Raw genomic sequence first — 226,156 nt, forward strand, 5'->3', positions numbered from 1 at the left:
CGTCAACGTCGCCAAGGAGGCCGTGATCCAGGGACAGGTGCTCCGCGGCGGTGCCTCGGGGGGAGAGCCCGTCGCCAACGCGTACGTCCGGCTGCTCGACCGCACCGGTGAGTTCACCGCCGAGGTCCCGACCTCGGCGAGCGGCCACTTCCGCTTCTTCGCCGGCGACGGCGAGTGGACCCTGCGGACGCTGGCGCCCAAGGCCGAGCCCGTCGACACCCGCGTCGTCGCGGCGACCGGGTCGGTCGCCGAGGTGCAGGTGCTGGTCGGCGCCTGAGACACCTCAGCGCGCGACTGGTCCAGACCAGTGGGATCGCCCCGGAGCAGCTATCCGGGGCGATCTCCTCATTTCCGCCTCCTTCACCCTCAAGGGCTGATGCGCCGGACGCTTCGCTCGTACGGTGAGGGGCCGATCCGTTCGGGTCGGCCCCGGAGCGTGGAGGGGGTGGGTGGCGGTGGTTGCTCGGACCCGCATGCCCGACACCGACGCGTTGTGGCTCCTGACGGCCGAGCACGCCCCGCACGGCGTCGTCCTGGTCTCGCCCGACGACGACATCCTCTACGTCAACGAGTCGTTCCGCTCGATGCTCGGCTACGGCGACGAGGCCCTCGCCCAGATGCGTGGGGCTGACATCACCCACCCCGACGACGTCGACCTCGACCAGTCGCTCGTCCACGACCTGCTCGCGGGGAGGTCGGTGTCGGCGCGGGCCGCCAAGCGCTTCGTGCGCGCCGACAACAGCGTCGCGGTCGCGGAGGTCACCGTCGCGCTGATGCGTGACGCGCTCGGCGTGCCGCTCTACCTCGTCTCGCAGGTCGTCGACCTCACCGAGCGGCACTCCTTCGAGTCCCGGCTCCAGCGCGCGGAGAGCCAGGTCGACGTCGAGCGTCGTCGCGCGGAGGCGGTCTTCGACGCCGTGGCGGTCGGCCTCCTGCTGCTCGACGGCGACGGGCGCTACCTGCTGCGCAACCGGCGCCACCGCGAGCTGCTGACGATGGCGTTCGCGCACGGCGCCGGCGACACGGAGGTCCACGTCTTCGACGCCGGGCAGACCCGCCGGCTCACGCTCGAGGAGCTGCCCGAGACCCGTGCCGCCGCGGGCGAGGAGTTCCAGGACCTCCTCGTCTGGGTCGGCGACAGGCCCGATGACCGCCGGGCGCTGTCGGTCTCGGCGCGCGCGGTCCGCGACCGCGACGGCGTGTTCGCGGGTGCCGCGATGGCGTGCCACGACGTCACCGACCTCATGCGGGCGTTGCGGGTCAAGGACGACTTCCTCGCCTCGATCTCCCACGAGCTCCGCACGCCCCTCACCTCGGTGATGGCCTACGTCGAGCTCCTGCAGTCCAGCGACGGCCTCGACGAGACGCTGCACAAGCAGCTCGGCGTGATCCACCGCAACTCGCGCCGGCTGTCGCACCTCGTCTCCGACCTGCTCTTCACCGCCACCGCCGCCTCCGGCACGCAGGTGATGGACTTCCGCCGCGTCGACCTCGCCACCGTGCTGCAGGAGGCCGTCCAGGCCGCCCGGCCCGACGCCGAGGCGGGGGAGGTGCTCCTGCTGCTCGACGTGCCGGAGTCGCTGGTGATGAGCGCGGACGGCTTCCGGCTGCGCCAGGTCGCCGACAACCTGATCGCCAACGCGATCGCCTACACCATGCCCGACGGCACGGTCCGGGTCTCGCTGGCCCGTCACGGCGACGGGATCGAGATCGTGGTGGCCGACGACGGCGAGGGCATCCCCGAGGCCGAGCTCGCCGACGTGTTCGCCACGTTCGTGCGCGGACGCAACGCCCGTGAGCGGCTCGTGCCCGGCACCGGGCTGGGGCTCAACATCGTGCGCACCATCGTCGAGGCCCACGGTGGCCAGGTGGGCGTGGAGAGCGTCGAAGGGGTGGGCACGACGGTGCGCCTGCTCCTCCCCGCGGTGTCCTGACGCGACGCCGACGGACCCGGCCGCACGCGCAGGGGAAATCGCGAGGACCCCCCGCGGGAGGCGGGGGGTCCGGGCGGCTGCCGGGTGGGGTCCGGCGCGTGTCGCGGGGGGTGGGGCCCGCGGGTGATGTCCCGGTGAGCAATCCGATGGATTTGCCGGGGGACTTGCCCAAGTTTGCCAAAGAAGAGAACACTTGGCACTGGTTTTGACACTATTTCTTCAGGCAGCGGCTCGGGACGTCTGCCAGACCCCACCCCACACCGCACACCTAGCCCTGGAGAACCCCATGAACCGCACGTTCACCCGCATCGTCGTCGCCACCATCGCCCTCGTCAGCCTGGCTGGCTTCGCCGGCCCGGCCGAGGCCGGGCAGAGCAGGGACACCGCGCGCACCGGCTGGTGCTGCTGAACGTCCCAGCCTCGGCGGCTGAGGCTCGCGCGGGACGTCAGGTGCGGGCGGGCGTGGCGGACACCGCGCGCGCCCGCAGGCCGGTCGACGCTGCGGCGCGTCGATAGGCGTCCGCAGCGGCCTCGGTCTGCCCGACGCTGTGAAGGAGGTCGGCCAGGTCGAACCACAGCTGAGCAGCCACCCTGTCCGCGCCGATCGCCGACAAGGTGAGCACCGCGCGCTGGAAGCACGAGCCTGCCTCGTCGGCGTTCCCCTCGGACACGTGCGTGCTCCCCAGCAACGCCCACGCCTCGGCTTCGGCCAGGGGCAGGTGCCCACTGCCGACAGCGTGCACCTCGGCGAGCAGCTCGCGGCTGGCTGGCACGTCTCCGGACAGGAATGCGGCTCGGGCGAGCCCGAGCAGCACGTGCGCGCGGTCGGAGGACGTCGACGCGCTCCACTCCAGCTCTGCCGCAGCCCGCGCGAGGTTTTCCTGCGCGTCGTCGAGGGCGGGCGGGTCGAGCTCGAGCTGCAGTCGACCGACCTCGGCGCGCAGGAGGGCGAGGTTGCGTGAGTCCTGGCCCTCGCCGAGCAGGGCGAGGGCGCGCTCGGCGAGCGGGACGGCGGCGGCGACGTCGCCGCGCCGTGCCTGCATCGCGCTGGCGTTCCAGTAGGCCGAGGCACGGGCCTTGGGCGTGCCGAGCGACTCGGCGCGCGCGATGGCCTTGCGGCACAGGCGTACGGCGTGGGCGGTGTCGCCGCGCTCGAAGTGAGCGGCGGCCACGGTGACCGCGAGCTGCACGGCCTCGTCGCAGGCCTCGAGCCCGGCCTCCTCCACGTCGGCCATGACCCGCTCGCCGCACTCGATGGCGCGTCCGAGGTCGCCGGACTCGCGATAGATGCGGCTCAGCGCGATGCCGGCCTTGATCCGGGTCAGGCCATTGACCTGCTTGTCATCGATGAGTGCTTCGAGCTCGAGGATCGCGTCGTCCTCGCGCTGGCTTGCCTCGAGTGCCCTCGCGTGGAGGAGGCGGGCCCGCTCCTGCATGCCGCCCATCCGCGCGCCGCCGAGGTGCTCGAGGGCGGTCTGGAGGTGCTTCTCGGCGTCGTCGGCCTGGCCGGACTCCAGCGAGAGCTCGGCATAGTCGAGGGAGAGTCGGATCTCGTCGGCGACGTGCGCCTCGAGCTCGCCGAGCAGCGACTCCACCGAGACGTCGAGGCGCGCGGCCAGGGCCTCCAGGGACTGAGGGGTCGGGCGACGGTGGCCGGCTTCGATGCGGGAGAGGTAGGCGACCGACATGATGTCGCGGGCGACCGCGCCCTGGGTGAGTCCGTGGGCCTGGCGAGCGGCGCGCAGGCGACGTCCGAGTGCCTCCCGGTCGGTCTGCTCGAGCACCTCGGCGTGACGGGGGTCCATCCCGACATTGTGCGTCACGTTTGCCAGCCAGTTGTCGATTTGTGGCAAGCCCGGTCGTGGTTCTCGCTATTTCAACCAGAAGGGTCCGGACGGAACCCCAGGGAGTAGCCCAGACGGGTGGTCCGGGCGCGGATCAGCGCGTCCGGGTTGACTCCGCCCGCTTGCCCCACGACTCGATCATCACAGGCATGGCGCCGACTCTCACTCGCTTGGGAGCGTCGAGCCGACGCACGGTCCCGTCGGGGAAGGAGAGCCGTCTCGTCCGATCGGGCACGGCGACGCGTCGCTCTCGGCCCGAAACGCTCCACATGACCCGCCGCTCTGCGCGCTTGATCGTGAAGAGGCAGCTGTAGAAGTCGCCGTTCCTGGTGATGGTGCACCCACGGGCCCGGGTGCCGATGAGCCATGGCTGTATCTCGCCGAAGGCCTTGCCGGGAGGCGCGATCTGATTGTCGGGGCTGAGCATCGCGGTATTCATGTTCGGTACAGGCGGGGCCCAGTAGTGCCAGTAGACCCGCTGCGTCCCGATCGAGGCGTTGAGGACGTAGGTCTTGACGACGTTCGCCACCTGCTCTTCGATGCTGATCGGCACGGTCGGCTTCCGCCCGAGGACGTCGTAGTTGATCTCGACGACCCAGATCGGCCCGTCGAATCCTCCCGCGGACGTGATGCGGCGCAGCACCTTCACGAGCCGGATGCCTTGCTCCGGCCCGTGGCGGGGCAGCGGGAAGCCACTCAGCGTGGCGACGTCGACCCACTTGGCGATGGGCTTTCCGCCGACCTTCTGGGTCCAGAACCTCTCGAACCACGCGCGGCTCCCGGGGAGTCGGATAGGTCCCTGGGGGGCGACGACCAGAGCGCCGGGGGCATATTGGCGCACCTCCTGCGACGCGATCTTCGCCATCTTCGCCATGTGTCGCACGGTGCCGACATAGTTGTTCGACACGTTCATCTCGGCCCAGAGCTGGTAGTCCGCGCGGTCGCCGTAGCGCCGGGCCAGCGCGCTGACAAACGCCCGGTACGCGCTGAGCTTGGGGGGGCGGACCTCCACCACGTCTCCGACGTCTCCCATCGCATAGAAGTCCGGAGTGCTGTAGAGGGTGAGCAGCGGCCTTGAGCCGTGCTGCCGGGCCATCGCAAGCCTGTCATCGAGCTCCGCCCAGTCGTACTGCCCTGGGGATCGTTCGACCCCGGACCAGCGGACGATCAGACGCATCGTCGGGGTCGAAACGAGCGGCGCAGGGGGAATGGTCAATTGGACCATGTCCATGCCGAAGAGCTCGGGCCTGACCTTCTCGGCGCGGGCGCCCGAGGCTGACAGGCCGACACCAAGAGCCGCGACGAGCAGGCCGACAAGGGCGCGGGCGATGGTGACGGTGGCGTGGGTGATCATCGAGGGAAAAGTAACAGTGACGCGGTTACCGTCGCCGTTGCTGCACGCGAAGGCCACCCTTGAGGGTGAGGTGCCACTCAGGGAGGGCCGGCATTTGCTCAGAAGTGTCTCACGATGTCACGATTCCGTGTCAGGTGATCCTTGCCGCGCGTAGATTGCGCGTGACAGAGGTGTCAAGAGACATCGCCCGGTTCGCCGGCGTGTCCGCCGTCGAGTGGTCATGTGCGACTCATCGGCGTGCGGCTGGAGCGTCCAGGACGTGACAGCTGACAGGGCGTCGGCGTGGGGCCGAGGTCAGAAACAGTATTACGGGGTGAGTGGTGGCTGTGATCAAGCTTCAGAGTGTCGTACGCACCAAGCGCACTGCCGTGCTGATGTCGTTCGACGCGTGTGTCCTGATCCTGGCCTACGCCGTGTCGCTCGTCCTGCGCTACGGACCCACGCTGGAGACGTCGGTCTGGAGAAGCGGGCTGGCGGTCGCTGCCGGCGCGGTGGCACTGCAGTGGTTGGTCGGATTGCTGGGCCGGGTCTATCTCGGCCGGGTGGGTGTCGCTACCAACGAGGAGACGGTCCTCCTTGGTCTCGCAACCGCAGTCGGGGGGCTCGGGGTTTTCAGCGCCAACGCCCTCGCCGATCCCTACTGGGTCGCACGGAGCGTGCCCGCGTCGGGCACCTTCCTCGGACTTTTCCTCATGCTCATCGTGCGTGCCTTGTGGCGTCAGCTCACCCAGCGCTTCCAACCGCTCGATGACGCCTCGGGCCAGCGCGCCTTGATCGTCGGCGCCGGGGCCAGCGGCGCTCGCTTGGTGCACTCCATGCGCAGCCGACCCGAGGCCGGCCTGGTGCCCGTCGGCTTCCTGGACGACGACCCCTGGATGCGCAAGCGTCGCCACTTCGGGGTGTCCGTCCTCGGGACGACAGACGACCTGAAGCGAGTGGTGAGTCTCACCGGCGCGGTGACGGTCGTCGTGGCCATCCCGGGCGCCACCAAGGAGATGCTCAAGCCGCTGGTCGACCGCGCAGCCGAGCTTGGCATCTCGATCAAGGTCCTGCCGTCCTTCGCCGAGTCGTTCGCCTCGCACGCCGACGTCCGGGACGTACGGGACGTCAACATGGCCGACATCCTCGGCCGTGCCGCGGTGGAGACCGACCTCTCGGCCATCGCCGGCTATGTCACGGGCAAGCGTGTCCTCGTCACGGGCGCCGGCGGGTCGATCGGGTCAGAGCTGTGCCGCCAGCTCCACCGCTACGGCCCCTCCGAGCTCATCATGCTCGACCGCGACGAGTCCGCACTGCACGCCGTGCAGCTGTCCATCCACGGTCGAGCTCTGCTCGACAGCCCGGACGTGGTGCTGAACGACATCCGCGACGAGCCCGCCCTTCGCTCGATCTTCGAGGACCGCCGCCCCGAGGTCGTCTTCCACGCAGCGGCGCTCAAGCACCTGCCGATGCTGGAGCAGTACCCGCACGAGGCGATGAAGACCAACGTCCTAGGCACCGCCAACGTGCTGCGAGCTGCCGCCGACGTCGGCGTGACCACCTTCGTCAACATCTCGACGGACAAGGCCGCTGACCCCAAGAGCGTCCTGGGCTACTCCAAGCGGGTGGCGGAGCGCCTCACCGCCGCGATGGCGAAGGAAGCCGACGGGGCCTACATCAGCGTTCGCTTTGGCAACGTGCTGGGGTCCCGGGGGTCGGTGCTCCACACGTTCACGTCCCAGATCGCCTCCGGCGGTCCTGTGACCGTCGTCCACCCGGACGTGACGCGCTACTTCATGACCGTCGAGGAGGCCGTCCAGCTGGTCATCCAGGCCGGTGCGATCGGCGAGGACGGCGAGGTGATGATCCTCGACATGGGTCAGCCCGTGAAGATCCTCGACGTCGCACGCCAGCTCATCGCGATGTCCGGCAAGAACATCGAGGTCGTCTACACCGGTCTGCGTGAGGGAGAGAAGCTCCACGAGAAGCTCTTCAGCGGGGCCGAGAGCCACGAGCGGTCCAAGCACCCGCTGGTCGCGCATGCGGCGGTGAGCCCGCTCTCGGTTAACGTCGTGCGATCCTTCGACCTGGACGTGACCCACCTGGGCATGCTCCAGGCCTTCGATGACTGGGTCCACCTACCTGACCCCGCAGCATCCCTGATCGACTGATCCAGTCGTCCCCTGTTCCCTGTTCCCTGTTCCCTGTTCGAAAGAGAGTCCTGGCTTGTCGACCTATGTCGATCCCCCGTCCACCGTGCTCGTGACCGGCGGCACTGGATCATTTGGTTCGAGCATGGTGCGTCGTCTCCTCAATGGAGACGTCGAGGAGGTCCGCATCCTGAGCCGCGACGAGCTCAAACAGGACGACATGCGCCGCGCCTTCGGCGACGAGCGCCTGCGCTTCTACATAGGCGACGTGCGCGATTACGACAGCGTCGAGCGAGCCACGCGCGGCGTGGATCACGTATTCCACGCCGCGGCACTCAAGCAGGTTCCGAGTTGCGAGTTCTTCCCGCTCGAGGCCGTCCGGACCAACGTCCTCGGCAGCGCCAACGTCATCGAAGCCAGCAACAAGAACGATGTACGCTCGGTCGTCTGCCTCGGCACTGACAAGGCTGCCTACCCGGTCAATGCCATGGGCATGTCCAAGGCGATGATGGAGAAGGTCGCTCAGGCCTTCGCTCGCAACAACCCCACGGCCCAGACCGTGGTCTCGACGGTGCGCTACGGCAACGTGATGATGTCCCGCGGCTCGGTCATCCCGCTCTTCGTCGAGCAGATCCGGCAGGGACGCCCCCTCACGGTGACGGACCCTCGCATGACGCGATTCCTGATGTCGCTCGACGAGGCCGTCCTCCTGGTGGAGCACGCCTTCCAGCACGCGCGGCCGGGCGATCTCTTCATCCGCAAGGCACCCGCCAGCACCATCGAACACCTTGCCCGGGCCGTGGGTTCTGCAATGGGCGTTGAGCCCGAGCTCAAGGTGATCGGCACGCGGCACGGCGAGAAGCTGTACGAGACACTGGCGACCCGGGAGGAGCTCGCTCGCGCAGAGGACCAGGGCGACTACTTCCGCGTCAGCGTCGATGCGCGGGACCTCAATTACGGTGAGTACTTCGACGAGGGTGACAGACAAGAATCGACGATGGACGACTATCACTCGCACAACACCGAACGGCTGGACGTAGGCGGAGTGGTCAGTGTCCTAGAGCGCCTTCCAGCGTTCCGCCACCTTGTTGACGCGGAGCACATGTGACGCTGTTCCTTTCCGCTGCGTTCTGCGCCTTCATCTTGACGGGCGCGGTGATCCCTCAACTGCGACGTACCCTGATGGACGTTCCCAACCACCGGTCGTCCCACTGTTCTCCGGTGCCTCGCGGAGGCGGTGTGGCAGTTGTCGCCACCCTGGCTGGGGTCTGTCTCTTTGCACTGGAGCCCGACAGGAGCCTCACGTCGCTGGTCATCTGCTGTCTGGCTCTTGCGAGCGTCGGCCTCCTCGACGACGTGCGCTCCTTGTCAAGCGAGCACCGACTCGTCGCCCAAGTTGCCGTGGCGGCCGCCCTTGCAGTCTCGCTCACCTCTGCAGGCACCAGCTCGTGGTGGTGGCTGGGTGTGCTAATCGTGGCGCTCGTCGGTTATGTCAACGCCTTCAACTTCATGGATGGCGTCAATGGCATCTCGAGCCTGATGGCTGTTGCCGTAGGAGCGTGGTGGGCCTGGGTCGGCTCTGCCTCTGAGGATCCGATGCTGAGGGGGGCGGGGCTCGTCCTCGCGGGCGTGGCAGTCGGTTTCCTCCCGTGGAACGCGCCCCGGGCGAGAGTTTTTTTGGGCGACGTTGGCAGCTACGGCGTAGGGATCTTCATCGGTGGACTCAGCGTTTATTCCTTCTCGCAAGGTCTTCCAGTCCTGTGGGGAATCGTTCCCTTGATCGTCTACGGCGCAGACACAGGCTGGGTCCTGGTTAAGCGGGCTCGCGGGGGACATCGCCTCACTGAGCCGCACCGGGACCACGTCTACCAGCAACTCGTCGATGCGGGGTGGCCTCACATCGCCTCTGCGCTCTTGTGCGCGGGGGCCGGTGCCGCCGCGACGGCCGTCGCCGCCTTAGCGGGTGCATCTGCGACGGGGTGGGTCGTCCTCGCGTGCGCGGCGGTCGTTTTGGCCTACTTGAATGTCCCGCGGTTAGTGAGGTTGAGATGAAGATCGCGATGATTTCGCAGTGGTTCGATCCTGAGACCGGATCGGCCGCGATTCCTGGATCTGTGGCAAGAGCTCTCGCCGCACGGGGCCACGAAGTCACTGTCATCACCGGCTTTCCGAACTATCCAGTCGGCAAGATATATGACGGTTATCGCGTGAAGGTGCTCCAGCGGGAAGTCATTGGCAACGTCAAAGTCGTCCGTGTCCCTATGTTTCCCGCACACGGGTCATCGAGTCTCAAACGAGCCGCATTCTTCCTGAGCTTCATGCTCTCTGCTTCCTTGTGGGGAAGCTGGTTCGCTCGACGCAGTGACGCCGTCTTGGTGTACTCGACCTCCGCGACCGTAGGAGTCGCTGGCGTCGTGATGAAACGAGTCTTCCGAAAGCCGACGGTCATGTACGTCGAGGATCTGTGGCCCGACTCCGTGCTGGCTAGCGGGTTGGTGGACGGCGTCGTTGGCCGCGTGGCCTGGTTCACGCTCGACCGCATGGCTAGGTGGGGCTATCGGGCGGCAGATCGCATTGCCGTGATCTCACCTGGGATGCAAGAGGTGCTCCACGGTCGAGGCGTCCCTCGCGAGCGTATGAGCCTGGTCTACAACTGGGCCGATGAGTCGTTGTTCCACCCAGTTCAGCCCACGGTGGCCTCGGACGGCCTCACGATGATGTATGCGGGAAACCTCGGAGACGTGCAGGGCATTGATACTGCGCTTCGAGCCTTGTCGCTCGTAGATCCGAGTAGGTCCGTGCGCCTAAGACTCGTGGGGTCCGGAGTGGCCGAAGACCGATTGAAGGAGCTCGCCGTAGAGCTGAGAGTGGACGAACGCGTGACCTTCGAAGGCACTCGACCTATCTCTGACATGGCTGCGCTGATGTCGGAGGCGGATGTCCAGCTCGTGTGCCTTCGAGATCTTCCTGTCTTCCGTGCCACGATGCCGAGCAAGACGCAGGCAATTCTGGCGTGCGGTCGGCCCGTTCTCGCCTCAGCCGCGGGCGACGCCGCCGATCTCGTTGCACGTTCAGGTGCGGGGATCGCGGTCGCTCCAGACGACGCTCAGGCGATGGCAGAGGCGATCGACCGCCTCGCGACGATGTCAGGTGATGAGCTTGAGCGCTTCGGTGCTTCCGGGCGAAAGTTCTACGAAGAGGAGCTGAGTGTGTCGGTCGGCGCGCGTCGGCTGGAGAGCGCGTTGATCGGCGCCGCGAAGCCGTGGTACGGCGCTTCATGAGGGTCGCGATCACGGGTGCGTACGGTTTTCTCGGATGGCATACTGCGTGCCGACTCCGTGCGCTTCACGGTGTCGAGCCAGTCCGCCTGGGACGGAGGGACCTGGCCGACCCCGCGCGGCTGGCCGAGGTGCTGGCCGGCGTCGACGCGGTGATGCACTTCGCCGGGGTCAACCGCGCCGACAACGACGCCGAGGTCGAGTCGGGCAACGCCGAGGTCGCCGAGTCCCTGGCCCTCGCGCTGCGCGCGGCTGGTCGCCCGATCGACGTCGTCTACGCCAACTCGGTCCAGGCCGAGCTCGACAACGCATACGGCAGGGGCAAGGCGCACGCAGCCCGTGCCCTGGCCGGAGCCTGCGCGCACACCGGTGGCCACTTCGCAGACCTGCTGCTCCCCAACCTGTTCGGCGAGCACGGGCGGCCGGGCTACAACTCGTTCGTGGCGACCTTTGCCCACGAGGTCGCCGCCGGGCGCACGCCGAGCGTGACGGGTGACCGGGAGATCGAGCTGCTGCACGCCCAGGACGCGGCCGCGAAGCTGATCGCGGCGGCGGGCCAGGACCTGCGTACGACGGTCGACGGCGAGGCCATCGGGATCGGCTCGGTCCTGGCGGCGTTCGAGGAGTTCCGCGAGCTCTACGGCGCTCGGGGCGAGATCCCCGACGTGTCGACCCCGATGCGTCTCAACCTCTTCAACACCTACCGCGCTGCAGCGTTCGCGGACGCGACAGAGATCGCCCCGCACGTGCACTCGGACAACCGCGGCGACCTGTTCGAGACCGTACGCTCGCACGGCGGCACCGGCATGTCCTATGCCTCCACGACCAAGCCCGGTCAGAAGCGCGGCGAGCACTATCACCTGCACAAGATCGAGCGCTTCGTCGTGGTCAAGGGGGAGGCTGAGATCCAGCTCCGCCGCTTGCTGCACGACGAAGTGGTGACGGTGCGGGTCAGTGGTGAGCGCCCGGTCTTCGTCGACATGCCGACGCTGTGGGTGCACAACATCCGCAACGTGGGTGACGACGACCTGCTGACGGTGTTCTGGGCCGACCAGCTGCTCGACCCCGCCCATCCCGACCAGTTCCCCGAGACCATCGCCCAGGAGGCGCACGCATGAAGGTCATGACCGTGGTCGGCACCCGCCCGGAGATCATCCGGCTCGCGCGGGTGATCGACCGCCTCGACGCGACCGAGGGCATCGAGCACGTCCTCGTCCACACGGGCCAGAACTACGACCACTCGCTGAACCAGGTCTTCTTCGACGACCTCGGCCTGCGCGCACCCGACCACTACATGGGCGTCGACACCAGCAGCCTGGGTGCGGTGCTGGGTGGCGTGCTCGTCGGGACCGAGAAGGTCCTGATCGAGGAGCGACCCGACGCGCTGCTGGTGCTCGGCGACACCAACTCCTGCATCGCGACTGTGATGGCCAAGCGGTTGCGCATCCCTACCTATCACATGGAGGCCGGCAACCGCTGCTTCGACGAGAACGTGCCGGAGGAGACCAACCGACGGCTGGTCGACCACGTCGCTGACTTCAACCTCGCCTACACCGAGCACGCCAGGCGCAACCTGCTCGCTGAGGGACTGCACCCGCGTCGCATCGTCGTGACGGGTTCGCCCATGCGCGAGGTGCTCAAGCACTTCAGCGACGAGATCGCGGCCTCCGAGGTGCTGAGCACGCTCGGGCTCGAGTCGCGTGGATACTTCCTGGTGAGCGCACACCGCGAAGAGAACGTCGACTCGCCGGAGCGGCTCACGATGCTGATCGAGTGCCTGGAGCGGGTCGCCGCCACCTGGGACCGCCCGGTGGTGGTCAGCACGCACCCGCGGACGCGCAAGCGGCTGGAAGCACTCAGCCGGGACGTCGACGGTGACATCCGCTGGCTCGAGCCCTTCGGCTTCCATGACTACAACAAGCTCCAGCTCGAGGCGGCATGCGTCCTGTCGGACTCCGGGACCATCTCGGAGGAGGCCTCGATCCTCGGCTTCCCCGCGATCACCCTGCGCGACTCGATCGAGCGGCCCGAGGCCCTCGACTCCGGCTCGATCATCATGACCGGTCTGGACGCGGACGACGTGGAGCGTGCTGTCCGGATCACCATGGAGGACGGCGCGGTCACGTCGTCGGTGCCGGCGGGCTACGAGATCGGTGACACGAGCAACCGGGTGGTCCGTTTCATCGCCTCGACGGCATCGCGACTTCATTCCTGGGAAGGCATCCGGAATGGTTGAGCTCGCCGACACGGCCCCGGCTCACCGCACGCGATCTCGGGAAGGGGTGGCGCAGTCGGTGGCTGCTGGCCTGCTGGGCACGTATGTCGTCGTCGGTTCGCTCGTGCCGTACCTCTACGGTCCGTGGCTCGCCTGTGCCATCATGGGGGCACTTGTCCTCCTCGTCGCCTCGCAGCGTGAGCTTTCGATGAGCGGGATGGCGTGGCTCGCCGGACTGCTCTCCGTGGGTCTGCTGGGATTCTTGGTGGGCACCCTCAACGACAATCCCGGTGTGGTCCCAACCGCAACCGTCTATGTGGTCGAACCGGTTGTGATTGGGGCTGCGTTCATCCTCCTGCTTCAGACGAGCGGCGGGCTGTCCCGGGTCCTGCTGATCCTCGATCTGTCGATTGTCGCCATCGTTCTGGTCGCCATCGCGCTATACGTCACGTGGTACGTCGGTGCCCAGATGCCGGCATGGCTCGTAGATCCCGCGTACTCTGCCGTGGACGTCGCGGACGGCACGCCGCGGACCAACTTCCAGGGCTTCAACGCATTCGTGTTCCTCGGGGCCTACGGAGTCGCGCGCCTTTCCGTGAGGGTCGGGGGCTGGGAGCCGAGATGGTGGCGTTTCGCGGTGGCACTGCTCGCGGTCGTGGGCATCGTCCTGTCCGGCAGGCGCATCCTGTTCCTCGCGATTCCCGCGGCTCTCTTGATCGTCTGGTCGCTGACCAGGATCAAGCGTTCCGACGGCGCCTCTCCTGTGCGCCAGGTCAGGTGGGTCGTCGGCGGTGGACTGGTGCTCGTCGTGGTCGCAGGTCTGGCGATCTGGTTCACGCCCCTGAGGCAGCTCGTTGCTGGACTCTTCACGGTCCAGAGCGCAGAAGGTCCGGTGGACCCACGTCTGGACCAGCATGCCGAGCTCCTCAAGGCATGGTGGGAGAGCCCGATCTGGGGCCGGGGTGCCGGCTACGTGATACCCGGATACGAGCGCAGCGAAGCGTTCCCGTGGATCTTCGAGCTCTCTTACCACGTGCTGCTCATGAACTTCGGAGTGATCGGCATCGTCATTCTCGCCGCGTGGACATGGTGGGTGGGCAGTCGCCTCGCGGTTCAAGTGAGCGAGAGCCTTGCGTCTGCCGCGGTCCTGGCGGGCTTCTTGTCGACGATCCTGGCCACGACAAGCAACCCGTATTTGTCAAAGCTCGAGGGCCTGTGGATGGTGATGATCCCATTTGGTGTCGCCTGCCTCGGGTCCCGGAAGGTGGGACTTCGGAAGTGAACCCCGACATCATCTGGCTGCTGATCGCCTACAACAACATGGCGGACGTCGACTCGTTTGTAGACCAGCTCGACCAACTGCGCAGCCCGAAGACCCGCTACTTCTTCGCGATCTGCGACAACTCCCCAACTCATGTGAGTAGTCGTCACGAAGGCCGGCACGACGTCTTCACGGTCGAGAGGGCAGACAACCCCGGTTATCTCGATGGTGCCCGTGCGGCTCTCGATGCCGTCCCAGCGGAAGTGAAGGATCGTACCGGCTGGGTGGCGCTCTCGAACACCGACCTGACGTTCATCAGTGGGGATCCGAGCGACATCCTGTGCCGATTCCCCGCCGGTGCCCCTCTGGTCGTGGCGCCCAGCATCTCCGAGGACGATGGTGCCATCCAGAAGAACCCGCACGTGCTGGTGCCCCGTTCTCTTGCCCGTCATCGGATCAACCACGCAGTGACGTGCACGCCTGCGCTGGCGATGGGATACCTCCTGCTCAGCCGGGGCAGGCACCAGCTCCGACTGAGCCGTCCGGCCCAGACGGGAGAGGTCGCGCCACCGGGACTGCACATGTATTCCCCTTATGGCGCCGTGATCTTCTTCAACCGCGCCTTCGTGCAGCACCCGGGAATCCCGGCTGGGGTGCCTTTGCTCGCCGAGGAGTACGCGATCGCCGAGGCAGCGCGACACGTTGGGGCACCGGTGCTGTACGAGCCCGAGATCAGCGTCGCGCACGACGCACACACGACGACTGGGCCCAAGGTCAGTAGGGCCCGAGCTGCGATGCTTACCAAGGCGTTCGCCTACATTGCCAGAGACGCAAACAGAGCAGCGCGATGAGACTCGACGCCACGATCGTCTTCGAGCCAACTCAACCCATGATCGAGAACGCGTGCCGCCAGCTCACGTCCTTGGGCGAGTTCCGGGTCGTGCTGGACAACAGCACGACCGCGGCGGCGCAGGAGCGGGTGGATCGGACGTGTGCCGCGTTCGCTGTCGACGTCGTGCGTCCACAGCTCAACGTCGGCACTGGACGGGGACTCAACCTCCTCCTCCGCGAGGCGTGGTCGCGTGACCTCGGCTGGTTGCACTACCTGGACCAAGACTCAGTGCTCACCGGCGACTACCTGACGCAGGTCGCCGAGCTCCCTCCAAACGCGGAGGACCATGCCCTGATCGGTGCTGTCCACCGTGATCCCACCCTGGCTGCACCGATTGAGCTGTCCGGTTTGGTGTCGGCACGGTTCGTCATCTCTAGCGGAACGCTCTTCAACGTGTCCCAGGTGATCCGTGCCGACGGCGCTGACGAGCGACTATTTCTCGACCTGGTCGATCACGAGCTCTGCCTCAGGGTGAGGTCGATGGGCATGCGCGTGGCGGTGGACACCCGACGCGTCCTGAGCCATCCGATCGGCGAAGGAGCCGTCGAAGTGGGATCGCGATTGACCCTCTGGCGTCATCCAGCGTGGCGACGTGAGCTGATGTGGAAGAACTCCTGGTTGTTGGTGCGCGAATACGCCACCCGCAAGCCAATCGACTGCCTGCGTCACCTGATCATGCGATTCGTCGAGACATTCGCCTCGGCACTCGTCTTCCGAGATGGCGGCTACCTTCTATCTGCGGCCAGAGGCACACGGTCGGCCATGACCAACCGGCGCCGGCGCACCGGCTACGGTGAGCAGGACAAGTCGCCGCAGTGGTTGACGTGAAGATCCCGGTTCGAGGTGCGTGGCTCACCGGATCAGGGATGGCCGCGTCGGCGCTCGGCACACTAGGTGCCACTGCCGTCATGGTCGCCGTGTCGAGCGCGGGCGTCTACTCCGACGTCGCCATTGTCACCCTCGTCGTGCTCCTCACCTCCATGGTGGCCCAGCTCGGAGCGGACCGCGTCGCTGTCGCCGAGGTGCACGGAGCAGGTGCAGGGGCACACTCGGGGCGGCAGCGAGGTGCCGAGCTCCTGGGTCTGGTGTCCCTCAACGGAGTCGTCGCAGCGGCCCTCCTCATCTCCCCGATCGGCCTGCCGCTGCTCGAGACCCCGCTGACCTCGCCGCTGTCCCTCGTCGAGAAGCTTGCCGTCGCTGCATGGGTATGTTCCGACACCATCCGGCTGGTAGCCGCAGAGCTGCATCGGGCCAACTACAGGTTCGGGTGGGCGCTGGTCTCAGGCATGGGCGTCCGTGCGCCTCTGTTCCTAGGTGCGATCTCGGTCCTGGGGGTTGTCAAGCACGATGTCGACCGGACGTCCCTGTTGGTGGCCGCCGCGATCGCGTCGGCCGTCGTGCTGCTGGTGTCCATGTCGCGCGCGTCGCTCGACTTCCCCTGGTGGGTCGCCCGGCCGCTGCGTGCACTCAAACGGTTGTGGCGTGGTCATCTCTCGATGGTTTTGACCACATGTGCTGCTGCGCTCATCGGAGGCGCCGACGTCTGGATCATCGGGGCAACCGCGGAAGGAGCGGTGGCCGCGCCCTACGCTCTAGCGGTGACGGTGGTATCTGGGCTCACCATTGCCACTACGGCTATCACCGGGGGTGTGCTTCCCTACCTCGCGCAGGCCGTCTCCAAGGGCGAGCTGTCCGAGATCACACCTCGGCTGGTCCCCTTCGTCCGAATCGCCTGCCTGCTCGTTGTCGTTGGGTACGTCGTCATCGTGTCGCTCAGTCGACCCGCAGCGATCCTGCTGGGCGGGGAGGCCTACACCGACATCACAATCTTCGTGGCGGTCCTTGGTGCGGGACAGATCGTCAATGTCGCTGCCGGGATCGCGGGCGCTGTCCTCATTGCGACAAGGCGCTACACCGCGCTGATGAGGGCCACCACCTCCGTCTCCCTGTTGGTCGTGGTCGGAGAGGCGGTGAGCGGGTTCGTGTTCGACAGTCCGTTGATGGTGTGTGCGGTGTCGGCAACGGGCACCGGACTCCTGTCGGTGGTGTGCGCCGCCACGGTGCGGCGTGTGAGCGGAATCCGCACCGACGCATTTGCACGTGTCACGAGGCTGCCCTCAGTCGACGACGAGCAACCGCTGTACACCTGAGTGAGATGCCAGTCGCGAGATCGCCAGCACACGGTGTGACACCTTTCGCCCGGCTGCGCTCGGCCTGAGAGGGACACGGGCGGCGGTGCTGCCTCGGCGATCCTGTGTTGATCGACCATCCAGTAGTTGAACAAGTTAGGGGACCAATGTTCTTGTCTCGTTTCCGGTCGCCCCGCGCCGTGTCGGCGTTTGCGGCGGCCTTCCTTGTGCTGAGCGTGTTCGGGGGGCCCTCGCCTGCTCACGCACAGCGCATCGAACCCGACTTCTGGGGCATGCACGACAACGACTGGACCACGGCGCCGACCGTCCCGGTGGGGGCGGCCAACTTCACGACCGCTCTCACGTACTGGCCGAACGTCGAGACCCGCAAGGGCCGCTACGACTGGACGCGGCTCGACCAGCAGGTCGCTGGTGCTGAGACCCTGGGGGCGCAGCCGATGGTCCTGCTGGGTCAGACCCCGCGCTTCCACTCCGCGCGGCCCCGTTCGGCGGACTTCACCGACTTCATGCCCAAGATCAAGGCCTGGAAGCGATGGGTCACCGAGGTCGCCAAGAGGTACGGCACCAAGATCGATTACCAGATCTGGCCCGAGCCCAACATCATCCAGAACTGGCAGGGGAGTCCCCGCCAGATGGCGACGCTCACGGTTGTCGCGTCCAAGGCGATCCAGAAGCACGCCGGGAAGAAGGCGCGGGTCGTGTCGCCCGCCGTGGCTCTCCGGCTGGCCAGCCAGCGCAGGTGGACCGTCGACTACTTCAAGCAGAGCATCGGGGGCGTGCGGGTCCACCGCTACGTCGATGCGATCGCAGTCGACCCCTTCCCGGAGCAGGCGGGCACCCCCGAGGACTCCCACGCGATCGTGCGTGGGATCCGACGTGAGCTCGCTCGGATCGGCGTGCGCAAGCCGATCTGGAGCAACGAGATCAATTACGGCGTCCCCGGCGGGGGCGCTGTCACGACCACCGAGTATTCCGTGGCCAAGCAGCGCTCCTACGTGATCAGGACCTACGTCCTGAGCGCGGCCGCCCGCGTTCAACGTACCTATTGGCTGGGGTGGTTCAGCAACGACACACTTGCGATCAACATGGCCGACAGCACCGGCCGCGCACTCGGTCCGGGCAAGTCCTACGCTGTGGTCCACTCGTGGCTCAACAAGACCAACTTCAAGCGCTGCGCCACCAAGAAGGGCATGTGGGTGTGCACTGCCAAGAAGGGCGACGAGGTCCGCACCATCTATTGGAAGCGTTCGGGCAGCGCCACCACCACGACGCCTCGGTCGACGATCCGCGTCGAGAACCAGAAGGGCGTTGTCGTCAGCGACGGCGGTCGCACCACCGTCCGCGTGACGACTCGGCCCGTCATGGTCGCGTCGCGTCGCTAGTCGACTCCTGCGACGCGACGAGGCCCCGACCGCGAACGGTCGGGGCCTCGTGTGCGTGGGTTTCGAGACAGGCGCTGCGCGCCTTCCTCAACCAGCGGTGGGTCGGCTGTGCGCCTTCCTCAACCAACGGGGGTCGGCTGCGCGCCTCCCTCAACCAGCGATGTTCTCGATCAGCTGCCGCTGTTGATCATCCCGGCGCCGACGGTGACGCCGGTCGCCTCGTCGATCAGGATGAACGAGCCCGTGGTGCGGTTCTTCGAGTAGGGGTCGCAGAGCAGCGGCACGGTGGTGCGCAGCTGGACGCGGCCGATCTCGTTGAGGCCGAGCTCCTTGGTGTCTTGGTCGCGGTGCAGCGTGTTGACGTCCAAGCGGTACTGGATGTCCTTGACCATCGCGCGGCCCGTGCGGGTGGTGTGCTTGATGGCCAGCTTCTGGCGCGGCTTGAGCGGCTCGTTGGTCATCCAGCAGACCATCGCGTCGATGTCCTGGCTGGGCTTCGGCGCGTTCTTGGGCCGGGCGATCATGTCGCCGCGGGAGACGTCGACGTCGTCCTCGAGGTGGACCGTGACCGACATGGGCGGGAACGCCTCGGAGATCTCCTGGTCGAACAGCTCGACCTTGGCGATCTTCGACGGCATGCCGCTGGGCAGCACGACGACGTCGTCGCCCTTCTTCAGCACACCGCCGGCCACCTGGCCGGCGTAGCCACGGAAGTCGTGGTAGGCGTCGGACTTGGGGCGGATGACGTACTGCACGGGGAAGCGGGTGTCCACGAGGTCGCGGTCGGAGGCGACGTGGACGTGCTCGAGGTGGTGCATGAGCGTCGGTCCGGAGTACCACGGTGTGTTCTCGGAGCGGTTGACGACGTTGTCACCCTGGAGAGCCGAGATCGGGATGACCTCGAGGTCGGGGATGTTGAGCTTCGTCGCGAACTGCGTGAACTCCTTGTGGATCTTCTCGTAGACCTCCTCCGACCAGTCGACGAGGTCCATCTTGTTGATCGCGAGCACGAGGTGCGGCACCCGCAGCAGCGACAGCAGCACCGCGTGGCGGCGCGACTGCTCGGTGAGGCCCTGGCGGGCGTCGACCAGCACGAGGCCCAGGTCGGCGGTCGAGGCGCCGGTGACCATGTTGCGGGTGTACTGGATGTGGCCGGGGGTGTCGGCGATGATGAACTTGCGCGTGGGCGTAGCGAAGTAGCGATAGGCCACGTCGATGGTGATGCCCTGCTCGCGCTCGGAGCGCAGGCCGTCGGTCAGCAGGGCCAGGTCGGTGTAGTCGTAGCCCTTGGACTGGCTGGTCGACTCCACCGCCTCGAGCTGGTCCTCGAAGATCGACTTGGAGTCGAGGAGCAGGCGCCCGATCAGGGTGGACTTGCCGTCGTCGACCGAGCCCGCGGTCGCGAAGCGGAGCAGGTCCATCTCGCCCTGGGCGGCGGTGTGCGGGTCGTTGCTGGCCATCAGAAGTAGCCTTCCTTCTTGCGGTCTTCCATGGCGGCCTCGGAGAACCGGTCGTCGCCACGGGTGGCGCCGCGCTCGGTCACACGGGCGATGGCGATCTCGTCGATGATGGCGGCGGTGTCGGTGGCCTCGGACTCGACGCAACCGGTCTGGGTGCGGTCACCCACGGTGCGGAAGCGCACCATCTTCTTCTCGACCGTCTCGCCGCCCTTGGGCTGGATCTCGGGGCCGAGCGAAAGCAGCATGCCGTCTCGCTCGATGACCTCGCGCTCGTGGGCGAAGTAGATCGAGGGGATCTCGATCTGCTCGCGGTGGATGTAGTGCCAGATGTCGAGCTCGGTCCAGTTGGACAGCGGGAAGATCCGCATGTGCTCGCCGGCGTGGATGCGCCCGTTGTAGAGGCTCCAGAGCTCCGGGCGCTGCATCTTGGGGTCCCACTGGCCGAAGTCGTCGCGGTGGGAGTAGACGCGCTCCTTGGCGCGGGCCTTCTCCTCGTCGCGGCGCCCGCCACCGAAGGCGGCGGTGAAGCCGTGCTCCTCGATGGCGCCCAGCAGGGTGCCGATCTGCATGCGGTTGCGGCTGGTCTTGCCGTCGTCGACGACGTGCCCGGCTGCGATCGCCTCGTCGATGGTGGCGACGATCATCCGCGCGCCGAGGCGCTCGACCCACGAGTCACGCGTGGAGAGCACCTCGTCGAAGTCCAGGCCGGTGTCGACCTGGAGCAGCGGGAAGGGGAGCTTGGCCGGGAAGAACGCCTTCTCCGCCAGGCGGAGCATGACGATGGAGTCCTTGCCACCGGAGAACATCAGGACCGGCTTCTCGAACTCGGCGGCGACCTCACGGAAGATGTGGATCGACTCTGCCTCGAGCTGGTCCAGCTGACTCAGCTGGTAGTCGACGTGGGTGTTGGTCATGGCGCAGCAGGGGCCTCTCTAGGGACAGCAGCCATCATCGTAGCGACGGGCGTCCGCTCGGAGAATTCGCGTCGCACGGTGTCGTCGGCCAGACTCGACGGAATGAGCCGAACCTCCCGACTCGTGGTCCGTCCGACCCGGTCCTCGCGCGCGATCACCGTGCTGCTCGCCGTGGGCCTCGTCACGGCCGGCTGCTCGTCCGCCGACAGCCAGTCTGCGCCGCCGTCGTACGAGCAGAGCGACGCCGTGCAGGCGCGCATGCTGCCCCAGCTCGCCGCCACCGGTGAGGACACCGAGGGCGCCGACGACGCCGCCTGGGTCGTCGAGGCGGCCGTCCACGACGTCGAGGAAGGCACCGCCGTCACCCTGGTCGCTGAGACCGGGGACGGCGAGTGGGAGACCGTCTCGGAGGCCGAGACCGACGCCGAGGGCCACGTCGCGCTGACCTCCACCGCCGACGGCGACCTGCACGTGGTCGTCGGCGACGGGGACGACGCGATCGGCGCCGAGGTCTCCACCGACGACGCGCCCGAGGCGAGCTTCACCGACGACTTCGACGAGGACTCCGTCGACGGCGAGGGGGCCCAGTGGTACACCCGCGACCAGGGCCACATCGGCGTACGCACGTGCTCGCGAGCCGACGCCGACGCGGCCGAGGTCACCGGCGGCGTGCTGCGGCTCAGCGTGCTCGACGACCCCGACCGCGACCTCTGCCAGCCCAACGGCAACCGCAAGAGGTTCCCGATGCGGCTCAACGGCCACGTCGGCACCGAGGGCACCTACGACTTCACCTATGGCTACGCGGCCGCTCGCATCCGCACGCAGTCCGCGCGCGGGCAGCACTCGGCCTTCTGGATGCAGGCCACCGGCGGACAGGCCACGGGCGGCCCGAAGCAGGGCGGCGCGGAGATCGACGTCATGGAGTACTTCGGCGACGACCACCCCGAGGGCGGGCTCACCAGCTTCACCTACTACCTCGACCAGGCCGGCCGCAAGCAGACCAAGGGCGGCTGGCTGCCCAACGTCGACGAGCTCGGCGACGACTGGTCGGAGCAGTTCCACGTCTTCTCCGTCGAGTGGACGCCCCAGGAGTACGTCTTCCGCATCGACGGCCAGGTCACCCAGCGTCTGAAGGGCGAGACCTCCGGCAAGCCGGAGTTCCTCATCCTCAGCCTGCTGTCGTCCGACTACGAGCTGCCACGCTTCGACGGCAAGCTGCCCGAGCACATGGACGTCGACTGGGCGCGGGTCTGGGAGACCGGACCGCAGGGCTAAGGGCTGTCCAGCACCAAGGTGGTCGGGCCGTCGTTGACGCTCTCCACCCGCATGTCCGCGCCGAAGCGGCCCCGCTCGACGTGGGCGCCCAAGCGCTCGAGCTCGGCGCACACCGCGTCGTACACCGGTTCGCTGACCGGCCCCGGAGCCGCTGCCTGCCAGGTGGGGCGGCGGCCCTTGCGCGCATCGCCGCACAACGTGAACTGGCTGACCACCAGCACCGGTGCGCCGACGTCGCTCGCGCTCTGCTCCCCGCGCAGCAGGCGCAAGTCCCAGATCTTGCGCGCCATCCAGGCGACGTCCGTCGGACCGTCGGAGTGGGTGACGCCGAGGTAGACCAGGAGCCCTGGCCCGACCTGCTCGCCTCCGACGGCCCCGACGACCTCGCCGTCGACCCGGACGCTGGCGGAGAGGACCCGCTGGATGACCGCACGCATGCGAGAACTGTGGTTTCGTGACGGTTGCTGCGCAACCTCCTCAACCGGCGATGGCACGATGACGCCCATGTCTGACGCTCTGCTGATCACGGTCGCCCCCACTGGGGCCGAGACCGCCAAGGCCGACTGCCCCCAGCTCCCCACCACCCCGGAGGAGATCGCCCGCACCGCAGCCGAGTGCGAGGCCGCGGGCGCGGCGATGATCCACCTCCACGTCCGCGACGGCGAGCACGCGCCCACGCTCGACCAGGCGCTGCTGCGCGAGTGGGTCGAGGCGGTGCGCTCGAGCTCGTCGCTCGTCGTGCAGCTCTCGACCGGTGGCTCGGTGCACGACCCGCTCGACGAGCGGCTGAAGGTGCTCGACGCCGAGCCCGACTCGTGCAGCCTGACCATGGGCACGACCAACTTCGGCGACGACGTCTTCCTCAACCCGTGGCCGTTCGTGAAGGACCTCTACCAGCTGGCACTCGAGCGCGGCGTCGCCCCGGAGTTCGAGCTTTTCGACCTCGGCCAGGTGCACGCCCTCGGCCGGCTCATCCGCGAGTACGGCACCCCCGCCGGCGGCAAGGTGCACGTCGACTTCGTGATGGGGGTGCCCGGCGGGATGCCCGGCACCGCCCCCGCCCTCGTCGCCGGCGTCAACGCGCTGCCGCCCGAGGTCACATCGTGGTCCGCCACGGGCATCGGCCGCTCGACCCTCGCGGTCGCGATGGCCTCGCTCTCCATGGGTGGGCACCTGCGCGTCGGCATGGAGGACGTGCTCACCATCAGCCGCGGCGTGCCCGTCGAGTCCAACGCCCAGCTCGTCGCGCGCGCGGTCGACCTCGGGCGGATCGCGCAGCGCGAGCCGATGACGCCGGCGCAGTGCCGGGAGCTGCTCGGCCTGGGCTGAGGGGTCTCCGCCGGCTCAGCCCGGTTCAACCTTGCAGGGGCAGCGGCACGCGGTGGATGGCCAGGTGGTCGTGGTTGGTGATCCACAGCGATCCCTGCACCGCCGCCACGCTGCCGCTGCCGGGAGGCAGCTCGACCACGTGGGTCACCTCCCGGGACAGAGGGTCGATGCGCAGCACGGCGGAGTCCGTCCGCAGCCACACCCCGCCTGCGCCGACGGTCAGGTCGCCGCCACCGATCCGCAGCCCGGTGACGGCGATGGTGTCCGCCTCGCCCGAGCGCGCGTCGGCGCGGGTGACCGAGCCGTCGCCCTGGTTCATCACCCACGCGGCTCCGAAGCCGAGGTCGAAGAACCGCGGCGACGGGCCGGTGGGCGCGCTCGTCCACTCGCCGCCGGCCACCGGACGACGCTCCACCGTGGCGTGATCGGTGACCACCCAGAGCCAGCCGTAGCCCGCCCGGACCGCGACCGTCCCCTCGGGCGCCTCGACCTCGTCGACGACCGCGTCCCCCCGCACGACCACGATGCGGGGCTCGCTGGGCTCGACCAGGACGTACGCCGTCCCGTCCGCGGTGGCCCCCACCGTGGACTCGGCCACCGGGCTCGCGCCCAGCGGCACCCGAGCCAGCACCTCGCCAGTGACGGCGTCCAGGCGGAGCAGCACCGACGGCGTCAGGCTCGGCACCAGCACCTCCGCGCGGGTCGACTCGAGTGCCTGGACGACCGCGCCGGGCACGCGGGTGCGAGCCGTGATCCTGGCAGACGTCCCGTCGTAGCGCACGGCACCGGGCCGCACGCCCGAGACCCACACGCCCGTCCCCGCCGCCACCGCGAAGTCGGCGAAGGGCCGGGCGCTGATCGTCCGTCCGTCGACGTCGTCGAGGGTGAGCGGGTCAGGAAGGTCCCCGGCGGGCAGGTAGTCGGGTGACTGGTCGGTCTCGGCCGGTGCCGATGACGGGCTGCTCGTCGGGGCGGGCGACGGGCGTTCGGGCTCCGCGTCGTCCTGTGCGCAACCGGCCGGGAGCACCAGACCGGCCATGAGGAGCGCGGCCACGGCCGCGCTGCGGACTCCGGGGACCATGCCTTCGAGGATCCGCGCGCCAAGGCCCGGGCGCCACCGACTTCGGCGGCGATCTAGACCGCCGGGCCGCTCGTACGTCGGCGGGCCGCTCGGCGTGGGCCGGCGCCTGAAAGCAAGATTGCTTTCACGCCACCACCCGCTTGAGCACGGCCGACGCCGCGGCATGGTCGAAGTCCTCGTCGAGGAGCATCCGCAGGACCAGGCCGTCGATCAGCGCGTGCACCGCGTCGATCCTCCCGGAATCGGGGCCGTCACCCAGCTGGGCAGCCAGGACGGCTCGCTGTCGTTGCCAGACGTCGCGCACCGCCTTGCCCACGGACGGGGAGTGCAAGGCGACCTGCAGGCAGGCGGTCCAGACCTGCGCATCGGACCTTTCTGCATCGTCGGCAGCCAGCCAGCTGTCCCAGGTGGGTCGCAGGTGGGGCGGGTGGCTCCGGCCCCGGGCATCGGCGACCAGCACCATGAGCTCGTCCATGGGCCAGCGGCGCAGCCGCCGGGAGAGAGTCGCGGCGGAGATCCCGCACCGCTCGGCCACGACGGCCTGGCTGGGCAGGCCCAGGCCGTGCTCCCGGATGGCCCAGTAGAGGCCGGCGGCCAGGCTGGCGGAGGTCGTGAAGCGGTAGCTCAGCGAGAGCGACATCAGGGACACCTGACCAGCCCAATAGGTTCGTCCCCGAACGCCAACCGCCCCTCCACAGGACCCTAGGAGCCGTCGACCTTCTTCATCCCCACCAGCCCGGGCCGGTAGGACGGGTCGTCGAGCTGGGCGATGGTGGGGGAGCCGAACATCGGCAGCCCCTGCCGCTTGCGCAGGAAGCCCCACACGATCGGCAGCACGAGCAGGACGGCGAGGCCCACCCCGGCGATGAGCATCGGGTGCGTCTCGTCCTTGCCGAGGAGCGCCCAGCCTGACTTGTCGAGCAGCGCCACGCCGCTCATCGTGAGGACGACGACGATGCCGCGGCGGATGAACGACTGCGGCACGCGGGGGGCGAGCATCGAGCCGAGGATCGTGCCGGGCACCGAGCCGATGACCAGCGGGACGAGGATCGTCCAGTCGATGCCGTGGAGGGCGATGTTGGAGATGGCCGCAGCCATCACCAGCGGCACGGCCTGCACGAGGTCGGTGCCCACCAAGCGCACGGCCGACAGGCCGGGGTAGAGCATGAGCAGCGCGATCATGATGACCGAGCCGGAGCCGACGCTCGTGACGCCGACGAGCAGGCCGCCGAGCATGCCGACGAGCAGGGTGGGCACCACGCGCACGGCCGGGTTGTCGTCGGAGACGTGGTCGCCCGAGCGCACCCGCAGCAGGTTGACGTAGAGCCGCAGGGCGTAGGTCGCGGCGGCGAGCAGCAGCGCGAAGCCGATGCAGATCACCAGCACGTGGTTGAGCTCGTCGATGTCGTCGGTGAACCACGACACGAGGTGTGGCCCGAGCAGCGCCATCGGGATCGAGCCGATCATCAGCCACTTGGCCAGCTGCATGTTGGGCGAGCCCTCGCGCTTGTGCACGATCGCGCCGCCGGTCTTGTAGATCGCGGCGGCAGTGAGGTCGGCGGTGACGACGGTCGCCGCCTCGCCCACGCCGAGGAAGAGCAGCGCCGGCGTCATCAACGCGCCGCCGCCCATGCCGGTGAGCCCCACGACGATGCCGACGAAGAAGCCGGCGGCGAGGATCGCGAAGAACGTGGCGGTGATCCAGTCCATCAGCTCGTCCCCTCCGACGTGGCGCGGCCGGTCAGGCGGGGCACGATGACGCTCAGCATGGCCCTGATTGTGCCGGTCGCGTGCTGGGCGGCTGCCTTCCCGCGCCGGTAGGGGTCGGCCACGTCGTGGGCGGGTGCCGACGGCGTACGCCGCTGCCCGGCCGCCGCGACGAGCTCGCGCCCGCTGAGGTCGGGGATGTCGGCGATCGTCGCCTCGAACTGGCCGAGCGTGAACACCTTGCGGTGCAGCTGCGGGAAGTCGTCGAGGATGTGCTGGCGGTGCGCCGCCTCGGCGGTCAGCACCAGGTCGGCCTGCTGGAGCACGGCCGCGCTGAGGGGGCGGCTGCGGAAGTCGTCGGCCGTGCCCGCGGGGAGCAGGTCGGACATCTCGGCGTTCATCCGGTGGCCGTCGCGGGCGTGGGTGCCGATGCTGGCGAAGACCACGTCGGCGTCACCGGCGAGGTCGCGGGCGATGAGCTCCATCGCCGGCGAGCGGCAGATGTTGGCGGTGCACACGAAGAGCACCTCGAGCGGCTCAGGCATGCGAGCCCACGAGGTGGAGGTAGCCGGCTTCGTCGAGCGCGACGAGCACGTCGTGGAGGGCGTCCTCGATGGAGCGGCCGGTCGTGTCGACGCGCACCGCGGGGTCGTCGGGCTCCTCGTAGGGCGAGGAGATGCCGGTGAACTCGGGGATCTCGCCGGCGCGGGCCTTGGCGTAGAGGCCCTTGCGGTCGCGCCGCTCGCACTCCTCCAGCGGGGTGGCGACGTGGACGAGGAAGAACGCGCCGCCCGCGGCCTCGACCATCTCGCGCACCTGCTCGCGGGTCTCGGCGAAGGGCGCGATCGGGGAGCAGACCGCCACGCCGCCGTGGCGGGCGATCTCGGCGGCCACCCAGCCGATGCGGCGGATGTTGGTCTCGCGGTCGGCCTTGGAGAAGGTCAGGCCGGCCGACAGGTGACGGCGTACGACGTCGCCGTCGAGGCTGGTGACCGAGCGGCCGCCCTGCTCGAGCAGGAGGTCCATGAGCGCGCGGGCCAGCGTGGACTTGCCACTGCCCGAGAGGCCGGTGAAGAACAGCACCAGCCCCTGGTCCTCGGGCTCGGGGCTGTCCTCCTCGACGATCGCGGCGATGGCCTCGGGGTACCCCCCGATGGTCGAGGAAGGCGCGCCGACGCCTGTCGCGAGGCCCGGGCCGCCCAGGGCGTGGACCCGGTCGGGACCGGCGTAGTTGCCGAGCACCTGCGCGCCCAGTGCGTGGTCGACGTCGGCGTCGCCGTGCGAGGGCAGTGGCACCGCGACGACGGTCGCGTCGTCGAGGAGGTCGGCCGCGGCGAGGGTGGCGCGGACCAGCGCGACGGGGGACAGCTCGGGCGTGCCGGTGCCGATGAGCGCGACCAGCACCACCCGGCCGAGACCGCGCAGCTCGTCGATCTCGGCCTTGGTGAGGGCGTCGGTCACGGGCACGAACGTCGCGCCGGCGTGCTGCTCGCGCACCTGCGCGGGCGTGAGGTGCAGCCGGCGGAAGGGGCCGTACTGGGCGTGGGTCAGCGGCTCCAGCGACCCGTCGGCGGCAACGCGCGCCAGAGGCAGGCCCTCGGGGTCGACCAGCTCGGCCTCGGCCGCGCCGTCGGGGAGGGTGAGCGTCACCGCGCTCCCGGGCTCGTCGAAGCGCGCGATCGGCGCGTAGGCGCCGGAGACGAGGAGCTCCAGGTCGTCGAGCTCGGTCGGCGTGGGGCAGTGCTGGATCACCCGCGCATCCTCTCAGACCTGTGATCGCCTAGCCTGCCCGCATGTCTGCCGCTGGCCTCCCCGTCCCTGGTATGCCCGTCGTGGCAGAGATCGTCCGCTCCGGGTTCGTGGAGGGGCACCACTACGGCTCGCTCGTCGCCCTGGCTGCGGCCGGCTCGGTGGACTGGTCGGTCGGTGACGTCACCTCCCCGGTGCTGCCGCGCTCGAGCAACAAGCCGATCCAGGCGCTGGCGATGGTCGAGCTCGGCCTCGACCTGCCCGACGACCTGCTCGCGCTGGCCTGCGCCTCGCACTCGGGCGAGTCCTTCCACGTGGACGGCGTACGCCGCACGCTCGCCTCGGCCGGCCTCGACGAGTCGGCGCTGCATACCCCGGTGGACTACCCGCTCGACGACGGCGCCCGCGACCAGCTGATCCGCGCGGGCGGAGCGCGCTCGCGCATCCTGATGAACTGCTCGGGCAAGCACGCGGCGATGCTGGCCACCTGCGTGCTCCGGGGCTGGGACACCGCGACCTACCTCCATCCAGACCACCCGCTGCAGGTCGCGATCCTCGAGACCTTCGCCCGGGTGACCGGCGAGCCCGTCGACACCGTCGCCGTGGACGGCTGCGGCGCCCCGCTGCTCTCGACCTCGCTGACCGGCCTCGCCCGCGCCTTCGCGGCGCTCGCCACCGCCACCGAGGGGCCCGAGCACCGGATCGCCGAGGCGATCCGCCGGCACCCGCAGAACGTCAGCGGCACCACCCGCGACGAGCTCGCCCTGCACCGGGCGATCCCCGGCCTGATCGGCAAGGCGGGGGCCGAGTCGGTGTACGCCGTCGCGCTGCCCGACGGCCGCGCGTGGGCGCTCAAGACCGACGACGGCGCGCACCGGGTCCGGCCGGTGCTGATGGCCGAGGCGCTGCGGCGCTCCGGCGTGCTGGACGAGCCCGGCGTGGACGCCGACGCCGTCCGCTCGACCGGGCGGCTAGAACTGCTCGGCGGAGGAGTTCCTGTGGGGGAGATCCGCGCCGTCTTCTGACCCGCGCGCGGGCAGCAGGGCCAGCAGCACCACGCCCAAGGCGGCGCCGACGAGGGTGCCGAGCGTGTTGGCGACCACGTCGGTGTTGGTCGCCGAGCGGCCGTCGAGCCACACGGCCTGCACCACCTCGACGAAGAAGGACGCAACGAACCCTGTCGCCGTCCAGTCGCGCCATGAAAGACGAGGCCACACAGGGATGCCGAGCAGGCTCACTGGCACGAATGCAGCGACATTCAGACCGAACTCGACGCGTGAGGCTGCGGTCAGGGACTCCGGCACACCGGCGCGCGCGAGGATGTGGGACGTGGTCTCGACGAGCAGCGTCGGACCAGCTGCCGAGGGGGACAGCAGGGTCACCGCCAGGACGACGATCCAAGCGGCCAGGGCGAGGCCACATGTGGCACGCACGATGACAGATGGGGTGTTTGCGGGCACCCGTGAAGTCTAGAGGCCTCGGCGCAAACTGCCTTGTTAGCGCGGATCTTCGAGTAGGTACTGATCTTTGTGAGCGTACTCACGCCGCGAGGGTTTGATTTTGCTAACAACAGTTAGCACAATGGAGGTATGGCGAAGGACAAGAGCACCAAGACGAGCAAGGCTGTCGCCGGCTCGCTGGGCTCGCTGGGCGACTACCTCAAGGAACAGCGCCTGGCCGCCCAGCTGTCGCTGCGTCAGCTCGCTGACCAGGTCGGCGTGAGCAACCCCTACCTCAGCCAGATCGAGCGCGGCCTGCGCAAGCCGTCGGCCGAGGTGCTGCAGCAGCTGGCGCGCGCCCTGCGGGTCTCCGCCGAGCAGCTCTACGTGCGCGCCGGGATCGTCCACCCCGACTCGGGCCAGGCCGGATCCGTGGAGCTGGCGATCCTCGCCGACACCGGGCTGACCGAGCGGCAGAAGCACTCGCTGCTCGACGTCTATGCCTCGTTCCTCGCGCTCAACGAGCGCGACGCCGCCGCTTCCTGACCCCCCAGCCCTGACAGACCACACCACCACCCCAAGGAGAACGACATGGCCACCGCCAAGTTCGACATCAAGACCGAGGCCCTCAAGCCCGTCCTCGCCGGCGTCGGCGTCACCGACCTCGCCGTCGAGGCCGTCCGCGAGGCCGTCGCCGACGTGCAGAAGCGCATCGCCGCGGTCCAGAAGGACGTCACCACCCGGGTGGCGGACGTGCAGAAGTTCGACGCCAAGGCCACTGCCCAGGCCCGCCGCGCCGCCATCGAGGCCCGCGTCACCGAGCTGCAGGCCGAGGCCAAGGCCTACCCCGCCAAGGTGACCTCGCAGGTCTCCACCCTGGTCGACGAGAACGTCGCCGCCGCCAACGCCACCTACACCGAGCTGGTCAAGCGCGGCGAGTCGCTCGTGACCCGCATCCGCCGCCAGGAGGCGACCACCGCCACGGTGAAGTCGGCCAAGACCACCGTGTCGAAGGCGAAGACCACCGCCACCCAGGCCAAGGAGGCCGCCGAGGCCGAGGTCGTCGCCGCCGACAAGACCGCCGCCACCAAGGTCGCCCCCAAGCCGAAGCCGACGGCCAAGAAGGCCACCCAGAAGGCCGCCGGCAAGAAGGCCGCGGCCACCAGGGCCCGCAACACCGCCGCGAAGAAGACGGCCACCGCCCAGGGCAGCGCCAAGGCCACCGCGACCGCCGCGAAGACCACGGCGACCAACGCGGTCAAGGCCGTCGCCGACGCCGCCGAGAAGGTCGGCGACTGAAGAGCACCAGCCGATGACGACCAGCTGACGCTGTTCTGAGCACCGCCCCCGCCCACCGGATCCCCGGAGGGCGGGGGCTTCGTGCGTCGCAGGGTGTGCGTGCGCCCCTTACGCTGTGCAGGTGAACATCTACGCGTTCCAGAGCAACTTCATGCTGGTGGTGCTCGTGGTGCTGCTCGCGGTCAAGGGCTTCGCCTTCGTCAACGCACTGACCTGGTCGGTCGAGGCCTACGACGCGGCCGGCAAGCTCACCAAGCAGGCGTGGTGCGCGATCACGGGCCTTGGCTTCGTCGCCCAGCTGATCCTGATCAGCTCCTCGCCGCTCGGGATCATCCACCTGGCGTTCACCATTGCCGCGCTCGTCTACCTCGCCGACGTACGTCCTGCGCTGGCCGAGGTCACCTCGCACCGCTGAGCGCTGCCGCCCCGGCGTCGGTCCGCGCGTCTACGTGGCGAGGTAGCGGTCGAGCGCGGCCAGCGCGTCCTCGGGCTCGAAGCCGGTGGCCCGGATCTTGTCCAGTGACATCGCGGAGTTGAGCGGGCGTGGGGCGAACGGGTTGCCCTGCGCCAGCACCCCCTCGGCGTACGCCGCAGTGGTGGTGCCGGAGACGTCGTCGGCGCTGCGACCGGACCGCTCGAAGACGGCCTGCGCGATCTCCCGCCACGACATCGCCGGTCCGGCGTTGGACAGGTTGTAGGTGCCGAAGTCGGCCCCGCTGTCGAGCAGGTGGACGGTGGCGCGCACGAGCTCCTCGGTGAAGGTGAGCCGGCCGACCTGGTCGTCGACCACGCCGGGCGAGACGCCCTTCTCGGCCAGCGACCGCATGGTGCGCACGAAGTTCTTGCCCTCGCCGATCACCCAGGAGGTGCGGAGCAGGTAGTGACGCGGGGCGAGGCCGACGGCGATGTCGCCGGCTGCCTTGGACTGGGCGTAGACGCCGAGCGGGGAGAGCGGCTCGTCCTCGGTGTGCCCGGGCTCGAGGGGGGCGGTGCCGTCGAAGACGTACTCCGAGGAGTAGTGCACGAGGGTGAAGCGGTGCTCGCGGGCGAGCCTCGCGAGCGTGGCCGGGCCGGTGGCGTTGGCGGCCCACGCCGTCACCCGCCCCTCGGTCGTCTCGGCGGCGTCGACGGCCGTGTATGCCGCAGCGTTGAGCACGACGGCGTACTCGTGCCACGGCCAGGCGGCGACGGCCTCGCTGTCGGTCAGGTCGAGCGCGGTGACGCCCTCGCCCCCGAAGAGGTCGACCCGGTCGGCGTCGGGGTACGCGGCGAAGAGGGCCCGGCCGAGCTGGCCGAGCGCGCCCACGATGAGCGTCTTCTTCGGCGCCATCGCGGTGCCCGGGTCGAGCGCCGGGGCGTTCTGGTCCTTATCGCTGATGATCGCCTCGCTCAGCGGGATCGGCCAGTCGATCGCGGCGGTCGGGTCGCCCAGCGCGAGCGCGGGGTAGGTCACGCCGGGGCGCCAGTGGTCGTTGACGAGGTAGGTGTAGGCGGTCGCGTCCTCGAGCACCTGGTAGCTGTTGCCGACGCCGCGCGGGACGAAGACCGCCACCGAGGTGTCCATCTCGAGGGTGAAGGTCGTGCCGAAGGTCGTGCCCTCGCGCATGTCGACCCACGCACCGAAGATCCGGCCGGTCGCGAGCGAGATGAACTTGTCCCACGGCTCGGTGTGGATGCCGCGCGTGACTCCGCGGTCGGAGTTGAACGACACGTTGTTCTGGACCGGGCCGAAGTCGGGCAGCCCGACGGCCAGCATCTTCTCGCGCTGCCAGTTCTCCTTGAAGAACCCGCGGTCGTCGTCGCGGCGGTCCAGGCGTACGACGACGAGACCGGGGATCGGGGTCGTCTCGAGGCTCGGCAGCTGGTGGGGGGAGGGGCTCACTGGCCCTTCTCCGCGTACTTCGCCTCGACCGCGTCCTTGTGGGGGCGCCACCAGTCCTCGTGGGCCTGGTACCACTCGATGGTGTTGGCCAGGCCGGACTCGAAGTCCTGGAACTGCGGCTGCCAGCCGAGCTCCTGGCGCAGCTTGCCCGACTCGATGGCGTAGCGCATGTCGTGCCCGGCGCGGTCGTTGACGTGGTCGAAGTCGTCGGCGTCCTTGCCCATCAGGGTGAGGATGAGGCGGACGACCTCGAGGTTGTTCTTCTCGCCGTCGGCCCCGATGAGGTAGGTCTCGCCGATGCGGCCCTTCTCGAGGATCGTGAGCACGGCCGAGGAGTGGTCGTCGGCGTGGATCCAGTCGCGGACGTTCTCGCCGGAGCCGTAGAGCTTGGGGCGGGTGCCGTCGATGACGTTGGTGATCTGGCGCGGGATGAACTTCTCGATGTGCTGCCAGGGCCCGTAGTTGTTGGAGCAGTTCGACACCGTCGCGCGGACGCCGAAGCTGCGCACCCACGCGCGGACCAGGTGGTCGGAGCCGGCCTTGGACGCGGAGTAGGGCGACGACGGGTTGTAGGGCGTGTCCTCGGTGAAGCGCTTGGGGTCGTCGAGCTCGAGGTCGCCGTAGACCTCGTCGGTCGAGACGTGGTGCAGGCGCTTGTCGTGCTTCCGCACGGCCTCGAGGATCGTGTAGGTGCCGAGGATGTTGGTGCGGATGAACGGGCTCGGGTCGTTGAGCGAGTTGTCGTTGTGCGACTCCGCGGCGTAGTGGACGACCGCGTCGTGGGCCGCGACCAGCGGGTCGACCACGTCCTCGTCGGCGATGTCGCCGACCACGAGCTGCACCCGGTCCTCGGGGAGCCCGGCGAGGGACTCCTTGCTGGCCGCGTAGGTCAGCTTGTCGAGGACGGTGATGCGCAGGTCGGTGTGGTCGACGAGGTGGTGCACGAAGTTCGACCCGATGAACCCCGCGCCCCCGGTCACGAGAAGGCGTTCCATGGCCGGGAGTCTAGGGTGCAGCGGCTCCGACCGCCGAGCCGGTGATGCTGAAGCTGGGCTGGGTGACCAGGCCCGGGTCGTCGTACGACGCCTGCCCGCGGCCGGTGCGCGTCCAGCCCTCCGGCAGGTCGGAGACGTCGTAGCCCGCGGGCCACTGCACGCTGACCTTCAGCGCCTGCGGGACCACCATGCCCTGGGGGGTGGCGTCGAGGCGATAGGTGAGCGTGCCGTCGTCGCCGGGCACCGCGGCGGCAGGGACGACGTACTCCAGGACCGCCTCGCGCGTCTCTCCCGGTGGCAGGACCAGGCGCAGCAGCTTGTAGGGGCGGCCGTAGTAGTCGAACGTGTCGGTGCCGAGCGCCTTTCCGGCAGCGCTCGCACTGCGGATCTCGACCCCGTGAGGCAGGAAGACGCCGAGGGTCATGCCGTTCCACCGGGTGAAATAGGTGCCGCCCTGCGGATCGGCGAACGGCTGCAGGTAGGGAGGGGAGTCGTTGTGCACCGAGATCGTCATGCGCACCCGTGCCGATCCGTCCTCGCGGAGCTGCACGTCGCTCGTGACGACTCGCTTCTGCCAGTAGTCGGACTTGCTGACGTTGGTGTTCTGGTTGAAGACCGCTACGTAGTCGTGGTTGGTGTCGGAAAGCTCTCCAGCCAGCCCGATGTCGGCCAGTGGAGCCTGCACCTGCGGGTCACGCATCCAGATGGCGAAGTGGCGGGCGCGGGCCGAGTCGCGCAAGGACATGACCTTCGCGAGGCTGTCACCAGGGCCGAGCACACGGTCGGTGAAGATCGGGATCATGGCGCGGTTGAGCTGCTTGCGCTCCTCGTTGGACGAGAACGAGTCGTAGTCACCGATGAGCTTCTCGACGAAGGCTGCCGAATCCAGCGTGCCGTAGTAGGGCACCTCCACGGGACCGGTGATGTCCAGCAGGTTGCCGAGGGCGACGACGTCAACGGCGATCAAGCCGTCCATCTCCTGGTCGCGCTTGCGCGACCACCCGCGGAGCAGCTCCTCCCCGGACACCGACCACTCGGGTGCGAAGGTGGAGGTGGACAGTCTCAGCTTGCCCGTGTGGAACGGATTGCCCTCCACCTTCGGCCACCGGCCCACGCGGTAGAGGTACGGATCGGTGGCGTCCTGGGCCTCGCCCACGGTGACCTTCCCGTCCGTCATCGTCAGCACTGACATGGTGAGCGGGGCCCCGCCGGAGAAGCGCTGCTCCGAGGGGTTGAGCAGCGCAAGCAGGTACTTCTTCTCCTCCCCGGCAGCGAGGAGACTGGGGAGGGCGTCGGCCAATGGCTCGAATCGCTCGGCGTCCGACGCGAGGGGGCTGACCACCGCGGCTGCTTCGTCGCGCGCGTCGGCCACCCGGGTGCCGATGCCGAGGGCGGAGTCGTGGACCTCGCCGAGCTCGGTGCGAGCGGTGTCGAGGCTTGACGTCGCGTCGGAGACTGCCTCCACCACCGTGGTCAGGGTGGGGATGTCCACCGACCCGTCCCTGAAGAGCTTGGCCTTCTTGCCGTCGACGAGCGGCCACGTCTTCACTCCGACCTCAGCGACGGAGGTGAGCTCGTCCAGGGCGTTTCCCATGTGGCGTACGTCGGCCACCGGGCGGCCGATGACGGGGATCATGCTCCAGACGTCACCACCGATGCCCTGCATCGCGTCCTGCACCTCGTCCGTGTGCAGACGTGCGTTCGTGACGTGCTTCCTCGCGCGCTTGAAGTCCTGGCTGGTCAGCGCCGCCTTGGCTGCCTCGAGATCGGCTTTCGCGCTCTCCGCGGCGGCGGGCGCCTTGCGGAAGGGCAGCGCCAGCAGACCCAGCACGACGACGAGGAGGATCAGCCCCCCGACGAGGAGCAGCGGACGCTGCCAGGGCCGGGTGGACGACGAGCGACGCGACTTCCCCATGCCGGCGATGGTCTCAAGACGACCCCGGTGCGCCCAAAACCCCGACCCGTCCGGCGAGGGACCTCAGGACGCGCGCGAGCCGGTGATGCTGAAGCTGGGCTGCGTGACCAGGCCCGGGTCGTCGTACGACGCCTGCCCGCGGCCGGTGCGCGTCCAGCCCTCCGGCAGGTCGGAGACGTCGTAGCCCGCGGGCCATTGCACGCTGACCTTCAGCGCCTGCGGGATCACCATGCCTTGCGGGGTGGCGTCGAGGCGGTAGGTGAGCGTGCCGTCGTCGGGCACCGCAGCGGCAGGGACGACGTACTCCAGGACCGCCTCGCGGACGGTGTTGGGCGGCAGGGTGAGCCCGAGCAGCTTGTAGGGGCGGCCGTAGTAGTCGAAGGTCTTCGTGCCGACGTCGTGCCCGGCGACGCTCGCGCGGGTCACCTGGACGCCGTCGGGCAGGAAGACGCCGAGGCGCATGCCGTTCCAGCGGGTGCGGGCGGCGCCGCCGCGCGGGTCGCCGTAGAGCTGGTTGGCGTAGGGCGGGGAGTCGTTGTTCACCGTGATGGTCAGCTGCACCTGCGCGGAGCCGTCCTCGCGCAGGCGGACCCGACTGGCCACGCTGCGGCGCTGCCAGTAGTCGGACTTGCTGGCGTTGGTGTTCTGGTTGAACACCGCGACGTAGTCGTGGGGGGTGTCGGACAGCTCGCCGGCGAGGCCGACCTCGGTCACCGCGGCCTGCACGTCGCGGTCGCGCATCCAGATCCCCAAGTGGCGTCCGGCGGCCGAGGCGCGCAACGACTCGATCTTGTCGATGCCCTGGCCGGGTCCGAGCAGCCGGTCGGCGAAGAGCGGGACGAGCGCGAGGTTGAGCGCGTGGCGTGCCTCGTTGTCGGGGAAGGCGTCGTAGTCGCCGACCATCTTCTGGGTGAAGTTGCCGGCGTCGATGCGACCGTAGACCGGCACGTCGACCGGCCCGGTGATGGTGAGCAGGTCGGCCAGCGCGACGACGTCGACGGCGATCAGGCCATCGGTCTCCTGCCCGGCGATGCGCGACCAGCCGCGCAGCACCTCCTCGCCGGAGACCGACCAGTCGGGGGCGTAGGTCGAGGTCGACAGCCGCAGCTTGCCGTTGTGGAAGGGGTTGTCCGTGACCCGCTCCCAGCGGCCGACGCGGTAGAGCTCCTTGTCGGTGGTGTCGCGCGCCTCGCCGATCGTGAGCCGGCCGTCGGCGACGGTCAGCGGCGCGAGGGTGAGCGGCGCGCCGCCGGAGAAGCGCTGCTCGCTCGGGTTGAGGAGGGCGAGGAGGTAGGTGCGCTCGCCGTCGGCCCCGAAGAGGGCGGGCAGCACGTCGGTGAGCGGCTTCGTCCGGCGCGCGGTCGCAGCCAGCGGGGCGACCACGTCGGTCGCCTCGTCGCGGGCCTCGGCCAGCCGGGTGCCCACGCCGATGCCGGAGTCGTCGACCTCGCTCAGCTCGACCTGGGCGGCGTCGAGGTGCACGCTCGCCTCGTCGACGGCGCTCACCAGCTTCTTCAAGGTCGGCACGTCGACGGAGCGGTCGCCGAACAGCGTCGCCTCGTCGCCGTTGACGGCCGGCCACGCGCCGACGGCCAGCTCGGCCGCGGTGGTCAGGTGGTCGAGGGCGTTGCCGAGGTGGCGTACGTCCGAGACCGGGCCGCCGACGACCGGCACCAGGCTCCAGACGTCGCCGCCGATGCCCTGCATGGCGCCCTGGACCTGGTCGGCGTGGCGACGCGCGCTCTCCACGCTGGCCTCCGCGGCCTCCACGTCGCCGTTCGAGAGCGACGTGCGCGCTGCCTCGAGGTCGGCCCTCGCGCCCTCGGCGTGCCCGGGGGCCTTGAGGAAGGGGATCGCCAGCAGGACGAGGACGACGAGCAGCAGGAACAGCAGGCCGATGATCGTCGAGGGATGCAGCAGCCGTCGCGCAGGGCGGGCGTAGGACGGCATCTCCACATGGTGCCCCACGGGACCGGGCGACGTGCCCACAATAGGGTGGGCCCATGCGCGGAATCATCCTGGCCGGTGGCACCGGCTCCCGACTCCACCCGATCACCCAGGGCATCAGCAAGCAGCTGGTCCCGGTCTACGACAAGCCGATGATCTACTACCCGCTGTCGACGCTGATGCTGGCCGGCATCCGAGACGTCCTGATCATCACCACGCCGCACGAGGCCGACGGCTTCCACCGCCTCCTGGGCGACGGCTCGCAGTTCGGGATCAACCTGACCTTCGCCGTGCAGCCCAGCCCCGACGGCCTCGCGCAGGCCTTCGTGATCGGCGCCGACCACATCGGCAGCGAGCGCTCGGCGCTCGTGCTGGGCGACAACATCTTCTACGGCTCCGGCCTCGGCTCGCAGCTGCTGCGCTTCTCCGAGCTCGACGGTGCCGCCGTCTTCGGCTACCACGTGGCCGACCCGCGCGCCTACGGCGTCGTGGAGTTCGACGACCAGGGCCGCGCGCTGTCGCTGGAGGAGAAGCCCGAGCACCCGAAGAGCGAGTTCGCGGTGCCGGGGCTCTACTTCTACGACAACGACGTCGTCCAGTACGCCGCCGAGCTCGAGCCGTCGGCGCGCGGCGAGCTCGAGATCACCGACCTCAACCGGCGCTACCTCGAGGAGGGTCGCCTCCACGTCGAGGTGCTCCCGCGCGGCACCGCCTGGCTCGACACCGGCACCTTCGACTCCCTCAACGACGCCTCCAACTTCGTGCGCACGATCGAGGGCCGCCAGGGCTTCAAGGTCGGCGCGCCCGAGGAGGTCGCCTGGCGCATGGGCTGGCTCTCCGACGACGAGCTCACCGAGCGCGCCGAGCCGCTGCGCAAGAGCGGCTATGGCGAGTACCTGCTCGGGCTGCTGCACCACGGCTGAGGCTCACGCCAGGTCGGCGGCCACCATCCGCGCGACGATCTCCTCGAACTCCACCGTCGGCGCCCAGCCGAGCTCCTCGCGGGCGCGACTGGCGTCGCCGACCAGCTCGGTCGGGTCGGCGGGGCGGAAGTAGGCCGCGTCCTGGCGCACGAGGTGCTCCCAGTCTTCGATGCCGGCTGCGGCGAAGGCGGCCGCGACGAAGTCGCGCACGGAGTGGGCGCGACCGGTGGCGACGACGTAGTCGGACGGGTCGTCGGCCCGGGCGGCGCGCACCATCGCGTCGACGTAGTCCGGCGCCCAGCCCCAGTCGCGACGCGCCTCGAGGTTGCCCAGCACCAGCTCCTCGGCGTCGCCGCGCGCGATGGCGGCGACCCCGGAGGTGATCTTGCGGGTCACGAAGCGCTCGTGGCGGCGCGGCGACTCGTGGTTGTAGAGGATCGCGCTCGACACGTGCAGGTCGCGATGGCGGAAGACGCGGGCAGAGAGGTGCGCGAAGGCCTTCGCGGCGCCGTACGGGTTGACCGGGCGGACCGGGGTGTCCTCGGTCTGCGGCGACGCGTCGGCCTCGCCGAAGATCTCCGCGCTCGAGGCCTGCACCAGTCGCACGCCGCCCACGAGCCGCGCCGACTCCATCAGCGCGACCGCCGCCTGACCGTTGACGTGGGCGGTGAGGTCGGGCTCGTCCCACGACTGCGCGACCGAGCTGATGGCGGCGAGGTTGTAGACCTCCTGCGGTGCCAGGTCGAGCACGAGCCGCCGGGTCGCCTCGAGGTCACCGAGGTCGCCGGTGTGCAGCACGACCTCGGCGGGGCAGTGGGCCGGCGGACCGTCGGCCTCGAGCACGAGCGCGTGGACCTCCATGCCCTCCGCGACGAGGCGCTCGGCGAGGTAGGTGCCGTCCTGGCCGCCGATGCCGGTGATGAACGCAGCTGCGGTCACCAGCCCGCCTTGACCGCCGCGATGTCGCTGTCGACCATCATCGCCACCAGCTCGGGGAAGGACACCGTCGGCGCCCAGCCCAGCTTGTCCCTGGCCTTGGAGGCGTCGCCGATGAGCAGCTCGACCTCGGCGGGGCGCATGAACCGCGGGTCCTGCGTGACGTGCGTGGTCCAGTCGTCGATGCCGACGTGGGCGAAGGCGAGGTCGAGGAAGTCTCGGATCGAGTGGGTCTCGCCGGTCGCGATGACGTAGTCGTCGGCCTCGTCCTGCTGGAGCATCCGCCACATCGCCTCGACGTAGTCGCCGGCGTATCCCCAGTCGCGCTGGGCGTCGAGGTTGCCCAGGGCCATCGAGTCCTGCTGGCCGAGGTGGATCCGGGCCACGGCCTGGCTGATCTTGCGGGTCACGAACTCCGGCCCGCGGCGCGGCGACTCGTGGTTGAACAGGATCCCCGACGAGGCGTGCATGCCGTAGGACTCGCGGTAGTTGATCGTCATGTAGTGGCCGTAGACCTTGCTCACGCCGTAGGGCGAGCGGGGCCAGAGCAGGGTGCTCTCGCGCTGGGGCACCTCCTGCACCTTGCCGAACATCTCCGAGCTCGAGGCCTGGTAGAACCGGATGCTCCCGGGCTCGTCGCCCGCGTGGAGGCGTACGGCCTCGAGCACGTTGAGCACGCCCATGCCGGTCACGTCGCTGGTGACGAACGCGTTCTCCCACGAGTAGGCCACGAACGAGATGGCGCCGAGGTTGTAGACCTCGTCGGGCTGCGACACGCTCATCGCCCGTATCAGGCTGGAGAGGTCGGTGAGGTCGCCGTTGTGCAGCCGCACGTCGGGGACGACCTTCTCGACGAGCTCGCGCCGGGGGTTGTTCTGACCGCGGATCAGGCCGTGGACGTCGTAGCCCTTCGCGAGGAGGAGCTCGGCGAGGTAGAGGCCGTCCTGGCCGGTGATTCCGGTGATGAGAGCGCTGGGCATGACCCCCACTCTGTCAGGGACGGGTGTCGTTAGGGTGACGTCCATGAAGATCCTCGTCAGCGGTGGCGCCGGCTACATCGGCTCGCACACCGTCATCCAGCTCGTCGCGGCCGGCCACGACGTGGTCATCGTCGACAACTTCAGCAACTCGAACCCGACGGTGCTGGGGCGGATGGAGGCGCTGACGGGGACCAGCATCACGCTGCACTCCTTCGACCTGTGCGACCACGACAAGACCGCGCACCTCTTCGCTGCCGAGGACTTCGACGCCGTCATCCACTTCGCCGGCTACAAGGCGGTGGGGGAGAGCGTCGAGAAGCCGCTCGACTACTACGAGAACAACCTCGGCTCGACCTTCTCGCTGGTGCGTGCGATGCAGCGCCACGACGTGCACAAGCTCGTCTTCTCCTCCAGTGCCACCGTCTACGGCACCGACCAGGCCGGTGCCACTGAGGACCAGGCGACCTTCGCCACCAACCCCTACGGCTGGACCAAGGTCATGCAGGAGCAGATCCTGCGCGACGTCGCCGCCGCCGACCCGCAGATGCGCGTCGCGCTCCTGCGCTACTTCAACCCGGTCGGGGCGCACGCGTCGGGCACGATCGGCGAGGACCCGTCGGGCATCCCCAACAACCTGATGCCCTTCATCGCCCAGGTCGCGGTCGGCAAGCGCGAGAAGCTCATGGTCTTCGGCGACGACTACGACACCCCCGACGGCACCGGCGTGCGCGACTACATCCACGTCGAGGACCTCGCGGCCGGCCACGTCGCCGCGCTCGAGGCGCTCGAGCGCACCACCGAGCCAGTCAACACCTGGAACCTCGGCTCCGGCCACGGCACCAGCGTGCTCGAGCTCCTGCACGCCTTCGAGCGGGCCGTGGGCCGCGAGCTCCCCTACGAGGTGGTGGCGCGACGCCCCGGCGACGTCGCGACGTCGTACGCCGACCCGTCGAAGGCCAACGCCGAGCTCGGGTGGAGCACCCGGAAGAGCATCGACGAGATGGCGGTCGACGCGTGGCGCTGGCAGGAGCAGAACCCGCGCGGGTTCGCCGGCTGATGCGCCGTCGCCTCGCGGCGGTCGTGCTGCTGGTCGTGCCTGGGTCGGTGGGGGTCGGCGTCCACGCCTCGGCTCGAGCGGACCATGGTCCGCTCGACGCCCGGCATGCCGTGCGTCAGGGGTCCACGGCGGTCGACAAGTCCACCGGACCGCTGGCCGGCCGCGTCATCGTGGTCGACCCCGGCCACCAGCTCGGCAACCACAACTTCCCCGCCGAGATCAACCGGCTGGTCCCGGCGGGTGGCTTCACCAAGCCGTGCAACACCACGGGCACCGCGACCGACGGCGGCTACCCCGAGGCGACCTTCGCCTGGCAGGTCTCGCGGCTGGTCGCGGCCCGCCTGCGCGCGCTCGGCGCGACCGTGCGGATGACCCGCCACGCCAACCGCCAGGACCGGTGGGGTCCGTGCGTCGACGCGCGTGGCCGGGCCGGCAACGCGATCCGCGCCGACCTGAAGATCTCCGTGCACGCCGACGGGTCGTACGCCGCCGGCGCGCGGGGCTTCCACGTCATCGCCCCGGCCGACCGGGCGCCGTGGACCGACGACATCCACGACTCCTCGATGCGGCTCGCGGCCTCGGTGCGTGCGGGGTTGGAGGCGCAAGGCTTCCCGGTCGCCAACTACGTCGCCGGCGGTGACGGGCTCGACGTCCGCTCGGACCTCGGCACCCTCAACCTCAGCGACGTACCGACCGTGATGGTCGAGCTGGGCAACATGCGCAGCGCCACCGAGGCGCGCGTGATGACGTCGGCCGACGGACGTGCCCGCTACGCCCGCGGGCTGGTCGCGGGGGCGCGGGCCTTCACCGACCGGGTCCCGGTCAGCTGACGGCGAGCTCGGTCATCGCCCGCAGGACGGTGCGCAGGTGGGGCACCTCGTGGGTGCGGACGAGGTGGGTGCCGCCGAGCGCGGCGAAGACGGCGTAGAAGCCCTCGGCCTTGCGGAACTCGTCGCCGAAGAGGTCATAGCTGTGCGGCACCGCGTTGCACACCGGCACGCCCAGCGGGCGGAGCCGGAAGACCTGCGCCAGCACCCGCGTCTGGTGGCGCGCGCGGGTGGGCGGGTCGACGAGGTTGCCGTAGTAGAAGCCCATGCCCGGGTCGACGACGACCTTGTCGACGCCGAGCGAGCGGGCGTGTGCGATGCGGGGGGCGAAGTGGTCGAGCAGCACCGGGACGGGGTCGGCGTCGGGCGGCACGTCGGCGATCTCGCGGACGTTGGCCGTCTCGCCGAAGCACAGCACGACAGCGGCGTCGTACTCGGCGGCGAGGGCGAGCATCTCGTCCTCGTGCTCGCGGCCGGTCATGTTGAGGATGCGCGCGCCGGCGTCGAGGCACTCGCGCACGACCTCCGGCTCGTAGGTCTCGACCGAGACCACGGCCTCCTCGGCGAGGCCCTTGACGGCCGGGACCAGGGTGGCGACCTGGTCGTCGGCGGAGACCCGCGCGGCGCGGGCGTTGCTCGACTCGGCGCCGAGGTCGATGACCGAGGCGCCCTGGGCGACCTGGATGCGACCCATTCGCACCGCGTCCGCAGGGCTCGTCGCCACGCTCTCGCGGTAGGTCGAGTCGCGGGAGAGGTTGACGCATCCCATCAGGGTCACCGGGCCGTCGCCGACGACGACCGGACCGCGGGGACCGTCGATCACGACCGGCTCGACGGGGTGGTCCCAGGCGTCGGCGTGGGCGTCGTGGAGGGCCGCCAGGTCCGCAAGGGTGATCACGCCCCAAAGGGTAGGGGGGAGGATGAAAGCGTGAGTGAATCCCTCGAGCTGCAGAAGCTGTCCGACCTGTCCGACGACGAGCTGGCCGCGGCCTACACGCCCGAGCGCGAGCCGTGGCTGCGGGTGAACTTCGTCAGCACCGTCGACGGCGCCGCGCAGGGCTCCGACGGGGTGAGCAAGAGCATCAACAACGACGCCGACAAGCGGGTCTTCGACGCGCTGCGAGCCCGCGCGGACTGCCTCGTGGTCGGCGCCGGCACGCTGCGCACCGAGGGCTACGACGTGCCGCGGATCCCGCTGGTGGTGGTGAGCCGCTCGGCCGACCTGCCGCCCACGCTGCGCGACGCCCCGCCCGGACGCATCCTGATGGCGACGGTCGAGTCGGCCGACGGGCTGGCGCGGGTGCGCGAGGAGCTCGGCGAAGAACACGTCCTCGTCCTCGGCGAGGACGAGATCGACCTGGCGCTGCTCAAGGCCACGCTGGCGGAGCGGGGCTGGGTCGAGCAGCTGTGCGAGGGCGGTCCGTCACTGTTCGCCGACCTGCTCGCCGCGGGTGTCGTCGACGAGCTCTGCTGGACCGTGGTGCCGGCCCTCGCCGGCGGCGACGCCGTACGCATCGCCACCGGCGCCGAGGTGGACGTGGCGCTGCGCCCCGTCCTGCTGCTGGAGCAGGACGGGACGCTGCTGGGGCGCTGGCTGGTTCAAGGCGCCGGGTAGTCCACCACGTAGCTCGGCTGTCCGGGCCGGGTGCTGTCGACCCGCGCGCCGATGTCGTTGACGACGTGCTCGATGCTGCCCGCGTCGAGGTTGACCGTCAGGACGTGGTGCAGGCGTACGCCGGCCCGGTCGGGCACCTCGAAGCCGCTCTGGGTGGTGATCGAGGGGTCGTTGCGGTTGAAGACGTAGACGCCGCCGCCGTAGAGCTGGTGGCGCTGCACGTCGTCGGCGACCTTGTAGCCGGTCCAGCCCAGGGTGCCGTCGGGGCGGGTCCAGTCGGCCTGCGAGGGCGGGTCGTAGGGCAGCTCGTTCTGGTAGAGCACGACCTCGCCGTCCTCGCCGTTCCAGATGGTGTTGTGCTGCTGGTAGTGCTCGACGAAGAGACCGGTGGCCTGCACGCGGTCGCCGTTGACGACCAGGCCGACGCGGCCGGTGTTGGTGTTCCACCGGTCGGTGTCGCCGCTGGCGCCGACGGTGAAGCCCTCGACGCCGTGGTCGGCACGCCAGACCCACGCGTGGTCGACCAGCACGTCGTCGGCGTCGATGCGCAGCGACACGTCGGCCTTGCCGACGTGGGGTCCGCCGACGCGGAAGTAGACGTCGTTGAGCGTCGTGGTCGGGACGTCGGCCGACGGGCGACGACCGCCCGAGCTGCCCGGGCGACCCTGGACGTGCATCAGCGTCCTGGACAGCGTGGTGCCGGCGTCGATGGTGACGCCCGCGACGACGACGTCGGTCGCCCCGTCGCGCACGACCACCGGGGTGGCGCCGCCGACTGCCGTCAGCGTGGCCTGGCCGAGGCCGAGCACGACCGTGTGGTCACGCCCGATGACCAGGCTGCGGTCGATGTCGTAGACGCCGGGCGTGAGCAGCAGGTTCTTGCCGCGGGCCAGGGCCTGGGCCAGCACCTGGGCCGACTGGCTGGGGCGCGCGACGTGGAACGACGACAGCGGCAGGTCGGTGCCCGCGGTTGGGCCGTCGGCCCAAGAGGTGCCGCGCGAGTCGGTGCGCGCCCTCGGCACCCGCACCTGCCAGCGACCGTCGTCGCCGACGTGGAGGAACGGCTTCTCGCGGCTGAGCGGCGTACGGTCGAGGGTGGTGTAGGGCTCGGCCGGGAAGCCGGCCTCGGACGGGGCGCCGATCGTGCCGGCGAAGACCTGGTTCCACACGCCGTTGCTCCAGCCGCCGACCTCGCTGTTGCGGGTCAGCCACTGCTGCTGCGAGCCGTTGATGACGAAGGACGCGCGGGAGTCGGCGAGGTAGCCGCCGCTGGCGTACTGCGGGCCGGCCGTGCAGTAGTCCATCAGCGACAGGTTGCCGCCCCGGATGTCGACGCGGCGCAGCGAGGAGGCCTGCGAGGTGGCCCAGAAGTTCGCCGAGGCGCGGCAGCCGTCCTGGCCGGTGCCGTTGACGTCGATCGTCAGGTTGGACAGGGAGCGCCAGAAGTTGTTGAGCGCCACGCAGTAGGGCTGGGTGGGGCCGTCGGTGAGGCAGCGGTTGTAGACCTCGACCTTGCCGTTGATGACCGTGTCGGACGGGCGCGCACCGAGGCCGGCGACCTCGGTGTAGTAGCCGACCTTGATCTGCAGCGGCTCGGCGGCGGTGCCGTAGGTGCCGGGCAGGAACAGCAGGCTCCACCGCTGTCCCGACATCTCGGCGTCGACCTGCTGCTGCCAGATCTCGTCGGCGCGCTGGCGGATCTCCGCGGTCGGCATCGAGGGGTCGAAGACGATGACGCGGCTGCCGAGGCCGGGGTCTTCAGCCGGCGTGGCTGCGGCCTTCATCGCGGTCTGGGGCGCGGGGGCCGCGCCGGCGCTGGACAGGACGTGGGCCGGCGCGAGGCCGACCACGGTGAGGGCGAGTGCCGCGATGGCGGCGCGCAGCGTCGTACGACGCAGGCGAGGACGGGGCATGGGGGACCTTCCGGGGGTGTGAGAGCGCTTCCACGCATCAGTGTGCCCCATCGGGTGTGATCCCCGCCACACCCCGTCTCCCGCTGCGGACGCCTAGTTGCCGAGGGCCTCGAGCAGCGCGCGGTTGAAGGCCGGGATGTCGTCGGGGTTGCGGCTGGTGATGAGGTTGCCGTCGACCACGACCTCCTCGTCGGCCCACTCGCCGCCGCCGTTGCGGATGTCGGTCTGCAGGCTCGGCCAGCTCGCCAGACGGCGCCCGCGCACGCGGTCGGCCTCCACGAGCGTCCACGACGCGTGGCAGATCGCGGCGACCGGCTTGCCCGAGTCGATGAAGTCGCGGATGAAGGCGACCGCGGTGTCGTCCATGCGCAGGGCGTCGGGGTTGGCGACGCCGCCGGGCAGCACGAGCGCGTCGTAGTCGGCGACGGCCACGTCCGACACCCGCCGGTCCACGCGCTGGGTGCTCGACTTGTCGAGGTGGTTGAACAGCTGCACCTCGCCCTCGTCGAGCGACAGGAGCTCGGCGGTGTGGCCGGCGTCGAGCGCTGCCTGCCAGGGCTTGGTCAGCTCGACCTCCTCGACACCCTCGGAGGCGGTCAGGAACGCGATTCGCTTCGACATGCCTCCACGCTCGCTCGGGCTCGGGTGGGGGACAACCGCCTTCGGGGTGGGGTGAGTTGTGGTGGGTCTGGTCGGCGGTGGCCTGGTGGTCGCGTTCCCCGGATATCCGGGGATCGCCACCGAGGCCCAGCCGAGAGCTCAGCCGATGACGCCCGCGTTGTCCTTCGCGAGCGAGCGGGAGATGACCATCCGCTGGATCTGGTTGGTCCCCTCGAAGATCTGCATGACCTTCGCCTCGCGCATGTAGCGCTCGACGGGGAAGTCGCGGGTGTAGCCGTAGCCGCCGAGGACCTGGACGGCGTCGGTGGTGACCTTCATGGCGTTGTCGGTGGCGACGAGCTTGGCGACCGAGGCCTCGCGGGAGAAGGGCAGGCCGGCGTCCTTGAGCCGCGCGGCGTGGAGCATCGTGGCACGGGCGGCGACGATCGCGGCCTCCATGTCGGCCAGGACGAACGCCAGGCCCTGGTGGTCGATGATCTTCGAGCCGAAGGTCTCGCGCTCGCGGGCGTACGCCACCGCGGAGTCGAGGGCGCCCTGGGCGAGGCCGACCGCGACGGCGGCGATGCCGAGGCGGCCCGAGTCGAGGCCCTTCAGCGCGATGCGGAGGCCCTCGCCCTCCGCGCCGAGCCGGCGCGAGGCGTCGATGCGTACGTCGTCGAAGCGCATCGTCGCCGTCGCCGAGCCGGTGAGGCCCATCTTGCGCTCCGGCGGGTCGGCGGACAGGCCCTCGGAGTCGGCGGGGACCAGGAAGCAGGAGATGCCGTTGCGATCGTCGGAGGTGCGGGCCATCACCTTGTAGAAGTCGGCGTGACCGCCGTGGGTCGTCCAGGCCTTGGCGCCGTTGATGACGTAGGAGTCGCCGTCGCGCCGAGCCGTCGTACGCATCGCGGCGGGGTCGGAGCCCGCGTGCGCCTCGGAGAGGCAGTAGGCCCCGAGCAGGTCGCCGCCGAGCATGTCGGGCAGCCACCGCTCCTTCTGCTCCTCGGTGCCGAACTCGGCGAGGCCGAAGCACGACAGCGCGTGCACGGAGACGCCGACGCCGACCGAGGACCATACGGCGCCGATCTCCTCGAGGACCTGGAGGTAGACCTCGTAGGGCTGGTCGCCGCCGCCGAGCTCCTCGGGGTAGGGCAGGCCGAGCAGGCCCGCCTGGCCCAGCATCCGGAAGACGTCGCGCGGGAAGGTCTCGGTCGCCTCCGCCTCGGCCGAGCGCGGCGCGAGCTCCTTGGTCGCGATCTCGCGGGTCAGGGCGAGCAGGTCGCGGGCCTCGTCGGTGGGGAGCTGGCGGCGTGCGGTCATGTCCGGGAGGCTACCGCCGGGGTCGGCGCACCTGAACTCGGAGGCGGGGCGCGAGGGTTCCCTGTCGAAACTGGAGCCTCACCCCCGAAGTTTCGGGGTGGAACCTCGGGTTTCCCCGGATATCCGGGGAACGCGACGGGAACGCGACGGGGGCGGCGACGGGGGCGGCGACGGAGAGCCGGGGCGGCTCACGCCGGCGCGACCACCACGCCCTCCTCGGCGAGCGTGGCGAGGGCGTCCGCGACGAGCGCGGGGGCGTCGGGGTGCTCGCCCGCGAGCGCCTGTGCCCGGGCGACGAGGTCGTCGAGGCCCTGCGGCGTCTCGAGGGCCAGCCAGAGCAGCACGCCGAGGCCGGCGAGCACCTGCACCCGGTCGCCGACCATCAGCACCAGCTCGTCGTCGTACTCCACCGCGTCGTGCCAGGCCGCACGGCTCCAGGTGCCGGGCGGCGCCGGGGCGAGCGGGGAGGAGGGGTGGTGCACGCGCGGCGCGGGCGCCTGCGGCGAGGCGTCGAGGAGCAGCACCAGGTCGTCGAGCCAGTCGGCGAGCTCGTGGTAGTGCAGGCCCCACGCGCCGCCGCAGGCGTCGATCGTCTCGGCGAGGCGGAGGATCGGGTGCTCGAGCAGCGCGAGGGAGGAGCTCTGCGGCACCATCGCCGCGATCGCGTGGGCGGGGGTGATCGGCACCAGGCCGGAGTCGTCGTCGCCGCGGTGCAGCAGCACGATGCGGTGCAGGCGCGCGGAGGCCGGCGGCGGGAGCAGGCCCAGGTCGTCGGGCGAGACCGACTGCTTGCGGTGGGGGGCGTCGCGGTCGGTGATGACCGACAGTGGCTTGGGGTGGGCGTGCACGGTGAGCGTGTCGTCGAACGACGTGGTCTCGTCGGAGAGGTAGCCCAGGCGCGTGGCGAGCAGGCCGATCGCGGTGGTCTTGCCCGACCCGGAGGCGCCGATGACCGCGATGGCGCGTCCCGCTGCGTCAGCGACCGCGCCGGCGTGGAGGTTGATCCGCCGGCCGGCGGTCGCCTCGAGCGCGACCATCGTGACGCGGGACGTGAGCGCGTAGTCGTGGGCCAGCTCGTCGTCGCCCAGGCCGGTCAGGTCGACGACCGCGGCCGCCGGCTCGTCGGTGAGGGCACGGCTCCACTGGTGGCGCAGCCGCGCGACGGCACTGCCGGCGGCGGGGATGCCGACCGGGACCCCGAGGACCGACACCACGAGCGCGGGCGGCCCTGCAGGTGTGGTCACGGCGCCCACTCTAGGGTGGCCCGGTGGGTTGGATGCGCGATCGCCGGGTGCTGGTGGCCGTGGCTGTGGCCTACGTCGTCGCCGTCGTCGTGCTTGTGGTGGGCCCGTGGGGCCGGCAGCTCAACGACGCCACCGTCGCCTGCTACGACTGGTTCCGCTACCACTGGCCGCTCGCCCCGCTGTGGGCGCTGCCGGAGCACTACGGCGTGCTGCTCAACGTGGCGCTCTTCGTGCCGGCCGGTGCGCTGCTCGTGGCGCTGACGCCCTGCCGCTGGTGGGGCGCGGTCGTCCTGGCCGCCGCGGCCTCCGGGGCGATCGAGCTGGCGCAGGCACGGTGGCTCGATCGCATCGGGGAGTGGAGCGACGTCGGGGCCAACACGCTCGGCGCGGCGATCGGCGCCCTCGCGGTCACTCTTCTATCACGACGCCGATCACGACGAGCTGGTCCACCAGCGTCGCCACGTCGTCGCTGATGCTGTCGGGCTCGGCGCCGGTCATGGCGGCGGCCGTGGCGATGACCTCCTCCAGCGTGCCGCCCTCGTCGAGGGCGAGCCACACGACGCACCCCGACCCCTCGAGCAGGATCGGCGGACCCTTCGGGACCCGGGTGAGGTACGCCGTCGGCTCCTCTCCGCCGTCGAGGTCCTCCTCGCTGACCCACGCGACGTCGTCGGCGATGCGGTAGCGCATCACGAGCGCCGCACCCGACTGGTCAGCTCGCCGGCCGCCCGGCGCAGCCGGAGCCGCTGGCGCGCGCGGATGTCGCTGCGGGTGGGCGCGTGGCCGAGCTCCATGCGCAGGTGGTCGCGGTTGACCCGCATCGCCGCCGTCAGCAGCTCGGCCTTGGCCCGCAGGGTCGTCGCCGCAGCGAGCCGGGCGCGCCACTCGTCGAAGCGGCTGCCGCCACGGGTGACGTGGCGCCAGAGCAGGTAGGTGGGGTCGCCGCGGTGCAGCTCGAGCTCGCCGATGCCGGCCGCCAGCGCGACCTCGGCGTGCAGCTCGGTTGCGAGCGCCCGCACGGCGTCCTGCTCCTCGGGCGTGGCAGCGGTCCACGCGTGGTCGAGGTCGGTGGTGCCCCCGGAGCGCGCGGAGTGCAGGGTGAGGATGAGCCGCTGGGCCGTGCGGTTGGGCACGGGGCAGTCGCGGTGCGCGATCTGCCGCACGACGCGGTCGCGTGCGAGCACGTCGTAGGCGCGCTCGGCGTCGATGGTGACCCCGGGCCAGCTCATGTGCACGTCGACCCAGCCCCAGTCGTCGTGCCACCAGTTGGCGGCGTGGGCGAAGACCGAGCCGGTGGCGAAGCTGGTGCGCTGCTCGAAGCCCACCGACTCGACCGCGGTGACGAGACTCCTCAGGTGGCTGGGCCGGACCAGCACGTCGACGTCGCTGGAGTGACGGCCCTCGGGGCGCAGGCCCGGCAGCACCGCCGGTCCCTTGAGGTGGAGCAGGTCGATGCCGCGGTCGTCGGCGAGCTTCTGCACCACGGCGTGGGCGAGGTGGACGCGGGCGGCGACGGGCGCCGCGCGGACGTCCGTCTCCTCGCTCATGCCGCCCATCGTGCCAGTCGCGTCCCGGCGAGTGTCGCCGATTCAGCAGGGCGGTGACGGCGTACGCCCTACACTCGCGAGCATGACGTTCGGGGACTTCGTCCGGCTGAGCCGCGCCTATGTCTGGGTGCTGATCGGCTGCACGGTCCTCGGTGCCGCCCTGATGGTCGCCAAGACCACCCAGGACCCGGTGCTCTACTCCGCCACGGCAAACGGCCTCGTGAAGGTGGGCGAAGCGGGGAGCGCGGCCGAGGAGCAGGGCAACGCCTCGCTTGCCGAGGACAAGGCCAACCTCTACGCCTTCCTCGTCCCCACGACGCCGGTCGCGGAGCAGGTCGTGAAGGAGCTGGGCCTCGACATGCCGCCGAGCGCGATCGCCAGCCGCTTCTCGGCGACTGTCAACTCCGACGTCAACGCCATCACGATCTCCGCCGTCGGCACGACTCCCGAGGAGGCCCGCGACCTGGCCAACGCGGTCGTCGACGCGGTCGTGGTCGTCGCCCAGCAGTACGAGACCGGCGAGGAGAACCCGAGGGGGCCGTCCCTCACGCGCATCATCCCGGTCACGCCGGCCGAGCTGCCCGGGGCGCCGTTCACGCCGGACTACCGCGCGGCCGCGATCAAGGGCGCGCTAGGGGGCCTCGCGCTGGCCTACGCCTTCCTGATCGCGCGGCGGCTGATCGACCGCCGGGTGCGCTCGGCCAAGCACGTCGAGGACGCCACCGGAGCCGCAGTGCTGGGCGTGATCCCCAAGGAGGACGCGCTGGGTCGCGTGAACCGCGGCGTACGCGGCGACCTGGGGCGCGCGGCCGAGGCATTCCGCGTGCTGCGCACCAACCTGCGCTTCGTCGACGTCGACAACGAGCCACGCCGCATCGTGGTGACCTCCGCGCTGGCGGGCGAGGGCAAGTCGACCGTGTCGTCCAACGTCGCCCGTCTCGTCGCGCAGGCCGGGACGCCCGTGCTGCTCATCGACGCCGACCTGCGGCGTCCGATGATCGCGACCACCTTCGAGATCGACGGCGCGGTCGGGCTCACCCAGGCCCTCGCCGGCGACGTCGACGTGCGCGACGTCATCGTGGAGTCGGGCGTGGCCAACCTCAGCCTGCTGCCGGCCGGACGCATCCCGCCCAACCCGAGCGAGCTGCTCGGCTCTCTGCGGATGAAGCAGTTCATCGACGACCTCTCCGCCGACCACCTCGTCATCCTCGACGCACCGCCGCTGCTGCCGGTCACCGACGCAGGCCTGCTCTCGGCGTTCTGTGACGGCGCCCTGCTGGTGCAGGCGGCCGGCAAGACCCAGATCGAGCAGAGCCAGCAGTGCCGCCGGATCCTCGACCAGGTGGGCAGCCGCCTGCTCGGCGTGGTACTCAACAAGGCGCCCGTCAAGGGTGCGGCGTCGATCGCCTACGGCGGTGGCTACGGAACCTATGGGGGCTACGGCGGCTACGAGGCCGACGACACCTCACGCGAGGCCGACGCGACCGCGGGCGGGGGCAGGCGGCGCAAGCACCCCAAGAAGGCAGCCAAGAACGCGGCCAAGAAGGACGCCGAGGCCGAGGCGCAGACGGAAGCCGACGCCGGGGTCTAGTAGGCGCCGCGGCTGGCCAGCACGGCGGTGACCGTGCGGGCCAGGATGAGCAGGTCCTGCACCATCGACCAATTGTCGACGTAGTAGAGGTCGAGGCGCACCGTGTCCTCCCACGACAGGTCCGAGCGGCCGGACACCTGCCAGAGGCCGGTCATGCCGGGCAGCACGTTGAGCCGACGCAGCATGTCGTCCTCGTACTTCTCGACCTCCGAGGGCAGCGGCGGGCGCGGCCCAACCAGGCTCATCTCGCCGCGCATGACGTTCCACAGCTGGGGCAGCTCGTCGAGGGAGAAGCGGCGGATGAAGCGACCGGGTCTGGTCACGCGAGGGTCGGTGGTGCTCTTGAAGAGCACGTGGTCGGCGCGCGGGTCGAGGTCGGCGAGGCGCTGCTCGGCGTCGACTGCCATCGAGCGCAGCTTGAGGCAGGTGAACTCCGCGCCCTCGCGACCCACGCGGGTCTGGCGAAAGAGGGCCGGGCCGCCGTCGTGGAGCCTGATCCAGAGCATGACCACGGCCAGCACCGGCCAGACGACGGTCAGGATGAGGAGCGCGCCGACGACGTCGAACGCGCGCTTGGCGTCGTTCGTCGCGAGCTGGGAGCGCGAGCGGCCCAGGTGCATCAGCGGCAGCCCGGCGACCGGCCGGATCCGCACCCGCTCGCTTGAGACGTCGGTGACGTTGGGCGCCACGATGATCTGCACGTTGGCGTGGTCCTCCAGGTCCCAGGCCAGGCGCCGCAGCTGGGTGGAGGAGCTCACCGCGCCGGCGGTGAAGAACACGATGTCGGGCGAGACCTCGTCGACCACCGCGCGCACGTCCTCGCTGTGCCCGAGGACGGGGATGCCGCTTGCGGTGCGCTCGAGGCCGGCGTAGTCGCTGGGGATCAGGCAGCCCATCACCCGGTAGCCGAGCCACGACTCGCGTGCCAGGACGGTGTGGATCTCGCCGATGTAGCCCGGGGTGCCGACGAGCAGGACCGTCTCGTTGAAGTGCCCGGCGCTGCGCAGGCGCTGGATGATCCGCCGCGAGATCAGTCGGCCGATCAGCAGCAGGATCACACCGATCGGGAAGAGCAGGATGAAGAAGCCGCGGGAGAGGGGGTACTGCATGAGGAACGCCATCGTGGCCACGAGCGCGGCGGTGAAGAACGAGGCGTTGACGACCAGCTTGAACTCCTCGGTGCCGGCGCCGAAGACGTGTCGCTCGTAGGTGCCGAAGATCGAGAGCATCACGATCCAGGTGGCGACGAAGAACCCGCTCGCCAGGACGGTGTTCTCCAGGACGTCGCCGGCGGTGTCGAAGATCGGCAGGGTCAGGCGGAAGCGAATGGCGAGCGCCGTGGCGGCGGTAATCATCACCAGATCGATGACGCCGATCAGCCAAGGGAGCAGGCGGATGCCTTCAGGCCGCACGTCAGAGCCCCCTGTCTTCGTCCAGCGCGATGCGACGGATCCGGTCGATGAACCGGGCTTCCCCGAACAGCTCGGCTCGCGCCCTCAGTCTGTCAGGGTCCCACCGCTGCCGGTCGTGATCGGCGAGGGCGGCGGCGATGAGCTCGGGCTCGGGCGCGTCGAAGAACAGGCCGGTCTCGCCCTCCACGACCGTCTCGAGGAAGCCACCGCCGCGCAGGGCGACCGCCGGCACGCCGAACGCGGCGGCCTCGAGCGGGGTCAGCCCGAAGTCCTCGTGGCTCGCGGCCACCAGCACGCCCGCGTCGGCGTACACCGCGCGCAGCTGCGCGTCGGAGAGCCCGCCGAGCAGCTCGACGTTGTCGGGCAGGGTGGCGCGCAGCCGGCCCTCCTCGGGGCCACGACCGACCACGACGAGGCGGCGGCCGGTGCCGCGCACGGCCTCGATGACGGCGTCGACGTTCTTGTAGGGGAGCAGGCGCGAGACGACCAGGGCGTAGCCCGGCTCCCAGCCGGCCAGCTCCGGCACCGGCTCGCGCGCCGCGGTGGCGTCCATGCCGTGCGGGGGCGGCAGCAGCTCGGCGTCGCGGCCGTACGTCGTCTCGATCCGGCGCTGCACGACGCGGCTGTTGGCGAGGTAGACGTCGGCCTGCGAGGCGCGGGTGCGGTCCCAGCGGCGCAGGAGCGGTCGCAGGGCGAGCAGCGGCGGCCCGATGGGGGAGCGCCACGCGGCGCCGCCGAGGTATTCGTCGGTCTGGTAGAGCCAGCGCGCGGGGTTGTGGCAGTAGACGACCGTGCGCCCGGGGGCATCGAAGCCGTGGGCCCACCCGCTGCTGGAGGCGACGACGACGTCGGCGTCGACGCGCATCCGCGACGAGGCGGGTGCCAGGAGCGGCAGGGCCAGGCGGTGGTCGCGGCGGAAGGCGACGACGCGGTTGAGCGGCGAGGTGCGCACGTCGGCCTCGGCGAACTCCGGGTAGGTGCCCTCGGGGTCGTAGAGCGTGGTGTGGACCGGTGCCTCGGGGAAGGCCCGCATCAGGCTGAGCACCACTCGCTCGGCGCCCCCGCGCTGGGTGAGGTAGTCGTGGGCGATCGCCACCTTCGGTCGCACGGCTACACCCCCAGCTCCGCGAGCAGTCTCTCCACCCGGCGGCGTCCGGCCCGCGGGGAGTACTCATCCTGCCAACGCAGGCGTGCGCGCTGCGTCACGACGCGCACTTCCTCCGGGGTGGCTTCGAGGGCGCGAGTCACGACGGCCGCGAGGTCGTTGGCGTCGCCGGCACGGGCGACCCACGGGTGCTGCGGACCGGCGACCTCCGGCAGTGCGCCCGCGTCGGACACCACGAAGGGCACGCCGGCGGCCATCGCCTCGGCGACGACGAGCCCGAACGGCTCGGCCCAGACGCTGGGAAAGACCACGACTGCGACCCGGGAGAAGAGGTCCGCCGGTGCCACGTGCCCCAGCCGGCGCGTTCGGGTGCCCAGCGCGCTCAGGGCCTGCTCGACCTTGCGCACGTCATCGTCGGACACGTACCGGGTGTCACCGGCGAGGAGGAGGGCCGCAGTCGGCAGTCGGCCCATGGCGCGGGCGAGGACGTCGACGCCTTTGTCGGTGGACAGTCGACCGAGGTAGCCGACATCGCGGGACCAGCCGGCGACAGGGTCCAGCTGGGTGAGCTCCGCGGTCCAGTTGGCATGCGCCCGGCTGTCCGCGACGCGGCTCGCCATGTCGGACGACGGGACGAGCGTGGCCAGGGCACCTCGCCTGGCGAGGGCAGCGGCCGCGGACTGCGCATGGCCGCGGGGGTCCTGGTGAAGGTGGACGATGCGGTGTCGGTGCCCGGTCGTCGCCAGCGCCGGCACCAGACCGTGGCACCACAGCAAGCCCTCGCGCGCGGCGCGGTCCCACGCGCGGAGCCGCGGGAGGTAGTCGCGTCTCCCATCGGCCCGGATGGGTACGACGTCCGCGCCCATGGACGCGGCAGCATCGAGCACATCGGTCGGGCGGTCCGGCGACACGACCGTGACCCGACGGCCGAGGTCGAGGAGCACCTCGGCATGGCGCAACAACATCTGCTCGCCGCCGCCGAGGTCCGGATTGTTCGCGGCGAGGAAGATCCTCTCAGCCATCGGACGGGCTCCTAGGTGGAGAACGAAGTGCGTGGCCGAGCGCCAGTCCGACTGCGACGGCCATCGGGGTGTCGAGCAGGACCTCCCCGAGCGTGATGGCCATGACTCCGATGCCGATGATCGCTCCCTGTGCGCCGGCCGCAACGAGGTCGCCGTGACGCGACTGCCTGGAGAGCCGCAGGAAGGTGAGGACCAGCAGCGCCAGCACGAGCAGCAGAGCCAACCAGCCGCCTTCCTGACGGATGGCAAGGTAGGAGTTGTGGAAGAAGAACTCGAGGTCGCGGATCTCCACCTTCGCCGTGCCAGGTCCGTGGCCGTACCACGGGGCGGCGTCGAGCTGGACCTGCTCCTGGGCGATGATCCGCTTGCGGAGGTTGTCGCTGCCCGAGCGGTCAGAGAAGGGACCGAAGGTGGTGAGCGCGCGTGGGATGTTGTCGACCACCCAGACGAGAGCGACCGCCATCGCCGCGCCGCCGAAGGGTCCGAGCCGGCGGCCCACCAGCACCCAGACGCCCACGAACGCACCCGCCAGCAGACCGGTGCGGGACAGGCAAAGCGCCAGGCCGGCAACGATGGGCACGGCCACGGCGGCGCGCACCTTCCAGCGCTCGTCGCAGAAGAAGACCGCCAGGGTGCCGAGCACGGCGATGAAGTACGCGCCTGCGTTGGGGTCGGCGAGGAAGCCGGTGAGCCGCCCCTCATAGGCGCCGCCGCCGATGCCGACGACAGCCAGCGCGATGACGGCGATCAGACCCGCCGCCAGGCCAGCCCCGACGGAGCGCGGGGACAGACGCACCGTGCCGCCGGCCCAGATCAGACCCGCGAGGATCGCGACGTGGCCGACCCGGCGGGTCCAGTCGACGTCGTTGGCCAAGCCCGAGTAGACGAGCAGCGCCAGGAGCGCGCCGAGCAGGACCATGACGGCGCTCGGCAGTCTGGCCCCGCCGCGCGCCGGGCGGAACAGGCAGAGGCCGACGAGACCCGCCATGGCGAACTCGTTGATCGGGTAGCCGGCCACCTCCAGGCTGCGCAGTGGCAGCAGCGCCATCAGCGTGAAGTCGGACATCCGGATCTCGCGGTCGGCCTGGTCCGCCCGCTCGACCGTGCGGTCGGGGAGCTCCCACGGCGAGTCGACGCGGCTCATCGCCCGGCCCCCGCTGCGTCGTACGTCGCGACGACCTGCCCGCACATCTGCGCCACGTCGGGCCAGTCCGCGAGCCCCGGCCGGGCGTCGAGGTCGAGCCCCTGGCGGGCCAGCGCCGTCGCCACGGCAGCCGGGTCGTCGGCGGGCACGAGCGAGGTGGCGGGGAGGATCTCCGGGTTGGCGCCGACGTCGCTGGCGACCACGCCCATGCCCCGCGCGGCGGCGTCGAGCAGGGCGTAGGAGCAGTTCTCCCAGACCGACAACATCGCCAGCACGTCGTGCTCGGCCATCGCGGCGTCGGGGTCGACGAAGCCGGGCATGGTGACCGCGTCGCGCAGCCCGAGCCGCTCGACCTGCGCGCGCAGCGCCTCCTCCTCCGGGCCGGTGCCGGCCAGGGTGAGGCGGGCGGCGGGGTGGGTGGTGAGCAGCTCGGCGAAGCCGTCGACGAGGGCGGGCAGCCGCTTCTCGGGCGAGAGCCGCGCCAGCGACAGCACGCGCAGCCCGGTCGTTGGCCGCGACGCGAGGCTCGCCACCGGGTCGACGCCGTTGGGCACGACCGTGACCGGCACCCGCGGGTGCCACTTCTCCCGCATCACCTCGGCGGTGGCCCGGCTGACCGCGATCGCGGCGTCGAAGCGCCGCAGCCGCGCGGTGTGCGCGAGGGCCATCACGCGCGCCTTGGTGGTCGAGCGGTGGTAGACGACGTCGTCCCGGGCGATGCCGTGCTCGGTGGTCACGAGCCGCGGGCCCTGGCCCACGGCGAGCGCGGCGACGATGTCGGCGTAGGACAGGTGGGTGTGCACGACCGCGGGACGCTCACGGCGTACGACCTCGCGCAGCGTCGCGACCGAGGTGCGCAGGCCGTGGTCGGGACCGAACGGCGCCTCGGTGACGTCGGCGCCGAGCTCGCGCAGCCGCTGCGGCAGCGCACCGGGCGGGGCGAGGAAGGACAGCTCCCAGCCGGGCAGTCCGGCGCGCGCCACGTCGAGCACGTGGCGGGCCACCCCGGCCAGCTCGCTGACCGGGACCACCCAGAGTGCCACCCGGGACGAGGGGGGCTGGCTCAGAACCATTGCTCCAGCCGCTCGAGGGCGATCCAGAAGCCCTCGCCGTCGTTGACGTGGCCCTGCCAGATCTCCGGGATGAAGCTGACCCCCGGTGCCATCGCGTCGAGCTGCTGGGCCAGCACCGCCCAGTCGATCTCGCCGTCGCCGACCTGGACGCCCTCGCCGTCGACCCCGGTCGCGTCGACGAGGTGGAGGTGCTCGGTGTGCGGCGCGAGCAGTTCGGTGGCCTCGGCGAACGACATGCCGAGGTAGTTGGCCGACAGCTTGGAGTGGGAGACGTCGAAGCACAGACGGCGGTCGTGGCGCTGGGCGAACTCGGCGGTGTCGCGCGGGTCGACGAAGAGGTTGCAGTAGAGCTGGCCGCCCATGTACCACGGGTAGGGCGGCAGCGTCTGCGCGCAGAGGCGTACGCCGCTGTCGTCGACGCGGGCCAGCCCCGCGGCCACGCGGGCATACATCTCCTCGCGCTCGGCTGGGGCGACGAAGGCGTCGGTGGTGAAGCCGCCGAGGCTCGCCACGATCACCGGTCCCTCGGCGTCGGCCTTGGCGTCGGCGCCCTTGCCGAAGTGCTGCTGCATCTCGCGCGTGGTGTCGACGACGCGCTGGAGCTCGCGGATCGAGCGCTCCCAGTGGGCGTCGTCGGTGGAGGCGAGGTTGAGCAGGAAGTCGCCGGCGAAGAGGTCGGGCGAGTGGGTGGTGAAGCCCATCGGCAGGCCACCGTCGTACTTCGCGAACACGTCGGCGACGGGCAGGTCGAGGTCCTTGTAGGAGAAGTGGAACTCGAGGAAGTCGGGGGTGGTGTCCTTCGTCATCGCGTCGATGTCGTGGTAGCGCGTGGCCAGGCCCCACGGGCGGCGGAAGGAGTAGTCGCGCCCGCGGGGGGCGGCGTCGCCGAGATCGGTGGCGTAGAAGAAGTCGCCGGCCTCCAGCGCACGCGAGGTGGTGCGGCCGACGAGCTTGTCGAAGGCGTTGGGCTGCAGCCCGCGACCGGGGCTCTTGATGTCGATGTCGGCGTCGGTCAGGGTCTCGCCGACCTCGATGCGGCGGGCGGCGACCAGCGACTTGGCGAGGTTGACCCGGTTCATCATCTCGCCGGTGGAGACCGCGCGTGGCGCGGAGGTGCCGAGCGCCTCCTCGACCTCGCGCACCCGCTGCACCATCTCCTTGAACTCGCCCGGCAGCAGGCTGACCTTGTGGTCGTTGCCCTCGAGGTCGCGGTCGACGGTGAAGTGCTTCTCGATGATGCGTGCGCCGAGCGCGACGGCGGCGAGGGCGACGTGGAAGCCGCGCTCGTGGCCGGAGTAGCCGACCGGCGCCTGGGTGAGCTCGGCGAGGCGGGTCAGGTAGGCGAGGTTGATGTCCTTGAACGGCGCGGGGTAGGTCGACTGGCAGTGCAGGAACGCGTGCGCCACCCCGGTGCTGCGCACCAGGTCGACGGTCTCGCGGATCTCGCCCTCGGTGGACATGCCGGTCGAGATGACCATCGGGGTGCCGCTGGCGGCCATGTGGCGCAGCAGCGCGTGGTTGGTCATGTCGGCCGAGGCGACCTTGAGCGAGGTGATGCCGTAGTCGACGAGGCGGTCGACGCTGACCGGGTCCCACGCGGTGCACATGACGTCGACGCCGACGTCGCGGCAGTGGTCGAAGACCTCGAAGAGCCCATCGGCGCCGAGGTCGTACTTCGCGAGCAGGTCGAGGGTGTACTGCGGGCCGAGGTCCTCCCCGCCCGAGCCCGACGAGCCCTGGCGGTAGAGCGACTCCATGTCGCGCAGCTGGAACTTCACCACGTCGGCGCCGGCCTCGACCGACAGCTCGACGAGCTTCTTGGCGAGCGAGACGTCGCCCTGGTGGTTGATGCCGATCTCGGAGATGAGCAGTGCGGGCGCGTCGGGGGCGACGACGTGGCGGCCGATGCGCAGCTCGTCGGCCCGGTTGATCGCGATCGCGACGAGGTGACCGCGGTCGTCGACCAGGGCGACGTGGTCGATGCCGGAGCCGAAGGCGTGGCTGATCTCCGCGGGACTGCTGCCGATGGGCAGGCTGCGCGGCGAGGTGTTGGCGGCCTCGAGGGCCGGCACGTTCGTGGTGAGGCTGGCAGCGCTGCTCACCCAGCGCCGGAAGTCGCCGTCGGAGAGCACGCCGTCGAGGTGGCCGTGGGAGTCGACGAGGAAGATGACGCGCGCCTTGTTGGCGGTGATCTTCTCCAGGGCGCGCAGCACCGGGTCGCCGGAGTAGACGACGTAGGGCGTGAGGTCACGCTCGATGATCAACGCAGAGCCTTCTGTGGATGTAGGTGAGGGTCAACCGTAACGAGACACCCGACATCTCGTGGTCAGAGTGAGCCACGCGCTGTCAACAACCGGGCAGCGAAAGGGAATTGTCGCGGGTTGCCCTCCACTGCGTCGACCACTTTCGGTTGGGCTTCGACCTCACGGCGATCCCGCTTCCTGGCAGCCTCGCCAGCCCGCTGGGGGTGAACGTACTATCGCTACGGCACATCGCTTCATCGTGACACCCGTGAAAGTCCTGTTGCCAGCCCTCGCTCACGCGATGTGTCGTTCATCTGAGCGGTCAGCTCAGCGCGGCGGAACACGGGGGGAGGGCTGTGCGTAATGTTGCCTCATGCCTCATCGTTTGCTTGTCAGCGCCCGGCATGGAGTCGGCAACGTCAGGCGCTGGGTACGAGTGTCCAAGGCTGTCCGTGAGAGAGACCGGTCTCCTCAGCTCAAAGCCGAGGTGGATGCAGTCCGGTCAGGCCTCACCCTCCCGCAGCTGGAAGGCTCCCGGAAGGGTGGCCTGTGGGCGGTAGCGATGGTCAAGAACGAGGTCGACATCATCGAAAGCACGCTGCGCCACCTCGCAGACCAAGGTATTGATGAACTGCTGGTGGCGGACAACGGATCGACCGACGGGACGCTTGAACTACTGCGCGAATTGTCGCGGCAGCTCCCGCTGCACGTGGCTCTCGACAGCGAGCCGCGATACTTCCAAGGGCCGAAGATGACCGCATTGGCGCAGGCGGCTCGGCGCGCAGGTGCGTCATGGGTGGTCCCTTTTGACGCCGATGAGTTCTGGTTCGCCGCATCGACGACTGTGGGCGAGTACCTGCGACGTTGCGACGCCGGCGTGGTGCAGGCACGAATGTTCAACGTGTACCCGCAGGCCGATTGCACGAAGTGGCGGTTGGATCCCCAGCCGATGGATCCTCCGAAGGTCGCATTTCGCGCTCACCGACTGGCCCGTCTGTCGATAGGAAACCATTGGGTGTTGCACCCGGGTAGGCCGGCGCCTGGGTTGTTCATCGCGCACTATCCGTGGCGATCTGCCGATCAGCTCAAGCGCAAGACACATCAGGGAGCGGTTGCACTCACCGAGGAGCAGCGCGCCCAGGGATTCGGGTTCCACTGGACGGCGGGAGCAGCCGAGTCGGATCAATGGCGCCACGACGCGTGGGACGCCATTCAGCACGGCCGCGTGTTCCCAGGACTGCACTGGACCCCGTCGGGAACGCCGCTGTGGGATGTTGATCCGCGTCAGCACCGAGTATGGCCAGGCCCGGTCGAAGGAAGCAACTAGGGGATTGACCGTACTGACTCCGCCTCGTTGTGGAAGGCAGGAAGGACGATCACACGCGGGGGACGTGAGCAGAGCACTCATCCCCGCGCAAGTGTCTGATCCGAGCCACCGCGAGCGCCACATCGAACTCGGTGTCGATGTCGATGCCCTCGTCCTCGGTCATCACGAAGAGGCCGATCCGCCCGCCGAGCCGGTTGTTGTGCTGCTCGTAGACCTCGGTGCGGGTCAGGTAGAGCGAACCGGTCTCGCGATATCGCCGGGTCTCGTCGGTGAGGTCCTGGCGGCGGGGCCGGGCAGCGACGTCGTACGCCGCGGTTGGCGGGGCGCCCGCCTGCCAGATGAAGGGCGGCTGCTCGACGACGCCGACCATCGAGTCCACGCCGGCGTCGGTGAACTCGGCCAGCGCCCGCGCGAGCGTGTCGTCGTGGCGCACGGGCGAGGTGGCCTGGAGCAGCATGACCACGCCAGGGCGGCCGCGCTCTGCAGTCACCTGCTCGATCGCGTGGCGCACCACCGGCTCGGTGGGCGTGGTGTCCTGCGCGAGCTCGTCGGGGCGCAGCCACGGCACCCGGGCGCCGGCGGCGCGGGCGACCTCGGCGATCTCCTCGTCGTCGGTCGAGACCAGCACGTCGAGGCCCGGCGTCGCGAGTGCCTGCTCGATCGTCCAGACGATCAGCGGCTTGCCGCCGACGTCGAGGAGGTTCTTGCGGGGCACGCCCTTCGAGCCGCCGCGGGCGGGGATCACGCAAAGGATGGAAGCTGACTGTCCGCCCCGTGCCTGCATGGGGCCAGATTCGCAGAAGCGTCCACGACGCGACAGAGCAGGCACGGATTCTGCGTCTCGGCGGCGCAACGCACGAGTCACACCTAGCATCGTCGCGTGACGAGTTCCAGCACCGCGACGAGCGTCGACCGACGGCGCTACATCGAGCTCGACGGCCTGCGTGGCATCGCCGTCCTCGCAGTGGTCCTGTGTCACTACGGCAATGAGCTGGACCGGTACTTCCCCGGCCTGCCTCCGGCTGCCGTGTCCGGTGAACCGGTGGGCTGGCTGTTGCGATACGGCTACTTCGGCGTCCAGCTCTTCTTCCTCCTCAGCGGATTCGTCATCTTGCTTACTGCGCGGAAGGTCGCCACTCCTCGCGACTTCGTCGTGGCGCGCGTATCGCGGCTCTATCCGACCTACTGGGCGTGCCTGACCGTCACCGCCCTCGTGGGATGGCTGTCGGCACAGGCCGTGCTGCAACGGTTGCCGCTCGAGGTCGCGCTCAACTACTCCATGGTGCAGCGACTCATCCGGGTCGAGGACGTCGACGCGGCCTACTGGTCGCTCTCCGTCGAGCTGATCTTCTACGGGATCATCTGGTCCGTCTTCATGGCGCGAGGAGCGCTGCGTGACAAGGACGTGGAGCGGCTTGTCCTCGTGTGGTTGACCGTCGCCCTCGTGGTGGCGAGCTGGTACCGGGTCACCGACGGGTCGTCGATCACGCTCGTCGTCCTGCTGCTCACGGCGAGCCAGTACGCTGGATTTTTCTCGGCGGGCATGCTCCTACTCCTCAGCCGTGAGCGCGGTCGACTGCATCCTCTGGTGGCGGTCTGCGTCCTGGCGCAGGCGGTCGTGTCGTGGCTCGTCGTGGATGCGGTCGAGGCCACGGTCGTCGTGCCGCTGATGGCCTTCTTCGCCTACGTGATCATGCAGAGCCGGGTGGGCTGGCTGCGGGTGCCGGGCCTTGTCTTCATTGGCGCCATCAGCTATCCGCTCTACCTCCTGCACCAGAACCTGGGCTACCTCCTGATCGAGGCGGCCGCCCCCAGCCTCGGCCGTTGGCCGGCGATGCTCCTGGGGTTCGCCGCGCTCGCAGGCGTGGCCTGGGTGGCGCACCGCACGGTCGAGGGTCCGTGGTCGCACGCGCTTCGCAAGCGCCTCAGCCGGCAACCGGACGTGCGGAGGGCGCGACCGTAGGACCGGTCCGACCGGGCTGCCCGTGATGGTCGGGGTGCGCGTCAGGTCAGGTCGCGTGTGCCGCGACGATCTCGGCGACGCGACGCGCCGGCTTGAGAGCGCCGCGGGCGGGTGCCGCGGTGGGCGGACCGCCCAGGCGTCGCATGCCGTAGCGCTCCCAGAATGCGGCGAGCCACGCCGGCGGCCGGGGGAAGTCGACCCACGCGTTGCGGCCCTGCGCCGCCGCCTCAAGCACGCCGGTCGAGAAGACGCTGACGACGGGCGCGTCGAGCTCGACGAGCGGGACACCGGCCGTGTCGATGGTGATCCCGGCCCGGGTGTACGCCGCGAGCACGGCTCGTGACACCGCGTCGCGCTCCGACGGGTGCGGTCGGTAGACAGCGCCGTGCTCGCGGCATGTCGACATCGCCGCGTGGGCGAGTCGCGACCGCCAGAGCTCGGCTGCGTGTCCCTGTCCGAGGTAGGTCAGTGGGCCCGTGTCGCCACCCTGCGCTGTCGTGTGCGCTCCGGCCTGCCACAGCAGCTCGCTGCCCACGACCTCGAACGACACGTCGTGACGACCTGCCCGCCAGTAGAGACCGTCCTGCTCCGACCACGCCAGCAGGATCGCTCCCGGTGCCAGCGGCGGCGCCAGCGGCGTGATCAACCCGTGCTGGACCGCGAGGTAGGGGATCCCGCGCTCCTGTGCGCCGCGCCAGAGGTCGTGCCCGAGCTCGAGGTAGTGGCCGTCGGCCAGCACGACCTGCACCGACGCGGGCAGCGCTGCGGGAGTCGGCGTACGCACCCACCCGGGCAGCAGGTGGTCGATCGCATGCTCGGCCTGGACGATGCACGGGGTCTCGCCCATGAACGCCAGTGGGGCGACGAGTGCCGCGCGCCCGCTCGCCGTCGTCGCAGCGACGCCCACGGCGACACGCGGCGGCTCCGGGCTGTTGGTCCACGCGAGGACACTCGCCCGGTTCCCTGGCCCCAGCCGGCGCTTTAACGAGCGCACCGGGGTGCGACGCGCCCGCCACTGCTGCCAGTCATCCAGGTCGACCGGCACGCGCAGGCCTGTCATCGGATGTGCTGCCTCGCGGGGACGCCCGACACGACGGCACCGGCCGGCACGTCCTTGGTGACGACGGCGTGTGCGCCGATCACGGCCCCGGCTCCGATCGTGACCCCACCGAGGATGACCGCGCGCAGACCGACGAAGCAGTCCTCGCCGATCACCACCGGCCCCGTCCCGCGGATGAGCGAGTGGTCGTGCGGAGCGTGCTCGGCGGAGCCGACGTAGACGGACTCGGCGAAGGACGTCCTCGCGCCGATCGAGATCGGGGCCATCGCGTGCAAGTGGACGCCTGGGGCGAAGGAGACGTGATCGGCGATGTCGATCGGACCGCCTCCCGGCTCGCATGCCAGCCACGCGTCACGACCGATGACGCACTCGCGACCGATCCGGATGCGCTCGGGCCCGAGCACGGTGCGCGGCCGGTCGAGGACCGACCCAGCCCCGAATGAGCCGAAGACAGCCGGGTACGCCGTCCTGGAGAGCAGCGACGAGAGGCGCCAGCTCGCGGCCGATCGTCCGCGGAACAGGGCGATGGCGAGGAGGTCTGCGCGGGTTCGGGGCACGATCCGATGATCGCAGAACGTGCGGGACGGTTGCTCGCCCGTTGACAGGCTCGTCCCTACACTCGACGCCATGCCAACCCGGGTGCTCCTCGTCAGCCCCGCCTTCCACGGGATCTGGTCGTCGGTGGCATCCACACTGGAGCAGGACGGCCACGAGGTCGTCCCACACCTGTACGACGAGAACGCAGGTGTGGCCGCCAAGGCGCGCCACCACCTGACCGTCGAGCTGCCCGCCCGGCTGGGCCGCCCCACGGAGCCGCGGCTGGCCAAACGCCTGGGCGGCGCCGCGCGGGAAGCCGTCACGCGGGTCCGGCCCGACGTCGTCCTCACGATCAAGGGCGACGTGCTGGGGGAGGCCTACTGGGAGTCCCTCTCGGGCATCCCGCACGCCACCTGGCTCTACGACCAGCTCGACGCGATGAGGTTTGGGCCCGAGCTCTGGCCGTCGATGGGCGGGATCGGCAGCTTCTCCCACACCGACACCGACCGGCTCCGGGCCGCGGGGATCACCGCCGAGTACGTCGCCCTCGCCTACGACCCCGCGTTCGAGCCGGGCTCGCGACGGACGGGTGGCGTCGTGTTCGCGGGCGCCCGCTATCCCCAGCGCGAGGAGCTGCTCCTGCGGGTCCAGGCTGCGGGCATCCCCGTCGTGGCCTACGGCCGGTCATGGTCGAAGCACCCCTATGACCGGCTGCGCACCTGGGACCTCCACCGTCCGGCCATGTCCACTGCCCGCGAGCTGAGCCGGGGTGAGGCGCACGAGGTGATGCGAGCGGCCGACGCCACGATCAACATCCACGGCGCGCAGGACGGCTTCACCCTGCGGACGTTCGAGGCGAGCGGCATCGGCGCCGTGCACCTGATCGACCGACCCGACGTGACCGAGTTCTACGACCCGGGCTCGGAGGTGCTCGTCTACGACGGTGTCGACGAGCTGGTCGAGCTGTGCCGCCGCGCGTCCCGCGACCCCGCATGGGCCGACGCGATCAGGACTGCCGGGCGCAGGCGCACGCTGGCCGAGCACACGTTCGCGCACCGGGCTTCGGCCCTGCTCGACCTGGTCGAGTGAGCCCGGGCGGTCATCGACCGGAGCGTCGCCGACCGCCGCGCGACGAGGCTTGGATGCCCAGGGCGATCGCCTTGTGGCCCAGGGCGTGCGGCAGTCGTCCGACGTAGCGGTCGCAGAGCCGCCCGGCCGCCCGTACGGTGCGCGGCGTCGCGCCCCGCGCAGCGGCGGCCACCAGGGAGTTCCACAGAGAGAGCGAGTGCTCCTGCCGCGCGAGGACGGATCCGTGCTTCTCGATGAACTTGGCGTACGCGGCTCCCGACGCGAAGGCCCGCTCGAACCGTTCGGTGGCGCTCGTGACGGGTCCGTGGTGCAGCGTCTCGAACCCGGGTGCGATGAGGATGTCTCGTCCGAGCTGGTGGAGCCGGTAGCCCCACTCCACGTCCTCCCACCCGTACTCGCGGAACGACTCGTCGTAGCCACCCACGGCGTGGAAGTCGTCCCGGGTCGTGGAGACGTTGCCGGACCACCACTCCCACGTGCGGTCCGGTGGGGTCTCGAAGGCTGCCGTACGGATCGCGACGTCGGCCTCGATGCCGTAGGCCGTCGCGTAGTCGGTCTCGGGGAAGATGTCCCGGCACATGGCGATGACGCCTCGGGGCGCCTCCTCGTGCAGCCGCACGTGGTGCGCCACGAAGTCGGGCTCGAGCTCGAGGTCGTCGTCCGCCCGAATGAGCACGTCACCGGCGGCGTCGAAGAAGCCGGCGTTGAGGGCCGCGGCGCGGCCCCTGTTCTCCGGGAACACGATCGAGCGCACGGGCACGTCGGCCGCGGCCTCCCGGACTACCGCCTCCGAGTCGTCGATGTCACCGTCCAGCACGACGATCATCTCGACGTCCTGCTCCGTCTGCTTCGCCAGTGAGCTGAACAACAACGGGAGGCGGGTACGACCGCCCCGCGACGGAACCACGATCGAGGCCTTCGGCATGGGGGCCACCCTAGGCAGTGCGGCGGGTCAGGGCGGTGACCCTGTCCTCCAGCCGCGCCAGCTCGTCGTCCAGCCGGGGCGCGGACAGTTCGATGCTGTCGGTCAGGACCTTGAAGCGCAGCCGCCAGTCCAGGGTCTGCAGGGCCTGCAGCTGGATCGCCGCCGCGTGCTCTGGCCGCCAGGCTGCGGCCGCCGCCGCGACGACCTCGAGACCCGCGTCAAGGTCGGTGCTGGGGAGCCGCACCAGGCCGTTCTCCCACAGCATGCGGCGGCCGGCCTCGCAGCGCGGGGGGACACCTGCGACCGCGGCGCCCGATGCGAGCGCGTCGGTCCACCGACCGGTCACGTAGTCGCGGGTCGGGTGGGTGTATACGTCTGGGCTCACGAGGTTGGTGAACGCCAGCACGAGTTTGGCCTGCCGCATCGCGGCGGTCAGCGCCGCCTGGTTGAGGCGTGCGTCCGTCTCGAGCGGCGGGCCTGCGCTGAAGGTGAGCCCCAGCTCCGCCGCGGCACGCGCGGTCCGGTCGTTGTCGTCCCACGACTCCGGTTGTCGTCCGACCCGGAGCAGGTCCACCGAGCGGTCCTCCGGGAGCGGAGGCTGGTCGAGCACGTTGCTGCCGAACGGCAGCCACTCCGTGGCCGTGCCCGTGCGGCTCGCCCACGTCTCGACGAGCTCGACGTCGGTGACGAAGAGCTGGTCGTAGTGGCCGCGCCCCTGGGCCATGCGCGGGATGCGGTCGTCGAGGAAGGAGTCGATCACCCAGCCGACCACCCGGTCGTAACCGCGCAGCAGGTAGGTGGCGTCGAGCAACGAACCCAGGTGGGCTGGCTGCGGCGCGATGACGACACAGGTCCCTGAGCCACGGCGGCGCGGTGCCTGGCCCGCAGCCCGACGCACGCGGTCTCGCCGGGGACGGGTCGACGTGGTCACCAGCTCGGCGTCCAGGCACTGGGCGAGCAGGTCAGCCAGCAGCGCGACCGTCGCCCATCCCCGTCCGCCCGGGTCGGTGTAGATGACACGGGTGGGGCGCGGCATGGCCGTATCCTCGCAGCAACCGCTGTCGCTGAGGAGAACCTGTCTGTGGTGAATGTGAGTGTGGTGGTCCCCTGCTTCAACGGCGCTGCGACGTTGGCCCGCCAGCTCGGGGGCCTGGCAGGCCAGCGCGATGCTCCGGAGTTCGAGGTCGTCCTTGTGGACAACCGCTCCACCGACGGCAGCCGGTCGATCGCCGAGTCGTGGGCCGACCGTCTCCCCGGCCTTCGCGTCGTCGATGCGTTCGACAGGCCCGGGGCGGCGTACGCGCGCAACGTGGGCGCACGTGCGGCGGAAGGTGCCGTCCTCCTCTTCTGCGACGCGGACGACATCGTGAGCGACACCTGGGTGGCGGACATGGTCCGGTCGTTGGAGGACGTGGACCTCGCCAGCGGTTGGCTCTCCTTCGAACGCCTGAACCCTGCACACCTGCGGACGGGGGCGACGGAGACCGAGCTGCCCCGTCCGTTCGACTACCTGCCGACGATCGCTGGCAGCAACTTCGGGATCGAGCGGGCCACCTATCTTCGGTTGGGGGGGATGGATGAGTCCTTCCCCCTCGACGAGGACGTCGACTTCGCCTGGCGTTGCGGGGAGGCGGGCCTACGGGTCGCAGCCGTGCCCGCGGTCGTGAACTACCAGCAGCGAACGACTATGCGCGCAGTCTTCCACCAGTTCCGCAACTACGCCTCCTCCTCGATCCTGCTGTGGGTGCGATACGCCGATCGCCCGCTGCGCCCCATCGGCATGCGCGGATCGCTCGTGCAGCTGGTGAAGGAGGTGCGGCAGGTGACCCGTCTGCTCCACGGGCCACGGTCCCGCTGGGAGCTCGCTCGCGACCTCGGGTCAGCCCTCGGTGCAGTGGAGGGAAACCTGAAGTACCGCATTCATGGTGACGTGCCAGAGGCACGGCTGATGGACATCGACGAGGGCGAACCTCGGTGAGCCGACCGGCGAACCGGGTTAGCGTTGCGCCCGTGACAGGGGAGCCGCGCGAGGTGAGCGCCGACGAGATCTGCATCGTGTCGGGCGGGGACGAGGTCCGCTACCGGTCCTACGTCAACCACCGCATCTATGCGGCCGAGGCCGGGTGCGACTTCAGGCTCGAGATCGGGCTCGGTCGGCCCGCCTCCACCCCGTACCACTACAAGTTCAACCTGATCGACCACGTGCTGCCGCGGTACCGCTGGATCGTCTACGTGGACGACGACGTCTACTTCACCGACTGGCGGGCCGATCGTCTTGTGGACCTCGTCAACGAGTCGGAGCGCCGGGGTCTGTGGGGGGTCATCGCCGAGGGGCCCACCGAGCCGTCCGGGGTGTGGAGCGCGATCAACACAGGCGTGATGGTGCTCCGCAACGACGAACGGACGCGCACCGTGCTCGACACCGCGCGCTCGGCGGACATCGACGACCTGAGGTCCGCCTGGGACTCCACGGCCGACGGCCTGTTCACCTCGGGCGACCAGGACGCGATCTGGGCGACGGTGAAAGGCCAACCGAGCATCAGGGAGCATCTCGAGGTGGTGAGCCACGAGCGGCTGAACTCGCGACCGCACCTCTACGACGGCGGACTCGACAGCGCCCTGGCGGTGCACTTCTGCGGTCCGGGCGACAAGCGCGCCAACGTGGCCCGCTTCGCGGAGCGGTTCGGGCTTGGCCACGAGCTGGTCCCGACCGCCCTGCTCGACAAGTACGACGTGCGGCGCCGTGAGCGCGTCAGCGCCGTTGAGCTCCAGAGGCGCGCCGTGGCCGAGCGCAGCCACGCGCTGGCTCGCCGCATCGGTCGCAAGATGCGGTGGATCAGAGAGAACCGGAGTTGGAGCTGAACGTCCCGGACGGGAGGTCACCGTACGGGGCCAGAGGCGAGTAAGCGTCCAGGTTCCGAGAGTCGCTTCGCACGGGACGGTTGGGGCCAGCCGACATTTTGTCGGCCACGAGCACGCGGCCGACAACCCCGGCAGGTGGCGACACGATCGAGTGCTTGCGTCTTTTCTGGTCCCGTTCCATGGTGACGCCCACATCGGATCCGTTCTGCCTCCTGCCTCGGCAGGGTTGGCAGGTGCGCCCCGGCCCTAGCAGCGCAATCGCGGTGTACCACACTCATTCCAATAGCCCGCGCAGTACCGACGAGGTCTGGCCGAGCTCGCGCCGGAGTGAGGTGCGGCGTTCAGTCGTCCGGGACACCCCATTGGTTGCCCGAATCGCGCACGACGCTCCATCTCGGGTCGAGCTGCTCGGCAGCGAGGTGGTCACCGAAGCGCGCGTGGAACCACGGTGCCACCACGTCGGCGTGACGGTCCGCGTGCAGCACCCCGCTGAGGTAGCCGCCCCAGTATCCGAAGGTGGAGTTGGTGAGGATCAACCGAGGAGCGGCTGCCAGTGTGGCGAGGTCGCGCACGGGCGACCTCGGACCATCGGCATAGGTCACGCGTGCGGCGTGAGCGCCCAGCACTCCGTCGAGGTGCGCGCGGCACCACTCGATGTCGTCGGACACGACGTGCACGTGGTGGACGGGCGAGCGGAGTGCACTGACGTCGAGCGCCCGCTGGACGTAGTCGGCGATGTGGAAGGCGTAGCGCTGCCGGAATCGAGGATCGGTGTAGTAGTCCCCGCGACGCACGTTGACGACCACGTCGGCCTCCGGGCTCGCGCCATCGATGGCCGCGGCCAGCGCAGGCGAGTCGAGGAGGACGTCCCGGACGAAGTCGACCAGGTGCTCCCGGGTGAAATCGCGGCCCCAGCCCTGCCAATATCCCAGAACGCGTTGATCGCGGAAGCCCACATCGGTCCCGGCCACCACGAGCCGGTCTGCGCGCGGGAAGGTGGCGAGCCAGGGCTCCATGACGTCGGTGCGCAGCGCCCGGACGGGCTGGCCCGCTGCCTGCTGCGCGTGGGCATGCATCCAGTGGTAGAGGAAGTTGCCCAGGTTCACGTCCTCGGGCGTCCACAGCACGACGGGCCCGTTGCGACGCACGCGCTCGATCAAGCGCGCCAGCACGTCGCGTACCGGCCCACCTCCGCTAGGCATCGTCGGAGCCCTCCCAGGCCTCGAGGCTGCCGAGCTCGACGAGGCGGGCGAACTCGGGGCTGACCTGCCGGACCTCCTCGAAGGTCCCTTGGGCGGCGATGCGTCCGTCCTCGACGTAGACCAGCTGGTCGCAGCCCACGACGGTGCTCAACCGGTGGGCGACGACCACCAACGTCGTCTGGCCATGCAGAGCGTTGAGGGTCTGCGTGACTCGATGCTCCGTGAGGTTGTCGAGCGCGCTCGTCGCCTCGTCAAAGACCAGGAGGGTCGGCTCTTCGTACAGGGCCCTGGCTATGCCGACCCGCTGTCGCTGGCCACCGGAGAGCCGGCTGCCACGCTCGCCGAGCATCGTGTCAAGACCCTGTGGAAGTGCTTCGACGACGTCGGTCAGCTGGGCGCGCGACACTGCGGAGAGCAAGCGCTTCTGGTCCCGCTCCTCGGGGGGCACGCCGAACGCGATGTTCGCCGCGAGCGTGTCGGAGACCCACCACACGTCCTGCGGCACCATTCCGATCCCGGACTGCCAAGCGGCGAGGTCATCGCGGACATTCACGCCCGCAACGGTGATCCGGCCCGACTGCGGGCTGTGCAGGCCCATGAGCACGTCCACGAACGTGCTCTTCCCAGACCCGCTCGGTCCCACCACGGCCAACGTCGTTCCCCACGGGATGTCGATCGAGAAATCCTCAAGGGCCGGCGATGTGCTCGCGGGGTAGGTGAACGTGACATCTTCGACCCGGATGTCCCCCGGTGGGAAGTGGTGCCCCGGGGCTGGTGCCAGCGGGGTCGTGAACTCGTGGAGGTCGGCCACTACCAGCTCCGTCGACGGCATCCCGTAGCGGACGGCGTTAGTTGCTGTCGTGATGCGGACGAGGCTCGGCAGCATGCGGGTGGCGCAGGCGACGAACAGGGCAAGCGTCACCAACGCGTTGCCGGACGGGTCCAGGGCGAAGATCAGCACGGTCGTCGCAGCCAGGCCCGTGACGAACAGCAGCTCCATGATGTGCTTGGGCAGGTCGGACAGGAACGACTGCTGCAGACCGGTGCGGGCCGATGCCCGTCGCGCCTCCTTGAGCTCGTCGACGAAGACCTGGGCGCGGTGGCGCAGCATGATCTCCTTGGCGCCGCCGACGGGGTGGACCACGGCGTGGAACGTACGTAGACCCTGCTCAAGACTCAGTCGGCCGAGCTGCCGCGACCGCTGGCTGAGTGCTCGCTGGAGGACGAAGGAGCCGAGGCCGAACCACACCAGGGCAGCGAGCGCAGCCACGGGTGACGCCACCACCATCACAGCGGCCAGTCCGATCAGGGTGGCGCTCTCGGCGAGCACGTTGAGGCTGGAAGTCACCACTGATCCGTAGGTCGCGCTCACGGCTTCGTTGAGCGTACGCATGAACTCTCCTGTGCCGCGGCGGAGGAACATCGCGTACGGCGCCCCGAGGTAGCCGGTGAGCAGACGTGCCGAGGTGTTCGTCTCCTGCTCCGCCAGGAAGCCGCGCTGCCACCACTGGAAACTGATGGAGACCGCGCTCTTGAGCACGAACGCGCCGGTCATCACGGCACTGATGACAATGGCCAGCTGGGTGTCGCTGACGGCATTGCCGAGCACGGGCGAGATCAGGCCAAGCGCACCGCTGTCGCGAGGCTGGTCCGTCAGGAGCTGCATGAGAGGCACGAGCGCACTCACGCCGACCATGTCGAGGAGCGCAGTGGAGACTGCTCCCACCACGCAGAGCAACAGCCGCCAGCGGGTGGGCGAGTCGAAGAGGATCCCGAAGCCTGGGGGGAACCTGAGCCAACGTGCTGCCCGCCGCAGGCCGGCGTTGGCGCTGAACGATGACGCCGCAGACGATGGCGTGCGACTCAGCGGTCTCTCCGTCCTCGACAACTTCGCGAGCGGCCATGCTAGGCCACTCAGACGCTCGTTCGCCAACAGATTGGCCACCTCGCCAAAGCACGACCAGGCCATGGTCGGATCGGTAGAATCCTCCCGACTCGACAACGAGATGAGAGCCTGTGACCGTCGGACGCCCAAGCCTCGAGGCCCCGCTGAGCGCGACGGTCGACAGCTCGGCTCATACCCGAGCGCTCCCACCCGTCGACTCGAAGGACTGTCCGCGTTGAGGTCACATCACGAGCTGACGAGAAGACTGTGGAACAACGGCCGGTGGGACCTGATCAGTGCCTTTACCGCCTCTCGCCTGGTGCCGACCCAGCTCCGCCGCGCGGTCCTCCGCCGGGCTTGCGACCACATAGGTGCCGCACGGATCTGCGCAGGATTCCGACTGAACAACCGGCACCTGTCAGTGGGCGACAACGTGTTCATCAACGATGACGTGACCATCGACTGCAACGTCGATGTGGTCATCGAGGACGGAGTTGCGATCGGCCCCGGCTGCACGATCGTCACGTCCAGTCACCTGGTCGGGCCGCCGACTATGCGGCGGCGCGCGATCGACTACGGCGTCGTTCGGATCGGCGCCGGAAGCTGGCTGGCCACGAACGTCACCGTCCTCCCCGGTACCACGATCGGAGAGGGGTGCGTCGTCGGTGCAGGCTCGGTCGTCCGTGGCGAGCTCGCGCCCCACGGGTTCTACGCCGGAGTGCCGGTGCGACGGGTGAAGGAGCTGCCGACGTGAACCTCTCCCGCCGGATCGTAGTGACGGTCGACCGGCAGGGATCCAGGCTGGCCGAGTTCCTTGGACAGCCCGGCGGTGCACAGTTCGAGGTCTTCGATGGCGTGGACATGCGCGGATCCGGCTGGGAAGCCGCGGCTGCGCTGGTCGACCAGCTCGAGATACACCGTCTCTACGCGCGGCCCCTCTCACCCGGCGAGGTGGGGTGCGCCCTCAGCCATCAGAAGGTGCTGGCGGTCATCGCAGCGGACGAGTCCATGGGAGACCACGACGTCGCGCTCGTGGTCGAGGACGACGCGACGCTGCATCCCCGTCTTGAGTCGCTCCTGCCGTGGCTCGTGGAGCAACCGTTCGACGTGATGCCGCTCCACCATGGCGGGCTGGGTTTGGACGAGGATGCCGGCAGGCAGCTGATGGAACGGGTTTTTCCAATGTCGCCCCTGGCAACGCAGGCGAATGGATCGGAGTTCAGGGTCGGATTCACGACGCCGGAGTCGTGGATGCTGGCAGTTGGCTACCTGGTGCGAAAGCGGGCCGCAAGACACCTCTGCCGGCAGGATGGCCTTCTCCTCACGCGTCTGCCGGATGACTATCGCGTCATCGGCGACCACGGACTCCGGGTGTGTCAGGTGCGCCCGAGCCTCATCTGGGAATCGGCTGTCCAGCCGAGCTCCATCACGCCCACGGGGCGTGTGATCGGAGCCGGAGACGCGACCGAGTGCGACGTCGTACGGCGCCTGGAGAGACAGGCGGCCAACCGTTCGTTGTACCTGAGAAAGGTCACGTGGCTCGTCGCTCGTGACCTCTCATCCCGGCTGCCCTGGTCAGTTCGACACAGCGCGCCTGTGGAGTCGGTGCGTGGTGCGTGGAACGCGGCTCTCCCGCATCTCCCGCGACGCGTGAGGCGACTGCTCCGGCCGGGCGTGCAGTGAACCACCTCGACCTCACCGTCGTCATCCCGCACTACGGCGACCCCGGTCCCACTCAGGCGTTGATCGCGAGCCTGGCTCCGCAGGGTGCGCCCATCGTCGTCGTCGATGACGCCTCGCCAGAGCCCCTCGAGCAGCACGACGGCATCACGCTGATCAGACGTGAGGGCAACGGAGGCTTCGGCGCTGCCGTCAACACCGGTGTCGCCGCGGTGCAGACCGAGCTGGTCGCCATCCTCAACAGCGACCTGGTCGTGCCGGCCGACTTCCTCGAGTCCTACGTCGCAGCCGCGCGCCCTTACCTGCCCGCCGTGGTTTCCCCCCAGGTCATCACGTACGACCACGCCGGCGCCTCGACGTTCCGGTTCCCGACGTGGCGCCACGTCCTGGCCCAGCGGACCGCCGTCATCGGGCACAGGCGACACCACCGCTGGGCGTCGGACCTGATCGGGGAGGACAAGCCGCGCGACCCCAGCGGTGTCTACCGACCGGACTGGGTGGCAGGGACGTCGATCCTGCTGCGGACCGAGGACCTCAGGGCCGTGGGTGGGTTCGACGAGCGTTTCCACATGTACCTCGAGGAGGTCGACCTGCAGAAGCGGCTGGCCGAGCGGGGGGTCCCGGCGGTGTACGTCGGAACCGTCGTGGCCGAGCACATCGGCTTTGCCTCGTCGGATCCGTCGCGCCGTGAGCGTTGGCACCTTGAGTCCTACTTGTCATACGCGAGCAAGTGGGGATGGAGGCGGCGGTTGTGGTGTGCGCTGGAGCTGTCCTCGGCAATAACCCTGGGAACAGAATCCCTCCGCGGAATGCTCGGACGCCAGACGACGCCCCTCAAGGACTGGAAGCAGCGGCGTGCGCTGACGCGGTCCGTCTGGCGGGCAGCTGGAGGCAAGCGCACGTAGGACCATGGTGCTGGTCGCCGGTGACGGCTCGACTGGTCCGCGCACCTCGGCGCTGCAGCGGGAGCGGTCGGGTACGTTGCTGACGTGGTGGGGGTGCGATCGGTCGAGACACGGTTGCGCCGTGCCGTGCTCGAGCGAATTCGTCGGGGTGGGCGTGAGGTTGCGTGGACGCCGGACTTCATGCGACTCGGCAACCTCCTCTACATGTGGCTCTGGGCATACCAGGGGCAGCTCGCGGGTGCGGAACGCCGGTGTCTTGCCAACAAGAGCACTCTTCCGTGGCTGCCTGTCTTCCCGGAAGCCCATCAACGTCTCGTGCTTCTCCGCGACGAAGTCCGCTTCACGGACCGGCGCGTCCAGCCCTGGCGCAACGAGGTCGAGCTGGACGCACGCTACGACCCGCCTCACTTGGAGGCTTTCTGCCGCGAGTTCCTACTTCCCGGGGTAGGCAACGCGGCGGCGCCGGCGGACCGGTTGGTCGTGAATGTCAGGCGTGGTGACTACTACGCTCCCGAGCACGTGGACGAGTTCGGGTTCGACGTCGTGAGTTTCGTCCGCGCCGCCGTGGACGAGGCGATCAGCGGCGGTGGCGCCCCCGCATCGATCCGCATCGTCTCCGACGACACGGGGTGGTGTGACGACCACCTCGGGTTCCTCAAAGGAATCGCGCCTGTCAGCTTCGGCGCGACCAACGACCCTTTGAGTGATCTGCGCGAGCTCGCCCAGGCTCGCAGGCTCATCTTGTCGAACTCGACCTTCGCCTACTGGGGCGGCTACATCGGGGACGTCATTGCCGGCGAACGGCAGGTGCTCGCGCCGGCATTCTGGGGGCGCAGCGAGCCCGGCAGCACGCGTCACCTCCGCCCAGAGTGGACAGCGGTCGACGCGGGAGCTTGAGCGCGTTCCCTCCGGTCGATCCTTCTGTGGAGCCGGCCGGTGGTCGCTAGAGTTCACCACCACATGAGGAGAGGAACCCATGCGCCGACTCGTGATCGCGCCGCACATGGACGATGAGTCCTTGGGCTGCGGAGGCCTGCTTGCCAAGCACCCCGAAGACGCGGCGGTCGTCGTCGTGACCCAGAGCGGTGACGAGCGCCGAACCGAGCACACCCGGGCGATGGAGGTCCTCGGGGTCACCAATTTCAGGTGCCTGGAGTTCGAGGACGGCGCCACGCAGCAGCACATGAACGACTTGGTGGCTCGACTCGACGTCGTCCTCAGCGAGCTGCAACCCGATGAGGTCTACCTCCCGTTCCCGTCCCTGCACCAGGACCACATCGGGGTCTACGAGGCAGGCATGCGCTCGGCCAGGCTGTCGATGTCACCGGGGCACTGGGTGCCCAACAGCGTGCTCGTCTACGACATCGCGGTCTACGACGTGAACCTGTATCCCTCCGACCTCCGCTGGAACGTCTTCGAGGCGCTCACCGAGGAGCAGGCCGACCTGAAGGCGGCCGCGTGCGCGGCGTACGTCTCGGAGAACCCGGGCGGGGCGCACCCCATGAACAGCATCAAGGAGATCGCCGCCACGGTCGGCCACATGCGTAAGGTCGACTTCGCCGAGCAGTACGCCCTCGTGCGCCAGGTGCGCCGGTGAAGGTCACGATCCACCAGCCGGACCTCCTGCCCTACTCCGGCTTCTGGTTCAAGATGGCGACCAGTGACGCTTTCATCCTGTCGGTCCATGATCAGTTCCAGAAGCACGGCTACCAGCGCCGGGTCACGATGCGTGGCACTTGGTGTTCTCATCAGCTGGTGGGCAAGCCCTCGATGGTGCCGATCAACACAGTCGAGGTGGTTGAGGGCTGGCAACAGCGTCTCGTCGACGTGATCAGGGGACGCTACGTCGGATCGCGCCACTTCAGGACGAGAGGCGAGGAGCTGAGCGAGCGGATCCTCGGCAGCGAGGGCCGGCTGCTGCACGAGGTGAACATCGCGATGATCGAGATCGTCAAGGACATGTTGGGCATCACGACCCCGCTGGTCGTGACGGAGCCGCCTGTGGAGGCCGGCACGGACCGGCTCATCGAACAGGTCCGGATGGTCGGCGGCACGTCGTACCTGGCCGGACCCGGTGGGCGCGCGTACATGGGTGACGACGCAGAAGCCAGGTTCGCCCGGGCCGGGCTCGAGCTCCAGTGGTCTCGGCACCAGGTCAGGACGGGGGACTCGATCGTGAACCTGTTGATGGACGAGGCGGAGCCGATGGACTACGTGCTCAGGCAGGTGCCTGAGTAGCAGCGCCGGACCCACCTGCGGTCGGGTCCGACTCCTCGCTCAGCGCAGCTAGCACCTCCTCGACGAACTCCGCGATCACGTCCTCGCCGACGACGGGTCCGCCGGCGAGGAAGCCGTCGGCGCCCAGCAGGACGGCGGCGGGGGTGCCCCCGGAGAAGAGGCGTCTGACGTTGAGCTCGGGCTCGGAGACCGACAGCTCGGGGGCGTGCTCGGAAGCGGTCATCGCGGAGGAGACGTCGGGGTAGACCGCGAGCACGCTCACAGCGGGAGCCAGCTGTGCGGCCCACTCGTCGAGCCGCGCGGCGGTGCGGACGCAGGGGGCGCAGCCGGGGCTCAGGACGACGAGCAGGCGCGCCTGCGTCATCGCGAGCTCGGCCAGTGTCGCGGTGCGGCCGTCGGCGGTCGTAAGGACCCCGTAGGGGATCCGCTGGCGCTCGTAGTCGAGCAGCTCGTCGTCGGGCACGCGCGCGGAAGAGGTCGGCGGGGCGCCGGAAACCAGCACGGCGACGACGACTGCTGCCGCTGCCGCGAGCAGGGCCCACCATCCCGCGGCATCGAGCTCGGCCACTGTGTCCGGTGTGGACGCACCTTCCACCGCCGACCACACGAGGGCCCCGGCCAAGAGGGTGAGGAGCACGTTGCGGACGAGGGTTGTGCGGTCGACGTCGTGGCGGCCGATGCTGCCGAAGCAGGAGCACGTCACCGGCTCGTCGAAGCCGAGCGCGCGGGCGATCACCGCCGTGTAGGCCAGCATCAGCACCAGTACGCCGACAGCGACCGGCACCAGCCACGGGTGCGGCGCGGCCAGCAGGAGGACGCCGAGCGCGACCTCGAGCCAGGGGAGGGCTGCGGCCGCGGCGTCCCTCGGCACCACGTCCGGCACCCGCAGCGCGTCGAAGGCGTCACGCGTAGCGACCTTGTCGCGCAGCTTGGCGACGCCGCTGGTCAGCAGGACCGCCGCCAGGGTCAGCGCAATGACGAGCGCTGCGAGCGGGGCGTGGTCCATGGGCGCGATCGTAGGCCCGGCTCAGCGCCGGGGGTGGGCCCAGCGGTAGAGGGCGACGGGACCGGGCAGGAACACGGTCAGCGCGATGATGCCGAACACCCGGTCCCCGCCGTCGGAGCCGAACAGCAGCAGTCCGAAGGCCATCAGGATGAAGGGAGCCGTCACGAGGCCGACGCACCAGAACATCAATCGGGGCAGCAGCCCGCGCTGGGGAGCGGCGTTCCACATGGTCCGGGACTCCATGTCGTCGAGCCCGGCGAGGACGTCCTCGAGGTCGCCGCGGGTGCGGGCAGCGAGGGCGCTCGAGGTGCGTTCCTCGAGCTCGGGAGAGGTCAGCCGTCCCTCGCTGAAGGCGCGGTTGAGCAGGACACAGACGTCGTCGCGCTCGGCATCGGAGGCGAGCAGCGCGTCGCGCTTGGCCTCGACACGTTCGCGAGCGGCGTACCACCGCCGCAGTGCCTCCTCGCCGGGACGCGGCCCGGGCGCGGCTCCCCCTGCTCCTGACGCGGTCATGCGCCAAGGCTAGGTGGTGCCTGCGGGGCGCGACGGTGTTTCCGGCGTCCGGCCACGTTTGTCGAAGGTGTGGCGCAGGTCTCACGGAGACCGCACCGTCCTGTTGCCGTCCCGTGGCGATTGAATCCTTAACGTCAACGTCGACGGAGCGGCCACCTGGGGAGGTCCGCCCGCTGGATCGATGGGAACTCACCGATGACTCTCGGAGCCGACGCAGCGCCGCTGCGTGCCTCGCGCCGCTCGGTCGTGCGCGGCGCAGCGTGGAGCGTGCCGGTCGTGGCCGTGGCCGCGACCGCTCCGGCGTACGCCGCCTCGCCCTGCGACCCACGTCCCTATACCCTCGACTGGGGCAATCCGACAGTGACGACCTACACGCCGCCCCCCCAAACGGGCAGCGGCGCGATTACCACGACGGCGTACGCGTTGGCAGCCGCCGGCAGTGGCGCGTCGAACGTGGCGGTGATCCTCACGAGCTCCATCACCGGCTCGGTGACGCGGGCGGCGGACAACATGGCGGTGTCGACCGAGACCAACGTGGGCGGCCTCAACCTCGGCCCCGGCCTCAACCTGTCGCACGCGGCTCCGGTGACGAGCGGTATCGCGAACCGCCAGACCCTCACGATCTCGTTCGACCGCGCGGTGACGGGCCTGAGCTTCTGGCTCACCGACATCGACAGCACGCTCAACGGGAGCGGCACCAAGAGGGACCCGTACGCCGGTTGGTGGGACCGCGTGGCGCTGAGCGGGACCTACACCCAGTCGCGTGACGCGCTCGTGCTGGGCTCGGGCACGACGGCCGACCCTTGGTACTTCGACGACCCCAACACCAACGTCGGCAACGAGTCGGGCGGGGCGCGGGTGAAGGTGACCTACCCCGGCACGATCGCCGCGGGCGACACGATCACGCTGCAGTACTGGACCACCCAGAGCGACGGCAACCAGCGCATCTTCCTCTCCGACCTCAGTTGGACCGCGCGCGGCTGCTGACCCGGCGGGGAACAACCCCGCCCGCGAGGCGGTTGTGACCCCTCGATGACCTCCACCGCGACGACCACCCAGACGACCGAGCAGCCCGACGACCACCGCAGGGTGTCGATGCTGCTCGGCCTGCTCTTCGGCCTCGCCGGGATGGGCTCCTCCAGCGCGGCCGTGACGCTCGCGCTGATGGGCGACGAGCTCGGCGTCGGCCCGGGTCTCGCGGCCTGGACGATCAGCCTCTACGTCCTCATGCTCGCGGTCACCACCGCGCTCTACGGCCGGATCTCCGACCTCGTCGGCATCCGCCGCCCGCTGCTCGCGGGCCTGGTGCTGATGTCGGTCGGTGCGCTGGTCGCGGCACTCGCGCCGACCTTCCCGGTGCTGCTCGGCGCGCGCATGCTGCAGGGCGCCGGCGCGGCCGCCGTGCCGACCCTCGGCGTCGCCGTGCTCTCCGCCCGCTACAGCGGCGAGGTGCGCGGGCTCGCCTTCGGCCGCCTCGCCGGGGTCGCGGCCGCGGTGAGCTGCCTCGGCCCGCTCATCGGCGGCGTGGTGGAGGCGGCGTACGGCTGGCGGGTCGTGATGGCCCTCCCGATCCTGGGCGCGCTCGTCGTGCCGCTGCTGTGGCGCGCCCTGACCACCGAGGGCAGCGGTGCCCGGCTCGACGTCGTCGGCGCGATCGTGGTGGCCCTGACCGCCGCCGGCATGGTGCTGCTCGTGCAGTCGCCCTCGGCCGGGCTGCTGGTCGCGGCGATCGGTGCCGGGCTGCTCGTGCTGGGCGTGCCCGCGGTGCGCGCGACCGTACGCCGTCGCCCTGACGGCTTCCTGCCCGTCGAGGTGATTCGCAACGCGACCGTCGTGCGCAGCGCCGTCGCGGCGTCGTCGGTGCCCGCGGCGTGGTTCGCCATGCTGATCGCGCTCCCGGCCGTGCTGCTGTCCGCCGGCTGGGAGGCCTGGCAGGTGGGCCTGGCGATGCTGCCGAGCGCGATCGTCGCGCTGGTCGTGCCGCAGGTCACCGGCCCCACCCTCAACCGCATCGGACCGGGCCGCGCGCTCGCCGTGGCTGCGGTCGTCGCGTCGGTCGCCCTCCTGGTCGCCACCGCCGGCGCGCACTGGACCAGTGCGCCGGTGCTGGTCGTCGCGATCATCCTGGTGACCTTCGCCTTCGGGCTGGGCCAGCCGGCGCTGAGCGCCGTGGTGGGTGACGCGGTGCACTCCGAGGTGCGCGGGGTGGCCCTCGGCGTCTCCACGCTGCTGTTCCTGATCGGCGGCAGCGTCGGCTCGGCCGTCGTCGCCGGGATCAGCGGACCGCTCGGGATGGCCGGCGCCCTGTTCGTGCTCGCGGTGCTGCCCCTGCTCGGGCTCGTCGTGCTCCGCCCGACGCTGCGTGCGGAGCCCGCCGCGGCGTAGGCCTCAGCGAGCGGAGGCCCGGGCCCGCTCCGCCAGCGCGATCGCGGCGCGCTGCACGACCGGCTGCTCCTCGGGGTCGCGTGCGGCCTCGTGCGGCACGGCGCCGCCCAGCAGGCCGGCGGGGGTGGTGAGCCAGATCCAGGCACGCCACGGGTCGACGGCGGCGAGCAGGGGCTCGAGCACGGTCAGCAGCTCCTCGCGCACCTCGCCCGACCCGTCGAGCTGGAAGGTGGGGACCAGGATCGCGCCCTCGTGCTGGACGAGCAGGAGGGTGCGGCGCTCGGCCGCCTTGTGCACCGCGAAGCGGGCCGCGTTGAGCGAGACCCCGCGCAGCCCGGCGACGCCTGCGTAGTCGGTCCAGCCGCCGTCGAGCAGCTCGGCGCGCACGCGGGCGTCGCGACGCAGGCGTACGAGCGCGATCGGCACGCCGTGCGCGGGGTCCTCCCCGGTCGAGCGCAGCACGGCGTCGAGCTCGACGAGGCGCTCGGCGGTCAGCGGCTCACCGGTGGCCGGCTCGCGCCAGTGCGCGGCGCCGTCGGCGCCGCGCACGTAGGACGGGAGTCCTGCGGCCTCGAGCTGGTCGGCCAGCCCGAGGCCCTCGAGCCACGCCGCGAGCTCGTCGGCGAGGCCGTCGTGGTCGCGGGTCGTCACGGTGTCGGCTACTTGCCGGCCTTGCGCGCGCGGCTGGCGGTCTTGGCGCGGGCGTTGGCGTCGAGCACCACCTTGCGGATGCGCACCTGCTCGGGCGTGACCTCGACGCACTCGTCCTCGCGGCAGAACTCCAGGCACTGCTCGAGCGAGAGCTTCTTCGGCGGGATCAGCTTCTCGAAGTTGTCGGAGGTGGCGGACCGGATGTTGGTCTGCTGCTTCTCCTTGGTGATGTTGACGTCCATGTCGTCGGCGCGCGAGTTCTCGCCGACGATCATGCCCTCGTAGACCTCGGTGGTCGGCTCGACGAACAGCACGCCGCGCTCCTGCAGCGACGTCATGGCGTACGCCGTCGCCGCACCGGCGCGGTCGGCCACCAGCGAGCCGTTGTTGCGCGAGCGGATCTCGCCGGCCCACGGGTGGTAGCCCTCGGAGATGTGGTGCGCGATGCCGGTGCCGCGGGTCTCGGTGAGGAACTCGGTGCGGAAGCCGATCAGGCCGCGCGAGGGGACGACGAAGTCCATCCGCACCCAGCCGGTGCCGTGGTTGGTCATGCCCTCCATGCGGCCCTTGCGGGTAGCCAGGAGCTCGGTGATCGTGCCGAGGTACTCCTCCGGCGCGTCGATCGTGAGGCGCTCGAACGGCTCGTGGACCTTGCCGTCGACCTCACGGGTGACCACCTGCGGCTTGCCGACCGTGAGTTCGAAGCCCTCGCGGCGCATCTGCTCCACGAGGATCGCCAGCGCCAGCTCACCGCGGCCCTGCACCTCCCAGGCGTCGGGACGCTCGGTCGGCAGCACGCGCAGCGACACGTTGCCGACGAGCTCGGCGTCGAGGCGGTCCTTGACCAGGCGGGCGGTGACCTTGGCGCCCTTGACCTTGCCGACCAGCGGCGAGGTGTTGGTGCCGATGGTCATCGAGATGGCCGGCTCGTCGACGTGGATGAGCGGCAGCGCGATGGGGTTCTCGGCGTCGGCCAGCGTCTCGCCGATGGTGATGTCGGGGATGCCGGCGATGGCGACGATGTCACCGGGGCCGGCGGACTCGCCGGGGACGCGCTCGAGGCCCTCGGTGACCAGCAGCTCGGTGATGCGGACGTTCTTGACCGCGCCGTCGCGCTTGATCCACGCAACCGTCTGGCCCTTCTTCAGGTGGCCCTGGTGGATGCGCAGCAGCGCCAGGCGACCCAGGAAGGGCGAGGAGTCGAGGTTGGTGACGTGGGCCTGGAGCGGCGCGCCCTCGTCGTACTGCGGGGCGGGGATGGTCTCGAGGATCGTCTTGAAGAGCGGCTCGAGGTCGGTGCCCTCGGGCATGGAGCCGTTCTCGGGCTGCACGAGCGAGGCGATGCCGGCCTTGCCCGAGGCGTAGACGACGGGGAAGTCCAGGGCGTCCTGGCTGTGCGACTCGTCGAGCAGGTCCATGAAGAGCTCGTAGGACTCGTCGACGACCTCGCTGATGCGGGCGTCGCTGCGGTCGGTCTTGTTGACGACCAGGATCACCGGCATGTCGGCGTTGAGCGCCTTGCGCAGCACGAAGCGGGTCTGGGGGAGCGGGCCCTCGGAGGCGTCGACGAGCAGGACGATGCCGTCGACCATCGACAGGCCGCGCTCGACCTCGCCGCCGAAGTCGGCGTGACCGGGGGTGTCGATGATGTTGATGACCATCGGCTCACCGCCACCGGCGGGGCCGGCGTAGTGGACCGCGGTGTTCTTCGCGAGGATGGTGATGCCCTTCTCGCGCTCGAGGTCGCCGGAGTCCATGACGCGGTCGGCGACGCTCTCGGCCTGGTGCGCGGTGAAGGCGCCGGCCTGGCGGAGCATCGCGTCGACCAGCGTGGTCTTGCCGTGGTCGACGTGGGCGACGATCGCGACGTTGCGCAGGTCGGAGCGGGACTGGGTGGACATGCAGGAGCCTTCCGGGCGGAAACGAGGCAGAGACGAGCGAGTGGCCGATGGGCCGGGCGCGGCCGGCACGGCCGCAGCGCGGTCGAGTCTAGTGGGCCGCGGGCGGTATCGACATTTCGCGGATCGGGCCCCCGGGAGCCCTACCGGGTGTCGGAGCCGCGGGGTAGACCTGTCGTCATGACTTCTCGGGACTCCACGCCGCCCCTGCTCCACCCGCCTGCCAGGTGCACCTTCATCCCGCCCTGGCTCGCCGAGCGCGTCGACGGGCCCGACGCCGCCGCCCGCGACGAGGCGGTCCGACGGCTGCGCAGCGCGGAGGGACGCTCGGCCCGGGCCTCGGTCGCGGTGCGGTCGGGCGCGGCCTGGACGGTCCACGACGCGGGTTCCGGCACGACGCTCCCCGGGACGCCGGTGCGCAGCGCCGGCGAGCCCGCGACCGGCGACCTGGCGGTCGACGAGGCCGCGGCCGGCATCTCGGCGACCCTGGAGATGTTCGCCGTCGACCTGGGCCGCATCTCCCACGACGACGCCGGCGCTCCGGTCAGCCTGACCGTGCACTACGGCCAGGCCTATAACAACGCCTTCTGGGACGGCACCCAGCTGGTCTTCGGCGACGGAGACGGCCGTGTCTTCGAGCGCTTCACCAAGCCCGTCGACGTGCTGGCCCACGAGTTCTCCCACGCCGTCGTGGAGCACACCGTCGACCTCACCTACCGCGGGCAGTCCGGCGCGCTCAACGAGTCGGTCGCCGACGTGTTCGCCGCCTGCCTCAAGCAGCGGGTGCTCGGCCAGGACGCCGCCGAGGGCGACTGGCTGATCGGCGAGGGCATCTTCACCCCCGGCGTGCAGGCCCGCGCCCTGCGCGACATGGCCGCCCCCGGCACGGCCTACGACGACCCCGAGCTCGGCGCCGACCCGCAGGTCGGCCACATGGACGACTACGTCGTGACCGCCTCCGACAACGGCGGGGTCCACCTCAACTCCGGCATCCCCAACAAGGCCTTCCAGCTCGCCGCGGTCGCGGTGGGTGGCCGCTCGATCGAGGGCGCCGGCCGCATCTGGTACGCCGCGCTGCTGAGCGGCGACGTGCCCCCGGGCGCCGACTTCGCCACCTTCGCGGCCGCCACGGTCGCGGCCGCGGGCGAGCACGCCGACGTCGTACGACAAGCGTGGGCGCAGGTCGGCGTCGACCCCGCGGTCACCGGGCGGCCGGCGGCCCCGGCCCCGTCGGGCGCGCGACGGGTGCGGGTGGAGCGCAGCGGCGGCTTCATCGGCCGCACGGTGTCGGCCGAGGTCGACCTCGACGGGCCAGACGGCGCCGACCTGCGCGGCCTGGTGGCCAACGCGGTGGCCCCGGGCGCGCCCGGTGGGTCGGTGCCGAAGCCCGACATGTTCCTCTACACCTTCATCGTGGAGGGGGCCGAGCCCGTGCAGGTGCCCGAGCACCTCCTCAGCGGCAGCCAGCGCGAGCTGGCCCGTCGCGTGCTGGAGACCGGGGCCGCCGAGATGTGAGCGCGCGACCTCCCTCCGGGTGTCCGCCGGATGTGGTCGCGGCCAGTAGGTTCACCGCATGCCCCGACTGCGGCGTACGTCCCCTGACCAGCCGGGCTGGACCCGCCGACGCGCCGGCAAGGGCTTCACGTTCCTCGACCAGGACGGCAACCGGCTCGACGCCGAGCAGGCGCAGCGCTGCAAGGACCTGGTGATCCCGCCGGCCTGGAAGGACGTGTGGATCACGCCCCACGCCAACGGTCACCTCCAGGCCGTGGGCACCGACGACGCCGGGCGGCGGCAGTACCTCTACCACCCGCAGTGGCGCACCAGCCGCGACGCGGCGAAGTTCGAGCGGATCCTGGTCTTCGGCAAGGCGCTGTCGAGGGCGCGGGAGCGGGTGCTCACCGACATCGGCGTCGAGGGCATGTCGCTCGAGCGCGCCTGCGCCGTCGCCGTGCGGCTGCTCGACCTGGGCTACTTCCGCATCGGCAACGACGTCTACACCGACACCAACGGCTCCTTCGGCCTCACCACGCTGCGCAAGGACCACGTCAGCCGGCACGGCAAGGGCCTGCGGTTCTGCTTCGTCGGCAAGTCGGGGGTCGACCACTGCATCGACATCGACGACACCTCGGCGATCGAGGCGCTCGACGTGATGCGCCGGCGCCGTGGCGGCGGCGACCAGCTGCTGGCGTGGAAGGACGGACGCACCTGGCGCACGTTGAGCTCGAGCGACGTCAACGACTACATCCGCACCTGCACCGGCATCGAGGCCACCGCCAAGGACTTCCGCACCTGGCACGCCACCGTCATCGCTGCCGCGGCGCTGGCCGAGAGCGACGAGCCGGGGCAGACCAAGGCCTCGCGCAAGCGCGCTGTCGCGGCCGCCATGAAGGAGGTCTCGGAGTTCCTCGGCAACACCCCGACCCTCGCCCGCTCGGCCTACGTCGACCCGCGCGTCGTCGAGGCCTACGAGCACGGCCGGACGATCAAGGTGCGTGCCCGCTACGACACCGCCGACGCCCGGCAGGCCGCCCTCGAGCGCGCGGTGCTCAAGCTGCTCGCCGGCTGACCGCCGCTGGTCGAGGAGGTCGCGCAGCGACCCTCACGAGACCCCTCGACCAGCAGCGGTGCTCAGAGCTGGTCGACCACGTAGTCGATCGCGGTGGTGAGCTTCTCCACGTCGGAGGGGTCGATCGCGGGGTACATCGCGACCCGCAGCTGGTTGCGACCGAGCTTGCGGTAGGGCTCGGTGTCCACGACGCCGTTGGCCCGCAGCGTCGCCGCGATGGCGGAGGCGTCGATGGAGTCGTCGAAGTCGATGGTGCCGATGACGAGCGAGCGGTCGGCCGGCTCGGCGACGTACGGCGTGGTGTAGGCCGTGCGCTCGGCCCAGCCGTAGAGCGCGTCGGACGACGCCGTGGTGCGCTCGACCATCCCCTTGAGGCCGCCCTGGGCGTTCATCCAGTCGAGCTGCTCGGCCATCAGGAAGAGCGTCGCGACCGACGGGGTGTTGTAGGTCTGGTTCTTCGAGGAGTTGTCGATCGCGGTCGGCAGGTCGAAGAACGGCGGGATGTAGCGGTCGCCCGCCGCGATCTCCTCGGCACGGGCCAGCGCGCGCGGCGACATCAGTGCGATCCACAGGCCGCCGTCGGAGGCGAAGCACTTCTGAGGCGCGAAGTAGTAGGTGTCGACCTCGGTGAGGTCGACGGGCAGGCCGCCGGCGCCGGAGGTGGCGTCGACGAGCACCAGCGCGTCGTCGGCCACGCCTGCCGGGCGGCGTACGGGCGCCATGACGGCGGTCGAGGTCTCGTTGTGCGCCCACGCGTAGGCGTCGACGCCCTCCTCGGCGACGGCCTCGGGGCGCGAGCCGGGCTCGCTGGCGATCACGCTCGGGTCGGCCAGCCACGGTGCCTTCTTGGCCGAGGTGGCGAACTTGGAGGAGAACTCGCCGAACGACAGGTGCTGGCTCTTCTCGCGGATCAGGCCGAAGCAGGCGATGTCCCAGAAGGCGGTGGCGCCGCCGTTGCCCAGCACCACCTCGTAGCCCTCGGGCAGGTCGAAGAGCGCGGCCAGGCCCTCGCGCACGCGGCCGACGGTCTTCTTCACCGGCGCCTGGCGGTGCGAGGTGCCCATGAGGGTGTCGCCGGTCGCGGCCAGGGCGTCGAGGTGGCTGGTCTGGATCTTGGACGGACCCGCACCGAAGCGGCCGTCGGCCGGCAGGAGCTCGGCGGGGATCTTGATGGCGTCGGTCATGGGTGTACCTCACGTTGATCACGGAACGGCGGTGCTGACGACGCTGTCAGAGCCCCTAGTGTGTCACCCGCTCGAGCACGTCTCACGATGGGGGATCGATCATGAACACCAGCGACGCGCCTCCCGGCCTGGCGCACCAGTCGACCGTGCGGACCGTCGCGCGGGTGCTCGCCGTGGTGCTGCTGCTCTCCGGCGTGGTGCTGCTCGTGCGGGGGATCTCGGGCTTCGTCGACCAGGCGCAGTCGATGGAGGTCAGCGCCGACTTCGGCCCGGTCCTCACCATTGCGGCGGGTGGCTTCTGCGTGGTCCTCGGCCTCGCCGCGGCCAACGTCGGCTGGATGCGCGCCCAGGCGTCGTACGTCGCGGGCGAGACGGTGCCGGTCGTGAAGCAGTCGCTCGAGCACCTGACGGCCGGCCCCACCTGCCGCCAGTGCGGCACCCGCAACGACACGTCCGCGAGGTTCTGCGACAGCTGCGGGCAGTCGCTTGCCTGACACCTCCGACCTGCGCATCTCGCGGGTCCCGATCACCCACCCCGACGCGCAGGCCCTCGTCGAGGCGGTGCAGGAGGAGTACGTCGCGCGCTACGGCAGCCGTGACGACTCCCCGATCGACCCGCGCGACTTCGAGGACCCGCTCGGCCAGTTCTTCGTCGGCCACCTCGACGGGGACCCCGTCGCCACCGGCGCCTGGCGGCGCTCGTCGGTGCGGGCGCTGGGGGCCGACGTCACGGCCGAGGTGAAGCGGATGTACGTCGTCCCGCGCGCGCAGCGACGCGGGGTCGCGCGCCGGATGCTCGCCCACCTCGAGGCGACCGCGGCGGCCGCGGGCATCGAGGCGCTGGTGCTGGAGACGGGCATCAAGCAGCCCGAGGCCATCGAGCTCTACCTGTCGTCGGGCTACGAGCCGGTCCCCGGGTTCGGCCACTACCGCGACTCCGGGCTGAGCCGCTGCTTCGCCCGACTGCTCGTCGCGCGAACTACCGATCTGTAGTTCGCGCGAACCCCTGACGACCTCCGCGACCCCCACCTACGGTCGCTGGTGCACGTGTGGTCACAGGGGAAGGTGGGGCGTCTCATGGAGGTGCGTCGACGCGTCGCGACACGGCTGTGGGCCGTGGTCGCAGCCGGTGTCGTCGCGCTGCTCGTGCTCGCCGGCGGCAGCGCCTCTGCGGTGGACCACGGCCCGTCCCGGCGCGGCATCGTCACCTCGTCCGCGCCCTACCTGATGCCCGTCGAGCCCTACGCCACCTACCAGCCCCAGACGAGGTGCCGCCAGACGCCCCAGGCCGGCGTGCTGCTGCTCGCCGACTGGCTCGTCGGCCGCGGTGGCGGCTACGGGCCGATCAGCCGCTCGTGCGCGGGCTCGAGCACCAGCGAGCACAAGGAGTCGCGCGCCTTCGACTGGCTCCTCGACGCCACCGACCCCGCCGACCGGGCGCTGGGTGACGCACTGCTCGAGGAGATCCTCGCCCCTGACGACACCGGCCAGCCGAGCGCGCTGGCTCGCCGCATGGGTGTGATGTACGTGATCTGGAACGACCGGATGTACGCCGCCTACGACGGCTTCGTCGCCCGGCCCTACCTCAGCTCGGGCTGCCGCACCCGGCGGACGTGCTCGCCCACCCTGCGCCACCGCGACCACATGCACATCTCGCTGACCCGGCAGGGCGCGAAGGGCGCGACGTCCTGGTACTACGCGCAGCAGACCGACTGAGCCGGAGGGCTGGGACGCCGGTCGTAGGCTCGTGGCATGCGACGCGGGCTGATGCTCAACGACGGTGACTGCGGCTTCTGCATGCGCACCGCCGCCCTCGTGCCCCGCCTCGGGGTCGACATCGACGCCTCCACGATCCAGGAGGTCGACCTCGCCGCGCTCGGCGTCGACGCCGACCGCGCCCAGGTCGAGATGCCCTACGTCCACCCCGACGGCCGCGTCGACTACGGCCACCGGGCCTTCGCCGCGATCCTCGCGACCGGTCCGCTGCCCTGGCGCGCGGTGTCGCGCGTCATGACCTCGCGCGCCGTCGACCCCCTGGCCCGCAGGGCCTACCACTGGGTCGCGGCCAACCGCGAGAAGCTGCCCGGCGGGACGCCGTCCTGCGCGCTGCCACCTGCCGCTGGTTGAGGCGGTCCTCAGCCCCAGGCCTCGTCCCAGCCCTCGACCTCGCTGGCCGGGCGGGTGCTCGGGCCGGCGTAGACCGCGGACGGGCGGATCAGGCGACCGGTGGTCTTCTGCTCCAGGATGTGCGCCGACCAGCCGCCGGTGCGCGCGCAGGTGAACATCGAGGTGAACATGTGGGCAGGCACCTCGGCGAAGTCGAGCACGATCGCAGCCCAGAACTCGACGTTCGTCTCCAGCACGCGGTCGGGACGACGCTCGCGCAGCTCGGCGAGCGCGGCCTGCTCCAGCGCCTCGGCGACCTCGTAGCGCGGGGCGTTCAACTCCTTGGCGGTGCGGCGCAGCACCCGGGCCCGGGGGTCCTCGGCGCGGTAGACGCGGTGCCCGAAGCCCATCAGCCGCTCGCCCTTGTCGAGCAGCTCCTTGACGTACGACGACGCGTCGCCGTCGCGCTTCTCGACCTCCTCGATCATGCCGAGCACGCGCGAGGGGGCGCCGCCGTGCAGCGGGCCCGACATCGCGCCGATCGCGCCCGAGAACGCGGCGGCCACGTCGGCACCGGTCGAGGTGATGACGCGGGCGGTGAAGGTGGAGGCGTTCATGCCGTGCTCGGCGGCCGAGGACCAGTAGGCGTCGATGGCGTGGGCGTGCTGCGGGTCTGCCTCGCCGTGCCAGCGGATGAGGAAGCGCTCGGCGAGCGTCTTCCCCTGGTCGACCTCGGCCTGCGGCACGATCGGCTTGCCGAGGCCGCGCGCCGACTGGGCGGCGTACGACAGCACCATCACCGCGACGCGCGACAGGTCGAGGCGCGCCTGCTCGTCGGAGATGTCGTAGGTCTGGCCCATGCCGAGCATCGGCGCGAGCATCGCGACGCTCGCCTGCACGTCGGCGCGCACGTCACCGGTGTGGATGGCGATGTTGTAGGGCTCGGCCGGCGGCAGGCCGGGGGTGTAGGAGCCGTCGACCAGCAGTCCCCAGACGTTCTCGAAGGGCACCCGGCCGACGAGGTCCTCGATGTCCACGCCGCGGTAGCGCAGGGCCGAGCCCTCCTTGTCGGGCTCGGCGATCTGCGTCTCGAACGCGACGACACCTTCGAGGCCGTGCTGGATCTCGGTCATGGGGACTCCTTCGTGCGCGGGGTGTCCCGGGGAGACGTCACGAGACGGCTCATTGTGCACCCGAGAGGCCCCCGGCGGACCACGGGTCTTCTCCTCGGGCCCCGAGCATGCCTATTCTGTGCGCGGGAAGGGAGACGGTGACACGGGTCTCGCGCTGCGCGCGGGCCCCGGGCGCCGACGATCTCTACGAGGAGCTCCACCGTGATCCGTCCCCTGCGCCCGACCGCGGCGACCGCCGCCCTAGCGCTGTCCACCCTCACCGTCCTCGGTGCCTCGACCCTGCTGGTCGGCAACGCCGACGCCGCGGATCCGACCTCCGGGACGGTGAGCGACTCCTCGCGCAGCGTCAGCTGGTCGGGCGGCCCCTTCGTCACCCCCAACGTCACGGGCACCGCGGGCGACGTCGACTGCACCCTGCCGAGCAGCTGTGACGACTACGCGCTGACCGTGGACGCGCCGGCCGGCTACGGCGCCGACCACCGGCTCGAGGTGGACGTCCAGTGGGCCAACACCGCCGCGGACTTCGACGTCTACCTGCTCGACAGCGCCGGCAACGTCGTGTCGAGCGCGGCCTCCAGTGCCGACCCCGAGCAGCTGATCGTCCCGCCGAACAGCGGCACCTACACCGTGCGAGTGGTGCCGTTCGCGCCCGTCGGTGAGGCCTACACCGCGACGGCGACCCTGGCTGCCACCCCTGCCAACCCGCCGGTGGGCACCGACACCAAGGCAGGGTTCACCAACTACGCAGCCCCGAGCAGCTTCGCGGACGCCAATGACGCCGGCGAGCCCTCGATCGGCGTCAACGAGAAGACCAACGCCGCGATGTACCAGGCGGGCCTGTCCACCTTCCGCGCCACCTTCGACGACTCGACCCCGGCCAAGGCGACCTGGGCCGACGTGTCCGCCGACGCCGCCAACGGCTGCCCCGTCGGCAGCCTGACCAGCCTCGACCCCATCCTCTACACCGACCGGGAGACGGGCCGCACCTTCGAGTCGCAGCTCATCACCAAGCCGGGAGCACTGACGTGCTACACCGACGACGACGGTGAGACGTGGAACGTCTCGCAGGGCGCGGGTGCGAACAGCGGGGTGGACCACCAGACGCTGGGCGGCGGGCACTACTCGGCCGGCGGTGTCGGTGCGCTCCCGACCTCCTCCTACAAGAACATCGTCTACTACTGCAGCCAGGACATCGCGACGGCCTACTGCTCGTCCTCGCGTGACGGTGGTGTCACCTTCGGCCCGGCCGTGCCGACCTACTCGCTGCTCGACTGTGGCGGACTGCACGGCCACATCAAGGTGGCGCCCGACGGGACGGCGTACCTCCCCAACAAGGGCTGCGGCGCGTCACAGGCCGTGGTCGTCTCCCAGGACAACGGCACCTCGTGGGAGGTCCGCAACGTGCCGAGCTCGACCCCGGGCGACTCAGACCCCTCCGTCGGCGTCGGGGCGAACGGCACCGTCTACTTCGGCTACGTCGGGGCCGACGGCAAGCCCGGCGTCGCGACGAGCACCGACGGGGGCAAGACCTGGCAGCACGGCCAGACGGTCGGCTCCGACCTCGGGATCCAGAACGCCGTCTTCCCGACGATGGTGGCGGGCGACGACGACCGCGCGGCGTTCGCCTACCTCGGCACGCCCACCGGCGGCAACTACCAGGACACCGCGAACTTCACCGGCGTCTGGCACCTCTACGTGACGACGACCTACGACGGTGGGAAGACGTGGCAGACCTCCGACGCGACGCCGACCGACCCGGTGCAGCGCGGCAGCATCTGCACCGGCGGGACGACCTGCGGCGACGACCGCAACCTGCTCGACTTCATGGACGTCACCATCGACGACCACGGCCGGGTGCTGGTCGGCTACGCCGACGGCTGCATCGGAGAGTGCGTGACGGGCGGTGCCAACAACCACGACGCCTACGCCACCATCGCCCGGCAGAGCAGCGGCAAGACGCTGTACTCCTCGTTCGACCCCGTCTCGACCAACGCGACCCTCACGTCCCTCACCGGGCAGAAGACGTCGAAGGGGTTCACGGCGACGGCGGTCGTGACCAACACCGGCACGACGACGCTCGACGGCGTGCAGGTGCAGGTGCTCGACGGACGCAAGCAGGTCCTGCTGTCGTCCGGAGCGTCCGTGGCGCCCGGCAGGACACTCAGCGTGACGGCGACCTGGAGCGCGGGCAGGGGTTCGCACGTGGTGACCGCCGTGGCCGACCCGGCGAACGCCATCGCCGAGGACGACGAGGGTGACAACAAGCAGACGGCCACCCTCACCCGATGAGTGGCCGCCACGTCGCGGAGGCCGTCCTCGGGCTCGTCGTCGCGCTCGCGCTGAGCGGGTGCGGAGCCTCCGAGGGCGGCGGCGCCGCCACGGAGGACGCGGACCCCGAGGGTGCGCAGGCGGTCGCCGACACGAGCGTCTGCGTGGCCGACGCCTCCCCGGCGCCGTCTCCCTACGCCGGCGACTTCCCGCCGGACTGGCCGTTCCCGGACGGCGCCGTGGTGCACGGCGCGGAGGACCGTGGTGACAGCGGCACGGTGGTGACAGCCGTCGTGGCGAGCGACTTCCCCGAGGTCCTCGACTTCATGAACGAGGACGTGGTGGGGGCAGGCTTCGCGATCGAGAGCGGCGAGACCGAGGACGACGACGCGGAGGCGGAGTGGTCCGGCAACGGCTACCGCGGTCGCTGGTCGATCCGGGAGTCGGCCACCTGTGACGGTGAGACGGTCATCCAGGTGCTGGCGGCGCCCGGCGAGGAATAGGCAGGGCGACCGAGGAGCCCGGCCCTGCTGGGGCGGGCCGGGCTACCCTCGGGCGCATGGACCTCTCCGGACTGCGCGAGGAGTACGGCCGCGACGGGCTCGACCTGCCGGACCTGGCCGCCGACCCGATCGCGATGTTCGAGCGCTGGCTCCAGCAGGCGATCGCCTCCGGCGTGCACGAGCCCAACGCCATGGTGGTCGCCACCGCCGACGCCGACGCGAGGCCGTCGAGCCGCATGGTGCTGCTCAAGGGAGTCGACCCCGGGGGCTTCGTCTTCTTCACCAACCACGCCTCGCGCAAGGGCGAGGAGCTGGCGACCAACGCCCAGTGCGCCCTGCTGTTCCCGTGGCACCCGCTCGAGCGACAGGTCCGCGTCGAGGGAGTCGCGACGCCGCTCGGCGCCGACGAGGTCGAGGCCTACTTCCACTCCCGCCCCCGCGGCGCGCAGCTCGGGGCCTGGGCCTCGGCCCAGTCGCGCCCGGTCGCCTCGCGCGCCGAGCTGGCAGCGGCGTACGCCTCGGTGCAGGAGCGCTTCGGCGCCGAGGACGCCGACGGCGTGGTGCCCGTGCCGCCGGACTGGGGTGGCTACCGCGTGCGGCCGGAGGTCGTGGAGTTCTGGCAGGGCCGGCCCGGGCGGATGCACGACCGGATGGTCTACCGCCGCGAAGGCGACGGGTGGCGGGTGGAGCGGCTCGCTCCGTAGGGGCATACCCACGTCGGACGCCGATTTCGAGACGACTCGCTGAGTCCTTCGCTCCGCTCAGGTCTCACCCGAGTCTCCTCAATCTCCCTTTCTTGTCCTGAGCCCGCGCGAGCGCGGACTCAGGGAAAGCGACTTGTGAGTGAGTGCTCACTCACTTACGATCGACGGCGTGACCCCACGCGCCCGCCCGATGACCCCCGACGACCGCCGCCGGGCCCTCGTCGAGGCGACCATCCCGCTGCTCCACGAGCACGGCCGCACGGTCACCACCAAGCAGATCGCGGATGCCGCAGGCGTCGCCGAGGGCACGATCTTCCGGGTCTTCGAGTCCAAGGACGAGCTGGTCACGACCGCCGTCGAGGAGGCGCTCGACCTGGCCCCCTTCGTCGCCCAGCTCGGCGCGATCGACCCGGACCAGCCGCTGGCCACGATGCTGCTCGAGGTGGTCGAGCTGTTCCAGCAGCGCTTCGAGCGCATCTTCACCCTGATGACCCGCATGGGCATGGTCGGGCCGCCCAAGGCCCGCAAGCACATGGAGGCCGAGCGCCAGCGTGTGGGCCTGGTCCTCGAGGCGATGGCCGAGCCCCACCGCGACGAGCTGCGGGTCGCCCCGGGCCAGCTCATGCACATGGTGCGGCTGCTCACCTTCTCCGGCACCCACCCCCACATCTCCGACGGTCGCCCGCTCTCTGCGGCGGAGATCGTCGACACGCTGCTCCACGGCGTGCTCACGAAGGAGTCCTGATGCTGCTGCGACTGGTGCGCACCTACCTCCGCCCGTACGCCGCCCCGCTCGCCGCGGTCGTGGCCCTGCAGTTCGTCGGCACGATGGCCGCGCTCTTCCTGCCGAGCCTCAACGCCGACATCATCGACCGCGGCGTGGTCACCGGCGACACGGGCTACATCGTGAGCCACGGCGGGCTGATGCTCGCGGTCTCGCTGGTGCAGATCGTCTGCTCGGTCGGCGCGGTCTGGTTCTCCGCGCGCAACGCGATGGGCTTCGGCCGCGACCTGCGCGCCGCGATCTTCCACCGGGTCGGCTCCTTCTCGGCGCGCGAGGTGCAGCACTTCGGCGCACCCTCGCTGATCACCCGCGAGACCAACGACGTGCAGCAGGTGCAGATGCTCGTGCTGATGGCAGGCACGCTCATGGTGTCGGCGCCGATCATGATGGTCGGCGGCATCATCATGGCCGCCCGCGAGGACGTCGGCCTGTCGTGGCTCGTGCTCGCGGTCGTGCCCGTGCTCGGGATCTCGATCGGCCTGATCGTGCGCCAGATGGTGCCGAGCTTCCGGCTGATGCAGGAGCGCATCGACGAGGTCAACCGGCTGCTGCGCGAGCAGATCACCGGCGTACGCGTGGTGCGGGCGTTCGTCCGCGAGGAGCACGAGAGGCAGCGCTTCGGCGGGGCCAACCAGCAGCTGACCGACGTCGCCGTCCGCGCCGGTCGCTGGCAGGCCGCGATGTTCCCGACGGTGATGGTGGTGGCCAACCTCGCCACCGTCGGGGTGCTGTGGTTCGGCGGGCACCGCGTGGAGGCCGGGCACATGGAGGTCGGCGCCCTCACCGCCTACATCTCCTACCTGATGCAGATCGTGATGTCGGTGATGATGGCGATGTTCATGCTGATGATGGTGCCGCGCGCCTCCGTGTGCGCCGACCGCATCTCCGAGGTGCTCGACACCGAGTCGTCGGTCGTCCCGCCCGCCGACCCGGTCACCGAGCTCCCCGCGACGCTGACGCTCGAGCTCGACGGCGTCACCTTCGCCTATCCCGGAGCCGACGAGCCGGTGCTCCGCGAGGTCGCGCTGAGCGCCGGGCCGGGGGAGACGATCGCCATCGTCGGCTCGACCGGCGCCGGCAAGTCGACGCTGGTCAACCTGGTGCCGCGGCTCTTCGACGCGACCGGCGGGTCCGTGCGCGTCGGCGGCGTCGACGTACGCCGCATCGACCCCGAGACGCTCTGGTGGCGCCTGGGCCTGGTGCCGCAGAAGGCCTTCCTGTTCCGCGGCACCGTCGCCGACAACCTGCGCTACGGCAAGCCCGACGCGACCGAGGACGAGATGTGGTCGGCGCTCGAGATCGCCCAGGCCCGTGACTTCGTCGAGGCCATGCCCGAGGGGCTCGACGCCGAGATCGCGCAGGGCGGGTCGAGCCTGAGCGGGGGGCAACGGCAGCGGATGGCGATCGCGCGTGCGGTGATCCGCCGCCCCGACATCTACCTCTTCGACGACTCCTTCTCCGCACTCGACCTGACCACCGATGCGCGCCTGCGCGCGGCGCTGGCCCCGGTCACCCGCGACGCGACGGTGGTGATCGTGGCCCAGCGGGTGGCCACGATCCGCCACGCCGACCGGATCGTGGTGATGGAGGACGGCGCCGTCGTCGGCACCGGCACCCACGACGAGCTGCTCGACGACTGCGAGACCTACCGCCAGATCGTGGCGTCCCAGCTGACCGCGGAAGAGGTGGCCTGACATGACGCAGATGAAGGAGACCGAGCGCGTCCAGTCCGGGCCGGGCCCAGGCCGCGGCCCGATGGGCGGGGGGATGATCGGCCAGAAGGCCGACACCTTCTGGCCCTCGCTCAAGCGCCTGCTCGCGCGGCTGCGTCCCGAGCGCCACAAGGCGTACGCCGTCCTCGCGCTGACCGTGGTCAGCGTCGTGGCGACCGCCGTCGGTCCGCGGATCCTGGGCCGGGCCACCGACCTGGTGTTCGCCGGCCTGATCGGTCGCGACGTCCTGGGCGGCGGCGCCACCCAGGAGCAGGCGGTCGACGCGCTCCGGGCGCGGGGCGAGGGCAACCGCGCCGACATGCTCGCCTCGATGGACCTCACCGACGGCGTCGACTTCGCCGCCGTCGCCGACGTGCTCCTGCTCGTGCTCGCGGTCTACGTCGCCGCGTCGCTGCTCGCCTGGCTCGCGGGCTACCTGCTCAACGACGTCGTCCAGCACACCGTGCTGCGGATGCGCTCGGAGGTGGAGGACAAGGTCCACCGCCTGCCGCTGGGCTACTTCGACAAGCAGCCGCGCGGCGAGCTGCTCAGCCGGGTCACCAACGACATCGACAACATCAGCCAGACCCTCCAGCAGACGATGAGCCAGATGCTCACCTCGCTGCTGACCGTCTTCGCGGTGCTGGCGATGATGTTCTGGATCTCGCCCCTGCTGGCGATGGTCGCGCTCGTGTCGGTGCCGATCTCGATGCTTGTCACCGGCGCGGTGATGAAGCGCTCACAGGGCATGTTCATCCAGCAGTGGCGCCGCACCGGCACCCTCAACGCCCACATCGAGGAGACCTTCTCCGGGCACGCGGTCGTCAAGGTGTTCGGCCGGCAGGCCGAGGCCGAGCGGGTGTTCGCCGAGCAGAACGACGAGCTCTACGAGGCGTCGTACGGCGCCCAGTTCGTCAGCGGCCTGATCATGCCGATCATGATGTTCGTCGGGAACCTCAACTACGTCGTCATCGCCGTGCTCGGCGGCCTCCGGGTCGCCAGCGGCACGATGTCGCTCGGCGACGTGCAGGCCTTCATCCAGTACTCCCGGCAGTTCACCCAGCCCCTCACGCAGGTCGCCTCGATGCTCAACCTGCTCCAGTCGGGCGTCGCCTCGGCCGAGCGGGTCTTCGAGCTGCTCGACGCGCCCGAGGAGCCCGCCGAGGAGACCGGTCGCCCGGCCGACGCCGCGGACGCCCACGGCGAGGTGCGCTTCGAGGACGTGTCGTTCTCCTACGACCCCGAGCAGCCGCTCATCCAGGGCCTCTCGCTCGTCGCGCAGCCCGGCAGCACCGTCGCCATCGTCGGCCCCACCGGTGCCGGCAAGACGACCATGGTCAACCTGGTGATGCGTTTCTACGACCCGCAGGCCGGGCGGATCCTCGTCGACGGCGTCGACATCGCCTCGATCCCGCGCGGCGTGCTGCGCGGGCGGATCGGGATGGTGCTGCAGGACACCTGGCTCTTCGCCGGCACCATCCGCGACAACATCGCCTACGGCCGTCCCGACGCCAGCGAGGAGCAGGTCCTCGAGGCCGCCCGTGCGACCTTCGTCGACCGCTTCGTCCACTCGCTGCCCGACGGCTACGACACCATCATCGACGAGGACGGCTCCAACCTCTCGGCCGGCGAGCGCCAGCTCGTCACCATCGCGCGCGCCTTCCTCAGCGACCCGGCGCTGCTGATCCTCGACGAGGCGACCTCGTCGGTCGACACCCGCACCGAGCTCCTGCTCCAGCACGCGATGGCGGCGCTGCGCTCGGACCGTACGTCGTTCGTGATCGCGCACCGGCTCTCGACGATCCGCGACGCCGACCTGATCCTGGTGATGGAGGCCGGCTCGATCGTCGAGCAGGGCTCGCATGAGGAGCTGCTCGAGGCGGACGGTGCCTACGCCCGCCTCTACCGCTCGCAGTTCGAGGCGCCGGCCGAGGTCTGAACGGCGTGCGGGCCCAAATGCGTTGAGCGCGCTGGGGCGTCGACGTACGGTGGTGGCACACAGAAGGGAGGTGATCCGGAGAATGAGTTCTTTTCGGATGAGTGAGGTGGCTGCCCGCTAAGGCAGCCCGGTCCGCCGACAGCTGCCGGCGAATCCACTGCAGCCACCCGACCCGCAGGCTCCCGGTGTCATCCGCCGGGGCCCCTCTTCAGGGGCAGCAGGCCTGCGGGTCGCTGCATGTCCGGGTCGTCCGTCGCGTTCCCCGGATATCCGGGGAAACTCGAGCCTCCACCCCGAAGTTTCGGGGGTGAGGCTCCAGTTTCGATATGGAACCTCGCGTCTTGGGTGCCGCGGTGTGGTCCACGTCTCGTACGTCCCGGGTTGGGCGGAGCCGTCCGACGGCATATGGTTGTGGAGCACAACAATTGCGCACCGCAACCACGACCCGAAGGAACGCAGTGACCCAGGCTCCCACCGTCCCGGCCGAGCAGAGCGGACAGATGACCCACCGCGAGGTGCTCGAGGCCCTCAGCGGCCTCCTCCTCGCGATGTTCGTCGCCATGCTGTCGAGCACCATCGTCAGCAACGCCCTGCCCACCATCGTCGACGACCTCGAGGGCAGCCAGACCGGCTACACCTGGGTCGTGGTCGCGACCATGCTCGCGATGACGGCGACCACGCCGATCTGGGGCAAGTTCGCCGACCTCTTCGACAAGAAGCTGCTCGTGCAGTCGGCCCTGGTGATCTTCTCCGTGGGCTCCCTGATCGCCGGCTTCGCGCCGTCGATGGAGGTGCTGATCGGTGCCCGCGTCGTGCAGGGCCTCGGCGTCGGCGGCCTGACGGCCCTGGTGCAGGTCGTCATCGCCACGATGGTCTCCCCGCGCGAGCGCGGTCGCTACAGCGGCTACATCGGCGCGGTCTTCGCCCTCGCCACCGTCAGCGGCCCCCTCGTCGGTGGCGTCCTCGTGGACACCGTCGGCTGGCGCTGGTGCTTCTTCGCCGGGCTGCCCGTCGCGGCGCTCGCCTTCGTCGTGCTCCAGAAGACGCTGCGCCTCCCGGTGGTCAAGCGCGACGTCTCCATCGACTACCTCGGCGCCTTCCTGCTCGTCGGCGGCGTCTCGATCCTGCTGATCTGGGTCTCGCTCGGCGGCCAGAACTTCGAGTGGATCTCCTGGACCAGCGCCGCGCTCGTCGTCGGCTCCATCGCCGTCATCGCTGCGGCCATCCACGTCGAGGCCAACGTCGCCACCGACCCGGTGATCCCGCTGCGCCTCTTCAAGGACCGCACGCTGACCCTCGCCACCGTCGCGTCGGTCCTGATCGGCGTCGCGATGTTCGGCTCGACGGTCTACCTCAGCCTCTACTTCCAGCGCGCCAAGGACATGAGCCCCACCGAGGCCGGCCTGATGTCGATCTGCATGGTCGGCGGACTGCTCGTCTCCAGCATCATCAGCGGTCGCATCATCACCGCCACCGGCCTCTGGAAGCGCTGGCTGGTCGGCGGCATGGTCGCCGTCATCGCGGGCATCGCGCTGCTCTCCACGATCGACGCGTCCACCCCGCTGTGGCGCACCGGCCTCTTCATGGCCGTCCTGGGCCTCGGCCTCGGTGCCACCATGCAGAACCTGGTGCTCGCGGTGCAGAACACCATCGCCCTGTCCGACATGGGCGCCGGCTCGTCGGTCGTCGCCTTCTTCCGCTCGCTCGGTGGCTCGGTCGGCATCGCCGCCCTCGGCGCCGTGCTGGCCCACCAGGTCGCCGACGCGGTGAAGTCGGGCCTCACCGCGCTGCTGCGGACCCACCCGGAGTACGCCGAGGCGGTCGGGCACCAGACCGGCGGCATCCCCGACGTCTCGCAGATGCCCGCGCCGATCCGCGCGATCTTCGAGAGCGCCTTCGGTGACGCCACCGGCCACATCTTCCTGGTCGCGCTGCCCTTCGCGATCGGCGCGCTCGTCGCGGTGCTCTTCATCAAGGAGGTGCCGCTGCGCACCTCGGTGAAGCGCGACGACGAGCTGGCGGGCGACGCCACCGCGGGCGTGTGAGCACGACGGTGAGCACCCGCAACGACGACCTGCGCCGGATCGAGACCGAGGTCGGCAGCCTGATCCGCCGGGTCAAGCGGGTGATGGCCGAGCGCGCCCTCGAGGTGCACCCCGAGCTGCACCCGATGACCTACTTCATCCTGTCCCACCTGGCCGTGCACGGCCCGCTGCGGGGCGCGGACCTCTCCGGTGCGTTCGGGATGGACAAGGGCGGCGTCAGCCGGCAGGTCCAGGCGCTGGTCGACCTCGGGCTGGTCGAGCGCAAGCCCGACCCCGAGGACCGTCGCGCGATCCTGCTCGACGCGACCGACGAGGGCCGCCGGCGCCTCGACGAGGTGAGCGCCAGCCGGCGCGACCGGTTCGACCAACGGCTCGCCGACTGGAGCGACGCGGAGCTGTCGCACTTCGCGGGCCAGCTGGCGGCGTACAACCGGGCGCTGTCCGACGACTGAGGGCTTGCTGGGTCGGCGTAGTTAGGGACGAACTGGTCGGGATCCGGCCTGATCGCCTACCAGAACTTCCCTAACTACCCCGAGAATCTGCCTGGGAAGGGGTGCGCGTCAGCGCAGCCAGACCGCCGTGTCGCTGGGGAGCTTGCCGTCGACCGGGCCGCTGGCCAACAGCACCTCGCCCTCGGGCAGCGCGACGGGGGCGTCGCCGCAGTTGAGCACCGCGGTCAGCGGGCCGCGGCGGAAGGCCAGCACGTCGGCGCCGAGGTCGAGCAGCTCGACGTCCTCGCCAGCGCTCCACGCGAAGTCGCGGCGAAGTCGCAGCGCGTCGCGGTAGAACGACAGCGTCGACGACGGGTCGGCGGACTGGGCCTCGACGGTGAGCGTCGCCCACTCGGCGGGCTGCGGGATCCACGGCTGGGTCGTGCCCGGGCCGAAGCCGTACGGCGCCTGCGCGCCGGACCACGGGATCGGCACCCGGCAGCCGTCGCGACCGGCCTCGCCGGTGCGGAGGTAGGCCGGGTCCTGACGGTCCTCGGGCGCGACGTCGACCTGCTCGAGACCGAGCTCCTCGCCCTGGTAGATGTAGCTGGAGCCGGGGAGCGCGAGCATCGTCAGCGTGGCCGCGCGGGCGCGGGCCAGGCCCTGCTCACCGCCGCCGTAGCGGGTGACGTGGCGTACGACGTCGTGGTTGCTGAGCACCCACGTCGGCGAGGCGCCGACCGGCTCGACGGCCGCGAGGGTGTCGGTGATGACGCGGGCGAACGCCTCGGCGGACCAGTCGGCGAGCAGCCAGGCGAAGTTGAACGCCTGGTCGAGCTCGTCGGGACGCACGAAGGCGGCCATCGACTCGGCCGTCTGGGTCCAGGCCTCGGCCACGGCCATCTTGTCGGGTCCGGCCTCGTCGAGGACACGGTGCCAGGCGCGGTAGACGTCGTGGACCTCGGGCTGGTCCCACATCGGCTCGTCCTTGAGGTCGAGCGAGACCATCGAGTGGTCGGTGTTGACCTGGCCCGACGAGGCGCGCTTGCCCTCCTCGACGACCTGGTCGCGCAGGCTGGCCTCCTTGAACAGCCCGTGCGCCACGTCGACGCGGAAGCCGTCGACGCCGCGGTCGAGCCAGAAGCGCAGCACGTCCTCGAACATCGCGGGCACCTCGGGGTTGCGCCAGTCGAGGTCGGGCTGGGTGGAGTCGAAGAGGTGGAGGTACCACTGGCCGTCCTCGACCTGGGTCCAGGCCGGGCCACCGAAGACGGACTCCCAGTTGTTGGGCGGGTTGCCGTCCTCGCTGTCGCGGAAGAGGTAGCGCGCGCGCTCGGGGCTGCCGGGGCCGGCGGCGAGCGCGGCCTTGAACCACTCGTGCTCGTCGGAGGTGTGGTTGGGCACGAGGTCGACCACGACCCGCAGGCCGAGCTCGTGGGCGCGGGCGACGAGGTCGTCGGCGTCGGAGAGCTGGCCGAACAACGGGTCGACGTCGCGGTAGTCGGCGACGTCGTAGCCGTGGTCGTGCTGCGGCGAGGTGTAGAACGGCGTGATCCAGAGCGCGTCGACACCGAGCCCGGCCAGGTGCGGCAGGCGCGAGGTGATGCCCGGCAGGTCTCCGACGCCGTCGCCGTCACTGTCGGCGAAGCTGCGGACGTAGACCTGGTAGACGACGGCGTGACGCCACCAGTCGTCGCGACCGGCGGGGATTGGATCGTTCAAAGCAGCCATGCGCACCATCTTCTCAAGGGAGGGGGAGTCGCGGTCAAGCCGGCGTCTGACCGCCGAACAGCTCCGGGTCCACCGCGATCCACGTGTGCTCGGCCGTGGCGACCACCCGGCCGTCGGAGTCGTAGAGGGTCGCCGCGGTGAAGGTCTTGCGTCCGTCCTGGCCGCGGCCCTCGCCGACCACGACGTGCGGCTCGCCGATCACGGGCAGGTCGTCGACCCGAGCGGTCATCCGCCCGAGCACCATCAGCCGCTCGGTGAGGTCGCCGGCCCAGCCCCCGATGCAGTCCAGTGCCGCCCAGGTCGAGGCCAGCGACGCGCGCGCCAGCTCGTCGGCGTACGTGTGCCAGTCCTCGTGCAGGCTCGGGTGCGGCGTCCACGTCGCCGCGACGCGCTCGCCGTGGGGCCCGCCGTCGACGCGGCCGGGGAAGATCCGCAGGCCGTCGCCCGGCTCGCGCGCCGTGCCGCACGCGAAGCAGGTGGGGAAGGGATGGAACCGCAGGCCGGGATAGCTCGACTCGGCGGCCGCGGCGAGCTCGGGGGCCACCGGCTCCACCTCGGCGAGCTCGCGCTCGACGCGGTGCGCGGTGGCGACCGGAGCACCGTCGATCGACGCGGTCGTGGTGCCGTCGGCGGCGGTGAGCGGCAGCGGGGTGTCGAGCGGCGGCGGCCGGCGCAGCGAGACCTCGATGGCGGGCCAGCTGTCGCAGCGGTCGGCGGGGGAGTCGGCGTCGTCCATCCCGGCGAGCGCGCCGGCGGTCCAGCCGCCGTTGCCGGAGTCCGGAGGACCGCAGAAGCGCCGCGGCACGATGAGTTCGCTCACCGGCCTCACTGTGCCATGGGTCGCGCGGTCGGCGGCAGTTGCAGGATGGGACAGAATGAGCCTCGTGAGTGACCTCATCGACACCACCGAGATGTACCTCCGCACGATCTACGAGCTCGTGGAGGAGGGCATCGTCCCGCTGCGCGCGCATCGCCGAGCGCCTGCACCAGTCGGGGCCGACGGTGTCGCAGACGGTGGCGCGCATGGAGCGCGACGGCCTGCTGACGGTGCAGGGCGACCGGCACCTCGAGCTGACCGAGGAGGGCCGGCTCCTCGCGACCCGCGTGATGCGCAAGCACCGCCTCGCGGAGCGGCTGCTCACCGACGTCATCGGCCTCGACTGGGAGCTCGTGCACGCCGAGGCGTGCCGCTGGGAGCACGTGATGTCGGAGACCGTCGAGCGCCGGCTGCTCGAGCTGCTCGACCACCCCACCGAGTCGCCCTACGGCAACCCGATCCCCGGCCTCGACGAGCTCGGCGACGTGTCCGGTGAGCACTTCATGGACAACGTCGAGCCGCTGTCCGACGCTGCCGTCGCCGACGACCAGCGCGTCCACGTCAAGCGCATCTCCGAGGAGATGCAGAAGGACGAGGAGCTGATGGGGCTGCTGCGCCGCGTCGGCGCGCTCCCGGGCAAGACCGTGACCATCGCGCGCACCGAGGAGGGCATCCTCATCGGGTCGGGCGGGGAGAGCGCCGAGCTGGTGGTCGAGGCCGCGGCGCACATCTTCGTGCGGCGCTGAGGCGGCTCGTCAGCGATCCCCGGCCGGCCGGGGATCCCTGACGTTGTCGGCCGTTGCAACCCCTGACAACGTCAGGGATTGACGGGCAAGCCCGCCCAGGAACTCGCTGCACCCCACCTCGAGCTTGTACGTCGCCAACGCATCGCCCCGGGTCAGCCCGCGGTTCACGATGACGATCGGCGTGCCTCCCGCAGCCGCCCGCTTGACGAACCGCAACCCGCTCATCACCGTCAGCGACGAGCCCGCCACGAGCAGCGCGCCGTCGGTGCCGAGCGCCTCCACGGCGGCGTAGCACCGGGCGACGCGCTCGGCCGGGACGTTCTCCCCGAAGAACACGACATGCGGCTTCAGCGGGCCGCCGCACGGGCACCGCGGCACGACGAAGTCCGCGGTCTCGTCGACGTCGACGTCTCCGTCGGGACGCATCAGCGCCTCCCCGTGCCGCTCGAGCCAACCCGGGTTGAGCTCGTCGAGCCGGTCCTGCAGGTCGGCGCGCGAGGACGTCGCACGACAGGACAGGCAGACCACGTCGGCCACGCGCCCGTGCAGCGCGACGACCTGTCGGGAGCCGGCCGCCTCGTGCAGGCCGTCGACGTTCTGGGTGATCAGCAGCTCGGGGTCGAGCGCGGCGAGCGCGCGGTGGCCGTCGTTGGGCACCGCGCGGCCCATCCGCTGCCACCCCACGTGGCTGCGGGCCCAGTAGCGGCGCTGCGCCTCGGGGGTCGCGACGAACTCCTGGTAGGTCATCGGCGCCCGCGCCGGGGCGCCCGGCCCGCGGTAGTCGGGGATGCCGGAGTCGGTCGAGAGCCCGGCCCCGGTCAGCACGACCAGAGGCCGGGTCGCGAGGAGGTCGAGAGCCTCGAGCGACGCGACCGTCACGCGTAGCGCGCCTGCGCGCGGGCCCGGGCCTTGGCCGCCTCGACCTCACGGTCCTTGGGCGGCGCGGTCGTCACCAGGTCGTCGAGCAGGTGCTCGGTGATGTGCGCGATCTCCTTCACCGCGGCGTAGAACGCCTCCTCGTTGGCCTGCGAGGGCTTCGTCGTGCCCGCGACCTTGCGGACGTACTGCAGCGCGGCGGCCGTGACCTCGTCACGCGTGGCGGGCGGCTCGAAGTTGTTCAGCGGGCGGATGTTGCGGCACATCCTCCGAGCCTACGTCCGGCGGAAGCGTCAGAGGGAGAAGAAGGAGACGTCCTCGCCCGTCACGAGCGCCACCTTGCCCGAGGCCAGCGGCACGAGGCGTACGTCGGCGACGTCGCTGCCGTGCTCGACCTCGACCATCCGGTTGGTCATCGAGCCGTCGTCGAGGGAGAGCACGGAGACCCAGCCGGTGGTGCCGGTCCAGCCCTGCGAGACCACCGTGAGGGCGACGCGCTGCTCGGGCAGCCAGGTGAACTGTCGCGGGTCGAGCCCGGCGCCGGCCTGGGTCTGCCGCGGGTAGTGGACGACGTCGAGCTGGCGGGGCGCGGTGAGGTCGGTGACGTCGAAGAGGGCCGCCTGCGCGCCACGCATGATGCCGCGCGCCGAGGCGTCCTGGCCGACGCCGATGAGACGGTGCTCGCCGAGGGGGTGGAGGTATTCGGAGAAGCCCGGGATCTTGAGCTGGCCCATCAGCCGCGGCGCGGACGGGTCGGACAGGTCGACGGCGTAGAGCGGGTCGGTCTGGCGGAAGGTCACCACGATCGCGAGGTCGTCGAACCACCGCACCGACTTGATCTGCTCGTCCACGCCGAGGTCGTCGACGCGGCCCTCCTCGACCAGGTCGGCGCCGTCCTCGCGCAGCGTGACCACGGAGTTGAAGTTGCCGGTCTCGGTGCTGGGGCCGACCGCGACCCGCAGCGAGCCGCCGACGGCGTCCATCGACCAGCGGTCGGCGATGGTGCCCTCCACCTCGCCGGAGGCGACGTACGTCGTCCCGGCGCCGTCGAGCGCGAAGGCGAAGATCGGCGTGGTGCCGGTGTCGAGCGTGGGGACGGGCCCGACGCGGCAGTCGAGGCAGTCGCCCCAGCCGCCCCAGCGCGGCCCGCCGGCGGCGAGGTAGAAGCGGTCTGCGGAGAAGTAGGAGGTGTCGGAGTCCGTCGCGACGGCCGTCGAGGTGCGCGTGGTCGGTGCGGCCGGGTCGAAGGCCAGCACGGTGGTGGTGCCGAGCCCGATGCGGTCGTCGTCGGGGATCGCGACGTCGGCGCAGTCGACGACGGGCTCGCCGTCGACGGTCGGCAGCCAGTCGGCGAGGGTCGTGTCGCGCACCAGCGACCGGTTGCGCAGCCGGGCGCGCACCTGGCCGAACGTGCCCTCCGGGGTGGAGAAGTCGAGCTCCGGCAGCCCGCTCTGGACGACCACGCGCACCACGTCGTCGTGCACCCGCACCGCCGAGGCGCGGCCGCTGACCGTCGTGGTGTCGACGACCGTCGGCGAGGTCGGGTCGGAGAGGTCGACCGTCGTGATCGTCGAGGCGAGGCCGTCGTCGGAGGTGCCGACCACCACGGCGCGGCCGTCGACGAGGACCATCTCCCCGCCGGGGTCGCCCGGCCAGCCGTTGCCGCGGGCGTCGTCGAGGCGGGTCGACGACAGCAGCGACGGCTCGGCGCCCGAGACGTCGTAGGCGAGCAGCTCGCCGTCGCGCAGCCGCAGCAGCAGCGGCCCGGCGACCTTGACGACGTCGGACTCGTCGACGCCGAGCTCCTGGACGTTGGTGCCCGACTCGTTGCTGACCGAGCGCGAGGTGGACACGCCCGTCCACGCCCGCTCCGAGCCCGACGTGGCGGAGTCGGCGGCGCCGGCCTGGGCGTCGTACATGATCATCCCGCCGTCCCAGCCGTAGGGCCCGACCAGGTCGAGCCCGCGCTCGACGTAGGAGTCGAGCAGCTCCTCGCAGCTCCCGGCGGTGACGAGGTCGGCGTTGGCGAGCGCGATCGGCGGCGTGCCGGGCCGCGGCCCGCCCTGCGAGTCACCCAGCGCGTAGCCCGCGGCGGCGGCGGCGCCGAGCGCGGTGATGGCGGTGATGGCGGTGGTGGCCCGGCGCACGTTCATGGCGGTGGGACGCCCGCGCGGAGAGGCTGGTTCCCCGTGGCACGATGGCGCGATGAGCGACGACCGCCCCTTCGACATCGTGCTGTTCGGCGCGACCGGCTTCACCGGTGGCCTCACCGCCGACTACCTCGCCGCCCACGCTCCCGCGGGCCTGCGCTGGGCGATCGCCGGCCGCAACTCCGACAAGCTGGAGGCCGTACGCCGTCGACTGGGCGATCACGTGCAGGTGCTCGTCGCCGACTCGACCGACCCCGCGGCGCTGGCCGACGTCGTACGCCAGGCGCGGGTCGTCGCCACGACGATCGGTCCCTACCTCCAGCACGGCGACGCCCTCGTCGGCGCGTGCGCGGAGGCCGGCACCGACTACCTCGACCTCACCGGCGAGCCCGAGTTCGTCGACCGCACCTGGCTCGCGCACCACCAGACCGCCGTGCGCACCGGCGCCAGGCTCGTGCACGCCTGCGGCTTCGACTCGATCCCGCACGACATCGGCGCCTACTACACCGTCAAGCAGCTGCCCTCCGACCAGCCGATCACCCTGCGCGGCGTCGTCCGGTCGGCCGGCACGTTCTCCGGCGGCACCTTCCACTCCGCGCTCGACCAGTTCGCGCGGGCCAAGCAGATGAAGAAGGCCCACGCCGACCGCCGGCGCGCCGAGGGGCGGCCCGAGGGACGCTCCTCGCGCTCGGTCGGCGGTGCACCCCACCGCGACCCGGTGCTCGGCTACTGGCTGCTCCCGCTGCCGACCATCGACCCGGTGGTCGTCGCCCGCAGCGGCGCCGCGCTCGAGGCGTACGGTCCCGACTTCCGCTACTCCCACTGGGCGGGCACCAAGACCCTGCGCTACGCCGCCGGCGGGGCGCTCGGCGTGGGCGCCCTGACCGTCGCCGCCCAGCTCAGGCCGGTGCGCGACCTGCTGAAGTCGAAGGTCCCGCAGGGCTCCGGTCCGAGCGAGACCAAGCGCGCGCGGTCGTGGTTCACCGTCGACTTCGTCGGCGAGGCGGGCGGCCGGACGGTCCACACGCGCGTCTCCGGCGGCGACCCCGGCTACACCGAGACCGCGAAGATGCTCGCCGAGGCGGCACTGTGCCTGGCGCTCGACGACAACCCCGACACCGCCGGGCAGGTCACCACGGCCCAGGCGATGGGCGACGCGCTGCTCGCGCGGCTGCAGGCGGCCGGGATCCGGTTCGAGATGATCTGAGCGGCGACGTCGGGGGTCGGCTCACACCATCTCGGGCACGTGGAGGTGCGCGAAGACCATCTCCATCTCGTCCACCCGCTCGACCGTGGCGCCCATCTCGCTGGCAACCCTGTCCCGGATGCCGCGGGCGTCGTCCCTGGTGGCCTCCATGGACCGTTCGTCGTCGAACACGACAGTGCCCACCACCCGTCCGGCCTCGCGGTCGATCATGAAGCTGGCGCTGCAGAAGCCCTCCATCTCCTCCAGACGTGGCAGGACCGCCATCCGGTAGATGTCGATCGCCCGGTCCGCCGTCCCGGGGTCGCCACTGAGCCACGTGAGCCGTGCGCAGGCGCCCTCCGGCGCGGCGTGGTCACGGTGCACCACTGCCACCTCCCACTGGTGCACCTCGCTGCCGCTGGTGCCCAGGCTCTGCTCCGCACGGTCTCGCAGGGACACCACCCTGTCCGCGGTGGCGAGGGCCGCTTCCATCGACTGCCACGCCGTGGTCGCGATGCAGCGACCGGACTCGCGGTTCGCGAGCAAGGACATCCCGACGCATCCGTCCATCGCGGACACGGCAGGGAAGACCTCGTCGCGTACGACGGCGATGCCGTCTTCGATCTTGCTCGGGTCTCCTTGGACCTCGGTGGTGCGCACGAACATGACGCGTCCCTCTCTGCTCCCGGGCAGCGTCCCGGCGGCGCCGCCACCTCCGTCAACGCTGCGCCGGTGCAGGACGAGGGTCAAGGCACAAGCAGGGGATATGCCTTCGGCGACACGATCGCCGGAGGGGTACGCACGTGGTGGTGCCCCAGGCAAGAGTCGAACTTGCGACCTTTCGCTTAGGAGGCGGCTGCTCTATCCACTGAGCTACTGGGGCGGCGCTGCACATCTTGTCAGCCCGCACCCGGCGACACGAACTCAGTGCGGGCTCAGTGGGACGGAAGCGACCCGCTGAGCCGTCCGTGCCGCTCGGCGCTCGAGGCGTTGAGCCCGACGATCGCCACGGCCTTGCCCTTGCGGGCGTACTTCGTGGTGATGGCGTCGAGGGAGGCCACGGTCGAGGCGTCCCAGACGTGGGAGTCGGAGAGGTCGATGACCACGTGCTCGGGGTCGTCGGCGTAGTCGAACTGGGTGTAGAGGTCGTTGGAGGAGGCGAAGAAGAGCTCGCCGGTGACGCGGTAGACCGCGGAGGTCCTGCCGTCGTGGTCGGTGACCAGCTCGCGGTGGGTCTCGGTGAGGTGCGCGACCCGGCGGGCGAAGAGCGTCATCGCGACCAGCACGCCGACCACGACGCCGATGGCCAGGTTGTGGCTGACCACGGTGACGACGACGGTCGCGACCATGACGGTCGTCTCCGACCTCGGCATCCGGCGCAGCGTCGCGGGCCGGACCGAGTGCCAGTCGAAGGTGCCGACCGAGACCATGACCATCACGGCGACGAGCGCGGCCATCGGGATGAGGGCGACGACGTCGCCGAAGCCGACGACGAGGACGAGGAGGAAGAAGCCGGCGAGGAAGGTGGAGATCCGGGTGCGGGCACCGGAGGCCTTCACGTTGATCATCGTCTGGCCGATCATCGCGCAACCGCCCATGCCGCCGAAGAAGCCCGTGACGATGTTCGCCCCGCCCTGGCCCCACGCCTCGCGGGTCTTGTCGGAGTGGGTGTCGGTGATGTCGTCGACCAGCTTGGCGGTCAGCAGCGACTCCAGCAGCCCGACGAGAGCCATCGCGACGGCGTAGGGGGCGATGATCTTCAGCGTCTCGAGGGTCCACGGGACGTCGGGGAAGAACAACGTGGGCAGGCTGTCGGGCAGCTCGCCCTGGTCGCCGACGGTGGGCACGTCGAGAGCCGCCGTCAGGGTGAAGGCGGTGAGCGCGACGATGGCGACCAGCGGCGCCGGGACGACCTTCGTGATCCGCGGCAGCCCCACGATGACCGCGATGCCGACGGCGATCATCGGGTATACCGCCCACGGCACGTCGACCATGTGAGGCACCTGGGCCAGGAAGATCAGGATCGCCAGTGCGTTGACGAAGCCGACCATCACCTGGCGCGGGATGAAGCGCATCAGCCGGGCCACGCCGGCGAGGCCGAGGGCCACCTGGATGACGCCGCCGAGCAGCACGGTGGCGACCAGGTAGTCGTAGCCGTGGTCGCGCACCACCGGGGCGATGACCAGTGCGATCGCGCCCGTGGCGGCCGAGATCATCGCCGGCCGGCCACCGAGGAAGGCGATCGAGACCGCCATCGTGAACGAGGCGAAGAGCCCGATGCGCGGGTCGACACCGGCGATGATCGAGAACGAGATCGCCTCGGGGATCAGCGCCAGCGCGACGACCAGCCCGGCCAGCACCTCGGTGCGCAGCAGCCGCGGCGAGCGCAGCGTCGTACGGACCGAGGCGTCGGTGGTGGGCACGGTCGTGGAGGATGCGGGGGAGACGGGCACGAGGCGCAAAACTACCCTCACGTGAGGGTAGGGTTCGAATCGTGAGGACAGGAGCAGGTCACGTGGGTGGGTCGATCGACGGAACGAGCCCAGTCATGCACATCGGCGAGGTGGCGACCCGCACCGAGCTGTCCCTGCGCAGCCTGCGCCACTGGGAGGAGGTCGGCCTGCTGCGTCCCTCGGGGCGCACCGACGGCGGGTTCCGGCTCTACACCGAGGCCGACGTCGACAAGATCCTGGTGATCCGCCGGATGAAGCCGCTCGGTTTCAGCATCGAGGAGATGAAGGCCGTGATGTCCGACCTCGAGGCGCTCGACGACCCGGCCGCCGCGGACGACGTCCGCGCGGCCGCGCGGCTGCGGCTCGCCGAGGTCCAGGAGGACGCCTCGCAGCGCAGGCTCCGTCTGGTCCGCCAGCTCGAGATGGCCGACGAGTTCATCGGCCTGCTCGAGCAACGGCGCGCCTGACCCCGCTCGGCGCCGACACGGATCTTGCCGCGGTGAAGTAGGTTCTGACCCCGTCAGCCCAACTTCGCGATCCCCAGGGGAGCCCCGTGTCGGATGAGTCACGTCCGGAGGCCCCCGTCGGCGCGCCCAAGCGCCGGGGCAAGGTGGCACGCAAGCACACGGTCGGGCGGGTCGTCCTGATCAGTGCGCTCGTCCTCGCGCTGGTCACCGGTCTCGGCACGGTCTACTTCGTGCGGCACCTCAACGGCAACATCGCCAGCATCGACCTCGGCGACCTCGGCGGCGACCGGCCCGAGAAGGTCTACACCGGCAACGGCGAGCCGCTCAACATCCTGGTGATGGGCTCGGACTCCCGCGACTGCGAGGGCTGCGACGTCGACAACGTCGCCGGCGCGCGCTCCGACACCACCATCCTCGTGCACCTCTCCGCGGACCGCTCGAGGGCGTACGCCGTCTCGATCCCGCGCGACTCGATCGTCGACCGGCCCGAGTGCGGCGACTCGCCCGCCGAGACCGACGTCATGTGGAACGCCGCCTACACCGAGGGTGGCCCGGTCTGCACGGTCGACCAGCTCGAGACCGCCACCGGCATCTTCGTCGACCACTTCATCGTCATCGACTTCGGCAGCTTCGGCAACATGGTCGACGCCGTGGGAGGAGTGCCGGTCTGCGTGCCCCAGGACATCGTCGACAAGAAGCACCAGATCTTCGTGCCGAAGGGCGACCCGTCCCTGCTCACCGGCGACCAGGCGCTGGACTACGTGCGGGCGCGCTACGTCGGTGACTTCGAGCAGCAGAACGACATCTCCCGCATCCGTCGCCAGCAGGAGTTCATCGGCGCGCTCGTGCGCAAGGTGAAGTCCGCCGACACCCTGACCCGCCTCGACAAGGTGGTGAAGTTCCTCGATGCCGCCACCAAGGGCCTGACCACCGACGACCAGTTCGCATCGGTGACGCGCCTCGGCAAGGTCGCGATGCAGCTGCAGAGCATCGGCCTCGACAAGGTCCAGTTCGTCACCCTGCCGACCGCCTACTTCACGCGGGACTCCGAGTTCTTCGGCAAGGTCTACTGGACGCCGGAGGCTGACCAGATCTGGAAGCTGATCAACGAGGACAAGCCGCTGCCGGCCAGCGTGCTGAAGGGCACCTCGGTCAGCGCAGGCCCTCCGTCAGGGAGCTCCGAGACCCCGTCGCCCACCGCCGGCAGCGAGACCCCGGCCCCGTCCGAGACGCCGTCGGAGACGCCGAGCGAGACCCCGTCGGAGACGCCGTCGGAAACCCCGTCGGAAACCCCTTCGGAGACGGTGTCGCCGACCGAGACCCCCAGCACGCCGACGCCGACCACCGACCCGGAGGACCGGATCTTCGGAGTCTGCGCATGAGCGACGGGGACCCCGCATGAGCACCGAGGATCGACCTGTTTCCCAGGGCGACCAGGAGCCCGAGCCGGAGTGGAAGCGCCGCCGCCGCCTCGCCGCGGTCTTCGGAGACACCGTCCCCGAGCAGACCAGCGACGACCGCGACCCCAGCGAGCCCGCTGCCGGCAAGGGTGACGACTGGTACCGCGCCGAGGTCCCGCCGCACCACGGCTGAGCGGCGTACGCCCCCAGCCCTTCGGTAGTCCGCATCAAGCGGCTGGTGTCTGGCGGGCTGGGACAAGATTCCTGATGCGGACTACCCCGGCGCGTCACAGGTCCGGACGCACGAACGGCCCGCCCCCGGTCGGGAGCGGGCCGTCGTACGACGACGAGGCGCGGGTCAGACGGCGCCGCCGCGCGCGCGGAGCAGGTCGCGGATCTCCTCGAGCAGCGCGACGTCGGCGGGCGTGCCCGGCTCCTCGGAGGGGAAGAACCGCTCCTTGGCCTTGGTGTAGGGCACGACGATGAAGAAGTAGACGACCACCGCGATGAGCAGGAACGAGATCACGGCGTTGAGGAACGCGCCGAAGGTCTGCTCCTTGGTGGAGAAGTACGCCGATGCGGACTCGGGCATGAGGCCGGTCAGCCAGGCGGTGAAGGTCGTAACGACGGACGCGAACGCCAGGGCCATGATCAGGCCGGTGGCAATCTCGATCAGGTTGCCCTTGAGGACGAAGGCCTTGAAACCACTCATGATGTCTCCCTCGTGGATGGCCCCGAGAGGAGCCGCGGATGAGCGAACGGCCTCACGCTAGCGGTCCCACGACACGGTCAGGAACTGCGACAGCGCGGCGGAGGTGATGTCGAGGGCCTCCGTGGCCGAGGCGCCGACCACGACGAGCGCGCCTCCGCGCTCGCCCGCCGGGCCGTCGGGGGCGACCGCTGGGGTGGCCAGGACGGTGACGTCGCGGGCCACCACGGTCGAGACCCCGGTGCCGGGGTCGGTGGCGACGAGGTCGACCTCGTCGCCAGCCCGCAGCAGGGTGGCCATGCCCGCGTCGGGCAGGCGCACCGGCAGGACGGTCCGTCCGGGCTCGGCCAGCGCCAGCCCGGGGCCGACGACCCGCGGCTCGGTCAGCACCTCGCCACGCCCGACGGGCGCGGCCAGCACGCGCCCGACCCCCTCCGTCGTCGCGCTCGCGGGCGCCACCTCGCGCGGGAAGTCACGCCGCGAGAGGTCGTCGCCGCCGAGCACGGTGCCCGAGGGCAGGTCGCGGGTCGCGACCAGCACCTCGACGGTGTCGGGCGCCGGCGGCGCGAGGGTGCGCAGTGCGCTGAGCACCGCGACCGCCGCCAGCGCCGCGGCGATCAGCCGGCGACGACGCCGGAGCTGGTGGCGTACGGCGCGCAGGCGGCGCCTGGTGGGCGGGAGTCCCGGGAGCATCCCCCGACGCTAGGCCGGTGCGGGTCCGGCCCGCTCGGCTTCTCCACAGGGAGCGGACCTCGTGACGGTCGCAGGGCGACCTCCTCGAACAGCGGGAGGACGGTCAGTCGGAGGAGGACGACGACGAGGACGACGAAGTGGTGCTCGACGACGAGGAGGAGCTGGAGGAGGCGGAGTCCGAGGAGGACGTGCTCGCCGTGGTGGACGCCGGGGTCGAGGACGAGGAGCTGCTGCGGCTGTCGGTGCGGTAGAAGCCGGAGCCCTTGAAGACCACGCCGACGGCGTTGAAGAGCTTGCGCAGCTTGCCGTCGCACTCGGGGCAGACGGTGAGCGCGTCCTCGCTGAAGCTCTGGAACTGCTCGAAGGAGTGGCCGCACTCGGTGCAGGCGTACTGGTAGGTGGGCATCGTGGTCGTCCTCGGATGGTGCAGTGGCGGCGATCGGCCGGGCCCGCGCGACGCGCTGGCACTCAAGCCCTTCGACTGCCAATGGTACGGCACAATGGTCAGCGCGATGAGCGACCAGTCACCCACCCCCGCGACCCAGCCCACGACCCAGACCCCTGACGCGCCGCGCGCCGGCTGGTGGCAGGCGTTCCGCCGCGCCCCGCGGGCGGTGCGCTGGACGGCGTGGACCGCGCTCGCGCTGGTGCTCGTGCTGGTGGTGCTCGCCGCGGCCGTCGTCGGTGTCGTACGCCGTCCGCTGCCGCAGACCGAGGGCGAGGTGCAGGTGCCCGGCCTGTCGGCCTCGGTGGAGGTGGTGCGCGACGACTACGACATCCCGCAGCTCTACGCCGACACCGACGCCGACCTGATGCGCGCCCAGGGCTACGTCCACGCGCAGGAGCGCTTCTTCGAGATGGACTTCCGCCGCCACGTGACGGCCGGCCGGCTCTCGGAGATCTTCGGCGAGGAGACCCTCGAGACCGACAAGTTCATCCGCACGATGGGCTGGCGCCGCGTGGCCGAGCAGGAGTGGGCGCTGCTGCAGCCGGCGACCCGCGACGCGCTGACGGCGTACGCCGAGGGGGTCAACGCCTACCTCGCCGAGCGCTCCCCGTCGGAGCTCGCGGCCGAATACAGCATCCTCGGGCTCTCCGGGCTCGACTACACGCCCGAGGAGTGGGAGCCGGTCGACTCGCTCGCCTGGCTCAAGGCGATGGCGTGGGACCTGCGCGGCAACATGGACGCCGAGGTCGACCGGGTGCTGCTCTCGCTCGACCACACCGACGCCGAGATCGCCCAGCTGTGGCCGGACTACCCGTTCGACGAGCACCCGCCGATCGTCGAGGGCGGAGGCGTGGTCGACGGCGTCTTCGAGCAGAACGCGACGGCCAACGGCACCCGCAACCCGCGCCGGCCGGCGTACCCCCGCGGGGTCGTCAAGGCGCTCGAGCGCGTGCAGGCGCGCGTCGCGGCGATGCCCGACCTGGTCGGCAAGGGCCGCGGCATCGGCAGCAACTCGTGGGTCGTCGACGGCGAGCACAGCGCCACCGGCAAGCCGCTGCTCGCCAACGACCCGCACCTCGGCATCAGCCAGCCGGGCATCTGGATGCAGATGGGCCTGCACTGCCGCGAGATCAGCGCCGACTGCACGCTCGACACCTCCGGCTTCACCTTCTCCGGCGTGCCCGGCGTCGTGATCGGCCACAACGCCGACATCGCGTGGGGCTTCACCAACCTCGGCCCCGACGTCACCGACCTCTTCCTCGAGCAGACCGAGGGCGACGACCGCTACGTCCGCGACGGCTCGACCGAGCCGATGCAGGTGCGCACCGAGACGATCAAGGTGCGCGGCGAGGACGACGTGCAGCTGCGGGTGCGCGAGACGGTGCACGGGCCGCTGATCAGTGACGTGTCGTCGCAGTTCGCGACGGTCGGCGCCAACGCCCCGACCGACGAGCCCGGCGAGCGCGGCAGCGGGTACGCCGTCGCGCTGGCGTGGACCGCCCTCGATCCGGCCCCCACGGCCGACGCGATCCTCGGGCTCAACCGGGCGTCGGACTGGGACGAGTTCCGCGCCGCCGCGGCCGACTTCGCGGTGCCCGCGCAGAACCTCGTCTACGCCGACCGCGAGGGCCACATCGGCTACCAGTCGCCGGGGCGCATCCCGATCCGTCGGGCCGGCAACGACGGCACGATGCCGGTCGAGGGCTGGATCAGCGCGAACGACTGGACCGGCGACTACATCCCCTTCGACGGGCTACCGAGCGTGCTCGACCCCGAGGAGGGCTTCATCGCCACCGCCAACCAGGCGGTCGTCGACGAGGACTACCCCTACCTGCTCACCAAGGACTGGGACTACGGCTTCCGCTCCACCCGCATCCGTGAGGCGCTCCTCGAGGAGGGCGAGCTGTCGGTCGAGGAGATGGCGGCGCTGCAGCTCGACACGACCAACCCGATGGCCGAGACCCTCGTGCCCTACCTGCTCGACATCTCGGACCTGCCCAACGCCTACTACCGCAACGCCCAGAGGCTGCTGCGCGACTGGGACGGCACCTCACCCGCCGACAGCGCGCCGGCGGCGTACTTCAACGTCGTGTGGCGCAACCTGCTCGACCTCACCTTCCACGACGACCTGCGCGCGCGCACCTGGCCCGACGGCGGCGACCGGTGGTTCCTTGTGGTCGGCCGGATGCTCGGCGAGCCCGCCGACCCGTGGTGGGACGACGCCGGCACCGACGAGGTCGAGACGCGCGACGACATCCTGCGTGCCGCGATGATCGCCGCCCGCGACGAGCTGACCCGGCGCCAGGCGCGCGACCCGCACCTGTGGCAGTGGGGCCGGCTGCACCGGATGAACCTCCACAACGCCACCCTCGGCGAGTCGGGCATCGGCCCGGTCGAGCGCCTCTTCAACCGCGACGGCTGGCAGGTGGGCGGCGGCTCGTCGATCGTCGACGCCACGTCGTGGGACGCCCTCGAGGGCTACGAGGTCACCGCCGCACCGTCGATGCGGATGGTCGTCTCGCTCGCCGACTTCGACGACTCGCGCTGGATCAACCTCACCGGCGTCTCCGGCCACCCGGCGTCGTCGCACTACTCCGACCAGACCGAGCTCTACGTCGACGGCGAGACCCTGCCCTGGGCGTTCAGCCGGGAGGCCGTCGAGGCGGCCGCCGACGACCGGCTGGTGCTCGAGCCCGCCGGCTGAGAAGTCCCCGGATATCCGGTGACTTTCACGCTTTGCACCCGAGATCTGGGGTGCAAAGCGTGAGTCTCACCGGATATCCGGGGACTCCCCGAGCGCCACGACCCCGCCCCCCGTCAACGCGAACCCCACCCGTACGTCGTGGGGGTCGGTCGGCACGGCCAGCCCGACCTCGTCGTCGTGGAGCACCACCGCGACCGGGGTCCCGGCCGGCACCCGCGTGAGGGCCCGGTCGTAGGACCCGCCCCCGCGCCCGAGCCGGTCGCCGGCGGGGGAGACGGCGAGCCCGGGCACGATGACCACGTCGGCGGTGCGGACCGCGTCGACGCCCAGCAGCGGACCGGTCGGCTCGAGGAGCCCGCGCGCGGCCGGCGCGAGGCTGTCGGCGCCCGAGTAGAGGGCCCAGTCGAGGTCGTTGTCGCGCTGGAGCACCGGCACGATGACCCGCTTGCCCGCGGCGACCAGCGCGTCGAGCAGCAGGCCGGTGCCGGGCTCGCTGCCGACGGACACGTAGGCCGCGACGGTGGCGGCGCGGCGTACGGCCTCCCACTCCAGCGCCACGTGCGCGAGCGACGCGGCGAGGTCGGCGGCGGCGGCCAGCGGACGTCGCCGCCGGGCGGCCAGCACCTGGTCGCGCAGGGCGGTCTTGGCCACCGTGCTATCGGCCGACTGTGGCGTGTCCACCTGAGCAGCCTACGATCGAACCATGGCAAGCAAGGGCAACGCCCGTGGCCTCGAGCTGGCGCGGGAGAAGATGCGCCAGGCCGACGTCGACGAGGTCGCGATCGACACGTTCGCGCACTACTACCGGCTCCTCGAGCACGGCGAGACCGGGATGATCGCCGAGGACTCCATCGAGCCGCTCGACATGGAGTCGCTGGCCGACGTCGAGGTGGCCGACGACGTCGCGGCGGAGGCGATCCGCCACACGGCGGTGATCAAGCTCAACGGCGGCCTCGGCACGTCGATGGGCATGGAGCGCGCCAAGTCGCTGCTGTGCGTGCGGCGCGGCCTGAGCTTCCTCGACATCATCGCGCGGCAGGTGCTCCACCTGCGCAAGGAGTACGACGCGACGCTGCCGCTGATGTTCATGAACTCCTTCCGCACCTCCGCCGACACGATGGCCGCCCTCGCGCGCTACGACGCGCTGCCGGTCGACGGCCTGCCCCTGGAGTTCCTGCAGAACAAGGAGCCCAAGCTCCTCGAGGCCGACCTGATGCCCGCGGCCTACCCCAAGGACCCCGACCTCGAGTGGTGCCCGCCGGGCCACGGTGACATCTACACCGCCCTGCGCGGCACCGGCCTGCTCTCGCGCCTGCTCGAGGCGGGCTACCGCTACGTCTTCGTCTCCAACTCCGACAACCTCGGCGCGGTGCCCGACGCGCGGGTCGCCGGCTGGTTCGCCGCCAGCGGGGCGCCGTTCGCGATCGAGGCCGTGCGACGTACGCCGTCGGACCGCAAGGGCGGCCACTTCGCCCGCCGCAAGCAGGACGGCCGCATCGTGCTGCGCGAGTCGGCGCAGACGCTGGATGCCGACAAGGAGGCGCTCGCCGACCTCGGCCGCCACCAGTACTCCTCGACCAACAACCTCTGGTTCGACGTGCAGGCGATGGTCGACGCGCTCGACGCGCGCGGCGGCATCCTCGGCCTGCCGCTGATCCGCAACGTCAAGCACCTCGACCCCAGCGACACCTCCACGCCGAAGGTGATCCAGATCGAGACCGCGATGGGTGCGGCGATCGAGGTCTTCGAGGGCGCGCGCACCATCGAGGTCGGCCGCGACCGGTTCGTGCCGGTGAAGACCACCGACGACCTGCTCGTGCTGCGCTCCGACGTCTACGACCTCGGCAAGGACTTCGTCCTGGGCCAGGCGAACGACGAGGTGCCCTACGTCGCGCTGGACGGCGAGTTCTACAAGCTGGTCGGCGACTTCGACAAGCGATTCCCCGACGGCGCGCCGTCGCTGCGCGAGGCCGAGTCGTTCACCGTCGAGGGCGACTGGACCTTCGGCCGCGGCGTCAAGGTCGTCGGCGACGTCGCGCTCAGCGCTTCGGCGGCCCAGCGCGTCGAGGGCGGCGCCGTCCTCGAGGGCGAGCAGGAGAAGCATGGCTGAGCCGCACGCCGGCCTGCTGCCGGTCGCCGACTACGTCGAGCGCATCCTCGCCACCATCTCCCCGCTCCAGGCGTTCCCGCAGCCGCTCATGGAGGCCCTCGGCCTCGCGCTGGCCGAGGACGTCGTCGCCCCCATCTCGCTGCCGAGCTTCGACAACTCCTCGATGGACGGCTACGCCGTGGTGGCCGACGACATCGCCGGCGCCACCGAGGACGACCCGGTGGTCCTGCCGGTGGTCGGGGAGATCGGCGCCGGGCAGTCCTCCATCCTCGCGCTGTCGCCGGGCACGGCGGTGAAGATCATGACCGGCGCCCCGGTGCCGACCGGGGCGACCACGGTGGTGCCCTACGAGTGGACCGACCGCGGCGTCGCCCACGTGCGCATCGACCGCGCTGCGAAGCCCGGCCAGCACATCCGCCCGACGGGTGACGACATCACCGAGGGCGACATGCTGCTCGAGGAGGGCACCGTCCTGGGCCCGCGCCACCTCGGCATGCTCGCCGCGGTGGGCCGGGCGACGGTGCGCACCCGCCCGCGACCGCGGGTCGTGGTGATCTCGACCGGGTCCGAGCTGCGCGACCCCGGCACACCGCTGGGGCGCGACTCGATCTACGACGGCAACTCCTACCTCCTCGCCGCGGCCGCCCGCGCGGCCGGGGCGATCGCCTACCGCGTCGGCATCGTCCCCGACGAGTCGCACGCCTTCACCGAGGCGCTGAGCGACCAGCTGGTCCGCGCCGACATCGTGGTCACCAGCGGCGGAGTCAGCGAGGGCGACTTCGACGTCGTCAAGGAGTCGCTGCGCCAGCACGGCACGATGTGGTTCGGCGGCGTGGCGATGCAGCCGGGCAAGCCGCAGGGCTTCGGCACGATCGGCGAGGACGACACCCCGGTCTTCACGCTGCCGGGCAACCCGGTCTCCTCCTACGTCTCCTTCGAGATGTTCGTGCTGCCCGCGATCCGCCGGATGATGGGCAAGCTGCCCTACTCCCGCCCGTCGGCCCGCGCGCGCCTGACCCACGGCATCTCCTCGCCCGAGGGCCGCACCCAGCTGGTGCGCGGGCTCTACGAGACCGACCGCGGCGGCACATTCGTCTCCCCGGTCGGCGGCCACGGCTCGCACCTCATCGGCGACCTGGCCACGGCCAACTGCCTGATCGAGGTCCCGGCCGACGTCACGGCGGTCGCCGCCGGCGAGATGGTCGCGATCCGCAAGCTCGACGAGGAGTTCTGATGGCTGCCCCCGACGGTGCCGCCGGCCCCGGCGCCCACCTGACCCACGTCGACGAGCACGGCGCCGCACGGATGGTCGAGGTGGGCGACAAGCCCGTCACCGCGCGTACGGCGTCCGCCACCGGCCGCGTCCTGGTCAGCCGCACGGTGGTCGACCTCCTGCGCGGCGAGGGCGTGCCGAAGGGCGACGCGCTCGCGGTGGCCCGCCTCGCGGGGATCATGGGCGCCAAGCAGACCCCGGCCCTCATCCCGCTGTGCCACCCCCTCGCGATCTCCGGTGTCACGGTCGACCTGTCGGTCACCGACGAGTCGGTCGACATCACGGCGACGGTCCGCACCACCGACCGCACCGGGGTGGAGATGGAGGCGCTCACCGCGGTCTCCGTCGCTGCGCTGACCGTGGTCGACATGGTCAAGGCCGTCGACAAGGCCGCGGTCATCACCGACATCCGGGTGGAGACCAAGACCGGCGGCCGCTCGGGGGACTGGAAGCGATGAGCGTGCGCGCCGCGGTCGTCGTGGCCTCCAACCGTGCCGCGGCCGGCGTCTACGCCGACGAGACCGGACCGTTGATCGTCGACTGGCTGCGCGGCCAGGGCTTCGACTGCGCCGACCCCGACGTCGTGCCCGACGGCGACCCGGTCCGCGACGCGATCTCCGCCGCCGTCGCCGCGGGCGCCCGCCTCGTGCTCACCACCGGCGGCACCGGCCTGACCCCCACCGACCGTACGCCGGAGGCGACCGCCCCGCTGCTCGACCGCGAGGTGCCCGGCATCGCCGAGGCGATCCGCGCCGCCGGTGTCGCCCAGGGCGTGCCCACCGCGATGCTGTCGCGCGGCCTCGCCGGCATCGCCGGCGACTGCCTGGTCATCAACCTCCCCGGCTCGCGCGGCGGCGTGAAGGACGGCCTCGGCGTCCTCGAGCCCGTGGTGCGCCACGCGGTCGAGCAGGTCGTCGGGAGCGACCACTGAGCACCATGGCGGGCAAGGCCCCCGGCTGGCCCGCACGCCTGGAGTCCGAGGGGGTCGTCGTCCGGCCGCTGCGCAGGTCCGACGCCGACGAGTGGCAGGCGGTCCGCGCCCGCAACCACGACTGGCTGCGCCCGTGGGACGCGACCGTGCCGCCGGGCTCCGCCCCCCGCCCATCGTCGTACAAGGTGGTCACCCGCTCGCTGCTGCACCAGGCCCGGCAGGGCCAGTGCCTGCCGTTCGTGGTGGAGGTCGAGGACCGCTTCGCCGGACAGGTCACCGTCAGCAACGTCACGCGCGGCTCCGCGCAGTGGGCCTCGATCGGCTACTGGGTCGCCGCCGAGGTGGCGGGCCGCGGCGTCGCGCCGCGGGCGGTGGCGATGGTGATCGACCACTGCCTCGGCCCGGTGGGGCTGCACCGCGTCGAGATCTGCGTGCGACCGGAGAACACCAACTCGCTGCGCGTGGTCGAGAAGCTCGGCCTGGAGCAGGTCGGCTACGCCCCGCGGTTCCTGCACATCGACGGCGCGTGGCGCGACCACCGCATCTTCGCGGTGACCGCCGAGGAGGCACCCGCGGGGGTGCTCACCCGGTTGTCGACACACCAGTCACACCAGTAGTTCTGCGACACACCACTTGACATCCGCCCCGCTCACCCTCCGCGCTCCTAGTCTCAGGCCGTGGACCTGAGCGCTCTCATCTTCGTCGCCCTTGCCGTGGCGTGGGCCGTCTACCTGATCCCCAAGGCCCTCAAGCACCACGACGAGGTCGTGCGCAGCCGGTCGGTGGAGAAGTTCTCCCACACGATGCGGGTGCTGGCGCGCCGCGAGCCGGTCGACCGCCGCAACGCGCGCCTCGTCGTCGCCCCGATCCGCGCTGCGCTCCGCCCGCCCGTGGAGACCAAGGCGCGCACCGCTCCTGCGGCCGTTGACGCCTCGGTCACCACCACCGTCACGCGCGAGGTGACGACCACCGTCGCGGCTCGTCCCGTGGCGCCGCAGACCGAGCGCGCCTCGGCCCGCCGGGCCGCGAAGCGTCGCCGCAACGTGCTCGCCCTGATCGTCCTGGTCAACGCGGTCGTCGTCGGCCTCGCCCTCGCTGCCGTGGTCGCGTGGTCCTGGGTCGCGGCCCCGGTCACGCTGCTGGTGGCCTGGCTGGTCGCCTGCCGGCTCTCCGTCCGCTCCGAGCGCGCGCAGCGCGCGAGCCGCGCGGCGATCGAGATCGGTCTGCCCCCGCTCGTCGACGATGACGACGACGACCTCGGCCTCACCGGCGAGCTGCCGATGACCCCGCCCCAGCCGCGCGCCCCCGCCGCCCCCACGCGGGTCGACGAGGAGGCCCCGGCCGGCGAGGTGCCGGTGGAGGTGCCGGTCCAGGTGCCGGTGCCCGGTGGCTGGGACATGGTGCCCACCACCCTCCCGACCTACGTCGGCAAGCCGGCCGCGCAGCGGCGTACGGTCTCCACGATCGACCTCGACTCCACCGGCGTCTGGTCGAGCGGCCACTCCGACTCCGACTCGGCGCTTGCCCGCTCGGCCGAGGAGTCCGCCAAGGTCGCCCGCGAGGCCGACGAGGCGCGTCGCGCGAGCGGGGCCTGAGCCGCCCGGAGACCCACGGGTGGGGCGATTCGGTCGCCCCGATCACGCTCGTGTATCTTGGCGTCGCGCCGTGAGGCGCATGGGGCTGTGGCGCAGTTGGTAGCGCGTCTCGTTCGCAATGAGAAGGTCAGGGGTTCGAATCCCCTCAGCTCCACCACGTGACAACCGCCCGCGACCTGCGACGACAGGACGTGGGCGGTTGTGCGTCTCGGGGTCTGCCGAGCAGGAGGCGCTCCCGCCCCGCGCAGGGGAGTCGGGGGTAGACCGGGACGGGAGCGCGACCAGGGGGCAAGCACGGACGATAGGGATCCGCGGGATGCCCGTCACCACCTGCGCATGGCCATCCCCGAATCTTTGCCCGGTGTCCAACCACTGGCGAACCTGACCACTGAAGTGGCACTACCCGCGACGGAACGCACCCCGGCCGTCACGGGGGATGAGAACGGCCGGGGTGCTGGCGACGACGCTACGGGACCGTTCGCCAAGCGACGAAACGCGGCCGGGCGCGCCGCACTCGCGTTGACTACCGGTCGACCACCCACCGGACCCGAGGTGATGCGGCCAGCTAGGCCTGCGCGAGAAGCGCTGCGACCTGGTCGCGGAGCTCGGCGAGCTTGAAGGGCTTGGGCATGTGAGCAGTCACGCCGGCCGCTTCTGCGTCCTCGAGGTCGCCGCTGGTGGCCGAGGCCGTGACGAGCAGGATCGGGATGTCGCATCGTGGGTCCGCCCGAATCAGCTGGGTGAGCTCGATGCCGTTCATGCCGGGCATGAGCAGGTCGGAGACGATGAGGTCGAACTCGCGACGCACGTGCATGTCGGCGGCTTCGGAGCCGTCTGAGGCGACGGCCACGTCATGGCCAGCACGCTCGAGGGTCCGGCTCATCACGTCACGGATGTCGGGATCGTCGTCGACCACGAGTATGTGCGCCATTGCAGGTACCCCCCGGTGTCTGCTTGAGGCCGCGGCGCGGTGTCGGGCCGCTGACCCTGTCTGGTCTACCCAACGCGAGGGAACGGCAAACGTCACGTGGACACGAGGTGCTTGGCGTGGAGTCGTCACGCCTGCGTGAGCATCCCCCGTCGGCTGCGGGCTCTCGGCGTCTGCGGGAGCAGCTGCGAAGCCTGGTCCAGACCACTGCGAAGAATTCTCGCCGGGTGCGTAACACCTGCGCAGCCCCTCACGCTGTAGAGGTGAAGCGGCCGCGTTCCGCGGGGCCGCCCGTCGCACCCGCACACTGAGCTCCCGCCGGTGTGTGGTTCCCCCCAGGAAGCGACGGGCGGCCCCACAACGCACAGCAGCGGCGCGACCCTCCCCCCGTGGGCCGCGCCGCTGCTCCGCATGTCGGGCCCCGGCGCTACGGTCAGGGCGTGAGCGACTTCCAGCGCATCTTCGTCGTGAGCGCGCAGGCCGGGGACGCCGACGTGGAGCGGTTGCGCAGACGTCTCGGCGCCTCGGTGCGCGTGCTCACCGCGCCGACGGCCGAGGCCAAGCGGGTCGTCGAGGCGCTGCGGTTCGACCCCGTGCCCGAGGTGGCGCTCGCACCCGTGCGCTTCCCCGACGGCGACCGCGGGCACCGCCTCGACGGGCTCGTACGCCGTCATGCGGTGGAAGACCGCTACCGCGACCTCGTGGTGGTCGCCGACCCGGCGACGCTGACCCTGCTGCTGCGCGTCCTGGCGCCCGACCAGCTGCCCGAGGGCGGGCCGGTGACCGAGGTGGGCCTGCCGCGCGGGCCGCGACCGGTGCCGCTCAACCGTGCGGCCGTCGGTGGTGTCGCCCTGGGGTTCGTGGCCGGCGTGCTGTCCGGAGTCGTGCCGTTCTGGGTGCTGCCGGTCCTCGTCGTGCTCGCCGGGCTGGTGCTGCTCCTCGTGCCCGGACGGCGCCACGTCGGGCAGGCGCTGCTGATCGCGACCGGGGTGGCGGCCGTGGTCATGCTGTTCTCGGTCGCGGGCTCGTCGAGGTTCCCCGGCTCCTGGTGAGGACCGGTGAGGACCGGTGAGGTCGGTCGGGCTCAGCCCTTGCGGGGGCCGAACAGCAGCCCGCGTCGGGCCGGCTTCGCCGCCGACCGCGGCTGCGGCACGGTGGGGGCAGGCCACCACTCGAGGCTGGGGTATCCGGCGCGGTTGTAGCCCTCGCGGTAGACGAAGTGGTCACCGCAGGAGCACACCCAGCGCTCGCCGACCTCGTGACCCTCGGGCGTGGGCGCGTCCGCGGTCTGCAGGCAGACGTGGATCATCGTGGAGTCCATGGCGCACCCTCCTGGCGTCATCCCGAAGCGATCGGGTTTGTCCATGGTCTCGCCGAATTGGGCCGAACGCCACGGCTGTCTCCGGAACTACGGGGCATCTTGAGCGAACCTCGACGGTTCGTGCGGGGTTGGGCGGCCGGCGGACTGGACGGGGCGTCAGATCCAGCGCTGGAACCAGATGCGCGCGTCCCACTCCGACTTGGTGAGCAGCACGTCGGTCCACACGGGCCAGAACCACGCGAAGGCGATCAGGGCCAGCACGGTGTAGCTGCCGGCGACGACCACCCCGAACGTACGACGCGGGCCGGGCACGTCGGAGGTGCCGATCAGGTGCCCCATCGCGAGGGCGATCGAGAGGACCATGAAGGGCAGGCAGGCGATCGCGTAGAAGAAGAAGATCGGACGGTCGTCGTAGAGGAACCACGGCAGCCAGGTGCTCGCCAGCCCGACGACCGCGACCCCGTGCCGCCAGTCCCGCGCGCCGATCCACAGCAGCAGCGAGGCGATCATCGCCAAGCAGCCGCCCCACCAGACGACGGGGTTGCCGATCAGCAGGATCTGGCGGATGCACGAGGAGCCTGCGGGCGCCCCGCACCCCTGCGAGCCCGGCTGGATGTCGACCTGGGCGTCGACGCCGACGGGGCGTCCCATCACCAGCCACGTCGACGGCTTGGAGGCGTAGACGTGGGTGGAGTCGTTGAGGAAGTGGCTGTGGAAGGTGTAGACATCCTGGTGGTAGGACCACAGCGAGCGCAGCGACTGGGTCACATCGCCGAGGCCGTGGGCGTCCGGCTCGCTCGCGGTCGGCCACGGGTCGCCGCCGCCGTAGGACGTGTACTGCGTGTTGCTGAAGGCCTGCTCGTAGGCGTCGGCGTGCATCAACCAGCCGGTCCACGAGGCGACGTAGGTGATCGCGGCGACGCCGACGAGCGCGAGGAAGGCCGGCACGCCGTCGAGCACGACGGAGCGGAGCAGCGCTCGCCGCTGGCCGAAGGCCCGGCGCGCCCCGGCGCTCCACAGCCATGCCAGCAGGCCGAAGGCGGCGAGGGTGGGCAGGGCCGACCACTTGGTGCCGCACGCCAGGCCGAAGGCGACCCCGCCCGCGAGCAGCCACGGTCGCCACCACGTACGTCGTGCTCCGGCCGCGAGGCGGTCGCGCAACCACTGGCGGTCGGCGACCACGCAGTGCGCGCCGAGGAGGATGAAGAAGGCCAGGAAGATGTCGAGGAGCGCGAGCCGCGACAGCACCAGCTGCAGGCCGTCGAGACAGAGCAGGAGCCCCGCGACCAGCCCGAGCACGGTCGAGCCGCTCACGCGGCGCACGAAGCGGCACATCAGCAGCACCATCAGCGCGCCGACCACCGCGGAGGCGGTGCGCCATCCCGTGGGGTCCATGCCGAAGACCTTGATGCCGCCGGCGATCAGCCACTTGCCGACCTCCGGGTGCACGATCATCGACGGGCTGTCCTGCCAGAGCCCGGTCACCTGGCCGTTGAGGATGGTCTTGTCGGCGTCCTCGACATAGCTGCGGACGTAGCCGAAGTTGAGCAGCGACCAGGCGTCCTTGGCGTAGTAGGTCTCGTCGAAGGAGAACTGGTGGGGCGTCCCGAGGTGCCAGCGACGCAGGAAGAGGGCCAGGCCTGCGAGGCAGATCGCGCCCATCCAGCCCGGCCACGGGTCCTCCGAGCGCCAGCGCGGGCGGTTCCGCTCGGCGGCAGTCGGGATCACGACCGGGGGTGGGGCGGTCTGGGTCACGACCGGAACTCTAACCAGAGCCGGGCGCCCGGCCCCGGCCTGACATGATCGACCCATGGCTGGCGTCCTGGTCCTCGCGGGCACCCCGATCGGGCAGGCGGGCGACGCACCGCCCCGCCTCGCCGCCGAGCTCTCCGGCGCCGACGTCGTCGCCGCCGAGGACACCCGCCGGCTCAAGCGCCTGTGCGCCGACCTCGACATCACGCTGTCGGGTCGCGTGGTGTCCTACTTCGAGGGCAACGAGCAGGCCCGCACGCCCGCGCTGCTGGAGGCGCTGCTGGCCGGCGACCGCGTCGTGCTGGTGACCGATGCGGGGATGCCGAGCGTCTCCGACCCGGGCTACCGCCTGGTCGCCGCGGCGGTCGAGCACGACGTACGGGTCACGGCCGTGCCGGGCCCGAGCGCGGTCCTGACCGCGCTCGCCGTCAGCGGCCTGCCGGTCGACCGCTTCTGCTTCGAGGGCTTCCTGCCGCGCAAGGCGGGCGAGCGCGGGCGCCGGCTCGCCGCCCTCGCCGCCGAGGAGCGCACGATGGTGTTCTTCGAGGCGCCGCACCGCACCGAGGCCGCGCTCGCCGCGATGGCGGAGGCGCTGGGGGAGGACCGTGCGGCGGCGGTGTGCCGCGAGCTCACCAAGACCCACGAGGAAGTACGCCGCGGACCGCTCGGCGAGCTCGTCGCGTGGGCCGCCGACGGCGTGCGGGGCGAGGTCACGATCGTGGTCGAGGGATCGAGCGGCGCCCCCGCGGTGGCCACCGACCCCGGCTCGCTCCGCTCGGCCGTCGCGGAGCTGGAGGCCTCCGGGTCCACCCGCAAGGAGGCCATCGCCGAGGTCGCCAGGCGAGCCGGCCTCCCCAAGAGAGAGGTGTACGACGTTGTCCACCGCTGAGCCCCAGGGCGGTCCGACGCGCGCGCGGGCCGCGACGGAGGAGAAGTCCGGCGCGCGCCGCGACCGTGAGCGGCCGCCCGCGCCCGAGCCGCTGCCCCACCCGGTCGTGGACAACCACTGCCACCTCGACATCGCCGACGGCGACTGGGTCTCCACGTCCGAGGCCATCGCGGCCGCTGCGGCCGTCGGCGTGCCGCGGATCGTGCAGATCGGCTGCGACCTGCCCGGCGCCCGGTGGGCGGTCGAGGCGGCCGCCGAGCACGAGGCCCTGATCGCCGGGGTCGCGCTGCACCCCAACGAGGCCCCGCGCCTGGCCGCCACGGGCGACCTCGAGGCGGCGCTGGAGGAGATCGAGCGCCTCGCCACGGCCCACGACAAGGTGCGGGCGGTGGGGGAGACCGGGCTCGACCGCTTCAGGCATGCGCAGAGCCGCACCGGCGCCGAGGGGTGGGCCGCGCAGGAGGAGAGCTTCCGGCGCCACATCGACCTGGCCAAGCGACTCGACAAGACCCTCGTCATCCACGACCGCGACGCCCACGACGACGTGCTGCGGGTGCTCGACGAGGAGGGCGTCCCGGAGCGCTGGGTGATGCACTGCTTCTCCGGTGACGACGACTTCGCGCGCCGCTGCCTGGACCGCGGCGCGTTCCTCAGCTTCGCCGGCACGGTGACCTTCAAGAACGCCGCCCACCTGCGCGACGCACTGGCCGTCACGCCGCGCGACCGGGTGCTGGTGGAGACCGACGCGCCGTTCCTGACCCCCACCCCCTGGCGCGGACGACCCAACGCCTCCTACCTCGTGCCGCTCACGGTCCGGGCGATGGCGGAGGTGCTCCACGCCGACCTCGAGGAGCTCTGCCACACCATCGACGCGACCACCGAGACCGCCTTCGGCGGCACCTGGTAGCCGGCCGCCGTGACCGGTCTCTCGTGGCGAATTTCGGGGTTCGAGTTTGCGTCAGGGCCTCACGTCGTTATCGTCTTGTGATTGTTGGCCGGGATCGGGAGTGGTTCTGGCAGCACTGGGACCGGATCGGGCCGGCCCCGCGAGACCCCCGCTCGCACGTCGTACGCGGCTCCACAGCCCCACCGTGGCCGTTGCGCACCTGCCGCTGGGGGGTGCTGCCGCCCGAGGCCCGGGGAGTACGACGTTCGGAGAATCGTGCGCTCTCGTATCGCGCAGCTCAGCAGGTCCAGCCTCAGCTCACGGGCAGTCCTGGCGACCCTCTCGGCGGTCGTCGTGGCAGCCGTCGCCGGCACCACGGTCGGCTACGCCGCCCTCAGCAAGGACGTGACGCTCACCCTCGACGGGCGCACCACCCAGGTGAGCGCCATCGGCGACACCGTCGGTGACGTGCTGGCCGCCGAGGGCATCGAGGTCACCGACAAGGACCTGGTCGCCCCCGCGGTCGACGAGGCGGTCACCGACGGCTCGGCGATCGCCGTGCAGTTCGGCCGCCCGCTCGAGCTCTCCGTCGACGGCGACACCCACACCTACTGGGTCAACTCCACCGACGTGGCCACTGCGCTCGGCGAGATCGGCCGCCGCTTCGACGGCGCCCAGCTCTCCACCAGCCGCGGCTCCTCGATCGGCCGCAGCGGCCTCTCGCTCGCCGTCGTCACCCCCAAGGTGCTGCACATCAAGCTCGGCGCGCGCGACATGAAGAAGCGCCAGGTCACCGCGCTCACCGTCGCCGACGTGCTGAAGTCGATGGGCTTCGAGGTCGACCGGCACGACAAGGTCACTCCCTCGCTGACCACCGAGATCGCCGACGGCGACAAGGTCGTGGTCAAGGACATCCGCATCGCCACCAAGAAGGTGCGCCGCGAGGCGATCGACGCCCCCGTCATCGAGCGCGAGGACTCCTCCATGCTCGAGGGCGACGAGGAGGTCGTGCAGGCCGGCAAGGACGGGGTCCGCAACGTCACCTACCGCCTGCGCTTCGTCGACGGCGAGCTCGTGGCCCGCAAGGTGGTCAGCGCCTCGGTGCGCGTGAAGCCCGTGCCGATGATCGTCAAGGTCGGCACCAAGGAGAAGCCCGAGCCCGTCACCTCGAACTTCGCCGGCGGCAGCACCGTGTGGGACGCGCTCGCGCAGTGCGAGGCCGGGGGCAACTGGGCCATCAACACCGGCAACGGCTACTACGGCGGCCTGCAGTTCAACCTCGGCACCTGGCAGTCCTACGGCGGCACCGGCCTGCCGAGCCAGGCCTCCCGCGAGACCCAGATCGCGATCGCGACCAAGGTCCGCGACGCCTCCGGTGGCTACGGCGCCTGGCCCGCCTGCGCGGCCAAGCTCGGCCTGCCCCGCTGACGACCGCGTCGTTGGTCGAGGAGGGCGCCCGCGCCCGTCACGAGACCCGACCCCGGTCGCACTAGGCTTGCCCACCATGACCACGAACCCGGCCGGCCCGAGACTCCTCGGGCCGGCCGAGGTGCGTCAGCTCGCCGCCGAGCTCGACCTGCGCCCGACCAAGCAGCGCGGGCAGAACTTCGTCATCGACGCCAACACCGTGCGCCGCATCGTGCGCGAGTCCGCGATCACCGGTGACGACGTCGTGGTGGAGGTCGGTCCCGGCCTCGGCTCGCTGACGCTGGCGCTGCTCGAGGTGGCGCGGCGCGTCATCGCGATCGAGCTCGACCCGCTCCTCGCCGAGCGGCTGCCGGCCACCATCGCGGCGTACGCGCCGGACCAGGCCGACCGCTTCGAGGTGGTGCTGGCCGACGCGATGCGCGTCGAGGAGCTCCCCGGCCCGGCGCCCACCGCGCTCGTGGCCAACCTGCCCTACAACGTCTCGGTGCCGGTGCTGATCCACCTGCTGACCCTGCTGCCCTCGCTCGAGCGCGGGCTGGTCATGGTGCAGGCCGAGGTCGCCGACCGCCTGGCTGCCGGGCCGGGGTCGAAGACCTACGGCGTGCCCAGCGTGAAGGCGGCGTGGTTCGCCGACGTACGCCGTGCCGGGGCGATCGGGCGCAACGTGTTCTGGCCGGCGCCCAACGTCGACTCCGGGCTGGTCGCGTGGACCCGGCGCGATCCGCCGCAGACGACCGCCACCCGCCAGGAGGTCTTCGCCGTCGTCGACGCCGCCTTCGCCCAGCGCCGCAAGCAGGTGCGCGCCGCGTTGCGGGGGCTCGCCGGGTCCGCCGAGCTCGCGACGGCCGCCCTCGAGTCGGCCGGGGTCGACCCGACCGCTCGCGGTGAGGTGCTCACCGTCGAGGACTTCGCCCGCATCGCCGAGGGGCTCGCCGCCGCGCGCGGGGCGGGCGCGTGAACACCACCCCCCGCCGTTCCTCTCCTCCGCCGCTTCGCTCCTCCGTCGAGCAACGACGCGGGGACCCCGGATGAGCATCACCGTCCGCGCCGCCGCCAAGATCAACCTCCACCTCGGGGTCGGTCGCGTGCGCGACGACGGCTTCCACCCGCTCGACACCGTCTACCAGGCGATCGGCATCCACGACGACATCGCGCTGTCGCTCGCCGACGACCTGTCGCTCACCACGCACGTCGCCGACCACATCGACCCCGCGGCCGTGCCGTCCGGCGCGGACAACATCGTGCTCCGCGCCGCCCGGCTCCTCGCCGAGCACGCGGGACGACCCGCCACCGGGGCCTTCGAGGTGCGCAAGGACATCCCGGTGGCCGGTGGCATGGCCGGGGGCTCGGCCGACGCCGCCGCGGCGCTCGTGGCGTGCGACCGGCTCTGGGACCTGCAGACCTTCGATGACGACCTGCTCGCGCTGGCCGCCCGGCTCGGTAGCGACGTCCCCTTCTCGCTCGTCGGGGGTACGGCGCGGGGCCGGGGCCGCGGCGAGGTCGTCGAGGCGCTCGCCGACCCGGGCTCGTGGTGGTGGGTCGCGGTCCCGTCCGCCGAGGGGCTGTCGACCCCCGCCGTCTATGCCCACTTCGACGCGCTGCGCCCCGACGCGCCCGAGGTGCCGCCGTCCTCCGACGAGCTCCTGGCCGCGCTGGCGACCGGCGAGCCGCTGCGCCTGGCGCGGGCGCTGCACAACGACCTGCAGGAGCCGGCCATCGACCTGCGTCCCGACCTCGGCGACCTCATCGCCCGCGGGGAGTCCGAGGGTGCGCTCCGCGGGCTCGTCAGCGGGTCCGGCCCGACGGTCGTCTTCCTGTGCGACTCCGCCGACGGTGCCCGGGAGACGGCGCTCGGCCTCGCGGGCGCCGGGCACGAGGTCGTGCTCACCGCGACCGGCCCCGTCGCCGGCGCGCACGTGGTCGTCCCCGTCTGACGCCGTCGAGGGCGTACGCCGATCCGTGTCCACGAGGTGATGCCTGAGAGGATCGTCCCCTCATGGCGAACCTCATCAACCTCGAGCGGGTCTCGAAGTCCTTCGGCGTCCGGCCGCTCCTCGACAACGTCTCGCTCGGCATCTCGGTGGGCGAGCGGGTCGGCATCGTCGGGCGCAACGGCGACGGCAAGACCACGCTGCTCGAGGTGATGACCGGCCTCGAGGAGCCCGACACCGGACGGGTCTCGCGCACCCGCGGCATCGAGATCGGCTACCTCCACCAGGGCGACGAGCTGGTCGACAGCCACTCGGTCCGCGAGGCGGTGCTCGGCGGTCGCGAGGACCACGAGTGGGCCGCCGACCCCACCACCCGCCAGGTGGTCGAGGAGCTCCTCGCGGGGGTCACCCTGGACCGGGCGGTGGTGGGCCTGTCGGGCGGCGAACGTCGCCGCTGCGCGCTGGCCGCGCTGCTGCTCTCGCGCCACGACCTGGTCATCCTCGACGAGCCGACCAACCACCTCGACGTCGAGGCGGTCGCCTGGCTCGCCGAGCACGTGGTCAGCCTCCCCAGCGCGCTGATCGTGGTCACCCACGACCGCTGGTTCCTCGACGCGGTGTGCCAGACCACGTGGGAGGTGCACGACGGGGCCGTCGACCCCTACGAGGGTGGCTACGCCGCCTACGTGCTCGCCAAGGCCGAGCGCTCCCGCCAGGCCGCAGCCTCGGAGACGCGCCGGCAGAACCTCGCCCGCAAGGAGCTCGCGTGGCTGCGGCGCGGCGCGCCCGCGCGTACGTCGAAGCCGAAGTTCCGCATCGACGCCGCCAACGCCCTGATCGAGGACGTGCCGCCGCCGCGCGACCGGATGGAGCTGCAGCGCTTCGCCAGCCAGCGCCTGGGCAAGGACGTCATCGACATCGAGGACGTCGACCTCGCCCGCGGCGAGAAGGTGCTGCTCGACCACGCCACCTGGCGGATCGGTCCCGGCGACCGGATCGGCATCGTCGGCGTCAACGGTGCCGGCAAGACCTCGCTGCTGTCGCTGATCTCCGGCGCGCTGCCGCCCGACGTCGGCCGCGTCAAGCAGGGACGTACGGTCGCGCTCCAGCACCTCACCCAGGCCCTCGACGAGATCGACCCCGAGGCGCGGGTGCTGCCGACGGTCGAGTCGATCCGCCGCGTGACCAAGACCCTCGACGGGCAGGAGGTCACCGCGACCTCGCTGCTGGAGCGCTTCGGCTTCACCGGCGACCGGCTCACCGCACGCCTCGGCGACCTGTCCGGTGGTGAGCGGCGACGCTTCCAGCTGCTCAAGCTGCTGCTGACCGAGCCCAACGTGCTGCTGCTCGACGAGCCCACCAACGACCTCGACATCGACACCCTCAACGTGCTCGAGGACTTCCTCGACAGCTGGCCCGGCACGCTCGTCGTGGTCTCCCACGACCGCTACTTCCTCGAGCGCGTCACCGACTCGACCTGGGCGCTGCTCGGCGACGGGAAGGTCTCGATGCTGCCGCGCGGCGTGGATGAATATCTCGAGCGCCGCGCCGCTGACCTGAGCGCTGGTGGCGGCACGTCGCAGCCTGGGCGGCCCGCAGCCGACAATCTGCCGCCACCCCCCGCCAAGGCCCGCGCCGGCAGCGCCGAGGATCGCGCCGCCCGCAAGGTGCTGGCCAGGGTGGAGAAGCAGCTCGAGCGCATCGCGGCCCGCGAGGCCGAGCTGCACGCCGAGATGGAGGCCAACCTCACCGACTACGCCCTGCTGGCGCGCGTCGGCGACCAGCTCGGCGAGCTCGCCGCGGAGAAGGAGGAGCTGGAGCTGGAGTGGCTCGAGGCCTCCGAGGCCGTCGAGTAGGGCTCAACTGAAGGGCGCGAGCAGCGAGCGCAGCAGGGCGGCCAGGCGCGTACGGTCCGCGTCGGGCAGGTCGGCCAGCAGGTCGGCCTCGGCCGCGAGCAGCGCCTCGAAGGCGCCGTCGACGGCGACCTTGCCCTCGGCGGTCAGCCGCACCAGCACGCCGCGACGGTCGTGGGGGTCGGGCAGCCGCTCGACGAGGCGGCGAGCCACCAGGCGGTCGACCCGGTTGGTCATGGTGCCGCTGGTCACGAGGGTCTCGCGGAGCAGCCGGCCGGGGGAGAGCTCGTAGGGCTCGCCGGCCCGCCGCAGCGCGGCCAGCACGTCGAACTCCCACGACTCGATGCCGTGCGCGGTGAAGGCGTCGCGGCGGGCGAGGTCGAGGTGGCGGGCGAGCCGGCTGATGCGCGAGAACACCTCGACGGGAGCGAGGTCGAGGTCGCCGCGCTCGCGGCCCCACGCCTCGACCAGGTCGTCCACCTCGTCGCGCATGACGACATCCTGCCAGAAGCCCGGTCCGGTCGAGAATCTTGACATCGAGAGAGATGTGGCGGAGGGTGGAGATGTCTTGACGTCAAGACACTTCTGTCGTCATCCCTGGGTAGTCCGCTGCAATCGGCCGGTCCGCACGGTCACTTCACCGGCCGAACGCAGCGGACTACCGTCCGGGGGTGTGGACAGACGCCCGCAGGGAGGAGCCGACATGACCCACAGCTGGGACCCCGACCGCTACCTGGCGTACGCCGACGAGCGGGGCCGCCCCTTCGTCGACCTGCTCGCCCGGGTGCCCGCCGAGACGCCGCGCACCGTCGTCGACCTGGGCTGCGGCCCGGGCAACCTCACCGCGCTCCTGGCCGACCGCTGGCCGGGCGCGGACGTCACCGGGATCGACAGCAGCACCGAGATGATCGCCGCGGCACGCGCGCTCGACGGCGTGACGTGGGAGGTCGCCGACCTGCGCGACTGGGCCCGCCCCGACCCGCTGGCGCTGCGCGCGCCCGTCGACGTGCTCGTCTCCAACGCCACCCTCCAGTGGCTGCCCGACCACCTCGAGCTGCTGGGGTCGCTCGTCGACCGGGTGGCGCCGGGCGGCTGGCTGGCCTTCCAGGTGCCGGGCAACTTCGACGAGCCCAGCCACACCCTCCGCTCCGACATCGCCGAGCGCGCCCCCTATGCCGAGCACGTGCGCGACGTCGCGGTGCCCGCGAGTCACGAGCCCGACGACTACCTGCGCGTCCTGGTCGAGCTCGGGTGCGAGGTCGACGTGTGGGAGACGACGTACTTCCACGTGCTGACGGGCCCCGACCCCGTCTTCGGCTGGGTCTCCGGCACGGGTGCGCGACCCACGCTGCAGGCGCTCCCCGACGACCTGCGCCCGCTCTTCGAGGAGGAGTTCCGCGCGCTGCTGCGCGAGGCCTACCCGCCCGACGCGGCGGGCCGCGTGGTGATGCCGTTCCGCCGGATCTTCGCGGTGGCGCACAAGCCCGCACGCGACGACGTACGAGCCGCCGGCTGATGCGGCTGCACGTGGCGGCACCTGTTCCCTGCCCGGACGGGACCTCCGACCCTGTCCCCACATAAACCCCCGGGGGTATATGTGGAGCATGACCACCACACCCCCCAGGCTCCTGGTGCTCGGCGGCGGCACTGCCGGCACGATGGTCGCCAACAAGGTCCACAAGGTCCTGCCCGACTGGGACGTGACCCTCGTCGACCGCGACGACGTGCACGACTACCAGCCCGGCTACCTCTTCATGCCGTTCGGGATGAACACCCCCGAGCAGGTCCGCCGGTCGAAGCGCCGCTTCATCGACCCCGCGACCCGGATCGTGACGGGCGAGGTCGACCGCGTCGACGCGGACGGCCGCCGGGTGGTGCTCGAGGACGGCACCGTCCTCGACTACGACCACCTCGTCATCGCGTCCGGCACCACGCCCCGCCCGGACCAGACCCCCGGCATGCTGGGCGAGGGCTGGCACAAGAGCGTCAACGAGTTCTACACGTTCGAGGGCTCCCTGGCGCTGCGTGACAACCTCGCCGCCTTCGAGGGCGGGCGCCTGGTCGTGCACATCACCGAGCTGCCGTTCAAGTGCCCCGTGGCGCCCCTGGAGTTCACCTTCCTCGCCGATGACTGGCTGCGCCAGCACGGTCTGCGCGAGCGCACCGAGCTCGTCTTCGTCACCCCGCTGGACGGCGCGTTCACCAAGCCCGTCGCGAGCCGTGAGCTGGGGCACGCACTCGAGGAGCGCCACGTCACCGTCGAGACGGACTTCATGGTCGAGTCGGTCGACCAGGAGGCCAAGGTGCTGCGGTCCTACGACGAGCGCGAGGTGCCGTACGACCTGCTCGTGACCGTGCCGCTCAACATGGGCGCCGACTTCGTCGAGCGGTCCGGGCTGGGCGACGAGCTCAACTACGTCACCGTCGACAAGCACACCATGCAGTACCTCCCGCAGGGCGACCGTCCCGCGCACCCGGAGATCTTCGCGCTGGGCGACGCCGCCAACCTGCCGACCTCCAAGGCCGGCTCGGTGGCCCACTTCTCGGTGGAGGTCTTCATCGACAACCTGGTCCAGCTCGCGCACGGCAGGCCGATGACGCACTCCTTCGACGGTCACGCCAACTGCTTCGTGGAGTCCGGGCACGGCAAGGCCCTGCTGCTCGACTTCAACTACGAGACCGAGCCGCTCACGGGCACCTTCCCGGTCCCGGGCGTCGGCCCGCTGCGACTGCTCAAGGAGAGCCGCTTCAACCACCTGTCCAAGCTGGCGTTCCGCCACATCTACTGGAACGCCCTGCTCCCCGGCCGGCCGCTGGGGCTGAAGCCGCAGATGTCCATGGCCGGCAAGCACCCCGAAGGCCCACCTGCCGCCATGTCGGCGTCGATGAGAGAGGAATGAGCATGCCCACCACCACCATCTCCGGGCGCACGCTCGAGGTGAACGAGGAAGGCTTCCTCGTCCACCCCGACGACTGGACCGAGGACCTGGGCGTCGAGCTGGCCCGGTTGATCGGGATCGAGATGACCGAGGCCCACTGGGTGCCCATCCGGTTCCTGCGCACCGACCACGCCGCCATGGGGGAGACGCCGACCCTGCGTCGGGTCAGCACCCAGACCGGCATCGACGTGAAGACCCTGTTCGGGCTCTTCCCCAAGAAGCCCGCCAAGAAGATGGCCTACGTGGCCGGACTGCCCAAGCCGAAGGGATGTGTGTGACATGACCACCGACGTGACCTCCCAGGTGAACGAGGAGACCTCCTTCGTCCCGTCGTTCGACGACGAGGCGGAGTCCGGCCGCAAGCTGGCCATCATCTGCTCCAAGGGAAACCTCGACATGGCCTACCCGGCGCTGATCCTGGGCAACGCGGCCCTCGGTGAGGGCATCGAGGTGCACCTGTTCTTCACGTTCTGGGGCTTCGACATGATCAACAAAAGGACCCAGGGCGACCTGCAGTTCTCCTACCTCGGCAACACCGCCATGCACCCCCCGGGGATGTTCGGCGTGCACATGCCGCAGGGGATGGCAGGCCTGCCCGGCATGACGGCTGCGACGACGAAGATGATGAAGAAGCAGATCGCCGACCTCGACGTGCCGGAGGTGCCGGAGTTCCTGGAGATGATCCACGCCTCCGGCGGTCACCTGTGGGCGTGCCGGATGAGCGCCGACATGATGAAGCTGCACGAGGACGACCTCATCGACGAGGTCGAGGGCATCATCTCGGCCAGCGACTTCATGGAGCTCACCGACGGGGCCCAGTTGCTCTTCATCTGACTGGCGGCACAACCGGGGTGCGCCCGTTCGGCGCATCGGCGAGGATCCGGGGATGCTGCTGCTGATCCTCGGACCACCCGCCGTCGGCAAGATGACCGTCGGGCGCGCGATCGCCGACCGCTCGGACTTCCGGCTGTTCCACAACCACCACTCGATCGAGATGCTGCTCGACGTCTTCGACTACGGCACGCCGCCCTTCCGCACGCTCAACACCGAGATCCGCAGCCGCGTGATCGAGGAGGCTGCGGCCGCCGGCACCGACCTGGTCTTCACGTTCGTGATGGGCATGGACGAGCAGGCGGAGGCCGACTACCTCGCCCGCCTGCTCGCGCCGTACGCCGACGACGTGGCGGTGGTCGAGCTGGTGGCCGGCCTCGACACGCGCCTGGTCCGCAACCGTACCGAGCACCGACTGGCGGAGAAGAAGTCCAAGCGCGACGTGGAGTGGTCGGACGACAACGTCCGCCAGCTCGAGGCGGACTACCGGATGACCTCGGAGCCCGGGCGGGACGCACCGGGCGAGCGCGTCCTCGCGCGGTGGCCGCACCTCGTCGTGGACAACACCGACCTCGGCCCGGACGAGGTGGCCGGCCGGGTGCTGGCGTGGCTGGTTACCGTCCAGTAACATCGCGGCATGCCTGCCGTCCTGGACCTCTGGAAGAAGACCTCCGCGCTGCCGCTGGGGGAGCGGGTCTTCTCGTACGCCTTCAGCCGCAAGGCGCCCTACTTCGCCACCATCCGGCCGCGGTTCACCGTGATCGAGCCCGACCACGCCGAGCTGGTGATCCCCGAGCGCCGCCGCGTGCACAACCACATCGGCACGGTGCACGCGATCGCGCTGTGCAACGGCCTCGAGGCGGCGATGGGCGCGCTCGCCGAGGCGACGATCCCGCGCGACCGTCGCTGGATCCCCAAGGGCATGGAGGTCGCCTACACCGCCAAGGCGTCCTCCGACATCACCTGCATCGCCGAGACCGACCCGGAGCAGTGGACCGCCGAGCTCGGCGAGGGCTACGACCTGCCCGTGCGGGTGCGCGGGGTGCGCACCGACGGCACGGTCGTGGTCGAGGGTGAGATCAGGTTGTGGGTCTCAGCCAAGCGCTGATCAGGTGTTGCGGCCGCCGTCGAGGTTGCCCACCCGGGTGAGCTCGAGCGGGTTCTTCTCGCCCACCAGCCGCTTCTGCACGCGCGTCGCGATCCAGGTGAGGATCAGGTTCACGATGACGTAGAGCGCCGTGATCACGATCGCTGTCGGCACCTGGTTGCGGAACTCGAGGTAGATCGGCTTGCCGACGGCGGTGAGGCCGGGCGCGAGGATGTAGTAGCCGAGGCTGGTGTCCTTCAGCGCCACGACCATCTGGCTGATGATCGAGGGCAGCATGATCTTCACGCCCTGCGGCAGCAGCACCGACGTCATCACCTGCGACTTGCGCATGCCGATGGCGTACGCCGCCTCCGACTGGCCCGTGGGCACGGCGTTGATACCGGCGCGGAACACCTCGGCGAGGACCGAGCCGTTGTAGAGCGTGAGCGCGATGACCACGCACCAGAACGGGCTGAGCGGCCCGTTGCCGATCGCGAGGAGGTAGAACGCGAACACCATCAGCAGCAGGACCGGGGCCGCGCGGAAGAACTCCACGACCAGCCAGGCCGGCCACCGGATCCACGCGCGGTCGGAGAGCTTGCCGATGCCGAGGAACAGCCCGATGACGACGGCGAAGATGATGGAGAAGAACGCCATCTTGAGCGTCTCGAGCAGGCCGTCGACCAGGACGTACTGGATGTACTTCGGGGTGACGTAGGGCTCCCAGAGGGCGTACTCGAGCTGGCTGCGGTCGTAGAGCTTCCAGACCGCGAAGGCGACCAGGGCAGCCAGCGCGACAACGCTGACGACGGTGTAGGCGCGGTGCCGGGCGACGGTCTTCGGGCCGGGGGCGTCGAACAGGACGGACGTGGTCATCGGGCCACCTTCACCTTGCGCTCGGCGGCGTAGGAGGCCAGCGAGACCACCTCGACGATGACGATGTAGCCGACGGCGAACGCCAGGAAGATCCCGATGCGCTGGTCGGCGTTGTTGTTGGTGAGCGCCCGCATGGTGGCCACGGCCTCGGCCATGCCGAAGGCCGCCGCGACGGACGTGTTCTTGATCAGTGCGATGAGCACGCTGGTCATCGGCGGGATGACTGCGCGCGCCGCCTGGGGGAGCACGACGAGCTTCATCGACTGGCTGAAGGTGAGCCCGATCGCGCGACCCGCCTCGGCCTGGCCGAGGGGGACGGCGTTGACACCGGAGCGCATCGCCTCGCAGACGAACGCGGAGGTGTAGAGCGTCAGCGCGATGCACGAGCGGACGAAGAACGCCGAGACGTTCCACCCGCCGATCTCGACGTCCTCGACGAACTTGAAGTTGTAGCCCAGCACCGGCATCGCGATGGCCATGAAGATGAAGATCATCAGCAGCGGCGTGTTGCGGAAGAGCGTGACGTAGAGCGCGGCGGCCTTGTTGAGGATCGACACGGGCCCGACACGCAGGACCGCGAGGATCGTGCCCCAGATGAGGGAGGCGATGCCGGAGACGACGAACAGGCCGATCGTCAGGCCGAATGCCTTCAGGTAGTCGTCGAAGTTCGAGAACACCGCGTCCATGCAGTGGGCTCCTCTCTGGTGGACGCCGGCGGGCACGAGGCCCGCCGGCGTCCGATCAGTGCTGGTTCAGCGGGGTGGGTGCGTCAGGCGGCGGGGCACTCGTCCATGGCCGGCGGCTCGGGCGTGTCGACACCCGACTGGCCGAGCGTGGCCTCGAACGCGGCGTCCCAGTCGCCGTCGTCCTCGGCCTTCTTGATGGTGTCGACGATCCACTGGCACATCTCCGGCTTGTCCTTGCTGTAGCCCACGCCGTAGCGCTCCTCGGAGAACGGGTCCACGACGACCTTGAGCTCGTCGGGGTTCTCCGCGGCGTAGCCGAGCAGGATCGCGCCGTCGGTCGTCATCGCGTCCACGGTGCCGCTGAGGACCTGGTCGACGCACTCGGAGTAGGTGTCGAAGCCGCGCGGCTTCGCGCCCTCGGCCTTGATGTTGTCGAGCGAGGTCGAGCCCGTCACCGAGCAGACCTCCTTGCCCTTGACGTCGTCGAGCGACGCGATGTCGCTGTCGGAGGCGACGAGCAGCTGCTGGCCGGTGACGTAGTAGGGACCGGCCTGGCCGACGACCTGGCGGCGCTCGTCGGTGATCGAGTACGACGCGATGACGAGGTCGACCTCGCCCTCCTCGAGGAAGGGCTCGCGGTTGTCGGAGATGGTCTCCTTCCACTCGATGTCCTCCGGGGCGATGCCCAGCGAGGCGGCGAGGATCTTGCCGATCTCGGGGTCGAAGCCCTTGGGCATGTCGTCGGTGGCGCCCTTGAACCCGATGCCGGGCTGGTCGAACTTCACGCCGATGGTGATCTTGCCCGCGTCGGCGAGCTCCTTCATCGCGGTGCCGTCGTCGAAGCTGTCGGCCGCGTTCTCGGCGACGTCCACGTCGGTGGAAGCGGTGTCGTCGCTGCCGGCGTCGCCGCAGGCGGCGAGCGAGAGGGCCAACCCCGCCGTGGCGATGATCGCCTTGGTCCTGATGAGTCTCATCCTTGCTCTCCTTCGGTTGGCGGCCCGAGGCCGTCGGTGGGTTCCTGGGGATGGAGTGGTGCTGTCCCGAGTGCGTGGTGTGGCGGGCTGCTCAGTGCTTGAGGATCTTGCCGAGGAAGTCCTTGGCGCGGTCCGAGCGCGGGTGGGTGAAGAACTCCTCGGGGGTGCCCTCCTCGACGATCACGCCGTCGGCCATGAAGACCACGCGGTCGGCCGCGGTGCGCGCGAAGCCCATCTCGTGGGTGACCACGACCATGGTCATGCCCTGCTGGGCGAGGTCGACCATGACGTCGAGGACCTCCTTGATCATCTCCGGGTCGAGCGCGGAGGTGGGCTCGTCGAAGAGCATCACCTTCGGCTCCATGGCCAGCGCGCGGGCGATCGCGACGCGCTGCTGCTGGCCGCCGGAGAGCTGGGCGGGGTACTTCTCGGCCTGGTGGCCGACGCCGACCCGCTCGAGGAGCTCGCGGGCCTTCTTGTCGGCGTCCTCCCTCTTCATCCCGCGGACCTTGATCGGGCCGAGGGTGACGTTCTCGAGGATCGTCTTGTGGGCGAAGAGGTTGAAGCTCTGGAAGACCATGCCGACCTCGGCGCGCAGCGCGGCGAGCGCCTTGCCCTCCTGCGGCAGCGGCTGGCCGTCGAGGGTGATGGTGCCCTCGTCGATGGTCTCGAGGCGGTTGATCGTGCGGCACAGCGTCGACTTGCCCGAGCCCGAGGGCCCGATCACCACGACGACCTCGCCGCGGGTGACGGTGAGGTCGATGTCCTTGAGGGCGTGGAGCTGGCCGAAGTGCTTCTGCACGTCCTTCAGCACGACGAGGGGCTCGCCCCGGCCGGCGCTGACAGGTGCGGTTTCCTGCGCGGTCATAGGCGCAACCTATCGGCAGGTAGCCCCTCCGGGCCATCGGGCATGACCCGAACGGGCTATCTCGATGGGGTGACGGTGCCGCGGACGGTCAGGCGACCTTGCGGCCCCGGGTGATGCGCACCGACTCCTTGGCCGTGGCGTCGAAGACGCGGACCCAGTCGACCTGGGCGGTGTCGGAGAGCTCGTCGGCGCTGAGCTCGCCGAGCTCGTAGTCGGAGGTGAGGTTGGAGAGCACGAGGTACTGGTCGGCCTGCGAGACCGCGGTGGTCTCGCGGTAGTACTCGCGGCCGTCGACGCGGAAGACGTACTCGGTGGGCGTCCACTCGACCGAGAACACGTGGAACTCGTCCCACCAGCTGCGGCCCTTGCCGAGGGCCTGGCGGGTGTCCTTGAAGGTGCCGCCGAGGCTGACCTTGTCCCAGTTGGCCTCGTAGTAGTGCACGTGGGAGCCGATCTCCTCGGTGCCGCGGCCGGTCTCGCCGAAGAACTCCATGACGTCGATCTCGGTGCCGGCCGACGGCACGCCGTCGGTGTACTTCGTGCCGGCGGGCAGCAGCCACAGGCCCGAGTGCATGCCCTTGGCGCGCTGGGGCTTGATGCGGGCGGCGACGATGCCGTGGCGGAAGAAGCGGGTGTACTCGGTCGAGACCTGGCTGTTGAGCAGGTAGGGGCTGGTGCCGGCGGTGCCCTTCCAGGTGTAGTCGCACGGCGTGCCGGCCAGGGCCGGGTCGAGGGCGACGCCGAGGTGCAGCACGCCGTCACCGACGCGGCGCGCGGCCGGGTCGACGCGGGCGCAGGTGCGGGGGGCGTAGACGCTCTCGTGCTCGCGCTTCTGGTCGTTCCACACCGACGTGTCGAGCGTGGTGCCGGAGAAGGTGTCCTCGAACTGCGGGTCCCAGCGGGTGGGGGTGACGCTGCCGGTGATCCACGTGCGGCCGTCCGAGGTCGTCCGCGCGCGGTAGGTGCCGGCGGTGGGGGCGAAGGCGGCCGAGCCCCACGCGTCCTCGGTGCTGGTGGCCACGGCCTTCCAGCCACGCGAGGTCTGGCGCTCGAGGGTCACCTTGCGGCCCGGGTCGGCCGGGGTGAACGTGGCGACCAGGGAGCCCTTGTCCGACGGCGCCGCGGGGGTGGTGCCGGGCTGCACGATCGGCGGGAGGGAGGCGAGGGTCCCGCGCACGGCCTCGCGTCGCTGGTTCCTGCCGCCCTTCGTGCCGTGCTGGGTGCCGTGCTTCGCGCCCTGCTTCGCGGTCGCCGCGCCCTCGGCGTACGCCCCCACCTGCTGCACCGAGAGCAACAGGACGGTGACAAGAAGCCCGAGCAGCGCCAGGTGTGCGGTCCGGGTGCTGGAGGACCGGGTGATGACGCTGGCGAGGCTCACGAGACGCTTCCGTTCGAGTCAGGGGCGGGGCGGATCTCGTGGCAAAACCAGATCTGCTGTTACCCAATTGTGGATGACTTGACCTGATCTTGAACAGACATGCGGCAGAACTAGGCATTACTGAGGAGTAATGACCCGTTTGTGCACTCGAATGGTCTAGGCGGGTGGCATGCGGCCGGCCAGCCGCGCGATTCTCGGGGCCGGCGGCGTCCGCCGTACGCTGGGAGCGTCATGAACGCACCCCACGCACCGGCTCGCACCTACGAGGTCAAGACCTACGGCTGCCAGATGAACGTCCACGACTCCGAGCGGCTCGGCGGCCTGCTCGAGGACGCGGGCTACGTCAGGGCCGCGAGCGGCGACCAGGCCGACGTGGTGGTCTTCAACACCTGCGCGGTGCGCGAGAACGCCGACAACAAGCTCTACGGCAACCTCAGCCACCTCGCGCCGGTCAAGGCCGAGCGCCCGGGGATGCAGATCGCGGTCGGCGGCTGCCTGGCCCAGAAGGACCGCGACACGATCACCACCCGCGCCCCGTGGGTCGACGTCGTCTTCGGCACCCACAACATCGGCTCGCTGCCGGTGCTGCTCGAGCGGGCCCGCGTCGCCGAGGAGGCGCAGGTCGAGATCCTCGAGTCGCTGTCGGTCTTCCCCTCCACGCTGCCCACCAAGCGCGAGTCGGCGTACGCCGCCTGGGTGTCGGTCTCGGTCGGGTGCAACAACACGTGCACGTTCTGCATCGTCCCGGCGCTGCGCGGCAAGGAGAAGGACCGCCGGCCCGGCGAGATCCTCGCCGAGGTCGAGGCGCTGGTGGCTGAGGGCGTCACCGAGATCACGCTGCTGGGGCAGAACGTCAACGCCTACGGCGTGGAGTTCGGCGATCGCCAGGCGTTCTCCAAGCTGCTCCGCGCATGCGGCGCGATCGAGGGCCTCGAGCGCGTCCGATTCACCTCGCCGCACCCGGCCGAGTTCACCGACGACGTCATCGAGGCGATGGCCGAGACGCCCAACGTGATGCCGTCGCTGCACATGCCGCTGCAGTCGGGCTCCGACAAGGTCCTGCGCGACATGCGCCGGTCCTACCGCTCCTCGAAGTACCTCGGGATCATCGAGCGGGTCCGCGCCGCGATCCCCGAAGCCGCGATCACGACCGACATCATCGTGGGCTTCCCCGGCGAGACCGAGGAGGACTTCCGGGCCACCCTCGACGTGGTGCGCGCTGCGCGCTTCTCCTCGGCGTTCACCTTCCAGTACTCCAAGCGCCCCGGCACCCCGGCCGCCGTCCTCGACGACCAGGTCGCCCCCGACGTCGTCAAGGACCGCTACCAGCGGCTCGCCGCGCTCGTCGACGAGATCGCCTGGTCGGAGAACAAGGCCCTGGTCGGGCGCACCCTCGAGCTGATGGTCTCCGAGGGCGAGGGCCGCAAGGACGCTGCGACGCGACGCCTGTCCGGTCGCGCGCCCGACAACCGGCTGGTGCACTTCGCCGCCGACTTCTCAGCCGTCGACGCCTCGTCGGTGCGTCCCGGCGACATGGTCACCGTCGACGTCACCTACGCCGCGCCCCACCACCTCGTGGCCGACGGCGCGATCCGGTCCGTACGCCGCACGCGCGCCGGCGACGCGTGGGAGCGGCGTACGTCCGGGTCCTCCACGTCGTCCTCGCCCGCCTCGGTCGGGCTCGGCATGCCGGCGGTCGGGGTACCCGCGCCGCTCCCGCCCGCGCCTGCCTGCGGCTGAGGGTCGCCCTCTCGCTCCCTGCCTCGGTCGCTGTCGCGATCCCCGGATATCCGGGGATCGCAACCGCATCGTGGAGTCCGTGAGCCCGTATTCGGACCGCGAGCTCCACGATCCCCGTTGTCCACAGATCCGTCGACGGGACTCCCGCGGCCGAGGGCCGGCGGGGATCGTCGTACGACATGGAGCCGATCGCGCCGAACCTCGCCCGCCAGTGCGGGGTGATCTCACGACGTCAGGTGGAGGCTGCCGGGATCGCCCCCCACGACCTGCGTCGACTCCTACGACGCCGGGACCTGACACCGCTCTTCCCCGGGGTGTACGTCGACCACACCGGCACGCCCACCTGGGTCCAACGGGCCTGGGCGGGCGTGCTGTTCTGCGCCGCGCATGACTCGCGGCGACGCCTGGGCGGCCCCCGTGACGACGACCTGGGCGCCGCCCTCTGCGGGCCCTCCGCGGTCCGGGCTGCCGATGGCCCCGGCCGCGGCGACGACGCCGGTCCGATCTGGGTCGCGGTCGCCCGTGACCGGCGCGTGCTCGCCCCGACGGGCATCACCGTGGTGCGCACCTTCGGGATGCAGGACCGCGTCCTGTGGAACCTTGGTCCTCCCCGGATGCGCTACGAAGAAGCAGCCCTAGACGTCGCGCTGGAGACGGCGGACGAGCTTGATGCCATCGGGGCTGTCGCCCGGGCAGTGCAGAGTCGACACACGTCGGCCGTCCGCATGCAGGAGGCGCTGGCGCGGCGTGCCCGCGCGCCGCGCCGCGCGTTCCTCCAGGCCGTGCTCGCCGATGTGGCCAGAGGGTCGTGCTCGGTCCTCGAGCAGGCGTACGTCACTCGCGTCGAGCGGCCGCACGGTCTGCCCGAGGGAGCTCTGCAGGTGCGGGTCGCGAGCGCCAGCGGGGTCATCTACCGCGACGTCGCAGTCGGCGAGCAGGCGTTGGTCGAGCTCGACGGGCGCCTGTTCCACGACACGGCCGAGCAGCGCGACCGCGACTTCGAGCGCGACCTCGACGCGGCGGTGGCCGGGCAGGGAACCGTGCGTCTGACGTGGGGTCAGGTCGTTGACCGACCGTGCAGCACCGCCGCCAAGCTGTCGCTCGTCTTCGAGCGGGCGGGCCTTCCCGGTGGGCGGCCGTGCGGGAGCAGGTGCGGGTGGCCTGAGGCGGCGGCCTGATCCGGCTGCGGTTGCGATCCGCGGATATCCGGGGATCGCAACCAGAGCGTGGAGTCCGTGAGCCGTCAGCCGGAACACGGACTCCACGATCAGCTCATCACCTCAGGCCGGCGGCTCCGGCGACCCGTCCTCGGCCTCCTGGCCCGCGCTCGGGCCGGAGTCGGTCGAGCCCGAGCCCGAGCCCGAGGTCGAGCCCGACGTCGAGCCCGGTGTCGAGCCCGGCTCCTGGTCGGCCTCGCCCTCGGGGGCCTGCGGCTTGTCGTCGGGCTCGGCGATCTCGTCGGGGAGCACGTCGTCCACCGCGGGGTTGTCGTCGGGGTCGAGGTCGCGGCCCAGACCGTTGTCGGCCGGGTCCTCGGGCAGCGCGTCGATGCCGCCGGGGACCAGCTCGGGCTCCTCGGTGACGGGGGTCGGCATCGGGCTCAGGTCGTCGTTGCTCATCGGGTTCCCTCCCATGGGTCGATCGTTCGATCCTGCCTCGGGCACGGAGCCCCGACCACCCCCCAGGGGTGGGTCCGCCCGTTCACCGCGACCAGCCGAAGGTGAGGTAGGCGGCGCCGGACGACAGGTGCGCCAGCGCGTGCGCCTCGTGCGGCACCATCGGCGTCGGCAGCGCGTCGAGCGGGCACCACCGGATCTCGGCGGCCTTCTCCGGCTCCACCACGCGCGGTTCGCCGCTCCACGAGCGGGCGGTGAAGAACCAGTCGATCCGCTCGTCGATCGCGTCGGCGTGCTGGGTGCGCTGCATGGTGAAGGCGAACTCGAGCTCGACGTCGGTGACGCCGAGCTCCTCGAGCGCCTCGCGCCGCGCGGCGTCGTACGCCGTCTCGCCCCGCTCGACGTGGCCGGCGGCGGCCGCGGCCCAGTGACCGTCCATGTAGGGCGTGCCCTGCCGCAGCTGCAGCAGCACCTCGGTGCCGGTGGCGCCCTCGCGCAGCAGGTAGACGTAGGACGCGGGGACGAGCACGAAGCGGTCGGTCACGCCGCCCAACCTAGGGGCTGCGTCAGCGGGCAGTGCCGGGCGGGATGTCGTCGTTCTTGCCGTCGAGGGAGTCGAGCGCGTCGCGGGCCTTGCCGGTGGCCTTGCCGATCTTGTCGGCGTGCTTGCCGCCGGTCTTCTCGTTGACCACGGCGCCGGCCTTGTCGATGCCCTGGGCGATCTTGTCGCCGTGGTCGTCGACCGCCTTGGTGAGCTTGTCCTTGGCCTTGTCCAGGAAACCCATGTGCGCCTCGCTCGTCCGTGCCCACCCCGGCGGGTGGGCTGATCCGAGCCTAGCCGGGCTGGGAGAATGGCCCCATGACCTCGCCGATCGTCGCCCTCGTCGGCGCGACGGCGTCGGGCAAGACAGGTCTGAGCCTGGAGGTGGCCGAGCGGCTGGGCGGCGAGGTGGTCAACACCGACGCCATGCAGGTCTACCGCGGCATGGACGTCGGCACCGCCAAGCTCCCTGCCACCGAGCGCCGCGGGATCCCGCACCACCTGCTCGACCTGCTCGAGGTGACCGAGCCCGCCACGGTCGCGCTGTTCCAGGAGTGGGCGCGCGAGGCGATCGCCGACATCCGCGGGCGCGGCGCCGTGCCGGTGCTGGTCGGCGGCTCGGCCCTCTACACCCGCGCGATCGTGGACCGCTTCGAGTTCCCCGGCACCGACGAGTCGCTGCGTCGCGAGCTCGAGGTCGAGCTCGAGCGCCTCGGCAGCACTGCGCTGCACGCCCGGCTGGCGGGGGTCGACCCCGACGCCGCCGCGCGGATCGAGCCCGACAACGGCCGCCGCGTCGTGCGCGCGCTCGAGGTGGTCGCGCTCACCGGGCGTCCCTTCAGCGCCTCGCTCCCGCGCCTGGAGTACGTCGACCCGCTGACCGTCCAGGTCGGCGTCGACATCGACCGGCCGACGCTCGACGAGCGCATCGGCCGCCGGGTCGACGAGATGTTCGCGGGCGGCCTCGTCGAGGAGGTGGAGGCCCTGCTCGCCCGCGGCCTGGCCGAGGGGCGTACGGCCAACCGGGCGATCGGCTACCGCGAGGTGATGGGCCACCTGGCCGGCGACCGCACGCTCGCCGAGGCGATCGAGCAGACGAAGACCGCCACCCGGCGCTTCGCCCGACGGCAGGACTCGTGGTTCCGCAAGGACCCGCGCGTCGTGTGGGTCGCCCACGACGACCCCGACCGCCTCGGGCAGGCGTTGCGCGCGATCGAGGGCGTCACCGCCTGAGCCCGATATCCCCGACGAGCGCAAGCACGATCAAGATCGGTGTCGGTGGTCGGTGGCACGGTGGGCCGATGGCGACCATCTACTACACCGGCTGCACGCTCGACGGCTTCATCGCGACCGACGACCACTCTCTCGACTGGCTGACCTCGCGCGACATCGACGAGGACGGCCCGATGGCCTATCCCGCGTTCAGCGAGCGCACCGGCGCGTGCGTGATGGGCGCCAACACGTGGCAGTGGATCCTCGACCACGACGAGGACCCGTGGGGTCCGAAGCCGACGTGGGTCGTGACGCACCGCGAGTTCGCCCCCACCCAGCAGGTGCGCTTCACCGACGACGACGTGCGCGAGGTCCACGCGCAGATGAGCGAGGTCGCGGACGGCAAGGACCTCTGGATCGTGGGCGGTGGCGAGCTGGTCGGCCAGTTCCACGACGCCGGCCTGCTCGACGAGGTGTGGCTGCAGTACGCGCCCGTCACCCTCGGCAGCGGCGCCCGGGTGCTGCCGCGCCACGTCGAGCTGCGACTCGAGGAGGTGGCCCGCAACCGCGACTTCCTGTGCGGTCGGTACTCCGTCGTGCGCTGATGCGCGTCCCCTCCCCGGGGGCGTGGACACGGCCCGTCGGCTGGGGGCAGGGTGGAGGTCCGTCTCTCGGAAGGCCCCTCCCATGCCCCACCTCACCTCCCGGCGGCTCGCATCCGTCGTCCCGGCCACGTGCGGCCTCGCCCTCGCCGCCGGACTCCTCGTCGCGCCCTCGACCGCCCAGGCCGAGGCCCCCTCGGCCGCCGCCGAGCGCGGGCGTCCGACCGCGAAGATCCCCACGGCCGTGGGCAAGGGCGGGGCGATCAGCACCGTCGACCCGGAGGCCAGCGCCGCCGGGCTCAAGGTCCTGCGCCACGGCGGCAACGCCGTCGACGCCGCGGTCGCCGCCGCGGCCACGCTCGGCGTGACCGAGCCCTACAGCGCCGGCATCGGCGGCGGCGGCTACTTCGTCTACTACGACGCCAGGACCGGAAAGGTGCGCACCATCGACGGCCGCGAGACCGCTCCCCGCACGATGCCCCAGGACGCGTTCATCGACCCGGCCACCGGCAAGCCCTACCCCTTCACCCCGGACCTCGTCACGAGCGGCGTCTCGGTCGGCACGCCCGGCACCGCGGCGACGTGGGACCGCGCGCTCGCCAAGTGGGGCACGCTCTCGCTCGGCGAGGCCCTCCAGCCCGCCATCGACGTGGCGACCCGCGGCTTCGTCGTCGACGAGACCTTCCGCCAGCAGACCCTCGACAACGAGGTGCGGTTCCGCGCGTTCAAGGCCACCCGCAAGCTGTTCCTGCGCGGCGGTGACGCCCCGGCGGTCGGAAGCGTGTTCCGCAACCCCCAGCTGGCCCGGACCTACACCCGGTTGGGCAGCAGGGGCCTCCCGTACTTCTACCGCGGCAAGCTCGCCGCCCTCATCGCCGACGTGGTGCGCCACCCGCGCACGACCAGCACCACTACGCTCCCCGTGCCGCCCGGCCACCTGACCCGCAAGGACCTGCGCACCTACTCCGTGCGCGACCAGAGGGCCACGAAGATCCACTACCGCGGCTACACCGTCCACGGCATGGCGCCGTCGTCGTCCGGCGGCACCACGGTGGGCGAGGCGCTCAACATCCTCGAGCGCTACCCGCTCGGCACGGTCGGCACGACAGCAGCGCTCCACCACTACCTCGAGGCCAGCGCGCTGGCCTTCGCCGACCGCGGCACGTACGTCGGCGACCCCGCCTACGTCGACGTGCCGACGCGCGACCTGCTCAGCGACACCTTCGCCGCGGAGCGCGCCTGCCGGATCGACCCGACCAAGGCGATGCCGAAGCCGACCGCGGCCGGCGACGTCACGTCGTACGACGGTGTGTGCTCGACCGCGACCGCGACCGCGAAGGCCGACGCCGACGCGGACACCGAGAACATCTCCACCACCAACCTGACGGTCGCCGACAAGTGGGGCAACGTCGTGGAGTACACCCTCACCATCGAGCAGACCGGCGGATCCGGCCAGGTCGTGCCGCGCCACGGCTTCCTGCTCAACAACGAGCTCACCGACTTCTCCACCACCTACGTCGAGACCGACCCCAACCGGATCCAGCCGGGCAAGCGTCCGCGCAGCTCGATGTCGCCGACGATCGTGCTCAAGCACGGCAAGCCGTTCCTGGCGCTCGGCTCCCCGGGAGGCTCGACCATCATCACGACCGTGCTGCAGATGATCGTCAACCGCATCGACCTCGGGATGGACGTCGAGCAGGCGATCGCCGCACCTCGTGCCACCCAGCGCAACACGGCCAGCACGACCGCCGAGCCGGAGTTCATCACGGCCTACGGCCCGGCCCTCACGGCGCTCGGCCACAAGCTCGTCCCCGCCGGGGACGCGTTCACCAGCGCGGCCGAGATCGGTGCCGCGACCGCCATCGAGTTCGGCCGAGGCGGCCTGCTCACCGCCGTGTCGGAGCCCACGCGACGTGGTGGGGGCGCGGCCCGCGTCGTCGACAAGCGGTAGCCCGGGAGTCCCTGCCACACTGGAGCCGTGAGCTACCCCTTCCTCAAGGGCCACGGCACCGAGAACGACTTCGTCGTCCTGCCCGACCCGGACGGCACGGTCCACGGCGACCTCACCCCCGAGCGGGTGCAGGCGCTGTGCGACCGCCGTTCGGGCATCGGCGCCGACGGCGTGCTGCGCGCCGTGCGGGAGGACGACGGCTGGTTCATGGACTACCGCAACTCCGACGGGTCGGTCAGCGAGATGTGCGGCAACGGCGTCCGCGTCTTCGCCCGCTACCTCCACCACCGCGAGGGCGAGTCGTTCCCGATGCGCATCCGCACGCGCGACGGGGTCAAGACGGTGGAGCAGTCCGGCGCCGAGCTGACCGTCGACATGGGTGCCCCGCAGGTGCTCGAGGAGACGTCGGTGTCGATCGGCGGGCGCACCTGGCCGGCACGTCACGTGTCGATGGGCAACCCCCACGCGGTCGCGTTCGTCGACAACCTCGCCGAGCCCGGCGCGCTGCTCGAGGAGCCTGAGCACGACGACGCGATCTACCCCGACGGGGTCAACGTCGAGTTCGTCGTACGCCGCGGCGAGCACCACGTCGCGATGCGCGTGCACGAGCGCGGGGCCGGCGAGACCCGCTCCTGCGGCACCGGCGCGTGCGCGGCGGCGGTGGTCACGGCGCTCGGCGACGACGCCCCCCGCGGGACGGCGTACCGCGTCGACGTGCCCGGCGGGACGCTCACCGTCGTGTGGACCGAGGACGACCGCGTGCTGATGACCGGGCCGGCCGTGCTGGTCGCGGAGGGCACGACCGACCTCTGAGCGCGACGTCCTAGGATCCGGGCCATGGACATCACCGGATCCTCTGCCATCGTCACCGGGGGCGCCAGCGGCATCGGCGCCGCGGTCGCCCGCGCCCTCGCAGCGAAGGGTGCGATCGTCGTCGTCGCCGACATCGACGCCGAGAAGGGCGAGGCGCTGGCCGCCGAGATCGGCGGCGTCTTCGCCTCCGTCGACGTGACGAGGACCGAGCAGGTCGCCGCGGCCGTCGAGGCCGCCGCCGAGATCGCGCCGCTGCGTGCCTGCGTAAACTCCGCCGGCATCGGCTGGGCCCAGCGCACCATCGGGCGCGACGGGCTGCTGGAGTCGGCCCACGACCTCGGCGCGTTCCGCAAGGTCGTCGAGATCAACCTCATCGGCACCTTCGACATGACCCGCCAGGCCGCCACCGTGATGAGCCGCAACGAGCCCGACGCCGACGGCCAGCGCGGCGCGATCGTCAACCTCGCCTCCGTCGCCGCCTTCGACGGCCAGATCGGCCAGGCGTCCTACTCCGCCTCCAAGGGCGGTGTGGTCGGCATGACCCTGCCCGTCGCGCGCGACCTGTCCGCGGCCGGCATCCGGCTCAACACCGTCGCGCCGGGCCTCATCGACACCCCGATCTACGACGCCTTCCCGAACCCCGAGGAGTTCAAGGCCAACCTCGGCCAGAACGTGCTGTTCCCCAAGCGCCTCGGCCGCGCCGACGAGCTGGCGAGCATGGTCGTGGAGTGCCTCACCAACTCCTACATGAACGGCGAGACGATCCGCGTCGACGGCGGCATCCGGATGCCTCCCAAGTGACGTTTGGCAGCGCCGCAGCCGGGTAGGACCCGGCGCATGGGGGACACACGGGGGATCGGTTCGTACGTCGTCGCGCTGCTGGCGCTCGCGTCCGGGGTGGTGGCCGTCGTGGCGACCGGAGGACCGGCTGCGGCCGCGTCCGTGCCGTGTGTCCAGACCTTCAGCCAGGACTGGACGAGGGGCATGATGCCCCCCGGCAGCGGCGCCTCGTTCGACGTCCAGGTGCCCGTCGGCGCCTCCACGCCCGACTGGGCGCGGGTCGCTGACGTGAACGTGTTCATCGAGCTCGGGTCCGCGCCGCAGATGCTCGAGCTCGACGTGCACCATGGCGTCACCGGAACCACACGCATGGCGATCTTCGACGAGCGGGTCTTCGGACGCGTCGCCCTCGAGTTCGACGACTCGGCCGGCCCGCGTGACCCGTTCCAGCTGCAAGGTCCGGTCCGTCCCGAGGAGCCGCTGTCGCGCTACGTCGGCGACGTCCTCAACACGACCGGCAGGGCGTCGTGGCAGGTCGTCGTGCTCAACCCGCCGGGCTCGTCGGGGGCGGTGACACCGCAGCGGGCGACGTTCACCTTCACCCTCGCCGACTGCGACTCCGACGGCGACGGGGTGCTGGAGAGCGTCGACAACTGCCCCTCCGTCGCCAACGCCGACCAGACCGACTGGGACGGCGACCGGGTCGGCAACGCGTGCGACACCACCCCGGGGACGGCGCCGGTGACGCCCACGCCCACGCCCGCCCCCACGCCCGCCCCCACCCCCACGCCGACCCCGACCCCGACCGGCACACAACCTCCCACCACCCCATCCGGCTGCACCGGATCCTGCGCCTACCCGCGCAGCGTCGAGCTGCGCCACCGCGCCGCGCGCCACCGCCTCACGGGCTCGGTCACCTCGGTCGCCGACGGGTGCCGGCGCACGGTCCCGGTGACGATCTGGCGCCAGCGCAAGGGCAACGACCACAAGATCCTCGTGCTCACCACCAAGGCCTCCGGCGCGTTCGCGACGAAGGCCCCGCGGCGGCCCGGGCGCTACTACGCGACGGTCGGCTCGGTCGCCGAGCCCCTCTGTGGCACCGACCGCTCCCGCGCCGTGCGCATCCGGCGCCGCTGAGCGGGGAGCATCCGGGCAAAGTGGTTCGCGCAGGGTGGCGCGGCGACCTACCCTTGACGGCATATGACGAACGCACCTGACTACCCGACCTCCGACTTCACCCTCCGCGACGCGCTCGACGCGACCCGCGGGTGGGACGACGAGGTCATCGAGCTCGACGGCGACCTCGACACCGACGACTCCGCGACCGACGCGGACGACGGCTTCGAGTCCGGCTACGCCGACGACGAGTCGTACGACGACTGGGACGACGCCGACCCCGAGGAGCTCACCGTCGGCGCCCAGGAGCTGGCCGAGCGCCACGCCCTGCGCCGCGTGGCGAGCCTGCGCACCGAGCTCGAGGACATCACCGAGGTCGAGTACCGCCAGCTCCGGCTGGAGAAGGTGGTGCTGGTCGGCGTGTGGACCGGCGGCACCGTCACCGACGCCGAGAACTCGATGGCCGAGCTCGCCGCGCTCGCCGAGACCGCCGGCTCCGAGGTGCTCGAAGCCGTCTTCCAGCGCCGCCAGTCACCCGACCCGGCGACCTTCATCGGTCGCGGCAAGGTCGAGGCGATCCGCGAGATCGTGCAGGCGACCGGCGCCGACACCGTCATCTGCGACGGCGAGCTGGCGCCCAGCCAGCTGCGCAACCTCGAGGACAAGATCAAGGTCAAGGTCGTCGACCGCACCGCGCTGATCCTCGACATCTTCGCCCAGCACGCGAAGTCCAAGGAGGGCCAGGCCCAGGTCGAGCTCGCCCAGCTGCAGTACATGAAGCAGCGCCTGCGCGGATGGGGCGGCAACCTGTCGCGCCAGGCCGGTGGACGCGCCGCCGGCGGTGACGGCATCGGTGGCCGCGGCCCCGGTGAGACCAAGATCGAGACCGACCGGCGCCGCATCAACACCAAGATCGCCAAGCTGCGCCGCGAGCTCAAGGAGATGCGCGGCACCCGCGAGGTCAAGCGCCAGTCGCGCCGCCGCAACCACATCCCGAGCGTCGCGATCGCCGGCTACACCAACGCCGGCAAGTCCTCGCTCCTCAACCGGCTCACCGACGCCGGCGTGCTCGTCGAGGACGCGCTCTTCGCGACCCTCGACCCCACCACGCGGCGTACGACGACCAGTGACGGCCGCGTCTACACGATGTCCGACACCGTCGGCTTCGTCCGCCACCTGCCCCATGGCCTGGTGGAGGCGTTCCGCTCGACGCTGGAGGAGGTCGCCGACTCCGACCTGCTGCTGCACGTCGTGGACGGCTCGCACCCCGACCCCGAGGGCCAGATCGCCGCGGTCCGCGAGGTGCTGGCCGAGATCGGCGCGACCAAGGTCCCCGAGGTCATCGTCATCAACAAGGCCGACGCCGCCGACCCGCTGGTGATCAGCCGGCTGCGCGCGCGTGAGCCGCACAGCGTCGTGGTCAGCGCGAAGACCGGCGAAGGCATCTCCGAGGCGCTCGCGACCATCGAGTCGGAGCTGCCGCGGCCGCAGGTGGAGTTCGACGTGCTGCTGCCCTACGAGCGCGGCGACCTGGTCAACCGGATCCACCAGGAGGCCGAGATCGGCTCGATGGAGCACACCGGCGACGGCACGCTGGTGGTCGGTCGGGCCAATGCCGACCTGGCCGGCGAGCTGGCGGCGTACAGTCGCTGACGTTTTGCGTCGCGTGACCGCGGAACCTCGAGGTCCCGTCGCGCGTTGACGTGTCTTGGGCCCGGATTCGGGCGTCCGGTTCCGGTAAGGGAGTATGTCGCGCATGTCACGTGGTGTCTGGATCCGCTTCATCCTCGTGCTCGGCCTGCTGGCCGGGTGCGCGGCGCTCGCGATCAACGTCAAGCCCAACCTCGGCCTCGACCTCAAGGGCGGCGCGCAGTTCGTCTTCCAGGCCGAGGGCACCGACCAGGTCCCGGCCAACGCCGAGAACGTCGACAAGACCCTGCAGGTCCTGCGCGGACGCGTGGACGCGCTCGGTGTCGCGGAGTCGACCCTGGTCCGCCAGGGCAAGGACCGGATCCTCGTCGAGCTCCCGGGCGTCACCAGCGACAAGCAGGCGCAGGAGGCCGAGGACCGCATCGGCACCACCGCCAAGCTGACGATCCACGAGGTGCTCGCCACCGCCGAGGCCGACGCCAAGCCCAGCAAGAAGGGCAACCAGGTCCTCCCCTCCGACCAGGGCGACACCCTCGAGGTCGGCCCCACCGTCATCCAGGGTGACCAGATCAGCGGCGCCAGCGCCGTGCAGCGCGACCAGAGCGTCGAGTGGGTCGTGGCGATCGACTTCAGCAGCGAGGGCGGCAAGACGTGGGCCGACATCACCGGCAAGGCCGCCTGCAACCCCACCGGTGACCCCAAGCGCCGCATCGCGATCGTGCTCGACGGCGAGGTCATCTCCTCGCCCGAGGTCAACCAGGGCATCGGCTGCAACGTCGGCATCCGCGGCGGCGCCACCGACATCACCGGCAACTTCACCGCCACCGACGCCAAGGACCTCGCCGCGCTCATCGAGGGCGGCGCCCTGCCGCTCGAGCTCAAGGCCATCTCCGACCGCCTCGTCGGCCCCTCGCTGGGTGCCGCGGCGATCAACGCCTCCGTCGAGGCCGGCATCATCGGCCTGATCCTCACCGGGCTGTTCATCATCTTCGTCTACCGCCTCGTCGGGCTGATGGCGACCGTCGCGCTGGCGTCGTACGCCCTGCTGGCGTACGCCCTGCTCGTCGGCCTCGGCTCCACGCTGACGCTGCCCGGTCTCGCCGGCTTCGTGCTCGCCATCGGCATGGCGATCGACGCCAACGTGCTGGTCTTCGAACGAGCGCGCGAGGAGTACCAGGCCTATCCGTCGGCCGGGCTGCGCCGCGCGCTCGCGGTCGGCTTCAACAAGGCGTGGAGCGCCATCATCGACTCCAACGTCACCACCCTGCTCGCCGCGGCGCTGCTGTTCTTCCTCGGCTCGGGTCCGATCAAGGGCTTCGGAGTCACCCTGTCCATCGGTGTCATCGCCTCGATGGTCTCCGCGCTCATCATCGCCCGCGTGCTGTGCGACCTCGCGGTCGCCAACCGGCCGGTCGCCACCCACCCCCGCGTCAGCGGCCTGAGCCACCTCGGCAAGGTCCGCACCTGGCTGGACCGCAAGAACCCCCAGCTCGTGGCCAAGCGCAAGCTCTGGCTCGGCATCTCGGGCGTGGCGCTCGTCCTGGCTGCGGCCGGCATCGCGACCCAGGGGCTCCAGCTCGGCGTGGAGTTCACCGGCGGCCGCCAGCTCGACTACTCGGTGAGCAAGACGATCAGCGTCGACACCGCGCGCCAGGCCGTCGCGGACGCCGGCTTCCCCGAGGCCGTCGTGCAGACCGCCGACACCGCCGACTTCACCGTGCGCACCGGTTCGATCAGCAACGACGAGGAGCAGAAGATCGAGTCGGAGCTGGCCAAGGTCGGCGGCGACGTCACCAAGGTCGACGACCAGACCATCGGCTCCTCGCTCGGCAAGGAGCTGCGCAACAACGCCCTCATCGCCTTCGGCGTGGCGTTCCTCGCCCAGCTGCTCTACCTCGCGATCCGCTTCAAGTGGACCTTCGGTGTCGCGGCGGTCCTCGCGATGGCCCACGACGTGATCCTCGTCATCGGTCTCTTCGCGTGGCTCCAGAAGCCCATCGACGGCATCTTCCTGGCCGCGGCGATGACCATCGTCGGTCTGTCCGTCAACGACACCGTGGTCGTCTTCGACCGCATCCGTGAGCGCTGGTGGGCCTCGAAGCCGACCGACGAGTTCATCGAGGTGGCCAACACGGCGGCCGTCGAGACGATCCCGCGCACGGTCAACACCGGCCTCGGCGCGATGTTCATCCTGGCGGCGCTCGCGGTCCTCGGTGGCGACTCGCTGCAGGACTTCGCGATCGCGCTGCTCGTCGGCCTCGTCGTCGGCACGTTCTCCTCGGTCTTCGTCGCGACCCCGCTGCTGACCTACATGCAGCCAAGGTTCCCGATGAGCCGGGCCAAGAAGGAGAGGGTCGTCCGCGCGCCCGAGGACTCCGGCGCGGTCGTCTGACCGGTTCGGCCTCTCGTCGCTCTCGCGGGAAGTCCCCGGATATCCGGGGACTTCCCCGCTTGTCACACCAGATCTCGGCGGACAACCGGGAGACTCGGGTGCGAAGCTCGGCCTCAGCGCACCCGCTGCGTCCCCGGCGCACCTTCGCGAGCCGCGTAGGCTGGGCGCATGCTGTGGTTCCTGCTGATCGTCGTCATCGGCGTCGTCGCCTACAAGTACCGCGTCAAGCTCCTGGCCCGGCTTCTCGGCCAGCCCGAGCGGCGCATCGAGCGCCAGATCGGCCGCAAGAAGAACTACTGAGCAGCGACTGTGGATGGCGTACGACGACGTGTCGGCGCCGCCCCGTAAGGTTCTCTGGTGCCTGAGACCGACCTTGCCCCCGCCCCCGTGATCGCGGCGCTGGAGCAGGCGGTCAGCGCCCTCGGCGGGCAGCAGCGCGACGGCCAGGTCCAGATGGCCTCCGAGGTCGCCGAGGCGATGAGCGAGGGCCGCCACCTGCTCGTGCAGGCCGGCACCGGCACCGGCAAGTCGCTGGGATACCTCGTGCCCGCGATGCTCCACGACAAGCGCGTCGTCGTCGCCACCGCGACCCTGGCGCTGCAGCACCAGCTCGTCGAGCGCGACCTGCCCCGGCTCGTCGAGGCGGTCAAGGACGTGCGCGGCATCGACACGTCGTACGCCGTGCTCAAGGGGCGCTCCAACTACGCATGTCTGCACCGCATCCGTGCCGGCGTGCCCGACGACCAGGGCGCCCTGGTAGACGTGCCGACCGGGTCGATGGCCGAGAAGGTGCTGGAGCTGCGCACGTGGGCGGAGGAGGAGACCGAGGCCGGCGGTAGCGGCGAGCGCGACAACGCCCCGCGCCACACCGACCGCGAGTGGCGTCAGGTCTCGGTCAACCACCGCGAGTGCCTCGGTGCCTCGAAGTGCCCGTTCGGCGCGGAGTGCTTCGCCGAGCTGGCCAAGGAGAAGGCCCAGCGCAGCCACCTCGTGGTCACCAACCACTCCCTCCTCGCGATCGACGCGATCGAGGACGTGCCGATGATCCCCGACTACGACACGGTCGTGATCGACGAGGCCCACGAGCTCGTCCAGCGCGTCACCCAGGCCGCCACCGACGAGCTCGGGGTCTCCGACATCGAGCGCGCCGCGCGCCGGGCGGGTCGCTGGACCGACGGTGACAGCGACCCGGCCGGCGACCTCGAGGATGCGGCCGGGCAGCTGGCCGAGGCCATCGAGGCCACCGCCCCCGGACGCATCGACCAGATGTCGACCCAGCTCTCGGATGCCCTCGTGCTGGTGCGCGACGCGGCCCGCGCCTGCCTGTCGGCCTTCCCGCGCGAGTCCGGCGGCGAGGGGGAGGGTGACGCCGGGCGCACCCAGGCCAAGGGCATGGTGCAGGAGGTCTTCGTCAACGCCGAGCGGATGGCGGCCGGCTCGCAGGCAGACGTGCTGTGGCTGGGCGAGGCCCGCGACCGCTTTCCGGCACGGTTGCACGTGGCACCGCTGCAGGTGTGGGGCCCGATGCGCGACAAGCTGCTCACCGACAAGACGGTGGTCTTCACCAGCGCGACGCTGATGCTGGGCGGCGAGTTCGGCGCGGTCGCCACGTCGCTGGGCCTCAAGCCCACCGAGCGCATCGGCTCGCTGGTCGCCCCGTCAGGCGACGACACGGCGCTGCCGTGGAAGGGCCTGGACGTCGGGTCGCCGTTCGACTACGGCCAGCAGTCCATCCTCTACGTCGCCCGCCACCTGCCGCAGCCCGGCCGCGACGGCCTCGCACCGGCCCACCTCGACGAGATCTGCGACCTCATCGACGCACTCGACGGCCGCACCCTCGGCCTCTTCTCCAGCCGCCGCGCGGCGGAGACCGCCGCCGAGGCCGTACGAGCCCGGCTGCCGCACCTGACCACCCTCGCGCAGGGTGACGCGCAGCTGCCCGAGCTGGCCAAGCAGTTCGTCGAGGACCCGCACACCTGCCTGTTCGGCACGCTCTCGCTGTGGCAGGGCCTCGACGTCCCCGGCGACACCTGCCAGCTGGTCATCATCGACCGCATCCCCTTCCCGCGCCCCGACGACCCGCTGATGTCGGCGCGCGCGAAGGCCGCCGACGACCGCGGCGGCAACGGCTTCATGGAGGTCTCGGCGACGCACGCCGCGCTGCTGATGGCGCAGGGCGCGGGCCGCCTGATCCGCACGACCTCCGACCGCGGCATCGTCGCCGTGCTCGACCCACGCCTGGAGACCGCGCGCTACGGCCGGTTCCTCAAGGCGTCGCTGCCCCCGATGTGGTCGACGACCGACCCGGCGCTCGTGCGCCAGGCGCTGAGCAGGCTGGGTCAGGCGAAGGTCACGTAGAACAGCACGGCGAGGACGACCACCAGCGCCACCATCACCACCACCCGCACCCGCTCGCTGTCCCGCTCGGGTGCGGTTGCGTCGAGGTCGGTGATGACGCCCGGCGCCACCGTCGCGGACGTGGGCTCGCGCCCGGGCGTGGACTCGGCCGCCTCCGGCCGTACGCCGCCCCGCCGGTCCAGCTCGGCCACCACCTCGTCGAGCCAGTCGTCGACCGCCGTCATGTCGTAGCCGCCGCGGCGCACGGGGGTGAAGCGCAGCGACTCGAGGTCGTGGCGCCCGATGCGGGGCTCGGGGAGAGAGAGGTTCTCCATCACCATCTCCACGGCCAGGTCGACCTGCTCGGCGTCGTACGCCTCCCGCCACCGCACCACCGGGAAGGTCGGCCGCTCGACGCTCACCGGGTCGGCACCTCGTAGCCGAAGAGCTGGTAGTCGCGGCGATACATCTGCGCCACCAGCTCGCGCAGCTCGTCGGAGACGTCGCGGTCGCGCCCACCGGGCGCGGTCTGGTTCTGCGGCCGCGTCGGCACGGCGGGGGCGCCGACGCGCTCGCACACCTCGGCGAAGTCGCGGTCGAAGGTCTCCAGCCGGCCGACGAAGTCCACCCGGTTGAGGTCGATCATCCGGCTCTGCAGCGTGAGGTGCTGGTCGGTGCCCGGCACCGCCGCGAGGTCGTGGCCGGCGGTCCAGCGCGCGAACTCCTCGACGCGCTGCATCCGCTCGTGGGTCGCGGGGTCGAAGTCGTAGTAGTTGTGGTCGACGACCTTGTCGTGCCACGCCGAGACGAACCGGTCGAGCGGGTCGCGCACGAACGCGAAGGTGAAGTAGTCGGCGTACGACGCCAGGGGGTAGCGCACCCGCATGGCGTGGTCGACGTCGAGGCTCACGCCGTGGCTCTCGCAGTGGTGGCGGATGGTGCGGGTCGCGACCTTGGCCACGCGGTACCAGACGAACCGGTGGCTGTGGCTGATCGTGAGGTTGTACGCCAACGGGCTGAGCCAGGCGGACTGCTCACCCGCCACGGCCAACCCGTCGAGCACGGCCTGGCCCTCGGGCGTCAGACGACGTCGGTTGCCCGGACGTGTGCGGAACACCTCCGGCGAGGGGGCGTCTTGGGCGGTGGATGACATCGGCGCGAGGCTACCGCCTCAGCCGAGCGGGATGCGGCCCCGCAGCGTCTCGGGGTCGGCGACCGGCTCCTTCGCGGTCTCGGCGATCAGCTCGCGGGCCGCGTCGACGCTGTCCCACACGTTCCACAGCAGCACGCCGCGGACCTGGCCGGAGGCGAGGTAGTAGACGACGCCGGTGCCGATCTCGCCGTCCTTCCAGTCCTCGACCATGTCGAGGGAGCTCTTCGTCTCGCCGATCGCCTCGTAGCCGTGGTCGAGGATGTCGGACCAGAAGAAGGGCGTGTAGTCGTAGGTGTCGTCCGAGCCGGCCATCGCCTTGCCGGCGAGCTCACCGGACTTCTCGGCGTGGTCGACGTGCTCGACGCGGCGGCGCCCGAGCAGGACGTCGGGGTAGAGCGCGACGTCGCCGGCGGCGTACACGTCCTCGGCGCTGGTGCGCAGGTGCTCGTCGACCACGATGCCGTTGTCGACCTCGAGGCCCGCGGCCTCCGCGAGTCCGGTGCGCGGCAGCACGCCGACGCCGACCACGGCCGCGTCGGCGACGATGTCGGTGCCGTCGGCGAGCCTGATCCGTACGCCGTCGCCGGTCTCCTCGCCGCGCTCGACCGAGCCGTGCACGATCGTGACGCCGCGGTCGGCGAAGTCCTTGGTCAGGGTGGCCGCGAGCGCGCGCGGGAACATCTGCTCCTGCACGTCCTCGAGGTCGAGGACGAGGGTGACCTGCACGTCGTTCTGCACGAGCGCGGAGGTGATCTCGGAGCCGATGTAGCCGCCACCGACGACGGCCACGTGGCTGCCCGGGGCGGCGACCGCGCGCAGGCGCTGGTAGTCGGCCGCGGTGCGGTAGTAGACGACCCGGGCGCTGGGGGCGAGCGAGAGCTGGCGCGGCTCGGCGCCGGTGGCGAGCAGGAGCTTGCCGTAGGAGACGGCGGTGCCGTCCGCGAGGCGTACGACGTGCGCGTCGGGGTCGATCGCGGTCACGGTCGTGTCGGTCACCAGGTCGACGGCGTCGTCGTCGTCGAGGTCACCGGCCAGCGAGCTGCCCTCGAGGGTCGCGTCGTCCTTGAGCCACAGGTCCTTCGACAGCGCCGGACGGTAGACCGGCTTGTCGGGCTCGGACCCCAGCACCGCGACGGTGCCGCTGCTGTCCTCCGAGCGGATGCCCTTCACGGCGCTGGCGGCCGCGACACCCCCGCCGACGATGACGTAGTCGTAGGACTCTTTGATCTGGCTCATGTCAGTCATCGTCCCCCATCGCTGGTTGAGGAGGGTCGGTCATCGTCCCCCTCGCTGGTTGAGGAGGTCGCGCAGCGACCGTCACGAGACCCCGGTCAGAGGCTGCGCAGCACCGCCGTCACGACCCCGAGGATCGTGGCGTTGTCGCCCGGGATCGGGTCGTAGGCGTCGTTGTGGGGGAGCAGCCACACGTGGCCGTCCTTGCGCTGGAACGTCTTGACGGTCGCCTCGCCGTCGATCATCGCGGCCACGATCTGCCCGTTGGTCGCGGTCTGCTCCTGGCGGATCACGACGTAGTCGCCGTTGCAGATGGCCGCGTCGACCATCGAGTCACCGGAGACCTCGAGCAGGAAGAGGGTGCCCTCGCCCACGAGCTGCTTGGGCAGCGGGAAGACGTCGGTGACCTGCTCCTCGGCGAGGATCGGGCCACCGGCGGCGATGCGGCCGACGACGGGGATGTTGACCGCGGTGGGGGAGATGTCGCCGATGCCGGTCTCGTCGACGCTCGACTCCTCGCCGCTGGAGATGGAGCGGCGCGCGGCCATCACCTCGGGCAGGAACACCTCGAGGGCGCGCGGGCGGTTGGGGTCGCGCTTGAGGAACCCCTTGTTCTCCAGCACCCGCAGCTGGTGGGCCACGCTGGAGGAGGAGGTCAGCCCGACGGCCTGGCCGATCTCGCGCATGCTCGGCGGGTAGCCCTTGGTCTCGATCGAGTCCTTGATGGTGGCGAGCACCCGCTGCTGGCGCGGCGTCAGGCCGGTGGCGTCCGGGGGCCCGTCGGGCATCTCGATGACGTTCTTGTCCTCTGACCTGGCCATCTCGTGTGAACCTCTCGACGCGGGTGCCCCCTCGGCGGGCGAGCCGGGCGGCTGGTGGGATCACCGTAGCCGTCCCGGGGCCCGTGGATCAAACACCTGTTCGAAGCAGCGTGTCGCTAGCCTGCCGCGCATGACGACTGCCTCGCTGACGACTTCCTGCGTGGTGACGGGCGGCGCGCGCGGCATCGGGCGCGGGATCGCCGAGCAGCTGGTCGCGCGCGGGCACAAGGTGGTGGTCGGCGACCTCGACGCCGATGCCGCTGCGGCCACCGCCGCCGAGCTCGGCGCGGCCGCGGGCCTCGCCATGGACGTACGCGATCCCGACTCCCACCGCGCCGTCGCCGCGGAGGCCGCGCGCCTCGGGCGGCTCGTGGCGTGGTTCAACAACGCCGGCGTGGGCGACGACGGCACGCTCGCCGCGCTCTCGGACGAGCAGGTGCGCCGGCTGGTGGAGGTCAACCTCCTCGGCGCGATGTGGGGCACCCGCGCCGCGCTCGACGCCTTCGGCGCGCAGGGCGGCGACGTCGTCAACATCGCCTCGCTCGCAGGCCTCGGGCCGGTGCCGGGCTACAGCGTGTACGCCGCCACCAAGGCCGGCGTGGTCTCGCTCAGCGCGTCGGTCAACGCCGAGACCCCGCGCCGGGTGCGGGTCCACGCCCTGTGCCCCGACGGCGCCGACACCGCGATGCTCGCCGCGCAGGACCCCAGCGGCCTCGGCTCGCAGCTGGTGCACTCCGGCGGACCCATCCTCACCGTCGAGCAGGTCGCCACGGCCGCTGTCGACCTCGTCGGCTCACGCCGGGTGGTGCGCTCGTTGCCGACCTGGCGCGGGGGAGTCGTGCGTACGTCGGCGCTGGCCCCGGGCGTCATGCAGCACGCCGCAGGGCTCTTCGCTGCCCAGGGCCGGCGGGCGCTGCGCAAGCGCTGAGCCTCTCGTGGGGACGGGCGCTGGGGCGCCCAATCGCGGTCGAACATTTGTTCGTGCCGGTGCTTGACGCCTTCGAACACGTGCTCTAACGTCGTACACCTGTTCGATCGAACGTCTGATCGACCCCGATGGTCCTCCCGAGGCCACTGTCGGTGGCTCCGACTAGACAGACGCTCGACAGAAACCACCGGCTGATCTTCCCCAGGAGGCCACACCATGAGCACGCTCAGCCTTGCCCCCGCTTTCATCTCCGCCCCCCGCGCCCGCTCGACCGTCCGCCTGACGCGTCGCGGCCGCCTCGTGGTCTTCGTGACCTCGCTCCTCCTCGTGCTCGGCGTGGCGATCATGCTCGCCGGAGGTGCCGTGGGCACCGGCTCGGCCGGCGAACCCGCCCCCACCGAGATCGTCCAGGTCGCCCCCGGCGACACCCTGTGGGACATCGCCAGCGACCTCGCCACCGACGGCGACGTCCGCTCGGTCATGACCGAGATCGAGCGCCTCAACGCGCTCGAGTCCGCCAGCCTCGCGGCTGGCCAGAAGCTCCGCGTCCCGGTCGTCTCCGACTGACGCGTGAGGCCTCCATCAGCCGCTTCGACCCCGGCTGGTGGAACCAAGGGGAAGACCGAGGGGCGGGCCTGGTGGCCCGCCCCTCGGCGTATTTGGTGGGTCGTTCGATGGGCTTCTTCTGCTGTCGCCGCCCGTCGCGTTCCCCGGATATCCGGGGATCCCGACACCATCGTGGAGTCCGTGAGCCGGATGGTGGGTCGCGGACTCCACGATCCCTCTGGACTTCTCCGCGCTTGCTGCGTGGCGATCCCCGGATATCCGGGGATCCCGACCGTTGTGCGGTGATCTTGGTGTGGCTGCCGCACCACAGTGACCGCACAAGCGGTTCTCCACAGATCTTCGTCGGAGGGTGGTTCGAGAGGCGTCGAACTGGGTAGTTTCCGAGGTGCTGACGTTGTTCTCGGGAAGGCACTTCATGCACGTACGCCGCGCACTTGCGCTCACCCTGACGGTTCCGTTGCTCCTGGCCGGTTGCTCCGACGACCCCGCGCCCGAGCCGAAGATGCCTGACCCGACGCCGAGCTCGTCGGCGCCCAGTCCGACCGAGTCGGAGACGGCGGAGGCTGAGAGTCCGGAGGAGTTCGTACGCCGCTGGGTGGAGGTCAGCAACGAGATGCAGCGAACCGGTGACGTAGATGCGTATCTCAAAATCTCGGGTGAGTGCCGGCCATGCAAGCAGGTGGCACGACAGGTAGCGAGCGCGTTTGAGGCCGGGGGGTACGTCAAAACGAAGGGATGGACAGTTCGGTCCATCACCGACAGGTCCGGTGGCGGTAAGCCCATCTATGACGTTCGTGTCGACTCTGCGCCGACTGAGTTGAAGGCGAGCAAGTCGGGCAAGCCGTCTCGCCTGCCGGGCGGTGACCTCACCTATCGGTTCCGGCTCAACCGCGAAGCCCCGTGGCAGTTGATGCAATTGACGCAGGTGCCATCGTGAGAGTCGCCAGCACCCTCCTGACGATGCTGGCGTTGCTGCTGCTCGCTCCGGGCTCCTCCGGAGCGGACGACGGCGACGACGACGAGCCTGTCTGTTACGAGGTTGCAGACCTCTACTCAGTCAAGGTCGTGTGCGACTACAGCGGCGATAGTTTGGCGGAGGCTCAAGCAGCTGAGCCTTTAGCGGATTGGCAGATCTATCAGTTGTGCAAAGACGGGACGTCTGGTCAGCCTGAAGCCTGCGCTAACCCGAGGGTCTGCACAATCGACGGCAAGACGGGAACCCTCTACGCAGTGTTCCGGGACGGAGTTCGCAGGGGCACGGCATGTCTTACAGCTGGCGAAGCCGGAGCGCTGAAGCCCTCAATCCGGAGCGTAGTGATTGCCACCTTTCAGCAGCTCAAGTGGTCCCCATCTGACCTCACCGTCCAACCGCCCGGCGGCAAGACGTTGGTCAATCTCGACACCAACTTCTTCACGACCAACACGGATGCCAAGTCGATACCCGTGAAGCTTCAGGGTCAGAGCGTCGTGGTCACAGCCCGCCCCATCGCCTACCGCTGGAACTTCGGCGACGACATCTCGATCACCACGACGAGCCCGGGATCGCCGTACCCCGACCTCGACGTCGCCCACACCTACGAGCAGACGGGCGAGGTCGCCGTCAGCGTGGACACGCAGTACGGCGACGCGAGCTTCACGGTCAACGGTGGCCCGCCTGAGCCGATCCCGTCGACCATCTGGGTCGCAGGCGCGAGCCAGGACCTCGAGATCGTCGAGGCGCTGCCGCAGCTCGTCATTCGCTGATCGACGTCATTCATCAACTCTCGGGGGACACATGCTTGGTTCTGCACGCCCGCAGCACGCGAAGACCGCGCTCGTCGTCGCTGCACTTCTGACCGTCATCTGCAGCTCGGGCTGCGACGACGCGAAGCAGGAGGGCACCGGTGACGGGAAGGACGCCGCGACGGCAGCGGTGGCGGAGCCGTCGCTCGCCCAGGCCGCGCCCGCGGAGGTCGCCTGGACGGCAAGGCTCGACGTCATCGGCCAGCCGGTGGAGGCCGGGCCGGCACTCCTGGTGCTGTCGAAGACCCCGCGTGGCACCGTCGAGCTGGTCAGCCTGGACGCGAAGACCGGCCGAGCGAACTTCCGGATGCCGTACCACCCCGGCGGCACGCCCACAGGCATGGCGATGGTGCCGCGGGCCACCGAGACCGACGCCGGTCGGCACCTCGCGGTGCTTCGACAGAACGATCTCGATGCCGCGGGACCTGCGCTCGTCGCGGTCGACGTCCGGACCGGTGCCGTTGTCTCGAGCACGCCGACGGCCGTGGACGACTACGACGCGTGCTCGGACGGTCACGACGTGTGCTGGTCTGGATTCGAGAGCAGGCCCGGATCGATGGTCGACGGTCCGTTCGGCACCTTCCGCGACATCATTCCCGGCAGCGCGCCGAGGCGCTGGGACCTCGAGTCCGGCCGCGTGACCGAGAAGACCCTCCAGGAGGGGGCGCTGCGAGTGGGCGACCCCGACCTCTACGTCCGCGGCGAAGGGCGCCTGGCGACGCTGGTGCGAATCCCCGGCACGTGGCGGACGGCATGGACGCAGTCGGTCTCGGTGCTGGTCGCCGACGGCGTGGCGTCGAAGTACGGGTGGAGCTTCGCGCACGACGAGGAGACGAACGTGTACGTCGGTTCGCTTGGCAAGCCGTTCCCGGCGACGGTGGTGCGCCGATACGAGCAAGGCAAGCGCGTGAGCACCGACTACGCGTCCCGCTATGTCACGGCTGGCATCGACGGCCGGGAGGGCAAGCGCCTCTGGACGCGCCGAGGAGCCGACCCCTGGTGCTCACTCATCCGGCCGGTCCCGGAGAGCGAGGCCCGCACGCTCTGCGTGGTGCGAGGGTCTCGTGTCGACCGCAAGGGCAAGAAGACGGCGTACGAAGACCTGGTCGTCGAGGTCCAGGGGGTGGACCCGCGCACGGGGAAGGTTGGGTGGACCTACACGCTCGCCGGCAAGGATGCGGAGCAGGCGTACGTCGACGACCGTGCCCCGCTCGCGTCGTACGGCGTGGTGCTCCCGGGCGACGACGGCCCGGTCGCCCTCGACCAGCGGTCCGGTGCCCTCGAGCGTGTTGCGGCGGGCACCGTCCTCCTGTGCTCTGTGGACGCCGACATGGTGAAGGTGTACGGCGAGAAGCGGGTGTCGGACACCCTCTACGTCACCTGTGACCCGGCCGGGAAGGCGACCACGGGCGACCTGTCCGTGTTCGGTGCAGCCGCGCTCGACGGGGCCGGGCAGACGCGGTACGTCTCGATGCCCGGCAGGGTGGTGGCGTACCGCCTAAGTTGACGCAGACCTCAGCGCGCCGCGCGCTTCCCGCCCACCGGCCGGGGAGGCGCATCGGCAGAGGGGGGAGGCGACGTGACACCTAGCGCCCGCATCAGTCTCGCGACGAGCAGCAGCCCCACGAAGAGGCAGGCGATCGCGCCGAGGCAGGCCAGGCCCATGAAGGCCCAAGCGGTCGAGCCGGAGCCCCCGCGCGCGGCCGTACCGAAGTCGATGGCGGCATAGACGAGGTAGCCCCAGGCGACCACGCAGAGCGTGATCGCGACGCCGATGACGAGCGCGGCCTTGTTCAGCGGACGGGGCTGCTGGGCACTCTTGCGCGATCCCGCCCGCTTCCCCGTAGCCACAGGCGCCATTGTGTCCGACGCGGCCTCCTCGGCGCACCGGAACGCCCGCACGGGTGGGGCTCGACGCGCCGGTCCAGAGCACTCCGCGAAGCCAAAACCGCAGGTCAGCGGCGTCCGCAGAAATTGATCCGAGCAGTTCACGCGTTCACTTGCCAGCGTCGGGGTCGGGGCGTACGGTTACCACTACATCTAGTAGTTACACCGCTGTAGTTATCCACATCTGGTGCACAGGCCAAAGGGAGAAGCGCACAGCCTGAGGCTAGTTGTCCACAGGAACATCCCCAGGCGACACCCCGTTATGAGGGTGTACGAGCCGCGCCCGAACACGACCGAGAGGAGGGCCATCATGCACTGTCCTTTCTGCAAGAACGAGGACACCAAGGTCCTCGACTCCCGTGTCGCCGACGACGGTGGCTCGATCCGCCGCCGCCGCAGCTGCTCGGCCTGCGACCGCCGGTTCTCGACGGTCGAGAAGATGCAGCTGACGGTCCTCAAGCGCTCGGGTGCGACCGAGCCCTTCAATCGCGACAAGGCGATCGCCGGCGTCCGCAAGGCCTGCAAGGGCCGCCCGGTCACCGAAGCCCAGCTCGCCTGCCTCGGCCAGGAGGTCGAGGACGCCCTGCGCCTGAGCGGTCAGGCCGAGTTCGACGCCAACGACGTCGGCCTCGCGATCCTGGCTCCGCTGCGCGCCCTCGACGAGGTGGCGTACCTCCGGTTCGCCTCCGTCTACCGCGCGTTCGAGTCGGCCGACGACTTCGACGCCGAGATCAAGATGCTGCGGCTCGAGCGAGCCGCCGACGATCAGCCCGCCCACTCGGGCTGACCCCAGAACGGCCCGGCAGGTAGTGGGGAAGCTGCCTGCCGGGCTTACCAACCCCCGCGAGACGACTCGCGAAGCAACCACCCATCCAACGAGGGATAGAGGAACTCCATGACCGAGACGGTGAGCAGCCGCGCCAAGGGTGCAGCGAAGGGCAAGGGCCTGACGCTGGAGCGTGTCTTCAGCACGGAGGGCACCCACCCCTACGACGCCATCACCTGGGAGCGTCGCGACGTCGTCCAGCAGAACTGGAAGACCGGCGAGACCGTCTTCGAGCAGCGCGGCGTGGAGTTCCCCGACTTCTGGTCGGTCAACGCCTCGACGATCGTCACCACCAAGTACTTCCGCGGCGCCGTCGGCACCGACGCCCGCGAGTGGAGCCTCAAGCAGCTCATCGACCGGGTCGTGAAGACCTACACCAAGGCCGGCATCGACCATGGCTACTTCAAGACCGACGGCGACGCCGAGGTCTTCGAGCACGAGCTCACCTGGCTGCTGGTCAACCAGTACTTCTCCTTCAACAGCCCCGTGTGGTTCAACGTCGGCACGCCCTCGCCGCAGCAGGTCTCGGCCTGCTTCATCCTCTCGGTGGACGACTCGATGGACTCGATCCTCAACTGGTACAAGGAGGAGGGCTTCATCTTCAAGGGCGGCTCCGGTGCCGGCCTCAACCTCTCGCGCATCCGCTCGTCGAAGGAGCTGCTCTCCAGCGGCGGTACGGCGTCGGGTCCGGTCTCCTTCATGCGCGGCGCGGACGCCTCCGCGGGCACCATCAAGTCGGGCGGCGCGACGCGTCGTGCGGCCAAGATGGTCGTCCTCGACGTCGACCACCCCGACATCGAGGAGTTCGTGATGACGAAGGCGAAGGAGGAGGACAAGATCCGCGCCCTCCGCGACGCCGGGTTCGACATGGACCTCGGCGGCGCCGACATCACGTCGGTCCAGTACCAGAACGCCAACAACTCGGTCCGCGTCAGCGACGAGTTCATGCGCGCGGTCGAGGACGGCACCGAGTTCGGCCTGCGCGCCCGCGGCACCGGCGAGGTCATCGAGACCGTCGACGCCCGCGACCTGTTCCGCAAGATCAGCGAGGCCGCCTGGGCCTGCGCCGACCCGGGCCTGCAGTACGACGACACGATCAACGACTGGCACACCAACCCCGAGACCGGCCGCATCACCGCGTCCAACCCGTGCTCGGAGTACATGTCGCTCGACAACTCCTCGTGCAACCTGGCGTCGCTCAACCTGCTGAAGTTCCTCAAGGACGACGACACCTTCGACGCCGCCCTGTTCGCGAAGGCCGTCGAGTTCATCATCACCGCGATGGACATCTCGATCTGCTTCGCCGACTTCCCGACCGAGCCGATCGGCGACACCACCCGCGACTACCGCCAGCTCGGCATCGGCTACGCCAACCTCGGCGCGCTGCTGATGGCGATGGGCTTGGGCTACGACTCCGAGGGTGGCCGCTCGATGGCTGCCGCGATCACGTCGCTCATGACCGGTACGTCGTACAAGCGCTCCGCCGAGCTCGCCGGCATCGTCGGCCCGTACGCCGGCTACGCCCGCAACGCCGACGCCCACAAGCGCGTGATGCGCAAGCACCAGGCGGCCAACGACGTCGTCCGCGTGCTGCACACCGAGGACGGCCGCGTGCACAAGCTCGCCACCAAGGCGTGGGCCGACGTCATCGCCGTGGGTGAGAAGAACGGCTTCCGCAACGCGCAGGCCTCGGTGCTCGCGCCGACCGGCACCATCGGCTTCATGATGGACTGCGACACCACCGGCATCGAGCCCGACTTCTCCCTGGTGAAGTTCAAGAAGCTCGTCGGCGGCGGCTCGATGCAGATCGTCAACCAGACGATCCCGCGGGCGCTGCGCAAGCTCGGCTACCAGCCCGAGCAGGTCGAGGCGATCGTCGCCTACATCGGCGAGCACGGCCACGTGATCGACGCCCCCGGCCTCAAGACCGAGCACTACGAGATCTTCGACACCGCGATGGGCGCCCGCTCGCTCAAGCCGATGGGCCACGTGCGGATGATGGCTGCCGCGCAGCCGTTCCTCTCCGGTGCGATCTCCAAGACGGTGAACCTGCCGGAGTCGGCCTCGGTCGAGGAGATCGAGGACGTCTACATGCAGTCCTGGAAGCTCGGCCTCAAGGCCACCGCGGTCTACCGCGACAACTGCAAGGTCGGCCAGCCCCTGTCCGACGGCGGCGGCAAGGCCAAGAAGGACGAGGCCGACAAGGCCGCGGCCGACGCGGCCGTCGAGACCAAGGTCGTGGAGAAGGTCGTCTACGCCCCGGTCCGCAAGCGCCTGCCGAAGTCGCGCGTCTCGCGCACCACGTCGTTCACCGTCGGCGGTGCCGAGGGCTACATGACCTCCGGCGCCCACGACGACGGCCAGCTCGGCGAGGTCTTCCTCAAGCTCGGCAAGCAGGGCTCGACCCTGGCCGGCGTGATGGACGCCTTCTCGATCGCGGTGTCGATCGGCCTGCAGTACGGCGTCCCGCTGGAGACCTACGTCTCGAAGTTCACCAACCTGCGCTTCGAGCCCGCCGGCCTCACCGACGACCCCGACGTCCGCATGGCGCAGTCGCTCATGGACTACGTCTGGCGCCGCCTCGCCCTGGACTACCTGTCCTTCGAGGAGCGCTCGGCCCTGGGGATCTACTCCGCCGAGGAGCGCCAGCGCCACCTCGAGACCGGCTCCTACGAGCCGATCGTGGAAGAGACCGGCTCCGCCGCCGAGCTCGTCGAGGCGCCCAGCTCGTTGGTCGAGGAGAGCGCCCCGCGCTCGTCACGAGACCAGGACGTCGCCGAGGCCGACATCGTGGAGGCCAGCGTCAAGCCGGCCCCCGTCGAGGCCAAGACCACCGCCGAGCTCTTCGAGAAGCTCACCGGCACCGCCGTCGACTCGCCGCTCTGCATGACCTGCGGCACGAAGATGCGCCCGGCTGGCTCGTGCTACGTGTGCGAGGGCTGCGGGAGCACCAGCGGCTGCAGCTGATCTGAGTGACATGTCGAGGGCGGGCCGCGCAACGCGGTCCGCCCTCGTTCGTTCGGTTGGCGTTGGTCGAACTTCACTGCATGGGCACGGCTTTGTGATGAGTTCCGAACGTGTTCACCCGAGCAAGACCTCCGCAACACCCGCCAGATCCACGAGTCCTTCGGCCCGCTGGCGCCGAGTCGGATGTACTCCCGCGGCGGCGACGGCCCGACCGTTCGTTTCGTCGCGACGACGCAGGACGACGCGCTCGAGGCCGCGGACGACGCAGTCGACGCGCTGCTGGAGTCGGGCTGGGAGCCACGCAACGTGGCGCTGCTGACCACCGGGCACCGCCACCCCGTGCAGGTCGAGCGCACCGACTTCCACGACCAGGAGGGCTACTGGCGCACCTACTGGGACGACGACGTCTTCTACGGCCACGTCCTCGGCTGCAAGGGGCTCGAGCGACGGGCGGTCGTGCTCTGCCTCAACGAGGACGGCTCGCGCGATCGCGCTCGCGAGCGGCTCTATGTCGGCATGTCCCGCGCGACCGACGAGCTCGTCGTCGTGGGAGATCCCGAGACCGTACGCCGCGTGGCGGGCGACGACGTGGCACGGCGGCTCGGCGTCAGCTGACCGCGCGTCAGTCCAGCGCGCTGACGTCCGGAGGCACGTCGACCGAGTGCGCCCTCAGGGCCTCGAGGGGTACGACGTCCAGCGCCCGCTCCGAGGTGGCCGACAGCACCACGGGAGCGGCCACGCCGGCGTCGTACGCCTGGAGCCAGCGGACGGCGACCACGCACCACCGGTCACCCGGGACGAGGCCGGGGAAGTGCCACTCCGGTCGGGGGGTGGAGAGGTCGTTGCCGACCGAGGCCTGGTGGGCGAGGAACTCCTCGGTCATCACCGCGCAGATGGCGTGCAGCCCGACGTCCTGCGGCCCGACCGTGCACGTGCCGTCGCGGTGGAACCCGGTGACCGGGTCGGTGCCGCACGGGTCCAGCTCGCCGCCGAGGACGTTGCGCTCCGTCATGGGTCGATCATGACTGGTCTGGTCTCGTGACGGGACTTCGTCCCTCTTCGACCAGCGGAGCGGGCGGCCTTCGTCCCTCCTCGACCAGCGAGCAAGTGTCCCTCCTCAGCCAGCGGAGCGCGCTGCCTTCTTGGCTGCCGCCTCGTCCCGCCGCTCGACGAACCGCGTCGCCTCGCCGTCGAGAGCCTCCACCGCGGCCGCCAGCTCGTCGCGGGCCGCCTCGCCGTCGGCGTCCAGATCGGTCAGCTCCCACACGCCCCACTGCCGGAGCAGCGGCGTGACGATGTCGTCGTGGTGGATGCGGAGGTCGTAGATGCCGGCCTTGGCCATCTGCACGGCCTTGCGCGAGAAGCCGGGGATGACGCTGCCGGGCATCTCGAAGCCAACGACCTCCTCGGTGATCGCGCGCATCGTCTGGCTGGGGGTGAGCTCGAGGGCAGCGGCGACGATGTTGCGGTAGAAGATCATGTGGAGGTTCTCGTCCTTGGCCACCCGGGCGAGCAGCTTGTCGGCGATCGGCTCCTCGGTGTAGCGGCCGGTGTTGCGGTGCGAGACCCGGGTGGCGAGCTCCTGGAACGAGACGTAGGCACACACGTTGAGCAGCGACTTGTCGAGGGCCTCGTAACCGGTCTCCATCGTCTCCATCCGCGCGCGCTCGAGCTCGACGGGGTCGACGCCGCGGGTGACGAGGAGGTAGTCGCGGATGCAGAAGGCGTGGCGGCCCTCCTCGGCGGTCCACCGGTTCACCCAGGTGCCCCACGCGCTGTCGCGACCGAAGGCACGGTCGATCTCGCGGTGATAGCTCGGCAGGTTGTCCTCGGTGAGGAGGTTGACCTCGAGCGCCGTGCGGGCGACGGGGGAGAGCTGTGACTGCGCGACCTCCCACGGATCGCCGCCGAGGTCGGCGAAGTCGCGACCCAGGCTCCACGGCACGTACTCGTGCGGCATCCACTCGTCGGCGATCGCCAGGTGGCGGTTGAGGTTGTCCTCCACCACCGGCTCGAGCTCGGTCAGCAGCTGGGTGCTCTCGAGTGCGGCCACGGCAACTCCTCGTCCGACGGAGCGAGGGGGACGACCTCGCCCTCCCTCCCTACACCTCCGGAGGGCCCGGTGGATAGGCCTCGACGACGTACGCGTCGTGGTCCGACAGCCGCTTGCCGTCGTGCTCAGCCACGATCCGCGAGGCGACGGCGTGGGTGCCCTTCGGCACCGCGATGTGGTCGATGCTCAGCAGGCCGTCGATGGGGTGCGGCAGGTCGGCGGTCGGGACTACGAGGCCCAGCTCGTCGACGGCGTCGAGGATCACCTTCCTGCCGCCCAGCGAGCCGGCATACTCCTTGCCGGACAGTGCGTGGTTCCAGTCGCCGCCCCACACGAGGTCCCCGGCTGCTCGGAGGCGTAGGAGCAGGTCGTCCACGGTGTTGTGCGTCTTGTCGGCGTGGCGGGCCCCGACCCACGGGTGGCGTGAGCCGCACGACTTCCACGGCAGCACGGAGCTGACGTACGTCGTCGCACCGACCTGCGCCATCGCGCTTGCGGGGTGCGGGTCGGGGCACGACGCCATCCTCACGCGGCTGGCGATCCCGGCCCAGCGACGCCGCTGCTCCATCTGCTCCTGCGACAGGTGGAGCGCGTAGCCCGGCAGCGCGGTCCGTTCGCTGACCTCGGTCAGGAGCCAGACGTCGCAGTCGGCCTCGAGCATGAGGGTGAGGTGGTCGTCGGCCCAACGGCCGGCGAGGTTCCAGGTCCCGATGCGCACGGGCGCATCCTTGCGGATGGCTACCCGGGCTGGGTCAACAGGAGCTGCGCCTCGTCCTTCATCTGGCGCAGCCAGTCGCGCGGGTCCAAGCCGGCGCGTGAAGGGATGAAGAAGCTGCCCAGATCGACCAAGAGCTCCTCGAGGGAGACATCGTCTGTCGCTGACGCAAGAACGTCGTCGATCTCCGGTGGCAGATTGACAGCGAGCACGCGGCTTCCAGTCACGAAGTCCTGCACCGCGTCGCTGGTCGACTCGTACTCCTCGCGCCAGTCCTGGTGCAGATAGGCGCCGAGGAACTGCCAGAGCGCGGGGTATTGCTGTTCCAACACGTCTTTGCTCCTCATGGTTGGGGGAACGCCGTCAGGATGCGGTACCCGGAAGGGGTGTCGGCGCGCACCAGGATGAGCCTGACACCTCTCACCTGGCGTGCGCTTCCCGCGGCGTCGACCGACGTTCCGGTGACGTGGTCCAGGACCACGTTCAGCCGCTTCTTCCTCACGTCCCCTGCCAGCCAAGTGCTCAGCTCGTCCGCCTTGAGACGCAGGGCATTCTCGATTGCCTTCTCGGCGTCGTCAGTGTTCGCAAAGGATGAGGCGTACGGAATGCCGTCGCTCCGTGCGCGGTCAGCTAGTTCGTCCAAGCTCTTCCCCACATGCCTGCTCGCAATGTGGCCTCCGAGCTCATCCTGTCCTCTGAGGTTGGTGCGCCACCCTCCGGGGAACAGCATCTCCCCGCGCTCGTTGCGAGCCGGAACGCGCACGAACCGCTCGAAGCCCGCACGCGCCCGCCGGAGCTGCTCCTCCGCAACGCGCAGTCGTGAAGCGGACGCCGTAGCGACCGCCCGCAGCGCGGTGAGGAGCGCGTGGAAGCGCGGCGACTGGGCGCGGATGCGGGCGAGTGCCGCGGCTGCCTTGACGCCCCCGCCGAGCCCGCCGGTGATGCCGGCGACGATCGCGGTGATCGCGACCTCCTCGACGATCATCTGCCCGATCTCGACGAGCAGGGACCGGGTGCGCGCCCGCGCCTCCTCGACCGCGGTGGCGTAGTCGTCGCACGCGTCGGCGAGCGCGACGAGCTGGTCGCTGGCGTCCTCGACGTGCCGCCGCAGGTCGGCGATGGCGGCCATCGCGAGGGGGATCTCGGGCGAGCGCTGGCGGTCGAGGAGCCGGGTCACCGCGTCCAGGTGGGCGGTGAGGTCGGCGACCGACCCGCTCGTACGACGCCAGGTGGCGGCCGCGTCGCGGAGCAGGTCGACGTCGGCACCAGGCCACACGAAGCCCTCGACCTGGTCGAGGATCCAGCCGTAGCCATCGCCCAGCTCCGAGGCGACCGAGCCGCCGAGGCACGAGGGCGGAGGGGCGGGGGCGACGCGGACGAACGCGTCGTCGTCGATACCCCGGCCGGAGTAAACGGTGGTCGCGGCACCGGCGTCGGCCTCACCGTGCGCCCGCCCGCTGGCATCGACGAGCCGGCCGAGGCCGATGAGCGCGTGGGTGAGGTCGGCCAGGGTGGCCACGGCCTCGCGGGCGGCGGGGTCGTACGACCCGGCGAAGTAGATGCTGGTGGCGTCGTCGCCCGCCATGGCGGCGTAGGCACCCAGCTTGCCGGCGAGCGACTCGGTGACGAGCGCTGAGACGTGGTTGGCGGTCCGGCACACGCTCGCTGCTTCGGCGTAGCCCCCGCACTCGACACTGATCCGCACGCGTCCACCTTGGAAGGTCCGGCCCGACCACGACACCCCGGAAGACGGATCTGTGGACAGACAACTCAACGCGCAGCCCACCCCCAGGGGTGAGTCAGGTCCAAGAGAGCTCCAACCGTGTGTCCGTTTCTCGTCAAGACCGCCTGTACGACGAGAGACGCGACCACCATGGATCGCATGCTCGTGGGGGGCACACTGACCAGCGGCCAGGCGCGGCGGAGCGCGCCGGCGCTGACGGCTGCCGGTTGGGTGGTGGGGGCGGCCTGCACCGCGCTCATCCTGGGGACGCCCTACCTCCGTTTCGGCTATCACAACCCGGAGCTGCACGTCGTGCTCGACTCCGTCGACGCGTGCATCGCGCTGCTCCTCGCCTACCTCCTCGTGGGACGGCTCCGTCGCACCCGGCGCCTGCAGGACCTGCTGCTCGTGACGGGCCTGGTGCTGCTCGCGCTCGTCGGGCTGGGCGCGGCCCTGGCGGTCCGTGGCCTGCCCGTGGGCACGGGCCAGACGCTCGCCGTCTGGGTGTCGGTGACCCTCAGAACTGCCGCGGCACTCGTGGTCGTCGCGGCAGCCCTCGCCCCGGCGGCGCGGCTGACCCGCCGGGAGGCAGCGCGCGGCGCACAGGTCGCGGCGCTCCTCGTGCTGGCGCTCGTCGCAGCGCTCTGGACCGTCCGCGGCGTACTCCCCGTCGCCGTCACCGCCAGTGCCCCGACATCGGCGCAGCACCTCGTCATCGAGGGGCACCCGGTGTTCCTCGCCGCCCAGGCACTCAGCGCCGTGGCGCTCCTCTTCGCGTCCCTGCACTTCACCCGGCAGGCACGCGTGCGGGGTGGCGACGAGGTGCTCCGCTGGGTCGGCCCGGGATGCGCGCTCCTCGGCTTCGCCCGGGTCAACTACCTGCTCTTCCCCTCCCTCTACTCCGGCTGGTTCTACACCGGCGACGTGCTGCGCACGGCCGGCTACGTGTGCCTCCTGGTCGGCGCCACCCGCGAGATCGGCGGCTACTGGGCCGCGCGGGCCGACGTGGCCGTCGCCGAGGACCGCCGCCGGCTCGCCCGCGAGCTGCACGACGGCGTGGTGCAGGAGCTCAGCTGGATCAGGTCGGAGGCGCGCACGCTGTCCCTCGACGCCGGGAGCGCACGGCCCGCCCAGTCGATCCTCGACGCCAGCGACCGTGCCCTCGACGAGGCCCGCGCTGCCGTCGACGCGCTCGGACGCAACCCCGACGAGCCGCTCGGCTACGCCCTGCACCGCTCGGCGCGCGACGTCGCCGAGCGCCACGGCGCCCGTGTCGTGGTCGAGCTGGACGACTCGGTGCGAGCCGACCAGCACCAGCGGCACGCCCTGGCGCGCATCGTGCGCGAGGCGGTCGGCAACGCGCTGCGGCACGGTGGCGCCGGCTGCGTGCGCGTGACCCTCGAGGCGACGCCCGCCGGGGGCCGGCTGGTCGTCGAGGACGACGGTCGCGGGTTCGACGTGCATGCCACGGCGTACGACGACGGCTACGGGCTGACGAGCATGCGCGAGCGCGCCCAGGAGCTGCCCGGCGCCTGCGTGGTGACGTCCGCGCCCGGCCGCGGCACGAGCATCGAGGTGACCTGGTGAGCGAGCCGATCCGCGTGGTGATGGCCGACGACCACGCCCGCATGCGAGCCCGGATCCGGGACGCGCTCGAGGCAGGCGGCTGCGTCGTCGTCGGCGAGTGCGCGTCGGCGCAGGAGGCCGTCGAGCTCGCCCGGCAGCACCGGCCCGACGTCGCGCTGCTTGACATCCACATGCCCGGCAACGGCATCACGGCGGCACGTGAGATCGGCCGCAGCCTGCCCGCCACCGCCGTGGTCATGCTGACGGCGTCCGCCGAGGACGACGACCTCTTCGACTCCCTGCGCGCAGGCGCCTCGGGCTACCTGCTCAAGGACACCGACCCCCACGTCCTCGTCGACGAGCTGCGCCACGCCCTCGACGGCGAGCCGGCGATGTCGCGGCGGCTGGTCAGTCGGATCATGGAGGAGTTCCGCTCGCCGGCCACGCCGCGCTTCGCGCGCCGGTCCGGTGCCTCGTCGCGACTGAGCGCCCGCGAGTGGGAGGTGATGGAGCTCCTCGGTCAGGGCCTCTCCACCGACGACGTGGCGAAGCGGCTCTTCCTCTCGCCGACGACCGTGCGGGTCCACGTGTCGAGCGTCCTGCGCAAGCTGCGGGTCAAGGACCGCGCCGGCGCCTTCAGGATCCTGCGCGAGGGCTGACCCCGGGACCCGGGACGGCGGCCCGGTCGACCAGCTCGGTCAGCGCGTCGATGAGCGCGTCGGCCTCGTGCAGCGCGTACTCCTCGCCGCCGAGCAGCACGTAGGGCCCCTCCTGCTCCCCGGTGCTCGGGTCGGTGCTCATGCAGAGCCGCAGGACCGTACGCCGCACCATCAGCGCGCCGCTGACGTGCACGGTGTCGTCCTCGCCGGCGTGGAGCCCGTGGCCGAGCGTGCACCAGGAGGGACAGGTCGCGGGCCGACGTTGGGGCTGCACCACGCTCATCCCGGTCCTCCTCCGTCGGGCGGGGCGCCTGTCACGGTGCGCTCCTTCTTGGCCGGGCTGGTGTGCACGCAGGTCCCGCACCGAGGCTCCGGTGCGGGACCTGCGTGGATCCACATCGCTCAGCGGAGGCCGATGGTGACGTAATACGTCTGGCCGTCGTCGAGCCTGACGCCGATCTGGTAGTAGCTCCCACCAGTGCTCGGGGTCTTCCAGTTGTAGATGTACTGGCCGGTGTCGTACTTGAACGTCGAGCCGCTGTCCGCGGTGACGGTCTGCACCGTCTCGTCGACCGGGAGGCTCATCGCGCCGCCCTTGACCGGGGTCAGCCATGCGGGCGCCGCCGCCGACTGGACGGCCGTGCCGGCCGCGTTCTTCAGCTGGAACTTGACCGGGATGGTGCTGCCGGCCTTGAAGACGCTGGTCGCGGTGCCGACCTGGTGCGCCGTGTCGTTGATCGGCTGGAGGAACCCGTCGAACCTGTAGCGCACCTTGTAGGTGCCCGTCTGGGTGACGGAGTTCCCTGCCTTGTCGGTCGCCGTCGCGGTCCAGGCGAACGTCCCCGCGCCGTTGGCGGTGCCACCAGTGACCGTCACCTTGCAGGTGTCCAACCCGGAGAAGCTGTCGGTCGCGTCGCAGGTCGCGGTGGGAACCGCGCCCAGCGTGTAGAACCCGTTCGCGACGTTCACCTTGGTGATCGTCGGGTTCTCGTTGTCGATGCTGATGCCGGAGACCGAGCCGCTGCCGACGTTGTCCGCGATGTCCTTCGCCGATCCGGTGACGGCCTGAGCCGCGCCGTTGTTCGACAGCGTCACGTCGTCCTGGCAGGAGGCCAGCCCGGAGAGGGCGTCGGTGCAGGTGAAGTGGACCTTCACCGGGGTGACGTACCAGCCGTTGCTGCCGAGGGTGCCGCTCGCGACGGCTCCACTGATGGCGGGCTTGGTCTTGTCCAGCTTGATGGTGGCCGAGTCGGTGCCGGTGTTGCCGGCGGTGTCCTTCGCCGAGCCGTTCACCACGAGACCGGAGGCGCTGGTCTCGGTGCTGATCAGCTGGTCCGGAGTGACGCTGCCGGCTGCGACGCCCGAGCCGGGGTCGGTGTCGGTGGCGTCGAAGTGCACGGTGACGTTGCTGTTGTTCCAGTCCGACGCGTTCGCCTTCGGGTTCACCGTGTGGGTGACGGTCGGGGCGATGTTGTCGTAGCTCAGCGCCGCCGTGTTGGTCGGCTCCACGTTGCCTGCCATGTCGACCGCGTAGTACTTCACGGTCGCCGCTCCGGTGCCGCTCAGCGGGACGCTGAGCGAGGCGCTCGCGCCCGCCGCGACCTGGTCGCTGCCACCGTTGACGGTGTAGTGGATCTCCTTGACGCCGGACGGGCCGGCGTCGGTGGCGGTCAGGACGACCGTCGCGGTGGAGCCGGTGCAGTAGCCGTTGGTGGCGGTGCACTGGTTGTCGGCCTTGGTCTGCGGCTCGTGGCCGTCGATCTTGATGCCGGTCACTGTCGTGGTGCTGGTGTTGCCGGCGACGTCCTTCCCCTCGGCGCTGGTGACGCCCAGGTCGGCGCCGTCACCGGGGACCACGGCGTCGGAGGGGCAGGTGCCCACGCCGGAACCGGCGCTGCCGTCGGTCAGGGCCGGGTCGGCACAGGCGAAGCCGACCGTCACGTCGCCGCGGTACCAGCCGGCGGTGTTCTTGCCGGCGGGGAGCTGAGCGGTGATGACGAGCGGGGTCCGGTCGATCTTGATGCCGGTGATCGAGCCGGTGCCCTCGTTGCCCGCCTTGTCGCTGATCGTCGCCGAGGCGCCGAGGTTGCGGCCCTCGCCCTTGATCGAGCTGATGGCCGGCTGGGTGGCCGGGTCGATGCCCGACAGCCCGTCGGTCCCGGCCCAGGCGATGGAGACGTCGCCGCGATACCACTCGCCACCGTTGGAGTCGCCTGTGGGGGCGCCCGTCAGCGAGGGGGCGGTCTTGTCGATGTTGATCTTGTCGACCGTCACCGAGCTCGCGTTCCCAGCCACGTCCTGGGCGTCGCCCTGGACGGACTGGTCAGCCATCTCAGCGCTCACCGTCTGGTCGGGGCCGCAGCCCGCGATCCCGTCGGTGACGTCGCTCGGGATGCCGGAGTCGGCGTCGGTGCAGGTGAAGCTCACCTTGACGTCGGTCTTGTTCCAGCCGAAGCCGTTCGCCGGCGTCCGGGTTGCCTTGATCACCGGAGCGATCGTGTCGACCTTGACCTCGGCGGTCTTGACGCTGTCCTTGGCCTCGTCGTTGCCAGCGACGTCCACGCTCCAGTAGGTGATGGTGTGGACGCCGGTCGACAGGTCGGCGGTGAAGGGCAGGCCGTAGGTCTGCGTCGCCCCATCGTCGATCGTGTAGTAGGTCGCCCCGATGCCGGACAAGGTGTCGGTGGCTTGGAACGCGACCGGGATGCCGCTGGTCACGTACCAGCCGCTGTCCGTCGACGGCACGACCACGGTCGTGGTCGGCGCCGTCCTGTCGATGCGCAGCGTGATGGGAGCACCGGCGGTCTCGACGTTGCCGGCGTTGTCCTTGCTCCAGAAGGCGATCGCGTGGGTGCCCTCGGTGCCGTAGGAGAACGCCTCGCTGTAGTTCTGAGGGGCACCCCCGTCGACCGTGTAGTAGGTGGCGTCGACGTCGGACAGGTTGTCGTGGCCGGTCAGGGTGACCTGCACGGCGGCGCCGTACCAGCCGCTGGCCGGGACCTGCGGCACGCTAGCCGTGGTGGTCGGCGCGGTGACGTCGATCTTGATGCCGTCCACGGTGGTGTGGGTGGTGTTGCCGGCCAGGTCGCTGACCGAGGCGCTGGCGCCCAGGTTGTCGCCCTCACCCCCGACGAGGCTGTCGGCCGGGCAGGTGCCGTCGAGGCCGGAGCCGGTGTCGGAACACGTCCACGCGACCTTGACGTCGTCGTCGTACCAGCCGTTGGCGTTCGGCGGGGTCGTGGCCTGACCGGTCAGCGTCGGCGGGGTCTTGTCGAGCTTCAGCGTGATGGTGTTCCCCGCCTTGCCCTCGACGTTGCCGGCCCTGTCCGTGCTCCACCAGGTGACGGTGTGCGTGCCGTTGCTGCCGATGGAGACCGCGCCGCTGTAGGGCTGCGCCGTGCCGCCGTCGACGGAGTAGAAGGTGTCGGTCACCCCGGAGAGGTTGTCGCTCGGGTGCAGCGTGAAGCTGACGTCCGCGTTGTACCAACCGTTGGTGAGGACGCCCGATACCGATGCACCGGTTGCGGGTGCGGTCCGGTCGATCTGGATGCCACTGACGGTCGTGGTGGTGCTGTTGCCGGCCTTGTCGGTGCAGGTGGCGGTCGCAGAGAGGTTCCCGCCCTCCCCGGTGACCTTGGAGTCGGCCGGCTGGCCGGCGGGGCCGGACAGCGGGTCGGTGCAGGTCCAGCTGACCGTCACGTCGCCGGTGTGCCAGCCGTTCGAGAACGCGCCGGACAGCACCGGGGCGGTCTTGTCGACGTTGATCCCGGTGACAGTGACGCTGGCGGGGTTGCCCGCGGCGTCGGTGGCGGTGCCGGTGACCGACTGGTTCGCACCCTGGGCGAGGACCTTGTCGGACGTCTTCGAGGCGACGCCCGACCGGTCGTCGGTCGCGGTGAAGCTCACCGTCACGTCGTCGTCGTACCAGCCGTTGTCGTTGGCCGTGCGGTCCTTGCCACCGGTGATGACCGGTGCGGTCTTGTCGATGCTCACCAGCGCGGTGTCGGACGCGGAGTTGCCCGCGCCGTCGGTGGCCGTGCCGACGACCTCCTGGCCCGTGCCCTCGGTCGTCACGATCGCGTCACCGGTGCAGCTGGCGACGCCGGAGCCGCCCTGGTCGGCGCAGTCGAACTCGACCGACACGTTCTGGTTGGTCCAGGCGCCGTCGAGGTAGCTCGACGGGGTGAAGACGTGGCCGATGGTCGGAGCCGCCTTGTCGATCATCACGTGGACGGTCCTCGACGCCTCGACGTTGCCGGCGACGTCGGTGCTGGAGAACGTCACCGTGTGGTCACCGGTGGCGCCGAGCTTGAAGCTGGTGCCGGTCTGCTGCGCGCCGCCGTCGACCGAGTACTTCGTCGAGGCGACACCGGACCCGTTGTCGGTGGGCGTCAGCGTGACGGTGACGTCGCCGTTGACCCAGGTGTTCGACGTGCCGCTGATGCCGGTGTTCGGGGCGGTGCGGTCGATCTGGATGCCGGTGACGGTCTTCGTGGTGCTGTTGCCCGCGATGTCGGTGCAGGTGGCGGTCGAGGAGAGGTTCGCGCCCTCACCCTTCACCACGTCGTTGGCGGGGGCGGTCGCGACCTTCGACAGGGCGTCGGTGCACGTCCAGGTGACGGTGACGTCGCCGGTCTGCCAGCCGCTCGGGAAGGACCCGGACAGGATCGGGGCGGTCTTGTCGATGTTGATCCCGGTGACCCCGGCGCTGGCCGAGTTGCCGGCCGCGTCGGTGACGGTGGCGCTGGCGCTCTGGTCGGCCCCCTCGGTGAGGATCCTCGAGGCCGGTGCGCCGCTGATCCCGGAGAGCGCGTCGCTGGCGGTGTAGCTCACCGTGACGTCGTCCTTGTACCAACCGGCGGCGTTCCTGGTGCCGTTCGCGGTCGCGGTGATGGTGGGGTTCGTCTTGTCGAGCTTGACGGTCACGGAGTCGGTGGCGGTGTTCCCGGCCTTGTCCTTCGCCGTACCGCCCACGTTGGTGCCGTTGGTCTCGGTGCCGACGGTCCTGGAAGCCGTGGTGCCGCCGTCAGCGAGGCACGAGGCGAGGCCAGAGCCGCCGGTCTCGTCGGCGCAGGTGAAGGTGACGGTGGCGTCAGCCTTGTTCCATCCGGCCGCGTTCGGGGCCGGGGTGACGCTGTGGGTGATCGTCGGCGCCGACCTGTCGGTGGGCGCAGCGGTCACGGACGCGGTGGAGGTGTTGCCCGCATTGTCCGTCGCCGTGCCGGTGACGGTGGTGCCGCCGGCAACTGTCTTCGAGCTCGACGCCGGTGCGGTGCCGTCTGCGACACAGCTTGCGACGCCTGACCCCTCGCCGCCGGAGTTCGAGTCGTTGCAGGTGAAGGTCACGGTGACCGTGCCGTCGCCGTTGTCCCGCTGGGCTCCGGTGATCGTCGGCCTCGCCTTGTCCACGCGGACGGTGACCGCGCCGTCGGCACCGGTGTTGCCGAGCCGGTCGGCCTGGGCGGGCGCGGTCCTGGTGACGATGCCGTTCGCGTTGATCGCCGAATCGGTCTGGAACGGCTGGGCCGCAGCGACACCGGAACCGGCGTCGGTGGCGGTCCACCTGACAGTCACGTCACTGTTGTTCCAGCCGGCCGCGTTGGCGGCGGGAGTCAGAGCGGCCGTGACGAGCGGGCCGGTGTTGTCGAGCGTGTACGACGCCTGCATCGAGTTGGTCTGGCCGGTGCAGTTGTTGGCGTTGAAGTTCGGTGACGCTGCCACGGTGAAGGCTCGTGCGCCCTCTCCGGAGGGCGCTGTCGTGGTGAACGTCCAGCTGGTCTTCGGGGTCGACGACGTCTGGCGCGGCAGCGTCGCGGCGCCCGTCACAGCGACGCACTGGGTGTCGCTCGACGTCAGGACGGTGAGCGTGAGAGCACCGCCCTGCTTGGCGTACAGCGTCCCCCCCACCGACACCGTGCCGGCCCCACCCGAGAAGACGGCGCTGCCGACGGTCGAGGCCTGGGCCGGGACCACCGCGAGCCCTCCGAGGGCCGCAACCGCGCTCGTCACCACGATGAGCACACGACGCGCCCACCCCCCAGGCCCAGCCGTGGTCCTCACCTGCGACACCGCGTCCCCACCGAACATCTGAATCCCCTTCGACGCACCCATGAAGGGCGGCCGTCGAGGTCGCCCGCCAAGGACGCTAGGAGTGGTCCCCGGGCGGGAACAGGCGGTTCGACGTTCAACGGTCTGAACGCTGCTGCGCGCACGCTCCGGGTGTGCGTTCAAACAGCTGAACGCTTCAGCCGAGAACCCGCGGCGTACGTCAGTGCGCCGGGGCTCCCGAAGCACCCCGGCGCGATCGACGCTGGATCAGCGCGACTCGAACCAGGGGTGGTGCAGGTCGTAGAACTGCGCGCCTGCCATGGCGTACTCCAGCTCGGACCGCACCTCGGGCGGCGGTTCGACGTGCTCGCCGTGCCGCGCCGCGTCCTCGCTGGTGAAGGCGACGGTCTCGGTGAAGGTGCCGTCGGGCTCGATGGCGAGGGTGCCGCCGATGATCTCGGGCCGCATCCGATGCAGGGTGTCGGTGTCGGCGGTCATCATCGACCTGATCCGCTCGACGTCGTCGACCTTGCCCCGGATGACCTGGACGAACCCGGCGCTGTCGGACCCGCCGTCCATCATGAGGGTGACGTCGTCGCAGTCGTGGAACTCGACGGGTCCGTCGAAGAGCTCCATGAGCCGCGAGGCCCAGGCGTCCTGCTCGGGCCTGCCGGAGTTGGCCATCGCCGACTCCCGCGAGTCGAATCGGACGACGCCCACGAACGTGTCGTCGTCGGTGAACCCGTAGGTCCCTCCGAGCCAGCCCGGCGCGCCGGACCCGAGCTCGTTGCGCCAGGTGTCCAGGTGCTCGTGGAGCTCCTGCTGGCGCGTGCACTTTCCTTGGATGATCTGGATGAACACGCTGCGCCTCCTCGGTGTGGTCACCCACCTCTCGCTGATCGGGGGGTGGGAGGGCAACGTTCGAATCTACGCTCGTGGGGCGTCCGGTGACAGGGGCGCCGGATCGGTCTGGACCGGAGCCGGGACCACCAGGTCGGCCCGGTCCCGGGTCGCCGCGACCAGCCGGGCGTTGGGCTCGTCAACGCGCTCCACCCACGCCCGCGCGGCCTCGGGCGACTTGCCGAACTCCTCGTGGCGTCGCACCAGACGCTCACGACGTACGTCGTCGGCCACCTCGACGAACCACACCTCCGCCAGCAGGGGGCGTACGCGCTCCCAGCCGCGGTCGGGCAGCAGCAAGTAGTTGCCTTCCGTGACGATGAGCCGGGCCGAGGGCGGGATCGCGATCGCCGCCGCGATGGGCTGCTCGAGGTCACGCTCGAAGCCGGGGGCGTAGAGCGTGCGGTCGGGCTCGTCGCGCAGCCGACTGAGCGTGGCGACGTAGCCGTCGACGTCGAAGGTCTCCGGCGCTCCCTTGCGGTCGCGGAGGCCGAGCAGGTCGAGCTGGACGTCGGCGAGGTGGAAGCCGTCCATCGGCAGGTGGGCGGCCCGGGGGCCGAGGGCCGAGAGCAACGCAGAGGCGAGCGTGGACTTGCCCGAGCCCGGTGGGCCGGTGATGCCGAGCACGGCCCGGTCGGCGCGCTCGAGGAGGGACGCCACGTGCTCGACGAGTGAGGTCAGGGCGTCGGGCGCGGTCATGTCGCGAGCGTAGTGACCGCCTACCGGATGCCGACGACGTCGGCCGGGACGGGCCGGATGTCGCCTCGGGTGGCGAGGTGCACCACCTCGCACGGCACGCCGGCGCGGCGGGCCGCGGCATAGAGGCTCTTGGCCCACGCGCGGTCGGTGGCGGTGATGGTGCTCTTGCCGGGCCGTGACCTGAGGAACGCGACGTGCAGGCCCGGCGCCACCTCGAGGTCGAGCGCATGGAGGTTGCGGGCGAGACCGTCGAGCAGCTCGGCGTCGGGCGGGCCGGCGGCGTCCGTGATCTCGGTCAGCTGGGGCAGCGGACGGGCGTCGACGATGAACATCATCCAGACGCTCTGCCGACCGAAGCTCCATGGACCCATGAGCCTGCCCTCCGCGGAGGTCCGTGGCGAACGTCTCTCCACAGGTCAGCCGGTCGTCCACAGATCGCGCTGAGCGTCTTGTGACGGCTCCTCGACCAGGCGTTGGCTGGCGGTATGTCTCGGAACCCCACTCCCGGCTTTCGCCGGCTGCCGCGCGTCGCCGACAGGATGACCGCCGCCCACCTCGACGTCGTCGACCAGTCCCTCGCTGCCGAGCGGTCGGGCGATGCCGCTCGCGCGCTCGAGCTGCACGCGTCGGTGCCGGCGTTCAAGAAGCGGAGCCGCCACAACCTCATGCTGACGCAGCTCGCCTCGCTCGACGACGAGCTGCCGGACTGGGTCTGGGCGCGCTGGATCGCCTACCAGACGACTCGCTGCGAGGAGCCCAAGACCGAGACGGGCACGATGCAGCGGCTCGCGCTGAAGTACGCCGTCGAGGCCTTCCACGAGGACCAGCTCGCCGACTGCCACGCCGACGGCGGGGACCCGATCAGGGTGTTCGCCGGGGTGGCCTCGGAGTCGTGGGTCTTCCACCAGCTCTTCGTCCACGAGCTCGGTGGTCTCGAACGGTTCGTGGACGAGCTCGCCACGGGTCGTCTGGCCGAGCACGCCGCTCTGGCGCGGTCGTGGGTGGGGACGCGCATCGGCGGCTACCAGCTGGCCGAGAGTCGTCCGGGCGGCCGGGTGCGCGTCCGCGACGTCGCTGCCGACGCCGACGTCGAGGTGCTCGACCTGGGAGCCGCAGCGAGCGCGGGCGTCGGGGCCTGGGTGCTCGGTCGCCTGGTGCCGAGTGGAGTCGACGGCCTGCTGATGTTCGACACGCCGCCGGTCGTCGTGCCCGAGAGCCTCGCCCGGGACGTGGCCCGCGCGGCGGAACCGTGGAAGCAGGTGAAGGCCGCGCTCGACGAGGGCACGATCGCGGAGCGCACCTTCATGCGCGAGGACCACGAGCTGGTCACCGACGTGCTCGCCATCGACCTGCTGCGCCTGGGCACGCGGCCGGCCGACCTCGACCGCGTCACCGCCCAGCTGCGCACGGGCCGCGACGAGATCTCGAGGGCCGCGTTCCGCATCCTGCGGCGCGCCGCCGACGGCGTGCTGGATGAGTCCGAGGCCTCCCACCTCGCGGCAGCAGTCCTGCAGCCGGATGCGCGGGCCGATGCGCGACGGATGCTCGTGCGCGAGCGTCAGCATGACATCTGGGCGCGGTGGGCGGCGCTGGTGCACGACCCAGCGCGTGCGCTGCTCCTCGACTTCGCCGACTGGTCTCGAGCAGCGGCCTGATGCCGCGAGTGTGTACATTGTGTGTATGGCGCGGCTCAACGTGTACGTCCCCGACGACCTCGCGGCACGCAGCCGCGAGGCGGGGCTCAACGTGTCGGCCCTGACGCAGCAGGCGCTCGTCACCGCCCTGGCGAGCGGGAAGACCGACGGCTGGCTGTCGTCGCTGCCCATCCCGCGCCCGGAGCCGGTGCCGCTCGAGGTCGTCCTGGATGCGCTCGACGAGGTGCGCGCCGACTTCGGTGCCGATGACTGACGGCTGGGTCGTCGACGCCTCGGTGCTCGTCGACCTGGTCATCGGCGGCACCACGGCGGCCGCGAGCGCTGCCGCTCTCGCCGGGCAGCGGCTGCACGCACCGGCCCACGTCGATGTCGAGGTCGCCTCGGCGCTGGCGCGCCTGCAACGGGCCAGGATCCTCGACGAGTCGGCGGCGGGCGAGGCGCTGGCCGCCTTCACGCGAGCGCCGCTCGAGCGGCACGACCTGCCGCCCCTCGTCTCCGGTGCGTGGAAGCGGGCGTCGAGCCTGCGGATGGCTGACGCGTTCTACGTCGAGCTCGCCCACCAGCTCGGCACGCGGGTCCTCACGGTCGACGCGCGTCTGGCCCGCGCGTCGTCGCTCGCCGTCCTCCCGTCAGAGGAGTGAGGCGCGACCCCCGTCACCGCGTCCCGTAGGTCCGGCTGACCACCTCGTCGAACACCCGGTCCGGCAGCAGGTCGCGTGACGTGGTGATCATCCGGGCGCCGCGTCCGACCGGGTAGCGCGCGGCCGGGCGGGAGACGGTGGCGGCCTTGACGATCTTGTCCGCGACCTCCTCGGGCGTGGAGGCGCGCGAGGGCTCGTCGAAGCGCTCCATGACGCCGTGCGCCTTGCGCGCCCACTCGGCGTACGCGCCGTCGCCGGAGCGCTCGAGCAGCGAGTCGCGGGCGATCTCGTTCCACTCGGTGCGGATCGGGCCGGGCTCGATCAGCACGACCTTGATCCCGAAGGGCCGCAGCTCCATCCGCAGGCTGTCGCTGAAGCCCTCCACGGCGAACTTGGTCGCGTGGTACCACGCGCCGAAGGGCTCGTAGAACTTCCCGCCGATGGAGGAGATGTTGATGATCCGGCCCGACTTCTGCGCCCGCATGTGGGGCGCGACGAGCTGGACGAGGCGGGCCAGGCCGAAGACGTTGACCTCGAACTGACGCCGCGCCTCGTCGATCGGCACGTCCTCGACGGCGCCGTACGACCCGTAGCCGGCGTTGTTGACCAGGACGTCGATCCGCCCCTGCTCCGAGACGATCCGCCCGACGCCGGCCACCATCGAGGCGTCATCGGTCACGTCCATCGCGTACGTCGTCACGCCGATGTCGGCCAGTGCGGTCATCTTCTCGACGCGGCGGGCGACGGCGTACACCGTGAAGCCCTTGGCGAGCAGTGCGCGGGCGGTGGCCTCGCCGATGCCGGAGGAAGCACCGGTGACGAGGGCGACGGGGGAGGTCATGCAGCGAGCGTAGCGACGCTCAGTCGCGCTCCCAGGGCGCCTCGTCGCCCATCTTCTCGTAGTACTTCGCGAGGTGGCTCTTCACGCGGGCGACGTCCTTGTCCGGCAGGTCGACGCCGCCGCGCCCGCCCGACATCACGTTGGCGGCCGCCATCACCCCGCGGGGCACCGCGCGCAGCCGGCCGTCGACGACGTCGGCGATGAGCAGCTTGTAGGCGGTGAAGTTGTCCTTCTTCTCCGCGTCGTACCAGATGTGGGCGTCGCGGTACTTCTCGTTGGGCCCGTCCTCCGCGCCCGCCCACTCACGCACACGCTTCTCGGCGGCGTCGCCGTCCCAGTCGTGGTCGCGGTCGGCGAGGGGGAGGTCCTGGAAGGTCGTCACTGACATCGTCGTGCCTCTCTGTGGTCGGGGGTCAGGGCTGGAAGACCACCTTCACCATGCCCTCCTCCTTCTTCTGGAAGTGCTCGTAGGCGTCGGGCGCCTCGGCGAGCGGGAGGTGGTGGGTGGCGAAGGCGTCGACGCCGAACGGGTCGTCGTCGAGGAGCAGAGGCAGCAGGTCGTCGGTCCACCTGCGGACGTTGGCCTGGCCCATCCGCAGCTGCACCTGCTTGTCGAAGAGCTGCATCATCGGCATCGGGTCGGCCGAGCCGCCGTAGACGCCGGCGATCGAGATCGTGCCGCCACGGCGTACGGCGTCGATGGCGGTGTGCAGCGCGGCCAGCCGGTCGAGCCCGGCGTTCTTCATCATCGGCTCGCTGATCGCGTCGGGGAGCATGCCGGCGAACTTCTGCACGACGGACGCGACGGGGGAGCCGTGGGCCTCCATGCCGACCGCGTCGATGACTGCGTGCGGACCGCGGCCCTGGGTGGCCTCGCGGACCACGTCGCCCACGCCGCCGACCTCCTCGGCGTCGTCGAGGTTCAACGCCTCGGCGCCGAACGCCTGGACGCGGGCGAGCCGCTCGGGCACCCGGTCGACCGAGATGACCCGGTGCCCGGCGCGTACGCCCATGCGCGCCGCCATGTCACCGATCGGGCCGGCACCCAGCACGAGGAGCGTGCCGCCGTCGGGCACGGCGGCGTACTGCAGGGCCTGCCACGCGGTCGGAAGGACGTCGGAGAGGAACAGGAACCGGTCGTCGGCGTGCTCGTGAGGCACCTTCATCGCCATGAAGTCGGCGAACGGGACGCGGAGGTATTCAGCCTGGCCGCCGGGGACCTGGCCGTAGAGCTTGCTGTAGCCGAAGAAGCTCGCGCCGGTGCCGTGCTCGTGGTTCTGCGTGGTCTCGCACTGGCTGTGCAGGCCCTCGGAGCACATGAAGCAGGAGCCGCAGCAGACGTTGAACGGGATGACGACGCGGTCGCCGACCTCGAGGTTGCTGATGCCCGCGCCGACCTCCTGCACGATGCCCATCGGCTCGTGACCGACGACGTCACCGGCCTCCATGAACGGCGCGAGCGTCTCGTAGAGGTGGAGGTCGGAGCCGCACAGGCCGGTCGAGGTGACCTTGATGATCGCGTCCGTCGGCTCCTCGATCCGCGGGTCCGGGACCTCGCTGACCTGCATGTCGTGGACGCCCTGCCAGGTGACTGCCTTCATCGCTCGTAACCGCCTTCGGTGGAGTGGTCGTTGCCTGGCTCCCGCCGTACCCCGACACCCCGGCGGCATGCGACCCGTCGAGGACTCAGGCGCCGAGCGCCTGCAGCCCGTGGTAGACCGCGAAGGCCGGCCAGACGATCCCCTCGAGGAACGCGAGCACGTGCTGCCAGAAGCCGTCGGCCTGCATCCAGAAGTAGACCCATGCGCCGAACATGCCCACGCCGTAGAGCGCGTTGCCCGCGGCGCCACCTCCTCGGTCAGCCATCGTGACCTCCTCTCCACCGTCCGACGCTAGGTCGGTGGGGGAGCGGGTCGTAGGGCCGTACGTCCCGGCTCGCCGGGAAGGCGGCGACCGGTGACCTGACCCAGCGGGCGACGGCCAGCCCGGTCACGGCGAGCGCGGCGTCGGCGGGCAGGTCCAGCACCCAGTGGTTGCCGGTCGCGAGCACGACCCAGCACATGACGAGCGGGTGCAGCACGCACCAGGCGCGCACCAGCGGGGACCGGGACAGGCGCCACACCACGGCCGAGACCACCACGAGGTAGCCGACGTGGAAGCTCGGCATCGCGCCGATCTCGTTGGCGACGCCGACCGGGCGGGCCAGTCCGTCGACGAGCGTGGCGCCGACGGTGTCGGTGTAGCCGAGGTCGGTGAGGCGGGGCGGGGCGAGCGGCCACAGGACGTAGACCGGCAGGCCCACGATGCCGCCGACGAGCAGGGCGTTGCGCAGGAACGCGTAGTCGCCGGGATGCCGGACGAAGAGCCCGACGAGCGCGACGGCGAGGACCGGCAGGTAGCCCCAGACGTAGAACCACGACGCGAACGTGCCCAGCCACGGCACCCCCTCGATGCCGGCCTGCGCGGCGTGCTCCCAGTCCAGGCCGAGGCGCTGCTGGAGCACGAGCAGGGAGTGGGCGTGGGAGACCGCGACGCCGAGGTCGTCGAGGGTGAGCCACCGGGCGACGAGGTTCGCGGCCAGCGCGACGCCGACGACGGCGAGCTCGACGGCCGCGCCGCGCAGCCCCGGGGCGCGGCGCAGGAGCAACGAGGTCATGGACGTGGCGGCCAGACCGGGACGACCTGCTCCACGGTGACCGTCGGGTCCGCGAGCAGGTCGGGCTCGGACACCAGGCGGCGGATGACCTCGGCGGTCTTCGCGAAGTAGAAGCCGTCGGTCGCGCGCTCGTCGAGGGTGTAGGCGACGTCGACGCACCGCCGTGCGACGACCGCGCCGGACGCGTCCACCACGGGCCGCGGCGCGACCCGGCCGATCGCGACGAACGCGCTCGCCGTGCCGAGCTCGTAGAGGTGGTGCAGCGGCGGGTCGATCCCGATCGAGCCCGCGTGCACGACGTAGACGCTGGTGTAGAGCGGGATCGACTCGACGAGCCGACCGGGGAGCAGGTTGTGGTAGTCCAGCCAGCGCACCGAGCGCGCCACTCCGTTGAGCACCGGGCGCGGCCACGACGCGAAGAAGTGCACCAGCCGGTCGTCGCCGCCCTCCTCCACGCCCGCACGCTCGCGGCGCACGACGACGTCGACGAGGCGGCGTACGTCGTCCACGGTCTCCGTGCCGGTGAGCACCACCCGCGCCTCGGACTCCTCGGCGTCCTCCGCCATGCCCTGGCGCACGACGAAGGAGATGCTGATCTCGTCGTGCTCGTAGGTCCGGCGCCCGGCGACGAAGCGGTTGGTCTCCGGTCGCAGCCGGACGGTGCGGGCGATGGCGGTGAGGAAGACGTGGAACAGGCTGAGCCGCTCGGACCGCGGCCGCCCGGCGTTGGTCGCCTCGAGCCAGGCGAGGAGCTCGTCGACCTCGATGCGCTGCTGGAAGTAGACCAGGGACTCGGTGCGGGTGGGCATGACGAAGGGGATGATCCGGCGCAGCGCCGGGACGTCGCCGACGTGGTGCGCGTCCGGCCGCCGCTTGAGGACCATGCCTCGACGGTAGGACCGGATGCCGGGCCGCGGTCGGGCCGAACGGCCCCACCCCGATGGGCCTTGTGTGCCCGCAGACCCTTGGCAACCGTGGGGGCATGACTGACGAAGCGCAGCAGGCAGCGACCGAGGCAGCCCAGCGAGTGGTCGAGGACGTGAGCTCCTGGCAGTACAGCGCCGAGGGCGGCACCATCGCCCAGCAGCTCGACGAGGGCCTGGCCCAGGCGAAGGTGCGGCTCGACGACGACGAGCGCGCCCGGATCCTCGCCGAGATCGACGACATGAAGGACGAGCAGTCGAGCACGCCGCAGGTCAGGTCCGCGACGCCGGCGGAGTGATCCGATGGACGTGCGCGGACTGCTGACCGAGGGCTTCGGCCGCATCACCGAGCTCTACGCCGACCTCGCGGGCGACCTCGACGACGAGACCCTGCACCACCGGCCGGGCGGCACCGGCAACCCGATCGGGTGGCTGCTCTGGCACCTGGCGCGGGTGCAGGACGACCACGTCGCCGACCTCGCCGACCAGCCGCAGGTCTGGGAGACCTTTCAGGAGCGCTTCGGCCTGCCCAACGGCACCGACGACATCGGCTACGGCCACACCAGCCAGCAGGTCGACGCGCTGCGCATCGAGGACCCGAGCCTCCTCGGGGAGTACCACCACGAGGTGACGCTCGCGACCGCGCGCTACCTCCTCGGCGTCGACGAGGCCGAGCTCGAGCGGGAGGTCGACCAGCGGTGGGACCCGCCCGTCACCGCGGGCCAACGGCTCATCAGCATCCAGGGTGACTGCCTGCAGCACCTCGGCCAGGCGGCGTACGTCACGGGGCTGCTGCGACACTGAGGCCGTGCTCGACCTCACCGTCCACAGCGTCGGCTTCTCGCCCGTCAAGGGCACGCGGCACCTGCCGCTCGAGCGGCTGGAGCTCGACGAGCGGGGCCCGGTCGGCGACCGGTCGTGGTGCTTCGTCGACGTCGCGGCGCGGCGCGTGCTGCGCACGGTCCAGCACCCGTCGCTGATCGCCGTCGTCGCCGCCGCGACCGGAGGCGCGCTCGAGCTGACCCTGCCCGACGGCGACCGCGCCGGCGGCGTTCCCGAGCTGACCGGCGAGACGCTGACCTGCGACTACTGGGGTCGCCCGGTCGGGCTCGCGCTGACCGACGGGCCGCACTCCGCGCTCGCCTCGCGCTTCCTGGGCCACGACGTACGCCTGGCTGCCGCGCCGCGCGGCGGGGTGGTGTTCGCCGCGCCGGTCACCGTCGTCGGCACCGCCTCCCTGCGTGACCTGGCCGAGGCGGTGGGCCGGCCGGTCGAGGCGGCGCGCCTCCGCGCCACGCTCGTGGTCGAGACCGACGAGCCCTACGTCGAGGACACCTGGCTCGGCGCCGAGGTCGCCGTCGGCGACGCCACGCTGCGGATCGGGGCCACCGTGCCGCGCTGCGCTGTGGTCGACCACCACCCGGAGACGGGCGTGCGCGACCTCCGGCTGCTCCAGGCGTTGGCACGCTCCCGGCCCACCAACGCGGCCGGCGAGCCCGTGCTCGGGGTGTACGCCGAGGTGGAGCGACCCGGGACGATCGCTGCTGCAATGCCGCGGAACCACGCGTAGCGAGGCATACTTGAGTCTTATGACCTCCTCGAGCGGCTCCCGACCCAAGCACCTCGCCAGCAGCCCGTTCAAGCAGGCGCCAGAGGCAGAGGTCAAGGTCTTCGAGGTCGACGACCGCGTCAGCCACGACGTCTACGGCCTCGGCAAGGTCATCCGGATCGACAGCCACGCCGTGACCGTCGACTTCGGCTCGCAGGCGATCCGGGTCACCCCGCCGTTCGCCAAGCTGCACCACCTCTGAGCGGCACCCGGCGGGACGGCTGCGCCTGAGCGGGGGACTTTCGGCCCTCTGCGCAGGCCCGCCACGACGAGCAGGATGACACCAGGTTCACACCCGAGACGGGGAGGACGGCGTGTCACGTCGAGCTGTTGGAGTCCTCGCGGGACTGGTGCTGGTCGTCACGTGGTCCGGTGCTGGCGGCGCGTCAGCCCACGGAGCGACCGGGCCCGGGCAGGCCGCCGGCCCGCGCCCGCAGGCCACGGTGGCAGCACAGGCGTTCTCGCCCAACGGCGACGGGGACTCGGACATCGGCGTCATCCGCTTCACCGTTCCCCACTGGTCGGACGGCGTCGACCTGACCATCCGCCGGCCTGACGACAAGGCGGTGCGGACCGTCCGGCTCGGGCGGGTGTCGAAGGGGAGCCACACGTGGGCCTGGGACGGTCGCGACGACCGCGGCAGGAAGGCCCCGGACGGCACCTACGACGTACGGGTGCACGCGACCGACAGCCGCTGGCTCGACGGTCGAGACCGGATCGTCGTCGACCTGGGCGTCGACCTCGCGCTGCACGCGCCCCTGTTCGGGCTGCCCGAGGGATCCCCTGCCGCCGTCTATCCCCGCACCACGCAGCTGCGTGACGCGGTCCCCCTCACGGTCTCGCACGAGCGCAACATGCGCCGCGTGGTGCTCACCATCTCCGACCCCAGCGGCCGTGTCGTCCTGCGGCGGGTGGAGCACCCGTCCGAGGCGTCGTTCACCCACGACTGGACCGCGCGCAGCCACGGCAAGCCCCTCCCGGCGGGCCGCTACCGCGCTGTCGCCCGAGGTGTCGACCGCGTGGGCAACGCCGGTCGTACGCCTGCGCTGCGGCTGTGGGTCTCCCGCGAGCGGCTGACCTGGCAGGAGAAGGCGATCGACGTCCTGCCCAGCGTGAGCAATGTCGACCTCTGCCGTTTTGGCGGAGGCAACGACTGCGGCGCACCGCAGTATCGCCCGTGCGGCGAGATCGTGCCCAGCGCCATCTTCGACGGTGGCCTCACCTATCGGTCGCGGGAGTGCTCGGCCGACCCGACCGACAGCCACGCACTGGGCCAGAACCACCTGCCGGTCCCGGAGGCCTCGGCGCGCGGCGTGGCGTCGGCCAAGGTCGCCTTCACCGGCCGGCCGACGGTGGCCGGCGGAGACGACCTCGGCACCGTGTCGCTGGCGGAGGACCGCGACGACTACCTCGGCCCGCCGCCCGTGCAGGCGACTGGCTCCACCGGCGCCGAGACCGCATGGGTGGATGAGCCCTATGGCCACGACGCCTTTGTCACCCAGTTCGAGGAATGGGTGCCTCCGGGCGTCATCTGGTGGTTCGAGACCACGGGCACCGACTCCATCGATGTGGCTCGGTTCACCGTGACGGTGCGCTACCTCGCCGTGGCCGAGTGAGCGTGGCGCGGCGCCTCAGTTCGCAGGCTCAGCCGCAGGGCACGGCGCCGAGGCGCGCCAGGCCCTCGCGGTCGCCCGGCCCCAGCTCCACCTGACCGGTGTTGTCGGCGAACATCAGCTCCATCGGCTCCGGCACGTGGGCGAGCCCGACCACGTGGGCCAGCTCGTGCACCACGATCGCCTCGACGACCCGCGGCTGCTGCGCGACGGCCGCGTCGGTGAGGGCGGCCGTGTCGAGCGCGATGCCGCCCGTCACGTAGTAGCGGCGACCCCGCGCACCCTCCTCGGGTGCAGCACCGCCGAGCCCGGCGACCGACCCGGCGAGCTCGGGGAACTCCGTCTCGTCGCCCCACCCGATGACCACCGGGCGCCCGCCGCCCAACGGCACGAGGCTGCCGGTGAAGGGGCGACGGTCGGTGTCGCCGTCGTCCTCGAAGACCAGCCCGGTCGCCGCGGAGATGCGCGCGATCGCGCGGTCGACGAGCGGCCGGGCTCCCGCGGGCATCTCGGCCGGGTTGACGGCGTAGGACACCGGCGAGCACGGGTCCCACGCGACCGGCTCGTCCGAGCCCGGCTGCGTCGCCGCGAAGGCGTACGCCCCACCGCGCGCCTCGATCGCCGGGGCGGGCAGCAGCCGCTCGCGCCCGAGGCCGATCAACCCTCGGACGGTCTCCATCTGCGCCGACGGGTGCAGCAGCACGACCGCTGCCAGCAGCGCAGCGGTGACGACGACCGAGAAGGTGGTCGAGGTCCGGCGGCGGGGCACGGGACGAGTATCGCCGGGTGGTGGTGGCGCTCGGGTCGGATCAGGTGAGATCCGCCGGGATCAGGCGGGCGTGCGCGGGCGGACCAGCCGCGGCCCGTGGTGGAGCCGCCCGATCGCTGCCCCGACCTCCGACAGCGCGTCGATCGCGTCGCGCACGCCCTCGTCCCACAGGTACGCCGACGCGGCCGCGGTGCGCTGCTCGCGCTGCCACCGCGCCAGCAGGCGCTCGAGGACGACCTCGGCCTCACGTCGTGACGCTTCGACGTCGCTCATGCGCGCGTCACGGTGGGCCGAGGCCGCGGCATGCGCGACCCGGTCGTGGTCGAAGCTGCCGATGGGGATCACTCATGTCCCCTGCCCGCGCGTCGGGCGTGCCATGCGCCGATTGAGGAGGTCTAGAGACAACCGGGACGAGTCCTTTACTTCACCTAGACAGTCAGGGCCTCGTGGGTGGCGAGGTCGCGAGGAGCGTGGAACCCGTCCTCACGCTTCTTGTCAACGTATCCGAACACGTGTACGATGGCGTGAGCACGCTGATCCGGAACGGGTCCCACGTCTGAGGTGACGGGGATCCCGGGGTCAGGACAGTCACCCATAGAACCCGTCGTGGTGCTGGCGGGATGCCTTGCGGCTCACCGGTGACGACCCGGCAATGGGTGCCATCAGTCATGCCTCACCGTTCTCGCCCCGGATCCTGGGCGGTGTCCAGTGAGCGCGTGCGAGGAGGTGGCCCCCGTGGATCGAGTGCATCCGATCGTCGAGTGTGCGGCCGACGTCCGTGCCGCGCTGAAGGGTGCCGCGTCGGTGGAGCCGGCGTTCATGACGCTCGCGGAGAAGCGGTCCGCGCTGGTCGCGTTGAACGAGGCGCGTTCGCAGCTCGACGCGCTGAGTGTGCGGCTGCTGGCCGCCTCTGACGAGGTGGGGGAGGTGCAGGGTCTGCGGGACGCGGCGGCGTGGCTGGCGGTCGAGACCCGCACGACCCGCGCGGCGGCGCGGCGTGACCTGGCGCTGGGGCGGGCGCTGGAGCAGCGCCCGGGCGTCGCGCACGCACTCACCTCCGGCGGGCTGCGCACCGAGCAGGCCCGCGTGATCGTGGAGGCGGTCGACGCGCTCCCGGCGCGAGTGGACGCCCAGACGCGGGAGCGGGCGGAGTCGGTGCTGGTCGGGCTCGCCGCGCAGCACGACGCGCGGGAGCTGCGGCAGATCGGGAAGCGGATCCTGGACACGGTTGCTCCGGAGGTGGGGGAGTGCCACGAGGAGTCGGTGCTGCGGGAGGAGGAGTCGCGGGCCGACGCGGGCGTGGACTTCGCGATGTCCGACGACGGCGAGGGCCGCTGCCATGGCACGTTCACGGTGCCGTCCCACGTCGGGAAGATGCTGAAACGGCACCTCCAAGCGCTGGCGAACCCGGCGCGGCACACCGAGGCCGAGCTGCGTGACGAGGCTGGCGGGTGGACGCCGTTGCGGCGTCGGATGGGGGAGGCGCTGGTGGAGTACGTCGAGCGCTACCCGGTGACGGCGTCCCCGCAGACCGCGGGGGTGAACGCCACGATCGTGGTCACCATGACGTTGGAGCAGTTGTTGGGTGAGCACGCGACCGCGCTGCTGGACGACGGCACCCGGATGACCGCGGGCCAGGCCCGCCGGCTGGCGTGCGAGGCAGCCATCATCCCGGTCGTGCTGGACTCGAAGTCGCAGCCCATCGACCTCGGCCGGGCAGCGCGGTTGTTCACCCGCGCGCAGCGCATCGCCCTCGGTCTGCGTGACGGCGGCTGCACCGCCCGCGGCTGCGAGACCTCCGCGTCTGGCTGTCATGCCCACCACGACGACCCGTGGTCCCGCGGCGGGTTCACCGACCTGGCCAACGGCCGGCTCCTCTGCCCTCGTCACCACCGCTTGGCCCACGACTCCCGCTACGCCATGACCGTCCACGCCGACAACAAGGTCGAGTTCGCCAGGCGGACGTAGAACGACCGTCATCCACAGCCGCAGCCGACGGTCGTTTCGGGACGTCGGGGGCGGGGAGGTGATCCCACGTCCCACGATGCCCACACGCGGAGGTCCCCGTGCACCACGATCCCGACTTCATCGGCTGCCTGCAGGTGCATCCGCCGCTCAACGAGGACGAGCTCGACTTCCTCGCCGAGCTCGTGGATTCGGGGCGGACCCTGAGGGGCACGCCGACGGGTCGCGGGCGCGCGGAGGTGCCGTTCGCCCGCTCGGCCTGGGACGCCTGCGAGGACGGGTGCTGCCTGTGGTGGGACCCGGAGATCGGCGAGGAACGATGGTTGGTGGAGACGCTCGAGTTCATCGTCGACCACCTGCTGCGACCCGGGGCGGTCGGCGCAGGACACCCGCGGCTCGACGGCTTCACCTTCGACCACGTGCTGAGCGGCGTGGTCGTGGTCCGGCTCCACGCGGGGGCGATCCTGGTGGAGGTGACCGACAACCTGGTGTCCTCGCGATCGGTGCTGAGCCCGTGCGGCACCACGCCCGCGACGAGCGAGGCGTGCCTCCTTCCGAGCCAGGCGCGCAGGAGTCCGCTGCCGCCCAACGTCGTCGAGCTCAGGCCGCGCCACGCATGAGGGCGACCCGCCCGTGGGCCCCGCGCGGCAGGGTTCTCAGCCGCTGACGGACTTCCACCGCTCGACATTGGCCCCGGCGGCGCGCGAGTAGTGCTCGTCCGCGGTCGCGGCGACGGCGCGCAGCGCCGCCAGGGCGGTGACCATCTCGGCGCAGCCGGTGCGCCAGACGTCGTACGCACTGGCCTCGCCAGTGGCTGCGAGCCCGCGCCAGTCAGCCCCGAGCCGCGCCTGCGCCGCGTCGATGTCGGCGGCCAACGCGATCAGGCCGCGCTGGCACGAGGCGAGCTCCTGCACTGCGGCGCGCAGCTCGTCGAGGTCGACGTCGAAGGCCGTCATCCGAGCCGGCCCGCCAGGTCGGCGGAGTGCACCTCGGCCGTCGCATCGGTGTCGAGGAGGTCGCGACGAGCGAGGTCCACCGCGCCGAGCAGCGCCGACAGGGCGTCGACGACGTCGCACGCCGCACCGTCCCACTCCGCCCAGCGCGACGCGAAGTGGGTGGCGGCGTCGCCGCGCCACGACGAGAGCAGCGCGTCGACGCAGGCCTCGGCGGTGCGCCGGCGCTCGTCGAGCTCGGCCAGCCGGGCGGACAGGGTGGACGACGCGGCCTGGTGTGCGGCGCGGTCGAGGGCGAGGTCTCCCGAGATGATCATGGGCTCGATCGTCGCGACCCCGACGCCGCGGCGACAGCCCCGCGCAGACATCTGTGGACAGCGCTCAGTTGAGCACGACGATCCCTGCGTTGAGCGCCGTGGCGAAGCACGTCCACGCCAGGTAGGGCACGAGCAGCCAGGCCGCGGTGCGGGACGTGCGCCACGCGAGGACGACGAGCGCGGCGACGAGCACGTCGAGGGCGACGATGTCGACGAGCGCCAGGACGTAACGGTCGGCGGAGAAGAACAGCGGCGTCCACGCGAGGTTGAGCACGAGCTGCGCGGCCCACAGCCACAGCACGCCGTCCCAGCCACGGGCGCGCCACAGCAGCCACCCGGCGACCGCGATGAAGAGGTAGAGCACCGACCAGACCGGGCCGAAGAGCCACGGCGGCGGGGCGAAAGCCGGCAGCTCGAGGGCGCGATAGGTCGCCTGGGCCGACGACGCCGCGAGCCCGCCGACACCCGCGACGACGGTGACCGCCACCAGGAACGGGAGCACCGTCCACCACTGGCGGGCGGGCCGCGCGAGGGGCAGGTCCCGGGAGCTCATGCGCCCATCATGCCCACCCGGCCCACGCAGGAGGCCGCGCTCAGGCGCGTCGTCGGGCCTTCAGCACGGTGACCCGCGGATCCGCTCCAAGCGGATGCACGTCCGCTCCTGAAGGCCGGCCGATCCCTTGGCCCGCGGTGGCACGGTGGGTCCATGGCGATCCGCACCGGCACCGACGTGAAGTGGAAGTGGGGCTCCTCGTGGGCCGAGGGCACGGTCAAGGAGGTGCACCACGAGGAGGTCTCCCGCACGACCAAGGGAGAGAAGGTGACCCGCAAGGGCTCCGACGACGACCCGGCCTACGTCATCGAGCAGGAGGACGGCACCACGGTCCTCAAGCTCCAGAGCGAGGTCGAGCGGGCCTGAGGCCCGCCTGCCTAGGCTGGCCGGCATGACCACCCGCTGGCTCTTCGGCGACCAGCTGGGCCCGCACTTCGTCGACGACCACCGCGGCCCGCTGCTGATGGTCGAGTCCCTCGGCGTCTTCCGCCGCCGCCGGTTCCACCGCGCCAAGGCGCACCTCGTGCTGAGCGCGATGCGGCACCGTGCGGCCGAGCTCGAGCGGCTCACCTACGTCCGCGCCGAGACCTACGCCGAGGTCGTGGGCGAGGTCGACGACGTCGAGGTGCTGCACCCCACGTCGTACGCCGCCCTCGGGCTGGTCGAGCGCCTCGGCGCCACCGTGCTCCCGGCGCGGGGGTTCGCCACGGCCCGCGACGACTTCGAGCGCTGGGCCGAGGGCCGCGGCCCCAAGCGCCTGCTCATGGAGGACTTCTACCGCCGCGCGCGGCTGGCCCACGGCGTGCTGCTCGACGGCGGCGAGCCCGCCGGCGGGAGGTGGAACTTCGACCACGACAACCGCGAGCCACCCCCGAAGGGCGCGACGTCGCTCGGCGTCACCGACCCGTGGTGGCCCACCGAGGACGACATCGACGCCGAGGTGCGCGACGACCTCGACCGCTGGGAGCGTGAGGAGGGCATCGAGACGATCGGGCGCGACGGCCCGCGCCGCTTCGCCGCGACCCGGCGCGAGGCGCTGGCCGCCCTCGAGGTCTTCGTCGAGCACCGGCTGCCGGAGTTCGGCCGCCACGAGGACGCGATCCTCGAGGGCGACGACTGGATGGCCCACAGCCTGATCAGCGCGCCTCTCAACCTCGGCCTGCTCGACCCTCTCGAGGTCGTCGAGCGCGCGGAAGCGGCGTACCGCAGCGGTGCAGCGCCCATCGCCAGCGTCGAGGGCTTCGTCCGCCAGGTCATCGGCTGGCGCGACTACGTCTGGCACCTCTACTGGCACCAGGGCGAGGGCTACCGCCGCGAGAACGCGTTGCGCGCCACCGAGCGGCTGCCGCAGTGGTTCGCCGAGCTCGACGCCGACGCCACCGATGCGCGGTGCCTGTCGCACACCCTCGACCGCGTCGCCGAGCACGGCTGGGTGCACCACATCCCGCGGCTGATGGTGCTGGGCTCGTACGCCCTCCAGCGCGGCTGGGCGCCGACGCAGGTGACCGACTGGTTCCACCGGGCCTTCGTCAACGGCTACGACTGGGTGATGGTGCCCAACATCGTGGGCATGTCGCAGCACGCCGACGGCGGGGTGATGGCGACCAAGCCCTACACGTCGGGCGGCGCCTACATCAACACGATGTCCGACCACTGCGGCTCGTGCCGCTTCGACCCCAAGGTGCGCGTCGGTGACGACGCCTGCCCCTTCACCGCCGGCTACTGGTGGTTCCTCGACCGGCACCGCGAGACCTTCGCGGGCAACCACCGCATGGCACGCGCGGTCAACGGCCTCGACCGGCTCAAGGACCTCGATGCCCTCCTCGAGCAGGAGGACGCGCGGGGCAACCGCGCGCCGTGAAGCACTGACCCCGGGCCGCGACCAGCGATAGCGTCCGCACATGGAGCTCCCCTTCGTCCTCAACGCCGTCCCCGGCCTGGTGCGCGTCGACTACCGCCGCAACACCGACCCGGCGTCGGTCGGGTGCCAGCCCGACACCGTCGACTACCCGATCTGCACGGCCACGGTCGAGCGGCCCTTCCGCGGCTACGACTCCCTGATGGGCTGGGTGCAGCTGGTGCGCTCCGACGACAACGAGAGCGGCGGGGAGCGGTTCGAGATGGACCCGCTCGCCTTCCTGGGCGACCAGGCGCTCCCCTACTGCTGGCTCGGGCTCAACCCCACGCTGTTCGACGCGCCGTCGCGCTCGCCGCGCGTCGACATGGACTGGATGGCCCACAGCTTCCTCTGCGTCCCCGACGACGTGGGCAACGGGCTGGAGGCGCGGCCGATGCTGGGCTTCTCGTGGGGCTTCGTCGCACGGGGCGGTGAGATCACGCTCGTCCCGCCGGCCGTGCTGGGCGACGCCGACTGGGACTCGCACCTCGACACCCTGCGCGAGCGCCACCCGCTGTGGCACTTCTCGCCGGGGCTCGCCGACCTGTCCTGAGGCCGCACCTCAGGCCCGCTTGCGGGTGAGCCGCAGCGCCGCCCACGCCCCACCGACCAGCACCAGGCCGAGCGGGATCCAGCGCCACGCGACGGTGCCGTCGTCGGTCTTGCCCCCGCTGTCGTCGTCGCTCGCTGCCGGCCCGGCCGACGCGGTCTGCGCGGTGTCCGCCACGACGCGGGTGACCGGCCCGAGCCGGACCGTCGAGGCATCGAGGTCGTGGCGCAGCGCGCTGGCGAGCGCCGGGGTGTGCGTGGCGCGCCAGTCGGCGACGTCGTCGTCGATCTCGGCCTCGGGACGGGTGAGCTCCAACCAGCTGATCGCGCCGATCGCGGGATGGTCGGCGACCGCAGCCAGCACCTGGCGCCACCACGCGCGCTTGAGCCGCAGCTCGCCGGCGCCGCGCTCGCTGGCGGTGTCGTAGAGCGCGGAGGTCTCCACGAGCATCGGTCGACCCGACGTGGCGTAGCGGTCGTAGAACGACGTACGCCGCTGGCGCGTGCCGTAGCCGAAGCTGTCGTCGAGCCGGGCCTCGAGCTCGCCGGCGCCGGGGACCGCGTTGTTGCCGAAGTGCTGGCGGTCGCCGTAGTGGTAGAGCGAGAGGCCCACCCAGTCGACGTGGCGCTCGCCGGGGAAGTAGGGGGCGTAGGGGTCGTCGCCGTCGTCGACCGTGCCGTCGCGGTCGGTGTCGAGGACCCCGGCCACGCGCCCGCCGGCGGACTCGACCGCGCCGTAGGAGCGGCCGAACGGGTAGCCCGCGCCGTAGGCCGGCGCCCACACCATCTCCGCGTGGGGCGCGTCGCTGACCTCCGAGGCGTGCACGGCCTCGGCGACCGTGCGGAACGCGGAGACGTAGCGCTGGGGCTGCTGGCCCCAGATGGTCCACGAGCCGTTCATCTCCGGGGCGAAGCGCACCAGGAAGTGGGTGTCGAGATCGTCGTGCAGCGCGGCGAGGTCGGTGGCCAGCACCTCGGCGTCATCGCGGGTCAGCGAGGTGAGCGCGACCTGCGGCTCGAGGGTGAGCAGCGCGACCGCGCCCTGGCCCGAGGCCGCCTCGGCGAACGACGCGAGGTAGCCGCGGTCGTCCTCGGTCAGCGGGTAGTGCACCCGCTGGGCGTAGAGCGAGGGCGTCTCCCCGAGCCGCTCCGCGTAGTCGGCGGGCCGGTCCTGCTCCCAGTCCAGTCCGGGGCCGAACCACGGCTCGCCGGCCATCGGGGACGGCGCCGCCTCGCCTGCCGGCCCGGCCACCGCCGGCGCGCCGGGTGCGGCGAGCGCGACCGCGGCCACCGCGGCCGCGAGGAGCCCGCGCGGGGACGGCGTACGCCAGCAGCGGCTCAGTCGGCGGTCCGCCGGCACACGAGCCTCCACTGGTTGCAGCCGTCGACCCGGTCGTAGCCGACCTCGTCGACGGCGGCGACGGCGAGCGCGAGGCCGCGGCCCGAGGTCGCGTCCGCGTCGGGCATGGTCACCGCGCCGAGGTCGAGCGACGCGGGCACGCCGTTGTCGGAGAGCACTGCCTCGACCCGGTCGGCGGACATGCTCAGCTCGACGGTCAGCATGCGGCCGCGACGGTCGGCGTCGAGGGCGAAGGCGTGCTCCACGATGTTGGCCACGACCTCCACGACCGCCAGCTCGAGGCGCAGCCGGTCGGCGGGCGAGACCGACTCGTCGTGGGCCCAGAAGGCAGCCAGCCGGTCCTGGACGAGGTCGAGGCTCTCCGGCTCGACGGGGGCCTCGAAGGTCTCGGAGACCACCTCGGCCTCAGCCATGGAAGGCACTCTCCACGTCGTCGCGCGGGCGCAGCACCTTGTCGAGGTTGGTCAGCCTGAAGACCGTCATGACCGACTCGGTGGGGCGCGCGATGCGCAGGTCGCCCCCGGCCTGCCGGGCGGTCTTGAGCCCGGCGACGAGCGCGCCGAGGGCGGAGGAGTCGAGGAAGGTGGTCTCGGCCAGGTCGACCACGATGCGCGGCGTGCCGCTGTCCACCAGCCCGGTGAGGGTCTCGCGCAGCTCGCGGGCGGCGACCATGTTGAGCCGGCCCCGCGGCACCACGACCCCGATGCCGTCGTCGGTCGTGCGGACGTCGAACTCGATCATGCTGCTCCTTCTTCGGACGGACGGGGGGTGAGGACGCGGGCGTCCGGCTCGGGCTCGAAGCCGCGGTAGCGCACGGCCTTGATGATGACCGAGAAGATGACCAGGTCGAACACGACCCAGACCATGTTGAAGATCGTGCCGAACGGGCTCGCGTGACCCAGCGCGAGGCGTACGCCGCCGGCGACGAGCGCGAGGCACAGCAGGCCCATCGCCACGAGCTGCGGGCGGACCAGGTCCCACCGCGGGCCGGTGTGCTCCCGCTTCTCCTTCGGCGTCACCGCGAAGTCGAGCGAGCGCCCCAAGTAGACGTTGCCGAAGGCCGAGGTGAACGAGCGGATCCAGACCGGGAACAGCGCGAGGGAGTACTGCTGGCCGCGCCACGTGGGCCGGCCGTCGGCGACGACGAAGAACAGCAGCTGGTTGACGAGCAGGAACGGCACCAGGCGGACGAAGAAGTCGGTGCTGAGGGCCTGCACCGGGAGCACGCCCAGGGTGAGGTAGGCGATGGGGGCCGCGATGTAGACGAGCGCGGCGAAGCCGGACAGGTAGGTCCACATCGTCGCGAAGTACATGAGCTTCTGCGCGAGGGTCAGGCCCTTCTGCACGAGCGGGTTCTCCCGGAACATCACCTGCGCCGTGCCCTGAGCCCAGCGCAGCCGCTGCGTGAGCATGGTCTGCAGGTCCTCCGGCGCGAGGCCCTCGGCGAGGATCTCGTCGTGGTAGGCCGAGCGCCAGCCCAGGCCGTGCATCCGCATGCAGGTGGCCATGTCCTCGGTCACCGAGATCGTGGCCATCGGCATGACCGGCTGGGCCTCGCCGCTGCGGTCGACGTCGATCGCGCGGACCAGCGCCTCGACCGTCTCGACCGCGCCGAGCGGCGACCACTCGCGGTCGGCGAGCTGGCGCAGCGCGGTCTCGTCGATGGTGGCCAGGCTGATGTCGGGGGCCTCGGCGAGCTGGTCCAGCCCGGCGATGATCGCCAGGTCGTCGTGCAGGGCCTGCAGGTCGGAGTCGACCAGGGCGCGCCGGGTCGCCGCGACCCGCTTCTGGAAGCGGTAGGTGACGTCGAAGAGGGCCTCGCCGCGGTCGAGGTCGCGACGTGCGCGGGCGATGTCGTAGGCGATCTCCTCCAGCGCCCGGCGTACGCCGTCCTCGTCGGGGCCGAGGTCCTTGCGGGCCTGGCCGATCACGGCGTCGGCGGTCCTGAGCGCGCGGCGCACCCCGACCTCGATCTCCCCGGCGTAGCGGGCGATCCCGATCTGCATGAGCGCCTCGCGGCGGATGACGGCGTTGGACCCGCAGAAGAAGGCGGCGTTCCAGCCGTCCTTGCCCTCCTGGATGGGGCCGTAGAACAGGGGCGCCTGGCTGCCGAGCGGGTCGTCGTCGGGCACGTTGACGAAGTACTGCGGGGTCTGGACCAGACCCATCCGCTCGTCGCGGAAGTAACCGAGCGTGCGGTCGAGGATCTCGGGCTTGGGCACCATGTCGGCGTCGAGGATGAGGAGGAACTCGCCCTCGGTGGCCTCGAGCGCGTTGTTGAGGTTGCCGGCCTTGGCGTGGCGCGGCATGCCGGCCCAGTCGGCCGAGCGGGTGATCCAGCCGATCCCCTCGGCCTCGGCGCGGGCCCGCAGCTCGGCACGGTTGCCGTCGTCCAGGATCCACGTGCGGTGGGGGTAGGTGATGCGCTGCGCCGCGCGCGCGGTGTCGAGCACGAGGTCGAGGGGCTCGTTGTAGGTCGCGATGAAGACGTCGACGCTCAGCCCGGGCTCCGGCTCCGGGGGCTCGCCGCGGCCCTTGAGCCGCCACACGGTCATGCCGAAGAGGAGCGAGTCGACGAGGCTGTAGGTCTCGGCGATGACGAGGGGGACCGCGATCCACCAGGCGTCCCAGTTGACCGAGAACAGCCACCGCCACACGACGTAGTTGACGCCGAGGACCGCCGTGACGAGCGCGACGACCCGGACGACGGCGCGGCGTGCTGGGCTCACCGCACGTCCTCGGAGGAGCGGTGCACCACCACGGCGGTGACGTCGTCGAGGTTGAGCCGCGACGTCGCCAGGTGGCGGACGGCGGCGAGGGTGCCGGCCGGGTCGTGGTGGTCGGCGACCAGCCGGCCGACCTCGCGCCACCACTCGCGCTGGTCCTCGAGCAGGTCGAAGAGCCCGTCGCTGAAGACGAGCATGCGGTCACCCGGGTCGAGGCGGGTGCGGTGCTCGGTCCACGTGTCGTCGTCGAGGATGCCGATCGGCCGGTCCTCGCTCACGAGGCGCTCGACCGAGTCGTCGGCGCGCACGATCACGCAGAGGCCGGCACCGGCGTCGACGTAGCGCACGGAGCCGTCCTCGACGTCGATGGCGCACTGGAAGAGCGTCACGAAGGACCCGCCGCGGTCGAGGTCGCTCTGCAGCGTGCGCGCCACGCGGTACGTCGTCGAGCCGAGGTCGGCGCCCGCCACCACCGCCGGGTGGGTGCTGCGCACGGCCGCGCGCACGCCCGCGCCGATCAGCGCCGCACCGGTGCCCTTGCCCATCACGTCACCCAGGCCGATGTGGACGATGCCGTTGGTGAGCTGGAAGTCGAAGAGGTCGCCGCCGACGCTGAGCGCCGGGAGGCAGATGCCCTCGACGTGCCAGCCGCGGTGCTCGATCGGAATGGCCGGCAGCATCGCGGTCTGCACGCGGCTCGCCCGCATCATCTCGCTCGACCCGACCAGCTCCTGCTGCGCCCAGGCGGCGAGGTCCTCCAGCGTCTGCAGCTCCTCGGCGTCGAGGGTGCGCGGGGCGGTGTCGAAGAGGCAGAAGGTGCCGACGACGTTGCCGAGCGGGTCGCGCAGCGGAGCGCCGGCGTAGAAGCGGATCCCTCCGTCGGCCACGATCGGCAGGTGGGCGTAGTGGGGGTCCCGCGTCGCGTCGGGCACGACCGTCACCTCGCCGACGCGGTGGGTGCGGTCGCAGAACACGTCGTCGCGGGGGGTGACGGCGGGCTCGAAACCCTGCGCGCTGGGGAACCACGCGCACTCGCCGTCGAGGACGGTGATCGAGGCCAGCGGCGTGCGGAAGACGGTGCGGGCGAGGCGGGTGATGCGGTCGAAGCGCTCGTCACGGCGCTGCTCGAGCGGCACCCCGAGCCCCAGCGCGTCGATGGCGCGCTGCCGGCGGGACTCCACCGAGGACGCGTCGGCCGGCAGGCCTGTGTCGGTGCTCATGTGGTGGTCCTCCCGAGACTCCGGTGGCCCCAGGACCACAGTGACGCTCGTCAACCTATCGGGTCGGAGGTCGCGAGGAGACCGGTACCGGCCTCCTCGCGAGCGCTCGGTCCGCGTCAGTTCCAGATGGCCGCGGCCCACTCCGGGTGGTCGACGAACGGGTTGCGGTTGCCCTGCCACTGGGAGTGGATGCGGTCGTTGCGGCGCATCTCGAAAGCGTCGACCGGGTCGGCGGTGTTCCAGGCCAGGAGGATGTCGAGGTCGCCGATGCGCGGGACCGCGCTGCCGGAGACGGTGCTCAGCTCGAGGTTGGTGAAGCCGTCGTCGCCCTCGTAGCGCACCGCCATGTAGAAGAGCATCCGCGCCACGTCGCCCTTGACCGCGTCGCGCGGCTCGAAGGAGTCGGCGTCGGTCCAGCAGTCGGTGCAGCCCGACACGGCCGTGCCGCCGTTGTCGAAGTCCTTGTTGCCGCGGGTGCCGTTGACCGTCACGTCCTCGGCGCGCAGGTGGTGCAGGTCGGTGCCGGGCCCGGCGCTGGTGTCGAAGCCACCGCGCGACTGGGCGAAGACGTGCTCACGGTTCCACTGCCCGATGCCGCCACCGTTGTTGGACTTCGCGATGGAGCGGCCGGTGTAGAGCTCGATCACGTTGCTGGTGTTGTTGGGGTCCTGGTCGGTGTCCTTCAGCGCGGTCCACACCGTGTCGTAGGACAGCTTGGTGTTGTTGTCGATGATGTCGTGCAGCGAGGTGCGCAGCGCGCTGCCGGTCTTGCCGATCGCGGGTGCGTAGTAGGTGGAGTCCCACGGGCTCGTGCCACCGCTGGGCGGCGGCTCGGTGGGCGTCGTGCCCCCGGCCAGCGCGAAGGCGGACGTGCTCGTCATCCCGGGGTGGGAGAAGTACGCCGACAGCGCACCGGTGACCTCGATCTGCTTGCCCATCAGCGACGGGTTGGTCTTCAGGCCCCACTGCGAGCGGAAGGCCGAGGGGATCTGGACGTAGAGCATCGAGGACGTGCTCGTCTGCGAGGCGGAGTCGGCGATCGCCAGGGCGTAGTCGCTGGGGAAGCCGGAGCGCACGACGGTGCTCGTCGCGGTGGGCTGGCCGACGACGTAACCGCGGACGGTCTGCGTCGCGCCGGTCTGCTGGCCGATCGCCTGGCTGACGGTGAGGGGGGTCGCGGCCGTCGCGGGCGGCGTGCTCGAGGGGAGCACGAGCAGGACGAGCGACAGGGCGAGGGCGAGGGAGAGGACAAGGGCGGACGCGTGCGACCGACCCTTCCCGAGATGAGGGGTCATGGCGGTGATCGTGCACCACGTCGGCGCTGCGCGGAAGAGAGGCGAGACGACGGCCGAGTGTCCAGAAAGTGTCTGCATCTGTCGAAGGCGGCCAGCACCACCCGTCCCACGACACTTCACCGCTCCCAGCTCTGGTGTGACCGGTGGTGCCGGTGGGACACTTCGCACGCTCAGCCGCAGTGCGCTAGACCCCTTTACACCCTCATCACCACAGTTCTGCCAAAACGCCACGGAATGTCGCAAGACTCTTTAGGTTGAGTCTGCTCCGGTCCCCCCGGGGCACGTTTCGTCGTCGAAGACGCTCACCAATCGCGAGGCACACATGACTCAAGATGCAGCCCAGCCCCGGAGGGGCGCGGGTATCTCGGTCGCAGGCTGGCCGCTGCGCCGCAAGATGGCGCTGGCGCTGGCGATCCCGCTGCTGCTGGCCGCCGTCCTCGGTGGCCTCCGCGTGTCGGGCGACCTCGTCGACTCCCGGCAGGCTGCGAGCAGTGCCAAGCAGGTCACGATCATCCAGCCCGCGATCGACTACCTGACCGCGTCGGAGTCGGCGATGGTGGCCGCGCAGTCCGACAGCGCCGCCAGCCAGGGTGACCTGATCGACGCGATCGACGACATCACGACCAACGCCGAGACGCTGGTGCAGGCGCGCGACACCGCCGACCTCGACGCGGTGCAGACCGAGCACGTCGACGCCCTGCTCGACCTGAGCCAGGCCATGCGTGGCGAGGGCGCGGAGAACCTCGGCCCGGCGACCTGGATCGCCCTGGTGCGCCAGCTGGAGTCGAGCGTCTCCCAGCTCATCACGAGCGTGAACGCCGCCCAGGAGACCCCCGAGCCCCGCCTCGAGCAGCTCTCGCAGACCATGAGCGGCCGGCTCTCGCTGGCCCTGCAGCAGGGCCTCATCGCCACCGCGCTCTCGCAGTCGAGCTCGCAGGAGCTCTTCTCGGAGATCGGCGTGGAGGCGGCGGCCATCGACCGTCTCGCCGGATCCGTCGCGGGCGCCGAGGACCAGACGGCCCTGCTCCGCACGCAGAACACCCGTCACGCCGGCCAGATCCGTGACGACTCGGCCACCAACCTCGACGGCCGCGACGCCTACGCCCCCTACGACGAGATCACCCAGACGCTCGCCAGCGGCGTGACCGACACCCTCGACGAGGCGGCGTCCGACGCGCAGCGCAACGCGCTCGTCGGTGCCGTGCTCACCCTGCTCGCCCTCGCGGCCGCCGTCTTCCTGGCCCTGTTCGTGGCCCGCAGCCTGCTCGAGCCCATCGGCAAGGTGCGCGAGGGCGCGCTCGCGGTGGCTCGCCACCGCCTGCCCGACGCCGTCGCGCGGATCCGTGCCGGCCAGGAGCCGGAGCCGATCAAGACGATCGACGTCACCACCAACGAGGAGATCGGCCAGGTCGCGCGAGCGGTCGACGACCTCCACCGGCAGGCCATCCACCTCGCCTCGGGTGAGGCCCAGCTGCGCCAGACCGTCAACGCGATGTTCGTGACGCTCTCGCGCCGCTCGACCTCGCTGGTCAACCAGCAGCTCGCCCAGATCGAGCGCCTCGAGCACGACGAGGAAGACCCCAAGCGCCTCGAGTCGCTCTTCCGCCTCGACCACCTCGCCTCGCGCATGCGTCGTACGGCCGACTCGCTGCTCATCCTCGCCGACGCCCCGAACCGTGCCGCCGGCCAGTTCAGCCTCACCGTGGGTGAGGCCCTCCAGGCCGCGACCTCGGGCGTGCAGGACTACCAGCGCGTGCAGGTCCTGTCCCACCTCAGCACCCGTGTCGGTGACGACGCGGCGCCCGACGTGGTCCACCTGCTCACCGAGCTCGTCGACAACGCGCTCACGTACTCCCCGCCGGCCGAGCCGGTGCGCCTGGCCGCCAAGCTGGGGGCCGACGGCGTGACCATCACGATCACCGACTCCGGCCTGGGCGTGCCGCCCGCCGAGCTCGAGCAGCTCAACAGCGACCTGCAGCACGGTGCCGAGGCGACCCCCGACACCGCGCGCCGCATGGGCCTGTTCGTGGTCTCCCGGCTCGCCGAGCGCCACGGCATCCAGGCCCGCCTGGCCCGCAACCCCGGCGGCGGCATGACCGCGTCGGTGCTGCTGCCGCCGTCGGTGCTGCCCGAGCTGCCGCAGGTGGCCGCACCGGCCGCTGCCGCGGCTGCCGCCACTGCCACCCCCGCCGCCTCTGGCACGCTCGACACCGCCGCGGTGGCCGTTGCGGAGCCCAAGCGCGAGTCGCGCAGCCGCACCCGCTCGGAGAAGGCGGCCGAGAAGGCAGCTGAGAAGGCAGCCGAGAAGGACCGCGCCAAGGCTGCCGCCGAGGCGAAGAGCGCCGCGACCGAGGCGAAGGAAGCCCCCGTGGCCCCCGCCGCGTCGTCGGCCGTCACCGAGGACCGGCCGCCGCTCGAGAGCCTGCTCCCGCGCCGCGAGCCGGGAGCCAACATCCCCCGCACGGGTGCCGACGCGTTCCTGCCCCCGGAGACCTCCGGTGCGACCGGTCCGCTGTTCGGCAAGCGTGCCGAGCCGGCCGCCGCCGACGCCACCGCGAGCGACACCGCGGCGAGCGACCTCGCTCCCGAGGAGCCCAGCGTCTCGGAGAAGGTCGCGCCGGTCGTGCCGATCACCGCCCTGGCCTCACGCCAGCGGGCGCAGGCCGTCGAGGAGGCGCGCGTCGCCGAGCCCGTCGCCGAGCCCGTCGCCGAGCCCGTCGCCGAGCCCGTCGTCGAGGAGCCCGTCGCGGAGCCCGTCGTCGAGGAGCCGGTCGCCGAGCCCGTACGCGCCCACGACCCGCTCTCGGACCCGCTGTCCGACCCGCTGTCCGACCCGCTGTCGGCCGACGCGTTCGGCGCGGCGGAGCAGGCCGAGGAGCCGCAGCCCGAGCCCGAGCCCGAGTTCGAGCCGGAGGCCGAGGCGGAGCCCGAGCCCGAGCGCCCGGCCGCCGCACGGCGCGACGACGTCGAGGTCGACGCCGACGACCCGCTGGGCCTCGGTGGTCCCCGCCGGTCCGCGCCCGTCGAGTCCGCGCCCGTCGCGGAACCCGTCTCCGAGCCGGTCGCCGAGCCCGTCGTCGTACCCGCCCCGGAGCCGGTCGTCGTGCCCGCCCCGGAGCCGGTCGCGGCCCCGGTCGCCGAGCCCGTCGCGGTCCCGGCCGCTGCGGCGCTCGCCACCGGCCATGTCGGCGACGCGGCCAACGGCCACGCGCACAACGGTGCGTCGAGCAACGGCCTCGCCGCCAACGGCACCGCGACCCGCACCGGGGGAGACTCCCCGATCTTCAAGTCGATGCGCTCGGGCTGGCTCGCCAGCGAGGGCGAGGGCGAGTTCCACCAGACCGAGGTGGACCGCGGCTGGGAGATCGCGGCCCAGAACGTCGTCGAGGACACCCCTGCCGCGGTCGTCGACACGTCCGTCACCGGACTTCCGCGACGCGCCCCCGGCGAGCGCCTCGTCCCGGGTAGCGTGACGCCGCCCGCGGCGGCCAAGACGCGCGACCCCGAAGCGATCCGACGCCGCCTCCAGGCACACACCGCGGGAGTCTCCCGCGGTCGACGAGCAGCCCAAAGTTCCACACAGCACACGGAAGCAGGCCCCGCATGAGCTACGAATCCTCCGCCTCCGCCGCCGGCGTCAACACCGCTGGGGACGACCGCGACCTCGACTGGGTGATGTCGCGCTTCGTCGAGGAGGTCCCCGACGCCGCGCACGCCATCCTGGTGTCCGCCGACGGTCTCCTGATGGCCTCGAGCACCAGCATCCCTGGTGAGCGGGCCGAGCAGGTCGCCGCGGTCTCCTCCGGGCTCGCCAGCCTCGCGGTCGGCGCCGCCCGCCTCTTCGAGGGCGGGTCGGTCATGCAGACGATCGTCGAGATGGAGATGGGCTTCCTCATGCTCATGAGCGTCGGCGACGGGTCGAACCTGACCGTGCTGACGACCGAGGAGGCCGACATCGGCCAGGTGGGCTACGAGATGGCCCTGCTGGTGGACCGTGTGGGACGTACCGTCGAGGCCCAGGCCCGCGTCGGTACGGGCGGCTGACCGGCCCACGGCCATGACGCCCCCACACGAGCCGGACGACGAGGCCTACACCCCTCGCCTGATCCGGTCCTACACCATCACCGCTGGCCGGACGGCGACCTCCGTCGACCTGGCCATGGAGGCCACCTTGCGCCTCCAGGCTGGTGCGGAGGCGCCCGTCCTCAGCTATCCCGCCGCGCAGGTCCTCGAGGTCTGCGACAGGCGTTCCGTGGCCGAGGTGTCGGCCCTGACCAAGATGCCGATCGGCGTGACCCGGGTGCTGCTGGGTGACCTCATCGAGCAGGGCCTGGTCCGCATCCAGGCCACCATCACCGAGAAGACGTCGACAGATGAGCGTCTCGAGCTCATCGAAAGGACCCTCCGTGGACTTCGAAACTACTAAGGCACAGCGAGCCGCCGCATCGACGAAGATCGTCATCGCGGGCGGCTTCGGCGTCGGCAAGTCGACGCTCGTCGGCGCCGTCTCGGAGATCGACCCGCTGCGCACCGAGGCACTCGTGACCAACGAGTCCGAGGGTGTCGACGACCTCGCCGCCGTGCCCACCAAGGCCACCACGACGGTGGCCATGGACTTCGGCCGGCTCACGCTGGCCGAGGACCTGGTGCTCTACCTCTTCGGCACGCCCGGACAGCGACGCTTCTGGTTCATGTGGGACGACCTGTGCCGCGGCGCCATCGGCGCGATCGTGCTGGTCGACGTGGCCCGCCTCGACGAGTCGTTCTCGCCGCTGGACTACTTCGAGTCCAAGGGCATCCCCTTCATCGTCGCGGTCAACGAGTTCGACGGCGTCCCGCGCTACCCCGCCGAGGAGATCGCCGCCGCGCTGGCCCTGCCCGCCGACGTACCGATCATCAGCCTCGACGCCCGCGACCGCGAGCAGGCCAAGGGTGCGCTCGTGAAGATCACCGAATACTCGCTCATGCGGCTTCGTGAGTCGCTCACCGTGAATGCGAACTGAGACCATGACCCGCTCGACCGGCCACCACGTGGCCCCCCTCGCCCGCACCGCCGGGGCCGTCCTGTCCTCCGTGGCGCTGATGGCCACGCTGGGTGCGTGCGGTGGTGCCGCCAGCGGCGAGTCCGCCGCCTCGCTCACCGAGGTCAGCCCCGTCTTCAAGGGTGTGCTGACGGTGTGCACCGACAGCCCGTACGCGCCGTTCGTCTACGAGCAGAAGGGCAAGCTCGTCGGCTTCGACGTCGACCTGGGCAAGGCGGTGGCCGACGCGCTGAAGGTCGACCTCGACGTCATCGACGTGGCCTTCGACGACATCACCTCCGGCGACTCGCTCAACAACGACGTGTGCGACGTGGCGATCTCCGCGATGACCATCACCGGCGAGCGCGCCCGCGTGCTCGACTTCTCCAGCCCCTACTTCGACGCCAAGCAGGCGCTCATCACGCCGCGCGGCTCGGGCCTGGACCAGCTGCCCGAGCTGGCCGGCAAGCGGGTCGGGGTCCAGAAGGACACCACCGGCGAGACCTACATGAGCGACTTCGCGCCCGACACCACCCAGGTGACGGCGTACGAAGACGCGGCCGGCCTCCAGGCCGCGCTGAACGCCGGCGAGCTCGACGCCGCGATGCTCGACAACACCGTGTCGGGCCAGTTCGTCGCGGAGAACCCCAAGCTCAAGCTGTCGCAGGAGTTCGACACCGGCGAGCAGTACGGCATGGCGGTGAAGAAGGACGGCAACATCCCGCTGCTGCGCAAGATCAACGGCGTGCTGGCCAAGCTCCGCCAGGACGGCACCTACGACAAGATCTACGCCAAGTACTTCGGCTGACGCACCTGGTGCACCGCTCGAGCGGTGATCCAGCCACCTTCCGCGACGACGGAACGTGGCTGGGTCACCGCTCGAGTGCGTCTGGGCCGGCTTACGGCGCGACCGTGAGGAACAGGAAGGCCGCGAGCAGCACCAGGTGGACGCCGCCCTGCAACGGCTTGGCACGGCCCGGCACCACGGTCAGGATCGAGACCGCTGCCGTGAGCAGCAGCAGCACCGTCTGGAGCTGGTCGAGCCCGAGCTCGAGGGGGCCGTCGAGCCAGATCGTGGCGACCGCGATCGCCGGGATGGTCAGACCGATGGAGGCCATCGCGGAGCCGAGCGCGAGGTTGAGGCTGACCTGCACGCGGTTGCGGGAGGCGGCTCGCACCGCGGCGATGGACTCAGGGGCGAGCACGAGGAGCGCGATGACGACGCCGACGACGGCGTGGGGGAAGCCGAGTGCCGCGACCCCGGACTCGATGGCCGGCGACTCGATCTTGGCCAGGCCCACGACGGCCACGAGGGACACCACGAGGAGCCCGAGGCTGGTCAGCGACGCGCGGTCGGTCGGCGGGTCGGCGTGGCCGTCGTCGTCGAGGTCGACGGGCTGGTGCTCGTAGCCGTCGGGAGCGGCGGCACGGTCGGCGGCGGCAGCACGGTCGGCTGCACGCTCGGTGGCCCGCTCGGACGCGGCGGCGGCGGCCTCGGCCCGGGTGGCGACCATCGGGACGTGCTGCCCGGCCTCGACCGGCAGGAAGAAGTCGCGGTGGCGGATGGTCTGGGTGAAGACGAACATGCCGTAGAGCGCCAGCGAGGCGGCCGCGGCGAAGGCGAGCTGGGCGCCGGTGAACACCGGGCCGGGCTCGGAGGTGGTGACCGACGGGACGACGAGGCAGAGCACGGCCAGGGCGATGACGGTCGCCAGCGCCGCACCGGTGCCCTCGGGGTTGAAGACCGCGAGGTGGTGCTTGAGCGCGCCGACCAGCAGCGAGATGCCCACGATGCCGTTGACGGTGATCATCACCGCGGCGAAGACGGTGTCGCGCGCCAGGCCTGCGGTGTCCTTGTCGGTGGTGACCATCAAGGTGACGATCAGGCCGACCTCGATGATCGTGACCGCCACGGCGAGCACGAGGGAGCCGTAGGGCTCGCCGACGCGGTGCGCGACGACCTCGGCGTGGTGCACCGCCGCGAGCACGGCACCCACGAGCAGCACGGCCAGCAGGGCGAGCACGATCCCCTCGGGGTGCGCGAACCACGCGGGCACCAGCGCGGCGATGGCGAGGAGGGGAGTGACAGTCGTCCAGGAAGGGCGGCTCATGTCCCAACCCTAGGGGCCGCGCCTGAGGCGCACCCTCAGCTCTCGGGCGTGGTCAGCTTCTCCAGCCGCGCCCGCAGCAGCGGGACCCGGTGGCTGTTGCCGGCGAGGGCGACGTACTGCTCGCCGAAGATGGCGAGCAGCGCGTCGTCGAGGCGGCGTACGGCCCCGGCGGGGTAGCGGTAGCCCATGCGGCGGATCACCGCGTCGGCGTCCACGGACGTGAGCAGGTCGGCGAGGTCGTCGATGGTGTCGATGCCGAGCTCGGCGAGCAGGCCGGCGATCCAGTCGTAGTGGTCTGTGTGCGACCACCCGGCGTCGCTGTAGTGGCCGGCGAGGAAGGTGGCGAGGTCCTGGCCGACGATGCGGTCGGCCTGCAGCTCGGTGGTGCTGCCCGGCGCGGCGGCCTGGATCCGCTCGCGGATGGTCGCGAACTCCCGGTCGGCGAGCTCGATCAGCCCGGCGGCGAGGGTGAAGCGCCGGTCGAGGTCGGCGGCGGCGTCCTCGGGGACGTTGCCCTTGTAGCGGATGTCGTGCTCGAACTCGGCCCACGCGTGCTGCAGCACGGTGCGCACCTGCACGCTGGCGCGGTGGCCCTCGAGGACCGGCAGCTCCGCGCCCGGCCGGGTCTCGACCAGCAGGTGGCGGCTGGCGTAGCCGAAGCGCCCCGAGCGCGCCGTCTCCTCGCCGAGGTCGCGGTCGTCGAGCAGGACCAGCTCGTCGTCGAGCACCTCCGCGACCGCCGCGACGTCGCTGTGGACGTAGGTGATGACCCGTACGCCGACCTGGTCGGTGATCTGCCGCAGCGGGTCGGGGTAGAGCGGCACGCCGCCCTCGGTGCGGTTGGCCTTGGCGGCGAACGACGCGACGCTCTTGGTGCGCCCGGTGACGCTGAGGTAGTCGATGCCGGCGTCGTCGAGCACGACCTGGATGAGCGCGACGTAGGCCTGGGTGGCGGCGACGAGCTGCGGCTGGCGGGCGGCATAGGCGCGTACGGCCTCGCGCACCGGCTCCTGCTCGCTCATGCGGCCTCGACCCAGGTGTCCATGCGCCCACCCTGCCAGTCGCGAGGCCACCGCGCGACGCCGCGTCCGGCGCGCCGCGCCGCCGGACGCGGGAGCCGTCCGGCGATGGCTATCGTCGAACCATCATGACTACGTCGACCCGCCGCCCCGTGACCGCCCTCGTCCTCGCCCTCGGCCTGTCGACCGCGCTGGCGGCCTGCGGTGACGAGGAGAGCCGGGCGACCGACCCCGTGCCGTCGACCAGCTCGTCGAGCCCGTCGGAGACCCCGTCCGAGACTCCGTCGGAGACTCCGTCCGAGACCACCCCGGCCCCGACCGGGCAGCAGCTGTCGATCCCGGCCACCGGCTCCGCCGGGGTGACCGAGGCGACGGTCGTGAGCGCCACCGAGGGTGGCGGCTCGGTGTCGACGATGGCCTTCGCGCTCGACAGCAAGCGGGCCGTCAAGGACTTCACCGGCGACCTCGAGGCGGGGCTGGCCGACAGCGTCCGGGCCGTGGTCGTCGACACCGCCGAGCCCGGGACGACGACCTACGGCACGGTCCCCGTGATCGGTTGCGAGCCGCCGCGCAGCGTGGCGGTCGAGGCCGGCGAGGCCGGCTTCGAGGTCGTGCCGCAGGTGCCGAAGAGCACCGTGCAGTGCCTGGCTCCAGTGACGTACGTCGTGGTGTTCGCAGCGCCCGACGCCTGAGGCGCCGGGCCGCCGGTCACGGCGTCGGCGTGACCGTCGGCGTCGGCGTCGGCGTGGGGGTCGGGGTCGGCGTGGGGGTCGGGGTCGGCGTGGGGGTGGGCGGCAGGATCGGCACCACCGGCGGCAGCACCCCGTGGTAGACCACCCCGAACGAGTTGGCGACCTGGCGCTCGCCGCCGTCGGACGGCTCGTTGACGACCCCCATCGCACCCGAGGCGGTGCGGGTGTACATCGCAGAGGAGCCGCCGCCGTCGAGGTTGATGGCGTTCTCCGCGCCGAGCGCGGTCATGATGTCGGCGAGCTCGACCATCGTGTAGCCGCGGCTGACCGCGGAGCGGCCGTCGACGACGAGGATGAGCAGCTTGCGACCGTCGGCGTCGATCCCCACCGCCGTACGCGGGTGGGCGATGGTGTTGTTGACGACGGCGCGGGCGCCGTTGACGAGCAGCGGCCGGTCGCCGCTGATCGCGACGGTGGGGCGACCGCCCTCGATGCGCTGCGACAGCGTGATCTTCTTGCCGCGCTTGAGCGTCTTGAGCTTGGCGGCGGCGCTGCCCACGCCGATCAGCACGCGCTCCTTCTTGTGGATCTTGCGGCCGTCGGAGAGCTTGGGGCGGTTGGAGATGACGCGGTTGTTGCGGAGCACGACCTCGCGGGCCCGCTTCTTGCCGCCGGTGACCTGGTAGCCCTCGGTGCGGTGCCACTCGGAGGTGTAGACGCCGATCTGGCCGACCGGGACGCGGTAGTGGTTGAGGCCGCTGACGGTCCAAGCCCGACGCTGGCGGATCGTGTACTGCAGGCTCAGCGGGCTGACGTGGGGCCCGGCGGTGTCGAACCACAGCGTCGAGTTCACGCCGGGGATCCAGCCGTCGCGCGAGCCGCCGAGGACGCCCTGGTCGCGGTTGACCGTCACGCCGAGCGGCGAGTCGGTGTTGCCGATGTCGAAGAAGTCGCCGTTGACGGCCGCGAGGGCACCGTTCCAGGCGCCGAACTGGCTGACCTTCTTGCGGCTGGTGACGTAGGTGGGGGAGAGCTCCTCGAAGGTGAGGTCGGGCGCGTCGAGGCTGACCGTCACCAGGTTCATCCGCACCTGGCCCACGGGCTGGCGGCCGTCGACCTGGTCCCACTCACGCAGCACGACGCCGGGCGCGATCTCGTAGCTCACGTCGTTCTTGACCTGGGCGGCGCGGCCGCGCAGGTTCGGCGGCGGGCCGACCAGCGTGCCCGGCTTGCCGTCGGAGGTCTGGTTGCGGCCGCGGTAGCCGCTCGTCGCGCCCCAGGTGCCCGCCTGCCGGCCGGCGGTGTCGCCGCTGCCCCCGTCGTCGGCCACCGAGGGGCCGACACCCAGACCGGCGACGAGCACGGCCGTGGTGGCGATCGTCAGGGCGCGAGTGCGGGTCGGCTGGGAGGGCACGGGACGGCGCGTGGAGGAAGGCACGCGCTCCAGAGTAAAGGACGTCGTGGGGCTGGTGGGAAAATTGGGACAGACGGCCCGGCGTGCCGCCTAGGCTGCGGGTCGTGCCCGTCGAGCCCGAGACCGTCGTGTGGAACACGCTGCACGCCGCCGACAACCTCGACGTGCTGCCGCTGCTCGCACCGGGCTCGGTCGACGTCGTCTACACCGACCCGCCCTACAACACCGGCAACGACTTCGCCTACGCCGACCGCTTCCGCGACGGCTCCCACGCCGACCCCCACGCCGGGCGGCACGCCGCCTGGACCGCGATGATGCGACCGCGGCTCGAGGCGGTGCGCGAGGTGCTCGCGCCGCACGGCGCGGTCTTCGTGAGCATCGACGACAACGAGGCGGCCCACCTGCGGCTGCTGATGGACGAGGTCTTCGGCGAGGCCAACTTCATGGCGCAGATCGTGGTCAACCTCAACCCCAAGGGCCGCCAGCTCGGTCGCGGGTTCGCCACCAGCCACGAGTACGTCCTGGCGTACGCCCGTCACCTCCCGTCGTGCCTCGTCGACGGCAGCACCACCGACTCGGTCGACGAGGCCGACTTCCCGCTCAGCACCCCCGACGGGCGTCGCTTCCGCTACCTGCCGCTGCGCAACACCAACAAGAAGTTCAACCCCGTCACCGCGCCCACGCTGCACTTCCCGCTGCACGGCGACCCGGAGACCGGACGCGTGGCCACCACGGAGTTCCCCGGCAGCCGGCCACTCACGCCCGTCTTCGGCGACGGCCGCCCGGCCGTGTGGCGGTGGTCGCGGCCCCGCGTCGACGAGCGTCCCGACGACCTCGAGTGCCGGGTGATCCGCGGTCGGACCGGCGAGCGCGCCGACATCTTCCAGCGCGACTGGCTGCACCGCGAGGGCGGGCGCCGCAAGAAGCTGCGCACCATCTGGCTGGCCGAGGAGATCGGCTCGACCGACTCCGCGGTCGCCGAGCTCAAGGCGCTCGTCGGGCACGTCTTCGAGTCGCCCAAGCCCACCGGGCTCGTACGCCGCATCCTCGCCACGCTGCCCGACGACGTCCTCGTGCTCGACCCGTTCGCCGGCAGCGGCACGACTGGCCACGCCGTCGCGCTCGCCAACCTCGCCGACGGCGGCACGCGGCGCTGCATCAGCATCAACTCCACTGAACCGACCCGGGTGGGCTCCAACGCCCACCTCGCCGGCCTCGCCACGGTCGCCGACATCACCCGCGCCCGGCTCGCCGCCGTCGCCGAGCGGCTGGGCGGGGGGCTCGAGGTCGTCGCGGAGTCCCCGGATATCCGGTGACTTTCGGGGTTGTCACACCAGATCTCGGGTGACAACCGTGAGACTCCCCGGATATCCGGGGACTTCCGGCGAGGTCAGACCCCGGCGGCGCGCTCGAGGGCCTCGAGCTCGTCGTCGAGGTACTGCAGGAGGACCTGGAGGCGCGGGACCGTACGCCGGCAGCCGGTGAGGCCGAAGCACATCTTGCCGTCGTACGACGTGCAGGTGATGTTGAGCGCCATGCCGTTGATCGGGATGGAGAGCGGGTAGGTGCCGACCAGCCGGGCGCCGTTCCAGTAGTGGGTGGTGCGCGGGCCGGGGACGTTGCTGACGATGAGGTTGTAGGGCGGGCGCACGATGCCCTGCATCCGGAGGATCGGGCCGAGGATCGCCGGCGCCTGGCCGAGCGCGCTCATCGCGAGGATCTGCGCCGGGGTCATCGCCGAGAGGCTCTGCTTGCCGTCGAGCATCGAGCGGTGGATCGCGGCGAGCCGGTCGGCCGGATCGGGCAGGTGGGTGCCGAGCTGCACCATCACCGAGCCGACGGCGTTGCCGCCGTCGCCGGAGGCGAGCTGCGACTGCTTGGCGTTGAGGCCCACCGGGACCATCGAGACGAGCGTGGTCTCGGGCAGGGCGTCGAGCTCGGCGAGGTAGGTGCGCATCGCCCCGCTGACCATGGCGAGCACGACGTCATTGATCGTCGTGCCGGTCGCCTTGCCCACTGCACGGAGGCGCTCGACGGGCCAGTCCTGCGCGGCGAAGCGCCGCGAGCCGGTGATGCTCTGGTTGAGGATGGTGCGCGGGGCATAGAGCGAGAGCGCGGACGTCTCGTTGCGCACGCTCTTGTTGAGGGTGCGGATCAGCGCGGCCGGCATCCCGGCGGCCTCGGACGCGATCGCGAGCGCCGTGCGGACGGTGGCGGCGGAGACGTCGGCGAGCGAGGCCCCACCGTCGTCGGTCGGCTCGGCGCGCGGGGGGCGCGGCCGCATCGCCCACGGCGCGGGCATGTCGCGCTCGTCGGGGTCGGTGGACAGCACGCTGGCCAGCAGGCGCATCGCCGAGACGCCGTCGACGAGCGCGTGGTGGGTCTTGGTGTACATCGCGACGCGGCCGTCGCGCAGGCCCTCGATGACGTGGGCCTCCCACAGGGGGCGCTCCCACGCCAGACGGGTGCTGTGCAGGCGCGAGCACAGCTCGAGCAGCTCGCGGATGCGCCCGGGCCTGGGCAGCGCGCTGTGGCGCACGTGGTGCTCGATGTCGAAGGCCTCGTCGGGCTGCCACACCAGCTGGCCCGCCGTACGCGCGGAACGGTGCGGGTGCTTGAGGAAGAGCGGGGCGATCTGGTCGACGTCGCGCATCTGCTCGTACATCTCGCGGACGTAGCCGCGCCCGGCGCCCTCGGGCTTCTCGAAGAGCTGCAGGCCGCCGACGTGCATCGGCATGTTGCGGTTCTCGGCGAGCAGGAAGCCGGTCGCAGTCGGGTCGATCGGGTCCACCACTGGGTTCTCCTCCGCGTCCGCCTCGTCCCCCGGGGCGAGGGCGTCCGGGCATCCTCTCGTCCCGGTGACGACAGCCACAAGGGCCTACGTCACGCCGCGGACCGCGCGCCGCTCAGGCCTGCAGCGAGTGGGTGAGCTCGGCGACGAGGGCGTCGACGACGGCGACCAGGTCACCGCCCGACTCGTGCGCGACGGCGCGCTGGCGCTGGTAGGACGCGCCGCGCGTCGGGATGTCGGCGACGCTGCGCAGCTCGGCCTCGCAGCCGAGCCGGCGCGCGACGGGCGTGAGCCGCTCGAGCAGGTCGTCGAGGTCGTCGGTGACCAGCCGCTCACGGTTGCTGTCGTCGAGGATGATGATCGCGTCGAGGCCGTAGCGCGCGGCGCGCCACTTGTTCTCCTGCACCTGCCACGGCGGCAGCGTCGGCAGCTGCTCGCCCGCGGCCAGGCGGGTGTCGAGGTCGACGACGAGGCAGTGGACGAGCGCGGTCAGCGCAGCCAGCTCGCCGAGGTCGGACATGCTGTCGCAGACGCGGTGCTCGAGGGTGCCGATGTGCGGCGCGGGGCGCACGTCCCAGCGCACGTCGGCCATCGAGTCGATGATCCCGGTCGTCGTCTGGTCGGCGATGCACTTCTCGAACTCGGCCCACGTGTCGAAGGTGAAGGGCAGCCCGGCGGTCGGCAGCTGCTGGAACATCAGCGCCCGGTTGGAGGCGTAGCCGGTGTCCTGCCCGGCCCACACCGGCGAGCTCGCGGACAGCGCGAGCAGGTGGGGGTACGTCGTCAGCATCGAGGCCAGGACCGGCATGACCCGGTCGCGCTCGGGCATCCCGACGTGCACGTGGACGCCCCAGATGAGCATCTGGCGGCCCCACCACTGGGTGCGGTTGATCAGCTCGGCGTAGCGGTGGCCCTCGGTGAGCTGCTGGTGCGACCAGTCGGCGAACGGGTGCGAGCCCGCGCCGAGGAGGTCGACGCCGAGCTCGTGGGCGGCCGGCAGCACCACGGCGAGGGTGTCGCGCAGGTCGGCCGCGGCCTCGCCGGCGGTGTCGCAGATGCCGGTGACGACCTCGACGGTGTTGCGCAGCAGCTCCTTGTGCAGCCGCTCGGGCCGCTCGAGCCGGCCGCCGGCCAGCTCGTGCACCTCGGAGGCGGTGCTGGACAGGTCGCGACTGACCCGGTCGATGAGGGCGAGCTCCCACTCGACACCCAGCGTGGGCCGCGGCGACGAGTGGAAGTCGATGCGCATGCGACCACTCTAGGGAGCGGCCCGCGCGCCAGCCTCACCCCTGCGACCCCTGTGCCGTGGGTCCCGGCACCGGTGCGAGCATGGCCGCGTGGACCAGCGTGACGGGCAGGCGTACGACGACGAGGCCGAGGCGGAGGCCCGGGCGGAGGCGGCCGCGGAGCGGACCCGCGAGGTCCACCTGACGATGGACCTGTGCCTGCGCATCGGCGAGATGCTGCTCTCCTCGGGCGCCGGCGCGGCCGACGTCACCGCCACCATGCGCTCGGTCGCCGACCACCTCGGGCTGCGCCAGGCCGAGATCGACGTGACCTTCACGGCCCTGTCGATGAGCCACCAGCGCTCGGCCGACGACGTACCGATGCTGATGCTGCGCCACGTGCAGCAGCGCGACATCGACTACGAGGACCTCACCGCCGTCGACCACCTCGTGCGCGACGTGCTCACCGACCGCGCCGACCTCTACCTCGCGCGCACCCGGATGGCGACCATCGTCTCCCTCGGCCACGCCTTCCCCCGCTGGGCGGTGACGGTCGCGTGGGCCGTGATGGCCGCGGCCGTCGGCGTCTTCCTGGGCGGAGGGCCGGTGGTCTCCGCGGTGGCCGCGGTGGCGGCGGTGCTGATCGACCGCGTGCAGATG

Annotated in this window: 222 protein-coding genes, 2 tRNA genes and 2 pseudogenes (2 of these 226 running past the window's edge); 122 read left to right on the top strand and 104 right to left on the bottom strand. The window is 71.0% G+C overall.

Annotation, left to right across the window (positions count from 1 at the left end):
• The 3 genes from ASG76_RS00575 to ASG76_RS19700 form a co-directional block, all read left to right on the top strand.
• Positions 1-277, top strand: the 3' portion of a protein-coding gene (locus ASG76_RS00575) for a DUF1416 domain-containing protein (protein ID WP_056598469.1). Its footprint begins 38 nt before the window's first position; the window shows 277 of its 315 coding nt (coding positions 39-315); the start codon falls outside the window, past its left edge; its stop codon occupies positions 275-277.
• A gap of 196 nt (positions 278-473) precedes the next feature.
• Positions 474-1,934 (top strand): sensor histidine kinase, encoded by a 1,461-nt coding sequence (locus tag ASG76_RS00580; protein WP_056598473.1) that lies wholly within the window; start codon positions 474-476, stop codon positions 1,932-1,934.
• A gap of 286 nt (positions 1,935-2,220) precedes the next feature.
• Entirely contained in the window at positions 2,221-2,343 is a 123-nt protein-coding gene (locus tag ASG76_RS19700) for a hypothetical protein (RefSeq protein ID WP_268788322.1), read from the top strand.
• A gap of 37 nt (positions 2,344-2,380) precedes the next feature.
• On the opposite strand, the gene ASG76_RS00585 is transcribed toward ASG76_RS19700, so the two are convergent.
• Positions 2,381-3,739, bottom strand: a complete 1,359-nt coding sequence (locus ASG76_RS00585) for a helix-turn-helix domain-containing protein (protein ID WP_056598476.1) — start codon at positions 3,737-3,739, stop codon at positions 2,381-2,383.
• 133 nt (positions 3,740-3,872) lie between these two features.
• Entirely contained in the window at positions 3,873-5,132 is a 1,260-nt protein-coding gene (locus tag ASG76_RS00590; protein WP_056598479.1) for a hypothetical protein, read from the bottom strand.
• 320 nt (positions 5,133-5,452) lie between these two features.
• On the opposite strand from ASG76_RS00590, the gene ASG76_RS19470 reads away from it, so the two are divergent.
• The 11 genes from ASG76_RS19470 to ASG76_RS00645 all read left to right on the top strand — a co-directional run bounded on the left by ASG76_RS19470 (position 5,453) and on the right by ASG76_RS00645 (position 18,439).
• Entirely contained in the window at positions 5,453-7,282 is a 1,830-nt protein-coding gene (locus ASG76_RS19470; RefSeq protein WP_157558854.1) for a polysaccharide biosynthesis protein, read from the top strand.
• 55 nt (positions 7,283-7,337) lie between these two features.
• Positions 7,338-8,369 carry a polysaccharide biosynthesis protein gene (locus tag ASG76_RS00600; RefSeq protein WP_157558855.1) on the top strand — a complete coding sequence of 344 codons (1,032 nt, stop codon included), beginning with the start codon at positions 7,338-7,340 and terminating at the stop codon, positions 8,367-8,369.
• A gap of 74 nt (positions 8,370-8,443) precedes the next feature.
• A complete protein-coding gene (locus ASG76_RS00605; protein ID WP_157558856.1) occupies positions 8,444-9,313 on the top strand; it encodes an MraY family glycosyltransferase in 870 nt (289 codons plus the stop codon).
• A complete protein-coding gene (locus ASG76_RS00610; protein WP_082587142.1) occupies positions 9,310-10,542 on the top strand; it encodes a glycosyltransferase family 4 protein in 1,233 nt (410 codons plus the stop codon). Before ASG76_RS00605 ends, ASG76_RS00610 begins: the two co-directional genes overlap by 4 nt.
• Positions 10,539-11,657 (top strand): NAD-dependent epimerase/dehydratase family protein, encoded by a 1,119-nt coding sequence (locus tag ASG76_RS00615; protein ID WP_056598491.1) that lies wholly within the window; start codon positions 10,539-10,541, stop codon positions 11,655-11,657. Before ASG76_RS00610 ends, ASG76_RS00615 begins: the two co-directional genes overlap by 4 nt.
• The gene (gene wecB, locus ASG76_RS00620; protein WP_056598494.1) at positions 11,654-12,775 is read left to right on the top strand and encodes a non-hydrolyzing UDP-N-acetylglucosamine 2-epimerase; all 1,122 of its coding nucleotides are present in this window, start codon (positions 11,654-11,656) and stop codon (positions 12,773-12,775) included. The genes ASG76_RS00615 and wecB overlap by 4 nt, the downstream gene beginning before the upstream one ends.
• Positions 12,768-14,036 (top strand): O-antigen ligase family protein, encoded by a 1,269-nt coding sequence (locus ASG76_RS00625; protein ID WP_056598496.1) that lies wholly within the window; start codon positions 12,768-12,770, stop codon positions 14,034-14,036. Before wecB ends, ASG76_RS00625 begins: the two co-directional genes overlap by 8 nt.
• On the top strand, positions 14,033-14,866 hold the full coding sequence (locus tag ASG76_RS00630) for a hypothetical protein (protein ID WP_056598498.1): 834 nt from the start codon (positions 14,033-14,035) through the stop codon (positions 14,864-14,866). The genes ASG76_RS00625 and ASG76_RS00630 overlap by 4 nt, the downstream gene beginning before the upstream one ends.
• Positions 14,863-15,735 (top strand): hypothetical protein, encoded by an 873-nt coding sequence (locus tag ASG76_RS00635; RefSeq protein WP_157558857.1) that lies wholly within the window; start codon positions 14,863-14,865, stop codon positions 15,733-15,735. The genes ASG76_RS00630 and ASG76_RS00635 overlap by 4 nt, the downstream gene beginning before the upstream one ends.
• A complete protein-coding gene (locus ASG76_RS00640; RefSeq protein WP_157558858.1) occupies positions 15,732-17,057 on the top strand; it encodes a lipopolysaccharide biosynthesis protein in 1,326 nt (441 codons plus the stop codon). Before ASG76_RS00635 ends, ASG76_RS00640 begins: the two co-directional genes overlap by 4 nt.
• 272 nt (positions 17,058-17,329) lie before the next feature.
• Positions 17,330-18,439 (top strand): hypothetical protein, encoded by a 1,110-nt coding sequence (locus ASG76_RS00645; protein WP_056598506.1) that lies wholly within the window; start codon positions 17,330-17,332, stop codon positions 18,437-18,439.
• Positions 18,440-18,609: 170 nt separating this feature from the next.
• Here ASG76_RS00645 and cysN read toward each other — a convergent pair whose 3' ends face one another.
• Both cysN and cysD read right to left on the bottom strand, forming a co-directional pair.
• Positions 18,610-19,899, bottom strand: coding sequence for a sulfate adenylyltransferase subunit CysN (gene cysN, locus ASG76_RS00650; protein ID WP_056598509.1), 1,290 nt, complete (start codon positions 19,897-19,899; stop codon positions 18,610-18,612).
• Positions 19,899-20,813 (bottom strand): sulfate adenylyltransferase subunit CysD, encoded by a 915-nt coding sequence (gene cysD, locus ASG76_RS00655; RefSeq protein ID WP_056598512.1) that lies wholly within the window; start codon positions 20,811-20,813, stop codon positions 19,899-19,901. Before cysD ends, cysN begins: the two co-directional genes overlap by 1 nt.
• A gap of 102 nt (positions 20,814-20,915) precedes the next feature.
• On the opposite strand from cysD, the gene ASG76_RS00660 reads away from it, so the two are divergent.
• Entirely contained in the window at positions 20,916-22,088 is a 1,173-nt protein-coding gene (locus tag ASG76_RS00660) for a family 16 glycosylhydrolase (protein ID WP_082587143.1), read from the top strand.
• Here ASG76_RS00660 and dtd read toward each other — a convergent pair.
• Positions 22,085-22,525, bottom strand: coding sequence for a D-aminoacyl-tRNA deacylase (gene dtd / locus ASG76_RS00665; protein WP_056598518.1), 441 nt, complete (start codon positions 22,523-22,525; stop codon positions 22,085-22,087). The two genes, ASG76_RS00660 and dtd, sit on opposite strands and share 4 nt — an antisense overlap.
• Positions 22,526-22,592: 67 nt before the next feature.
• On the opposite strand from dtd, the gene ASG76_RS00670 reads away from it, so the two are divergent.
• Entirely contained in the window at positions 22,593-23,417 is an 825-nt protein-coding gene (locus ASG76_RS00670) for a 3-keto-5-aminohexanoate cleavage protein (protein WP_200948021.1), read from the top strand.
• Between the two features lie 25 nt (positions 23,418-23,442).
• On the opposite strand, the gene ASG76_RS00675 is transcribed toward ASG76_RS00670, so the two are convergent.
• The 5 genes from ASG76_RS00675 to cysC all read right to left on the bottom strand — a co-directional run bounded on the left by ASG76_RS00675 (position 23,443) and on the right by cysC (position 27,957).
• Entirely contained in the window at positions 23,443-24,498 is a 1,056-nt protein-coding gene (locus ASG76_RS00675) for a hypothetical protein (RefSeq protein ID WP_056598524.1), read from the bottom strand.
• A gap of 124 nt (positions 24,499-24,622) precedes the next feature.
• A complete protein-coding gene (locus tag ASG76_RS00680; protein ID WP_056598527.1) occupies positions 24,623-25,138 on the bottom strand; it encodes a TetR family transcriptional regulator C-terminal domain-containing protein in 516 nt (171 codons plus the stop codon).
• A 62-nt stretch (positions 25,139-25,200) separates the two neighbouring features.
• Positions 25,201-26,208: a sulfite exporter TauE/SafE family protein gene (locus ASG76_RS00685; protein ID WP_056598531.1), complete on the bottom strand. Its 1,008-nt coding sequence runs from the start codon at positions 26,206-26,208 to the stop codon at positions 25,201-25,203.
• Positions 26,208-26,750: a hypothetical protein gene (locus ASG76_RS19475; protein ID WP_056598535.1), complete on the bottom strand. Its 543-nt coding sequence runs from the start codon at positions 26,748-26,750 to the stop codon at positions 26,208-26,210. Before ASG76_RS19475 ends, ASG76_RS00685 begins: the two co-directional genes overlap by 1 nt.
• Positions 26,743-27,957 (bottom strand): adenylyl-sulfate kinase, encoded by a 1,215-nt coding sequence (gene cysC, locus ASG76_RS19330; RefSeq protein ID WP_056598539.1) that lies wholly within the window; start codon positions 27,955-27,957, stop codon positions 26,743-26,745. Before cysC ends, ASG76_RS19475 begins: the two co-directional genes overlap by 8 nt.
• A gap of 71 nt (positions 27,958-28,028) precedes the next feature.
• Between cysC and ASG76_RS00700 the strand changes: the two genes are divergently transcribed.
• Complete coding sequence (locus ASG76_RS00700) at positions 28,029-28,979, top strand: asparaginase (protein WP_157558905.1); 951 nt, start codon at positions 28,029-28,031, stop codon at positions 28,977-28,979.
• Here ASG76_RS00700 and ASG76_RS00705 read toward each other — a convergent pair.
• Positions 28,926-29,414, bottom strand: coding sequence for a VanZ family protein (locus ASG76_RS00705; protein ID WP_082587145.1), 489 nt, complete (start codon positions 29,412-29,414; stop codon positions 28,926-28,928). The two genes, ASG76_RS00700 and ASG76_RS00705, sit on opposite strands and share 54 nt — an antisense overlap.
• 129 nt (positions 29,415-29,543) lie before the next feature.
• On the opposite strand from ASG76_RS00705, the gene ASG76_RS00710 reads away from it, so the two are divergent.
• The 3 genes from ASG76_RS00710 (at position 29,544) to ASG76_RS00720 (ending at position 31,107) form a co-directional block, all read left to right on the top strand.
• Positions 29,544-29,939, top strand: a complete 396-nt coding sequence (locus tag ASG76_RS00710; RefSeq protein WP_056598548.1) for a helix-turn-helix domain-containing protein — start codon at positions 29,544-29,546, stop codon at positions 29,937-29,939.
• A gap of 45 nt (positions 29,940-29,984) precedes the next feature.
• Entirely contained in the window at positions 29,985-30,692 is a 708-nt protein-coding gene (locus tag ASG76_RS00715) for a hypothetical protein (protein WP_056598551.1), read from the top strand.
• 121 nt (positions 30,693-30,813) lie between these two features.
• Positions 30,814-31,107, top strand: a complete 294-nt coding sequence (locus ASG76_RS00720) for a DUF2516 family protein (protein ID WP_200948022.1) — start codon at positions 30,814-30,816, stop codon at positions 31,105-31,107.
• Between the two features lie 30 nt (positions 31,108-31,137).
• Here the strand turns inward: ASG76_RS00720 and ASG76_RS00725 are convergent, their stop codons facing one another.
• The 4 genes from ASG76_RS00725 to ASG76_RS00740 form a co-directional block, all read right to left on the bottom strand.
• Positions 31,138-32,574 carry a sugar nucleotide-binding protein gene (locus ASG76_RS00725; RefSeq protein WP_056598559.1) on the bottom strand — a complete coding sequence of 479 codons (1,437 nt, stop codon included), beginning with the start codon at positions 32,572-32,574 and terminating at the stop codon, positions 31,138-31,140.
• Positions 32,571-33,569 carry a dTDP-glucose 4,6-dehydratase gene (gene rfbB, locus ASG76_RS00730; RefSeq protein WP_056598563.1) on the bottom strand — a complete coding sequence of 333 codons (999 nt, stop codon included), beginning with the start codon at positions 33,567-33,569 and terminating at the stop codon, positions 32,571-32,573. The genes ASG76_RS00725 and rfbB overlap by 4 nt, the downstream gene beginning before the upstream one ends.
• A gap of 10 nt (positions 33,570-33,579) precedes the next feature.
• The gene (locus ASG76_RS00735; RefSeq protein ID WP_056598567.1) at positions 33,580-35,484 is read right to left on the bottom strand and encodes a DUF4012 domain-containing protein; all 1,905 of its coding nucleotides are present in this window, start codon (positions 35,482-35,484) and stop codon (positions 33,580-33,582) included.
• Positions 35,485-35,547: 63 nt separating this feature from the next.
• Entirely contained in the window at positions 35,548-37,434 is a 1,887-nt protein-coding gene (locus ASG76_RS00740; protein ID WP_157558859.1) for a DUF4012 domain-containing protein, read from the bottom strand.
• Positions 37,435-37,487: 53 nt separating this feature from the next.
• On the opposite strand from ASG76_RS00740, the gene rfbA reads away from it, so the two are divergent.
• A complete protein-coding gene (gene rfbA, locus ASG76_RS00745) occupies positions 37,488-38,354 on the top strand; it encodes a glucose-1-phosphate thymidylyltransferase RfbA (RefSeq protein WP_056598573.1) in 867 nt (288 codons plus the stop codon).
• A gap of 3 nt (positions 38,355-38,357) precedes the next feature.
• Here the strand turns inward: rfbA and ASG76_RS00750 are convergent, their stop codons facing one another.
• Positions 38,358-39,293 carry a GDP-mannose 4,6-dehydratase gene (locus ASG76_RS00750; protein WP_235529357.1) on the bottom strand — a complete coding sequence of 312 codons (936 nt, stop codon included), beginning with the start codon at positions 39,291-39,293 and terminating at the stop codon, positions 38,358-38,360.
• Entirely contained in the window at positions 39,290-40,270 is a 981-nt protein-coding gene (gene gmd / locus ASG76_RS00755) for a GDP-mannose 4,6-dehydratase (protein ID WP_056598576.1), read from the bottom strand. Before gmd ends, ASG76_RS00750 begins: the two co-directional genes overlap by 4 nt.
• A 43-nt stretch (positions 40,271-40,313) precedes the next feature.
• Here gmd and galE point away from each other — a divergent pair, with 43 nt between their 5' ends.
• Together galE and ASG76_RS00765 are read left to right on the top strand one after the other, a co-directional pair.
• Complete coding sequence (gene galE, locus ASG76_RS00760) at positions 40,314-41,327, top strand: UDP-glucose 4-epimerase GalE (protein WP_056598581.1); 1,014 nt, start codon at positions 40,314-40,316, stop codon at positions 41,325-41,327.
• Positions 41,327-42,157, top strand: a complete 831-nt coding sequence (locus ASG76_RS00765; RefSeq protein WP_056598584.1) for an N-acetylmuramoyl-L-alanine amidase — start codon at positions 41,327-41,329, stop codon at positions 42,155-42,157. The genes galE and ASG76_RS00765 overlap by 1 nt, the downstream gene beginning before the upstream one ends.
• Here the strand turns inward: ASG76_RS00765 and ASG76_RS00770 are convergent.
• Complete coding sequence (locus ASG76_RS00770) at positions 42,150-43,052, bottom strand: dihydropteroate synthase (protein WP_056598586.1); 903 nt, start codon at positions 43,050-43,052, stop codon at positions 42,150-42,152. The two genes, ASG76_RS00765 and ASG76_RS00770, sit on opposite strands and share 8 nt — an antisense overlap.
• A 30-nt stretch (positions 43,053-43,082) precedes the next feature.
• Here ASG76_RS00770 and ASG76_RS00775 point away from each other — a divergent pair, with 30 nt between their 5' ends.
• Positions 43,083-43,769, top strand: coding sequence for a dihydrofolate reductase family protein (locus ASG76_RS00775; RefSeq protein WP_056598589.1), 687 nt, complete (start codon positions 43,083-43,085; stop codon positions 43,767-43,769).
• On the opposite strand, the gene ASG76_RS00780 is transcribed toward ASG76_RS00775, so the two are convergent.
• The 4 genes from ASG76_RS00780 to ASG76_RS00795 form a co-directional block, all read right to left on the bottom strand.
• On the bottom strand, positions 43,754-45,682 hold the full coding sequence (locus ASG76_RS00780; protein ID WP_056598592.1) for a glycosyl hydrolase family 28-related protein: 1,929 nt from the start codon (positions 45,680-45,682) through the stop codon (positions 43,754-43,756). The genes ASG76_RS00775 and ASG76_RS00780 overlap by 16 nt on opposite strands.
• Before the next feature lie 93 nt (positions 45,683-45,775).
• Positions 45,776-46,303, bottom strand: coding sequence for a type 1 glutamine amidotransferase domain-containing protein (locus tag ASG76_RS00785; RefSeq protein ID WP_056598595.1), 528 nt, complete (start codon positions 46,301-46,303; stop codon positions 45,776-45,778).
• Positions 46,304-46,441: 138 nt separating this feature from the next.
• Positions 46,442-47,602, bottom strand: coding sequence for an acyl-CoA dehydrogenase family protein (locus ASG76_RS00790; RefSeq protein ID WP_056598597.1), 1,161 nt, complete (start codon positions 47,600-47,602; stop codon positions 46,442-46,444).
• 188 nt (positions 47,603-47,790) lie between these two features.
• Positions 47,791-48,846, bottom strand: a complete 1,056-nt coding sequence (locus ASG76_RS00795) for a hypothetical protein (protein WP_157558860.1) — start codon at positions 48,844-48,846, stop codon at positions 47,791-47,793.
• Between the two features lie 32 nt (positions 48,847-48,878).
• On the opposite strand from ASG76_RS00795, the gene ASG76_RS18605 reads away from it, so the two are divergent.
• Complete coding sequence (locus ASG76_RS18605; RefSeq protein WP_082587146.1) at positions 48,879-49,319, top strand: VanZ family protein; 441 nt, start codon at positions 48,879-48,881, stop codon at positions 49,317-49,319.
• On the opposite strand, the gene ASG76_RS00805 is transcribed toward ASG76_RS18605, so the two are convergent.
• Both ASG76_RS00805 and ASG76_RS00810 read right to left on the bottom strand, forming a co-directional pair.
• Positions 49,255-49,536, bottom strand: coding sequence for a PqqD family protein (locus ASG76_RS00805; RefSeq protein ID WP_157558862.1), 282 nt, complete (start codon positions 49,534-49,536; stop codon positions 49,255-49,257). The genes ASG76_RS18605 and ASG76_RS00805 overlap by 65 nt on opposite strands.
• Positions 49,536-50,393: a nucleotidyltransferase family protein gene (locus ASG76_RS00810; protein WP_162254058.1), complete on the bottom strand. Its 858-nt coding sequence runs from the start codon at positions 50,391-50,393 to the stop codon at positions 49,536-49,538. Before ASG76_RS00810 ends, ASG76_RS00805 begins: the two co-directional genes overlap by 1 nt.
• A gap of 82 nt (positions 50,394-50,475) precedes the next feature.
• On the opposite strand from ASG76_RS00810, the gene ASG76_RS00815 reads away from it, so the two are divergent.
• Entirely contained in the window at positions 50,476-51,984 is a 1,509-nt protein-coding gene (locus ASG76_RS00815; protein ID WP_056598613.1) for a polysaccharide biosynthesis tyrosine autokinase, read from the top strand.
• Here the strand turns inward: ASG76_RS00815 and ASG76_RS00820 are convergent.
• The 6 genes from ASG76_RS00820 to ASG76_RS00845 are packed head-to-tail and all read right to left on the bottom strand — an operon-like array spanning position 51,981 to position 60,004.
• Positions 51,981-53,396, bottom strand: a complete 1,416-nt coding sequence (locus ASG76_RS00820; protein ID WP_056598616.1) for a sugar transferase — start codon at positions 53,394-53,396, stop codon at positions 51,981-51,983. The two genes, ASG76_RS00815 and ASG76_RS00820, sit on opposite strands and share 4 nt — an antisense overlap.
• 1 nt (position 53,397) lies before the next feature.
• On the bottom strand, positions 53,398-54,504 hold the full coding sequence (locus tag ASG76_RS00825; RefSeq protein WP_056598619.1) for a glycosyltransferase: 1,107 nt from the start codon (positions 54,502-54,504) through the stop codon (positions 53,398-53,400).
• A gap of 2 nt (positions 54,505-54,506) precedes the next feature.
• A complete protein-coding gene (locus ASG76_RS19785) occupies positions 54,507-55,523 on the bottom strand; it encodes a glycosyltransferase family 4 protein (protein WP_056598622.1) in 1,017 nt (338 codons plus the stop codon).
• Positions 55,516-56,667, bottom strand: coding sequence for a hypothetical protein (locus ASG76_RS00835; RefSeq protein WP_056598625.1), 1,152 nt, complete (start codon positions 56,665-56,667; stop codon positions 55,516-55,518). Before ASG76_RS00835 ends, ASG76_RS19785 begins: the two co-directional genes overlap by 8 nt.
• Entirely contained in the window at positions 56,664-57,710 is a 1,047-nt protein-coding gene (locus ASG76_RS00840) for a glycosyltransferase family 4 protein (protein ID WP_235529358.1), read from the bottom strand. The genes ASG76_RS00835 and ASG76_RS00840 overlap by 4 nt, the downstream gene beginning before the upstream one ends.
• A gap of 20 nt (positions 57,711-57,730) precedes the next feature.
• Positions 57,731-60,004, bottom strand: coding sequence for an N-acetylneuraminate synthase family protein (locus ASG76_RS00845; RefSeq protein WP_056598628.1), 2,274 nt, complete (start codon positions 60,002-60,004; stop codon positions 57,731-57,733).
• A 541-nt stretch (positions 60,005-60,545) separates the two neighbouring features.
• Here ASG76_RS00845 and ASG76_RS18610 point away from each other — a divergent pair.
• Positions 60,546-61,310 carry a glycosyltransferase family 2 protein gene (locus ASG76_RS18610; protein ID WP_162254059.1) on the top strand — a complete coding sequence of 255 codons (765 nt, stop codon included), beginning with the start codon at positions 60,546-60,548 and terminating at the stop codon, positions 61,308-61,310.
• 49 nt (positions 61,311-61,359) lie between these two features.
• Here ASG76_RS18610 and ASG76_RS00850 read toward each other — a convergent pair whose 3' ends face one another.
• Entirely contained in the window at positions 61,360-62,055 is a 696-nt protein-coding gene (locus tag ASG76_RS00850; protein ID WP_235529359.1) for an acylneuraminate cytidylyltransferase family protein, read from the bottom strand.
• 135 nt (positions 62,056-62,190) lie between these two features.
• Between ASG76_RS00850 and ASG76_RS00855 the strand changes: the two genes are divergently transcribed.
• Positions 62,191-63,273, top strand: coding sequence for an acyltransferase family protein (locus ASG76_RS00855; RefSeq protein WP_056598633.1), 1,083 nt, complete (start codon positions 62,191-62,193; stop codon positions 63,271-63,273).
• A gap of 46 nt (positions 63,274-63,319) precedes the next feature.
• On the opposite strand, the gene ASG76_RS00860 is transcribed toward ASG76_RS00855, so the two are convergent.
• Together ASG76_RS00860 and ASG76_RS19825 are read right to left on the bottom strand one after the other, a co-directional pair.
• The gene (locus ASG76_RS00860) at positions 63,320-64,333 is read right to left on the bottom strand and encodes a hypothetical protein (RefSeq protein WP_056598636.1); all 1,014 of its coding nucleotides are present in this window, start codon (positions 64,331-64,333) and stop codon (positions 63,320-63,322) included.
• Positions 64,330-64,494: pseudogene (locus tag ASG76_RS19825) on the bottom strand (DapH/DapD/GlmU-related protein); the annotation flags it as partial. The gene ASG76_RS00860 and the pseudogene ASG76_RS19825, both read right to left, overlap by 4 nt.
• 466 nt (positions 64,495-64,960) lie before the next feature.
• Here ASG76_RS19825 and ASG76_RS00870 point away from each other — a divergent pair.
• Positions 64,961-65,959 carry a glycosyltransferase family protein gene (locus ASG76_RS00870; protein WP_157558864.1) on the top strand — a complete coding sequence of 333 codons (999 nt, stop codon included), beginning with the start codon at positions 64,961-64,963 and terminating at the stop codon, positions 65,957-65,959.
• Between the two features lie 10 nt (positions 65,960-65,969).
• On the opposite strand, the gene ASG76_RS00875 is transcribed toward ASG76_RS00870, so the two are convergent.
• Together ASG76_RS00875 and ASG76_RS19210 are read right to left on the bottom strand one after the other, a co-directional pair.
• Positions 65,970-66,884: a glycosyltransferase family 2 protein gene (locus ASG76_RS00875; protein WP_157558865.1), complete on the bottom strand. Its 915-nt coding sequence runs from the start codon at positions 66,882-66,884 to the stop codon at positions 65,970-65,972.
• Between the two features lie 10 nt (positions 66,885-66,894).
• Positions 66,895-67,920, bottom strand: coding sequence for a hypothetical protein (locus ASG76_RS19210; RefSeq protein WP_056598648.1), 1,026 nt, complete (start codon positions 67,918-67,920; stop codon positions 66,895-66,897).
• 63 nt (positions 67,921-67,983) lie between these two features.
• Here ASG76_RS19210 and ASG76_RS00885 point away from each other — a divergent pair, with 63 nt between their 5' ends.
• Positions 67,984-68,862, top strand: coding sequence for a glycosyltransferase (locus ASG76_RS00885; protein WP_056598651.1), 879 nt, complete (start codon positions 67,984-67,986; stop codon positions 68,860-68,862).
• A complete protein-coding gene (locus tag ASG76_RS00890; RefSeq protein ID WP_162254061.1) occupies positions 68,859-69,746 on the top strand; it encodes a hypothetical protein in 888 nt (295 codons plus the stop codon). The genes ASG76_RS00885 and ASG76_RS00890 overlap by 4 nt, the downstream gene beginning before the upstream one ends.
• A 341-nt stretch (positions 69,747-70,087) precedes the next feature.
• On the opposite strand, the gene ASG76_RS00895 is transcribed toward ASG76_RS00890, so the two are convergent.
• Positions 70,088-70,918, bottom strand: a complete 831-nt coding sequence (locus tag ASG76_RS00895; protein WP_056598658.1) for an alpha-1,2-fucosyltransferase — start codon at positions 70,916-70,918, stop codon at positions 70,088-70,090.
• Between the two features lie 22 nt (positions 70,919-70,940).
• Positions 70,941-72,635: an ABC transporter ATP-binding protein gene (locus ASG76_RS00900; protein WP_162254062.1), complete on the bottom strand. Its 1,695-nt coding sequence runs from the start codon at positions 72,633-72,635 to the stop codon at positions 70,941-70,943.
• A gap of 619 nt (positions 72,636-73,254) precedes the next feature.
• Here ASG76_RS00900 and ASG76_RS19215 point away from each other — a divergent pair.
• The 6 genes from ASG76_RS19215 to ASG76_RS00930 all read left to right on the top strand — a co-directional run bounded on the left by ASG76_RS19215 (position 73,255) and on the right by ASG76_RS00930 (position 77,656).
• Complete coding sequence (locus tag ASG76_RS19215; RefSeq protein ID WP_056598664.1) at positions 73,255-73,587, top strand: acyltransferase; 333 nt, start codon at positions 73,255-73,257, stop codon at positions 73,585-73,587.
• Positions 73,584-74,516 carry a glycosyltransferase family 25 protein gene (locus ASG76_RS00910; RefSeq protein ID WP_056598667.1) on the top strand — a complete coding sequence of 311 codons (933 nt, stop codon included), beginning with the start codon at positions 73,584-73,586 and terminating at the stop codon, positions 74,514-74,516. Before ASG76_RS19215 ends, ASG76_RS00910 begins: the two co-directional genes overlap by 4 nt.
• Complete coding sequence (locus ASG76_RS00915) at positions 74,513-75,418, top strand: glycosyltransferase family 2 protein (RefSeq protein WP_056598670.1); 906 nt, start codon at positions 74,513-74,515, stop codon at positions 75,416-75,418. Before ASG76_RS00910 ends, ASG76_RS00915 begins: the two co-directional genes overlap by 4 nt.
• 84 nt (positions 75,419-75,502) lie before the next feature.
• Positions 75,503-76,315, top strand: a complete 813-nt coding sequence (locus ASG76_RS00920; RefSeq protein WP_162254063.1) for an alpha-1,2-fucosyltransferase — start codon at positions 75,503-75,505, stop codon at positions 76,313-76,315.
• A 79-nt stretch (positions 76,316-76,394) separates the two neighbouring features.
• Positions 76,395-77,015, top strand: a complete 621-nt coding sequence (locus tag ASG76_RS00925; RefSeq protein WP_056598676.1) for a PIG-L deacetylase family protein — start codon at positions 76,395-76,397, stop codon at positions 77,013-77,015.
• Positions 77,012-77,656, top strand: coding sequence for a WbqC family protein (locus ASG76_RS00930; RefSeq protein ID WP_056598679.1), 645 nt, complete (start codon positions 77,012-77,014; stop codon positions 77,654-77,656). Before ASG76_RS00925 ends, ASG76_RS00930 begins: the two co-directional genes overlap by 4 nt.
• On the opposite strand, the gene ASG76_RS00935 is transcribed toward ASG76_RS00930, so the two are convergent.
• Positions 77,637-78,662 carry a TlpA family protein disulfide reductase gene (locus tag ASG76_RS00935; protein WP_056598682.1) on the bottom strand — a complete coding sequence of 342 codons (1,026 nt, stop codon included), beginning with the start codon at positions 78,660-78,662 and terminating at the stop codon, positions 77,637-77,639. The genes ASG76_RS00930 and ASG76_RS00935 overlap by 20 nt on opposite strands.
• 21 nt (positions 78,663-78,683) lie before the next feature.
• On the bottom strand, positions 78,684-79,175 hold the full coding sequence (locus tag ASG76_RS00940) for a DUF1707 domain-containing protein (protein WP_056598685.1): 492 nt from the start codon (positions 79,173-79,175) through the stop codon (positions 78,684-78,686).
• A gap of 195 nt (positions 79,176-79,370) precedes the next feature.
• On the opposite strand from ASG76_RS00940, the gene ASG76_RS18910 reads away from it, so the two are divergent.
• A complete protein-coding gene (locus tag ASG76_RS18910) occupies positions 79,371-80,162 on the top strand; it encodes a hypothetical protein (RefSeq protein ID WP_157558868.1) in 792 nt (263 codons plus the stop codon).
• Between the two features lie 45 nt (positions 80,163-80,207).
• A complete protein-coding gene (locus tag ASG76_RS00950; protein ID WP_056598691.1) occupies positions 80,208-81,560 on the top strand; it encodes an MFS transporter in 1,353 nt (450 codons plus the stop codon).
• Between the two features lie 3 nt (positions 81,561-81,563).
• Here the strand turns inward: ASG76_RS00950 and ASG76_RS00955 are convergent, their stop codons facing one another.
• Positions 81,564-82,211, bottom strand: a complete 648-nt coding sequence (locus tag ASG76_RS00955; RefSeq protein WP_056598694.1) for a hypothetical protein — start codon at positions 82,209-82,211, stop codon at positions 81,564-81,566.
• Positions 82,212-82,219: 8 nt separating this feature from the next.
• Positions 82,220-84,112, bottom strand: a complete 1,893-nt coding sequence (gene typA / locus ASG76_RS00960) for a translational GTPase TypA (RefSeq protein ID WP_056598697.1) — start codon at positions 84,110-84,112, stop codon at positions 82,220-82,222.
• Between the two features lie 177 nt (positions 84,113-84,289).
• Between typA and ASG76_RS00965 the strand changes: the two genes are divergently transcribed.
• Together ASG76_RS00965 and ASG76_RS00970 are read left to right on the top strand one after the other, a co-directional pair.
• A complete protein-coding gene (locus tag ASG76_RS00965; RefSeq protein ID WP_056598700.1) occupies positions 84,290-85,624 on the top strand; it encodes a M4 family metallopeptidase in 1,335 nt (444 codons plus the stop codon).
• Between the two features lie 58 nt (positions 85,625-85,682).
• Positions 85,683-86,678 (top strand): DNA topoisomerase IB, encoded by a 996-nt coding sequence (locus ASG76_RS00970; protein WP_056598703.1) that lies wholly within the window; start codon positions 85,683-85,685, stop codon positions 86,676-86,678.
• Positions 86,679-86,740: 62 nt separating this feature from the next.
• Here ASG76_RS00970 and serC read toward each other — a convergent pair whose 3' ends face one another.
• Complete coding sequence (gene serC, locus ASG76_RS00975; protein ID WP_056598705.1) at positions 86,741-87,862, bottom strand: phosphoserine transaminase; 1,122 nt, start codon at positions 87,860-87,862, stop codon at positions 86,741-86,743.
• Between the two features lie 101 nt (positions 87,863-87,963).
• On the opposite strand from serC, the gene ASG76_RS00980 reads away from it, so the two are divergent.
• The 4 genes from ASG76_RS00980 (at position 87,964) to ASG76_RS00995 (ending at position 89,989) form a co-directional block, all read left to right on the top strand.
• On the top strand, positions 87,964-88,356 hold the full coding sequence (locus ASG76_RS00980) for a zinc ribbon domain-containing protein (protein WP_056598708.1): 393 nt from the start codon (positions 87,964-87,966) through the stop codon (positions 88,354-88,356).
• Positions 88,349-88,855, top strand: a complete 507-nt coding sequence (locus ASG76_RS00985) for a GNAT family N-acetyltransferase (RefSeq protein WP_235529360.1) — start codon at positions 88,349-88,351, stop codon at positions 88,853-88,855. Before ASG76_RS00980 ends, ASG76_RS00985 begins: the two co-directional genes overlap by 8 nt.
• A gap of 84 nt (positions 88,856-88,939) precedes the next feature.
• Positions 88,940-89,578: a hypothetical protein gene (locus ASG76_RS00990; protein ID WP_056598711.1), complete on the top strand. Its 639-nt coding sequence runs from the start codon at positions 88,940-88,942 to the stop codon at positions 89,576-89,578.
• A 36-nt stretch (positions 89,579-89,614) separates the two neighbouring features.
• Positions 89,615-89,989: a thiol-disulfide oxidoreductase DCC family protein gene (locus tag ASG76_RS00995; RefSeq protein ID WP_056598715.1), complete on the top strand. Its 375-nt coding sequence runs from the start codon at positions 89,615-89,617 to the stop codon at positions 89,987-89,989.
• Between the two features lie 8 nt (positions 89,990-89,997).
• Here the strand turns inward: ASG76_RS00995 and ASG76_RS01000 are convergent, their stop codons facing one another.
• A complete protein-coding gene (locus tag ASG76_RS01000; RefSeq protein WP_056598718.1) occupies positions 89,998-91,101 on the bottom strand; it encodes a citrate synthase 2 in 1,104 nt (367 codons plus the stop codon).
• A gap of 201 nt (positions 91,102-91,302) precedes the next feature.
• Between ASG76_RS01000 and ASG76_RS01005 the strand changes: the two genes are divergently transcribed.
• The 8 genes from ASG76_RS01005 (at position 91,303) to ASG76_RS01040 (ending at position 101,508) form a co-directional block, all read left to right on the top strand.
• Complete coding sequence (locus ASG76_RS01005) at positions 91,303-93,390, top strand: sialidase family protein (RefSeq protein ID WP_056598721.1); 2,088 nt, start codon at positions 91,303-91,305, stop codon at positions 93,388-93,390.
• Positions 93,387-93,872: a hypothetical protein gene (locus ASG76_RS01010; protein WP_056598724.1), complete on the top strand. Its 486-nt coding sequence runs from the start codon at positions 93,387-93,389 to the stop codon at positions 93,870-93,872. The genes ASG76_RS01005 and ASG76_RS01010 overlap by 4 nt, the downstream gene beginning before the upstream one ends.
• A gap of 56 nt (positions 93,873-93,928) precedes the next feature.
• Positions 93,929-94,576 carry a pyridoxamine 5'-phosphate oxidase gene (gene pdxH / locus ASG76_RS01015; protein WP_056598727.1) on the top strand — a complete coding sequence of 216 codons (648 nt, stop codon included), beginning with the start codon at positions 93,929-93,931 and terminating at the stop codon, positions 94,574-94,576.
• Between the two features lie 169 nt (positions 94,577-94,745).
• Positions 94,746-95,321 (top strand): TetR/AcrR family transcriptional regulator, encoded by a 576-nt coding sequence (locus tag ASG76_RS01020; protein WP_157558869.1) that lies wholly within the window; start codon positions 94,746-94,748, stop codon positions 95,319-95,321.
• Positions 95,321-97,054 (top strand): ABC transporter ATP-binding protein, encoded by a 1,734-nt coding sequence (locus tag ASG76_RS01025; RefSeq protein ID WP_056598733.1) that lies wholly within the window; start codon positions 95,321-95,323, stop codon positions 97,052-97,054. Before ASG76_RS01020 ends, ASG76_RS01025 begins: the two co-directional genes overlap by 1 nt.
• Position 97,055: 1 nt before the next feature.
• Positions 97,056-99,011 (top strand): ABC transporter ATP-binding protein, encoded by a 1,956-nt coding sequence (locus ASG76_RS01030; protein WP_082587154.1) that lies wholly within the window; start codon positions 97,056-97,058, stop codon positions 99,009-99,011.
• Between the two features lie 458 nt (positions 99,012-99,469).
• Positions 99,470-101,056, top strand: a complete 1,587-nt coding sequence (locus tag ASG76_RS01035; RefSeq protein WP_321164067.1) for an MDR family MFS transporter — start codon at positions 99,470-99,472, stop codon at positions 101,054-101,056.
• An 8-nt stretch (positions 101,057-101,064) separates the two neighbouring features.
• On the top strand, positions 101,065-101,508 hold the full coding sequence (locus tag ASG76_RS01040) for a MarR family winged helix-turn-helix transcriptional regulator (RefSeq protein WP_235529361.1): 444 nt from the start codon (positions 101,065-101,067) through the stop codon (positions 101,506-101,508).
• Between the two features lie 108 nt (positions 101,509-101,616).
• Here the strand turns inward: ASG76_RS01040 and ASG76_RS01045 are convergent, their stop codons facing one another.
• Both ASG76_RS01045 and ASG76_RS01050 read right to left on the bottom strand, forming a co-directional pair.
• Positions 101,617-103,218: a glycoside hydrolase family 13 protein gene (locus ASG76_RS01045; protein ID WP_082587190.1), complete on the bottom strand. Its 1,602-nt coding sequence runs from the start codon at positions 103,216-103,218 to the stop codon at positions 101,617-101,619.
• 34 nt (positions 103,219-103,252) lie between these two features.
• Complete coding sequence (locus tag ASG76_RS01050) at positions 103,253-104,038, bottom strand: hypothetical protein (protein ID WP_056598742.1); 786 nt, start codon at positions 104,036-104,038, stop codon at positions 103,253-103,255.
• A 64-nt stretch (positions 104,039-104,102) separates the two neighbouring features.
• Between ASG76_RS01050 and ASG76_RS01055 the strand changes: the two are divergent.
• Positions 104,103-104,781 (top strand): annotated as a pseudogene (locus ASG76_RS01055) (metal-dependent transcriptional regulator).
• Between the two features lie 9 nt (positions 104,782-104,790).
• Here ASG76_RS01055 and ASG76_RS01060 read toward each other — a convergent pair.
• Genes ASG76_RS01060 through ASG76_RS01070 form a run of 3 tightly spaced genes read right to left on the bottom strand, consistent with a single transcriptional unit; the run spans position 104,791 to position 107,810 of the window.
• A complete protein-coding gene (locus ASG76_RS01060; protein ID WP_056598744.1) occupies positions 104,791-105,660 on the bottom strand; it encodes a Sir2 family NAD-dependent protein deacetylase in 870 nt (289 codons plus the stop codon).
• Positions 105,657-105,923, bottom strand: coding sequence for a DUF2277 domain-containing protein (locus ASG76_RS01065; RefSeq protein ID WP_056598747.1), 267 nt, complete (start codon positions 105,921-105,923; stop codon positions 105,657-105,659). The genes ASG76_RS01060 and ASG76_RS01065 overlap by 4 nt, the downstream gene beginning before the upstream one ends.
• 27 nt (positions 105,924-105,950) lie before the next feature.
• On the bottom strand, positions 105,951-107,810 hold the full coding sequence (locus ASG76_RS01070; protein ID WP_056598750.1) for a beta-propeller domain-containing protein: 1,860 nt from the start codon (positions 107,808-107,810) through the stop codon (positions 105,951-105,953).
• Positions 107,811-107,862: 52 nt separating this feature from the next.
• Between ASG76_RS01070 and ASG76_RS01075 the strand changes: the two genes are divergently transcribed.
• The gene (locus ASG76_RS01075; protein WP_056598753.1) at positions 107,863-109,014 is read left to right on the top strand and encodes a saccharopine dehydrogenase family protein; all 1,152 of its coding nucleotides are present in this window, start codon (positions 107,863-107,865) and stop codon (positions 109,012-109,014) included.
• 21 nt (positions 109,015-109,035) lie between these two features.
• On the opposite strand, the gene ASG76_RS01080 is transcribed toward ASG76_RS01075, so the two are convergent.
• The 3 genes from ASG76_RS01080 to ASG76_RS01090 form a co-directional block, all read right to left on the bottom strand.
• Positions 109,036-109,659, bottom strand: a complete 624-nt coding sequence (locus ASG76_RS01080; protein WP_056598756.1) for a hypothetical protein — start codon at positions 109,657-109,659, stop codon at positions 109,036-109,038.
• Positions 109,660-109,800: 141 nt separating this feature from the next.
• Positions 109,801-109,876, bottom strand: a tRNA-Arg gene (locus ASG76_RS01085).
• A gap of 52 nt (positions 109,877-109,928) precedes the next feature.
• On the bottom strand, positions 109,929-111,416 hold the full coding sequence (locus tag ASG76_RS01090) for a SulP family inorganic anion transporter (RefSeq protein WP_200948023.1): 1,488 nt from the start codon (positions 111,414-111,416) through the stop codon (positions 109,929-109,931).
• A gap of 125 nt (positions 111,417-111,541) precedes the next feature.
• Between ASG76_RS01090 and ASG76_RS01095 the strand changes: the two genes are divergently transcribed.
• The 3 genes from ASG76_RS01095 (at position 111,542) to ASG76_RS01105 (ending at position 113,506) form a co-directional block, all read left to right on the top strand.
• On the top strand, positions 111,542-111,913 hold the full coding sequence (locus tag ASG76_RS01095; protein ID WP_056598759.1) for a MerR family transcriptional regulator: 372 nt from the start codon (positions 111,542-111,544) through the stop codon (positions 111,911-111,913).
• Positions 111,914-111,999: 86 nt separating this feature from the next.
• Complete coding sequence (locus ASG76_RS01100; protein WP_056598762.1) at positions 112,000-113,295, top strand: LCP family protein; 1,296 nt, start codon at positions 112,000-112,002, stop codon at positions 113,293-113,295.
• A 16-nt stretch (positions 113,296-113,311) separates the two neighbouring features.
• Positions 113,312-113,506 carry a hypothetical protein gene (locus ASG76_RS01105; protein WP_056598765.1) on the top strand — a complete coding sequence of 65 codons (195 nt, stop codon included), beginning with the start codon at positions 113,312-113,314 and terminating at the stop codon, positions 113,504-113,506.
• A gap of 165 nt (positions 113,507-113,671) precedes the next feature.
• Here the strand turns inward: ASG76_RS01105 and ASG76_RS01110 are convergent, their stop codons facing one another.
• The 3 genes from ASG76_RS01110 to ASG76_RS01120 all read right to left on the bottom strand — a co-directional run bounded on the left by ASG76_RS01110 (position 113,672) and on the right by ASG76_RS01120 (position 115,121).
• On the bottom strand, positions 113,672-114,025 hold the full coding sequence (locus tag ASG76_RS01110; protein WP_056598768.1) for an MscL family protein: 354 nt from the start codon (positions 114,023-114,025) through the stop codon (positions 113,672-113,674).
• Positions 114,026-114,082: 57 nt separating this feature from the next.
• Positions 114,083-114,715: an SAF domain-containing protein gene (locus tag ASG76_RS01115; protein WP_056598770.1), complete on the bottom strand. Its 633-nt coding sequence runs from the start codon at positions 114,713-114,715 to the stop codon at positions 114,083-114,085.
• 103 nt (positions 114,716-114,818) lie between these two features.
• A complete protein-coding gene (locus tag ASG76_RS01120) occupies positions 114,819-115,121 on the bottom strand; it encodes an FmdB family zinc ribbon protein (RefSeq protein ID WP_056598774.1) in 303 nt (100 codons plus the stop codon).
• Positions 115,122-115,227: 106 nt separating this feature from the next.
• On the opposite strand from ASG76_RS01120, the gene ASG76_RS01125 reads away from it, so the two are divergent.
• On the top strand, positions 115,228-117,867 hold the full coding sequence (locus ASG76_RS01125; RefSeq protein ID WP_082587192.1) for a penicillin acylase family protein: 2,640 nt from the start codon (positions 115,228-115,230) through the stop codon (positions 117,865-117,867).
• Positions 117,868-117,933: 66 nt separating this feature from the next.
• Here ASG76_RS01125 and ASG76_RS01130 read toward each other — a convergent pair whose 3' ends face one another.
• Positions 117,934-118,548, bottom strand: a complete 615-nt coding sequence (locus ASG76_RS01130) for a 5-formyltetrahydrofolate cyclo-ligase (protein WP_056598777.1) — start codon at positions 118,546-118,548, stop codon at positions 117,934-117,936.
• A gap of 22 nt (positions 118,549-118,570) precedes the next feature.
• Between ASG76_RS01130 and ASG76_RS01135 the strand changes: the two genes are divergently transcribed.
• The 7 genes from ASG76_RS01135 to ASG76_RS01165 all read left to right on the top strand — a co-directional run bounded on the left by ASG76_RS01135 (position 118,571) and on the right by ASG76_RS01165 (position 123,933).
• Positions 118,571-119,977, top strand: coding sequence for a UTP--glucose-1-phosphate uridylyltransferase (locus ASG76_RS01135; RefSeq protein WP_056598779.1), 1,407 nt, complete (start codon positions 118,571-118,573; stop codon positions 119,975-119,977).
• Entirely contained in the window at positions 119,970-121,211 is a 1,242-nt protein-coding gene (gene glp, locus ASG76_RS01140; protein ID WP_056598782.1) for a gephyrin-like molybdotransferase Glp, read from the top strand. The genes ASG76_RS01135 and glp overlap by 8 nt, the downstream gene beginning before the upstream one ends.
• Complete coding sequence (gene moaC, locus ASG76_RS01145) at positions 121,211-121,708, top strand: cyclic pyranopterin monophosphate synthase MoaC (protein WP_056598785.1); 498 nt, start codon at positions 121,211-121,213, stop codon at positions 121,706-121,708. Before glp ends, moaC begins: the two co-directional genes overlap by 1 nt.
• Positions 121,705-122,181, top strand: coding sequence for a molybdenum cofactor biosynthesis protein B (locus tag ASG76_RS01150; RefSeq protein WP_056598788.1), 477 nt, complete (start codon positions 121,705-121,707; stop codon positions 122,179-122,181). The genes moaC and ASG76_RS01150 overlap by 4 nt, the downstream gene beginning before the upstream one ends.
• 5 nt (positions 122,182-122,186) lie before the next feature.
• A complete protein-coding gene (locus tag ASG76_RS01155) occupies positions 122,187-122,798 on the top strand; it encodes a GNAT family N-acetyltransferase (protein ID WP_056598791.1) in 612 nt (203 codons plus the stop codon).
• A gap of 60 nt (positions 122,799-122,858) precedes the next feature.
• Positions 122,859-123,776 carry a hypothetical protein gene (locus tag ASG76_RS01160; protein WP_056598793.1) on the top strand — a complete coding sequence of 306 codons (918 nt, stop codon included), beginning with the start codon at positions 122,859-122,861 and terminating at the stop codon, positions 123,774-123,776.
• Positions 123,777-123,857: 81 nt separating this feature from the next.
• Positions 123,858-123,933, top strand: a tRNA-Ala gene (locus ASG76_RS01165).
• A gap of 408 nt (positions 123,934-124,341) precedes the next feature.
• On the opposite strand, the gene ASG76_RS01170 is transcribed toward ASG76_RS01165, so the two are convergent.
• Positions 124,342-124,707, bottom strand: coding sequence for a response regulator (locus ASG76_RS01170; RefSeq protein ID WP_056598796.1), 366 nt, complete (start codon positions 124,705-124,707; stop codon positions 124,342-124,344).
• Between the two features lie 437 nt (positions 124,708-125,144).
• On the opposite strand from ASG76_RS01170, the gene ASG76_RS01175 reads away from it, so the two are divergent.
• Positions 125,145-125,756, top strand: a complete 612-nt coding sequence (locus ASG76_RS01175) for a hypothetical protein (RefSeq protein WP_056598799.1) — start codon at positions 125,145-125,147, stop codon at positions 125,754-125,756.
• 32 nt (positions 125,757-125,788) lie between these two features.
• Here the strand turns inward: ASG76_RS01175 and ASG76_RS01180 are convergent, their stop codons facing one another.
• On the bottom strand, positions 125,789-126,025 hold the full coding sequence (locus ASG76_RS01180) for a hypothetical protein (RefSeq protein ID WP_056598801.1): 237 nt from the start codon (positions 126,023-126,025) through the stop codon (positions 125,789-125,791).
• Between the two features lie 156 nt (positions 126,026-126,181).
• Positions 126,182-127,780: a dolichyl-phosphate-mannose--protein mannosyltransferase gene (locus tag ASG76_RS01185; RefSeq protein ID WP_235529362.1), complete on the bottom strand. Its 1,599-nt coding sequence runs from the start codon at positions 127,778-127,780 to the stop codon at positions 126,182-126,184.
• Between the two features lie 55 nt (positions 127,781-127,835).
• On the opposite strand from ASG76_RS01185, the gene rsmI reads away from it, so the two are divergent.
• From rsmI to ASG76_RS01215, 6 genes are all read left to right on the top strand, one after another.
• On the top strand, positions 127,836-128,666 hold the full coding sequence (gene rsmI / locus ASG76_RS01190; RefSeq protein WP_056598804.1) for a 16S rRNA (cytidine(1402)-2'-O)-methyltransferase: 831 nt from the start codon (positions 127,836-127,838) through the stop codon (positions 128,664-128,666).
• Entirely contained in the window at positions 128,653-129,573 is a 921-nt protein-coding gene (locus ASG76_RS01195; RefSeq protein ID WP_056598807.1) for a TatD family hydrolase, read from the top strand. Before rsmI ends, ASG76_RS01195 begins: the two co-directional genes overlap by 14 nt.
• 255 nt (positions 129,574-129,828) lie before the next feature.
• Complete coding sequence (locus ASG76_RS19790) at positions 129,829-130,980, top strand: transglycosylase family protein (protein WP_321164068.1); 1,152 nt, start codon at positions 129,829-129,831, stop codon at positions 130,978-130,980.
• A 76-nt stretch (positions 130,981-131,056) separates the two neighbouring features.
• Positions 131,057-131,938, top strand: a complete 882-nt coding sequence (gene rsmA / locus ASG76_RS01205) for a 16S rRNA (adenine(1518)-N(6)/adenine(1519)-N(6))-dimethyltransferase RsmA (RefSeq protein WP_056598810.1) — start codon at positions 131,057-131,059, stop codon at positions 131,936-131,938.
• A gap of 70 nt (positions 131,939-132,008) precedes the next feature.
• Complete coding sequence (locus ASG76_RS01210) at positions 132,009-132,914, top strand: 4-(cytidine 5'-diphospho)-2-C-methyl-D-erythritol kinase (RefSeq protein WP_056598813.1); 906 nt, start codon at positions 132,009-132,011, stop codon at positions 132,912-132,914.
• Between the two features lie 62 nt (positions 132,915-132,976).
• Positions 132,977-134,767, top strand: coding sequence for an ABC-F family ATP-binding cassette domain-containing protein (locus tag ASG76_RS01215; RefSeq protein ID WP_056598816.1), 1,791 nt, complete (start codon positions 132,977-132,979; stop codon positions 134,765-134,767).
• A gap of 3 nt (positions 134,768-134,770) precedes the next feature.
• Here ASG76_RS01215 and ASG76_RS01220 read toward each other — a convergent pair whose 3' ends face one another.
• Positions 134,771-135,256, bottom strand: a complete 486-nt coding sequence (locus tag ASG76_RS01220; protein ID WP_056598819.1) for a MarR family winged helix-turn-helix transcriptional regulator — start codon at positions 135,254-135,256, stop codon at positions 134,771-134,773.
• 211 nt (positions 135,257-135,467) lie between these two features.
• Here ASG76_RS01220 and ASG76_RS01225 point away from each other — a divergent pair, with 211 nt between their 5' ends.
• From ASG76_RS01225 to ASG76_RS01250, 6 genes are all read left to right on the top strand, one after another.
• The gene (locus ASG76_RS01225; protein WP_056598822.1) at positions 135,468-136,280 is read left to right on the top strand and encodes a trans-aconitate 2-methyltransferase; all 813 of its coding nucleotides are present in this window, start codon (positions 135,468-135,470) and stop codon (positions 136,278-136,280) included.
• A gap of 88 nt (positions 136,281-136,368) precedes the next feature.
• On the top strand, positions 136,369-137,664 hold the full coding sequence (locus ASG76_RS01230) for an NAD(P)/FAD-dependent oxidoreductase (RefSeq protein WP_056598825.1): 1,296 nt from the start codon (positions 136,369-136,371) through the stop codon (positions 137,662-137,664).
• A gap of 2 nt (positions 137,665-137,666) precedes the next feature.
• On the top strand, positions 137,667-137,981 hold the full coding sequence (locus ASG76_RS01235) for a TusE/DsrC/DsvC family sulfur relay protein (RefSeq protein WP_056599446.1): 315 nt from the start codon (positions 137,667-137,669) through the stop codon (positions 137,979-137,981).
• A gap of 1 nt (position 137,982) precedes the next feature.
• Complete coding sequence (locus tag ASG76_RS01240) at positions 137,983-138,537, top strand: DsrE/DsrF/DrsH-like family protein (protein ID WP_056598828.1); 555 nt, start codon at positions 137,983-137,985, stop codon at positions 138,535-138,537.
• A 52-nt stretch (positions 138,538-138,589) separates the two neighbouring features.
• Positions 138,590-139,162, top strand: a complete 573-nt coding sequence (locus ASG76_RS01245; RefSeq protein ID WP_056598831.1) for an AAA family ATPase — start codon at positions 138,590-138,592, stop codon at positions 139,160-139,162.
• Between the two features lie 9 nt (positions 139,163-139,171).
• Positions 139,172-139,642 (top strand): hotdog fold domain-containing protein, encoded by a 471-nt coding sequence (locus ASG76_RS01250; protein ID WP_056598834.1) that lies wholly within the window; start codon positions 139,172-139,174, stop codon positions 139,640-139,642.
• Here the strand turns inward: ASG76_RS01250 and ASG76_RS01255 are convergent, their stop codons facing one another.
• From ASG76_RS01255 to ASG76_RS01275, 5 genes are all read right to left on the bottom strand, one after another.
• Positions 139,643-140,497, bottom strand: coding sequence for an amino acid ABC transporter permease (locus ASG76_RS01255; RefSeq protein WP_056598836.1), 855 nt, complete (start codon positions 140,495-140,497; stop codon positions 139,643-139,645).
• The gene (locus ASG76_RS01260) at positions 140,494-141,183 is read right to left on the bottom strand and encodes an amino acid ABC transporter permease (RefSeq protein ID WP_056598839.1); all 690 of its coding nucleotides are present in this window, start codon (positions 141,181-141,183) and stop codon (positions 140,494-140,496) included. Before ASG76_RS01260 ends, ASG76_RS01255 begins: the two co-directional genes overlap by 4 nt.
• A gap of 83 nt (positions 141,184-141,266) precedes the next feature.
• Entirely contained in the window at positions 141,267-142,157 is an 891-nt protein-coding gene (locus ASG76_RS01265) for a glutamate ABC transporter substrate-binding protein (protein ID WP_056598843.1), read from the bottom strand.
• Positions 142,158-142,248: 91 nt separating this feature from the next.
• Positions 142,249-143,025, bottom strand: a complete 777-nt coding sequence (locus tag ASG76_RS01270) for an amino acid ABC transporter ATP-binding protein (protein ID WP_056598846.1) — start codon at positions 143,023-143,025, stop codon at positions 142,249-142,251.
• An 88-nt stretch (positions 143,026-143,113) separates the two neighbouring features.
• On the bottom strand, positions 143,114-144,403 hold the full coding sequence (locus ASG76_RS01275; RefSeq protein ID WP_056598849.1) for a family 16 glycosylhydrolase: 1,290 nt from the start codon (positions 144,401-144,403) through the stop codon (positions 143,114-143,116).
• Positions 144,404-144,634: 231 nt separating this feature from the next.
• Here ASG76_RS01275 and miaB point away from each other — a divergent pair, with 231 nt between their 5' ends.
• Both miaB and ASG76_RS01285 read left to right on the top strand, forming a co-directional pair.
• Positions 144,635-146,143 carry a tRNA (N6-isopentenyl adenosine(37)-C2)-methylthiotransferase MiaB gene (gene miaB, locus ASG76_RS01280; protein ID WP_056598852.1) on the top strand — a complete coding sequence of 503 codons (1,509 nt, stop codon included), beginning with the start codon at positions 144,635-144,637 and terminating at the stop codon, positions 146,141-146,143.
• 179 nt (positions 146,144-146,322) lie between these two features.
• Complete coding sequence (locus tag ASG76_RS01285) at positions 146,323-147,321, top strand: type IV toxin-antitoxin system AbiEi family antitoxin domain-containing protein (protein WP_056598855.1); 999 nt, start codon at positions 146,323-146,325, stop codon at positions 147,319-147,321.
• A gap of 102 nt (positions 147,322-147,423) precedes the next feature.
• Here the strand turns inward: ASG76_RS01285 and ASG76_RS01290 are convergent, their stop codons facing one another.
• The 3 genes from ASG76_RS01290 to ASG76_RS01300 form a co-directional block, all read right to left on the bottom strand.
• Positions 147,424-147,777, bottom strand: a complete 354-nt coding sequence (locus ASG76_RS01290) for a hypothetical protein (RefSeq protein WP_157558871.1) — start codon at positions 147,775-147,777, stop codon at positions 147,424-147,426.
• Between the two features lie 67 nt (positions 147,778-147,844).
• Complete coding sequence (locus tag ASG76_RS01295; protein WP_056598861.1) at positions 147,845-148,303, bottom strand: NUDIX hydrolase; 459 nt, start codon at positions 148,301-148,303, stop codon at positions 147,845-147,847.
• Between the two features lie 22 nt (positions 148,304-148,325).
• Positions 148,326-148,544: an antitoxin gene (locus ASG76_RS01300; protein ID WP_056598863.1), complete on the bottom strand. Its 219-nt coding sequence runs from the start codon at positions 148,542-148,544 to the stop codon at positions 148,326-148,328.
• A gap of 74 nt (positions 148,545-148,618) precedes the next feature.
• On the opposite strand from ASG76_RS01300, the gene miaA reads away from it, so the two are divergent.
• The 10 genes from miaA (at position 148,619) to ASG76_RS01345 (ending at position 161,174) form a co-directional block, all read left to right on the top strand.
• The gene (miaA, locus tag ASG76_RS01305; RefSeq protein ID WP_056598866.1) at positions 148,619-149,533 is read left to right on the top strand and encodes a tRNA (adenosine(37)-N6)-dimethylallyltransferase MiaA; all 915 of its coding nucleotides are present in this window, start codon (positions 148,619-148,621) and stop codon (positions 149,531-149,533) included.
• 68 nt (positions 149,534-149,601) lie between these two features.
• A complete protein-coding gene (locus ASG76_RS01310) occupies positions 149,602-150,117 on the top strand; it encodes a dihydrofolate reductase family protein (RefSeq protein ID WP_056598869.1) in 516 nt (171 codons plus the stop codon).
• 82 nt (positions 150,118-150,199) lie between these two features.
• Positions 150,200-152,065, top strand: coding sequence for a gamma-glutamyltransferase (gene ggt / locus ASG76_RS01315; protein ID WP_056598872.1), 1,866 nt, complete (start codon positions 150,200-150,202; stop codon positions 152,063-152,065).
• A 27-nt stretch (positions 152,066-152,092) separates the two neighbouring features.
• The gene (dapF, locus tag ASG76_RS01320; RefSeq protein ID WP_056598874.1) at positions 152,093-152,878 is read left to right on the top strand and encodes a diaminopimelate epimerase; all 786 of its coding nucleotides are present in this window, start codon (positions 152,093-152,095) and stop codon (positions 152,876-152,878) included.
• Between the two features lie 24 nt (positions 152,879-152,902).
• Positions 152,903-153,679, top strand: coding sequence for an SDR family oxidoreductase (locus tag ASG76_RS01325; RefSeq protein ID WP_056598877.1), 777 nt, complete (start codon positions 152,903-152,905; stop codon positions 153,677-153,679).
• A gap of 36 nt (positions 153,680-153,715) precedes the next feature.
• Complete coding sequence (locus tag ASG76_RS19830) at positions 153,716-154,795, top strand: thrombospondin type 3 repeat-containing protein (protein WP_056598880.1); 1,080 nt, start codon at positions 153,716-153,718, stop codon at positions 154,793-154,795.
• 63 nt (positions 154,796-154,858) lie between these two features.
• Complete coding sequence (gene hflX, locus ASG76_RS01335; RefSeq protein ID WP_056598883.1) at positions 154,859-156,427, top strand: GTPase HflX; 1,569 nt, start codon at positions 154,859-154,861, stop codon at positions 156,425-156,427.
• A gap of 103 nt (positions 156,428-156,530) precedes the next feature.
• The gene (gene secD, locus ASG76_RS01340; protein WP_056598886.1) at positions 156,531-158,816 is read left to right on the top strand and encodes a protein translocase subunit SecD; all 2,286 of its coding nucleotides are present in this window, start codon (positions 156,531-156,533) and stop codon (positions 158,814-158,816) included.
• 168 nt (positions 158,817-158,984) lie between these two features.
• On the top strand, positions 158,985-159,116 hold the full coding sequence (locus tag ASG76_RS19710) for a hypothetical protein (RefSeq protein ID WP_268788326.1): 132 nt from the start codon (positions 158,985-158,987) through the stop codon (positions 159,114-159,116).
• Positions 159,117-159,173: 57 nt separating this feature from the next.
• Entirely contained in the window at positions 159,174-161,174 is a 2,001-nt protein-coding gene (locus ASG76_RS01345) for an ATP-dependent DNA helicase (protein WP_235529363.1), read from the top strand.
• Here the strand turns inward: ASG76_RS01345 and ASG76_RS01350 are convergent.
• From ASG76_RS01350 to lexA, 4 genes are all read right to left on the bottom strand, one after another.
• The gene (locus tag ASG76_RS01350) at positions 161,156-161,575 is read right to left on the bottom strand and encodes a DivIVA domain-containing protein (RefSeq protein ID WP_056598889.1); all 420 of its coding nucleotides are present in this window, start codon (positions 161,573-161,575) and stop codon (positions 161,156-161,158) included. The genes ASG76_RS01345 and ASG76_RS01350 overlap by 19 nt on opposite strands.
• Positions 161,572-162,306: a sulfotransferase family protein gene (locus ASG76_RS01355; protein WP_082587158.1), complete on the bottom strand. Its 735-nt coding sequence runs from the start codon at positions 162,304-162,306 to the stop codon at positions 161,572-161,574. Before ASG76_RS01355 ends, ASG76_RS01350 begins: the two co-directional genes overlap by 4 nt.
• A gap of 18 nt (positions 162,307-162,324) precedes the next feature.
• Positions 162,325-163,542 carry an NAD(P)/FAD-dependent oxidoreductase gene (locus ASG76_RS01360; RefSeq protein ID WP_157558872.1) on the bottom strand — a complete coding sequence of 406 codons (1,218 nt, stop codon included), beginning with the start codon at positions 163,540-163,542 and terminating at the stop codon, positions 162,325-162,327.
• A 95-nt stretch (positions 163,543-163,637) separates the two neighbouring features.
• The gene (lexA, locus tag ASG76_RS01365; protein WP_056598899.1) at positions 163,638-164,360 is read right to left on the bottom strand and encodes a transcriptional repressor LexA; all 723 of its coding nucleotides are present in this window, start codon (positions 164,358-164,360) and stop codon (positions 163,638-163,640) included.
• A gap of 130 nt (positions 164,361-164,490) precedes the next feature.
• On the opposite strand from lexA, the gene ASG76_RS01370 reads away from it, so the two are divergent.
• The 5 genes from ASG76_RS01370 to ASG76_RS01390 all read left to right on the top strand — a co-directional run bounded on the left by ASG76_RS01370 (position 164,491) and on the right by ASG76_RS01390 (position 169,144).
• Positions 164,491-165,288 carry an SDR family NAD(P)-dependent oxidoreductase gene (locus ASG76_RS01370; RefSeq protein WP_162254064.1) on the top strand — a complete coding sequence of 266 codons (798 nt, stop codon included), beginning with the start codon at positions 164,491-164,493 and terminating at the stop codon, positions 165,286-165,288.
• 216 nt (positions 165,289-165,504) lie between these two features.
• Positions 165,505-165,855, top strand: coding sequence for a LysM peptidoglycan-binding domain-containing protein (locus ASG76_RS01375; RefSeq protein WP_056598902.1), 351 nt, complete (start codon positions 165,505-165,507; stop codon positions 165,853-165,855).
• 385 nt (positions 165,856-166,240) lie between these two features.
• Positions 166,241-166,792: a hypothetical protein gene (locus tag ASG76_RS01380; protein WP_056598904.1), complete on the top strand. Its 552-nt coding sequence runs from the start codon at positions 166,241-166,243 to the stop codon at positions 166,790-166,792.
• 23 nt (positions 166,793-166,815) lie between these two features.
• Positions 166,816-167,598, top strand: coding sequence for a PKD domain-containing protein (locus tag ASG76_RS18915; RefSeq protein WP_157558874.1), 783 nt, complete (start codon positions 166,816-166,818; stop codon positions 167,596-167,598).
• Positions 167,599-167,629: 31 nt separating this feature from the next.
• Positions 167,630-169,144, top strand: a complete 1,515-nt coding sequence (locus tag ASG76_RS01390; RefSeq protein WP_056598910.1) for a PQQ-binding-like beta-propeller repeat protein — start codon at positions 167,630-167,632, stop codon at positions 169,142-169,144.
• An 8-nt stretch (positions 169,145-169,152) separates the two neighbouring features.
• Here ASG76_RS01390 and ASG76_RS01395 read toward each other — a convergent pair whose 3' ends face one another.
• On the bottom strand, positions 169,153-169,488 hold the full coding sequence (locus ASG76_RS01395; RefSeq protein ID WP_157558875.1) for a hypothetical protein: 336 nt from the start codon (positions 169,486-169,488) through the stop codon (positions 169,153-169,155).
• A 346-nt stretch (positions 169,489-169,834) separates the two neighbouring features.
• On the opposite strand from ASG76_RS01395, the gene nrdR reads away from it, so the two are divergent.
• From nrdR to ASG76_RS01410, 3 genes are all read left to right on the top strand, one after another.
• Positions 169,835-170,311 (top strand): transcriptional regulator NrdR, encoded by a 477-nt coding sequence (gene nrdR, locus ASG76_RS01400; RefSeq protein WP_056598915.1) that lies wholly within the window; start codon positions 169,835-169,837, stop codon positions 170,309-170,311.
• Between the two features lie 108 nt (positions 170,312-170,419).
• Complete coding sequence (locus tag ASG76_RS01405) at positions 170,420-173,317, top strand: vitamin B12-dependent ribonucleotide reductase (protein ID WP_056598918.1); 2,898 nt, start codon at positions 170,420-170,422, stop codon at positions 173,315-173,317.
• Between the two features lie 183 nt (positions 173,318-173,500).
• The gene (locus tag ASG76_RS01410) at positions 173,501-173,932 is read left to right on the top strand and encodes an ATP-binding domain-containing protein (RefSeq protein ID WP_056598921.1); all 432 of its coding nucleotides are present in this window, start codon (positions 173,501-173,503) and stop codon (positions 173,930-173,932) included.
• Between the two features lie 7 nt (positions 173,933-173,939).
• Here ASG76_RS01410 and ASG76_RS01415 read toward each other — a convergent pair whose 3' ends face one another.
• From ASG76_RS01415 to ASG76_RS01435, 5 genes are all read right to left on the bottom strand, one after another.
• Positions 173,940-174,329: a DUF2237 family protein gene (locus ASG76_RS01415; protein ID WP_056598924.1), complete on the bottom strand. Its 390-nt coding sequence runs from the start codon at positions 174,327-174,329 to the stop codon at positions 173,940-173,942.
• Between the two features lie 105 nt (positions 174,330-174,434).
• Entirely contained in the window at positions 174,435-175,370 is a 936-nt protein-coding gene (locus ASG76_RS01420; RefSeq protein ID WP_056598927.1) for an acyl-ACP desaturase, read from the bottom strand.
• 49 nt (positions 175,371-175,419) lie between these two features.
• Positions 175,420-176,088, bottom strand: a complete 669-nt coding sequence (locus ASG76_RS01425; protein WP_056598930.1) for an endonuclease/exonuclease/phosphatase family protein — start codon at positions 176,086-176,088, stop codon at positions 175,420-175,422.
• Positions 176,089-176,108: 20 nt separating this feature from the next.
• On the bottom strand, positions 176,109-176,417 hold the full coding sequence (locus tag ASG76_RS01430; RefSeq protein WP_056598932.1) for a contact-dependent growth inhibition system immunity protein: 309 nt from the start codon (positions 176,415-176,417) through the stop codon (positions 176,109-176,111).
• An 11-nt stretch (positions 176,418-176,428) separates the two neighbouring features.
• Positions 176,429-177,790 carry an RNase A-like domain-containing protein gene (locus tag ASG76_RS01435; protein WP_056598935.1) on the bottom strand — a complete coding sequence of 454 codons (1,362 nt, stop codon included), beginning with the start codon at positions 177,788-177,790 and terminating at the stop codon, positions 176,429-176,431.
• A gap of 168 nt (positions 177,791-177,958) precedes the next feature.
• Between ASG76_RS01435 and ASG76_RS01440 the strand changes: the two genes are divergently transcribed.
• Positions 177,959-179,395, top strand: a complete 1,437-nt coding sequence (locus ASG76_RS01440; RefSeq protein WP_157558876.1) for a sensor histidine kinase — start codon at positions 177,959-177,961, stop codon at positions 179,393-179,395.
• Positions 179,392-180,033, top strand: a complete 642-nt coding sequence (locus ASG76_RS01445) for a response regulator (protein WP_200948024.1) — start codon at positions 179,392-179,394, stop codon at positions 180,031-180,033. The genes ASG76_RS01440 and ASG76_RS01445 overlap by 4 nt, the downstream gene beginning before the upstream one ends.
• Here ASG76_RS01445 and ASG76_RS01450 read toward each other — a convergent pair.
• From ASG76_RS01450 to ASG76_RS01470, 5 genes are all read right to left on the bottom strand, one after another.
• Positions 180,011-180,316: a DUF6907 domain-containing protein gene (locus tag ASG76_RS01450; RefSeq protein WP_056598943.1), complete on the bottom strand. Its 306-nt coding sequence runs from the start codon at positions 180,314-180,316 to the stop codon at positions 180,011-180,013. The two genes, ASG76_RS01445 and ASG76_RS01450, sit on opposite strands and share 23 nt — an antisense overlap.
• A gap of 119 nt (positions 180,317-180,435) precedes the next feature.
• Positions 180,436-186,042: an OmpL47-type beta-barrel domain-containing protein gene (locus ASG76_RS01455; protein ID WP_157558877.1), complete on the bottom strand. Its 5,607-nt coding sequence runs from the start codon at positions 186,040-186,042 to the stop codon at positions 180,436-180,438.
• A 306-nt stretch (positions 186,043-186,348) separates the two neighbouring features.
• The gene (locus ASG76_RS01460; RefSeq protein WP_056598948.1) at positions 186,349-186,942 is read right to left on the bottom strand and encodes a hypothetical protein; all 594 of its coding nucleotides are present in this window, start codon (positions 186,940-186,942) and stop codon (positions 186,349-186,351) included.
• A 66-nt stretch (positions 186,943-187,008) separates the two neighbouring features.
• Positions 187,009-187,680: a nucleoside/nucleotide kinase family protein gene (locus ASG76_RS01465; protein WP_082587159.1), complete on the bottom strand. Its 672-nt coding sequence runs from the start codon at positions 187,678-187,680 to the stop codon at positions 187,009-187,011.
• A gap of 20 nt (positions 187,681-187,700) precedes the next feature.
• Positions 187,701-188,051 (bottom strand): hypothetical protein, encoded by a 351-nt coding sequence (locus ASG76_RS01470; protein ID WP_157558878.1) that lies wholly within the window; start codon positions 188,049-188,051, stop codon positions 187,701-187,703.
• Between the two features lie 114 nt (positions 188,052-188,165).
• Here ASG76_RS01470 and ASG76_RS01475 point away from each other — a divergent pair, with 114 nt between their 5' ends.
• Genes ASG76_RS01475 through ASG76_RS01485 form a run of 3 tightly spaced genes read left to right on the top strand, consistent with a single transcriptional unit; the run spans position 188,166 to position 189,976 of the window.
• On the top strand, positions 188,166-189,335 hold the full coding sequence (locus ASG76_RS01475) for a hypothetical protein (RefSeq protein ID WP_157558879.1): 1,170 nt from the start codon (positions 188,166-188,168) through the stop codon (positions 189,333-189,335).
• Positions 189,336-189,360: 25 nt separating this feature from the next.
• Entirely contained in the window at positions 189,361-189,588 is a 228-nt protein-coding gene (locus ASG76_RS01480; protein WP_056598958.1) for a type II toxin-antitoxin system CcdA family antitoxin, read from the top strand.
• Entirely contained in the window at positions 189,581-189,976 is a 396-nt protein-coding gene (locus ASG76_RS01485; RefSeq protein WP_056598961.1) for a type II toxin-antitoxin system VapC family toxin, read from the top strand. The genes ASG76_RS01480 and ASG76_RS01485 overlap by 8 nt, the downstream gene beginning before the upstream one ends.
• 13 nt (positions 189,977-189,989) lie before the next feature.
• On the opposite strand, the gene ASG76_RS01490 is transcribed toward ASG76_RS01485, so the two are convergent.
• The 6 genes from ASG76_RS01490 to ASG76_RS18925 all read right to left on the bottom strand — a co-directional run bounded on the left by ASG76_RS01490 (position 189,990) and on the right by ASG76_RS18925 (position 194,357).
• The gene (locus ASG76_RS01490) at positions 189,990-190,817 is read right to left on the bottom strand and encodes an oxidoreductase (RefSeq protein WP_056598964.1); all 828 of its coding nucleotides are present in this window, start codon (positions 190,815-190,817) and stop codon (positions 189,990-189,992) included.
• 19 nt (positions 190,818-190,836) lie between these two features.
• Positions 190,837-191,205, bottom strand: a complete 369-nt coding sequence (locus ASG76_RS01495) for a hypothetical protein (RefSeq protein ID WP_056598967.1) — start codon at positions 191,203-191,205, stop codon at positions 190,837-190,839.
• A 25-nt stretch (positions 191,206-191,230) separates the two neighbouring features.
• The gene (locus ASG76_RS01500) at positions 191,231-192,418 is read right to left on the bottom strand and encodes an alcohol dehydrogenase catalytic domain-containing protein (RefSeq protein WP_056598971.1); all 1,188 of its coding nucleotides are present in this window, start codon (positions 192,416-192,418) and stop codon (positions 191,231-191,233) included.
• An 85-nt stretch (positions 192,419-192,503) separates the two neighbouring features.
• Positions 192,504-192,683, bottom strand: a complete 180-nt coding sequence (locus ASG76_RS01505) for a hypothetical protein (protein WP_056598974.1) — start codon at positions 192,681-192,683, stop codon at positions 192,504-192,506.
• Complete coding sequence (locus tag ASG76_RS18920; RefSeq protein ID WP_056598978.1) at positions 192,676-193,473, bottom strand: phosphatase PAP2 family protein; 798 nt, start codon at positions 193,471-193,473, stop codon at positions 192,676-192,678. Before ASG76_RS18920 ends, ASG76_RS01505 begins: the two co-directional genes overlap by 8 nt.
• Complete coding sequence (locus ASG76_RS18925) at positions 193,470-194,357, bottom strand: 2-oxo acid dehydrogenase subunit E2 (protein WP_056598981.1); 888 nt, start codon at positions 194,355-194,357, stop codon at positions 193,470-193,472. Before ASG76_RS18925 ends, ASG76_RS18920 begins: the two co-directional genes overlap by 4 nt.
• A gap of 98 nt (positions 194,358-194,455) precedes the next feature.
• On the opposite strand from ASG76_RS18925, the gene ASG76_RS18930 reads away from it, so the two are divergent.
• The 5 genes from ASG76_RS18930 (at position 194,456) to ASG76_RS01540 (ending at position 197,621) form a co-directional block, all read left to right on the top strand.
• A complete protein-coding gene (locus ASG76_RS18930; RefSeq protein ID WP_157558881.1) occupies positions 194,456-194,695 on the top strand; it encodes a hypothetical protein in 240 nt (79 codons plus the stop codon).
• 4 nt (positions 194,696-194,699) lie between these two features.
• Entirely contained in the window at positions 194,700-195,200 is a 501-nt protein-coding gene (locus ASG76_RS01525) for a mycothiol transferase (RefSeq protein ID WP_056598987.1), read from the top strand.
• Between the two features lie 4 nt (positions 195,201-195,204).
• Positions 195,205-195,966: an MOSC domain-containing protein gene (locus tag ASG76_RS01530; RefSeq protein WP_056598990.1), complete on the top strand. Its 762-nt coding sequence runs from the start codon at positions 195,205-195,207 to the stop codon at positions 195,964-195,966.
• A gap of 19 nt (positions 195,967-195,985) precedes the next feature.
• Positions 195,986-196,207: a hypothetical protein gene (locus ASG76_RS01535; protein WP_056598993.1), complete on the top strand. Its 222-nt coding sequence runs from the start codon at positions 195,986-195,988 to the stop codon at positions 196,205-196,207.
• A 112-nt stretch (positions 196,208-196,319) separates the two neighbouring features.
• Complete coding sequence (locus ASG76_RS01540) at positions 196,320-197,621, top strand: FlgD immunoglobulin-like domain containing protein (protein ID WP_082587160.1); 1,302 nt, start codon at positions 196,320-196,322, stop codon at positions 197,619-197,621.
• Positions 197,622-197,649: 28 nt separating this feature from the next.
• Here the strand turns inward: ASG76_RS01540 and ASG76_RS01545 are convergent, their stop codons facing one another.
• Entirely contained in the window at positions 197,650-198,387 is a 738-nt protein-coding gene (locus tag ASG76_RS01545; RefSeq protein ID WP_056598999.1) for a hypothetical protein, read from the bottom strand.
• Between the two features lie 60 nt (positions 198,388-198,447).
• A complete protein-coding gene (locus tag ASG76_RS01550) occupies positions 198,448-198,732 on the bottom strand; it encodes a hypothetical protein (protein WP_056599002.1) in 285 nt (94 codons plus the stop codon).
• A 390-nt stretch (positions 198,733-199,122) separates the two neighbouring features.
• Here ASG76_RS01550 and ASG76_RS01555 point away from each other — a divergent pair, with 390 nt between their 5' ends.
• The gene (locus ASG76_RS01555) at positions 199,123-200,355 is read left to right on the top strand and encodes an HNH endonuclease signature motif containing protein (RefSeq protein WP_157558882.1); all 1,233 of its coding nucleotides are present in this window, start codon (positions 199,123-199,125) and stop codon (positions 200,353-200,355) included.
• 98 nt (positions 200,356-200,453) lie between these two features.
• Positions 200,454-200,972 (top strand): hypothetical protein, encoded by a 519-nt coding sequence (locus ASG76_RS01560; protein ID WP_056599008.1) that lies wholly within the window; start codon positions 200,454-200,456, stop codon positions 200,970-200,972.
• Between the two features lie 36 nt (positions 200,973-201,008).
• Here the strand turns inward: ASG76_RS01560 and ASG76_RS01565 are convergent, their stop codons facing one another.
• The 3 genes from ASG76_RS01565 to ASG76_RS01575 form a co-directional block, all read right to left on the bottom strand.
• Complete coding sequence (locus tag ASG76_RS01565; protein WP_056599011.1) at positions 201,009-201,308, bottom strand: WXG100 family type VII secretion target; 300 nt, start codon at positions 201,306-201,308, stop codon at positions 201,009-201,011.
• Positions 201,305-201,622 carry a WXG100 family type VII secretion target gene (locus ASG76_RS01570; protein ID WP_056599014.1) on the bottom strand — a complete coding sequence of 106 codons (318 nt, stop codon included), beginning with the start codon at positions 201,620-201,622 and terminating at the stop codon, positions 201,305-201,307. The genes ASG76_RS01565 and ASG76_RS01570 overlap by 4 nt, the downstream gene beginning before the upstream one ends.
• 64 nt (positions 201,623-201,686) lie before the next feature.
• Complete coding sequence (locus ASG76_RS01575) at positions 201,687-202,175, bottom strand: TspO/MBR family protein (protein ID WP_056599017.1); 489 nt, start codon at positions 202,173-202,175, stop codon at positions 201,687-201,689.
• Between the two features lie 153 nt (positions 202,176-202,328).
• On the opposite strand from ASG76_RS01575, the gene ASG76_RS01580 reads away from it, so the two are divergent.
• From ASG76_RS01580 to ASG76_RS01590, 3 genes are read left to right on the top strand one after another with little or no spacing between them, the layout of a single operon-like run.
• Positions 202,329-202,541, top strand: a complete 213-nt coding sequence (locus ASG76_RS01580; RefSeq protein ID WP_056599020.1) for a DUF2945 domain-containing protein — start codon at positions 202,329-202,331, stop codon at positions 202,539-202,541.
• 25 nt (positions 202,542-202,566) lie between these two features.
• Positions 202,567-204,036 carry a cryptochrome/photolyase family protein gene (locus ASG76_RS01585; RefSeq protein ID WP_056599023.1) on the top strand — a complete coding sequence of 490 codons (1,470 nt, stop codon included), beginning with the start codon at positions 202,567-202,569 and terminating at the stop codon, positions 204,034-204,036.
• 40 nt (positions 204,037-204,076) lie between these two features.
• Entirely contained in the window at positions 204,077-204,625 is a 549-nt protein-coding gene (locus tag ASG76_RS01590; protein WP_056599026.1) for a hypothetical protein, read from the top strand.
• A gap of 9 nt (positions 204,626-204,634) precedes the next feature.
• Here the strand turns inward: ASG76_RS01590 and ASG76_RS01595 are convergent, their stop codons facing one another.
• The 6 genes from ASG76_RS01595 to ASG76_RS01620 form a co-directional block, all read right to left on the bottom strand.
• On the bottom strand, positions 204,635-205,981 hold the full coding sequence (locus ASG76_RS01595; RefSeq protein WP_056599029.1) for a hypothetical protein: 1,347 nt from the start codon (positions 205,979-205,981) through the stop codon (positions 204,635-204,637).
• Positions 205,960-206,394, bottom strand: coding sequence for an ATP-binding protein (locus tag ASG76_RS01600; protein ID WP_056599031.1), 435 nt, complete (start codon positions 206,392-206,394; stop codon positions 205,960-205,962). The genes ASG76_RS01595 and ASG76_RS01600 overlap by 22 nt, the downstream gene beginning before the upstream one ends.
• A complete protein-coding gene (locus ASG76_RS01605) occupies positions 206,387-206,722 on the bottom strand; it encodes an STAS domain-containing protein (protein WP_056599034.1) in 336 nt (111 codons plus the stop codon). Before ASG76_RS01605 ends, ASG76_RS01600 begins: the two co-directional genes overlap by 8 nt.
• Positions 206,719-208,710, bottom strand: coding sequence for a glycosyltransferase (locus ASG76_RS01610; protein ID WP_056599037.1), 1,992 nt, complete (start codon positions 208,708-208,710; stop codon positions 206,719-206,721). Before ASG76_RS01610 ends, ASG76_RS01605 begins: the two co-directional genes overlap by 4 nt.
• Positions 208,707-209,927 (bottom strand): PP2C family protein-serine/threonine phosphatase, encoded by a 1,221-nt coding sequence (locus tag ASG76_RS01615; RefSeq protein WP_056599041.1) that lies wholly within the window; start codon positions 209,925-209,927, stop codon positions 208,707-208,709. The genes ASG76_RS01610 and ASG76_RS01615 overlap by 4 nt, the downstream gene beginning before the upstream one ends.
• Before the next feature lie 116 nt (positions 209,928-210,043).
• Positions 210,044-211,222 (bottom strand): endonuclease, encoded by a 1,179-nt coding sequence (locus ASG76_RS01620; RefSeq protein WP_056599044.1) that lies wholly within the window; start codon positions 211,220-211,222, stop codon positions 210,044-210,046.
• A gap of 322 nt (positions 211,223-211,544) precedes the next feature.
• Between ASG76_RS01620 and ASG76_RS01625 the strand changes: the two genes are divergently transcribed.
• Genes ASG76_RS01625 through ASG76_RS01645 form a run of 5 tightly spaced genes read left to right on the top strand, consistent with a single transcriptional unit; the run spans position 211,545 to position 217,051 of the window.
• Positions 211,545-214,829 carry a sensor histidine kinase gene (locus ASG76_RS01625; RefSeq protein ID WP_082587162.1) on the top strand — a complete coding sequence of 1,095 codons (3,285 nt, stop codon included), beginning with the start codon at positions 211,545-211,547 and terminating at the stop codon, positions 214,827-214,829.
• Positions 214,826-215,266, top strand: coding sequence for a roadblock/LC7 domain-containing protein (locus tag ASG76_RS01630; RefSeq protein ID WP_056599049.1), 441 nt, complete (start codon positions 214,826-214,828; stop codon positions 215,264-215,266). The genes ASG76_RS01625 and ASG76_RS01630 overlap by 4 nt, the downstream gene beginning before the upstream one ends.
• Positions 215,267-215,279: 13 nt before the next feature.
• Positions 215,280-215,648, top strand: a complete 369-nt coding sequence (locus ASG76_RS01635) for a DUF742 domain-containing protein (protein WP_056599051.1) — start codon at positions 215,280-215,282, stop codon at positions 215,646-215,648.
• Positions 215,629-216,225 (top strand): GTP-binding protein, encoded by a 597-nt coding sequence (locus ASG76_RS01640; RefSeq protein ID WP_056599054.1) that lies wholly within the window; start codon positions 215,629-215,631, stop codon positions 216,223-216,225. The genes ASG76_RS01635 and ASG76_RS01640 overlap by 20 nt, the downstream gene beginning before the upstream one ends.
• A 4-nt stretch (positions 216,226-216,229) precedes the next feature.
• Complete coding sequence (locus ASG76_RS01645) at positions 216,230-217,051, top strand: ABC transporter substrate-binding protein (protein WP_056599058.1); 822 nt, start codon at positions 216,230-216,232, stop codon at positions 217,049-217,051.
• Between the two features lie 91 nt (positions 217,052-217,142).
• On the opposite strand, the gene ASG76_RS01650 is transcribed toward ASG76_RS01645, so the two are convergent.
• Entirely contained in the window at positions 217,143-218,354 is a 1,212-nt protein-coding gene (locus tag ASG76_RS01650) for a calcium:proton antiporter (RefSeq protein ID WP_056599061.1), read from the bottom strand.
• Between the two features lie 35 nt (positions 218,355-218,389).
• A complete protein-coding gene (locus tag ASG76_RS01655; RefSeq protein ID WP_056599064.1) occupies positions 218,390-219,376 on the bottom strand; it encodes a GTP pyrophosphokinase family protein in 987 nt (328 codons plus the stop codon).
• Positions 219,377-219,501: 125 nt separating this feature from the next.
• On the opposite strand from ASG76_RS01655, the gene ASG76_RS01660 reads away from it, so the two are divergent.
• The gene (locus ASG76_RS01660; RefSeq protein ID WP_157558883.1) at positions 219,502-220,065 is read left to right on the top strand and encodes a hypothetical protein; all 564 of its coding nucleotides are present in this window, start codon (positions 219,502-219,504) and stop codon (positions 220,063-220,065) included.
• A 16-nt stretch (positions 220,066-220,081) separates the two neighbouring features.
• Here ASG76_RS01660 and ASG76_RS01665 read toward each other — a convergent pair whose 3' ends face one another.
• On the bottom strand, positions 220,082-221,503 hold the full coding sequence (locus ASG76_RS01665) for a phosphodiester glycosidase family protein (protein ID WP_157558884.1): 1,422 nt from the start codon (positions 221,501-221,503) through the stop codon (positions 220,082-220,084).
• Positions 221,504-221,583: 80 nt separating this feature from the next.
• On the opposite strand from ASG76_RS01665, the gene ASG76_RS01670 reads away from it, so the two are divergent.
• Positions 221,584-222,795, top strand: coding sequence for a site-specific DNA-methyltransferase (locus ASG76_RS01670; RefSeq protein WP_235529364.1), 1,212 nt, complete (start codon positions 221,584-221,586; stop codon positions 222,793-222,795).
• 74 nt (positions 222,796-222,869) lie between these two features.
• On the opposite strand, the gene ASG76_RS01675 is transcribed toward ASG76_RS01670, so the two are convergent.
• Together ASG76_RS01675 and ASG76_RS01680 are read right to left on the bottom strand one after the other, a co-directional pair.
• The gene (locus ASG76_RS01675; protein WP_082587165.1) at positions 222,870-224,273 is read right to left on the bottom strand and encodes a WS/DGAT/MGAT family O-acyltransferase; all 1,404 of its coding nucleotides are present in this window, start codon (positions 224,271-224,273) and stop codon (positions 222,870-222,872) included.
• Positions 224,274-224,385: 112 nt separating this feature from the next.
• On the bottom strand, positions 224,386-225,519 hold the full coding sequence (locus tag ASG76_RS01680) for a glutamate--cysteine ligase (RefSeq protein ID WP_056599074.1): 1,134 nt from the start codon (positions 225,517-225,519) through the stop codon (positions 224,386-224,388).
• An 88-nt stretch (positions 225,520-225,607) separates the two neighbouring features.
• Between ASG76_RS01680 and ASG76_RS01685 the strand changes: the two genes are divergently transcribed.
• A protein-coding gene (locus tag ASG76_RS01685; RefSeq protein WP_235529365.1) for a threonine/serine ThrE exporter family protein crosses the window boundary here: on the top strand, positions 225,608-226,156 show its 5' portion. 864 nt of this gene lie beyond the right edge of the window; only the first 549 of its 1,413 coding nucleotides appear in the window; its start codon is at positions 225,608-225,610; its stop codon lies off the right edge, out of view.

Source organism: Nocardioides sp. Soil774 (assembly GCF_001428125.1).
Classification (GTDB): domain Bacteria; phylum Actinomycetota; class Actinomycetes; order Propionibacteriales; family Nocardioidaceae; genus Nocardioides.

Coding starts and splice junctions, on each gene's coding strand:
- miaA (WP_056598866.1), top strand. CDS start 148,619: ATGACCTCGCCGATCGTCGCCCTCGTCGGCGCGACGGCGTCGGGCAAG.
- ASG76_RS01600 (WP_056599031.1), bottom strand. CDS start 206,394: ATGGCTGAGGCCGAGGTGGTCTCCGAGACCTTCGAGGCCCCCGTCGAG.
- ASG76_RS01450 (WP_056598943.1), bottom strand. CDS start 180,316: ATGAGCGTGGTGCAGCCCCAACGTCGGCCCGCGACCTGTCCCTCCTGG.
- ASG76_RS01245 (WP_056598831.1), top strand. CDS start 138,590: ATGCTGCTGCTGATCCTCGGACCACCCGCCGTCGGCAAGATGACCGTC.
- ASG76_RS01440 (WP_157558876.1), top strand. CDS start 177,959: ATGGATCGCATGCTCGTGGGGGGCACACTGACCAGCGGCCAGGCGCGG.
- ASG76_RS00740 (WP_157558859.1), bottom strand. CDS start 37,434: ATGCCGTCCTACGCCCGCCCTGCGCGACGGCTGCTGCATCCCTCGACG.
- cysD (WP_056598512.1), bottom strand. CDS start 20,813: ATGACCAACACCCACGTCGACTACCAGCTGAGTCAGCTGGACCAGCTC.
- ASG76_RS01485 (WP_056598961.1), top strand. CDS start 189,581: ATGACTGACGGCTGGGTCGTCGACGCCTCGGTGCTCGTCGACCTGGTC.
- ASG76_RS01645 (WP_056599058.1), top strand. CDS start 216,230: ATGACCCGCTCGACCGGCCACCACGTGGCCCCCCTCGCCCGCACCGCC.
- wecB (WP_056598494.1), top strand. CDS start 11,654: ATGAAGGTCATGACCGTGGTCGGCACCCGCCCGGAGATCATCCGGCTC.
- ASG76_RS01565 (WP_056599011.1), bottom strand. CDS start 201,308: ATGACGGCCTTCGACGTCGACCTCGACGAGCTGCGCGCCGCAGTGCAG.
- pdxH (WP_056598727.1), top strand. CDS start 93,929: ATGGACCTCTCCGGACTGCGCGAGGAGTACGGCCGCGACGGGCTCGAC.
- ASG76_RS01125 (WP_082587192.1), top strand. CDS start 115,228: ATGAGCGACCAGTCACCCACCCCCGCGACCCAGCCCACGACCCAGACC.
- ASG76_RS18605 (WP_082587146.1), top strand. CDS start 48,879: ATGCGCGATCGCCGGGTGCTGGTGGCCGTGGCTGTGGCCTACGTCGTC.
- ASG76_RS19210 (WP_056598648.1), bottom strand. CDS start 67,920: ATGCCGCGCCCCACCCGTGTCATCTACACCGACCCGGGCGGACGGGGA.
- ASG76_RS00635 (WP_157558857.1), top strand. CDS start 14,863: ATGAGACTCGACGCCACGATCGTCTTCGAGCCAACTCAACCCATGATC.
- ASG76_RS01135 (WP_056598779.1), top strand. CDS start 118,571: ATGGCAAGCAAGGGCAACGCCCGTGGCCTCGAGCTGGCGCGGGAGAAG.
- ASG76_RS01070 (WP_056598750.1), bottom strand. CDS start 107,810: ATGAACGTGCGCCGGGCCACCACCGCCATCACCGCCATCACCGCGCTC.
- ASG76_RS00710 (WP_056598548.1), top strand. CDS start 29,544: ATGGCGAAGGACAAGAGCACCAAGACGAGCAAGGCTGTCGCCGGCTCG.
- ASG76_RS01025 (WP_056598733.1), top strand. CDS start 95,321: ATGCTGCTGCGACTGGTGCGCACCTACCTCCGCCCGTACGCCGCCCCG.
- ASG76_RS01375 (WP_056598902.1), top strand. CDS start 165,505: ATGAGCACGCTCAGCCTTGCCCCCGCTTTCATCTCCGCCCCCCGCGCC.
- ASG76_RS01240 (WP_056598828.1), top strand. CDS start 137,983: ATGACCACCGACGTGACCTCCCAGGTGAACGAGGAGACCTCCTTCGTC.
- nrdR (WP_056598915.1), top strand. CDS start 169,835: ATGCACTGTCCTTTCTGCAAGAACGAGGACACCAAGGTCCTCGACTCC.
- ASG76_RS01415 (WP_056598924.1), bottom strand. CDS start 174,329: ATGACGGAGCGCAACGTCCTCGGCGGCGAGCTGGACCCGTGCGGCACC.
- ASG76_RS00860 (WP_056598636.1), bottom strand. CDS start 64,333: ATGACAGGCCTGCGCGTGCCGGTCGACCTGGATGACTGGCAGCAGTGG.
- ASG76_RS01615 (WP_056599041.1), bottom strand. CDS start 209,927: ATGAGCACCGACACAGGCCTGCCGGCCGACGCGTCCTCGGTGGAGTCC.
- ASG76_RS01220 (WP_056598819.1), bottom strand. CDS start 135,256: ATGCGCGACGAGGTGGACGACCTGGTCGAGGCGTGGGGCCGCGAGCGC.
- ASG76_RS01210 (WP_056598813.1), top strand. CDS start 132,009: ATGAGCATCACCGTCCGCGCCGCCGCCAAGATCAACCTCCACCTCGGG.
- ASG76_RS00605 (WP_157558856.1), top strand. CDS start 8,444: ATGGACGTTCCCAACCACCGGTCGTCCCACTGTTCTCCGGTGCCTCGC.
- ASG76_RS01680 (WP_056599074.1), bottom strand. CDS start 225,519: ATGCGCATCGACTTCCACTCGTCGCCGCGGCCCACGCTGGGTGTCGAG.
- ASG76_RS18610 (WP_162254059.1), top strand. CDS start 60,546: ATGGTCAAGAACGAGGTCGACATCATCGAAAGCACGCTGCGCCACCTC.
- ASG76_RS00715 (WP_056598551.1), top strand. CDS start 29,985: ATGGCCACCGCCAAGTTCGACATCAAGACCGAGGCCCTCAAGCCCGTC.
- ASG76_RS00965 (WP_056598700.1), top strand. CDS start 84,290: ATGACTTCTCGGGACTCCACGCCGCCCCTGCTCCACCCGCCTGCCAGG.
- ASG76_RS00970 (WP_056598703.1), top strand. CDS start 85,683: ATGCCCCGACTGCGGCGTACGTCCCCTGACCAGCCGGGCTGGACCCGC.
- ASG76_RS01570 (WP_056599014.1), bottom strand. CDS start 201,622: ATGATCATCTCGGGAGACCTCGCCCTCGACCGCGCCGCACACCAGGCC.
- rsmI (WP_056598804.1), top strand. CDS start 127,836: ATGGCTGGCGTCCTGGTCCTCGCGGGCACCCCGATCGGGCAGGCGGGC.
- ASG76_RS01030 (WP_082587154.1), top strand. CDS start 97,056: ATGACGCAGATGAAGGAGACCGAGCGCGTCCAGTCCGGGCCGGGCCCA.
- ASG76_RS00625 (WP_056598496.1), top strand. CDS start 12,768: ATGGTTGAGCTCGCCGACACGGCCCCGGCTCACCGCACGCGATCTCGG.
- ASG76_RS01115 (WP_056598770.1), bottom strand. CDS start 114,715: ATGCTCCCGGGACTCCCGCCCACCAGGCGCCGCCTGCGCGCCGTACGC.
- ASG76_RS00805 (WP_157558862.1), bottom strand. CDS start 49,536: ATGCGCTACCGCATCGCCGACGACGTCGCGTGGGTCAGCGAGGAGGAC.
- ASG76_RS00875 (WP_157558865.1), bottom strand. CDS start 66,884: ATGCCGAAGGCCTCGATCGTGGTTCCGTCGCGGGGCGGTCGTACCCGC.
- ASG76_RS00765 (WP_056598584.1), top strand. CDS start 41,327: ATGCGCCGTCGCCTCGCGGCGGTCGTGCTGCTGGTCGTGCCTGGGTCG.
- ASG76_RS01605 (WP_056599034.1), bottom strand. CDS start 206,722: ATGATCGAGTTCGACGTCCGCACGACCGACGACGGCATCGGGGTCGTG.
- ASG76_RS01475 (WP_157558879.1), top strand. CDS start 188,166: ATGTCTCGGAACCCCACTCCCGGCTTTCGCCGGCTGCCGCGCGTCGCC.
- ASG76_RS01230 (WP_056598825.1), top strand. CDS start 136,369: ATGACCACCACACCCCCCAGGCTCCTGGTGCTCGGCGGCGGCACTGCC.
- ASG76_RS01360 (WP_157558872.1), bottom strand. CDS start 163,542: ATGAGCCAGATCAAAGAGTCCTACGACTACGTCATCGTCGGCGGGGGT.
- ASG76_RS01010 (WP_056598724.1), top strand. CDS start 93,387: ATGAGTGGCCGCCACGTCGCGGAGGCCGTCCTCGGGCTCGTCGTCGCG.
- ASG76_RS01105 (WP_056598765.1), top strand. CDS start 113,312: ATGAGCACCGAGGATCGACCTGTTTCCCAGGGCGACCAGGAGCCCGAG.
- secD (WP_056598886.1), top strand. CDS start 156,531: ATGTCACGTGGTGTCTGGATCCGCTTCATCCTCGTGCTCGGCCTGCTG.
- ASG76_RS00785 (WP_056598595.1), bottom strand. CDS start 46,303: ATGTCGAAGCGAATCGCGTTCCTGACCGCCTCCGAGGGTGTCGAGGAG.
- ASG76_RS00815 (WP_056598613.1), top strand. CDS start 50,476: ATGACGTTCGGGGACTTCGTCCGGCTGAGCCGCGCCTATGTCTGGGTG.
- ASG76_RS00585 (WP_056598476.1), bottom strand. CDS start 3,739: ATGGACCCCCGTCACGCCGAGGTGCTCGAGCAGACCGACCGGGAGGCA.
- ASG76_RS19710 (WP_268788326.1), top strand. CDS start 158,985: ATGCTGTGGTTCCTGCTGATCGTCGTCATCGGCGTCGTCGCCTACAAG.
- rfbB (WP_056598563.1), bottom strand. CDS start 33,569: ATGGAACGCCTTCTCGTGACCGGGGGCGCGGGGTTCATCGGGTCGAAC.
- glp (WP_056598782.1), top strand. CDS start 119,970: ATGGCTGAGCCGCACGCCGGCCTGCTGCCGGTCGCCGACTACGTCGAG.
- ASG76_RS01590 (WP_056599026.1), top strand. CDS start 204,077: ATGGAGCTCCCCTTCGTCCTCAACGCCGTCCCCGGCCTGGTGCGCGTC.
- ASG76_RS18920 (WP_056598978.1), bottom strand. CDS start 193,473: ATGACCTCGTTGCTCCTGCGCCGCGCCCCGGGGCTGCGCGGCGCGGCC.
- typA (WP_056598697.1), bottom strand. CDS start 84,112: ATGTCCACCCAGTCCCGCTCCGACCTGCGCAACGTCGCGATCGTCGCC.
- ASG76_RS01625 (WP_082587162.1), top strand. CDS start 211,545: ATGACTCAAGATGCAGCCCAGCCCCGGAGGGGCGCGGGTATCTCGGTC.
- dtd (WP_056598518.1), bottom strand. CDS start 22,525: ATGCGTGCGGTCATCCAGCGGGTCCTCTCCGCCAGCGTCCGGGTCGAC.
- ASG76_RS00940 (WP_056598685.1), bottom strand. CDS start 79,175: ATGACCGCGTCAGGAGCAGGGGGAGCCGCGCCCGGGCCGCGTCCCGGC.
- ASG76_RS01065 (WP_056598747.1), bottom strand. CDS start 105,923: ATGTGCCGCAACATCCGCCCGCTGAACAACTTCGAGCCGCCCGCCACG.
- ASG76_RS01390 (WP_056598910.1), top strand. CDS start 167,630: ATGCTTGGTTCTGCACGCCCGCAGCACGCGAAGACCGCGCTCGTCGTC.
- ASG76_RS01635 (WP_056599051.1), top strand. CDS start 215,280: ATGACGCCCCCACACGAGCCGGACGACGAGGCCTACACCCCTCGCCTG.
- serC (WP_056598705.1), bottom strand. CDS start 87,862: ATGACCGACGCCATCAAGATCCCCGCCGAGCTCCTGCCGGCCGACGGC.
- ASG76_RS00780 (WP_056598592.1), bottom strand. CDS start 45,682: ATGCCCCGTCCTCGCCTGCGTCGTACGACGCTGCGCGCCGCCATCGCG.
- ASG76_RS18915 (WP_157558874.1), top strand. CDS start 166,816: ATGCTGGCGTTGCTGCTGCTCGCTCCGGGCTCCTCCGGAGCGGACGAC.
- cysN (WP_056598509.1), bottom strand. CDS start 19,899: ATGGCCAGCAACGACCCGCACACCGCCGCCCAGGGCGAGATGGACCTG.
- ASG76_RS01265 (WP_056598843.1), bottom strand. CDS start 142,157: ATGAGACTCATCAGGACCAAGGCGATCATCGCCACGGCGGGGTTGGCC.
- ASG76_RS01310 (WP_056598869.1), top strand. CDS start 149,602: ATGGCGACCATCTACTACACCGGCTGCACGCTCGACGGCTTCATCGCG.
- ASG76_RS01370 (WP_162254064.1), top strand. CDS start 164,491: ATGACGACTGCCTCGCTGACGACTTCCTGCGTGGTGACGGGCGGCGCG.
- ASG76_RS00670 (WP_200948021.1), top strand. CDS start 22,593: ATGTCTGACGCTCTGCTGATCACGGTCGCCCCCACTGGGGCCGAGACC.
- ASG76_RS01535 (WP_056598993.1), top strand. CDS start 195,986: ATGACCTCCTCGAGCGGCTCCCGACCCAAGCACCTCGCCAGCAGCCCG.
- miaB (WP_056598852.1), top strand. CDS start 144,635: ATGAACGCACCCCACGCACCGGCTCGCACCTACGAGGTCAAGACCTAC.
- ASG76_RS18910 (WP_157558868.1), top strand. CDS start 79,371: ATGACTCTCGGAGCCGACGCAGCGCCGCTGCGTGCCTCGCGCCGCTCG.
- ASG76_RS19700 (WP_268788322.1), top strand. CDS start 2,221: ATGAACCGCACGTTCACCCGCATCGTCGTCGCCACCATCGCCCTCGTC.
- ASG76_RS01255 (WP_056598836.1), bottom strand. CDS start 140,497: ATGACCACGTCCGTCCTGTTCGACGCCCCCGGCCCGAAGACCGTCGCC.
- ASG76_RS00835 (WP_056598625.1), bottom strand. CDS start 56,667: ATGAGCCGCGTCGACTCGCCGTGGGAGCTCCCCGACCGCACGGTCGAG.
- ASG76_RS00680 (WP_056598527.1), bottom strand. CDS start 25,138: ATGTCGCTCTCGCTGAGCTACCGCTTCACGACCTCCGCCAGCCTGGCC.
- ASG76_RS00660 (WP_082587143.1), top strand. CDS start 20,916: ATGAGCCGAACCTCCCGACTCGTGGTCCGTCCGACCCGGTCCTCGCGC.
- ASG76_RS01620 (WP_056599044.1), bottom strand. CDS start 211,222: ATGACCCCTCATCTCGGGAAGGGTCGGTCGCACGCGTCCGCCCTTGTC.
- ASG76_RS01410 (WP_056598921.1), top strand. CDS start 173,501: ATGTACTCCCGCGGCGGCGACGGCCCGACCGTTCGTTTCGTCGCGACG.
- ASG76_RS01580 (WP_056599020.1), top strand. CDS start 202,329: ATGGCGATCCGCACCGGCACCGACGTGAAGTGGAAGTGGGGCTCCTCG.
- ASG76_RS01575 (WP_056599017.1), bottom strand. CDS start 202,175: ATGAGCTCCCGGGACCTGCCCCTCGCGCGGCCCGCCCGCCAGTGGTGG.
- ggt (WP_056598872.1), top strand. CDS start 150,200: ATGCCCCACCTCACCTCCCGGCGGCTCGCATCCGTCGTCCCGGCCACG.
- ASG76_RS01080 (WP_056598756.1), bottom strand. CDS start 109,659: ATGTTCGTGCGCACCACCGAGGTCCAAGGAGACCCGAGCAAGATCGAA.
- lexA (WP_056598899.1), bottom strand. CDS start 164,360: ATGGCCAGGTCAGAGGACAAGAACGTCATCGAGATGCCCGACGGGCCC.
- ASG76_RS00990 (WP_056598711.1), top strand. CDS start 88,940: ATGGAGGTGCGTCGACGCGTCGCGACACGGCTGTGGGCCGTGGTCGCA.
- ASG76_RS01585 (WP_056599023.1), top strand. CDS start 202,567: ATGACCACCCGCTGGCTCTTCGGCGACCAGCTGGGCCCGCACTTCGTC.
- ASG76_RS01095 (WP_056598759.1), top strand. CDS start 111,542: ATGCACATCGGCGAGGTGGCGACCCGCACCGAGCTGTCCCTGCGCAGC.
- rsmA (WP_056598810.1), top strand. CDS start 131,057: ATGACCACGAACCCGGCCGGCCCGAGACTCCTCGGGCCGGCCGAGGTG.
- ASG76_RS00610 (WP_082587142.1), top strand. CDS start 9,310: ATGAAGATCGCGATGATTTCGCAGTGGTTCGATCCTGAGACCGGATCG.
- ASG76_RS18930 (WP_157558881.1), top strand. CDS start 194,456: ATGACTGACGAAGCGCAGCAGGCAGCGACCGAGGCAGCCCAGCGAGTG.
- ASG76_RS00925 (WP_056598676.1), top strand. CDS start 76,395: ATGCGCCGACTCGTGATCGCGCCGCACATGGACGATGAGTCCTTGGGC.
- ASG76_RS01325 (WP_056598877.1), top strand. CDS start 152,903: ATGGACATCACCGGATCCTCTGCCATCGTCACCGGGGGCGCCAGCGGC.
- ASG76_RS01250 (WP_056598834.1), top strand. CDS start 139,172: ATGCCTGCCGTCCTGGACCTCTGGAAGAAGACCTCCGCGCTGCCGCTG.
- ASG76_RS01260 (WP_056598839.1), bottom strand. CDS start 141,183: ATGGACGCGGTGTTCTCGAACTTCGACGACTACCTGAAGGCATTCGGC.
- rfbA (WP_056598573.1), top strand. CDS start 37,488: ATGCGCGGAATCATCCTGGCCGGTGGCACCGGCTCCCGACTCCACCCG.
- ASG76_RS01490 (WP_056598964.1), bottom strand. CDS start 190,817: ATGACCTCCCCCGTCGCCCTCGTCACCGGTGCTTCCTCCGGCATCGGC.
- ASG76_RS00810 (WP_162254058.1), bottom strand. CDS start 50,393: ATGAGCGAGGAGACGGACGTCCGCGCGGCGCCCGTCGCCGCCCGCGTC.
- ASG76_RS00735 (WP_056598567.1), bottom strand. CDS start 35,484: ATGGGGAAGTCGCGTCGCTCGTCGTCCACCCGGCCCTGGCAGCGTCCG.
- ASG76_RS19830 (WP_056598880.1), top strand. CDS start 153,716: ATGGGGGACACACGGGGGATCGGTTCGTACGTCGTCGCGCTGCTGGCG.
- ASG76_RS01155 (WP_056598791.1), top strand. CDS start 122,187: ATGGCGGGCAAGGCCCCCGGCTGGCCCGCACGCCTGGAGTCCGAGGGG.
- gmd (WP_056598576.1), bottom strand. CDS start 40,270: ATGCCCAGCGCTCTCATCACCGGAATCACCGGCCAGGACGGCCTCTAC.
- ASG76_RS01300 (WP_056598863.1), bottom strand. CDS start 148,544: ATGGGTTTCCTGGACAAGGCCAAGGACAAGCTCACCAAGGCGGTCGAC.
- ASG76_RS19475 (WP_056598535.1), bottom strand. CDS start 26,750: ATGCCTGAGCCGCTCGAGGTGCTCTTCGTGTGCACCGCCAACATCTGC.
- ASG76_RS01285 (WP_056598855.1), top strand. CDS start 146,323: ATGGAGCCGATCGCGCCGAACCTCGCCCGCCAGTGCGGGGTGATCTCA.
- ASG76_RS01215 (WP_056598816.1), top strand. CDS start 132,977: ATGGCGAACCTCATCAACCTCGAGCGGGTCTCGAAGTCCTTCGGCGTC.
- ASG76_RS01500 (WP_056598971.1), bottom strand. CDS start 192,418: ATGAAGGCAGTCACCTGGCAGGGCGTCCACGACATGCAGGTCAGCGAG.
- ASG76_RS00580 (WP_056598473.1), top strand. CDS start 474: ATGCCCGACACCGACGCGTTGTGGCTCCTGACGGCCGAGCACGCCCCG.
- ASG76_RS01355 (WP_082587158.1), bottom strand. CDS start 162,306: ATGTCATCCACCGCCCAAGACGCCCCCTCGCCGGAGGTGTTCCGCACA.
- ASG76_RS00700 (WP_157558905.1), top strand. CDS start 28,029: ATGCCCGTCGTGGCAGAGATCGTCCGCTCCGGGTTCGTGGAGGGGCAC.
- ASG76_RS01150 (WP_056598788.1), top strand. CDS start 121,705: ATGAGCGTGCGCGCCGCGGTCGTCGTGGCCTCCAACCGTGCCGCGGCC.
- ASG76_RS01495 (WP_056598967.1), bottom strand. CDS start 191,205: ATGTCAGTGACGACCTTCCAGGACCTCCCCCTCGCCGACCGCGACCAC.
- moaC (WP_056598785.1), top strand. CDS start 121,211: ATGGCTGCCCCCGACGGTGCCGCCGGCCCCGGCGCCCACCTGACCCAC.
- ASG76_RS01660 (WP_157558883.1), top strand. CDS start 219,502: ATGACTACGTCGACCCGCCGCCCCGTGACCGCCCTCGTCCTCGCCCTC.
- ASG76_RS01270 (WP_056598846.1), bottom strand. CDS start 143,025: ATGACCGCGCAGGAAACCGCACCTGTCAGCGCCGGCCGGGGCGAGCCC.
- ASG76_RS01650 (WP_056599061.1), bottom strand. CDS start 218,354: ATGAGCCGCCCTTCCTGGACGACTGTCACTCCCCTCCTCGCCATCGCC.
- galE (WP_056598581.1), top strand. CDS start 40,314: ATGAAGATCCTCGTCAGCGGTGGCGCCGGCTACATCGGCTCGCACACC.
- ASG76_RS01505 (WP_056598974.1), bottom strand. CDS start 192,683: ATGGCTGACCGAGGAGGTGGCGCCGCGGGCAACGCGCTCTACGGCGTG.
- ASG76_RS00615 (WP_056598491.1), top strand. CDS start 10,539: ATGAGGGTCGCGATCACGGGTGCGTACGGTTTTCTCGGATGGCATACT.
- ASG76_RS18925 (WP_056598981.1), bottom strand. CDS start 194,357: ATGGTCCTCAAGCGGCGGCCGGACGCGCACCACGTCGGCGACGTCCCG.
- ASG76_RS01110 (WP_056598768.1), bottom strand. CDS start 114,025: ATGAGTGGTTTCAAGGCCTTCGTCCTCAAGGGCAACCTGATCGAGATT.
- ASG76_RS01120 (WP_056598774.1), bottom strand. CDS start 115,121: ATGCCCACCTACCAGTACGCCTGCACCGAGTGCGGCCACTCCTTCGAG.
- ASG76_RS00980 (WP_056598708.1), top strand. CDS start 87,964: ATGAACACCAGCGACGCGCCTCCCGGCCTGGCGCACCAGTCGACCGTG.
- ASG76_RS00590 (WP_056598479.1), bottom strand. CDS start 5,132: ATGATCACCCACGCCACCGTCACCATCGCCCGCGCCCTTGTCGGCCTG.
- ASG76_RS01525 (WP_056598987.1), top strand. CDS start 194,700: ATGGACGTGCGCGGACTGCTGACCGAGGGCTTCGGCCGCATCACCGAG.
- ASG76_RS01655 (WP_056599064.1), bottom strand. CDS start 219,376: ATGAGCGAGCAGGAGCCGGTGCGCGAGGCCGTACGCGCCTATGCCGCC.
- ASG76_RS19785 (WP_056598622.1), bottom strand. CDS start 55,523: ATGGCTGAGAGGATCTTCCTCGCCGCGAACAATCCGGACCTCGGCGGC.
- ASG76_RS01480 (WP_056598958.1), top strand. CDS start 189,361: ATGGCGCGGCTCAACGTGTACGTCCCCGACGACCTCGCGGCACGCAGC.
- ASG76_RS01465 (WP_082587159.1), bottom strand. CDS start 187,680: ATGACCGCGCCCGACGCCCTGACCTCACTCGTCGAGCACGTGGCGTCC.
- ASG76_RS01470 (WP_157558878.1), bottom strand. CDS start 188,051: ATGGGTCCATGGAGCTTCGGTCGGCAGAGCGTCTGGATGATGTTCATC.
- ASG76_RS01075 (WP_056598753.1), top strand. CDS start 107,863: ATGAGCGACGACCGCCCCTTCGACATCGTGCTGTTCGGCGCGACCGGC.
- ASG76_RS01235 (WP_056599446.1), top strand. CDS start 137,667: ATGCCCACCACCACCATCTCCGGGCGCACGCTCGAGGTGAACGAGGAA.
- ASG76_RS01405 (WP_056598918.1), top strand. CDS start 170,420: ATGACCGAGACGGTGAGCAGCCGCGCCAAGGGTGCAGCGAAGGGCAAG.
- ASG76_RS01225 (WP_056598822.1), top strand. CDS start 135,468: ATGACCCACAGCTGGGACCCCGACCGCTACCTGGCGTACGCCGACGAG.
- hflX (WP_056598883.1), top strand. CDS start 154,859: ATGACGAACGCACCTGACTACCCGACCTCCGACTTCACCCTCCGCGAC.
- ASG76_RS01180 (WP_056598801.1), bottom strand. CDS start 126,025: ATGGACTCCACGATGATCCACGTCTGCCTGCAGACCGCGGACGCGCCC.
- ASG76_RS00675 (WP_056598524.1), bottom strand. CDS start 24,498: ATGGTCCCCGGAGTCCGCAGCGCGGCCGTGGCCGCGCTCCTCATGGCC.
- ASG76_RS00950 (WP_056598691.1), top strand. CDS start 80,208: ATGACCTCCACCGCGACGACCACCCAGACGACCGAGCAGCCCGACGAC.
- ASG76_RS00790 (WP_056598597.1), bottom strand. CDS start 47,602: ATGACCGCACGCCGCCAGCTCCCCACCGACGAGGCCCGCGACCTGCTC.
- ASG76_RS00995 (WP_056598715.1), top strand. CDS start 89,615: ATGCGACGCGGGCTGATGCTCAACGACGGTGACTGCGGCTTCTGCATG.
- ASG76_RS01290 (WP_157558871.1), bottom strand. CDS start 147,777: ATGGGAGGGAACCCGATGAGCAACGACGACCTGAGCCCGATGCCGACC.
- ASG76_RS01170 (WP_056598796.1), bottom strand. CDS start 124,707: ATGGCGCACATACTCGTGGTCGACGACGATCCCGACATCCGTGACGTG.
- ASG76_RS00685 (WP_056598531.1), bottom strand. CDS start 26,208: ATGGACTGGATCACCGCCACGTTCTTCGCGATCCTCGCCGCCGGCTTC.
- ASG76_RS01045 (WP_082587190.1), bottom strand. CDS start 103,218: ATGGCTGCTTTGAACGATCCAATCCCCGCCGGTCGCGACGACTGGTGG.
- ASG76_RS00645 (WP_056598506.1), top strand. CDS start 17,330: ATGCACGACAACGACTGGACCACGGCGCCGACCGTCCCGGTGGGGGCG.
- ASG76_RS00870 (WP_157558864.1), top strand. CDS start 64,961: ATGCCAACCCGGGTGCTCCTCGTCAGCCCCGCCTTCCACGGGATCTGG.
- ASG76_RS01630 (WP_056599049.1), top strand. CDS start 214,826: ATGAGCTACGAATCCTCCGCCTCCGCCGCCGGCGTCAACACCGCTGGG.
- ASG76_RS01000 (WP_056598718.1), bottom strand. CDS start 91,101: ATGACCGAGATCCAGCACGGCCTCGAAGGTGTCGTCGCGTTCGAGACG.
- ASG76_RS00935 (WP_056598682.1), bottom strand. CDS start 78,662: ATGGACCACGCCCCGCTCGCAGCGCTCGTCATTGCGCTGACCCTGGCG.